A 230686-nucleotide genomic window follows, 5' to 3' on the forward strand; every position below is an offset into this window, starting at 1 on the left:
AATGATCCACTGTACAAGCCAATGGCTGCTGACTTTGACAATAGCATTGCATTCCAGGCTGCTTCTGACCTGATCTTCAAAGGTGGTGAACAGCCATCAGGTTATACAGAGCCGCTTCTACATGCAGCGCGTTTAAAGCTTAAAGGTTATACAGGTGACTAATCCTGTAACTTGAAAAAAAAGCCTCTTCGGGGGCTTTTTTTTATTGCTCTAAAATAAGATCTAAGGTTAAAAATGTATTTTTGGAATGTAAACTAACTGACTGAACACCTAAAACAGAGTAAGGTTAAGGGAGAAAACTTTAATAATAATTATCTGTTAAACAGTAGCTTTATATTTGCAAATCGCTATTCCTATGAGTGTTTACAGCTCCTCATGCTGGGTAGTTGTAGATCTTTGGATAGTGTATTTAAGACTCAGTTTAATTCACAATTTTTAATTTCTAAGAATCGTATTTTGGCTGATGTACTGGAAGATTTAAACTGCGATAAAAGAGAATCATGCATCAGTAAGTTCCACTTACTTATAAAGCTAAAGATAAAAGCGTAACAATTCGTCGCTGTCACTTCCATCCTGAAATGGCTCTGCTAAAGTAAAAGCAAATCAATAAATTGCAGGGAAGAACAGCATGGCATATCAAAATTTGGATCAGCAGTTTATTGCGGGTCAGTGGCAACCCGGCCGTTCCCAGAAAATGATTCAGAATTTGAATCCCTACACCCAGGATACGATCTTTACTTTGCAGGCGGCCAGTACTGCAGATGTTGATGCGGCTTATGCGGCAGCTGATAAAGCCTTTCAGCAGGGTGCTATTAAATCAGTAGAGTTAAGACAGCAAATCCTGCAAAAACTACAACATGTGATTCAGGTACGCCAAGATGAAATTATTGACTGGTTAATTCTTGAGTCTGGAAGTACCCGTTTTAAAGCGGGTCTGGAAGTTGGCGCTGCTTTATCCATTATTCAGGAAAGTCAGAAATTTCCGGAGCAGATCAAGACTGAACAGCTGGAGAGCAAAGATCCCCAACGTAAAAGTCTAGTACTGCGTAAACCCTTGGGTGTGATTGGTGTCATTAGCCCATGGAATTTTCCATTTCATTTATCCATGCGTTCGGTAGCAACAGCGATTGCCTGTGGAAATAGTGTGGTACTCAAGCCAGCAAGTGATACGCCAGTGACAGGTGGAACCTTATTAGGAAAGCTGTTTGAAGAAGCTGGCTTACCTGCAGGTGTGCTCAATGTGGTATCAGGTGCAGGCAGTGAAATTGGTGACTATTTTGTCGAACATCCGATTCCAAAAATGATCTCATTCACGGGTTCTACAGAAGTCGGACAGAATGTAGGAAGCAAAGCCTTAGCCAGCCCTCGAATTAAACGTCTGGCGCTGGAACTGGGCGGAAATGCGCCACTGGTGATTCTGGATGATGCTGATCTTGATCTGGCAGTAGAACTGACAATCATGGGGCGCTTTATGCATCAGGGGCAAATCTGTATGAGCACCAATCGGGTCATTGTCGATGCGTCTATTCATGATGCCTATGTGGAAAAACTTTTAGAGCGAGTGAAAACTGTTGCTGTGGGTGATCCAAATCTAGAAGAGACCATCATTGGGCCGATCATCAATCAAAGTCAGATCAAAAAACATCAGCAGATTATTCAAAGTGCAAAAGAGCAGGGTGCAGAGCTGGTATACGAAGGGGGGATAGAAGGTAATCTGGTCTATCCACATATCTTTACTGGGGTAGCACCTGAATCTCCACTGGCTCAGGAAGAAAGTTTTGGACCGATTCTGCCAGTACTGAAAGCTCGTGATGAAGCACATGCCTTAAAGCTGGCCAATGATACCCGTTTTGGCTTATCCAGTGCGGTTTGTACCTCGAATATTGAACGTGGTATCAGTTTTACAGAACAGCTGGATATCGGTATGACTCATATCAATGGTATTAGTGTGGCAGATCAGGCTAATGCTCCGTTTGGGGGAGAGAAAAACTCTGGGCTTGGGCGTTTTAATGGACGCTGGATTTTTGAGGAATTCACCCGTACTCACTGGCTGACTGTACCCAGTGAATAATATTAAATGATAGAAACTTATCCATAATCCATACAGGTTTAAGCTTGGCATCAAGCTATAATCAGAACATCAAGTGATCTGTCTGATTTAAGCATGTGTGCCAACTTTAAGCCTTTAACTTCACAGCAAATACATGATCTGGGCTTGCCGGAAATTCCCTTTGAATATCCGGAAGAAGTCTATCCGAATTATGCTACCCCCTTGTTATTTCAATCTGATCAAGGTCTGGAATGGCGCTCGGTTAACTTTGGCTTTATTCCCAAATGGGCAGAGGATAAAACGATTGGGACAAAAACCTACAATGCCAGAAATGAAACTTTGCTGCAAAAACCAACCTTTGCAGAAGCGACAGTCAAATGCAAGTTTGGGGTGATTCCCGTCTCGGAATTTTATGAGTCAAAGTATTTTGATAATAAACCACAGCGCTGGGGCGTCAGACGCAAGGATGGAAAAGCGACCTTTATTGCGGCACTCTATGAAATTGCACGGGTGCAGGATGAAATTGTACGTTCGGCCAGTATGATTACGATGGATGCAATAGACCATCCCATGATGAAAGAGTTTCATGAGCCGGGAAATATTAAACGTTCAGTCATTGTGATTCCGCATGAACGTTTACATGAATGGCTGAATCTCACACAACCAGATATTCGCAGCTTTGTACAGGGATTTCCAGTAGAGGAGTTCGAATGTTCACATGTACCAAAAGAAAGAATCAAAAAAGCCAGTCCACAGCTGAACTTTTTTGATTCCTAAAACCTAGAAAGCAATGGCGGATCGTTAATTATTATAAAAGGTGTTATTGATCTCGCCAGCTAAATTCAAAATTGAAAAAATACTTAACGGGCCAAGTTTTTAAAGATATGGCGTAAGCTTTCCATAGTTTTTTCAATTTGTAATGGGGTTAGCCCTTCAAATGACTGTTCCAGTACAACATTGGTCAGGTCATTAATTTTATGTGTCATTTCCATTCCTTTTTCAGTCAGCACGACACGGGTAATACGAGCATCGTCTTCACAGGAATAGGTTTCAACCAGACCTTCATCTTTTAAGCGATAAACAATCTTGGTGGTTGTCGACATTTTAGATACGACCATTTCTGACAGATCAGAAACGCTGGCATGTGGTTTGGCTTTAAGAGCAAGCAAGATACGGCGACGTGAATTATCGACACCATATTTTTTAAGTGCATGATCTACATTTAGGACATATTGGGCATGAACTTGAGTCACCCAGTAGTATGGAAAGTTTTCTAAATTAAAGTCTTCTGCACAAGGTAAAAATTTTGCATATTTTTTAGTCATGAAATGTTCCTTTTATTTATTTTTCTAGGGCACTGACATTTTATGTAAAAGTTTATACATGTTTCAACCTTTATTTTTAAAATGTTAACGAGATTGCATTTGTTAGATCTTCTTAACATCAAAAAAATCAGGTGATTTACATGTTGTAGATCAATCGGGGGCAAATTGTAACTCTCTTTATCCAGATGAATGGCATTGATATGACATGCAAATCTTAAGGCTCCAGATTAGGTTTAGAGTCTGAATAAAAACTGGATTGGCAAACCATATGGATAAATGGCCGACCTGCGCATATCTTACTTTTGGTGAGTATGCGGAAATACAATTCAAAATCGATGCTGTTTAAATGAATGCTCTGATACATTTTTTAATCTGTAGCACGATGCAGATTCGGATTTCTCAAATCTGATCGAAAGCTAGAGCGAGTACATTTAAATTGGTCACTCATCGAATAAAACCGTTTTGGATGAGAAACTTATGCATCTTTTTGATCCCACGACTAACTATTTATAACGTGTATGAACTATTTTAATAAAAAAATCCATATTTAAAATATGTCTTTAGATAAGTGGATTTAATCGGTGTAGCAGGATAGTGGATGATTCAATATTTTATGATGCATGAATAGATACGAATATTAAGAGAAACAGTAATTTATATCTCAGGCTTCTATCAGATAGATTTAATGCGCTTAGGGTCAAAAAGAAGCCTAAATTTTCTTTAATTTGTAATGAGTTATGTAGAATATAACAGATTCAGGCCAATGATTTGAAAATTAAAAGATTTTAGAATAAGGAGAGGCAAAGCGGTGCAACAGTTTTTCATAAATTTTATTGTTCAAAAATCATAAGTTTATGCATAATGGATGCATCTTAAGTCGAAAAGGTTAAATTAAATGGATCCCTCGCCGTGCGTTGATCTTCCATATTCGTTGCTTACATACTCAAACGGGATGGTGTTCTAATGGAATTTTTATTAGATCCCGGAATTTGGGTTGGTTTAATTACTCTTATTATTCTCGAAATCGTTTTAGGTATTGATAACCTAGTCTTTATTGCTATTCTGGCTGAGAAACTTCCTCCTGAACAGCGTGATAAGGCCCGCGTGATCGGTCTATCCTTAGCCTTACTGATGCGTTTAGGTCTGCTGTTTGCGATCTCTTGGTTAGTCACCTTGACTCAACCGCTTATTCAATTATTTAACTGGACTTTCTCCGGACGGGATTTGATTCTGCTCTTTGGTGGTTTATTCCTGCTCTATAAAGCCGTTACCGAACTTCATGAAAAAATTGAAGGCAAGCCTGAAATACAGGTCACGACCAAGGTGGCATATGCGGGCTTTACGGCAGTTGTGGCTCAGATTGTCATCCTGGATGCCGTATTTTCACTGGACTCGGTAATTACCGCCGTAGGTATGGTCGATAATATCTATGTCATGATGGCAGCCATGATTATCGCGATGGCCGTGATGTTATTGGCGTCTAAACCATTGACTAACTTTGTAAATCGTCATCCTACGGTCGTGATTCTGTGTTTGAGCTTCCTGTTACTGATCGGGATCAGCCTGATGGCAGAAGGTTTCGGTTTCCATATTCCGAAAGGCTACATCTATTCTGGTATTGGCGTTGCTATTGCAGTTGAAGCCTTTAACCAGTTTAGTCAGCGCAATGCTGCGAAACATGAAGCCAAGATTCCGCTGCGTCATCGTACCGCCAACAGTATTCTCCAACTGATGGGTGCCAAGCTGGAAACTACCAGTACTACTCAGCATGAGGCGCAGGAAACCTTTGCGGATGAAGAACGCTATATGATTGGCGGAGTATTGACCTTGGCAGAGCGTTCTGTAGCATCGATCATGACCCCACGAAGCCAGATTTCCTGGGTCGATCTGGAGGATAGTCCGGAACAGATTCGTGAAAAAATCCTGTCTGTACCCCACAGCCTGTTTCCGGTTTGCCGGGGCAGTCTGGATAAGGTGATTACCATCGTCCGTGCTAAAGAACTGTTAGATGTACTGGATGAACCGGAAGAATTAAAAGCTTTGATCAAGCGTCATCGTCCTATCTATATCTTTGAAAGAATGAAGGTGATTGACGCGATTAATACCTTGCGTACATCAAAAGGCTCTCTGGTGCTGGTGAGCGATGAATTTGGTCATGTACAAGGTCTGATTTCACCGCTAGATGTGTTTGAGGCAATTGCCGGTGAATTCCCGGATGCCGATGAGCAGCTGGATCTGGTCAAAGTTGATGATACACACTGGATTGCGTCCGGTATGCTGGACCTGTATCAGTTAGAACTTGAGCTCGGTATGCTGGATCTGATTGATGAAGATGCAGGCTATATCAGTGTTGCCGGTCTGATTCTGGATAAAACCAATAGTGTGGTCGAGGTAGGCACTGAACTGAACTACCAAGGTGTTCAATTCAAGGTAATGGAAATCGAAAATAACCGGATTAAATCGGTGAGTATCCATTATCAGGGTTAATCGCCTGTCTTTGTTATTTTTTTGAGTCAGTTGCTTAAGGGCAACTGACTTTTTTATTGAATATTATTTATGACTTAGATATTAATGCTCACCTAAGCTTATTCTTCAGGCCAAATGGAGTATTGAATATTTCAGAAGCCAAGAATGCGTAATAGGTTTTACTGGTTTAGAAGTAAGAAATCTTAATGAAGTATCAAATTCCAGACATGCTGTATTTAGAATTATTAAGCAAATTTAAATAAAGTTTAAAAATAAGTGTGAATTTGACTAAGTGGTAAAATATATATTTCACGTAATTTTGAAAGATTTTAGACAAATTCGAGATACAAAAGCTCATCCAAAGCTTACACAATACTCAGCTTGAGCGCTTGAAAAATTATTTTTGCCAGATTGGGCTGACTTTAATTATCTAAAAAATAAGTTGAATAGTGTAATAGGGTGTTCTATGTGTTCATTATAAAACACCCGACTGATGCTTAATCCGCCAAAATCCGAAAGTCTGCATATTGACGGATCGTTTCTATATTCAATTGATGGATCTCATCGGTAAATGCAGCATTAAACTGGCCTAAGGTCGGTGCTTTGGCAAAAGCCAATTGACCGGCGATTGCAAAATGAACATGAGCAGAGAGCGCTGCGATCGCAGGAGAACTTACTGCACTATACGCTGCAATCAGTGCGCCTAGGGCACATCCAGTTGCTGTGACGCGCGGCTGTAAATATGAACCGCCTAAAACCTGAATCACCGGATAATCTCTGGAAATAATGTAATCAGACTCACCTGAAATAGCGATACATTCACATTGTTCCAGTAAGGACTGCGCCTGTAGATAGACTTCCGAGCTATCTACAGTGCTATTGACGCCTTTGGACTCGATATTCTTTCCAGCAAAAGCACCAATTTCTGAAGCATTCCCCCGTAAAATTGTGGGTTGATAGGTCATGAGCTGATCCACAACACTTGAACGCCAATGCAGTACATTTCCATAACCGACAGGATCTAGTACCCATGGCTTTTGAATGCTGTGTGCTGTTTTCGCAGCAATCTGCATCGCCTCGACCTGTTCGGTAGTCGGTGTTCCTAGATTTAAACTGAGTGCCCCGGCAATTTTGACAAAGCTCTCTGCTTCAAAAGGATTATCAATCATGGCGGGTGAAGCATTCGCAGCCAGCAAGATATTGGCCACATAGTTGCTGGCCACCGCATTGGTCATCACATGCACCAAGGGTTGCTGCGCTTGAAGCAATGACCAGGCTTCACAGATCTGATCGAGAAGAGTGTTTTGTAATTGTTGCACGGAAGTATTCATCATCATGATCTTTCAAATATGAATAGGGCTGCTAAATGCTTAGCGGGTAAAATAATGGTCTTGATGCTTACAGTTACGGCATAACAGGCTGACATAATCGCTGGCATCATATTCAACAGTAAGCTCTTGTGAGCCGCAATGCATACAGCGTTTTTGTGAATAAAATTTCAAGCGTGGTTCAATCTTCTGCCATGAACGCCAGATCGGTTGGAAGAAAATATTTTCATCATAACCAAGAAAGCGGAAGAACAGGATGCTGCTCATCTTGCTCAAAGGCAATTGTGGTGGACGAGGCAGGATAGAGGTTTCCCATTTTTCATTCACTGAACGTTCCCGATACTGCTGTAGGGTCTTTTTCAGTAAATTGGTATTAATGAAATTTTCATTTCGTGGTTTTAAAGCTTTCTGCTGATACAGATATTCGAGTGCCGACTGCACCAGATAATAAATCTGTCCCACTGCTAAAACATCGAGCAGGCGATAGCAGAAGGTCTGAAAACTTTGATTGCCCGCAATCTGGATACCCCAGCTACGGCAATAGAACTGTGCGAATTGAATGACTTCCTGATACAACAAGCAATACAGTGCATCTTTGACTTCATCCGAACTTTTAAAAGGCACGCCTTTACTCAGATTTTCATAGAACCAGTAACGCAATTGCTGGGTAATACTAAACAGGCTTGGCTCAGAATAGCCATCCAGACGTACATTAATATAGTACTGCTGATTCTCTTGTTGAATATCTCTAGGAATTAGAATCTGATCTTTCAGCAGATTTTTGACCAGACCATGCTGATACAGGTAATTCGGGCTGATGCAATAATATTTAATGGCATGCCAGTCAATATATTCCTGATGCTGACTATGTTCCTGAACCTGTTCATCCAGAATCGAGAGCAGAAACAGTTTATTTATAAAGCTGAGCTGATTAAGCTCATATTCATGCCGATCCTGCTTTTTATGAAATTTCCGGTTTTCCTGTAAACGGACTTCTTTCAGCATACGTTTACGCTGAGCCAGACACTGATCGCAATAACAGTTGTGTTTCTGGTCGGTATAGAGCTGATGCTGGCAGTGGCTGCATTCATGATAAGTAATATCCTGATCATACTGTTCTGCCTCGATCCAGTACATGGAGGCCTTACATAGCGGGCACTGCGTACTTTCATCTAGCTGTTTTTGCAGAACGTTGAATACCATGATTGCGCACAACTCCAGAATAAAGAGAAACTGCGATTATACACAGCTCATCAAAATCACGCGTCATTTGAGAATATTTTTAATAAAGCAGATTTTTAGGAGAAGAGAGTCTTTAAACGAACAGAGCTACCGAAGTAGCCCTGTATTCAAGAAAACTGGATTATCGTTTTTAAACGGGGCAGGGTAATGTTTCGTCTTCCTCTCCTTGATGTTTCGCTTGAATCAATGCCTGCACTTTTTTGGATGGAACCTTTTTGGCACCAAGTGCATCATAAGTATTCAGAATCGCACTGACCTCATGCGCTTGTAGCTGAACGCCTTCAGAACTCATGAACAGGGCAATGACTTTGTGATCAATATTGGCCTGATCCAGAACCTGAAGTGTTTTAAGATTTTCAATCCGTACCACATGCTGTTTTAAATACATAGCTCACCTCAATTTCTTTGTTGTCGTTATTCTTGGAGTTTTTGCGCTTGGAGAAAACACACTTAGACTGTAGCAAAAACCATGCTCATTTTTTAATCAGTATTTCGGAATTGCTATTAATCATAAATTATATATTTTTAAATCAAACACATAAGAAAATGTAAAAAAATATGATATTGGCTGAAAACTTGGCATATATCTTTCTTTGAATCCTGCCATTGCTGTTGGGTGAGACAAAATGCATTCAAACTGGTGCATGTCATTTGTGCATTTAAAATGAAATTCAGAACGCAGATTAACCAGAACTTAATCTTTTAGAAGTCAGGTTTTGCAGCGCCCAGCATCTAAATTGGATAAGGTTGTCCTGAATTTAGGTAGTAATTTTTCATATTGAAGTAATACTTTGCATGTGCAGGAAACATGCATAAAGGAATCATACAATGCAGATGAAAGCTTTTTTTATTTTATCTTTAAGTTGTTTTAGAGATGGGGATTTTAGATATCGGGCAAATATAAGGCGATTATCGTATATTTTGATGTAGCTCAATTGAAAAGATCAGTAATTATTCCCATATACAATACAAATGAAATGCACAGACAGGTTCAAGATCAAGGCGTATGATCAATACATTGACAATCTTTTGCCTTAGAAGCTGTGCAATAAAGGATCAGGACATTATATGAATATCGCGGCGAATCCGGTGATCGAAGCAGATCAAACCATTTATTTAAAAGACTATCAAAAACCTTCTTTTGTTGTAGATTCAATCGACCTGAATATTCAAGTCTATGATGATCATACGCTGGTCAGCAGCAAACTGGAGATGCAGCGCCAAACAGCAGGTGATCTGGTATTGCTTGGCCGTGACCTGGAACTGCAATCGATCCAGTTAAATGGTCAGCCACTAAATGCATCAGATTATATTCTGGATGCTGAGCAACTGGTGATTAGCAATGCTCCAGATCAGGCGACCATTGAAACAGTTGTCAAGATTCATCCGGAAAGTAATACCATGCTGGAAGGTCTGTATCAGGCCAGTTCAGATTTGTTCGTCACTCAGAACGAACCGGAAGGTTTCCGTAAAATCACATTCTATCCAGACCGTCCTGATGTTTTATCAGTTTTTACTACGCGTGTTGAAGCCGATAAAAAGTATCCGGTTCTACTGGCTAACGGTAACCTGATCGAAACCGGCGAAGTGGATGAAAACCGTCACTATGCACTCTGGCAAGACCCGACCAAGAAACCAAGCTATTTATTTGCCTGCGTGATTGGCGATCTGGCAGTGATGAAAGATCGCTATACCACATCAGAGGGTCGTGATGTGGCACTGGAAATCTATGCTGAAGAAAAGGACATTCCTAAATGTAAAATCGCGATGGAAGCCTTAAAGCATTCCATGCGTTGGGATGAAGAGCATTATGGTCTGCCATATGACCTCGATAATTACATGATCGTAGCAACCAGCGCATTCAACATGGGAGCGATGGAAAACAAAGGTCTGAATATCTTCAATACCTCATGCGTGTTGGCTGATGAAGAATATACAACTGATGCTGCCATCATGCGTGTACAGTCCGTGATTGCTCATGAGTATTTCCATAACTGGACGGGTAACCGGATTACCTGTCGTGACTGGTTCCAGCTATGCTTGAAAGAAGGTTTGACTGTATTCCGTGATCAGTCTTTCTCTGAAGACCTACAATCTGCTGCGGTACAGCGTATTGATGATGTGGCAGTACTAAAAGCGCATCAATTCCCGGAAGATTCTGGCCCTTTATCACATCCACCACGTCCGGATCATTTTGTAGAAATTAATAACTTCTATACTGCGACCGTGTATGAAAAAGGTGCAGAAATTAACCGTATGATGGCGACTTTGCTCGGTAAAGAAAAATTCCGTCAAGGTACAGATGAATATTTCCGTCGTCATGATGGTCAGGCCGTAACGGTTGAAGACTGGGTGGCTGCCTTGACTGCCGGTTCAGGGGTAGATTTATCGAGCTTTCTGACTTGGTATAACCAGCCTGGTACACCGAAACTGGTCGCAAAAGGTGAGTATAATGCAGATGCACAAACTTATCGTCTTAGCTTTAAGCAAAGTCTGAAAGCTCATCCGAAATATCCGAATCTGAAAGCTGTTCCGATTCCAGTGGCTTTGGCCTTGTTTGATGCGAATACCGGTGAGCAGCTGAGCCTGAACTCTGATGCCTTATTTGAAAATGGCGTCAAAGATGGGGTGTATCTGTTTGATCAGGATGAAGCGACCATCGAGTTTAGCGGTGTGACCAGCAAGCCGGTTGTTTCTTTACTACGTAACTTTTCTGCACCCGTTGATCTGCATTTTGATTACTCTGAACAAGAACTGGCGTTCTTGTTGCAATATGAAACCAATGGTTTTAACCAGTGGCAGGCGACCCAGACTTTATTAGAACGCATTCTGCTGGATGATCAACCTTCTGAAATCTATATCGAGGCAATGCTGAATACCTTGCCTGATCTGATTCAGAAAGATCCGCTATTGGCTTCGCGCTTATTTGATGTACCGGCAGAAGGTTACCTGGGTAGCCGGATTGATACAGACTACAATCCAGCCATGATCCAGGAAAAACGTGATGCCTTGCTGCATAAATTGGCACGTGCCTTTGGAGCCACAGCTAAAGAAATCTATCTGAGTCTGGATCCTGAGTTGCAGTCAGATTTCTCTCAGGCGATGGGTGTACGTGCACTGAAAAATATCATGTTAATGCTGATTGCACGTCAAGGTGATGAAAGTGCATTTGAATTGGCAGAGCAGCAATACCAAAACACAGGCAATATGTCTGAACGTTTGGGTGCCTTGCGTGTGCTGGTATGGAATGACGCCCCTCAAGCCAAAGCATTTCTGGATGATTTTTATAACCGCTTTAAAGATGAAGCACTGGCACTGGATCAATGGTTCATGCTGCAAGCAGCTCATCCAAAAGCGACTGCAGAAACAATTAAAGCACTCACTGAGCATGCGGATTATGACTTGAAAGTGCCAAACCGTATCCGTGCGGTGAGTGGCGGTTTGAATGCCAATCCGGTCAATACCTGGAGCTTTGGTGTGCAGCATTATATCGAGCTGGCGAAATATCTGGATCAGAAAAACCCGATTGTCGGTTCACGTCTACTTCAGGTGCTTTCACGCTGGTATACCCTGATTGAACCACAACGCAGTGAAGTCAAAGCACAACTTGAAGCTTTAAAACCACAGGTGAAATCGAAAAATGTCTCAGAGACATTGAACAGCATGTTAAGCGTATAAGATCGTTATGTAAAAAGCCGGATCACCTGATCCGGCTTTTTATTATTGACTTATTTTAAATGGTGAATTTAAGCGCATTTAAAATACTATAATGTGAAATCAGTCACATAAAAGGTTTACAGTAAGAGGCTAGATAGGAAAGTAAAACTATACTTTTCTATTAAACATGAAGAAATCTTCAAATTGATATACTAGAGGTCTTATTCAAGATGTTAGTGAAAATCGAAGATGGTTTTTATTTAAATACTCGGCATATTATTGCGGTTCATGTCAGCAGAAATGCTGCGACTGGTCTGTTTGAAATCTCCCTTCAATATACACCGCATTCTATTCAGCAAGCTGGAGAATACAAAAAAGTATTTAATAGCCAGCTGGATGCTGAACTCTTCCTGAACGAACTGAATCAAAAAGTTCGCTAAAAAAAGCCTGCATCGCAGGCTTTTTTGTTGTCTGGGTTACGTTAAGGTCTCACAATCAATACCGGAATCTCGGACTGGGAAAGGACATTCTGTGCCACGCTGCCCAGCATCAGTTTTTGCAGACCTTTGCGGCCATGTGAGCCCATGATAATCAGATCGGTCGGAACTTCCTGCGCTGCCTGAAGAATTCCTTCAGAAGGTGCCATACCATGAATGATCTTGGTAGTGACTTGTGTACCATCATGCACAAAATTTTCCTTGATCTCATTTAGAAGATCTAGTGCATGTTGTTCTGCCTGCATGAAATAGTCAGTAACTGCGGGAGCAACCTTATAAAAGTCCACGCCTTTAAATGGATCTACAGCAATAATACTGACCAATGTCACCTTACTATTAAAAGCTTTGGCCAGCTCACGGGCATGTTCAGCTGCAGCATAGGACATCGAGGATTCATCGAGTGCGACAAGAATATGTTCATAGTTTTGCATGGTGCCTCCTCATTTTTAGAATATGCAGTGAAATGATCATTTAGAAAATGGAGGTTCACTGTAGAAGGGTTCAGACAGAAACACTGCCTGAAAAAATTGCGCACCTTGAAGATGCGCAAATTAGATCATTTTTTAACAATTAACACCGGAATTTGACTGGCGCCAAGAACATCCTGTGCGAAACTGCCCAGAATCATTTTCTGGAAGCCTTTACGGCCGTGTGAACCCATGACGATCAGATCAGCCTGGGTTTCCTCTGCAGTCTCAGCAATATGTTCGGCATTTACCAGACCAGTTACAATGCGGGAATCTGCTTCTATACCTTCACTGCCTGCAATTGCAGTGGCTTCTTTTAGGGCATTTTTTGCATTGGCATGAGCTTGAGCAAAATACTCTTTCATGATGGTTGAACTGTAGTAGAAGTCAGCTTCGGTAAAAGGGTCTTCTGCAATCAGGCTGATCAGGGAAAGTTTACTGCCAAATGCCTTGGCAATTTTGGCTGCATGTCGAACTGCAGAAAAGGAAATATCTGAACCGTCTACTGGGACTAAAATATGTTGGTAAGCCATGATTTTTCTCCGCATGTTGTGTGTTTTTACGCTCTGATTTATTGATAGCATAGTGCGCCCAAGGGTGCAATTGCAAAAAGCTGAAAAATGGCAAAAAATCTTTAAATTACAGATATTTTTCACATAAAAGCAGAGATTTGATGAAAGAAAAAACAGAGTAAAAAACTAGGAATTCAGGTTTTATTGATCAAAAATAACAGGATAAATGACGCTGTTTTTCTGGGGATAGTTTAAACTGCCTAGGCTTATTTTTTGGCTGATCGAGGGGGAAGGTTTTGAGGTTCTTTGTCATTCATTTATTGCTGCTCTGTTCAATTATTCTGGCAGGCTGTCAAAATACTGTACAGAATAGCCGGGTCATTGCCGGTGCTTTTAATTTGACCACAGGGATGCAGCAAAAGGTGATGGATCGCTATGCACCAGGTTCGGTCATCGTGCATCAGAATATGGTCTATGAACCGCAGAAAAAGCTCTCTCTGGATCTGTATCAACCACAAAATATCAAAACTATTGGCCCGCAACCAACTATTGTGTGGATTCATGGTGGTGGCTGGATTTCTGGTTCCAAAGAACATGCCCGGGGTTATTTTAAACTTCTGGCTGCGCAAGGTTATAACGTGGTATCGGTCCAATATCAGTTTGCACCTCAAGCGATTTATCCAAGTCAGTTACATCAGATTGATCAGGCCTTGGAGTTTATTACTCAACATGCAGCCGAATACCATATTGATGCCCAGAATTTATATCTGGCCGGAGATTCAGCCGGGGCGAATATGGCTAGCCATTATGCTGCGCTTCTAACAAATCCTGACTTCGCCAAACAATCTGATTTTCAGCCTTATCTGGAACCTTCCCAACTTAAAGGTCTGATTCTGCACTGTGGTATTTATGACTTGGAGTCATTCGCCAGTACCGCACCTGATGAAATGAAGATCGTAGAGTGGGGAGTATATAGCCTGATTCAGGCCTATACAGGTGACCGTAAAAATGATGCCGAATTTCTCAAACGTATTTCTCCAATCCAATATATTACGCCGTCTTATCCGCCAGTATTCATTAGCGGGGGCAACAAGGACTTTCTGACCGACACCCAATCCTTGCCTTTTATCAAAGCTTTAAAAGCACAGCAAGTTCCAGTGACAGAAGTTTTTTATCCCGAATCAAAAGCCTGGCTGATTCATGAATATCAGTTCTTTATGGGCAAGAAAGAAAGTCAGCAGACTTTTATCAAGACGCTGGATTTTCTGCATCAGCTTTCACCCCTCAACATACAGTGATAAATAATTTATTTCTTAAGACATAACTAAGCTTTGGTTTAGGAAAGATAGATTTGGAGAGTGAAAAAATGAATCCTGCGACTTGGGCATATCTATTGTTGGGTTTGGCTATAATTGCCGAAGTCACTGGATCTACATTTCTAGTGAAATCTGAAGGCTTTACCCGTTTGTGGCCTTCTTTAGCGGTGGTCGTTTTATTCTGTATCGCGTTTTATTTGCTGTCTCAGGTGATTAAGGTAATTCCTTTAGGCATTGCTTATGCGATTTGGGCCGGTGTAGGGATCATTCTCACAGCCATTGTCGGTTATATTGTATTTAAGCAGGCGCTGGATCTTCCTGCTTTTATTGGTATTGCCCTGATTATTTCCGGTGTGGTGGTCATTAATCTGTTTTCTCAAACGGCAGGACATTAAAAGAGATAGACATAAGTCATCTCTATTTTCATGAATTTAAGCCAGCTGAGGTTTAAGCCTAAATAGTAAATAAACCATCAAACCAAGCAGTAGGCCCCAGAAAGCTGAACCTATGCCAAAAAACTGGATATTGGATGCACTGAACAGAAAGGTCATCAGTGCGGCTTCCCGGTCATGACTGTCCTGAAAAGCCAGTGCAATGTTGTGGCCAATGGTGCCAAACAGGGCAATGCCAGCCAGAACCGTAATCAGAATACCCGGAAAAGCCATCAATAAGCTGGTCAGGGTCGCAGCGAAGAAACCCATCAGGATATAAAACAGACCACAGCTCATACCTGCGATATAACGCTTAGCCGGATCAGGATGGGCTTGTGCATCCAGACTGACTGCTGCGCTAATCGCGGCAAGATTAACACTGAAACAGCCAAAAGGAGCGAGAAGCGCCTGAGTGAGGCCCGTCCAGCCTAAAATCGGATTCACCTTGGGTGGATAGCCATAGCTTTTAATCACGGCCAGGCCAGGTAAATATTGCGATGCCAGATTAATCACCATCAGCGGAAGAGCCAGTCCTAAAATAGCTTGCAGGCTAAATTCTGGTGTGGTCCATACAGGCTGGGCGATGCTCCAGTCCAAATGTGGAAGCGTAAAATCGATAAAGAACGGACAGAGTGCAATTGCAAGCAGCACAGTAATAACAATGCTATAACGCGTACTCATTTTTTTGGAAATGAGATAGATGGCCAGTACAGTGAGCACAAAGCTCCAGGATTGTTGCAGGCTGCCAAATACCGAAATTCCAAATTTCAGCAAGACACCAGCCAGCATGGCACTGGTCAAACTTTGTGGAATAAACTGAAAAATCCGGTCAAATATTCCGAAAAATCCCAGACAGGCAATCAGGATGCCGCAAATCAGAAAAGCGCCAATCGCTTCGGCCAGACTGTAATGGCCTGCGGAGGCAATAATTAACGCTAGACCGGCTGTCGACCAGGCGGTGGAAATCGGATAACGATATTTCCAGGAAAGCAGAAAGCCGGAAACCCCAATACCTATGCCGAGTGCCCATAACCAGGAACTGATTTGCGCTGCATTTGCATCCAGGCTTTGGGCTGCTTCAATGACCAGTACGGCGGATACGCTGATCCCAATCATGCAGGTAATAAAACCCGCCATGATGGCAGGAAAGGAGAGATCTTGTAAAAGTTTAGGCATCATCCATGACACTATTTTTAAATGCGTTTAAATCATACGCTTTTCATATCTCAACACAATGTTTTTAACAATTTTTGAAAGCGCTGCTCTTGCCAGAAAGCTGCTGATTCTTAGAAAGTAGATGTCGCCAGTTTGATGCCGAACCCGCAGAATAGAATTCCTACTGAAGCAACCCCGCCAGCGGTCAATTTATAATTCTGGTTGAAATAGCTCGCGAGTTTGACCCCGGAAAAGATCAGGATTGAAAGGTAGGTCATGCTGATCAGTTGCAGGATTAAAGCCAAGAGTGCAAAAGTCAGTGCCGGATAAGGGTAAACAGGATCAACAAACTGCACGAAAAAAGACAGGTAGAACAGAATCGCTTTAGGATTTAAAACACTGATTGTTAATGCTGTACGGAAGGGCTGAATCGACCCGACAGTTTCAGGAGTAGTCTTTTTAATCTGAACACGTTGTGACGACTGTTTCGGAAAGAAAGTCTGATAGGCGGCAATGATCAGTTTGATACCAAGATAACTGAGATAAACAGCACCAATAATTTTCAGGGCAATAAACAGCACGGGAAACGCATGAAGTAGAGAGGCTGCGCCTAACGCCGTACATAGAATCAGAATCAGGTCACCGGTATAAACCCCTAAGGCGCCCATATAACCGGTCTTGATACCAAAGCGGGAGGCAATCGACATGACATAGAGGGAATTCGGCCCCGGCAGTAACACAATTAACGTTGTCCCAATGATAAAGGTCGTTAGATCTGTGATACCAAACACGAAGAACTCGCAAAAATGAAAAAAGCCGATGCGGCATTATAGCAACATCGGTCTGCAGAAATTCTATAAATTCGCTGTGAATTTAGGTAGTGCTCAAAAAACTTTCCTTTAATAAAGCCGCCAGTTGCTCACGTGCCTTGATAAAGCCATCAATACCACCTTGCAGTAATTCACTGGCCATCTGGTCCTGTTTCAGTTGAGCATCAAAATCGGCATGACTGATTGGATTCAGTTCACCTTGAGATTGAATATCTTTGGCTGAAAGCTGAGCCTGAACTTCACGCTGATCATTTTCAAGTTGTTCCAGCAAGTTTGGTGCAACAGTCAGTAGATCACAACCGCTGAGGCCCAAGACCTGCTCAATACTACGGAAGCTTGCACCCATGATTTCAGTTTTAATCCCATGTGCTTTATAGAACTCATAAATGCGCTTTACTGAGAGTACACCCGGATCTTTTTCGATCGGATACGACTCAACACCTTCCGCTTTCTTGTACCAGTCTAGAATGCGGCCGACAAAAGGTGAGATTAAAGTCACTTTGGCATCAGCGCAGGCATGGGCCTGATGCTGGCCAAACAATAAGGTCAGATTGGTATGGATACCTTCTTCTTCCAGTGCTTTCGCTGCCTGAATGCCTTCCCAAGTCGATGCGATCTTAATCAGGATGCGGTCAGAATTAATCCCATATTGATCATACAGCGCAAGTAATTCTTTAGCCTTGGCGATGGTCGCTTCAGTATCAAAAGACAGGGAAGCATCCACCTCAGTCGAAACACGACCTTCAATCAGTTTTAAAATTTCAACACCGAATTTGACAGTCAAAATATCAATCGTGCGTTCAATCAGGGCATTATTCACATAGCCTTCTTGCTGGGCTTGTTGAAAAGCTGCTTCAATCAAGGCCTGATTTTCAGGCTGTTTCGCTGCAGCAGTAATCAGAGATGGATTTGTGGTTGCATCCAGAGGGCGAAATTTCTCAATTGCGCTTAAATCACTGCTATCTGCCACAATAGTCGTCAAGTTTTTTAATTGGTTTAATGCAGTTAATGTCATTACGATCTAGTTCTATGGTTATTGCTTATGCATTCTTATATATCATAAATCATCCTCTTACCAAGTAGACTGTCGTTGAATTTCTGTGATTAATGGTCGGTTTTTCGCTGCTGACGCAAGTGATTAATCAAAAAATGAGCAGCTGTACCCAGTCGAGTTTCCCGGCTCCAGACCAGATCGACAAAATATTCAAATTTTGGGGTGAAATCGAGCAGCTGCAAGATCTGTAGCTGCTCCTGCAAATGTAGCTGTTCATTGATCATTTCCAGAGGGAGTACACCCCAGCCCAAACCTTGCTGGATCATGTTACAGGCTGAATGATGATTGTCAGTGCGCCAGTAATTCCGGGAAAAGAGCAGTTCTGGCTTAATGCTACGATCACGACTGGCAACAACAATCTGTCGGTTTTGTAAAATCTGTTCATAGCTGACCTGGTGAAATTGACTTAATGGATGCTGTTTGGCCGCCACAGCAACCAGTACCTCACGCTTTAATTCTATAAACTGTTCACGGGTTTCTAATTGCTCCCGCTCAAACATCAGCGCTAACTGCGCTGAACCTTCAAATAGCATGTGATGAGCATCTTCCTGAGGTGCGCTAAAGACATTAACTTGCAGCGCTGGAAATTCCCGTTCCAGCAAAACGATATAATCAGTCCAGCGGGTATGGAGGAGCTCAGACACCACCACAATATTCAGTTCAGATTCAAGACCTGAACTAAGTGCTAGGGCATGTTGCTTCCATTGGTTGATTTCAACCAAAAGCTGCTCAGTTTTTTCATACAGTACTTTCGCCTGTGCAGTTGGTTTTGGCTCACGGCCAATGCGTTCAAATAGCATCAGATTAAGATCAATTTCTAGATTGGCAATGGCCATACTCACTGCAGAAGGAACTTTACCAAGTTTACGCGCAGCAGCAGAGAAGGAGCCAGTTTCCATAACCAGTTTAAACATCTGTAGCTGTTCTTGATTAATATTCATGAATTCTATCTTTCATTTTTATTGATAGATTCTAACTCGAATAATCAAATTTAAAGAAATAAAATTCTTTTATCTCCTGACTTGATGAACTGAAATGTTAATTTCGAAAAGAAGACTGATTCATGCCACCTTATATGAAGGCATTTTATTGGTGGTGATTGCCATATTACTGAGTACGCTCATGCATATGCCGCTTGAGGTCACAGGTGCTCTCGGAATTGCGATGGCTGTGACTTCAATGTTCTGGAATATGCTGTTTAATCATTATTTTGAAAAGTTTGAAGCCAAACATCGTCTGAAAAGAACCATCAAAGTACGGATTGCTCATGCGATTGGATTTGAGGGTGGTTTGATGCTGGCGACGATTCCGATGGTGGCTTATGCATTACAGATCGGTCTGGCACAGGCTTTTCTTCTGGATTTGGCGATGACATTATGTATTCTGGTATATACCTTTATCTTCCAGTGGTGCTATGACCAGCTTGAGGCCAAAATGGGTCTGGAACCAGACTACCGAAAAGCTTAACTTGAGTCTTTATTAGAGTAATCCTCAAATGCTTCGCTAATAATATTGCAATAAAAAAACCGCTCATAGAGAGCGGTTTTTTTATATGAGGCTTGGATTATTTTTCAATAATTGCTGTTACGCCTTGACCACCAGCTGCACAGATCGAAACAAGCACACGACCTGAACCTTTCTGGTTAATCAGTTTTGCCGCAGTTGCGATAATACGACCGCCAGTTGCTGCAAATGGGTGACCTGCAGCAAGAGAAGAACCTTTTACGTTCAGTTTGGCACGGTCAATTGAACCTAGTGGAGCATCCAGACCTAAACGCTCTTTACAGAATTTTGGATCTTCCCAAGCTTTCAGCGTTGAAAGTACTTGCGATGCAAATGCTTCGTGAATTTCATAGTAGTCAAAATCTTGAAGTTTCAGACCAGCACGTTCCAGCATACGAGGAACTGCATAAGCAGGTGCCATCAACAGGCCTTCTTTCTTGTCTACGAAATCAACGGCAGCAGTTTCCTGGAAAGTCAGGTAAGCCAATACTTCATGACCATTTGCTTTAGCCCATTCTTCAGAAGCCAATAGCACACAAGACGCACCATCAGTCAGTGGAGTAGAGTTACCCGCAGTCATGGTACGTGCATCGCCTTTACCAAAAGCAGGTTTTAGTTTCGCCAGTTTTTCAACTGAAGAATCAGGACGCAAGTTGTTGTCACGTTCAAGACCCAGGAATGGAGTCACCAGGTCATCAAAGAAACCTTCTTCATAGGCTGCTGCCATTTTCTGGTGTGAAGAAGCAGCTAACTCATCTTGCGCTTCACGAGAAATACCCCATTCCAGTGTAGTAATTGCTTGATGGTCACCCATAGACAGGCCAGTACGTGGCTCACCATTTTTTGGTGCATCCATCAGGTCTTTCACATTGATTTTTGTCAGTGCTTTTAAACGATCTTTCGCTGTTTTCGCAATGTTTAGCTCAAGTAATGCTTTACGTAAGCCATCACCAAAAGCGATTGGTGCATCAGAAGTCGTATCTACACCGCCTGCGATTCCCACTTCGATTTGACCTAGAGCAATCTTGTTTGCGACCAGGAATGCTGCTTGAAGGCCAGTACCACATGCTTGCTGAATGTCATAAGCAGGTGTTTCTGGTGCAAGAGCAGTATTTAATACACATTCACGAGTCATGTTGAAGTCGCGGCTGTGTTTCAGTACAGCACCTGCAACCACTTCACCTAAGCGTTGACCTTGAAGATTAAAACGTTCAACCAGACCATTCAGGGCTGCTGTGAACATATCAGTATTGGATGCCGTAAAGTAAGCACCGTTAGAACGTGCAAATGGAATGCGGTTACCACCGATAATAGCAACGCGGCGAACTGTATTTTGGCTCATGTTTGGTTCCTGTTGAACAGAAGTCTGTGTTATAGATGTTGAATCTTGTTGGCTTGAAGTCGTTTTTTTGGTACGTGCAGATGTACTGCGTGTACGTGTGGTTTTAGCCGGACTTCTTTCTGCGGCATTGGCTGTATCAGGATTTTTAGTGCTACGCTTGCTACGCGTTGATGGTTTTGACACAGTTTCTGTCGCAGAGTTCTCGACTGCTGGATTATCTTGAGTTGTTTTGCTCATAAGGCTTTACCAGGCAAATAGATCGTCTTCTTGGCGCTTACATTAGCATAGAAGAAGATAGGCTGTATTGACTACAATGACATTACAGACTGCGCTTAGGTCAAGTCATCTGCCTGTTATCTCAAGTATGATTGGGCGGAATCTGGTAGATCTATTGAAATATAAGTGTCTGGCATCATACTGAAGTTTAAGGATAACTTTAGATCAACCAAAAATTAATTTGTATGAGAGATAATAAACATGACTGATCAGTACCAAACTTTTGCAAAATCTCCTATTGGTAAATTTGTCATTAAAAATTTGGGTCTGCCATCCCCAACTTCTTTAGACCGTTTTGAGTCTGCTACACCTGTAGTTAAAGGCGCGGTATTGTTTGGAGCAGCACCAGCAAGTACATTGACCGGTGCTATTGCTCAGGTTCTGGCAAATATTCATGCCAATAGCTATGCAGGTAACAATGCTGAACTGCAACAGGCTGCTGCATCAGCTGGACTGAATCTGGGTGCGTTTAATCCGGGCGATAAAGAATCAAAATTCAAAGTTGTCATTTTTGATGCTTCAGGAATCGAAAATTCAGAACAGTTAAAATCACTTTATGATTTCTTCAACCCGATTGCGCGTCAAATCCAAAGTTCTGGCCGTGTCGTGATTGTGGGGACTACGCCTGAAACTGCTAAATCAGTCAGTCAGTCAATTGCTCAACGCGCACTGGAAGGTTTTGTAAAATCTGTGGGTAAAGAGTTTAAAAAGGGAATTGCAGCGAACCTGATCTATGTAGATGCTGGTGCTGAAGCAAATCTTGAGTCTGCTTTACGTTTTGTAGTTTCTCCACGTTCTGCCTATGTTTCTGGTCAGGTGATCCGTGTTTCACCTGCTGAAAAAGTGGATGTGGACTGGACTAAACCATTAGCAGGAAAAACCGCTGTAGTGACTGGTGCGAGCCGTGGTATTGGTGAAGCGATTGCTCATGTATTGGCACGTGATGGCGCACATGTCATCTGTCTGGATGTTCCGCAACAGCAAGCAGACCTTGACCGTGTAGCTGGTGAGATCGGTGGTTCAACTTTAGCTATTGATATTACTGCTGCAGATGCAGGCGAAAAAATCAAAGCGGCAGCAGCTGAACAGGGCGGTCTGGATATTATTGTGCACAATGCCGGTATTACCCGCGACAAGACTTTGGCCAATATGAAGCCTGAGCTATGGGATCTGGTGATTAACATCAACCTGTCTGCCATTGAACGTGTAAATGACTATTTAATCTCCAACGATGGTCTAAATGCCAATGGCCGTATTATCTGTGTATCTTCAATTTCAGGCATTGCAGGTAACCTGGGTCAAACCAACTATGCAGCGTCTAAAGCGGGTGTGATTGGTGTGGTGAAATTCACAGCACCAACCTTAAAAAATGGTGTAACGATTAATGCCGTTGCACCGGGCTTTATCGAAACACAAATGACGGCTGCGATTCCATTTGCAATCCGTGAAGCTGGCCGCCGTATGAACTCAATGAGCCAAGGTGGTCTACCTGTAGATGTTGCAGAAACAATTGCCATGTTTGCTTCTACGGCTTCAACAGGTTTAAATGGCAATGTGGTTCGTGTCTGTGGTCAAAGCCTGTTAGGGGCTTAATGGAATCTCTCCCGACCTCTCTTTATAAAAAAGAGGAGAATTCCCCCTTTAATAAAGAGGGATTCAGGGGGATTAAAATTCTAAAGAGAAAATTCCAAGAATTCTCAAAACCTCTCCAGTACTTCACTTTCATACAATGATTGAAGTATGCTCAGGAGAGGTCACCTTTATAAAGATAATATTTCCAAAGGTTCAGTATGAATACGCGCCATTTTAGTCAACTTCCAAAACCTTATTTAGCCTATCCAAAAGTGATTCAAGGCTTGATTTTTAAAAAGCCGAAAGCTGAAAAAGTTCTACCGCAAGTTGAATATGTGGTGGATTCATTCAAGGTCGATCAGAAACATTTAAAAGCCTATAATCAAGTATGTGGCTTTAAAAATAATGGTTATATTCCAGCTATTTATTTGACCGTGCTATCTCAAAGTCTGCAAATGCACATGATGACCTCGGAAGCATTTCCGTTCCCGATTTTAGGACTGGTACATATCCGTAATCAGGTCAAGCAATACCGTAAAGTCGGTGTAAATGAGACTTTAACCTTGTCATGCAAGTTTGGTGAATTACAGCCACATGACAAAGGGGTTCAGTTTGATTTTATTACCACAGTCAAAGTGGGCAATGAAGTCGTCGTTGAGGCATTAACGACTTATCTTTCACGTCAAAAGACTGATGCTAAAGCTGCTGCAAAATCAGCAGAAAGTAAAGCACCAGACTATAAGCTGAATACTGAATGGAAAATTTCAGAAAATACCGGCCGCCGTTATGCCATGACTTCAGGTGATTTTAATCTGATTCATATTCATGCTGTTACAGCGAAGGCTTTTGGTTTTAAACAGGCGATTGCACATGGTATGTGGAGCAAAGCCAAAGCGCTGGCTAATCTGTCATTGCCGGATGCCTATGAAGCCGATGTCTGGTTCAAGCTACCGATGTACTTGCCTTCTAAAGTTGAGTTTCTAACGGCTCAAGCAGCGAATGATACAGATTTCCTGATCCGGAACAGCAAAAACCAGAAGCCGCATGTGACCGGCCATGTAAAAGCGATTTAAATCTAAATCAAAAGCCTAAACTCGATTTAGGCTTTTTCATTTTAAGGGATCAAAATTCTATGGATAGAATGATGCAGCCAATCAAAGATTATCTGTTTGCTGATCAGCATAATTATCAGGGCGATGTTGATACACGTTTTCGCGACCTTGCTCGTCAGTTTAGCCGCCTACAGGATGCACGTACTGAACAGGGTGGTGCAGCACTTGTCGTATATTTTCAGGGACAAAAAGTTGTCGATATTTATACCGGAAAGAAGTCTGCCACTGAAAACTGGCAGCCCGATACCATGTCACTATGCTATTCCACTGGCAAAGGTGTACTAGCGACTCTAGCGCATATTCTGGTTAGTAAGGGTTACCTGGACTATGACAGATCAGTTGCAGAATACTGGCCTGAATTTGCCCAGAAAGGTAAACGGTCGATTACTTTGGCACATATGCTGAGCCATCAAAGTGGTTTATTTGATATCCGTAATATTATTGATGATGCCACTGAAATGGCTGACTGGCCACACATGCTGGAGCGGATCGCGGCAGCTGAACCACGTTTTCAGACCACGACAGATGCCGCTTATCAACCTTTGACTTTTGGCTGGCAGGTGGGTGGAGTACTGGAAAAGGCAACCGGTAAATCATTAGGCCAATTAATGCAGGAATATTTAGTTCAGCCTCTGCAATTAAATGGTGCCTATTTTAGTGTGCCGATAGATGAACTACCTCGGGTTGCGCGACCGATCTTTAAAGCAAAATCTGCATCTCAACACTCTAAAAGCAAAAAAGTAGCTGCACGCAAACCTGGTTTAATGGAGCGCGCCCTGGTCTGGAGTGGTCAGAGCCCCCAAGATTTTCAGGATGGCATGATTCCTAAAGGCATGAAGAATTTTAGCTTCTTTAGTGATGAGGGATTACAGGCGATTATTCCTTCAGCCAATGGGGTCTTTACTGCAGACAGTCTGGCAAAAATCTATGCGATGTTGGCCAATCACGGTGCTTGGCAAGGCCAGCAGTTGATTTCACCTCCAGTATTCCAGCGACTAAGCCAGGTGCAATATATCCGTCGTGATCGGGTGATGCCTGTGCCCATGCACTGGCGGCTGGGTTATCACCGTATTTTGACATTGGGTAAAGCCTCTACAGGTTTTGGTCATATGGGCTTTAACGGTTCTGGTGCCTGGTGCGATCCAGAACGCGGTTTAAGTTTTGCCTATACCCATAATTTCCCAACAGGTTCATTGACTGGAGATTACCGTCTTTGGGGGCTGACGCAGGAAACTTTGCGCTGTGCTGATGCGGTATTGACAGGAAGAAAAGGCTGGCGATAACTGAATATCCTTGATTTGGGAGTTTAGTCAGTCATTTAAAATATGCTATTTTGTGGCAAATTCCAGCGCTGTGAAATGAAACCATGAAAAAAGTAATACTGATTCCCTTAGTGGCAACCGGTGCTTTATTCGGTTGTCAGGATCAAACCCAGTCAGCTAAAAATACTATTGTTGAAGCCAAGGCACAGATTCCAGCATGGGCGGGAGAGTATCAGGGTACAACTCCTTGTATGGGCTGCTTGTCCCGTTGTGATGATTGTCCGGGCATGGCTGTCATGCTAACCCTGCATGAAGATCAGACTTATACTTTAGAACGTGAAAGCCTGAGTGGACATAATGAGGTGGAAACCTTTAGCGGCCCGATTCGTTTTCAGGATGATTCTCATCAGAAGATTGAACTGGTGAATGTAGCGACTCGTAATTTACTGTATGTTGATCTGGAAGAGCATGTGCTGGAAATCCGTGAAGACAAAAGCGGTAAACGCTACCAGATGCAGAGTGATTTTATTTTAGGGCGATTCGCTTAAGCAGATTCAACTCAATTCTTTACCTTCGATCAGAAATTTTTATTTTTAAGATTGTATTCATCTACTCAAATAGATGGAAGATCAATAGATATTTTATTTTCCAAATATACAAAAACTATCCTGATATTCTTGTCAGGCATAAAAATGGAGCAAACAGCTTCAAGATAGTTGATTTAAATCAGATTGATAGGTCTATCTCTCCAGATCGTAACTGATTAATTCATTCACTATTTTATAAAAAAACAGTATGCTTAGACCTGTAAAAAGGAGCATACATGTATCAAGTACTTGCGCGAAAATACCGTCCCCGCAATTTCAACGAATTGGTCGGTCAAAACCATGTTTCACGTGCTTTAACTAGTGCACTGGAGCGTGGCCGTTTGCACCATGCCTATTTGTTTACGGGAACGCGTGGTGTTGGTAAAACCACGATTGCACGTATTTTGGCGAAGTGCTTGAACTGTGAAACTGGTATTACTTCGACTCCTTGTGAGGTGTGTCCGACCTGTACCGCCGTCAATGAAGGCCGTTTTATTGACCTGATTGAGATCGATGCGGCATCACGTACCAAAGTCGAAGATACCCGTGAGCTGTTGGATAATGTCCCTTATGCGCCTACACAAGGCCGATTTAAGGTCTATCTGATCGATGAAGTACATATGCTGTCCACGCATTCTTTCAATGCTCTATTAAAGACACTGGAAGAACCACCGGAGCATGTCAAATTCCTGTTCGCCACCACAGATCCGCAAAAGCTGCCGATTACCGTCATTTCACGCTGTCTGCAATTTACTTTGCGTCCATTGGCCGTTGATGAAATTACCGAACATTTGGGCAATATTCTGACGAAAGAGAGCATTCAGGCTGATCAGGATGCGATCTGGCAGATTGCCGAATCAGCACAGGGTTCGCTTCGTGATGCCTTGTCCTTAACCGATCAGGCAATTGCCTATGGTCAGGGTGCCATTCAGCATCAGGATGTCAAAGACATGCTGGGCTTGATCGACCGAACCATCATTTACGATCTGATTCTGGCAATTCATCAGAACCAGAAAGCACGTGTTAGCGAATTATTATTGCAATTCCGTCAACAGGCGCTGGATGTATCATTGGTTTTAGATCAGCTGATTTCTACCTTGCATGAACTGGCTTTATTACAATATCTGCCGGATTTAAGCCTGAAATACAGTGCCGAGATCAATCAAAAGATCATGCAGTTATCAGCTTTGATTTCAGCACAAGATTTGCAACTGTATTATCAGATTGCCTGTAAAGGACGTGCTGACCTACAGCTCGCGGTTACGCAAGAGCAAGGCTTTGAGATGACAGTGTTGCGTTTGCTAGCCTTCCGTCCGTTACAGCCCAATGAAATTCCAGCCAATACAGCTCAGATACCACAAGCTGTACCTGCTGCATCAGTTCCACAGCAAAACCAGATAACGCAGCAGGAGCGTGTTCCGGTTATTCAAGCTGTAGAAGATTTTTCCTTAGATGAGGGCTATGAAGACGAGCAAGATAATCATCCAGTCACTGCACAGTCTGAACCATCTTCGGATGACTTTCTGGATGAAGACGAGCCAGAAACCAATTCTGAGTCTCAAGTCATACAGGCTGAATCCACTAAGGTAGAACAATCTGAGTCTGATCAAATTTTATTTGATCCAAACCTGGAAGATGGTCTGTTTGGTTTTGACGATGTTCCTGCAGAACCTGTTCCATCCAGTCCTGAAGCCAGCAGTGATGATTTTCTCTTAGAAGAATTCATTCCTGACAATGATACTGCTGCAACAGTAGAACAAAAATCCGAGTTTAGTCTGGATACTTCGATTCCTGAATCAGAACAAGTGATTCATAAAGCAGATGAAAGCCAGCCAGAAATTTCTACTCAGACAGAGGCTGCATCAACTCAGATCGCAAATACAAATATTTCTACAGACCGTAATCTGATGCCGCAGGATATTCTGCAAATTCCGGTACAGGATATGCAGGGTGAATGGACGGTAGAAAAATGGGAATTCTGGTTCCGTAACAGCCAGTTATCTCCGGCAGTTCAGGAATTGGCTCAGTATGGCATCATGACCGGCCAGATTAATGCAGCATCGGTCTTTCATATTCCAGAGCGTTATCAACCGCTTTTGTCGCAGTTACAACATCATCTGGAAGCAGCTTTGCGGGAACAATGGCCGCAGACCATTTTCCAGGTGAAGTTTGAAGATGTAGAGCAGTTAACGCCATATACCATGCAGCAAGAACGTAAAGTACGCGCTTTTAAACGCGCAGAAGAGCTACTGCATGCTGAACCGGCTGTACGTGACTTGCTGGAACAGTTTGATGGTGAGTTGCACAATATTCAGCTGAAATAAAATATTTTAGGCTGAGACAAAACGCGCTAAAGCATCCCGCATTTCAGCTGGAATCGGGGTGCTTTTTCGTGTGTAGCGATCGACAAACACATGCACAAAACTGCCTTGAGCTGCTGCCGTATCAGAGTTCATTTTGAAGATTGCCAGATCATAGCTGAGAGAACTATTCCCCATTTTTTCTATGGCGACACCTACCTCTATAATTTCCGGATAAGACAGCTCCTGATTGAACTGGCATTGCGAGCTGACCACCAGTCCAATCATTGGAGAATATTTGGGATCGAATGCGGCTTCCTGAATCAAGAGGGCATTCGCGGCCGTATCAAAATAGCTGTAATAAGTGACATTATTGACATGGCCATACAGATCATTGTCTGCCCAACGAGTTTGTATCGGCAGAAAAAATGAATAATGTTCGCGTTGTTTAAGAGCTGCTTTCATATTTTAAAATAACTTGTAGTGGCTAGGTCTGCCGAGTTTAAAAATATCCTAAACTTAATAAATCGCCTGATAAATGTTGTAAGCATCTTCCAAAGTAAGTTCACGTGGATTGTTCTGTAACAGGCGGCTTTGTTTCATGGCATCTTCCGCCATGATCATCAGCATATGTTCAGGAATTCCTAACTGTTTAAGTTTCAGAGTTAAGCCACTTTTCACCAGATGGTTATTAAAATGATCGATAAACAGGTCAGTCAGGCCATCATGACAGCCTTTGCTTTGTGGATCTAACCAGCACATCAGTTCGGCATAGAGGGCTTTGGCATCCGGTGTATTAAATTTCATCACCTCAGTTAATACCAGCGCATTACTATGTCCATGCGAAATATGGAAGTGTCCACCTAGCGGATAAGCCAGTGCATGTACCGCACCCACTGGTGCATTGGCAAAGGCCTGACCTGCCAGCATCGAGCCGACCAGCATGTTTTGACGTGCGTCCAGATCCTGACCATCGTCCAGCACACGTTGTAGATTGGCATTTAACAGTTTCAAAGCATGCTTGGCCAGCATATCGGAATAGGGATTTTTTTTGATTTTAGAAGTATAAGCTTCAATGGCATGGACCATGGCATCAATGCCGGTCGCAGCAGTAATTAAGGGCGGCAGATTTTGGGTAAAGGTTGCATCCAGAATGGCAGTATCTGCAAACAGGATCGGTGCCACAATTCCGGTTTTTGTAGTTTCACCTGTAGTGACAATTGAAATCGGAGTAACTTCAGATCCCGTACCTGCAGTGGTAGGAACCAAAATCAAGGGCAAACGGGGGCCAGTAGCCTGATTTACGCCATACAGATCAGACAAAGATTGGTGCTGTGCCGGATGACTCAAGATTGCAATCAGCTTGGCGACATCCATAGAGCTGCCACCACCAAAGCCAATTACGATATCGACATTTTCCTGTTTGGCAAAATCTGCTGCTTCAAGCACTACATGCTCAGGTGGATCGGCCTGTACATCGGAATAAATTGCATAATCCAGTCCCGCATCTTCAATAATTTCCAGAATAGGCAGGTGTAATTGATGCTGTAGCATGCCTGGATCAGTGACCAGTAAAACACGCAGATAACAGCCCTGTTTGAGAATAGAGGATAATTCCTGAATCGTGCCGAGGCCGGCGATGATGTTGGGAACGGTTTGAAACTGAAATCGATTCATGTCTTTATCCTTTAATTTTTATCGCAAATACAAAATTATTATGGGGCGGTGATATAGGATTCATCAGGTAAATAACTTAACATAAGTATCTTGAAAATGATTAACTCTGAGGTTGTTTATGTCATCCAGAACGCCATATAAGGTGTTATGTGTTTGTTTGGGAAATATTTGTCGTTCTCCCACGGCAGAAGTGGTACTCAGACATTATTGTGATGAACAGAAACTCGATATTGTGGTCGACTCAGCAGGAACCAGTAATTACCATCCGGGGAAAGCACCTGATTTGCGTAGCCAGCAACATGCCTTAAAACGGGGTTATGATCTTTCTGGCCTGCGTGCGCGTCAACTCAAAACCCATGATTTTATTGATTATGATCTGATTCTAGCGATGGATCTGGAAAATCTGGCAGATATTCAGGCGCTTCAGCATCAGGCAGAGGCAGAATTCGGACGCCTGCGTGCCCAGGTTGCTTTAATGAGTGAACATGATCAGCACTATCCAAAACAGGCTTTACCAGACCCATATTATGGTGGGGCAGATGGTTTTGAACGTGTCCTGAACCAATGTGAGTCAAGCAGTCAGGCCTGGGTAGAAATTTTTAAACAACATCAAACAGAAAAGGTTTAAGTCATGCAGATTCAGACTCAGGTTCAACTTAAACCTTTTAACACGCTAAATCTTGAAGCGATTGCCGCTTACTACAGCCGGATCCAATCAACTGAAGACCTGATTACTGCACTGGAGTTTGCTGAGCAGCAACAACTGAATGTGCTGATTCTTTCTGGCGGTAGCAATATGTTATTGCCAGAACAGATTGACGCACTCGTCCTGCATATGAATATCCAGGGCATTGAAATGCTGGAAGGAAATGAGCAGCATCAATTTCTGCGAGTAGGTGGGGGTCAAGTTTGGCATGACTTCGTACTCTGGACGACAGAACAGAAATTCTATGGTCTGCAGAATCTGGCCCTGATTCCCGGACTAGTCGGTGCATCTCCCGTGCAGAATATTGGGGCATATGGTGTCGAAGTCGGCGAATTTATTCATGCGGTAGAGGTCTATGACCGTAAGCTGAAAAAATTTGATTCCATTCCTGCCTCAGACTGTCATTTTTCCTATCGTCATAGTATTTTTAAAGATGATCCAACACGTTATGTGATTACATATGTTACTTTTAAATTATTAAAACAGGCAAATCTGAAACTGAATTATGGTGATCTTAAAGCAGCGGTGGGTGATAATCTCACAGCAGAAAACTTGCAGCAGCAGGTGATCCGGATTCGTCAGAGCAAACTGCCTGACCCTAAAGAATTTCCAAACGTGGGAAGTTTCTTTAAAAATCCTATCGTAAATCAACAGGTTTTTGACCAAATTGCTGTGCATTTTCCTAATTTGCCCCATTATCCGCAGGCCAATGATCAGGTTAAAATGGCGGCAGGCTGGCTGATTGATCAGGCAGGCTGGAAGGGGAAACAGCTTGGGCCAGTAGGCATGTTCCATAAACAGGCACTGGTTCTGGTGAACTATGGTCATGCTTCTCTGACGGATGTCCGTCAAACCTATGGCGCAGTACAGCAGGCTGTCTGGGACAAATTCAAGATTATGCTCGAACCTGAACCGGTATTATTTGATTGTAAAGGCTTAATTCGATCTCATCAGGATAAATAACGTATATGAAAAACACCCATTGGATGGTCCGTTTAGTACAAATCGTCGCAGGACTGTTTGTATTTTTCGGCTGTTTGGTGATGTTGATCTATTCGCCATTTTATTCTCAGCTCGTGGTTAAGGGACTCAATCGATTTGTGTCCTTTGAAATTAACGAAGTTGCAGCACAAAGCCAGAAAATGGCTTCCCTGAGTGAAGATGATACGCTTGAACCAGGTTCTGATCAGTGGATTGCCCGTCAGGCTTATTTGCGTGTGATGGAGCAGGATATCCAGAAAAATCATTCGTCCAATCTGATGCTGATTCAGGCACGCTACAAGATACTGCAACAGATGATTGAAGAACATCAGCGTGAACAGCAGGAAGAAAAAGCAGAACAGAACCAACCCGCACAAGTGCCTTTATTATCCCAGCAAGAACCTGTGGAAGCCGTTGACCCGACTCAGAAGGTCCGCGAACTGCTGGAATGGGATAGTAATGAAAACAAAGAACGCATTGAGCAATATATTGAATTCTTGACGACTCATCCTCTGGAAGATGAAGAAGCGAGTGCCGTTCAGGTCACAGCGAAAGAAGAAATCAAGGAAGATCTGGCTTTACTGCAAGAACAGCAGCAACAGAAACCGGTCAATCAGTCTAAACCTTATGCCATTGTGGTCTTGGGTGGGGGTCTAACCTTGCATGAAAATGGTAAGGATATTGTGGTCAATGACTATACCCGTTTGCGTCTGGAAACCACACTCGCAGTTGAAAAACAGTATCAGTTACCGATCGTATTGAGTGGTGTGGAAGCGCCGTATATGCAGCGCTGGTTACAAAATTACAATGTCGATGCCAAATTGCTTGAAGACCGCAGCATGAATACCTGTGAAAATACCCGTTTCAGCTCGTTATTATTGCAAAAAAAAGGTGGGGCACCGACTGTGATTCTGATTACCGACCGTTATCATATGCCGCGTACCCGTCGTCTGTTTGCACTGAATGGTATTCAAACCATTCCAGTGGAAGCACCGATGCCGAAGTCCTTGACCCGTTGGCGTCCAAGCCGACAAAATTATGATCATAGTCGCCGTGCCAATTATGAAATGCTGGCCACTATCCGCGATATGTGGTTTGGCTCCAGTGACTGTCGGGAGGTGCCTTAATGTCTGATATTCCGTTTTTAAATCCGACCATCCTGAAACAGCTGGATTTACCTGTGCCAAGCAGGGAAACAACGCCACAGCTTTTGCAGCCCTTAAACCTGAATAGGGATGACCAGCCGACTATTGATCTGCTGTCTTATCGCAGACTGTATGGCTTTGATTTGCTGGATTGCAAGCATTGGCAGGGCTATGTACAGATGCCGCTGTTTAAACTGCATGTGCAAGTATTTACACCTAATCTGGAAAATACCCGTTTTGACAAGATTCAGGGAACGGCGTTTCTATTACATGGATATCTGGAACATAGCGGAATTTATCAGCCGATCGTACGTGAGTTGCTGGAACAGGGCTTTAGCGTCCTGACCTATGACCTGCCGGGGCATGGTCTCAGCGATGGTTCATCTGCCAGTATCCAGAATTTTGATCATTACCAGCAGGTTTTGCATGCGGTATATCGTTATGTGAAGCATGCCGAGCAATTACCTAAACCATGGGTCGGTATTGGACAAAGTACCGGTGGTGCGATCTGGATGCACCATTTGCTCGAATTTGCAGAACGACGCGAAAATCCGTTTGTAGATCGCGTGCTGTTATTGTCACCGTTGATTCGTCCGGCTAAAACTGCCTGGTGGCATAATCCGCTCGGACTCGGCATTATCAGCCGGATCAAGCGTGAAGTACCACGTCATTTCCGCCGTAATAACCATAATCCTGAATTTCTACGTTTTATCCGACTCAAAGATCCTTTACAACCCCGCATGATGGGTATGGACTGGATTCTGGCGATGTCACGCTGGATGCTGGAAATGGAAGCACGTCCAGCCTGTCGAATCCCTGTCTGGTTAGCTCAAGGTGCTCAGGATCAGACAGTGGACTGGCGTTACAATATTGAATTTATCCGGCGCAAGTTCCGCCTGCAAACTTTGCTAATGCTGGAAGAAGGTTCACATCAATTGATTAATGAACGCGCGGATATTCGTGCAGCATTAACGGGTTTAATTCCAGCCTTTTTACATGCGCATGGCAGTAAGACCTATTATTAAATTATCTCGCTCTCAATTAAAAAAGGCGTTTTAGTAAACGCCCTTTTCTTGTCTAATTTGACTAAGTTTTGATTCTTATAGGCTCAAAAACTTTCCAGTTTGGCCATATTCCACATACGGAAATAAAAGTTTTCCTCATCTTTATTTTCACAGTGTAATAATTCACCTTCTTTAAGCCAGAAATGAATCTGGGCAAAGTTCTTGATTTCATGATTGCTGATTCGCTGTGCCAGATGATGCGGTTTAATAGCAGAAGGATGTTTTAAACCTGCTGAAGCGATTAGCTCAGACAGGGCATGCATTGTATTTTTATGGAAATAAAATACTCGCTCGGCCTTAGTCGGGACATGCAGGGCTTTTTGACGCTCTTTATCCTGAGTAGTGACTCCCACAGGGCATTGATTGGTATGACAACTTTGAGCCTGAATACATCCGACTGCAAACATGAATCCGCGCGCTGAATTGACCCAGTCAGCTCCAAGTGCCATGGTACTAGCAATATCAAAGGCACTGATAATTTTCCCGCTTGCACCAATTTTAATCTTGTCTCTCAATCCTGCACCGACCAAGGTATTGTGCACAAACAAAAGACCTTCTCTTAAAGGAGTACCCATATAGTCAATCAATTCAATTGGTGCAGCACCGGTACCGCCCTCAGATCCATCTACCACAATAAAATCAGGATAAATTTTGGTATGTAGCATGGCTTTCACCATACTCATAAATTGCCAAGGTTGACCCAGACAAAGCTTGAATCCGACTGGCTTACCTTCAGAAAGCTCACGTAGTTGTTGAATGAAATTCATCATTTCAATCGGGGTTTTAAACGCCGGATGTCCAGAAGGTGAGACACAGTCATGTTCACGGCTAATCCCGCGAATCTGAGCAATTTCTTCTGAAATCTTGGCTTTAGGTAAAATCCCGCCATGTCCAGGCTTTGCACCTTGTGAGAGTTTGATTTCAATCATCTTCACTTGAGGAAGTTTGGCTTTTTCTGCAAATTTCACCGGATCAAACTGACCCTCTAAGGTCCGGCAACCAAAATAGCCGCTACCAATTTCCCAGACAATGTCACCGCCATGTTCCAGATGATAAGGGCTGATACTACCTTCACCGGTATCGTGAAAGAATTTGCCTTTTTGTGCACCAAGATTTAAAGCCCGAACCGCATTAGCACTTAAACTGCCAAAACTCATAGCCGAGATATTCAAAATTGAAGCAGAATAGGGCTGCGTACACTGCTCATTGCCAATCAGAATGCGGAAGGTTTCTGGATCGGCAGGTCTGCAAGGGGTGAGGGAATGGCTAATAAACTTATAGTTTTCTTCATAGACATTCATGATTGAGCCGAAGGGCTTATCTGAATTTTCATTTTTGGCCCGTTGATACACCAGACTGCGCTGCATACGTGAAAATGGCAGGGCATCCCGATCCGCTTCAATAAAATACTGACGAATTTCAGGACGGAATTCTTCAAAGATAAAGCGGAAATGACCCATAATCGGGTAATTTTTTAAGATTGAATGTCTGTTCTGCAAGACGTCATATAAGCCTAGCAGGCTCAGCAGAATACTGACGATCCATAAGGTATTCACCAAAGTTGCCGGCATAAAATAATAGATATAGCGCGGTTCATAACCGATATGAAAAATCGTAAAAATAACGGCGATGGTGATGCAGGCAAACCAGACCGAATGCCGTGAAAAGAAAGTATTAAGTAATTTGTGTCGTACTAATTGCGCAGGGTTAGCCATTATGAAATTAAATCCCTATTTCCACTACGATAGCGTTTAATAATGTGCAGAGCTGCCTGGCTTATACAAGCATAGAATTGTTTTTTAATTTTATAAGCTTGCTGAAAATGGAATGATAGTGGTTATACCTGACTTCAAGATAGATAATAAATTTTCCAAATAATCTTCTATGGAAAAATTGTGCAAAAGGCATGCATTCTTTTTATTTCAAAAACAGGCTTAAGCGCTTTATAGTAATTTTTATCCCAATAGCAGGAGTGTAAATTATGATAAAAAAATCGATTCGTTTTAATAAGGCAGAGCTGGCTTGCTCATGTTGTCAGACTCTTTAATTTTTAATGTGACACATCCGGTCTGTTTTCTGGGGCAAGAGGAAAGCAGACTGGCTCAGTAGCAGACCACCAGAGCAATAATAAAAATAAAATAATAAATTGATCAGGTCCCCAAAATGGGGACTTTTTTATTCTTTGGAAGAAGCTGAATCAGTGTCATTCGCTTGATAAACAGCATTTGCCACTATTTTTGGTTCGATATGCTTGATTTTATTGCCAAAACTGCGCAACCACCAGACCAGTTGCGAGGTAAAAGGCACAGTAGCACTAATCAGAGCCATGCCATTTTCAATTTTTTCAATTTTTTGATCTTTGCTTAGCTGACTTTCTTCAAAATAGTGTGCATCAGATTCAGGCATGCTCAGTTGAAGCAATACATTTTCTGTTGGCTGGTTAAAATCGACCCGGAATCCTAAAGCGCCAGATTCGATGTATTCATCAATATCAAAATTTACCGGATGCAGGGCACGAGAATTCAGCACCACCGCTGATTTAAAACGGTGCAGGGCAAAGGTTTGAATATCCGATTTATCATGACGGGTACAGACCAGATAGATAATTGAACCTTTTTGTACTAATGCCAGCGGATTTAAAATATAGGTTTTCTCTTCGCCATTATGACCACGACCCTGATAAACACATTCCAGCTGTTTGTCCTGTAACAGGCCTTCGTAAATCGCCTGTTGGGCCGTTTTATCGACTACAGGCGGAATAAGTGGCTGAGTGGCGGGCACGATTCTGACCCGGTTAATCCATTGCCGTACATTATTTTGTGATGACAGGCTGCGTCGAGCCAGATCAAACCAGGGATTCATTTCTTCAATCAGACTAGGCGGCAGCAGATGTTTCAGGTGTTCCTCAACCATCATAAAGGTCACCGCCTGTGAACTGGTCATGTGCGGCAAGCTTTGAATAGGCGCATCTGAGCGCCAGCGCCAGCCTTGGGGTGTAGTTTTACTGCTTTCAATCGGGAAACGCTGGGCAATCTGGTTCAGGTCACGCTGAATGGTACGCAGACTGATCTCAATCCCTTCACGATTCAGGATTTCTTGGAGTTCACGGGTTCCCATCCATTTGCCGGTAGAAAGACGCGACAAGATTTGCCATTGGCGGTAAAGGCTATTGGAGGTTTCTTTTTCTTGTGCTGACATAATGTATTTTTACTGGCAATCAGTGGAAACAAATTAAATATGAGCTTACCACAATAAGAAATCTGGATTTTTTTCGCAAGTTATTCTGCGCAACAATTGTCCTACAATCCGTAAACATCTTGGTGAAAAATGATATTGAGTGAATAGGCACTTTACTGGGTTAATACAGACTTCGAAACGGATGTAATGGCATGGATATTGCTCTGATTTTATTATAATAGATTACAATGACGAGGTTTGTATGCTAAAAGAAAGCCAGGATACAAATACTATTACAACAGTAGAAAATCATACTGCAGCAGATTTAAGCAAAAATTTTACAGATACTACAGCACTCAATATTTCAATTAAGTATAGTCCGCATTTTTTATACCAAGAGATTTCCTCGAAATTTTTCAATGAAATGCGTGATCATCAGGTAATAAACAGTCAAGCAGGTCAACGAATTGAAGAATGGCTGACACAGCATACACTGGATGAACTGAATCAGCTAAATGAAGTAGCAAAAGAACATTTTCTTTATGACGGTATTACGTTTACCGTATACGGCGATGAGCAAGGCACTGAGCGGACTATTCCTTTTGATGTAATTCCCCGGGTGATTGCCCGTAAACAGTGGAATATGGTGGCACTCGGTTCAGCACAGCGCGTTCGAGCCTTAAACCTGTTTCTACATGATATTTATCATCAGCAGGATATTCTCAAAGCCAATATTGTCCCTGAACTTCAGGTGCTGACTCATGAAGCGTATCAGCCGCATATGTACCAGCATCATTTGAAAGGCAGTATCTATAGCCAGATTAGCGGGATTGATATTATCCGGGATTCCAAAGGCGAATTTTATGTACTAGAAGATAACCTGAGAACGCCATCTGGTGTGTCCTATATGCTGGAATGCCGCAAGATCAGCCAGAAGTTAATGCCAAAAGTCTTTGAGCAATCCAATATTGCTGGTATTGAACAATATCCAAAACTCTTAAAAGAAATTCTGGCGGAAAATGCCTATACCGATAATCCTTTCATCGTAGTTTTGACTCCAGGTCGTTTCAATAGCGCTTACTATGAACACGCCTGTCTTGCAAGGGAGATGGATGTGCCTTTAGTGACATCACGTGATCTTTTTGTTGAGAACTCGAAGGTTTATGTAAAAACGATACGTGGGCGTCAACAGGTTGATGTTATTTATAGAAGGGTCGACGACGCCTATCTTGATCCACTGTGCTTTAAACCAGACAGTACTTTGGGTGTTCCAGGCTTAATGTCCGCATATTTACAGCATAATGTTGTAATCGCAAATGCACCGGGTACAGGTGTGGCAGATGATAAATCGATTTATCCTTATGTCGATAAAATGATTCATTTTTATTTAGGTGAAAAACCGATTTTAAATAATGTTCCAACCTACCAATGCCGTAATCCCGAAGATCTGGACTATGTATTGGCAAATTTGGATCAGCTGGTCGTCAAGGAAGCACAAGGTTCTGGCGGTTACGGCATGCTGATTGGGCCACAAGCCTCTCAACAGCATATTGATATTTTCAGAGATAAGATTTTAGCTGCGCCGCATTTATATATTGCGCAGCCAACTTTGGATTTGTCGGTCAGTCCGACTTTAAGCAATTTTGGTATTGCTGAACGACATATTGATTTGCGTCCTTTTGTCTTGAGCTCACCTTACCGCACTGAAATTGTGCCAGGTGGTCTGACCCGGGTAGCCATGCAGGCAGGCTCACTGGTGGTCAACTCATCGCAAGGTGGCGGGATCAAAGATACCTGGGTAGTCGACAACTTACATTCATAACATTCCAAAGAAGGATAACGTCATGGTTTTGTTAAATACCAATGCGCAACATATTTTTTGGTTAGGCCGTTATTTATCTCGTACCCAGTTTTTATGTTCGCATTTTCCATTTTTAGATGATGAAGCTGCTGTGGCTTATGCACATGCTTTCTGTTTGCCTGCGTTTGATGCCAGTTCATTAAATGAGCTGGTTCTGGATAGTACCCAGCCGACTTCATTTACCCAGCAGTTTCAGGTGGCAAAAGACAATATTCAGGAATTACGCGGTGTATTGTCTAGCAAAGCCTATTCCGAACTACTGAAACTGATTAAAACTGCCGATCAGAATGCCGGTTATATCTGCGATGTCGTGACAGATTGTGCCGAAATTCTGGAAGCAGAATCATCAGATGTATTTCTATTTTTCAGTCTGGGCCAATGTCTGGAACAGCTTGATCAGCAGTTACGTCTCGGTGAAGATACGACCCGTACCTTATGTAAAATCGATTATATCGTGGATACACTCTGTGAAATTGGCTGGGGCAGTGTAAAGCAATACTGGACACAGTTACGTGCCGCACCTGATCTGAAGCAATTTTACCAGTTTAGTGATCATATTCATCGCTTGTTCGAGGCTGATGTATGAAATTGATGGTGAATCACCAAACGCAATATACGTACACAGCCGAGGTGAGGAACAGTATTCAGTATATCAAAATGATGCCTTCCACCAATGAGCATCAGAAAGTGCATTATTGGGATGTCAGTGTACCGGGTCAGAAAGTGATTCGGCATGATGCCTTTAAAAATCTCTGGATGACAAGTACACAGCGTGAATCCTATCATAGCCTGATGATCATGGCACAAGGCATCGTTGAGCTAAATCTCAAGCATGAGCAGGGCTTAAATGATTCCTTAAATCCATATCTGTTTTTACAGCCGACTGAAGCCACAAAATGTAATGCAGAGATGAAGGATTTTGCAGGGCGGCATGTTCCAGCATTAACTCGTAAACATTTAATCGGCTTGGCCCAAGCCGTACTCGAACACGTTCCTTATATAGCAAATAGTACTACGGTACAGGGTTCTGCGATTGATGCTTTTGAAGCACGTCAGGGTGTCTGTCAGGATCACAGTCATATTTTTATCGCCATGTGTAAACATTTAGGTTTACCATCACGTTATATATCAGGTTATCTTTATGCACAGAATGCCTCACATCTGGCGAGTCATGCTTGGGCTGAGGTATTTGTTGAACAGGCATGGTACTGTTTTGATGTGAGTAATCTGTTATTTACGCCAAGTGCGCATGTCTATGTCGCGGTGGGACGCGACTATTGGGATGTTGCACCAGTACGTGGTGTAAGAGAAGAAGGCGGTGTGGAATCCATGTATTCCATCGTCCAGGTACTAGGATGTTAATTCATTAATAAGGACAAAAAATGACGTATTGTTGTGCCCTTCGTTTAGAGCAAGGTATGCTATTTATCAGTGATACACGCACCAATGCCGGTGTGGATCACATTTCGGTATTTCGAAAATTATATACCTTTGGGGTAGATGGGGAGCGCGTCATCGTACTCCAGGCCTCCGGAAACCTGGCAACAACACAGGCAGTGATCGGACATATCAGAAATCAGCTAGAACTCAGGCAAGAACCGAATATCCTGAGTTTGCCAACTATGTTTGATGTTGCGGAACTGATGGGCAATACGCTTAAAAAAGTAATTGCCAATGTCACAGATGATAGTTTGGAACAAAGTACTTACTATTGTAATTTCCTGGTCGGCGGCCAGATTAAAAATCAGGAAATGCAACTCTATCATATCTACCCGCAAGGCAATTTTATTTGCGCGACACGGGATACGCCATATTTCCAGATTGGTGAAAGTAAATATGGTAAGCCGATTCTGGATCGTGCCTTGACCTATGATATGCCACTCGATGAGGCATTACGTTGTTCGCTAATTTCTTTTGCATCTACCTTACGTTCAAATGTATCTGTCGGTATGCCGTTAGATGTACTCGTCTATAAAAAAGACAGTTTAATGATGCCAAAGGGTAAGCGTATTGCTGAAGACGATGAGTATTTTACGGATATTAGCCGGCAATGGTCTGAAACTTTAAAGAAAGGCCTGGCTGAATTACCCACCCCATCGAATGATTATTTCTTATAATATTTATAGGAATAAAAATAAGTTTTTTTTATAAGAATTAGTAAAAATTGACTGCTTAGTGTACAGTGCTAACTTCTATAAGATATTGCATAGATAAGAATAGAGGTTAGCCGCATGTACCAATTTTGTTACGCCAGTGAAAGTACCTCGTCCAAAGCCGACTTACTTCAAGATTTAACGGATATCCTTAAAGAAGCACGTGATTTTAATCATCCTAATCAAATAACAGGTGTGCTTTATTTTGCTGATGGACATTTTTTCCAGTGCCTGGAGGGTGAATGTCTGGTTTTAAAAGCTTTACTGACAGAGAGACTATCTAAAGATTCACGCCATAAAAATATTAAACTATTTGAAACTAAAGAGATTGAGCAGCGTACTTTTGGCGACTGGTCAATGAAATATATTTCTAAACGTAGTTCTATTCAACAATTCTGTCAAGAGATGGGATTTGAAGTTTTTACGCCTAATGATTTTAACCAGGAACAAGTAGATGCTTTATTACTTGAACTGTCATTAATCGAAAATGAAGAGCAAAAATCAGCTTGAATACTGACCGTATAAAAAGCCCAATTTATATTGGGCTTTTTTATTTTTGGCTAGTTTTTCTTTAAACCAGTTTGCGTACCGGGCGGGCAGACATACGGCAAAGTAATTCATAACCAATGGTGCCATTGGCTTCAGCCACATCATCGATCAGACGGGATTTGCCCCATAGTTCGACTTCAGTACCTAATTCCAGATTGAGACCCGTTGCATCAATGGCAATCATGTCCATTGCGACACGGCCAATCACACGGGTTTGCTGACCATTAATCGCTACATGGTTCTGTTTAGGGAAAGCACGTGGATAACCGTCACCATAACCGATAGAAACAATGGCTAAAGTCATATCTTGATCAGCAGTGAAAGTAGAACCATAACCGACATGTTCACCCGCTTTGATATTATTCAATGCAATCACTTCGGCAGTAAAAGTCATGACTGGTTTTAGATCCAGATCATGTACAGTCTTGTCTGCAAATGGAGTCGCGCCGTAGAGCATGATGCCCGGACGAACAAAGTCAAAATGCAATTCTGGATATTTATAGATCGCAGCTGAGTTACAGCAAGAACCCATTAAAGGTGCGCAGTCATTTTTTACTTCAAGAAACTGCTGGATTTGCTGTTCATTGAGAGGATGTTCCGCATCAGCATTGGCAAAGTGCATCGCCAGCACGCAGGTAAAACCTTCTGCTTTTAATTGATTGATCACATTTTTAATCACATCAATTTTAAAACCAAGACGGTTCATACCGCTGTTGAGTTTCACCCAAACTTTTAAGCCTTTCGCAATATAGGCTTCTTTATTTGCCAGTAACCAGTCCAGTTGTGGCTGATGATGCACAATGACTTCAATATTCTGATTGATCACAACCTGCATTTCATCTGCAGAGAAAATGCCTTCGATTAGGGTAATGGGTTGCTGGTAGCCGAGTTCACGAATTTCCAGGGCTTCTTCCAGACAGGCGACCCCAAAGGCATCACTATCTTTTAAGGCTGCTAAGCAGTCTTTAACTCCATGTCCGTAAGCATTGGCTTTGACCATGCTGACGATTTTAGCGGTTGGGGCAAGTTGTTTGACACGGTTTAAATTATATTGCAGTGCTTCACTGTCAATATAAACTGTAGCTTGGCGCACCCTAGATACTCCTGCGGGATGACAAAAATAATATCGTGTGAAACACACAAAAGAGGGAGAGAAATAACGGGATTGTAAAAACAAAAGCGGTCATTTCAGAATTGCGAATATTGTAGACCTATCTACCATAAATGGACATGCTCATTTATATAATTTCATGCACAGCAAGCATTCTAAATAAAAAAGAGACCATCTCGGCCTCTTTTTTGGAATCAGATTAATCTTGAATGCTTACTCTTCATCATCATACTGGGCATAGAACTCAGGAGAGAGGTTACTGAAACGGGTATATTGACCTTCAAATGCCAGACGAACTGTACCAATTGGACCATTACGCTGTTTACCGATAATAATCTCGGCAGTGCCGGCTTCTTTCGATTCTTTGTTATAAACCTCGTCACGGTAAATAAACATGATCAAATCGGCATCCTGCTCGATCGCACCAGACTCACGAAGGTCAGACATCACCGGGCGTTTGTTTGGACGGTTCTCTAGAGAACGGTTCAACTGTGATAAGGCAATCACAGGGCACTGCATCTCTTTGGCCAAGGCTTTTAAGCTTCGAGAAATTTCCGAGATCTCGCCTACACGGTTATCACCCATACCCGGCACTTTCATCAACTGAAGATAATCGACCATGATACAACCGAGCTTACCGCCATGCATTTTGGCAATACGACGCGCACGCGCACGTACCTCAGTTGGTGGTAGTGCTGAGGAATCATCAATATAAAGATGCTTTTCCTGTAAATGCACAATGGTACTGGTCACTTTTGACCATTCATCACTGTCCATTTTACCAGCACGTAAGTGACCCTGATGTACACGGCCAAATGACGAAATCAAACGCATCGCAATCGAATCCGCTGGCATTTCCATCGAATAGACCAGCGCAGGGAGGTTGTTGTTAAACAGCACACTTTCGACCAGGTTCATGGCAAAGGTGGTTTTACCCATAGAAGGACGGGCTGCGACAATAATTAAATCGCCAGCCTGCATACCGGAAGTTTTGTTGTCTAGTTCCACGAAACCGGTGGTCAGACCGGTAATTGAACCTTCTAATTGGGACAGTTCATTTAGCTTATCGAATACATCAGCTACAACGGTATTAATCGCTTTCGGACCTTGAGCCTTGGCATTGTTATTATGTTGTTCGGCAATCGAGAAAATATTAGTTTCGGCCAGATCCAGAATTTCACTCACCGGACGGCCTTTAGTGTCATAGGCATTCTGTAAAATTTCAGAGCTGACCTTGATCATGCTACGTAAAGTAGAGAACTCTTTAATTTTGCCGGCATAGGTTTCCAGGTTATAAAAACTCGAAGGCGAATCAGCCATCAGCTGCATTAAATATTCTTCACCACCGACCGCATCGAGTAAGTTCTGCTTGATGAGCCAGTCATGAACCAGTACTGCATCATAAGGCGAATTTTCCTTAGAAAGCTGTTCAATGGCACGGAAGATATATTTATGCCGGGTCGCATAAAAATCATTTTCGGTGAGTACATCGCCGACTTGTTCAAAAGATTCAGCCACAGTCATAAGGGCAGCAAGTACAGCCTGTTCAATCGCTAAATTGTGCGGGGGAGTACGGAACTCCTTAAGTTGGGTATCAGCAACAATTTCTGGTTTAGCGGTAGGTGCCTTTTTGCTGGCATTCGCCTGTGACATATAAATCCCTGATTTTAAATACAATGGTTAAATATTGTCGGAGATGAATAAGGTTTATTCACTACGAGATGAAATGATACGCGGTCTGATCCAAAATGCGAAGTGCAATTTTTTGTGAACACGAAGAATAAATTGAATTTTCTACTGTTGAGCAGATTATATTTTTTAGAGATAAAAAAAGAGCATGCCAAAGCATGCCCTTTTTTCGGTGAGAAATTACTCAGCTACGATAGTAACCAGAACTTCTGCAGCAACATCATGGTGCAATTGGATTGCGATGTTGAATTCACCAGTGTTGCGAAGCGCGCCATTTGGAAGACGAACTTCAGCACGGTCAACTGTAAGACCAGCATTTGTCAACGCGTCAGCGATGTCACGAGTACCGATTGAACCGAACAGTTTACCTTCATCACCAGCTTTCGCAGTGATTACGATGTTAACTTCGTTCAATTGGTCAGCACGTGCTTGAGCAGCAGCTAATACTTCAGCTTCTTGTTTCTCAAGTTCAGCACGACGAGCTTCAAAAGCAGCAGTGTTAGCTTCAGTAGCTGCAACTGCTTTACCTTGAGGGATCAAGTAGTTACGGCCGTAACCAGCTTTAACTGAAACTTTATCACCAAGTTTACCAAGGTTTTTAATGCGTTGTAATAAGATAATATCCACAGCTCAACCTCACTTATGATTGTCAGTGTAAGGGATCAAAGACAAGTAGCGAGCTTGTTTGATAGCAAGTGCTAGCTGACGTTGGTAACGAGCTTTAGTACCTGTAATACGGCTAGGAACAATCTTGCCGTTTTCAGTGATGTACTGTTTTAAAGTGTCGATATCTTTGTAGTCGATGTACGTAACGTTCTCAGCTGTAAAGCGGCAGAACTTGCGACGACGGTAAAAACGTGCCATGTTAGGTTCTCCTTATGCTTCAGCAGAGTCTTGAGCTTGTTGTGCTTCTTCACGTTGAGCTTTACGCGCACGTTTTTCTTCAGCACTCTTAGCCAATAGTGACTCTTCAGTGATAGCGTTTTCACGACGGATGATAAGGCTACGAATGATTGCATCGTTATAACGGAACAATTCTTCTAGCTCATCAAGAGTAGTTTGACCACACTCAACATTCATCAGAATGTAGTGAGCTTTGTGGATCTTGTTGATTGGATAAGCCAATTGACGACGGCCCCAGTCTTCAAGACGGTGGATTTGACCTTCAGCTTCTTTGATGTGAGTCAGGTAACGTTCTACCATACCCACAACTTGATCGCTTTGGTCTGGATGTACCAATAGTACGATTTCGTAGTGACGCATTGTCAGCTCCTTACGGTTTAAACAGCCCCAATTTAAGTGAAATTGAAGCAAGGAGTCACAACCTTGGTTGTGTCGCATAATATGCGAAGCGTGAAGTTTAGTGGTTTTGGGGCTGAAATACAAGCAAATCTTGCCAGATGATGAATGTTTAAGCAGGTATGGAAACAAATGAAAAATTTACAAGAGTTAAATTTCTAAAAGAAACACAATTACTTTAAGTAAGCTTGAAAGGAATTATGGATTTAGCAGAAGAATTAAAAAAGATAGAGTAAAACTCTATCTTCTTAAAAGAATATGATTGGATTCTGCGGGGCAGTAGAGGTAAAACTGAAAATAATACTGATCACGGTAATCAGTTTGACCGAGAACATGAAATACTGTTTTGCCCATGCCTGATCATCTTCAGCTTTAAAGCCCTGAATACTGAGATAGATCCAGTAAAGCGTCATCAGATTCAATACCACCAGATAGATCCAGTTTGCATAACCATAAACAAATAAAGCATTCATGGTAATTCCGAACAATATCACGTAGATCAAAGATTCGATCTTGGTACGTCGAATTGAACGGGCGACAGGCAGAATCGGAATGCCTGCATTTTTGTAATCTTCAAAACGGTAAACTGCAATTCCCCATGAATGAGGCATTTGCCAGAGTGCATACCCTAGAAAAATTAAAAGGGCACCTAAGTCAAACTGACCTGCAACTGCGGTATAACCGATCACAGGCGGTGCTGCGCCAGAAATACTGCCTACCAGTGTTTGGTGAATAGTTGTTCGTTTTGTCCATAAGCTGTAAAAACCAACGTATACGACAAAACCAATAACTGCGAATAGGAAAGCGTATGCATTTACCCAGAACCATAAAATGCCAAAACCGATCATACCTAGTACAAAAGCAAAGGCGAGAGCAACAGGTACAGAAATGGTTTTTTTGACAAGTGCGCGATTTTGCGTGCGCTGCATTTTTTGGTCAATGTCCTGATCAATAACGTTATTGACCACGCATCCTGATGCCACTACGAGAGTAGTACCAATAAGAGTAAGAAGCAGGAGAAGGAAATCTACAGAACCTTGAGTGGCTACGAAGTAGCCACCCAAAGTGGTAACAAAGTTACCGAAGAGAATTCCTGGCTTAGTCAGGAATAAATACTTTTTCAGCATGACAACCAGTTTAGATCATCATGTTGTAGTGTAGGTAGTTCATGATCCATACAGAACCCACTAAAAGAATAGCGATGGTTAAGATGGTATACACAAATGCAATTACGTTCCAGCGTTGCTCTGAAGAAGAGTTCATGTGCAAGAAGTAAATTAATTGCACAAGAATCTGAGCGACTGCAGTAATTGCAATAGCAGTAATCAAGATACCGCGGCTAAAACCACCTGCCATGACCATACCGAATGGAATTACAGTAAGGACAACAGACAGGATGAAGCCAACAGTATATTGCTTCATGTTACCGTGTGATTCGCCAGCAGCGTTATGATCATGACTCATTATAGAACTCCCATCAAGTAAACTACGCTGAATACACAGATCCATACGATGTCAAGGAAGTGCCAGAACAAGCTTAGGCACGCAAGACGACGAGTGTTAGGTAGAGTCAAACCATATTTCTTGATTTGAATCATTAACACGATCATCCATACCAAACCTGAAGTCACGTGGATACCGTGCGTACCTACCAGCGTAAAGAACGAAGACAGGAACGCAGAAGTGCTAGGGCCATGACCAGCATGAACTAAATGATTGAACTCATAAAGTTCCATACCGATGAAGGCAGCACCGAATAACCAAGTGATCGCTAACCAGGTAAGAACCTGACCAACGTTTTTCTTGTAGGCAGCTAGAACGGCAAAACCAAAAGTTACGGAAGAGATCAAAAGGGCAAACGTTTCAGTTAAAACGAAACCTAATGAATCACCAAACAGATCACGCGCGCTTGGAGTGCCTAATGGAACGTGGCTACTTAAAACAGCGAATGCAATGAAGAGTGTACCGAAAAGGATAAGGTCACTCATCAAGTAAGTCCAGAAACCAAAGACAGTGATGTCGGTATCATCGTGATGATGATGCTCATCGTGTCCGTGGTTATCGTGATGAAGTACTTCAGCCATGGTCTTAGTCCTTCTTCAAGTGTTTTTCAAGGATCGCATAACGTTCACCTTCAATACGCTCAACTTCAGCAGCAGGAACATAGTAATCCACTTTCTTGGTGAAAGAAGACACGATGAAGCTGATGATAGCTGCTACGAAAGTAACCGCTACTAACCACCAGATGTGCCAGATTAACGCGAAGCCCATAACAGTAATGAACATTGCGATAATGAAACCAGCAGCACGGTTAGTCGGCATATGGATATCTTCGTACTTCGTAGGTTTTGCATAAGCAACACCGTTTTCTTTCTCGATCCAGAAAGTATCAATACCATTGATCTTTGGAAGATGAGCAAAGTTATAGAACGGAGCAGGAGAAGATGTAGACCATTCAAGCGTACGACCATCCCATGGATCGCCAGTCAAATCTAGACGTTGATCGCGTTGTAGGAAACCAACAACGATTTGCATAATGAAACATACAATACCAAGTGCAACAAGAACTGCACCGAACATTGCGATGTTTACATATGGATCCCAGTCTGGGTTATCAAATGTATTCAGACGACGAGTCATACCCATGAAACCAAGGATATAAAGTGGCATGAATGCAAAGTAGAAACCGAAGAACCAGAACCAGAATGCTGCTTTACCCCAAGTCTCATTCAGTCTCCAACCGAACATTTTCGGCCAGTAGAAGATGATACCCGCGAACATCGCGAATACTACACCACCAATAATTACGTTATGGAAGTGAGCGATCAGGAATAAAGAGTTATGTACCAGGAAGTCCGCTGGTGGAACCGCCATCAATACACCTGTTAAACCACCGATACCAAAAGTCACAAGGAAGCCAAGTGTCCATAGCATTGGGGTAGTGTAAACGATACGACCCTTGTACATGGTGAACAACCAAGAGAAGATTTTTACACCAGTAGGAATCGCAATAATCATGGTCATGATACCGAAGAACGCGTTAACGTTGGCACCTGCACCCATGGTAAAGAAGTGGTGAACCCATACAACGAATGACAATACTGTAATTGCAACTGTTGCATATACCATTGACTTGTAACCGAACAACGCTTTACGAGCGAAAGTCGATACAACTTCAGAGTAAATACCAAATGCTGGCAATACCAGAATGTATACTTCTGGATGACCCCAAGTCCAAATCAAGTTCACATAAAGCATTGGGCTACCGCCTAGCTCGTTTGTGAAGAAGTGGAAGCCGAAGTAACGGTCAAGAGACAGCATTGCAATAGTAGCAGTCAATACTGGGAATGCCGCGATAATCAATACTGCTGTACATAAAGATGTCCAGGTAAAGATTGGCATTTCCATCAGTTTCATGCCAGGCGCACGCATTTTGATGATGGTAACGAAGAAGTTAACACCCGTTAATAGCGTACCCAGACCTGAAATCTGCAGTGCCCAGATGTAGTAATCCACACCGACGCCAGGAGAGTATTCAATGCCTGATAGTGGAGGATAAGCCATCCAACCAGTCGCAGCGAATTCACCTAGAGCAAGTGAAACCATCATCAAACCTGCAGCACCAGCAAACAGCCAGAAGCTTAAAGAGTTTAATAATGGGAATGCAACGTCACGTGCACCGATTTGAAGCGGTACAGAGATGTTCATTAAACCAACAACAAGACCCATTGCCACGAAGAAGATCATGATCACACCGTGTGCGGTGAAGATCTGGTCATAGTGTTCTGGGTGCAAGTAACCTTCGCCGCCACCTTTTGCAAGGAACTGCTGAAGACGCATCATGATCGCATCGGCGAAACCACGTACCAGCATGATCACTGATACAAAGATATACATGATACCAATTTTTTTATGGTCTACAGATGTGAACCATTCGTTCCACAGGTAGCCCCATTTTTTGAAGTAGGTAATACCTGCAACAACTGCGATACCACCTAAGATCATCATTGCAACAGTTACCAGTACGATTGGATCGTACGGAATTGCATCTGGACCTAACTTACCTAAGAAGCTCATGAATTATTCTCCTTGAGAAGCAGTCGCATGTTCAACATCTACATGTGCTTCAGAAGCAGCTGCTTCCTGGTGAGCAACAGAAGACGCTGAGTGATCAGCACCGTGATAGTTACTCATGTAGTTATTGATCACAGATTCAAACAAACCTTGCTCAACAGAAGAGTAGTAAGTCACTGGATGTGGCTTAGTTGGGTAAGGCTTCATTGCTTCAGCAGCAGCCTTCTCTTCAGGAGTCGTAGCTTTTGCAATAATCGCTTCGATTTGGTGTTTACCACGGTTACCGTCACGCAAGCTTGCAAATTCAGCTTGGTCTAAAACAGTTTTTTGAACTGCTTCTGGATTTACTGAAGTACCGTTACCTGCTTTAACTGCAGCTACCCATTCAGCAAACTGAGCATCAGTCACAGCATGTGCACGGAAGCGCATTTGTGAGAAGCCATAGCCTGAATAGTTAGAAGAGAAACCGCGGTAGCCTTCAGCTGGGCTAGTTTCGTCTGCCATTAAGTTCAGGTGAGTTTGCATACCCGCCATTGCATAGATCTGACCACTTAACGCAGGGATGAAGAATGAGTTCATCGTGAAGTTAGAAGTCAAACGAAGACTTACCGGAGTTTTCTCTGGGAAGCGAATTTCGTTTACAGTCGCAATGTTTTGTTCTGGGTAGATGAAGATCCATTTGAACTGTTCAGCAATAACCTGAACTGTTAATGGTGCTTTATCTGCCTCAAGTGGGCGGTATGGGTCGTACTTGTGGGAACCCCACCAAGTTAACCAAGCTAAAATACCAATAATAATGACAGGGATACCCCAAACTACAATTTCAATCGCAGTAGAGTGTGCCCATGTAGGTTTATAGTCTGCGTCTTTATTCGATGCGCGATATTTCCAACCGAACCATAATGCCATGATAATTGATGGGATTACCACCAATAGCATTAAGTAAATCGCAGTCATCATCAGGCTACTTTGGCCTTCAGCAACTGGACCCTTAGAGTTCAGAAGTACTAGATCACCACCACACCCTGTTAAAAGTGCAGCCATCGTTGATAAAGACAATACAGCTAAAATCGTTTGTCTCATTTTACAACCTCGGTGAAGAGTCCCATTCCCTAATTTAATATGGGATAGCGATTAAAGTGTCGCATGATAAAAGAGGCCGTTTTTTTACAAAACACCCTTCTAATCATAATACACCGCTACGTTGTAGGGCATTATGCCTGATATTGCCAAACTAAGCTATATATAAAGGTGCTTTAAATGACTGTAATAAAAACCGATTTTGTCGGTCGGGTTTCAAGAGTATTTATAGGAATTTTATTGTAATTTCAAAGTTATGTAGGAAAATGGGATGCCAAAACATCCCATTTTATGGCAGAACTAATTATTGTTTAACGACTTGGGTTTTTGCCAGTTTATCGTGCACGGTTTGACGTTTTTGCCCTAAACCGAACGCCCAGTCAATAATTGTGCTGAGTGGCATGAAGATAATATTCAGGAAAATAAAGAACACACTGCGAATAGTGAAGGCACGCATCAAGCTGGTTTTTTCACCAGTCTCGGCATCTACAATCTTAATTTTAGTCAGTTTTTTACCGATACTTTGACCCGATTTGGCAATCAGAAAAGCCTGGATAGCGAGCATGATCACCAGGTAAATTGCAGTCGCAATCCATGCCTGTTGTGAAAACATGTCAAACATCTGAGTTTGTAGTTGCTGTGCCAGAGCAGGGTCAGCGTCACTACTTAACATCACATTCATGAACTCCTGGTTCAGTTGTGCAAACTGGATTTCCTGTTCAGGAGTAAAAAATGCGGTCAAAATAAACGTGGCAGGCAGCCATAAAAGCAGGTCAACGATTTTGGCTAAAATACGGCTTGGAATACTCGCCAGTTCTTTTTTTGCTGCAACATTTTGAGAACTGCGGGCACGAAGATGGTCTGTACTTGACTCATTTGTGTTCTGTGGAGCCTGATAGGCTGGTGTCGCTGGCGTTTCTGGTGCTACATAGCCTTCAGGCTGATAGATCAGTTTCCCTTGGGTGAGTTCACCTAAAGCTTTCCATTCGGTCATACCTTGATGCCAAGCCAAATCAGTCAGAAGTACCTGTTGGTTGGCAAGCATCTGATTTAATTGCTCGAGCGTATATGGGCCAGCTTGTTGATTATTTCGTGCCAAGTAAATCTGCATATAGACTGAATCTCAAAAATATAAATTTAGACAAAAATTGAACTAGGAGTTTAAGTATTTTCAGGCTGAAAACAAATAAAAGAATATAAGTGTAATATATGGATAAGTTTAGGATTTTCAAGAATGTTCATCACCAAATTCCTCCATAATTGAGACAGTGTAGCAAGGATTGATGATTTTGCTATCAAGATGTGAAAATTCACTTAAATTTAATTATGCAATTTTTTCTCATGCTGTTTGTTGGTATTTGTTTGTCATTACACTAAGAAGCTTATGTTTATATAAATAATTTGATTTCAGCTAAATCAAAACATATGATTAATCATTTAACTATAAATGTGATTAAGACAATATCTAGGTAATATTGAGAACATAAAAAAAGACCCTATGAAAGGGTCTTTTTTATAGAGCGAATTAAGCCTTTTGAGCTTTCTCTTCAGACAGGAAGAACCAGGTATCTAATACTGAGTCTGGGTTAAGAGATACAGATTCAATACCTTGTTCCATCAGCCATTGTGCAAGATCTGGGTGGTCAGAAGGACCTTGGCCACAGATACCTACATATTTGCCTGCTTTACGGCAAGCATGGATGGCCATAGAAAGCAGTGCTTTTACTGCTGGATCACGTTCATCAAACAGGTGAGAAACAATACCAGAGTCACGGTCCAGACCAAGCGTTAACTGAGTCAAGTCATTTGAACCGATAGAGAAACCATCGAAGTGTTCAAGGAATTGTTCAGCTAACAAAGCGTTAGTTGGCAATTCACACATCATGATCACTTTAAGACCATTTTCACCACGTTTCAGACCGTTTTGACCTAATAGCTCAATAACACGTTTAGCTTCAGCAACAGTACGTACGAACGGGATCATGATTTGAACGTTAGTCAGACCCATTTCGTCACGAACTTTTTTCAGTGCACGGCATTCAAGTTCGAAGCAGTCACGGAAGTTGTCAGATACATAACGGCTTGCACCACGGAAGCCCAACATTGGGTTTTCTTCTTCAGGTTCGTACAGTTTGCCGCCGATCAGGTTAGCGTATTCGTTTGACTTGAAGTCAGACATACGTACGATCACTGGTTTGTCAGCAAAGGCAGCAGCAAGAGTAGAGATACCTTCAACCAGTTTTTCTACATAAAACTCGATTGGAGATGCATAACCTGCAGTACGAGCAAGTACAGCAGCACGAGTTTCACGTGGTAGGCTGTCGATGTTCAATAATGCTTTAGGATGCACACCGATCATACGGTTGATGATGAACTCTAGACGAGCAAGACCAATACCTTCGTTCGGAATTTGCGCGAAGTCAAATGCACGATCCGGGTTACCTACGTTCATCATGATTTTGAACGGAAGTTTTGGCATAGATTCGATAGAGTTGGTTTGGATTTCGAAATCCAATGCACCTTCGTAGATGAAACCAGTATCACCTTCAGCACAAGATACAGTTACGTCTTGACCGTCAACAAGCACTTCAGTTGCATTGCCACAACCTACGATCGCTGGAACACCAAGCTCACGTGCAATGATCGCAGCGTGACAAGTACGACCACCACGGTTAGTTACAATCGCAGCAGCACGTTTCATCACTGGTTCCCAATCCGGGTCAGTCATGTCAGATACAAGTACGTCACCGTCTTGTACTTTGTCCATTTCTTTAATTGAAGTTACGATGCGGACTTTACCAGAACCGATACGTTGACCGATTGAACGGCCTTCACAGATCACGTTACCTTTTTGTTTTAGCAGGTAGCGTTCCATCGTGCCGACATTTTCACGGCTCTTCACAGTTTCAGGACGCGCCTGAACGATGTAGATTTTACCGTCATCACCGTCTTTAGCCCACTCGATGTCCATTGGAGAACCGTAGTGGTTTTCAATGATCAATGCTTGTTTAGCCAATTCTTGCAGTTCATGATCGTTCAATGCAAATTGTTGACGATCTGCTTTTTCTACATCAACCACAACAACTGATTTACCCGCAGCAGCTTCTTCACCATAGATCATTTTCTGGTGTTTAGAACCTAAGTTGCGGCGCAGTACAGCGTGTTTGCCTGCGTTTAGCAGCGGTTTTGAAATATAGAATTCATCTGGGTTTACTGCACCCTGAACTACCATTTCACCCAAGCCATAAGAAGCTGTAATGAATACTGCATCACGGAAGCCTGATTCAGTATCTAGAGTGAACATTACACCAGCAGCACCAGTTTCTGAGCGAACCATGCGTTGTACGCCAGCAGAAAGGGCAACTACGTCATGCGCAAAGTTTTGGTGTACACGGTAAGAGATCGCGCGGTCGTTGTACAAAGATGCAAACACTTCTTTGATCGCGATCAGAACGTTATCGATACCACGAATGTTCAGGAAGGTTTCTTGCTGACCTGCGAAAGAAGCATCAGGTAAGTCTTCTGCAGTCGCAGATGAACGAACGGCAACCGCAATATCAGGGTTGCCGTTTGAAAGTTCTGCAAAAGCTGCACGAATTTCCTTTTCCAGTTCAGCAGTAAGTGGAGTTTCCACAATCCATTGACGAATCTTTGCACCAGTTTCAGCAAGTGCATTGACGTCATCAACGTTAAGTGCAGCAAGCTCTGCATTGATTTTAGCGTTTAGGCCACTTTGCTCGAGAAATTCACGATAAGCAGCAGCTGTTGTTGCGAAGCCACCTGGTACTGATACACCAGCATTAGATAAGTGGCTGATCATTTCGCCCAGAGATGAGTTTTTCCCACCTACAAGCTCAACATCGTGCTTCCCTAATTTTTCTAGACCAATTACGCGCGCTTCCAAAGTTGTTACTCCACTTTTGCAGTATTAATCACTATCTTGGCATGAGAGTATAGCAAATCTTCTAGGTTTTTGATTTTACTAAGCGACAGTCATGTAAGATCGGTTTACTATAAAGATTATATAGTACTAAGACAAATGTTTGAGGAGAATTTTAATGTCAGAAGGTAAACAAATTCAGCGGAGTGTGTTTTTTATTTCCGATGGTACTGCCATTACTGCTGAAACCCTTGGCCACTCACTGTTAGCACAGTTTCCGCATGTGGATTTTGACATTCATATTATCCCTTATATTAGCTCTGAAGAAGCGGCCATGAATGTGGTCACAGAGATCAATGAACGTGCCCAAAAAGACGGTCAAAAACCTTTGGTTTTCGATACGTTGGTGGATCCCTATGTGCGTGACATCATTAATACTGCAAATGCAGTAAATCTTGATGTTTTTGAAGGGCTTATCAGTAAACTATCAGAAGAGCTTGGTACTGAACCTACGACTTTAGTCGGTCAGACCCATGCGGTGACCGATTCTGAGTCTTATAAGGCACGTATTGATGCCGTACATTTTGCGCTCGACAATGATGATGGTGCGCGTACGCGTCACTATGATAAGGCTGATCTGATCCTGATTGGCGTATCGCGTTCCGGTAAGACTCCAACCTCAATTTATTTGTCTCTGCAATTTGGAATTCGTGTAGCGAACTATCCGCTAACTGAAGAAGATCTGGACGATAACCGCCTGCCAGCAGTGCTAAGACCGCATAAAAACAAGCTTTTTGGCTTGATGATTGATGCAGAACGTCTGGTTGCAATCCGTACAGAACGTAAGGCCAACAGCCGTTATGCCAGCTTCAGCCAATGCCAGATGGAACTACGTGCAATTGAAGGCATCTATATTTCGGAAGGGATCAAGTATCTGAATGTCTCGGAAATGTCGATTGAAGAAATTTCAACTCGTGTCTTACAAATGACAGGACTAAAACGTCGAATTGGCTAAAAAGAATTCAGAGCCAGACTTCAGTTTGGCTCTGATTTATAGATAAAAATTAATAAAAAATACTACTTTCATAGAAATAAAATATGAATATTATAAGTTGTTGAAATATTCAATATTTTAATCAAAAATGTAGTGGTTGGTTTTTAAGCTTATTTGCTCTTCAATGAACTCAGAAATTCAATTTTACAGAGCTAAATTTTTCCCACTACACTCCGAATTTTTAATCTTATGAGCTAAAAACAGATTAACTTGATGATTAAAAAGTATGCACAATTAGCTCAACCTGATGTTCATCTCCATTAATACAATGAATACTATTTTCGGAAATTTTTGCAATAGGCCAGGTAATCAGCTGGCAATTTTCACGTTGCAGAGCAGTATAATAGTGGTCTGATTTAAGATAAACTTTGGATGCAGCTGCAAGATTTGGCATGAGCTGGCGTCTGAGCCATAAATTCTGTACCTGATTTTCCAGATAACGTAATGACAAAATACTTTTAATCCGGTTGTTAAATAGGCGTCGATTTTTAATGATCAATGGGTGATTTAATAGCCGCTGCAAACCACGTTCAGTACCTGGCAATACAAATTGCGGATTAATCTGAAAAACTTTTACTGAGCGAGCTTGCTGGCTAATCTTGTTGAGCTGGCTTACGGTAAATTGATCCGTACCAATAATCGCAATATCTTTTCCAGTACAGTCAAGTTCAGCGAGCTGGGAAGAGGGCACTTTAATGCCAGTAAAATGCTGGAAATTTTCGGGACGATTCTCAAATATACCCGCGTGTGCATCCTGCTTGGTAGACATTGTTTTTCCTTGAAATTATTTAATAATTGGTCTTATTTGCTTTGTTATAGATATTAGCAAAAGCCCTAGAGCGGTAAAGATCAAAATTTAACTTAGACAGTCATTCTTTTTTCTATTGTATTTTTAATGAGAGATAGATGGATTAAAGTGCAGGAGATCCATCTTAGACATAAACTTATCCATTTGGAAACTTGAAATATTCAAACACAGTTTAAAAAAATATACCCATTCCTGAGAATGGGTATATAGATAAGAATAAATTAGGCAAAGCAAGACAGCATTACTGCCCGTTTTTGATTTGCATCAGTAATTCAAAATTATGCAGACGTTTCTCTGTGTCATAGATGTCACAGGTGAAGATAAACTCATCTACATCATATTTTGCTATGAGTGCTTCCAGACCGGCTTTAACAGTTTCTTTAGAACCCACTTGTGCCATGGCAAAGAAATTATCGACAGACATTTTTTCAGGTGGTGACCAGAGTCCTTCCATAGAATCAATTGGCGCTTTCAATTTCAGGCTTTGACCGCGAATCAGGGCAAGGACACGCTGGTAAGCACTTGTTGCCAGATATTCAGCTTCTTCATCTGTATCTGCGACACAAGTCGGTACGCCCATAGAAACATAAGGACGATCAAGATATTCAGACGGTTCGAAATTGTCCCGATACAGCTGAATCGCTTGACCAAGCATACGCGGAGCAAAGTGAGATGCAAAAGAATAGGGTAGACCAAGTTTTGCTGCCAGCTGTGCGCTAAACAGGCTCGAACCTAATAACCACACAGGTACGTGTGTGCTTTGGCCTGGAGTTGCCACAATGCGTTGGCCTGGAATCGGCTCTTTAAAGTATTGCAGAATTTCTAAAACATCCTGCGGGAACTGATCTTCAGTTTCCTGACGGCCACGACGCAAAGCACGCATGGTCATTTGATCGGTACCAGGAGCACGACCCAGTCCCAGTTCAATACGATCTGGGTATAAAGTCGCTAATGTGCCGAACTGTTCTGCTACCACTAAGGGTGCATGGTTTGGCAGCATAATGCCACCAGAGCCAAGTTTGATGCTATTAGTATTTGCCAGTAAATAGCCTAAGAGGACGGCGGTCGCTGAGCTGGCAATACCATCCATATTATGATGCTCGGCCAGCCACATCCGGCTATAACCTAGACGTTCTGCGGTCTGAGCTAATTCCAGCGCATGTTGCAGGGAGAATTGAATGGTCTTATCGTCACGAACTGGAACCAGTTCGAGAATAGAGAACTGGGTATCGGTAAGCGTACGCATAATATTACTCTTGAATAAACATGACTAAGAGCATACGTCTTTGCATTGTATTTGTATATCGAAAAAAATCGATATATATGTAAACCAAAATAACAGACAAAAAATAAGCATCCGAAGATGCTTATTCAAGAAGGAAAAGTAAATAGAGGAAATCTTAGCGACGGTGGTTATAACGGTAGTTGCTAGTACGATAGTTTTTTGAACTATAGCGACGGTCATAACGGTCATCATAACGACGGTCTTCGCTGACTTTTTTACCAAGGGCAGAACCACCTGCAGAACCTAATGCAGCACCAATTAAGCCACCATTAGAACCCGCCATGTTTTTACCTACGGCATAACCAGCACCACCACCTAAAGCACCACCGATAATCGCACCATTACGGTCACGTTTATTTGCAGCTACTGCGGCACCAGCACCACCGCCAATCGCAGAACCGATTGTCGCGCCAGTTGTACCACCCATTTTATTGCCCACTGCGGCACCAACGACACCACCCAAAGCAGAAGCTAAAGCCGTATTCGTTGTATTTCCGGCATTGGCGGCTGTCATACCCATGGCTGAGGTTGCTACAACAGCGATCATTAGAGATTTGTAATTCATGAGTACACCTTTTATATATCTAGCTGTATTTGTTGATGAGATAAATTTAATCTAGCAACCGTCAAATAGCATGGAGGCAGTGTTGGCGAATTGTGATTTTTATCTCCTTAATTTATTCATGATCTAGTTCTGATAATTTGATGTATTACATGAATTTGGATAAGTTGAACGCACAATAAAAAAAGCACCCAAGCAGGTGCTTTTAATATTAAATGTAGCGTCGAATTTAAAGAGCCTGAGGCCAGGAAATTAACGGTGACGTTTTTTCCAGTGTTTAGCACGATTCGCTTTGGCACGATCGGCTGCTTTATCTTTAGAAATTTTATTACCTAATGCTGCACCACCCGCAGCACCAAGTGCTGAACCGATGTAGCCGCCATTAGAACCGCCCATGTTTTTACCTACGGTATAACCAGCACCGCCACCTAAAGCACCACCAATTGCAGATGAGGTACGGTTTTTCTTGTTACTTGCAACAGCAGCACCACCTGCACCACCTAACGCGGCACCAATTGTTGCGCCAGTGTTGCCCCCCATGTTTTTGCCCAGTGCAGTACCAGCAACGCTACCTAAAGCACTTGCTGCTGCCACACGTGCAGTACTGTCTGCATGCGCACTCACTGTCATCATTGAGCCTGCAGCCATTGCAGCACTCAGTAAAATTGCATTGAGTTTCATGTTGTAACTCCGTGTCCCTGATAGGACTTTCATATGTTAGTGTGTTTCGACGCAGAAAATGTAACAAATCGTGCCCAAAAGAATGTGAAGATCTACCTCCATATTTAATGTGTTTATTTGCCAATTTGTAAAATGAGAAATAAATAAGGATCAAATTGAGCAGAAAAAATCCAAAACTGAAGATTTTATTTATATTTGTTAACAAATGACGATGACATCGCTGCATCTCAGCACTGACTTACTGAATAATGATGTTCATTGACCCAGAGAATCGTTAAACTAGGCGCAATTTTTTGATTTCGCTGTGCTAAATCACTGTTTAGTCACAGCCTTATGTTTGAGATTTTTTAGAAAATGAAAGAATCGTTACGTTTACGATTAGACCAACTCTCTGACCGTCATGAAGAACTGACTGCGTTATTGGCAGATGTTGAAGTGATTTCGGACAACAAGCGTTTTCGCCAGTTATCACGTGAGCATAATGATTTAACCGAGATTACCAGCGTTTGGACCAAGTACAAACAGGCTGAAGAAGATATTGAAACTGCGCAAGCCATGCTGTCTGATCCTGACTTTAAGGAAATGGCGCAGGAAGAGATTAAGGAAAATAAAGCCCTGATCGAACAGCTTGAAGCTGATTTGAATATCCTGATGATTCCAAAAGATCCGAATGATGCCAACTCTGCTTATCTGGAAATCCGTGCCGGAACCGGCGGTGATGAAGCGGCTATCTTCTCGGGTGATTTGTTCCGTATGTATAGCAAGTATGCGGAATCTCAAGGCTGGCGTATTGAAATCCTGTCTGAAAATGAAGGTGAGCACGGTGGCTATAAAGAAGTCATCTGCCTGGTGAATGGTGAAGGCGTTTATGGTCGCCTGAAATTTGAAAGTGGTGCGCATCGTGTACAACGTGTGCCTGCAACAGAATCTCAAGGTCGTGTACATACTTCAGCATGTACTGTGGCAATTCTTCCAGAAGTGGATGTGGATACATCAGTCGACATTAATCCGGCTGACCTGCGTATCGACACTTACCGCGCATCAGGTGCCGGTGGTCAGCACATTAACAAAACTGACTCTGCGGTGCGTATTACTCACATTCCAACCGGTACAGTGGTGGAATGTCAGGATGAACGTTCACAGCATAAAAACAAAGCCAAAGCGATGGCCTTACTGGTTTCACGTCTGGAAAATGCCAAACGTGCCGCAGCAGATGCAGCGACTTCTGAAATGCGCCGTGACCTGGTCGGTTCGGGTGACCGTTCGGAACGTATTCGTACTTATAACTATCCACAAGGCCGTATGACCGATCACCGTATTAACCTGACTTTATATAAGCTGGATGCTGTGATGGAGGGTGATCTGACTGAATTATTAGACAGTCTGCATCGTGAATATCAGGCCGATCAGCTGGCCATGCTTGCACAGCAGAATGGTGGCTAATGAACATTCAAGAAGCACTGGCTTTACGTGGTGAACCTGAAAGTTATGAACGGCAGGAAAATGCCTGGCTGTTGGAACACATTACCAAGATTGATGCTTTTGATCTGGTAATGAAAAAAGACCAGCAGTTAACGCCTGAACAGGAACAGGCCTATATCGAAAGCCTGGCGAGGATTGCTGCGGGGGAGCCTTTGGCCTATGTCACAGGTTCACAACCGTTCTGGACTTTGGATCTTAAAGTCACCAAAGATACCTTAGTGCCACGCCCGGATACCGAAGTGCTGGTCGAAACAGTCCTGAAATTAGACTTGCCGGAAGATGCGCGAATTGTTGACTTGGGGACTGGTACCGGTGCCATTGCCTTGTCACTAGCGTCTGAGCGCCCGAACTGGTCTGTGACCGCTACTGATATTTATGAACCCACACTGGAAGTTGCCAAATACAATGCGGAACAGCATGATTTGGATCAGGTGCAATTTATTCTTGGTTCATGGCTAAAACCATTTGGTCGGCAGTTCTTTGATGCGATTGTATCTAATCCGCCGTATATTGATGCTGATGATGAGCATATGCCAGATCTGGCAACTGAGCCGGAACGTGCGCTGGTTTCAGACAAAAATGGTCTGGCTGATATTGAACAGATTATTCAGCAAGCTAAAAAGCATCTGACCGTAAATGGCTGGGTTGTGCTTGAGCACGGCTATGATCAGGGTGATGCGGTTCGTCATCTGTTTACTCAAGCAGGTTATAAACAGGTCCGTACAGTGAAAGATTATGGCGGCAATGACCGAGTGACTTTAGGTCAGTGGCCGCATTAATTTTTAAAGCTTGATTTAATAAAAAAGCGACCTGGATAGGTCGCTTTTTTTAATTCTTTTATTCAATAAATTATGACTTTTTAATCACATCTCGCCAGCGCAGTAAGCGGGTTTCAAACAGCTTCATAATACTGTCCGTGATTTTGCCTAGGACTGCCAACAGGATAATGGCAATAATCACAATATCCGGACGTGAGGTTTCACGACCATCACTGAGCAAATAGCCAATCCCTTGAGTAGCTGCAATCAATTCAGCCGCAATCATAAACATCCAGGACAAACTCAGGCTATTTCTTAAGCCAGTCAATATTCCCGGTGAGGCAGCAGGCAATACAATCTGCTGAACCTGTTGCCAGTATTTCAGGCGATAGACTTTTGCGACTTCAATCAGCTTACGATCCACACCCTGAATTGCAGCCACAGTATTGGTATAGGTCGGGAAGAAGGCACCAATCGCAATCAAGGTGATTTTAGAAGATTCATCAATCCCTAACCAAAGTAAAAGCAACGGAATCCAAGCCAGACTCGGAATGGATTTAATTGCAGAAAAGGTTGGTTCCAGAAAATCTTCAGCATGTCTGTTTAACCCCACTAGGATTGCAAAGATCAGTCCCAATCCACTACCAATCCCAAAGCCAAGAAAAACCCGCCAGCTACTGGTCCAGATGTGTTGCCATAAATCGCCCTCAGCCAGTTCAGTAAAGGACTGAAGCAGGCTACTCGGTGCAGGCAATAAATAAGGTTCGATCACGCCATTACGGACCAGTATTTCTACCAATACGATAAAAATAACAGGCAGGGTGAGGGCTTTGATCACCGAAATGCTGCGTGGTAGCACAGCGGATTTTGGCTGTTCTTCCACGCTCAACTGTTCCGAGATGCTTTTCGGTATAGCCATTACTTAGTTACAACCTTTTTTGCATAGCGGGCATCAAATAGTTGAGTTACGACCTGATTGACATTGGTTCCTTTACGAACCAGTTCTTCTTCCGTCAGGATACGAGCGGCTTTTTGTAATGCCCCGGTATGTTTGGTGGTTGGAATATTTTGATCCAGATTGGTACGGCTGAGTTGAAGTTTAGCGACTTCAATCGGAAGCTTGGCTTCACGTGCCAGCAATTCAGCCAGTTTGTCGGGATTGGCTTTCGCCCATTTACGTGCCTGTTCATAAGCTTTAATCACCGCTTCAATCGCTTCCGGACTAGATTTGGCAAACTGATCTTTTACGCTCAGTACGCTATAAGAGTTAAAACTGACATTGCGATACAGCAATTTGGTGCCTGACTGCGCCTGCGCAGATGCCATTAAAGGATCAAGGCCTGCCCAGGCATCGACCTGTTTGCGTTCCAACGCAGTCTTACCATCCGGATGCTGTAAATGCACCAGCTCTACATCGCATTTGCCCAAGCCAATGGTATCTAAGGCTTGTAAGGTAAATAAGAAAGGATCGGTACCTTTAGTAGCAGCAATCTTTTTACCTTTCAGATCTTTCAGTGATTTGATATTCGAATCTTTATTGACGACCAGTGCTGTCCATTCAGGCTGGCTCTGAATATAAACCGTTTTAATCGGGCTGCCATTGGCACGGCTAAGCACTGCCGCTAAACCTGCAGTTGAAGCGAAATCGGTACTGCCACTATTTAGATATTCAAGTGAGCGGTTACTGCCTTGGCTAAATACCCATTTAATCTTGGTTTTTGGCAAAGCTTTTTCTAGCAGTTTTTGTTCTTTGACCACCAGACTGGTCGGTGCATAATAGGCATAGTCCAGTTTTAATTCAGATGGAATCGCTGCGTTAGCCAAGCCGGTAAAGAAAGAAATAGAAAGACCGAGTAAAGTCAGACCTGATGTTCTTAATGTTTTTTTCATGAATATCTCAATCTTGAATTAAATTTTTGACATTCATAGCGGTAAATAGATGAGCACACAAAAAAGAAAAAAAGATAATCAAATCAAAAAATGAAATAATTAACAGTTTTAAATATAGGTATTTGTTTTTATTTAAATTTATTAAATAAAGAATAGAAAGGTTTTGCTTAGATAAAATTTTAAAAATGGTATGGCGTAAATTGATAAGCTGTTTTTCTAATTACTCATCTTTGCAGTAGGAGGTTTTGTAAATAACGAGTGCCATAAAAAAGCGATGCATTAGCATCGCTTTTTGAGTCACTATTTTATAAATCTGGGTAGCTTACATTGGGTAGTCTTGCAGACAGTCATAAACTTCGACTTGATCTAGACTACCAGTTTCCATTGCCAAGCAAAGGGCCACGACTTTGGCAGTATCAGCAAGATACTGTTCATCTTTCAGCGCAATACCTTGTTGTAATGCAACGATGCGCTCAGTCGGAATTTCAAGCGATTTCGCAGCTTCAGTAGCATCAATCTGATTAAAGAAGTGCACAATAGCATCTTTGAGGGCAGAATCAGACGCATTCAAGATGCCTTGATTCAATTGCTCTGCATTAAGATCGGTCGAAGAAACTAAAGCCTGGGCGAAGTTTTGAACAAGATTCTGTCCAAGAACATCAGTCATCTTTAACATGGAAATACCTTCAACAAGGAAAGAGGGAAAGGGAGTACAGCCAAAAGAGAAGCACTAAAGAATTGATTGAAAAATAAACTATATTAATAGGAAATGCAAAGCATTATGGATGACCGTTCAGTCCTCTATTTTTGGGCTGTAAGCCTTGAAAAATATAACTGTTGAGAAAATATAAATTTAAATTTATATGCTGAATTTTAATCGTTTTTAAGTCTTATTAAATATAAATTATCTAGTAGTATTTTGTCTATAGGCACCTGGACTAACCCCTGTCCATTTTTTAAAGGCGCGATGAAAAGCACTGACTTCCTGAAAGTTAAGCTGATCACTAATGTCCTGCAAACTTTGATCCGTACAGGTTAAAAGTTCAATGGCTGTATCACGACGAATTTCATTTTTGAGCTGTTGATAAGTCGCACCTTCATTTTTAAGACGCCGTTGCATGGTGGCTTCAGACATATTCATTTTCAAAGCAAGCTCATTCAGTTCAAGCCATTCAGCCGGAGGTACTTTTAAAAGCTGTTTGCGGATCTGTGTACTTAGCGCATAAGGATTTTTAAAGCGAACTAGCAGGTTATGCGGAGTCTGCTGAATAAACTGATACCAGGAGGTCTGATCCTGTTTTACCGGGAGCTGCAAATAGGCGGCATCAAACTGGATATAGTTTTCACTGGCCTGATATTCAATCTGTTCACAAAAACGGACTTTATAATCGAAATCATCTAATGGCGCGGCACATTTTAGTTGGATCTGATTGAGTAAAATCCGCTGTCCGCTTAACCAGCATAGCAGGGTATGAGTCAGCATTAGATAGGTTGCATAACTAAACATGCGCTTGGTCTGCTTCTGGTCATAGATCACGATATAGGCGAAGTTTTCCTCGACCATGAGGGTGCTGTGCAGATCATCCAGAATCAGATTAAAAAATTGCAGGATTTGCTGCAGAGCTTTTTCCAGCGTATCGGTCTGTAACAGCATTTTTGACAAGAGCTTGAAACTGCCACGGCGCATCGGATGACTGTCCATGCCAAAAAATTCATCATTCATGCTGTCTGCAAGTGCAGTCCATAGCGCGGCATATTGCGCTACTGACACCCGTGCTTTAGCAGAGTGCAGAATCTCTAAGGGAATGGCAGCCTTAGTTAGAATCGCAGCAATATCATAATGCTGTGCTTTGGCATTCAGCAGTGCTTCATGAACCAGATCAATTGAAATGGTTCCCTTACTATATTCCAAGGCTGGTAATTGCATAGCCAGTCAGATATCCCTTCTTTATTGTCCAAATCCATCAGTGAAGATGCAACATTTGGAAATTGTACAGAATAAAATCTCTGTTTACTCTGCCTATTAAGTCGTAGCTTGTCATAAAAAATAGGAACAGGACATTAACATGAAAATTCAGGGAAAAGTGATTGTGGTAACTGGTGGTGCATCAGGTCTGGGTGCAGCCACAGCGGCTCATCTGGTAGAACAGGGTGCAAAAGTGATTCTGGTCGATATGAACCAGGAACAGGGCAATGCCTTACAACAGCAACTGGGTGAGCAGGCTGAATTTGTACAATTGGATGTAACGGATGAGCAGGCGGTTGAAGCTTTCTTTAATCATGTTGAAAACAAGTATGGTCAACTCAATGGCTTGGTGAACTGTGCTGGGATCGCACCCTCTGCCAAAGTGCTAGGCCGTAATGGAATCCATGAACTGGCGATGTTCCAGAAAGTATTGAATATCAATGTAAGTGGCACATTTAACATGCTTCGTTTTGCGGCGGCTTTAATCGCCAAGTATGAACTGCAAACGGATGAAGAGGAGCGTGGCGTGATTGTGAATACGGCTTCAGTTGCAGCCTTTGACGGTCAGATTGGTCAGACAGCTTATTCTGCGTCTAAAGGTGCGGTCGTTGCAATGACGCTGCCACTAGCACGTGAGCTAGCGCGTGAAGCGATTCGTGTCATGACCATTGCACCGGGCATTATGGAAACCCCAATGCTGAAAGGCATGCCGCAAAATGTACAGGATGCTCTGGGGCAGATGGTTCCATTTCCACCACGTCTGGCTAAACCTCAGGAGTTTGCCCAGTTAGTGGGTCATATTTTTGAAAATAGCTATCTCAACGGTGAAGTGATTCGTCTGGATGGTGCCATCCGTATGGCTCCAAAATAAGTTCGAATCAACAAAGCAAAATACAAAAGTCAGAGTAGATAGGTTTATTCACTCTATATGGAAAATTAAAAGATAAGTAAGGGATATACGCAGTGCTTTTAAATGACGAACAGAAAATGATTCAGGAAATGATGCGAAACTATTCGCAGCAAAAACTGAAACCCACCGCTGGTTTAAGGGATAAAACGGCTCAATTTCCAGCACAAGAATTGAAAGAACTCGGTGAACTCGGTGCACTCGGTATGACCGTGTCTGAACAATGGGGTGGAGCAGGCCTGGACTATGTGTCGCTGGTACTAGCCCTTGAGGAAATCGCTGCTGGAGATGGAGCCATCTCGACCATTGTCAGTGTACAAAATTCACTGCCTTGCGGGATTACCCAGCGTTATGGTACCGAGGAACAAAAGCAGAAATACCTGACTAAACTAGCGACCGGTGAATGGTTGGGGTGTTTTTGCCTGACAGAACCTCAAGCCGGTTCGGATGCCAGCGCACTGGAATGTAAGGCAGAACGTGATGGCGATGAATGGGTATTAAATGGCACCAAGCAGTTTATTACTACCGGTAAGCATGCCCAGATTGCATTGGTATTTGCAGTGACAGATAAATCTGCGGGCAAGAAAGGAATCTCATGCTTCTTAGTACCTACCGATAGTCCAGGATATATCGTCTCGAATCTGGAAGAAAAAATGGGGCAGCATTGTTCCGATACCGCAACCATCATTTTTGATCAATGCCGGATTCCGGCTGAGAACCTGTTAGGACAAGAAGGTGAAGGCTACAAGATTGCCTTGTCTAATCTGGAATCTGGCCGGATCGGGATTGCAGCACAATCTGTAGGTATGGCACGAGCTGCACTGGATGCTGCTGTTGAATATGCCAATGAACGTAAATCCTTTGGTGTAGAGCTGGTGCAGCATCAGGCAGTAGCATTCCGTCTCGCAGATATGGCCACCCAGATTGAGGCAGCAAGACAACTGGTCTTACATGCAGCAACGCTTAAAGATGCAGGATTACCATGCTTAAAAGAAGCGTCCATGGCTAAACTGTTTGCTTCGACGATTGCAGAGCGAGTCTGCTCGGATGCGATTCAGATTCATGGCGGTTATGGTTATATCTCAGATTTCCCGGTCGAACGTATTTACCGTGATGTCAGAGTGAGCCAGATTTATGAAGGTGCATCTGATATTCAGCGTCTGGTCATTGCCCGGGAAGTGAGCAAAGTTTAAAAGTCATGAAATAGCCGACTGTTCAAATCTTGCAGCTCATTTGAGGGATATGGAAATTGTGATGGTCTATAAAACATGGTCAATTATTGATAAAGCGAAAAGTGACTCAGCAGAGTGACACCTAACATGTCCTAGCAATAGGGCATGTTATATAAAACCGGCATTGCAATGGAATTCGCAGGCGGTAGACAGAACAACAAATACAACGGACACAGACATAAAGTCTGTTTATAAACGGAATAGAGGTTGTCGTGATGAAGACACTAGAACAAGCGTATCGTGAATTTAATTTTGACACTATGGTTCAACAACATCTGGCAGGAGTGCCAGATGCACTCAACGCCTATACAGAATGCTGTGGACGTTTTCTAGGACAAAACCGGATCGCGTTAATCTGGGAAGGTAAAAATGGCAAGACCCAATATTGGACTTTTGAACAATTGGCTGAGGCTTCAGGACAATTGGCTCATTATATGACCTCACTGGGTTTAGAAGCAGGTGACTGTATCGCTGGTTTGCTCCCACGAACCCCCGAATTATTAATTACTATTCTTGCTACCTGGCGTATTGGTGCGATTTATCAGCCTTTATTTACCGCTTTTGAAAGCAAGGCAATCGAGCATCGTATTAATACCGCACATACCCGACTGATTATTACCAATCAGGAACAGCGTGCAAAACTAGATGATCTCGATATTCCACATCTTTTAACCGTACATCAAACGCCTGAAAGTACCAATCAGGATGCTGATTTCTGGACAGAACTCAAGAAATGCCCAACTGAATTTGAGCCGGTTCAAGGTCGTTTTAGTGACATTTTCCTGATGATGTTTACTTCAGGTACAACGGGGCTGGCAAAATCAGTGCCTGTTCCGCTTAAAGCTTTACTGGCATTTAAAGGCTATATGCTGCACGCCGTAGATTTACGTGACGAAGATACTTTCTGGAATCTGGCAGATCCAGGTTGGGCTTATGGTCTGTATTATGGAATTGCAGGTCCATTAAGTCTGGGACATAGCATCATTCTGGATGAACGTGCCTTTAGCGTAGACAATGCTGTTGAAGTCATTAAAAAATATCGGGTAAATAACCTGACCGGTTCTCCAACCGCGTTCCGGATGTCCTATGGCTTTAAGGAAAAATTTGATGCTGAGATTAGCTCATGTTTACGTGTGGTCAGTAGTGCAGGTGAGCCATTAACGCCTGAAGTCATTCAATGGTTTAATCATGAAATGGACGTCAATATCTACGACCAGTATGGACAGACGGAACTGGGAATGGTGATTGCCAATCATCATGCGCTGGAGCATCACAAGAAAATCGGTTCTGCTGGCTTTGCCATTCCGGGGCATCGTTTTGCAGTTTTAAATAAAGAGCATCAGGAAGTCGAAAAAGGTGGTATTGGTACTTTGGCCATGGACTGCTCAGCCTCACCTTTGATGTGGTTTGAAGGCTATGGCGGCAATAATCGTAAAGCCTTCGTGGGACAGTACTATTTAACGGGTGATACCGTAAAACTGAATGAACATGGTGGAATAGATTTCATTGGTCGTGCGGATGATGTTATTACGACTTCGGGTTATCGAGTTGGACCTTTTGATGTAGAGAGTACCTTGCTGGAGTGTGAAGAGGTGCTGGAGTCCGCTGTGGTTGGAAAGCCAGATCCGGAACGTACCGAAATTGTGAAAGCCTTTGTAGTGCTTAAAGCACAATATGCTGCTAGTGAAGAACTGATGCTGAAATTGCAAAACTATGTGCGTTCCCGTTTATCTAAACATGCCTATCCGAAAGAGATTGAGTTTTTAAGTGATTTGCCTAAAACCTCTAGCGGTAAAATTCAGCGTAATCTACTTAAACAGCAGGAAATTGCCAAGATTCAGGGTATCAAACAGGTCAGTTAAAATATTTATTTAAACATGTTGAAAAGGTCGCAATTGCGGCCTTTTTTATATGATTGATCTGTTTATTTTTAAATTTATCAGAGAAAATAATTGTCATTACAATGTAATACTATTCATCTTTTAAATAAAATAAATCAAAAATTTAGCCTCTTATTGCGAGGCTAAATTGAAGGTGAAATTCTTATTTACTTATAGATCAACTTTTTTGTGCTCAGCATCTGGTTCCCCAGCTTCGCCAGTCACACCACCTTTTAATGCCTTAAATAGCTGAGTTACTTTATTATCGGTGACATTCCAGTATTCTGCACTTTCAGCTTCAGCAATCAGTACACGCACGCTAGGATCGTCTTTACCCTCAAACCAGTTTTCTGCCCATGGATTCCATAATTTTTCAATCAGAATACGGTCAGTACTGATCTGTGCATTTGCACTGATCGATACATAAATACCATCAGAAGGTTTAGCGAAAGACAGGCCAATCTGAGTGCGACCAGTAGTGGCAGCTTTCACCAGATCATTGGTATCACGCATGATGAAATACAAGTTCTGATCTTCATTCATTTGCTCAGAATTGAGCATGGTCATCGGCTGAGAATGAATTTCCTGACTTTCGGTTACATGGCTGATCATGGTGTAACGCACATCTTTGATTAATTCCCATAATTTTTCACGATTATTATGCTGATTTTGTTCGTTCATCTATATGCTCTATACTATTTTTGAAAGCGAGGATAATTACTATTCCTTAAGCAGCTTAATCATATTTAGGAATGGATACAGAGGGTCTCACTGAACTGATACATTTTCCTATTGAATTGCAGGCAGCAGCTACAGAAGTGCTAAACAAGCGGAAGACAGTTACAGGGTGATAAAAGAATAGAAGAACGAGATTAGCCAGAAGATGTAATACGTGAATAAATTAAGTGGCATATAAATCAGTTAAGTGCATTAATAATATGATCATTACATATTTATCAGGACACTATCAGCTTGATGCTGAACGTTTAGCTGATATGCTATTTGGCGCTAGTATTGCCAAGCCATTTATTGATTTACTGTTTATGCGCAGAGAAGTTAATTTGCTCGAGATTTATCAGCATATTGAAATTTCGGTAAATGCGCTTTTTGTGAAGCCTGCTTCTTAAAAAATCTTCGAAACAAGGAACGACGTTGTCTATATCGACTATGGATGCTATATCCCCAGAGTTTGAACTCACCGATGCTGAATTGCATTTATATAGCCGCCAGATTCTCCTGGACGGTTGGGATATTGAAGCACAGGAAAAGCTGAAATTTTCTAATGTCTGTATCGTGGGGTGTGGCGGGATTGGTTGTGCCTTGGCAGAACTTCTGGCTCGAGCGGGCATAGGCAAAATTACCCTGATCGATCCTGATGCCATCGAGATGAGTAATCTGCAACGACAACTGGCATTTACGCCAAATGATCTAGGCTTTTATAAGGCAGAAACACTCGCGAAAAGACTGGCTCAGATTAATCCGAATGTTCAGGTTGAATATATTAATCAGGCTTTAACGACTGAAAATGCAGAAAGTATCATCGAACATCAGGATCTGATAATGGATGGGTGTGATCAGTTCGAGACACGTTATCTGGTCAATCAAAGCTGTGTAAAACTGAATGTGCCTTTAATCAGTGCTTCTGCGATTGGCTTGCAAGGGCAACTGTTCATGATCGAAGGGGATTCGGCTTGCTATGCCTGCCTGTTTCCACCTGAACATCAGGCTGATACCAGTTTGCGTTGTGCGGATTCAGGCGTATTGGCAACCACGCCAAACGTGATGGCAAGTTTACAAGCTCATCATGCTTTGCTTTATTTAGGCTTGGGTAAAATGCCACTTAGACAGAAACTTCTACTTTGGGATGGTCTAAGTTTCAAACAGCGCATTTTAAGTTTCGAAAAAGATACAGATTGCCCAGTCTGTCAGGCAAGATAGGCCTGCAAAATTTAATTTTTTTGCTACACTGCATGTAATTAATTTTTCCTAAGACATTATGAAAAAAAATATCTGGTTAGATGGAATACGTTCGGTTGCCCGTATGGGTGAAACTGCGGTAGTTGCGGCGAAGGCCGGCATTAAATATGCTACTGAAAAACCAAGTAATGCCAAACTCATGCGTGAAACGTTTGAGTCTTTAGGCTCAACCTATATCAAGCTCGGTCAGTTTATTGCTAGTACGCCGTCGCTGTTTCCACGTGAATATGTGGAAGAGTTTCAGGGCTGTTTAGATCAAACACCGACCTTGCCTTTCAGTTATATCCAGGAAGTGCTGGCATCAGAGTTTCCTGGTCGCAATCTGGATGAAATCTTTGCCTCAATTGAGGAAACACCACTGGCTTCTGCTTCCATTGCACAGGTACATGCAGCCAAGCTGGTTTCTGGTGAAGATGTGGTCATTAAAGTACAAAAGCCGGGTGTGGAAACAATTCTATATACCGATTTAAATGTATTGCATTGGGCGACCAAACTGCTGGAAAAAGCAGTGCCGAAAGTAAAATTTGCGTCATTGGCAGATATTGTCGAAGAAATCAAAACCCGTATGGTGCGTGAAGTCGACTTTATTGAAGAAGCACAAAATCTGGATGATTTCGTCAATTATCTGAATATCACCAATAACAAAGCTGCAACTGCTCCTAAGGTTTATCATCAATATTCAACACGTCGTGTGCTGACCATGCAACGTTTATATGGCGTGCCACTGACTGATTTTGAAGTGGTGAAAAAGGTCGCTAAAGACCCGTCACAGGTTCTCATCACTGCAATGAACACCTGGTTTGGCAGCCTAATGATGTGTAACAGTTTCCATGCTGATTTACACGCGGGTAATCTGATGCTGCTTGAAGATGGTCGTGTGGGCTTTATTGATTTTGGTATTGTCGGCCAGCTTAAACCAGAAGTCTGGACTGCGTGTATGGCCTTTATGGATGCCTTGCAGCATACCGACTATACCTTGATGGCAGAGAATATGCTGAAAATGGGCATGACTGCAGTTGCGATTGATACCAAAGTGCTTGCGGCTGATCTCGAACGTTTGTTTAGTGGTGTGATGTTAGCTGATCCTCAGGAATTACTGACTTCAAGCCCAGCAGATCTTAACGATATTATGATGGATATGGTGGCAGTCGGTGAACGTCATGGCATTCGCTTCCCACGTGACTTTGCTTTATTGTTCAAGCAAATGCTGTATTTCGATCGTTTCATGAGAATTCTGGCGCCGTATACAGATATCTATGCAGATCAGCGTTTGCAGATGGTTCAGACTATGGACCCAAATTTGCTGTTAAAGCACTAATTTAATCCCTCCCGTCCTCCCTTTAAGAAAGGGAGGCTTTCATTACAAAATAAATAGAAGTGATGAAAGTCCCTCTGTATTAAAGAGGGATTTAGGGAGATTATTGGTAAATATTAAATTCCGAGTTTTAAAATGGACGCAATTATTATTGAAGGCTTAAAGGTCGATACAGTAGTCGGCTGCTTTAATTGGGAGCGTCAAATCATTCAGCCTTTAATGCTGGATCTAAACATTCGTACCAACTTAGAACAAGCGGCACAGTCAGATGAACTGGAAGATACTTTGAATTATGCCGAAATCTGCGAGATTTCAGCGCGGGTGATTCAGGAAGCTCAGCCAAAATTGATCGAACATGCAGCAAAACTGGTACTAGACGCGCTTTTTGCTACCTTTGAAAGTGTAGAATCGATTATGATTACGATCCGTAAGCCTGCCATTATCGCGCAAGCCAATTCTGTAGGGATACGTCTTGAACGCCACCGCAACGATATTCGCCCTAGCACTGGCGAGTAATTGTCATCCACAGCAACATTTTCAGGCTGCCCAGCAACGGATCAGTGAGTTGGGGGAAGTCCGGTTTTCTCCAATTTACCTCATTCCATGTCGGGAGAGTATCGGAGCAGATTACTGGAATGCGGCCTGTCTCCTATACAGTGAGGTTTCTGTTCAAGATATGACAGATTTATTAAAGCAAATGGAAACGGATTCAGGGCGGGTTCGACCATCGCATCAGATCAGCCTGGATGTCGACCTGATTGCATGGGGAAATGATTTAAATCAGATGGACTTTAATCCGAAAAAATTACCGCTTGCCCTAGACGTAAAAATCCCGATGCATGACATCTGGTCTCATCCTGCATTTGAATATGATCGCCGTCTTCAATATCCACAAGTCAAAATTTAATTTATATCTAAAGCGAGTAAAAGGTATCTTTTAGCTTAGTTTAATTAGCGAATTGGAATTTGCTAAGAACAGCTGTCTATTTTTTCTTGTGATAAAAAACAACTAACAACACTATGATTGCAAACAGAATGCCAAGAATAATACCTGTTTCCATACGTCACCTTTAAAGCATTATTTTTTTGATAAATAGGTCATAGCTATTTAGCAGTTATACCTATGTCAATCGTTCTAGAATTTTAATAAATACGAGATGAAACCGGTTCGATTATAACAGCTAAATAAACGAATAGAGTTTGATTAAAATGTGAATCAATATTCTGCTGGATAGGCGGTTAAATTGATTGATCTACACTCAAAAAACGATCAATGAGTTATCTTGTTTAAGAATTCATAAGAATGAAAAAAGCCCTCAAAAAAGAGGGCTTCATTTGATACTTAAATATAATAACTGGTTTTAGTCATTAACTTGGAAATACCGGTCATAGCAATCTTGACTGGAAGGGGTAAATCTACACCGCCTGCAGCCAAAGCTGTATCACGATGATGCAGTTCATCTTCATTCATTTGTTCCAGAATGCGACGTGAGCGTTCATCCTGTGCGGGCAGCTGATTAATATGATGCTGTAAATGCATACTCACTTGGCGTTCGGTTTCAGCAACAAAACCCAGACTGTATTTGTCACCCGCAATGCCGGCAATTGCACCCATCCCAAAGGAAAGGCCGTACCAGACCGGATTGAGTAAACTGGTATGGCTATCCAGTTCTTGTAAGCGGTCTTCACACCAGGCCAGATGATCCTGTTCCTCAATTGCCGCCTGTTCCATTTCCCGACGTACATTTGGTAATTTCGCTGTTAATGCCTGTCCATGATAAAGCGCCTGGGCACAAACCTCACCACTATGATTCACACGCATTAAACCAGCCACATGACGGGCATCACTCACGGTAAGCTGAGTTTCAACCGGTTTGGCTGGATTTTCCCGTTGTGAGGAAGTCGTTCCTGGAACAAGACTGCGTAATGCCTGGTCAAAAGAATGAATAAGCTTATCGACACCTGTATATTGACGCATGAATTAATCCTCCAAAGGGGCTTTTGCGATTTTGATCATCGGTTTCAATCTATAGAGCAGCCATAAGGTAAACAGGCCACTCAACACTGCAGTAATACAGAAAAGTATTTTAAGATCAAACTCTAAAATGCTTAAAATAATAATTGAGAATATAGCAGAAGATACCATGAAAACGGCATTCAGGATGTTATTTGCTGCAACCACACGTGCACGATGTGAGCGGGGAGAATGCGCTTGCATCATGGCATACAGCGGTACGATATAAAAACCGCCACTGATGCCCAGTAAAGTTACCGCCAGCATCACATGATAATAGCTCCAGCCTTGCTGGAATACATCTGCCAAGCCGAGTAACGTACCGGTACGTTCCGGAACAAAGGCAAGACTTGCGGCTAGATATAAGGCAAAGACTACAAGGCCAATGGCACCAATGGGAACCATTTTGATATTGACCTCAGTACCTCCTAATCTGCGGCATAAATAAGAACCTAAGCCGATCCCGACAGAGAAAAAGGTTAAAAGCAAACTGGCGACATTTTCAGAAGCATGCAGGTTTTGTAAGGTGAGTTGAGGAATCTGGGTAAGATAGGTTGCACCATAAAACCAGTACCAGGAGTTACCCAGCAGAATTAAAAAAACCAGCGGTAAGCTTTTGGCATATTTAATGGTCTGAAAGCTGGTCCGGAAAAAATTCCAGTCAATGTTGATTTCAGGCGCTGGAATGCTCTGCTTCAGAATATAACGACTGGAGAGATAGCCAATCACGGCGATACTTAATACCGTCAGGCTGATCCAGATCAGATTGCCTGTAGAAGCAGCAATGACTGCACCACCCAGAATCATACCGAATAAAATTGCTAAAGAAGTGCCTGACTGGAACAGCGCGTTACCTGACATCAGTTCATCTGGTTTTAATACTTCAGGCAAAATGGCATATTTAATCGGGCCGAAAAAAGTGGATTGAGTACCCATTAAAAACAGGGCAAACAATAGAATCCATAAATGACCGAGTAGGAAACCAACAGTCCCCACAATCATGATCACAATTTCAAAAATCTTTAGATAGCGAATCAGCTGGGAACGTTCATATTTGTCTGCAATCTGGCCTGCCGTCGCAGAGAAAATAAAATAAGGCAAAATGAACAATAGTGCGGCCAGGTTATTTAGTGTGCTAATACTGGCTGATTGTTGCTGAATCCAGCCATAGGTAATCACCAGTAATAATGCCTGTTTAAAAACATTATCATTCAGTGCACCAAAAAACTGGGTCAGGAACATGGGTAAAAAGCGGCGGCTCGCTAACAAATGTTCATTGTTGTTCATATAAGACGTGCTACATTAAGATTTATTAAGAAATGTGAGATATACGTAAACATTGAGAAAAATCATGTAAGATACTTTCGTCCATGTAAAGGCAAAACCCAATAATTTAAGTTCTTTAGCTTATCTTTTTCGGTCAAATAATCAATTAAAGAATGTATTCGTTTAGAGTTTGCTATGCCCGCAAAGAGAAAATTTAAACAAACGATGCTGAATCGTAGTATGGGGTCTCTCGTACCATATCATGGCCGAGCCAGGCTATGTATGAGCATATTTTTCATGATGTTATCGCATCAGGGCATGGCACAAACCGAGCAGACGGAAACTCCGGTAGCACTATCTCAGGCAGAAATGATCGAAGAGTTATCCCAGGAAGCCGTACGACAAGGGGTAGCTACGACCGAAGCTGAAGCCACAGAAAAAGTTGAAGAAGCTTTAGAACCTGAAACTTCGACTGTAGATAGTATGCAAATGCTGCAAGAACAGCAGACTATGGGAACGTCTCTGGGTGAATTTCAGCCAATTGAGTTTGATGATTTAGAAAGCCTGCCGGTGCAAACGATTGACCAGAGCATGGCCAATGAGATTTATCAGGTCGCAGAAGAAGCGAAACGCGAGGCGCAAGCCTATCGCCAATCAGCGCAGACTGAAACGGTAGTCAATGATATGAGTCAGCAGGAACTGGTTGAAATCAATCAGGCACCTGTGAATGTTGATCAGCTTATGCAGTCCATTCAGGCCGATAGCCAGATCATTGTCCAAAGAAATGAGTCCGGTGCGACCTTATCCGAGTTGCCTGCACCAACAACGCCTGAAAATGACAAACGTCCGAATATTTTCAAACGACTGTTTTATAAAATCCGTCCACCTCGCCAGATTATGACCGCCAGTTTGCCTCGGATCAGTGCAGATGTGGTCATTGTGAATGGAAATGGTACTGCACAAAGCAATGGCGGATTGAATCGTAAAGCCCGGTCAGAAGGTTATACGAATCTCAGAAATAATGTAAAAGCTAAACTTTCTAGCTTTACTCAAGAATCCTTTGACGATTTTTCATCTGCATTACCGCAACTCCGTAATTTGTCCAATCAGGCTGCCCAAGCTGTAGGTTATTACAATGCCCAGTTCAGATTTGAAAAATTATCTGACAGTCGGGTCAGAGTTTATGTAACCCCGAATGAGCCAGTCATTATCAATACCCATAATATTGAGTTTAGTGGCCCAGGTGGTGAACAGCCGCAGTTCCAGGTTATTAGTCTTCTACCTGAACAGGAAGAAGGTGATATCTTTAACCATGGGGATTATGAAAAAACCAAGGATCGGATTAATACCGCAGCCAGCAATAATGGTTATTTCGATGCTTACTGGCGCTTGCACGATGTGCGCATTGCCCAACCCGAAAATACAGCCGATGTAAATTTACGCTTTGAGACAGGTGAGCGTTATAAACTGGGTAATGTCGAGTTCAGGATGAGTGATCCTGAAAAAGAATTTCCACTGAATCGTGATGTGCTGGAAAGTCTGGTTACTTGGGAAGATGGTGCCGATTACACTTTCTGGCGTGTAAATAGCCTGGCCAACAACCTGACGAACTCACGTTATTTTAACTATACGCTGGTGGATGCGATTCGTCCTGATCCTATTGATCGGGAGCTGGAACTGGCACCGGATATTCAGAGTCTGATAGAAGAACAGAAGTTTTCAGAAGATGAAATAGGTGTGGCCAAAAAAGCTATACCGGCATCCGATCAGGAAGTTACACAGGATGTGGTGGATGAAGATCAGTTTGCCGGTAGCCGTGATGCAGAGAATCCAAATTTAAGAACTTTGCGGGTTCAGCAGCAGACCAAAGAAGACGAAGAAGAACGTTTAAAGGCTCAAGCTCGTGAAGAGAAAAAAATTCCGGTGATTGTGACACTGAATGCTGACCGTCTTAACAGTGCCGAAGTCGGTCTGGGTTATGGTACAGATACCGGAACACGCTTACGTGGACAATATCGCCGTGCGATCGTAAACAAGCGTGGCCATTCATTTGATGCCAACCTTGAATTGTCACAAATTCGTCAGTCCATTGATGGCCGTTATAATATTCCATACAACCATCCACTTAATGACTATATCAGTATCGTAGGGGGTTATGAGCGTGAAGAACGTGATGGTGTGGCCCAAGGTGATGGCCTGTTAATTGAATCCGCGGTACTCGGTGCTGACCGGATTATTAAAAATCCGCGTGGCAGCTGGCAACAAACTTATGGTCTGCGTTACCGCCTGGATCGTCTGACGCAGGATGGTTCAGTTGATTTTAGCCAGATTCCAGAAGCATTCAGATTCAATACTGAAGATGAACAGCAGTCTTTACTGGTGGGTTATGAAGTTTCCCGTACCGATAGTGATCGCCGGGTGAACCCGACCAAGGGCTTTAAGCAAACCTATAAAATCGAATTGGGCAGTGAAGCTTTATTGTCTGATGCCGATATGGCCATCATAAATGCAGGCTGGCGTTTTATCTATTCATTAGGTGAAAATGCCGATCACCAGTTTGTTGGACGTGCGGATCTGGGTTATATCTTTACTGAAGATTTTGCCAAAGTACCTTATAACCTGCGCTATTTTAGTGGGGGTGACCAGAGCATCCGTGGTTTCGACTATAAGAGTCTTTCTCCGGAAATTGAAGGCTTTAAAGTGGGCGGACAGGCTTTGGGTGTGGCTTCACTGGAGTATAATTATCAGTTCAGGGAAGGCTGGCGCGCTGCAGTATTTGCGGATGCCGGAAATGCCTATAATGAGGATTTTAGTAATCCAACAGAATATGGTGCGGGGCTGGGGATTCGTTGGGCTTCACCGATTGGCCCAATTCGTTTAGATGTGGCAACAGGACTGTCGGATGACAATTATCCGATTCGTCTGCACTTCTTTATTGGCTCGCAGTTATAAAACATTTATTAATTAAAAAATAGTTATTTGGGTAGATCATGGTCGAGAACCAACCACAGCCAGAACAAGAGCAACAACCTGAAGTTGTGCCGAAAAAGCGCCGTATCTTTAGAAGTATTCTATTGTCGGTTCTTTTTTCTCTTATTTTTCTGCTGTCTGTACTGGCGATCCTGTTTTCTACCGATAAAGGCAGTAAATTCCTGCTCGATCAGGTGATGCAGCGCCAGGAAATCATTCATTATGAATATGAAGGTGGGAACCTGTGGCGCGGGATTATCCTGAAAAATGTTCTGGTCACCCTGAAACCGGTCGATGTCAAAATTGACCGTGCTGATGTCAAGCTGGGTTGGCGGGCGATTATCAAAAAAGAAATTCATCTGACTGAAGCAGATGTACTGAATTTACAGATTATTAATAAAAATCCGCCAAGTGATGAGCCATTCAAGTTCAATGCTATTCGTTTACCGTTTGTATTGCGGGTTGACCACTTACTTCTCGATCACCTGGTGATTAAAACCCAGACCGATGCAGTGGATTTTTATAATATTGAACTGAATGAAGCATTATGGTCAGGTACCGAGCTGAATTTCGAAGATTCCCGCATGGACATGGGCTATCTGTCGGTACGTGAAGCTACTGGGAAAATGCAGTTTGAAGGTAAATATCCATTGGATGCACGTGGTATTTTAAATCTGCCTTCACTCAGAGAAAGCCTGAATATTCATGATATTCAAGTGCGTGCTAGAGGCACACTGGATACCATTCAGGCCGGGGTCGCGACCAACACTCCAGATTTGCTGACAGGCTGGGCGGTTCTGCACCCGATGCGTCCTAATGTACCTATGCGTGGTGAACTCCAGTTTAAGCAATATCACTGGCCAATCCTGACAGAGCAAAAACTGTTTACGAAAGATGGTGTGGCTGAGTTTAATGGGAATACCAAGCGCCTGGATTTGAATGTCCGCACCGATATTGAAGGTGAAAATATCCCGGATGGGCAATATACCGCAGTGATGTATACCGATCTGGTCAATCAGCTCAATATTACTGATCTAAATGGTCAGCTGATGAAAGGCTCGGTAAGCCTGGCGGGTACTGTGGGCTGGGCTGATCGGGTGGATTGGGATCTGACAGGTCGCATGAATGGGATTGATCCGAAACATCAGCGAATTCCACAGGTAGTGCAGGACTTTCTGCCACCAAGTCCGGATGGCAGTATTGCCTCTGCCGGCAATCTGGAAAATGGCCTACATTTAACAGGATTGGTTGATTTTGACCGCTATGAAACCTGGAATATCAAGCTGGATCAGAAGCCGGTTAATGACAATAAAGCTCAACCGATGTTGCTGGATGTGGCCTGGAAAAATATTGATCGTGCTGTGCCTTATATTGGCTGGTTAAAAAGTGAATCAGGCGATGTTGATCTGGTACTGGTCGAAGGCCAGCAAAATATCCATGTTGCTACCCAAGTTGCTCAGCATGAAGAAGGGCTGTTGCCGACAGGAATGTATCAGGCACAACTAAACTTGAAAAATAACATCTTGAATGTTCCAAGTTTTAAATATAGTGGAAATGGACAGGCCGGCAGTCTAACAGGCAATGCACGGGTTGAACTGCCAGAAGAAAAACGTCAGCTCAGATGGTCCGCAGTATTAAATGCCCAGAACCTGAATACTCAGACTCTGGCTGCAGCTTCACCAATTGACCGCTTGAATGGTCGGGTAAAAGCCAGTGGTTATGCACGCCCAAATCAGCAGATTATTAACCTCAGCGGTGTAGATCTGACCGGGCGACTGGCTGCGCAAAATGAAACTGTTCATCTGACAGGTAATAGTAATATTGCCTTGTTGTTCCATGATGAAAAAGCAGGTGGCGGATTCAAAAGTTATGCGGTCAATTATGATGGTGCATTAAGTGCCAGCCAGATCAAGGCCAGTCAGGGATTGCTGAAACTGCGCTTGTCAGGTACGCCTGATATGCTGAATATCAAGGAACTGCGTCATGATGGTGTCGCTGGAAAAATTAATGCCAATGGTCAGGTGAATCTAGCAAATGGTATTGGCTGGAATGTAAATGCCTCTCTGGTGCGTTTCAAACCTCAGTATTTTAATGCCAAGCTTAAAGGTGAATTGTCTGGTAATCTGCAAACCCAAGGTGTCTGGTCGGATGCAGTGAAGCGTGTCCAGATTCAACGCTTAAATCTGGCCGGTATGTTGAATAATAAACCGGTACGCGGTAAGGGTAATCTGGCTGTATTGATTGACTCCAAGCAGCGTGGTTTTGTACCGCAACAGTTTGAAGCCAATAACCTGTTCCTGTCTTATGCCAGCAACCAGCTCCAGGCCACCGGTAATGCACAAAATCTGCAACTGAAAGTCAATGCGCCGTCATTATATGAGATTTATCCGGGATTAAGAGGCCGGGTACAAGGCTATATTAATATGCAGGCACAACCGCGTTTACAAGCAACTGCAAATCTGGCAGTGGATAATTTTGCCTTCAAGAACCTGTTTAGCGTAGACAAGATTCGGGTACGCGGTCAGTTGCCGACTTCACAAACCACACCGACTTTATTGACTGCGACCATGGATCAGTTGCGTAGTGGCAATAGACAGATTGTACGTGGTGAAGTTTCACTAGCTGGAACGCGCGCCGCGCATGTGCTGCAAGTTCAGGCTGAAAATAAGCTGTCTAAATTTTTTGTTCAGCTCGCAGGTGGTTTTAATGCGCAAAATAACTGGTTAGGCCAGATCCAGCGCGGTGATTTTGACTCACTGCGTACCCATCTGGTGCAGCGTCAAAATGCAGCTGTGATTTATAACACTGCTCAGTCGGATCTATTTGTGGGCGCTCATTGCTGGATGAGCCAGCAAAGCCAGCTTTGCTTTGACCAGCCAATTCGAGTCAATAAAACTCGAGGCAGTGCTTCTTTTATTACCCGTAACCTGGATCTGGCTGACTTTAGTGCCTTCCTGCCAGAAGGTATAGCATTAACCGGTAAAGTGAATGGTTATGCTAAGGCAGCTTGGGCACAAGGTGCCAAACCGAAAATTGATGCACGTCTGGTAACCCGCAATGGGGTGATCGGCTTATCTTCTGATGATCCGGAATATTTAGGCTCGACTTTAAAATATGATGAAGTGGGTCTGGTCGCAAAAAGCGTGGCCGCTGGACTACAGATTCGTCTGGATGTGAAAACACCAGATATTGGTACAGGCTATGCCAATGTGATTATTGATCCATATCGTGACAATAAACCAATGCGTGGGGAGATTGCCTTTAACCAGGTTCAACTGAAGGTCTTTAAGCCATTCATTCAGGATGTGCGTAATCTGGATGGTACCTTGTCTTATGCAGGTAAAATTAGTGGAACGTTAACCGATCCATTACTTGAAGGTGAAATTCGGGTTAAGGACGGGGCGATCAGTATGATTTCATTGCCAGTCAATCTGACCAATGTGCAGCTCTATTCATCAGTCCGTCAAAATACCGCGACTATTAATGGTGCATTTAATAGTGGTCGTGGCGCTGGTAAATTAACTGGCTCTGTAGACTGGAAAGGGGATCCTCGCGTACAGCTTAAACTTCAGGGTGAAAATTTGCTGATTCGTCAGGCACCACTGATTACTGCGGTGGTTACACCTGATTTGACCTTGGATATGTATCCGTTCAATAAAAAATTGAGCTTGAGTGGCAAGGTCGATGTTCCTCGTGCACTGATTTCAATGCCTGAAGCGTCTGAACCTGTGGTGGGCTTGTCTTCTGACGTACGCGTAGTACGTGAGGGAGATGACCAGCTCGCCATTCTGAAAGCTGCACGTCCATGGGATATTCGCGCAGATGTTGCAGTGTCGTTAGGAAACCAGGTGATCTTCCAGGGCTTTGACAGCCGTATTCCACTCTTAGGTCGTGTCAATCTGACGCAACGTGGTCTGGAATCTGCGATGCGTGCCAATGGCGCGATCGGGGTATCGCAACGGGTGAAAATTGAAGCCTATGGACAAAGTCTGGATCTGAACCGTGCGATTGCGCGTTTTAATGGCCCACTGTCGAATCCAACTTTAGATATTGATGCCAATAAATCCATTCAAGGTAGTACGGTGGGTGTACGTGTCACTGGTACAGCCTCAAGTCCTGCCATTCAGGTGTATAACGATGCTGGTCTGTCTGAACAGGAAGCGTTGAATGCCCTGATTACTGGTCGTATCAATGAAGGGGCTTCAGGTTTAAGTCAGGCGGAAGGTTTTAGATCTGATGTAAACAACACCATTGCTGCCGCAGGGATCAGTCTGGGCTTGGGTGGTACGCGTGCCTTGACCAACCAGATTGGCCGTAGCTTTGGCTTGAGCGGTCTGGCACTGGATGCACAGGGCACAGGGGATGATACTCAGGTGTCTGTAACCGGTTATATTACGCCAGACTTGTATATCCGTTATGGGGTTGGCGTATTTACCCCAGTGAACAAGCTGACTTTACGTTATCAAATGAACCAGCGTTTATATCTGGAAGCCAGTCAATCTTTAGAGCGTGCAATTGACTTGTTCTATAACTGGCGATTCTAATCTAATCAAAAGCCCTCTAAATGAGGGCTTTTTTATAGGCAAAAGATTTCAAAATAGCCTAAGCTATTTAAATCATCAGGCTATACTGATTTAAGCTATTCAATAAAATTAATCTTTAAAGGTCTCGTTCAGTGCATTCTGAACGGCTTCCACTCGGGATTTACAGGCTTTATACGCCTGCATAGACTCTTCAACGATTTTCATCAAATTATCAATATCTGGTTCTTGCTGAGATTCAAGTAATTCAGCATTCTTTTTCAAGATGTCATAGCCTTCCTGAAAGCTCAAAGTATCATGTCTCATGGGGAGTTACCTGCGTAAGTTGTGCTGAAAATAGGCCATCGTGTAATTCAACTTGAACGGGTTGTTGCACATCGATCTGATGAATTGAACGAACCACATGATCTTGCTGCCGCACAATGGCATAGCCTTTGGACAAAACATGTTTGGGATTTTGCAGTAGTGTTTCCCGCATCAGGGCATCTAGTTGCTGATTAATCAGTTGGGTCTGTTGCTGGGCAAGGTTAGAAGTGTTGGACTTGAGCTGCTCTAAACGTTGCAAGGCATTCATAATCTGATGATTGGCCAGATTCTGGATTAGTTTTAAATATTGCTCATTCTGGTTTTGATAAGCCTGAATTTGCTGTTGAGAAAGCCGTTGGATGCTTTGCAGATTATTTAAAACTTCTTGAGTTAGCTCGACCACATGATTACGAATTCCAGCAATCACCTTACTCGGTGTGTCAAAAGATCGATGAGCGATTTCATCCAGAATCGTCCTGTCTTTTTCATGACCAATACCAACCCAGACGGGAACTGAACGTTTGCAGAGCAGGGCAGCCAGTGCATAGTCATTCAAATAAGCCAGATCATTGACTGCGCCACCGCCACGGATGATCACGATCAGATCAGGCGCGTGATGATACGTTTGTGCCCACTGCTTTAAAGCTTGTGCCAAGCTTTGCATGATGCTTTGCGCTGCAGTATTTCCCTGAAAGGTCGCACTATGATAGATAAATTCACATACCTGAGCTTCTTGCAAAGCATCAGCATCTTTCTTGAAATCGCCCAGACCTGCAGCCTTTTCCGGAGCAATCACCAGAATCCGGTTGAGGTCAAAAGGTGTAGGCAGATTTTTATTGCGATCAATCAGACCTTCGGTTTTCAGTCTTTCTACAATCTGCTGATAACGTCGGGCTATATCACCCAAGGTATATCCAGAATCAATCTCTACGATATTTAGGGAAAACCCATATTGCGGATCAAAACTAGCTTTTACTTTGATTAAAACCTTAAGATCCCGGCTTAGCTCAATACCACTTTCACGTTCAAATTGCGTCACAATTTTCTGTGCAGCAAATTTCCAGATCGTGGCCCGGCAACTGGCAATGACCTGATCATTGTCAGGATCTTTTTCTGCCAGTTCTAGATAATAATGGCCAGTTTTAATATTTAAATTACGAATCTCGGCTTTGACCCACACCGGTGTATCGAAAGTGATTTTGACCACTTCCTGGACCGTAGAAAGGTATTCTTTTAAGGAGAGCTGGAGATCGTCTTGCATGCCGAGATAAAGTTTAAAATTCAATCAAATATTAAATCAATATGACTGCTAGTACAAACACTAAGCTCAGCGCATAAAGAAAACTAGGATAAAAAACTGAGACAAGAATTAGCTTAATAGTCTAAAAACAAAATATTAGAGTAATGCTTGGTTGATGAAGGGTAATAAACACTTTGTATAATAATGTAATGACATTGTCATCTTAAAGCCATTCCAATAGTTAACTAAAACTAAATTTTGGCTATTTGAAAAAAGAAACTACTTTTGAAGGTTGATTATTGGTTAAGGTAAATCATAGGAAATAGTGCGAACTCTAAATGTAATTAAATCTTATAATATTAAGAAATAATCCTGCCGCTTTTTACAGAATTACAAACACTCAAGCCTTTTCAGATCTGACGCTATAAATGGAATATGCTACATTAAAGGTGAATTTCTTTAGAAGAATACCGCTCATGAAAAAAATAATTTTATCTGGTTTGTCCGGATTGTTTGCATCCATCCTCCTTGCTGGCTGTAGCACAACCCAGTCGCCTGATTCAAACTCTGCGTCATTAGGAACAGCTAATCCAGCGAGTGCCTATTGTGTTAATCAAGGTGGAAAGCTAGAGATCCGTAATGAAACTAATGGGCAAGTGGGCTATTGTCATTTAAAAAATGGGCAAGTGGTCGAAGAGTGGGAATATTTCCGCGCAAACCAGCCTAAATGTATCGCTGATCAGGCGGCTGCACTGGTGGGTCAATCCAATTTAACTGAAGCGCAAATCAAAGAAAAAACCAAAGCTCAAATGGTACGCATGGTTGCACCTGGCCAGCCTGTCACTATGGATTATCGTGAAGAGCGTGTGACGGTCACTGTAGATCCAGCCACTAAGAAAGTAGTTCAGGCAAGTTGTGGCTAAGATATGAAATGATACTTTCGGGCAGGCAGTATCAATAAGAATAAGTAGAAATTTCATTTTAAATGACAAATCTGTGCTGATCTCTTATAGTGCCTCTCGGAAGGAGAAATTCATGAAAAAGTTATTTGCTTTATCGCTGATGGTTGCTCTGGTCGGTTGTGCAGAGAAAAAACCTTTAACCCCTGAAGAGCAGTGGCATGGCTATTGTCGTAGTGTGGGGAATGCTGCACGGACCATTATGCTGGATCGTCAGAATGCGATCGAGAAAGAAAAGGCTGTTGAGCATGCCAACAAGATCGATGATGACATTACTCGCGGTTTTATCCTGAATATTATCGATGAAGTTTATGCACTTCCGGAACAGGAAATTAAGACCGATGTAGATGCAGCCCGTGAGAAAGTCCGTGCTGAGTTTACTGAAAAATGTATCACCACACCGCATGATAAAATGCCAGATTACAAACCGTTCTAAGGAACGGTTTTTTTATATCTAAATAAAGCAAACTAAGGAATCTTCATTCAAATTAAATAGTGGTTTATAGATATAAGAATATTCTTCTAATAATAAAAATAGCCTAAGCAACATTAAATATAATTTGTGACAATTGCTAAATCTAAAATATAGAAATGCTTATCTTTATATTGAATAATGAATTTAACTCCAAAGCCTTGAGGAGAACAATAATATGGACGTCGTGAAGTATTTATATCACTCAGATCTGCTGTTAGAAGATGAAAAAGGATTGGCGATTATCGGTAGCGGACGCTATGTTCTGAGTGTAGGAGACAAGGTCGTGATTAAGCAGATCTTGGTGCAGGACAAAAAACGCTGTTTGGTCGAGATTTCCTTTGCCAGCAATAACCACAGTCAGACCTATGAAGATCAATGTGAATTAAAATTTGAGGGTTGTCGGGACGCTTTTCAGCAATATTTGAACTCGACGACAGTCCACTAAGGTGGAGTATCTTTTTCTAAGTAAATCAGGCAACATCGATGTTGCCTTTTTTATGCGTCAAATTTGGTTAAAAGTTGTCATATCTGTATTTAAATTATGCAAGGCGATGATGATTTGTTTATTGAATGATCTTTATAAGCATCATTTAGTTATAAAATAATGAGCATCACAAAGAAACACTGTACTTGCATTAACTTTTAACTGGAATTTTAGTAAAATTTTAGAGTCCATATTATTTGTGAAGCTTTTATAAAGCAGGAATTCACAGGTAATTTTTTAAAAAAGAGGAATAACACCGTGCTAGAAGCTTACCGCCAACACGTTGAAGAACGTGCCGCACTCGGAGTCCCACCGAAGCCACTTGATGATGCTCAAACTGCTGCATTAGTTGAATTATTAAAAAATCCCCCAGCTGGTGAAGAAGCATACTTAGTTGACTTGCTTGAAAACCGTGTTCCAGCGGGTGTTGACCAAGCTGCATACGTAAAAGCTGCGTTCTTAGCTGCATTGGCAAAAGGCGAAGCGACTTCTCCACTAGTTTCTAAAGAACGTGCGGTTTACTTACTAGGCACTATGCTTGGTGGTTATAACGTTGCTCCTTTAGTTGAACTTCTAGAAGACGCAGAGCTTGGTGGTCTTGCTGCTGAAGCTTTGAAAAAAACGCTTCTTGTATTTGATGCGTTCCATGACGTAGCTGATAAAGCACGCGCAGGTAATGCAAATGCAAAAGCTGTTCTTCAATCATGGGCTGACGCTGAATGGTTCACTAACCGTGCAGACGTTCCAGAAGAAATCAAACTGACAGTTTTCAAAGTAACTGGCGAAACTAACACTGATGACTTGTCTCCAGCACAAGACGCTTGGAGCCGTCCAGACATTCCATTGCACGCAAATGCAATGCTGAAAAACGAACGTGATGGCATCAACCCAGAAGTTCCTGGTGAAGTTGGTCCATTAAACCAAATTAAAGACCTCATCGCGAAAGGCAACAAAGTTGCTTACGTAGGTGACGTTGTTGGTACAGGTTCTTCTCGTAAATCTGCAACTAACTCTGTACTTTGGTTCTTCGGTGACGAAATCGCTCACATTCCTAACAAGAAAGAAGGCGGTTACTGCTTAGGTTCTAAAATTGCTCCGATTTTCTTCAACACTATGGAAGACGCTGGTGCGTTACCAGTTGAAATTGACGTAGCAAACATGAACATGGGTGATGAAATCACTCTTAAAATCGACAAGGCTGCTGCTAAAGTAACTGCGTTCAAAGACGGCGCTCAAATCGCTGAAGCTGACCTTAAAACTCCAGTACTTCTAGACGAAGTTCGTGCGGGTGGTCGTATTAACCTGATCATTGGTCGTGGTTTGACAACTAAAGCACGTGAAGAGCTTGGTCTTGAGCCATCAACTCTGTTCCGTACTCCAGTACAACCTGCTGATACTGGCAAAGGCTTCACCCTTGCTCAGAAGATGGTTGGTCGCGCTTGTGGTCTTCCTGAAGGTCAGGGTATCCGTCCAGGTACTTACTGTGAACCACGTATGACTACAGTTGGTTCTCAAGATACAACTGGTCCTATGACTCGTGACGAATTGAAAGACTTGGCTTGCCTAGGCTTCTCTGCTGACCTGGTAATGCAATCTTTCTGTCACACAGCTGCGTATCCAAAACCAGTTGACGTTCAAATGCAACACACGCTTCCTGATTTCATCATGAACCGTGGTGGTGTTTCTCTACGTCCAGGTGACGGTATTATCCACTCTTGGTTAAACCGTATGCTTCTTCCAGATACCGTTGGTACTGGTGGTGACTCACATACTCGTTTCCCAATCGGTATTTCATTCCCAGCGGGTTCTGGTCTTGTAGCATTCGCTGCAGCAACTGGTGTTATGCCACTTGATATGCCAGAGTCTGTTCTTGTGAAGTTCAAAGGTAAAATGCAGCCTGGTATCACTCTACGTGACCTAGTACATGCAATTCCTTACGTAGCGATCCAAGAAGGTGACCTGACTGTAGAGAAGAAAGGTAAGAAAAACATCTTCTCTGGCCGTATCCTTGAGATCGACCTGACAGAAATGGAAACTGACCTGACTGTTGAGCAAGCATTCGAACTTTCTGATGCTTCTGCTGAACGTTCTGCTGCTGGTTGTGCGATCACGCTTTCTGAAGAGAAAGTTGCTGAATACCTACGTTCTAACATCACTATGCTGAAGTGGATGATTTCACAAGGCTATGGCGATGCTCGTACTATGGCGCGCCGTGTTGAGAACATGGAAAAATGGTTGGCTAATCCATCACTTCTTAAAGCTGATGCTGACGCTGAATACACTAAAGTATACGAAATCGACCTTTCTACAATTACAGAACCAGTTCTTTGCTGCCCGAACGACCCAGATGATGCGAAACTTCTTTCTGACGTTCAAGGCGTAAAAATTGATGAAGTATTCATCGGTTCTTGTATGACTAACATCGGTCACTTCCGTGCAGCTGGTAAACTTCTAGACAAAGTACCTGGTGGTTCTTTATCTACTCGTCTATGGTTGGCTCCTCCAACTCGTATGGATGAACACCAATTGATGGAAGAAGGTTTCTACAATACTTATGGTAAAGCTGGCGCTCGTACAGAAATGCCAGGCTGTTCACTGTGTATGGGTAACCAAGCACGTGTAGCTCCAAACACAACTTGTGTGTCTACATCTACTCGTAACTTCCCGAACCGTCTAGGTCAAGGTGCTAACGTTTACCTAGCATCTGCTGAGCTTGCTTCTGTTGCTGCTGTATTGGGTAAATTACCTTCTCCAGAAGAATACCAACAGTACGCTGCTCAAATCGACAGCATGTCTGCTGACATCTATCAATACTTGAACTTCGACAAGATGAGCGAGTATACAGATGCTGCTAAAGACATTGATACTAAGAAAATTGCTGCTGCTCAATTAGCTTAATTTGTTGATAATTAAATTAATTTGAGTTAAGAATAAGGGCTGAGTAATCAGCCCTTATTTTTTTGAGAATAATTATTAATGGAATTATCAAATTTATCAGTTTGGTTTTTTAGTACATTAGGTTCTACAAGTTTGCTTGTTGGCATTGGATATTTGTCTAAAGATATTATTTTTAAGTACTACGAAAAGAAAATTAATATTAAATTTGAAAAAGAAATGGAAGAATTTCGACAAAAAATAAGAGAAAAAGACAGTCATATAGCATTAATAAGTAATTATTTAACTGATTTAGAAACAAATCGTTCAAAAGTAAGAAATGATAAGCAATTAATTGCTGCGGAAGATTGTTTAAAATTAATAAAAGTATTTAATAAAACAAATTTCCTGATTCAAATACTAATAAGAATTAATTTTAAAAAAGTATATGCTGAAAAAAGAGAATTAGAATTACAAGGGGTTAGTGAGCAGCTATACCGTGACTGCAACATTGAAAATATTTTAAAAGAAATTAAAGACTTAAATAGTGATTTTATAGACCTTTATTTAGATCGTCAAAGTTTAAATAGTTTGCGTATTTTTCAGGGAATAACAGTTACTGCAATAACATTAATAGCGGCTTTTAAAGACAAAACCACAGAATTTTTAAAAAAAGAAGATAAAGAGCTTGTTGAACTAATAATTAAAGACTTACCAAGTACTAAAAGTTCATTTGAGAAATATGGTGACGAGTATATGTTTATTTGGCACGACTATTTTTATGAGAAAACTTTAATCTCATTACGCAGTTTTGTTAGTGGTGAAAAAATCAATGATGATATCGTCAATATTCAAAAAATAACAATGACAACTAGAAAAATTTATAATAATTTACCTGATGATTTAAAAGTGCAAAGAAGTTGAAGTAATCAATGCCCAAACAATCCCGATTCCTCTGTATTGGTGGTTTCCTCAATGGAACTCAAGTCAAAAACCAAGGTGACAGCTTTGTCTGTGTCGAAAATGGTAAACAGGTGAATTACCATAAAAAGGAAATCTTCCATCAAGATGCTTGGGATCATGATTATTATGTTTGTGAAAGTACGACAGACCAGCAAGCACACAATTGGGTTTATGATATTCCATCGTATTAATTGAATCTATTTAGGACATAAATTAAACAATTACTAGAAACAATAACTTGCATAACATTTCTAAAATTGATTTTTCATACTGTTTTCCTAAAACTGTATGAAAATAAAGCTAATAGGGAATGTTATGAATTATGAAATCGATGCCTTTGGCACCTTGGTGATTGCAGTATTTTTTCTTTTTATTGGGCGGTATCTTGTTAGTAAAATTAGCTTCTTTAGAAACTATAACTTACCTGAGCCTGTAATCGGCGGTCTAATCGCAGCGATTACAGCTTTTATTCTCTATAAATTTTTTAATATCAGTGCCACATTTGACTCAGAAATTCAAACCATTCTGATGCTGATGTTCTTTACCTCTGTTGGTTTAAGTGCAGACTTTACCAAGCTCAAAGAAGGTGGGAAATCACTGCTGATCTTTCTGGTCTGTGTCATTCTATTTGTAGTTGTACAAAATGCGGTTGGCATGAGTTTAGCCACAGCACTTGGGCTTGATCCATTGATTGGTCTGATTGTCGGTTCTGTTACCTTAACGGGTGGACATGGTACTGCCGGTGCTTGGGGTGAAGTGCTTGAAACTCAATATGGAATACAGGGGGCAATTGTCCTCGGAATGGCAAGTGCTACTTTTGGTTTAGTTATTGGTGGGCTTGTGGGTGGTCCGGTTGCCAAATTCTTGATTAAACGAAATCAGTTGGCAGAGACAGTGGCGCAAGAGACCAATGAACAACAACTCGATACTAGCATCAACACCGCACCCTTCGAATATCCAAAGAAAACCCGGTTGATTACAGCCAGTAATGCAGTGTCGACTTTGGGGATGTTTGCACTATGTATATTTGTTGCGAATGAAATGACAGAGATCAGTCAGGGAAGATGGTTTGAACTACCGACCTTTGTCTGGGCTTTAGGGACAGGGGTGATTGTACGTAACTTCCTAGAGCATGTACTGAAAGTCGATATTTTCGACCGTGCCATTGATGTATTCGGAAATGCGTCATTATCCCTGTATTTATCTATGGCTTTACTGTCACTGCAACTCTGGTTACTGGCCGATTTGGCAGGCCCGCTCATTACCATTTTGTTTGCGCAGACAGCGGTACTGATTTTATTTACCGCAATTGTGACCTTTAGGATTATGGGAAAAAATTACGATGCAGCCGTATTGGTAGCAGGGCATTGTGGTTTTGGTATGGGAGCAACCCCGACTGCGATTGCCAATATTCAGGCGGTCACCAATAGCTATGGTCCATCACATAAAGCCTTTTTAATCGTACCGCTGTGTGGTGCATTTTTTATTGATATTGTGAATGCTGTGGTGATTCAGAGTATCATTGCATTTTTCGGTTAAATTTTAATACGACTTCAAAATCATATAGACATTAAAAAGCCCCATGGTTAGGGGCTAGTCGTATGCACATCTGAGGCACATACTGTAAGAGGCTCATCTCATACTGAGCGTATTAAAGCACATTAACCTATCAATAGCCATTTAAATCATCTTTAGGCAGATAACTGTTGCTCAATGATTGACCATAAGTTTTGATGAGATTTCTTGAACATCAGCATGTGGCCAATCCCTTTATGACCATATTCCTGGGGTTTTAGCTCAATCATTTCTGTGACTGCTTTTGGATATAAGCGCAGCAAGTCTTTGACATTTGCTTGAGTGGCAATTTCATCATCTGAAGCCCAGATAGAAGTAATCGGGCAGGTGATCTGGGCATGATAGTCATGTGCTGGTGCGATCTTTTTACCAATCGCATTGATGACATAACCCGGTTTACTACAAAATTCTGCCCATTCACGCGCCACATCTTTTGGCAGGTTTTCACCCATACCAATCGCTTGAGTTGGACCATAGCCTTTGGTGATACGTGCCAATGGGAAAATGATATTGAACATCACTGGTGCTAGTAATTTGGTGCGACCCTTTAAACCTTTAACATGACCCGTCGATCCAGCAATTGCCACGACTTTTTCCACTTTGGCATAGTTTGGGACAATACCCAGCAGCTGTCCACCAGCACTATGCCCAAGTAAGATGACCTTTGCTGTCTGAGTCTTAGCTAATAGCGCATCAATTGCAGCCGGAATGTCCAGTTGTCCCCATTGCACAATACTGGCTTTAGACTGCTTAACCGAACCTTTTAAAGATTCGCCGATACCTCGAAAATCAAATACCAGCACTGCATAACCCTGAGTTTGCAACCAGCAGCTAAAACTATGATAAAACTGTTTGGTAATGCCAGTCGCAGGGCAGATTAATATGGGAGATTTCTTACTTTCAGTCTCAGTGACTGGATAAAAACGTGCACTTAATTGATAGCCATCCTGGCACTTTAGAGTCAATGTTTCGAATTCAGACATGGGCTACACTATATTTTTGAATCAGAATGAATGCTTAAATTTACCTGACTTCTTCAAAGAAACTTGTTAAAACAATGACTAAAAAGTCAGTACGATGATAAAAAACGGAAAGAAAATATGCAGGGAATAGAACTTGATCTGGCAGTAAAGATCGCGATTATTTTTAGTGGAATATTCTTATGGGTGGGGATGTTAACCGGGGTATGGAAATATTGGCAAATCCGTCAGTCTGTAAATTCACGGGCGCATTATTATGTGGATATTGCTCATCGCAGCAGCCTGCTTTATGCACCTGCAACATTGATTCTGGCAGTATTGGCTTACTATTCAGCACTATCTTCGCAAGTTAATTTGGTCTGTGTATTGATCAATGTTCTCTTTTTCAGTTTCTCGATTGGTGCGTATATCTTGCATGGGTTTTTGAAAGACACGACAAATCAGTTTAAGCGACCGCATCAACTGGGGAAATTTCAGTTGCCGGGCGTACTTATGACTTTGGCAATGTTAGGTTTGATTATTGCGGAATTAGGAGGGACAAGTGTGCTTCTTTATGGGGCGGCGATCGGATTATTCTAATTTTTAATGGTTGATTTTATTTTTTGAGCCTTTTGCTCAATTCTTTTCTGCCAGATGGATGACTGGCCAGATCATCCACTGGGGTATAAATTTATTAATAAATTATCGGTATTTCTGGTCGATCACAGCCCATAAGAAAAAGGCTGCCGAGACAATCAAGGCATAACCGACGTACTCAAATTTTAAATTGCCTTGAATTAAACAATGCACAATCAAGGTCAGCATAAGCGCAACCGTGGTGCTCAAGAAAGTCACCAGATTGGTATTTGCCTTAAGAGCGTCAATGAAGACTTGCTTTTTGAAATGTACTGATAACATCTCCATCCCTCCCGTTTATTTGTATTATTGAAGAGTAAATCTTATTGATTTAGTCTGAATTGAATATACAGTTGTACTTCTTAATTTCAACCTTTGCAACTATTTAAGTGAACTTTAACAGTTAAAAAAGGCCTCCTTTAGTCGTATTACTGTACTTATCAATGATTGCATCCGAATCATCATCTTAAACATTTCAGCGAGGGCAGTCCGGCTGAAGTGTCAAGCGATCATTCATTGCTACCATAGGGAAAAGCAAATTCTACGCCAAAGATTTGTAGAGATAATCCAGAGAATGTAAGTCTATGTAGGATGATGAAGGTGAGTTGGTTTAATCAGGAAACAATATGTTTTAAAAACAGTAAAATACAGAGTTGTGTTGATCTTCTGCTAAAGAATGAAAATGGAAGTAAGAAAGAAGATAATTAAAATAATTGATTAAAAGTCTATAAAGCTTTTTAAAATACAATTTAGCTGTGATCATGATTAGAGGATGTAAACAATAAATGCCGGTTTGGGTAAAACCTGACAGATATTGATCACGCTAAAACCGGATTTTGGGTAAAAATACGATTTTTATGACCTCTTAGAAAGATTAATTTCTGATGCGGTCAATCACAGCGGCAATGACAAGAACAATAAGAGATGGAATCAGCCATGCCATATTTTGTTCAGAAAGCGGTAAGTTCTGTAGCAATTCAGGTAATTCAAGACCAGCAACTTTAAGCCCATCAAAAACACCAAAAATAAATGCAACCAGTGTAGTCGGTGCAACAACTTGAGCAGGCTTTTTAAAGAAATGACCGCAGAAGCTTAGCAGGATCACTGCAATCGCAGGCGGATAAATCGCGCTCAATACAGGCACAGAAACGGCAATTAGTTTGGTCAAACCAAGATTTGAAATCACCAGCGAGAAGCCGACCAGTACAAAGACATAGGCTTTATAAGGCAGTTTGGTAATAGAGGAGAAGTATTCAGCACATGCACAGGTTAAGCCAATCGCAGTCACCATGCAGGCAACAAAGATCATGGTGGCAAGGAAATAAGCACCCATATCACCAAAAGCATGTTGTACATAGGCATGCAGAATAATCGCACCATTCGCAGCATTAGGGGCAACATCATGACTACCTAAGCCTAGTTTAAACAGACTGAGATACACCAACGTCAGACCGATACCAGAAATAATCGCTGCATTGACTGCATATTTGGTAATCAGCTTGCGATCCGTTACGCCACGAGAAGTAATCGCACGCACAATCACAATACCAAAGACCAATGCACCTAAGGTATCCATGGTCAGATAACCATTAACGATGCCTTCAGTAACCGGGCTTGTAACATAGTTACCCACTGCAGCCGGTGGTTTGCCGGCAGGAATCAATACTGCAGCACCGCCTAAAATAATCAATGCGATAATTTTTACTGGAGACAGGAAGTAGCCAACCGTATCCAAAATCTTATTTGGATAAAGGGAAACCAGAGTCACTACAGCAAAATAGATCACACTATAGATCAGCAGGTTGCTAGGTGCATTGCCAAAGTATGAAGAGAAGCCGATTTCATAAGAAACGGTTGCAGTACGTGGTGTCGCAAATAAAGGCCCAACCGTCAGATAACACACGACAGTCAGTAAAAGACTGGCAGCTTTACCTAATGGAGAACTTAAGATCTGGATCGAACCTTCAACACGTGACAATGCCACGATGGTGATGACAGGTAGGCCAACTGCCGTAATCAGGAAACCCAAGGCAGCTAACCATACATGCTCACCGGCTTGTTGAGCCACAATCGGTGGAAAGATAATGTTGCCCGCACCAATGAACAGTGCAAAGGTCATAAAACCTAAGGCCACAATATCTCTTGTACGGAGACTTGTCATAGAGGGAGAATAGATAAATAAAAGAAAGCGATTTTAGTGTATATATGATGATTTTTGGAGTTTAATTTAATGCCGAAAGCCTTGATTTTACTGATCTTGACGATCGGATAATGTGAACTTTAAAAGCTTGGTAGAAATATATCTTTGATATTCAGTTGAAAAAATTATAATTTATTTTTAAATAAATAAATCATTTAGACTTCATTTCATTATATTCGGCTTATTGTTTGTATAAATAAGCAGCATTGAGATTCTCTATAGCAAGTTTTAAGAATTGTCATGCAGAGCGAACAAATGCGCATCTTGGCTGAAAAAGGACTATAATTTCCTGATTCACCTTGAGGATAGATCCATGCGAGCTCCAGCAATTACTCTGAAAACCGAACAAGATATCGAAAAATTACGTATATCTGGACGTTTGGCTGCACAGGTTTTGGAAATGATCGGGGAGCATGTCAAGCCGGGTGTTACGACTGAATATCTGGATGACATCTGTCATGATTTTATCGTCAATACGCTAAAAGTGACGCCAGCCAATATTGGTTATTATGGTTATACCAAAACCACCTGTATTTCACCGAATGAAGTGGTTTGTCATGGTATTCCATCTCCAAATACCGTATTACAAGACGGCGATATTATTAATATTGACGTGGCGATCATTAAAGACGGTTATTTTGGTGATACCAGCCGGATGTATTATGTTGGTACACCATCTCCTGATGCCAAACGTCTGGTCGAAACCACTTATGAAGCTATGGTTGCCGGGATTCATGCCGTTAAACCGGGCGCAACCCTAGGCGATATTGGTTATGCAATCCAGTCTGTTGCACAGCGTGAAGGCTATACCATTGTGCGTGAATATTGTGGTCATGGGATTGGTAAAATTTATCACGAACAGCCAAACATTCTGCATTACGGACAACCAGGTCAGGGCATCAAACTGGTACCCGGTATGGTCTTTACCATTGAACCTATGGTCAACATGGGTAAAGCGCGTGTTAAAGAGCTGAAGGACGGCTGGACAGTGGTGACTGCAGATAAATCCTGGTCAGCTCAATGGGAACACATGGTAGTTGTAACCGACACAGGTTTTGAGCTGTTATCACCATGGCCAGAAGGTACAGGCGAGTATCCGGAAATTTAAATTATTTTTCATGTTATGCATTGAAATACAGTAGCTTACATAAATTACAGCTTGCTTGCTATTAGTGACGAAAGCTTACAAAACACTACATGAAGAAGTGGTTTAACCAGCCAAATCCTCTTAATCTATTTATAGTTAGTTGATGTTTGCTTTGTTAGATTTCTGATTGCTGTATATTAGATTTGGCTTGGCGGTAGTAGTTTCCTTTCGTTCACTTCATGCTGTAGTGAATCGTTTTTATTAGCTCATTTTTCCCCAAGAATGAGCTATTTTTTTTGCCTGAAATATTCCTTTTATACAAGATGCAGGTGTTCAACCAGATAATCAATAAATACCCGTACAGCTGGTAACAGACCACGACGGGAAGGATAAACCAGATGAAAAATGCCATGAGCAGTTTTCCAGTCTGAAAGTACCCGAACCAGTTCGCCACGTTCTACATATTGCTGCACGACATTATCGGGCAGTAATGTAATACCACAGCCTGAAGCTGCCAGCTGTGCCAGCATATTCAGGTCTGATCCCATTACGGTGGGGCTGATCCGGATTTTCTTCTGTTGCTGTTGCTCATTCTGCAATACCAGGAACTGTTCAGTATGTTCCTCAGCCATGCTTAAAATTTTATGTTCAGAGAGTTGTTCAGGCGTTTTCAGATCGCCAAATTCGTTTAAATAGCCCTGACTGGCAAACAGATGCTGTTCAATTTTTTCAAACTGACGAATCACTAGATTTGGATCGTCATCCAGGCTAGAGCGCACGCGTAAAGCCAGATCAAAACCTTCATTAATAATGTCCACACGTCGATTAGTGATCATCATCTGGACTTTAATTTCAGGATATTTTTTCAGGAAATCCGGCAGGATTTTTGCCATTTCATTCTGGGCAATGGAGACGGGCAGGCTCACTTTAATGGTGCCACGCGGTTCAGTACTGAGATGATCCACCAGATCATGGGCGGCCTGTGCTGCACTGAGCATCACTTGTGCATGTCGATAGATATTCATTCCAATATCGGTGACTGCAAAATGACGAGAACTACGTTGAATCAGGCGGACGCCAAGGCGTTCTTCCAGATTATAAACGCGGCGGCTGAGCTTGGATTTGGGAATATCAGTAGCACGTTCGGCTGCACTGAAGCCGCCATGTTCCACGACCTGCGCAAAACAGTAAAAATCATCCAGATCAGTCAGCATCGTTTAATTCCATTCCTGCAACAATAGGCTGATTAAAAAATGATTGTTGCATACTGTCAACTATAGAATACGAATTTTGAATGATGACTAGATCTCGGACTCAAGTAATTTAAGTAAGGTTTTCATGCCTTCTGTGGCCGTCTGGGAAATCTTGTGAAACTGAGCAGGTAAGTGCTGTTGATCTGCTTTAGGATCAATATAGTAAGCTGTACAGTGAGCTGGAATCTCATGGATTAAGCCAGCAACAGGATATACTTGTAAGCTGGTTCCAATGACCACAAAAATATCAGTATCCTGTACACAATCTTGTGCTTCTTCATAAGCTGGTACGGCTTCGCCAAACCAGACCACATGTGGACGTAATGGATAGCCCTCCTTACAGAAGTGTTTAGTTAAATCTAATTCAGTCCCTTCAATCGGATAAAACTCGGTGGTGTACTGGCAATTCGGGCCTGAGGTTTTGGCTAGGCGGATATTGCCATGCAGGTGAATGACCTTGGAACTTCCGGCACGTTCATGCAGATCATCAATATTTTGAGTAATCACATGGACATCAAAATCATCTTCGAGTTCGGCAATGAGTTGATGAGCTGCATTTGGTTGTGCTTCCAGAATATTTTTACGTCGAGCATTATAAAAGCGTTGCACCAGTTCCGGATTTTTAGCCCAAGCCTCCGGTGTGGCCACTTCTTCTATACGATACTGTTCCCAAAGCCCATCACTATCACGAAAGGTGTTGATCCCACTTTCCGCACTCATACCAGCACCTGAAAACACCACCAGTTTTTTCATGATTTCTTCTCCTGAGTCTTTAGGCCGCTGAAGAGCTGGACTGTAAATTTTCTTTCAGAAAGATGCCGAGCTCCCTGGCAAATTTGAGGGGCTCGGTCAGTAAAGGGGTATGGCCAGATTTTGTGAAAAGTACCTGTTTAGCCTGAGGCAGGCTTTGGGCAATCAGGCGCTGACCTTCAACAGGATAGAGTTTAGACTGCACACCGCTAAAGAAAGTCACCGGACAAGTAAGCTTCGCCAGAGCTTCACGATAATCTTCCTGATGATATAAATAATTATTGATATACCACATCATATAGTCTACCCGGCTGGAAGGCAGGAGCAAGCTTTGCAGACGAGGTTGATTCAGGATGAACTTAAACACTTTTAAACTGGCAGGACGATCATTTTGTAGCTGGATAAAGCGCAGCCATAATGCTGCAATTTGCTGACGTACTGAATTATCCAGATCCCGAATGAATTCAATCTGCCGATGTTCTGCAAGTAATGTTGAAAGCTGCTGTAAAATTTCAATAAATTCCTGATGGCGTGGACCAAAAAGTCCAAATACCCAGGCATCATCGACCGAAATCTTCGGTGTTTGGTCAATATGCAAATAAGCTGCTATATGTTTGGCAAAATCCCCATAGCACAAGCCATGCATGGTGGTGGTTGCGCCCATAGAGTAAGCAATCACAATAAATTGATCTAAATTGAGCTGCTGGATCACCGACTGAACATCAAGCCAATGACTGGAAATTGCATCCAGGTCTTGCGGGATTTTGCAGTGACTAGACGCTCCAAAACCACGCCATTCAGGAATAATAAAGCGGAAATTTTTCTGATGTGGATAGAGAAAAGCTGCCCATTGCCAGCTCAACATGCCCAGACCTGATAGGACCAGTACCGGTTGACCCTGACCGTATTCACGTACAAATAACTGTTCGCCATCTGGCATGGTATAGAAGGGCATGCATATCTCCGTATTTATAATTTTTTTACATCGAATTGTTTAAGTCTGGGAATAACCTGTTCCAGCCAGGCAATCCAGCCCAGTTCCTGATCAATACCCAGTTGCAGAATCATTTTATGAATATACAGGGTTCGGTCATTTTCGTCAGCTTGAGCAAAGTCTTTGGCGAAAATTTGCAGATAGGTTTTAAGTTTCTCTTTATGTATTTCTAGATGACGTTCCAGTTCAGGTAAGGTGCTGTTGCCGCCAAGCTGGGCTTCTGCACGCAGACGAACCATCAGTTCTTCACGAAGCTGTGCAGGTGAACTATGTTCTAACATCCAGTTAGCCAGTTCTTCACGGCCGAGCCGTTCTACTTGATAGGTTTTTTTACGGCTATGAGAATCTTCCTCTTCTATGGTCGAAATCCAGCCTTTTTGCAGCATGGCATTCAGTTCACGATAGATCTGCTGATGGGTGGCATTCCAGAAGAAGCCCATGGAGCGGTCAAAACGGCGCGCCAGTTCAATGCCGGTGCTCGGTTTCTCAATCAGGCTGGTGAGTAAAACATGTGATAAAGACATAAACGTCTCAAAAAAGTGACTCGGGATTATTATGCAACATGTTGCATAAAAATCAATTCTGCACTATAAATTAGTGCAACAAGTTGCATAAGGCTGCTGCTTGATGGAAATAAATCAGTCAGCCTGAATAAAAATAGCCAGCACATCTGCACGCTAGGGAGTTGAAATGTCTAAATATCCGAATTTACTTGCCCCACTGGATCTGGGTTTTACCACGCTTAAAAACCGTGTCTTGATGGGCTCCATGCATGTGGGCTTAGAAGAAGCACCGGGTGGTTATAATCGGATGGCTGCCTTTTATGCAGAACGTGCCAAGGGTGGTGTGGCTTTAATCGTCACGGGTGGTATCTCACCGAATGATCATGGCGTCACTTTTCAGGGTGGTTCCAAACTCGACACCATTGAAGAAGCTGAAAAGCATAAAGTGATTACCCAAGCTGTACATGAAGCTGGCGGGAAAATTGCCATGCAGATTCTGCATACCGGCCGTTATTCTTATCAGGCAGAAAATGTCGCGCCGTCTCCAATTCAGGCACCGATTAATCCAGTCAAACCGCATGCTTTAAGCTCGGCTGAAGTGCAGCAAACCATTGATGATTTTGCCAACTGTGCCAGACTGGCTCAATACGCTGGTTATGACGGTGTTGAAATCATGGGCTCAGAAGGTTACCTGATCAATGAGTTCATCGCAGCACGTACCAATCATCGTGATGATGAATGGGGTGGCAGCTATGAAAACCGTATCCGTTTCCCGATTGAAATTGTACGCCGTACCCGTGAAATGGTCGGTGAAAACTTTATTATTATTTATCGTCTTTCGATGCTGGATCTGGTTGAAGGTGGCTCAACTCTAGAAGAAGTAATCCAACTGGCCAAGGCCATTGAGAAAGCGGGCGCGACAATTATCAATACCGGCATTGGCTGGCATGAAGCGCGTATTCCGACCATTGCCACCAAAGTACCACGTGCGGCCTTTACTTGGGTTACGCGCAAGCTAAAAGGTCAGGTGAATATTCCTCTTATTACGTCTAACCGTATTAATACCCCGGAAATGGCAGAATATGTCCTGGCTACAGGCGATGCCGATATGGTGTCAATGGCACGTCCAATGCTGGCAGACTCTGAGTTTGTCTTAAAAGCAGAACAGGGCCGTAGTGATGAAATCAATACCTGTATCGGTTGTAATCAGGCCTGTCTGGATCATATTTTCTCGATGAAAATTGCCACCTGTCTGGTGAATCCACGCGCGTGTTATGAAACTGAACTGATTTTTAAGGAAACCAGTGTTGCCAAAAATATTGCAGTGATCGGTGCAGGGCCGGCAGGTTTAAGCTTTGCTATCTATGCAGCAGGTCGTGGTCATCATGTCACTGTATTTGAAGCTTCGGCGCAGATTGGTGGGCAATTTAATATTGCGAAGACCATTCCAGGTAAGGAAGAGTTTTATGAAACTTTGCGTTATTTCAAACGTCAGATTGAATTGCAACCACGTATTCAATTGAAATTAAATTGTACCGCCACCTTTGATCAGCTGGTTTCAGCTGAATTTGATGACATCGTGGTTGCCACTGGGGTGACACCGCGTCAGCTCGATATCCCTGGAATTGATCATCCTAAAGTGTTGTCTTATTTGGAGGTACTAAGAGAGCGTAAACCAGTTGGTCAGCGTGTGGCGATTATTGGTGCAGGGGGTATTGGCTTTGATACAGCCGAACTACTCAGTCATGGAACTGAAAGTGGTAGTGTCAATCCGGAAAAATTCTATGATGAATGGGGAATCGACACTAACTATGAAAATGTCGGTGGACTCAAGACAGCCAATGTAGAACAACCTGAACGTGAAATTTATTTATTGCAGCGTAAAGCAGCTTCTGTTGGCTCAAGTCTGGGTAAAACCACAGGCTGGATTCACCGTACTGGCTTAAAACATCGTAATGTCAAAATGATTGCCGGTGCAAGCTATGAAAAAATTGATAATCAGGGCCTGCATGTGATGGTAAATGACCAACCTGCAGTGTTAGACGTAGATAATGTCATTATCTGTGCCGGTCAGGAATCTTATACTGCCATGTTTGATGAACTGAAAGCTGCCGGTAAAAACGTGCATCTCATTGGTGGTGCGAAAGAAGCAGGTGAGCTGGATGCGAAACGTGCGATCCGTCAGGGTGCTGAATTGGCTGCGGTGATTTAATTGATAAAACTTAAAAGATGACAGTTTTTGCTTTCATGCGAAATTGTCATGAAAGAAAGTTGATTAGCAACGTTCCCTCTCCTTTGTTAAAGGAGAGGGTTAGGGAGAGGATTCTATTCTGAAACACCAGAATCCCCCTAACCCTCTTTCTTGCGCTTCGACTTAAAGCAGTGCTTAAGTCTCGCTCAGGGGGAATTTCATTATTAAAACGAAGAAAGCGTATAGATAGAACTTTAAAAATAAAAGGAATCTAAAATGACAATTGAAACAACAAAACAGGCCATTACACGCTGGCATGAAATGTTAGAAACACGTGACATGTCCATATTGAATGAACTCCTCGCGGATAATGTCGTATTCCGCTCGCCCGTGGCTTTTCAGCCTTATCCCGGGAAACAGGTTGTATTTTTTATCTTGACCAATGTGATTCAGGTCTTTGAAAGCTTTACTTATCACCGCGAATTTCTTAGTGAAGATGGTAACAATGTTGTACTTGAGTTCTCAGCCAATGTCGGCGATAAGAAACTTAAGGGAATCGACATGATTCAGTTCAATGATGAAGGTCAGATCATTGATTTTGAAGTAATGATACGACCGAAATCTGGACTTGAAGCCTTAGCTATAGAAATGGGCCAGCGGATTCAGGCTTATCAGGCTAATACTTAATTTCCTAAAATTGATTCAAGTCGGCATGAAGTTTGTACATCACTGATAGAAAACTAGAGGGGAATACAGATGAAAATGTGGCTTAAAAAAATGAGTCAACTTTCAAGTGAATATCTGGACCGCTTTAGCGGAGCAGATCTTCCAACACTTTATTATAATCCGAATGGTTTATTTTCTGGTGTGATTGAACGTTTACCACTTTTAAAACAGAAATATCGTCCAACACCGTGGTTATCGAATGCGCATGCGCACATTCTATATCTGGACTTGATAAAAAAACGCACGATTAAGCTGCAATATGATGTGCTTGAGCAGCTGAATATGTCCGATGGCGGCATTACTGGCATTGCCTGGTATGGTTTAGATTTACCGCCAAGTACACCTACTATTGTGCTATTACATACCATTACCGGTTCTCCAGAATCCATGCGGGAGCTGGTACGTGATCTGCATAAATATACAGGCTGGCGTGTTGCCCTGTGTTTGCGCCGTGGTCATGCTGACCTGCCAATGCCTGTACCAAAAATGAATCTGTTTGGCTCTACTCAGGACTTGCGTGAACAGCTGCTCTATATTCAGGACAAGTTTCCTCAGTCCGATCTCTATGGTGTGGGTTCCTCTGCGGGGACAGGACTGTTGGTTCGCTACTTGGGTGAAGAGGGCGAGCAAACCCCGCTCAAAGCAGCCTTTGCTTTATGCCCAGGCTATAACACTGAAACCGGTTTTGCCTATGTACATCCGTTTTATAGCAAAGTCATGGCTAAAAAACTGATCAAACGTTTTATCCATCCTTATCAGGAAACCTGGCAGATTTATCCTTCATGGAAGCAATTGCTTGAGGTGAAAGACTTGTCTGAATTTGAACAACGCTACTATGAGCTGGCAGGTTTTTCAGACTATGAAAGCTATACAAAAGCCACCAATCCAATTTATGTCTTTGAAAATGTCAAAATTCCATTGATGATTTTGAACTCGGAAGATGACCCGGTCTGTCATATCCAGAATCTGGAACCGTATAAGGATACCATTCGAGCTATGCCGAATATTGTGGTCGTCACCACTAAAAAAGGCAGCCACTGTGGCTTTTATCAGGGCTTAATGCAGACAGAATCATGGGCCACTCGTCTGATGGCAGATTATTTACTGCAACTTTCCAATACTCCGACAGCAGCTTGAAAGAGATTTTTAAACCATAAAAAACCCAGCATAAGCTGGGTTTTTTTGATGAAGGATTATATTAGTTTTCAAGTGCTGGCATAGCAGCAGCAATCGCATCTGCAACTGCGTCATCTTCAGACTTGTTTGCAGAAGATGAATTGTTTTTAGGAGCGGCTGGTGTTGCTGCAGGTTTTGCAGGCTGCTCAGTACTTGAATTTGTTTCAGCTGCAGGCGCAGGCTCTGATTTTTTAACTTCACGGCGAATTTCAGTCGTAGTGTTCGCAGTTTGTTCGCGCTGGATTTCAACAGCCGGTGCTGCTGGTGCTTCTTCAACCGGTTCAACTGGTGTTGATTCTAATGGTTCAACAGGCTCAAGTTGTACAGGTTCCGGAGCAACCACTTCAGATGCTGGAGTAACTTCGGTTTGTTCTTCTTTTGGAGCTTCTTTTTTTACACAACCAGTCAGTGTAAGGCCAGTCAGGATCAGGGTACAGATTAAAAGTTTCTTCATCATCATTGCATCAAACAGAATAGTGTGGGGTGTGAATGTTCCTATTATAGCAGCAAAATGCAATATATAAATCATATGAACTTACTGTAATTTTTTTAAGGAATTGCTGTTAGAATAGTCAATTGTTTATTGTTCTTTGATTTGATGCGGATTGACTTTGCTTTATTGGTACAAGGTAAAGTAAAATTGCGCAACATTGCAGGCCGATTTAGGCTCGATTGTACGAGAAACCCAATGACCCATTTTATTTTCGTGACTGGTGGTGTTGTTTCATCACTAGGTAAAGGTATTTCAGCTGCTTCTGTTGCTGCACTTTTAGAAGCCCGTGGTTTAAAAGTGACCATGGTAAAAATGGATCCATACATTAATGTCGATCCAGGGACTATGAGCCCATTCCAGCACGGTGAAGTCTTTGTTACAGAAGACGGTGCTGAAACAGACTTAGACTTGGGTTACTACGAACGTTTCTTGCGTCGTGCGAAAATGACCAAACTGAATAACTTTACATCAGGCCGTGTTTACCAGGATGTTCTGAATAAAGAACGCCGTGGTGACTACCTGGGTGGTACTGTACAAGTTATTCCACACATTACTGACAACATTAAAGAACGTGTACTTCGCGCTGGCGAAGGTTATGACGTTGCGATCGTTGAGATCGGCGGTACTGTAGGTGACATTGAATCTCTCCCATTCATGGAATCTGTACGTCAGTTAATGGTTGAACTTGGTCATAAGCGTACGATGCTGATGCACTTAACGTTACTCCCATACATTAAGTCTGCAGCAGAATTAAAAACTAAACCAACTCAACACTCAGTAAAAGAACTTTTGTCTATTGGTATTCAGCCAGACATTTTGATCTGCCGTACTGAACATGATGTTGATGCAGATACGACGCGTAAAATTGCCTTGTTCACTAACGTAGAAGCGCGTGCAGTGGTCGTGTGTAAAGATGCACGTACGATCTACCAGATTCCACGTACTTTCTATGAACAAAATGTTGATGATCTTATCTGTGAACGTTTCGGCTATGACAATCTTCCAGAAGCAGACCTGTCTGACTGGGATAATGTGGTAGAAGCTTTACTGAACCCTGAATACACTGTTCGTGTGGCAATGGTTGGTAAATATGTTGAACTTCCAGATGCCTACAAGTCTGTGAACGAAGCACTTTTACATGCCGGTATTCAAAACCGCGTGAAAGTTCAGATCGATTATGTCAATGCTGAAGAGCTTGAAAGTCAAGATGTCAATGAAGTATTGAAAGATGCGGATGCGATTCTGGTACCAGGCGGTTTCGGTGAACGTGGTACTGAAGGCAAAATGAAAGCGATTCGTTTTGCACGTGAAAACGGTGTGCCATTCTTAGGCATCTGTTTAGGTATGCAGCTGGCTGTGATCGAATATGCACGTAATGTGGCGGGTATTACTGACGCAACATCGACTGAATTCAACCGTTCAACTAAATCTCCATTGATTGGTCTGATCACTGAGTGGTTAGATGAGCGCGGTGAAGTTCAACAGCGTTCAGTAGATTCTGATCTTGGCGGTACAATGCGTCTTGGTGCACAGAAGTCTGAACTGGTACCGGGTACCAAGACTGCTGAAGTGTATGGTGCGGATGAAATTATCGAACGTCACCGTCACCGTTACGAGATGAACAACCGTTATATCCCAGTGCTGGAAGAAAAAGGCATGAAGATTTCTGGTTATTCTCCGGTACAACACTTGGTAGAAACTGTTGAAATTCCTGCACATCCTTGGTTTATTGCAGTACAATTCCATCCGGAATTTACCAGCTCGCCACGTGATGGACATCCATTATTTGCCGGTTTCATTGATGCTGCGAAAAAACAGTACCAAAAAACCAAATAATGCGAGTTTAAGACACAACTAGGAAGTTTAAATGTCACAATTAAAACCACAAGAAATTGTACGTTTAGGCGATATACAAATGGCAAACCACTTGCCATTTGTACTATTCGGCGGCATGAACGTACTTGAGTCGAAAGACTTAGCTTTTGAAATTGCAGAGACGTATGTTGATATCTGCAAACGTTTAGATATTCCATATGTCTTTAAAGCAAGTTTTGACAAAGCCAACCGTTCAAGCCTGAACTCATTCCGTGGGCCTGGCCTCGAAAAAGGAATCGAGTGGTTAGCCGACATTAAAAAACATTTTAATGTGCCAATTATCACTGATGTACATGAGCCGTATCAGGCTGCTCCTGTGGCAGAAGTTGCTGACATTATCCAGCTACCTGCATTCTTAAGTCGTCAGACTGACCTGGTTGAAGCGATGGCAAAAACTGATGCCATCATCAACATCAAAAAAGCCCAGTTCCTTGCTCCGCACGAAATGCGCCACATTTTGCATAAGTGTCTGGAAGCAGGGAATGACAAGCTGATTCTTTGTGAGCGCGGTTCTGCCTTTGGTTACAACAATCTGGTTGTAGACATGCTGGGCTTCGACATCATGAAAGAAATGAACGTGCCTGTGTTCTTTGATGTAACGCATGCATTACAAACTCCGGGCGGTCGTGCTGACTCTGCCGGTGGTCGTCGTGCGCAGATTACTACACTGGCGCGTGCCGGTATGGCAACAGGTCTTGCAGGTTTGTTCCTGGAAGCTCATCCAAATCCGGATGTGGCAAAATGTGATGGTCCTTGTGCCTTGCGTTTATCTCAACTAGAACCATTCCTGGCTCAATTAAAAGAGCTGGATACTCTAGTGAAAGGATTTGAAAAATTAGATACCCATTGATGCAGTTTTAAGCATCCTGTTATTAATCAACTGAGGAATTGTTCATGAGCCAAATCGTTGACATTCGTGCACGTGAAATTTTGGACTCTCGTGGTAACCCAACCATCGAAGCAGACGTTATCCTGGCATCTGGCGTAGTTGGCCGTGCATGTGCACCATCTGGTGCTTCAACTGGTTCTCGTGAAGCTTTAGAACTTCGTGATGGCGATAAAGCACGTTACCTAGGTAAAGGTGTTAAAACTGCGGTTAACAACGTAAACACTCTGATTCGTGATGCGTTAGTGGGTAAATCAGTATTCGAACAAAAAGACATCGACAACACGATGATCGCTTTAGACGGTACTGAAAACAAAGAAAAATTAGGTGCAAACGCAACTTTGGCAGTATCTCTTGCGGCTGCGCGTGCTGCTGCTGAAGAAAAGAAAACTCCGCTTTACCAATACATCGCAGATCTTCGTGGTCAAAAGATTTTGACTATGCCTGTTCCAATGATGAACATTCTGAATGGTGGTGCTCACGCAGACAACACTGTTGATATCCAGGAATTCATGATTGAGCCTGTAGGTTTCACATCATTCTCTGAAGCGTTACGTGCTGGTGCTGAAATCTTCCATTCTTTAAAATCAGTTTTGAAGAAACAAGGTTTAAACACTGCAGTTGGTGATGAAGGTGGTTTTGCACCAAACCTTCGTTCTAACGAAGAAGCTATTACTGTGATCCTGTCTGCAATCGAGCAAACTGGTTACAAAGCTGGTTCTGACATCATGCTTGCACTTGACTGCGCATCTTCAGAATTCTACAAAGACGGTCAATACATTCTGGCTGGCGAAGGCAATAAATCGTTCACAAGCAACCAGTTTGCTGACTACCTTGCAGGTCTGGTAAACCAATACCCAATTATCTCAATTGAAGATGGTCTGGACGAATCTGACTGGGAAGGCTGGTCTTACCTGACTTCTATCCTTGGCGACAAGATCCAGTTAGTCGGTGATGACCTGTTCGTTACGAATCCTAAGATTCTTCAACGCGGTATCAACGAGAAAGTAGGTAACTCAATCCTGATCAAGTACAACCAGATCGGTACATTGACTGAAACTCTAGATGCCATCTACCTTGCGAAAGCAAATGGTTACTCTACTGTAATCTCTCACCGTTCAGGCGAAACTGAAGATTCTACTATTGCGGATCTTGCAGTGGGTACAGCGGCGGGTCAAATCAAGACTGGTTCACTTTGCCGTTCTGACCGTGTAGCGAAATATAACCAATTACTTCGTATCGAAGAATTGACTCAAGCTGCATATCGCGGTAAAGCTGAGTTCAAAGGTTTGAACTAAGCGACTTATGTCAATGTTAAATGTATTCGACTCCTTGATGAGTAAAGTACTGTTGGGCCTTGCGATCGTTCTGATCGCAGGGTTTCAATATTTATACTGGTTTGGTGAGGGTGGTTATAATGACCATCAGGCATTGACCCAGAAAATTCAGCAACAAGTAGAATTGAATGAAGAGCTAAAAGAACGTAATCGCGTTCTCGCTGCAGAAGTTTATGATTTGAAGAATGGTATTGAAGCCATCGAAGAATATGCCCGTCTCGATCTAGGTTTGATCAAGCCGCATGAAACCTTTGTACAAATGAGCACTATTAGTACTCAATATAAACCGATTTATCTTAATCCGAATAAAGTAGACCTGAGAACCAATGAATCAGCTGATGTTCCAACAACACCATAAATTGTGGGTCATTTTACCAGCTGCAGGTTCCGGTAGCCGATTTTCCAAAACCGAACTTAAACAATACCAGATGATTCAGGAACAAACCGTTCTTGAACATACGGTTGCACGTCTGAATCAATTGCCATTAGCAGGTTATGTCCTTGCGATTGGTGCGCAGGATGATGTTGCCAAGACTCTGCCATTTTCTCATCTGGATAAAGCACATTTTTGCTTGGGCGGTGCAGAACGCGTCAACTCTGTACTGAATGCCTTGCAATATTTATCTGAGATTGCTTCAGAAGAGGATTGGGTGTTGGTGCATGATGCTGCCCGTCCTTGTGTGAGTCAGAGTTCCTTGATTGATCTGGTCAATACTGCAACTGCAACCGATCAAGCGGCGATTCTGGCCATTCCGGTACGGGATACCTTAAAACGTGTCGTAAAGAATCATGATATTGAAACGACAGTAGATCGTTCGACATTATGGCAGGCACAAACCCCGCAAATGGCAAAACTGGGAATCTTGAAACGTGCCATTCAGCAGGCACTAGCAGATGGCGCTACCATTACCGATGAAGCCAGCGCACTCGAACATATAGATGAACCAGTTCAAGTAGTACAAGGTCGCTCTGACAATATTAAAATTACCTATCCAGATGATCTGGAACTGGCCAAGCTGATTCTGGCTGCCCAGCGCTAAATATATTGCAATAAAAATGGAATAAATCAGCCAATGGCGATTTATTCCGGAGCACTTTAACTTATAATTTTGCCATCATGAATTTTCTACCCGTGGGCCAATGATCCCTTCACAGCAGTATCGTTTTTTGCGGCAGTCCGCACGCGATGGACGTAGTATTAATCCCCAGAATGCCTCCCGATGGACCAAGTTACACCTTGATCCATGGCTGCTTTGTTTCCTGATTTTAAATGCGATCTTGGGTCTGATGGTGGTTTACAGTGCCACCTCTGAAGATTCCGGGATGGTGATCCGTCAGGCGATCAGTTTTGGTGTGGGCTTTGTGGTAATGTTTATCTGTGCGCAGGTGCCACCGAAGGTATATCAGGCTGCCAGTCCATATTTTTATATGTTCGGTATCTTTATGCTGCTGCTAGTCTTTGTGATTGGTGAAAAGCGCCTAGGGGCAACGCGCTGGATTACGTTGCCGGGTGTGGGAAGTATGCAGCCGAGTGAGGTGATGAAGTTTGCCATGCCACTGATGATGGCCTGGTATTTTGCCCGTAAACCTTTCCCGCCAAAGTTTCTGGATATTGTCGGTGCTTTGGTGATTTTAGGCGTGCCCTTCGTACTGGTGGCACTGCAACCCGATCTAAATATCGGTCTGGTGATTCCCGGGATTTTTGTACTGTTCCTGAGCGGCATGTCATGGCGTTTAATTGCTGGAGCCTTTGCTGCTTTGGCTATTGCAGTGCCGCTGCTGTGGATGTTCTTGTTGCAGGAATATCAAAAGAAACGGATTCTAACTTTATTCGATCCAGAATCAGATGCCTTGGGCGCAGGCTGGAACATTATCCAGTCCAAAATTGCCATCGGTTCAGGCGGAATTATGGGAAAAGGTTACTCACAAGGTACGCAGTCTCATCTAGGTTATCTGCCTGAACATCATACCGACTTTATTATGTCGACTTATGCAGAAGAATTTGGCTTTATCGGGGTGTTTCTGCTATTCAGCCTGTTTACGGCCATTATTATTCGCTGTTTGATTATTGGTATGAATAGCTTTCATAACTTTGGCCGTTTATATGCTGGTGCGATCGGACTGACTTTTTTCTTCTTTGTATTTTTAAACTCTGGCATGGTCAGTGGGATTTTACCTGTGACGGGTGACCCTTTGCCATTGATGAGTTATGGTGGTACAGCCGTGATTTCCATGTTGGCAGGGATGGGTATTGTGATGTCAATTCATACTCATCGGTAGAAAATTCAATGAAGTAAGTTTTCAAAGCCAGAGTAGTTCTGGCTTTTTTATTGCTCGTATTTATTAAAAGTAGCTTTATGTTATAAATATTCAAGAACTTAGATAAATCGTATGTAGTTTTTATTGTTGAGGGGAAAATGAATAAATTAATGATAACCATTGGAATTTTCGGGTTATCTGTTTCAGCTTGGGCCAAACCACTGAGTCAGGCTGAATTTAAGGCAAAAACCAAACAAAAATATGATGAGTTGGAGTTAAAACTTGCTGTATTGAACTCATCGGTAGACCGACGTGAGCATCCTGCACTTATGATTGCTAAAGCCTGTGAATATGCAACCGGTTTAAAGCAGTTAAAGCATCTATCAAAACAGAATCTGCATCTTGCGGCAGCGCAAGATGAATTCCAGTTTGTGAGTAAACTAGATAATCAGTTTACTCAATCTCTTCAGGATTTGGGAACTACCTATGAAACAGGCTGTGTTTCACAAAAAAAATAAAGAACAAAAAGCCCTCAAATGAGGGCTTTGTTTTTGGCTGTTTAATACCTAATTAAGAAACCAGGTGTAATAACCCCATAGCATTAACGGCCAAGCCAGAAACGGACTAAATAGCCATTTCCAGAACCAGTGCTGAGGGATAAAGCCAACCCCGTGAATAAAACCGCCTGAAATGCCGATCATGATAAACATCATGGCGCGGTGGCTATATTCCCCGTTGGCATCCAGCATTGCAGCAGGATGAACCAGCAACACCGCTGCGAGTGGAAAAGCCAATAGGCAAGAAATCACCATTGCAAAAGGGTTAGATTTTTTTTCTATCTTTACTTGTTCAACTGCAGCGTCTGTCATCTCTTATTTCTCATCCAGGTCTTGATGATTTTCAATATATAGTGCACTGAGTACACCGGCGAAACAGGCCATCAAAATGCCGAGAATCCATGCGAAATACCACATAATTTTATCTCCTAAGACACAGCCTTAGTACAGGCTGTGTGAATTCTCTTGAATATGTTTTTTGGTAATCACGCCCCACATCTTGTAGTAACACCAAGTGGTGTAGCACAGGATCAGTGGAACGAAGATGCATGCAGCCACAGTCATCACAGTTAAGGTATTTTGGCTGGATACCGCATCCCACATGGTTAAGCTTGCAACTGGATTAATGCTAGAAGGCATCAGGAATGGGAACAGGGCAAAACCGGCAGTTAAAATCGCACCGATCACCGCTAAAGATGAACCCAGGAAGCTCAAGCCAGCTTTATTTTTACCTGCTGCCAGTACAATGATCAAGCCACCCAAAATGCCGGCAATAGGCGCTGCCATCGTGATTGGATAAGTCGAGTAGTTATTCATCCAGCCTGGGTTGGCATTGGTCAATACTTCTTTTGCCAGCGGGTTGGCAACACCATTGGTATCAAAAGGTGTAACCAGGGTATAGCCCTGAATACCACCAAAGTACAGCCAAGCGCCTGCAGCCAGGAAGGTAACCAGATAAACCAGACCCATGATTTGTGTTGCTTTGGCAGAACGTTGGCGTAGGTCACCATCTGTACGCAGCATTAACCATGCACCACCATGTGCACATAGCATCGATAAACTGACCAGACCGCATACAATCGCAAACGGATTGAGCAGGGCAAAGAAGCTGCCAGTATAAGTAGAACGTACAGTTTCATCTAAAGTAAATGGTACACCGAGGAACATGTTGCCGAATGCTACACCGAAGACCAATGCAGGCACTGCACCACCAATGGCTAGCCCCCAATCCCATGAATTACGCCATTTGGTATTTTCCAGTTTTGAGCGATAGTCAAAACCGACTGGACGCAGGAACAGGGCAAACAGGACCAGCAACAGTGCCCAGTACATGCCAGAGAAGGCTGTTGCATAGACCATTGGCCAGGCAGCGAATAACGCACCGCCGGCAGTAATAAACCAGACCTGATTACCGTCCCAGTGCGGCGCAATGGTATTGATCGCTGCACGGCGCTCGCTATCATTTTTGCCCACAAATGGCATGATTGCCATAGAGCCCATATCGAAGCCATCGGTGAGGGCAAAGCCAATCAGCAATACGCCGACCAGCACCCACCAAATGATTTTTAATAATTCATATTCGATCATACGTGAGTCTCCCCATTTGCCTTTTCTGCAGCTGCAAGCTTTTCAAAATGATATTTACCGGTATGCAGTGAGCTTGGGCCAAGACGTGAGAACTTGATCATCAGATACATCTCAATAATCAGTAACACGGTATAGAACGCTGCCAATGCAAGGATTGAACCCCAGACATCACCTGTGCTTAAGCTTGATGCTGAAAGATGCGTCGGTAATACCTCACCAATGGTCCAAGGTTGACGACCTACTTCTGCTACATACCAGCCGGTTTGTGCCGCAATCCATGGAAGCGGCAGTGCAAATAATGCAAATTTTAATAACCAAGGTTTGTTTTCTGCATTGCGTTTAGCCACTGCAAAAGTCGCAAGAATAAATAGAACCAGCATCAGGAAGCCTGAAGCGACCATGGCACGGAATGCCCAGAACAGGCTTGGTACATGTGGAATAGTATCTTTAGCTGCTGCTTTAATTTGCTCATCAGAGGCATCAACAACATTTGGCGTGTATTTTTTCAGAAGCAGACCGTAGCCTAAGTCTTTTTGACTTTCTTCAAAAGCGGTTTTCAGTTCTGGAGACTGATCACCAGCACGTAATTTTTCCAGTTGTGAATAGGCCACCATACCATTACGGATACGCGCTTCATGCTGAACCAGCAGGTCCTTAATACCTGTGACTTGTTCAGTCGTAGAGCGTGTAGCGATCAGACCCATCACATAAGGAATTTTTACTGCATAATCTGTAGTCATGGTTTCCTTATTCGGAATACCGAACAAAGTAAATGGCGCAGGTGCAGGATGAGTATCCCATTCTGCTTCAATTGCTGCCAGTTTGGTTTTTTGTACATCGCCCAGCTCATAACCTGATTCATCACCCAGCAGGATCACTGAAAGAGTAGATGCTAAACCGAAAATGGCAGCAATCGCAAATGAACGGCGTGCAAATGGCAGGTCACGTTTTTTCAGCATGTAGTAACTTGAAATTGCCAGTACGAAGATGGCACCAGTTACATAACCTGCAGAAACAGTATGTACGAATTTAACCTGTGCAACCGGGTTAAAGATCAGTGCTGCAAAGTCCACCATTTCCATACGCATGGTTTCATAGTTGAATGCTGAACCAACCGGGTTTTGCATCCAGCCATTGGCAACCAGAATCCACAGTGCAGACATGTTAGATCCCAGTGCAACTAACCAGGTCACGCCCAGATGCTGTACTTTGGATAAACGGTCCCAACCGAAGAAGAATAAACCAATGAAAGTAGATTCAAGGAAGAAGGCCATCAAACCTTCAATAGCCAATGGTGCACCGAAAATATCACCCACATAATGCGAATAATATGCCCAGTTGGTTCCGAACTGGAACTCCATGGTCAAGCCTGTGGTTACCCCTAAGGCAAAGTTAATCCCGAACAGTTTTCCCCAAAACTTAGTCATGTCCTTGTAAATTTCTTTGCCGGAAATTACATAGGTGGTTTCCATAATGGCAAGCAGAAATGCCAGGCCTAAGGTCAGTGGAACAAAAATAAAGTGATACATCGCGGTCATAGCGAACTGGAACCGCGAAAGATCGACCACGCTTTCAGAAATCATCAACGTGTCTCCTTGATTTGGGAAGGATTGCCGGCGATACGCTCGGCGACTTGAGTGTCAAAATCTTTTGGAATAGTAGGCGCATCAAACCAAATATTTTTAATTATCAGAAGTAGAATAATCTTGATAATTAAAATCGCAGTAATCTCTCTTACTGTTTTTTGGTTTAAATTTTTAGAAACTAAGCTCATGTGAACAAGCCTATTATGTGGTTTGTTATATATTATTAATCGATTGTAACTAAAAAATAAATAGACGATACAATTTAAATAAATATATATTTATAAGCATTTGAAAATAATAAATATATATTTATATGAGTTAAAATTTATTCTAATTAGTTTTTGTTATTTTATGTAATTTTATTGGTTTTTTAATTTGATTAAAATGCTTGGTTTTAAAATAATGGGATAAATTAATCAAACTAAATTGGTTGGTTTTATAAGGGTTGAAAGGGAAGTGTTATAGGATGTTATTCAAAGATGTGCCTGATAAGTGATCTTGATCACAGGCTTTCTCATACTGTTTCTTTAAGAAAATGCATCAAAAAAAAGATCCCGTTTAGGGATCTTTTTGTATGTCATGTTTAATAAATAATAGCTACAGAGATGTTCTCTTTAAGCGAATAGGTATTCAGCTTAGAAGTCGTAACGCATACCGACTGAGAGTCCAAGTGCAGTTTCACCAGCAGCATTTACACCTTGAGCTGAACCAGCTTTGTTACTACGTGCCTGTGACCATGGGGTAAGGTTGGCATTATCATCATTTAGCATTGCTGCCAGATTGCCATAGATACGGAACTGCTTATCAAGACGATGTTCTAAACCCAGTGCCAGCAGGGTAGAGTTAGCGTGAGAAGTATCAATGTCACGATGGAAGGCATGGCCACGCAAAGTATTTTTATCAGTCAGTTTATATTCAGCACCGACTCCGTAAACATTGGCATCTGCATTGGTACCGTTGCCATCATCAAGAGTAGTAAACTGATAAAGTGCACCCACATTTAATTCTGGAGTCAGTTTATAGGCAGCCGCTAAACGTACACCATCACGTTCTCCTCGGCTGACATCTTCAGCATAATGCTCATAAGCAGCTGCTACATCCCAGTTGCCTGCTTTGTAGTTTAGGCCCAGATCATATGCTTGAGACTTTTCATTGGGCTCTTCGGTTGTATCATTGTTGATCATAGTGCCGTCATGTAAAGACAAAGCTGCTGTTGCGGTGAAACCATCACCAAATTTAGGTGATTTATATTCAATCGTATTCGGGTTACGTTCATCAAAACGATGGTTATAGGCGCGAGTGATGTTACGTAAGTCGCCAACCTGATCACCAAAGAAGTTTGCAGGGCCACGAGCTGCTTTAAATGGGCTGTCAAAACGACCGACTTTCACCTGACCGAAGTCACCTTTAAGTCCTACAAAAGTATCACGTGTTGAGAAGTTGATAGAATCTTCTGTGTCGTCAGAGCCACTTGAAAAGTTGATTTGCTGTTCGATTTGAGCAAAAGCCGTCATGCCATTTTCTAGTTCTTTTTCAGCTTTAAAGCCTAAGCGTGACGAGTTCGATGATAAAGCCACCTCATTGTAGTCTTTACCATCATCCAGATAATCTAAAGAAACGTGTGCACGACCATAAATTTTAACGTCAGCAGCAGCTGCCATGACTGGTGTTAAAATTGTTGCCCCAATTGCTAATGCAGATAACGTTTTTTTCATGTGTTGCTCCAATAAAGACTTTTTTATTCATCGTCTTAAAACAAGTTTCAGTCATGTCTTGAAACATGTACCGCTCTATTGGTGCCCAGTATCGATTACAAATAAGACAGTAAGATTAAGGAAATATTTCAAATCTGTTAAATGTTATATCTTGTAAGTTTTGTAATATTATTTACTCGATTTGTTTGTGTATTAAAAAGACGATTCGGGTGCTTGGGTCTTAACGAAGGTGCTTTTTTACAGTTTGAGAAGCAAAGTAGAATAAAAAATGGAGCCGAAGCCCCATTTTTTGTTCAGTTAAACTTAAAGTGCGGCTTTGATTTTTTCAGCCAGTGCTTTAATTTTTTCCTGATCACCCATTTGTGCCGCATGTTTGCCAAGGTTGTGCAAAGAGGTAGGTACCAGATGGAAATGAACATGCGGAACAGTCTGACCCGCCGCAGCGCCAGAGAGCTGCATGAGTACAATGCCATCTACACCTAAACCTTTTTCAATCGCTTTGGCAATTTTTTGCACCACCTGAATGGTATAGGCTGCAACTTCAGGATCCAGGTCAAGCAAGGTAATTGCTGGAGTTTTAGGAATGACCAGAGTATGACCATCGGCCTGTGGCATGATGTCCATAAATGCAAGAACTCGGTCATCTTCATACACTTTAATTGCTGGAAGTTCACCACGCAGAATTCGTGCAAAAATATTTTGGTCATCGTAAGTCATAAGTGCATTCCTTGAGCAGAATTGAATTGTATTATTTACAGTTCAATTCTTTCTGACGTTCTTTGATCGCGTCAAGACGTTGCTGCTCTTTTTCTGAAAATTTTGGCTTGGTTGTGTAGCAATTGTCATTAAACTTTGCTTTTGCTTCAGGGTCTTTAAAACAGAAACCTTTAGACGCATAAATCACATCATGATCATTTTTTAATTTTTTGCACTCTTGTTCAGATGCAAGAACCGATGTTGAAGCCCCGAACAAAGTTGCAAAGCCAATCAATGCTGCAACAGAAAATTTCTTCATGAGAGTTTCCTCTGGGTTATCCACTATATGTGCCTGCCTAATAGTCACAATATGAGGTTTCGTTATCATTATTCAATGGCGAGATATTACTCGATGGTAATATTACTCCATGATTCATACATTTTTACAGCACTGGAAAAGTCACTATTTTTATCCGACAGATTGCTAGCAGCTTGCACCAGACTTTGACCTAAAGCGAGAAGTGGTACTGCCAGTTTGGCATCGCGCGCAAGATCAAGTGCAATGCCTGTATCTTTGGCTAAAAGAGGCAGGGCAAAGGTAACAGGGAAGCTACGGTTCAAAACACGCTGTGGTAAAACGGTTTCAGTCACATTGCTTTTACCGCTTGATGCATTGATACAATCCAGCGCTTCATTCAGGTCAACGCCGTGCGCTTTCAGCGTGGTAAAGCCTTCTGCTGCTGCACACAGGTTTACAGCCAGTAACATATTATTTACCGCTTTTACCGCAAAGCCGGCACCTGATGTCCCCACATGCTTGATCAATTTGCCAAACGCCTGCATCGCTGGCAGGGTTTTTTCAAAGCCTTCCGCATTACCGCCGACCATCACAGTCAATGTGCCATTTTCCGCACCAATGGTCTGGCCACTCACAGGCGCATCCAGGAAAATCACACCCTGTTCAGCCAGTGCTTCTTCTAAGCGTCGGGCAGCGTCAGGAACACCGCTGGTACAGTCTACCCAGATACTGCCAGCTTTAAGGCTGAGGCCTTGGACTAATGCTTCAACATCGGCACTGGTCGGCAGGCAGGAAAAAATAATATCTGCCTGAACTGCCTGTTCTAAAGCGACAGCTTGGGTGCCATATTCAGCAGCATGTTCTTCAGCCTTGGCAAAAGTACGGTTCCAGACATAAACTGTCTCAAAATGCTTGGGTAAATGCGCTGCCATGCGATAACCCATTGCGCCTAAACCAATAAATGCCACTGACTGAATCATGTCATACCCTCTGAATAAAATAATAAATACCTGAAAATTGCCGGCTCTTCCGGAATTAAGCATCTATCCGGGTTGAGCGTTGTGCCAGCCAGGTGGTCAGTTTCGGCCAGAATGTATTGGCTGTTTTCTGATTGGACATCAGTCCAAGATGACCACCCGGGATAAGAGTAAACGTCTTATCGGTACTACTTGTCAATTCCATCAAAGGTTTAGCTGACTGTTCCGTAACAATCTGATCGGTTTTCCCAGCCCCGACCAGTAAGGAACAGTTAATATTTTTTAGGTCAATCGTTCGGCCGTTTAAAGTCATTGAGCCATTTTTTAAAGGATTTTGCAGCCATAAGTGCAGCACCATGTCCTGATTGATTCCACCCGGATAATCAATCATCTTGTTCAAAAAATTGCCCATGGTGGCATGTTCATAGACATCTTCAACATTTTCCAGGTTCATCAAAAACTGCTTCTGGCTTTTAAACCAGCCAATCGGATCAAGGAGCTTAAATCCCAATGCATTGATGATGCCGGGCGAATGAATATATTCCTTAGGAATCAATCCTTGGTGAATCGCCTGTTGCAGGGTTTTATTTTTGGAAATGAGCTTGTTGGTGGTGCTAAAAAGCTTGCCAACGCGACCGGATGCATAACTGTCAATCGGGCTACCCAGTACAATCAGGTTTTTAACATGTTCAGGGGAATGTAGCGCAGTATAAAGCGTGACAAAAATTCCGGCCATACTCCAGCCATGCAGGGAAATAAACTGACTACCTGAATGCGAGCAGATCCGTTCAATCGCCTGAGGTATTGCGCCGTCGATAAAAGACAGGAAATTCAAGTGACGGTGTTTATAACGGAAACGTTTCCATTCCACTAAATAGACATCAAAACCGCTATGCTGAAAATGCTTGACCAGTGAACGGTAAGGATACAGATCATAAATATCCATATTGATCGCAAGAGGGGCAACAAAGACTAACGGCTCACGGTACTTTTTTTCAGGCGCTGCATAATAGCGAATTTTGCAGAATTCAGTCGCAGCAATATATTCAAAGGGCGTTTTTTGCGAAAGAATCAGGGACGACGAGTTAAATAACCGTGCATTCAGGTGTTTTAATTTTTTCTTCTGGCGTTGAATATTTTGTTTTAACTGAATCATGTAAATAATTTATCCGTATACAAAGGAGAATTGGTCGAAGTCTAAGCAATAATTGCTTATTATGCCTTGACCTGAAATAGCTTAGACGCTCAAAATGTTGGCAATTTTTTACAAAAGGCAGCCTTTGGGCTGAAGTAAAGTGATGAGCCAGCAAGACGATTTTAACTATCAATTAGAAACTTTAGCCATCCGTACCGGTCACACCCGTAGCTTTGAGGGTGAGCATGGTGAACCGATTTTTCTAACATCGTCATTTGTTTATGAAAATGCGGCTGAAGCTGCAGCAAAATTTTCAGGCCAGGAGCCGGGTAATATTTACTCTCGCTTTACCAATCCAACCGTTGCCATGTTTGAAAAGCGTCTGGCTGCCTTAGAAGGCGCAGAACGCGCTGTTGCAACCAGCTCTGGTATGGCTGCGATTATGGCTGTGGCGATGGCTTACCTGAAAGCAGGCGATCATGTCATTTGTTCACGCGCCGTATTTGGTTCAACAGTTTCTTTATTTGAAAAATACGTAGCTAAATTCGGTGTCGCAGTTGAGTTTGTCGATCTGACGGATCTGGATGCATGGAAAAATGCTATCAAGCCAGAAACCAAATTACTCTTTGTTGAATCTCCGTCAAACCCATTGGCTGAAGTGGCAGATATCCAGGCTTTGGCAGATATTGCACATGCCAATGATGCATTGCTCGCGATTGACAACAGCTTCTGTACACCAGTGTTACAACAACCACTCAAATTTGGTGCAGACTTAGTCGTATATTCTGCGACTAAATATCTGGATGGCCAAGGCCGTGCACTCGGTGGCGCTGTAGCAGGTAACCATAAACTGCTTGAAGAAATCTTCGGTTATGTACGTACCACTGGTCCTTCTATGAGCCCGTTCAATGCTTGGGTATTCCTGAAAGGTCTGGAAACTTTACGTTTACGTATGCGTGAACATTCTGCCAATGCACAAAAACTGGCAGAGTTCTTAAATGCACATCCGAAAGTAGAAAAAGTTTACTATGCAGGTTTGCCTGAACATGTTGGTCATGAACTGGCTGCAAAACAACAAACCGGTTTCGGTGGTATCGTATCTTTCGAAGTGAAAGGCGGCCGTGAAGGTGCCTGGAAAGTAATCGACAATACCCAGTTCATTTCAATCACTGGTAACCTGGGTGATGTGAAATCAACGATTACTCATCCAGCAACAACCACGCATGGTAAATTGTCCCCAGAAGCCAAAGCAGCAGCGGGTATTCGTGAAGGTTTAATTCGCGTTTCTGTTGGTTTGGAAGAGATTGATGATATTATTCGCGACATTACACGCGGTTTAGATCTAATCTAATTTTATAAATATATGTTCGGAGATCTTTATGAACATTAATATGTTGATGCAGCAAGCACAGCGCATGCAAAAAGAAGTCGAAAACAACATGAAAAAAGCCAAAGAAGAGCTTGCGCAAACTGAAGTGCATGCTGAGGCTGGTGGCGGTCTGGTGAAAGTCACCATGACTTGCCGCAATGTGGTGAAACGTATCGAGATCAATCCTGAACTGTTACAGGACGATCCAGATATGATCGAAGATCTGATTGCAGCAGCGATGAATGATGCAGCGCGTCAAGCAGAAGTGATCTCTGAAGAGAAAATGAAATCTGCAAACTCAGGTATGGGCTTACCACCTGGTCTGGCTGGTTTATTCTAAGGAAGTATGCGCAATGTTTAGTGATCGTTTTGATCAACTGGTTCAAGCATTACGCATTTTGCCAAGCGTTGGGCCGAAATCGGCCCAGCGTATGGCTTTGCATTTAATCATGAAAAATCGTGAAGGGGCGATCGGTCTGGCACATGCCTTAACTGAAGCAACCGATCACATTCATGAATGCTCGATCTGCCATTCATTGACGGAAGATGAAGTCTGTAATATCTGTACCTCACTTGAGCGTGATGATGAACTGCTTTGTGTCGTGGAATCACCGGCAGATGTCATGGCAATTGAGCAAAGCGGCAGTTTCCGCGGTAAATATCATGTTCTGGGTGGTCATCTGTCACCTCTAGATGGAATCGGGCCTGAAGAAATCGGTATTCCCTATTTACTGCAACGCTTAAGTCAGGGACAGATCAAGGAAGTGATTCTGGCTACCAATGCGACTGTCGAAGGACAGGCAACCGCGCATTATCTGGTTGAAGCCAGTAAACATTTACCGGTGCAAATGACGCGTATCGCTCAAGGGGTGCCTCAAGGCGGAGAACTGGAGTATGTCGATAGTCATACATTGAGTCAGGCAGTGCATAACCGGATGCGAATTAAGTGAAATATTAATTATATTCTCTTAATATATAATATAAAAAATATATTAGTAAAAATATAAAATGTTTACTAGATAAGCTATATTCGAAAAATATGGAACAAAAAGTGTGATTTGGTTTTCATATTTTTATATAAAAATTCTATATATCGGGTAATATAGCTTCATCGAGCATCTAATTTTAGACTCAGTCTTTATGTTTCAATTTATTCAACATCAGCACGACTTAAACCATGTCCTGAACCTTATGGATCAAAATCCGGTCTATGGCCTGGATACAGAATTCATTAAGGTAGACACCTTGTGGCCAAAACTTGGTGTTTTTCAAATCAATGTCAATAACAATGTCTATTTGCTGGATGGAACAACACTGGATCTGAGTGAATTTCTGAACAAGATTTTTAATGCTCAACAGAATATTTTCCATGCCTGCAGTGAAGACATTGACCTGATTTACCATTACACCCAGAAAAAAGCCCTGAGCAATGTCTTTGATACACAGGTCGGTATGTCTTTCCTCGGACATGGTTTGCAGGTCAGCTATCAGAATGCTTTGAAACAGATGCTGGATGTCGATATTGAAAAAGATCAGACCCGCTCTAACTGGCTGGCACGTCCTTTAAGCTCTGAGCAGTTACTGTATGCAGCCAATGATGTGCATTATCTGGTGCAACTGTCGGATAAGGTCAAACAGGATCTGGTAAGCAAATATCTGCTCGATTTCGCTCTTGAGGATTGCCGTTTTCTGACCCATGAAATTGGTGAAGAAACACCGACTGCCTTACTTTATCAGGATGTCGGTAATTATCGTCATTCACGCCGTCAATTAATGCAGTTGCAACAACTGGCTGTATGGCGTGAGCAGATTGCCAAGGCGTTGAATCAGCCACGCAGCTTCATTCTGAAAAACTCGACCATGATTGATCTGGTAGAGAAATTCCCGCGCAATAATTTCCAGCTCAGTCAGATAAAAGACATCCGGGCCAATATTGTCCGCGAACATGGCAAGACCATTTTGGATCTGTTGAAATTCCTGCCTGATCAAGCCGAATGGCCGCTGCGTCTGGCACGTCCAATCCGCCATTCATCCAGAGAGATTGGCGAGAAGGTCGAAACAATGATCCAGAATATATCCAATGAAATCTCTGTACCGAAAGAAGTGCTGATGCGAAAGAAATGGCTGAATGCCTTATATCAGCATGTAGTATGTCATAAGGATGAACAGGATCTGCCAAACTACTTGCTCGGCTGGCGCTATGAGTTATTAACTCTGCCACTAATTAAGGTATTGCATCAGGATGAGTCTTATCTGTCGACCCAGATGAAAGTGGTTGAGTGATTTTTACTGGATTGATTAAAGATAAAGCAATTATACAAAATCACGACTGATGCATTTGAAGCGGCTAATGTTTCTGTCGTTTTTTTGATGTATCCTTGCGATTGTTTTTTCAGAAAAGTCGTTTGAAATATGCAAGTGTCTATCTACAAATCTAGCAAAAAAGATGAAATGTATCTTTATGTGGCGCGTCCTGCAGATGAGAACGAAGCCGAAACATTTGAACCACTAGAGGTATTGGCTGAACCGGTACGTGTGGCGTTTGGTCGTGCGACTTTTGTTATGCATCTTGAATTGAGTGAATCGCGTAAACTGGCACGTGCTAATGTTTTACATGTGATGGATTCAATTTCTACCCGTGGTTTCTTCCTGCAAATGCCACCAGAAGGTTTGATTAACCCGAATGCACCAGCGCCAGAAGGTCTTCGTGGGGCTTAAGCTCAGTTCAGGAGTTGTGAAATGAATGGTTTTGTAGCTGTATTGGACTCAATTCCTGACCAGAGTATTGCGTTTGCAGTGTATCTGCTGGGCAGTCTGATTGCGTTAGCTTGCTGGTATGGCGTGACCAAGCGCATGCCAAAGGCAATGGGCGGTTTTTTATGGCTATTGGCCTTTGCCGTGCTGTTGACCCCAACCGTTTCTGAAGGCAGTAATGCTTCAGTTGCACCTGCTATTTTCGGGCTGCTGTTTGGGATTCTGACCAAGGAATATGAACTCGTTTGGATTAATGCGTCACTTATTTTATTTGTCATTGGTATCGGGTCTGTGATTGGCTATTGCTGGTCGACCTATGCATCCAGTAAAACGGGTCTTGGGTCAAACAAGAAAAGTTCACCGCTGTAAATAGAAAAATAAGGTTCAATCATGTCTGCTGATATTCAACAATTCTCAGGTACGGATCAGTACATTGCCACTGACAGTTTAAAACTGGCTGTGAAAGCTGCGCGTAGTTTGCAAAAACCCTTGCTGGTTAAAGGGGAGCCGGGTACAGGTAAAACCTTGTTGGCTGAACAGGTGGCACAAAGCCTCGGACTGAAGCTGATTACCTGGCATATCAAATCAACGACCAAGGCACAGCAGGGCCTGTATGAATATGATGCAGTATCACGCTTGCGTGATAGTCAGTTAGGTGATGATCGCGTTTATGACATCAAGAACTACATCAAGCCGGGTAAACTCTGGGAAGCGTTTACCAGTGAAGAGCGCTGTGTATTGCTGATTGATGAGATCGATAAAGCAGACATCGAGTTTCCAAATGACTTGCTGCACGAACTCGACAAGATGTCTTTCTTCGTTTATGAAACGGGTGAAACCATTACTGCGACCCAGCGTCCGATTGTCATCATCACTTCAAATAACGAGAAAGAACTTCCAGATGCCTTCTTGCGCCGTTGTTTCTTCCACTATATCGAGTTTCCGGATGAAGCGACCATGCGTGAAATTATCGATGTGCATTTTGAGAATATTTCAACAACGCTGGTGAATGAAGCTCTGCAAATCTTCTTCAAATTACGCCAGATTCCAGGCTTGAAAAAACCACCTTCAACTTCTGAACTGATCGACTGGTTAAGTCTGTTGATGGCAGATGATATGCCGGAAGACATTTTAAGAAATACTGATAAGTCCAAAGCGATCCCGCCTTTGTACGGTGCGCTGATCAAAAATGAGCAGGATGTACAACTGCTTGAACGTCTAGCCTTTATGTCGCGTCGCTAAGGGAGAAACACGCATGTTTGTGCGATTGTTTTATACCCTTAGAAAATATGGCGTACCGGTTTCCACCCGTGAGTTGATTGATCTGAATCAGGCGGTAGCGGCAGGCGTGGTTTTTGCCGATCAGGACGAGTTTTATCAGCTTGCTAAAACTGTGATGGTCAAAGACGAGCGCTACTTCGACAAGTTCGATCGCGCCATGAAAGATTACTTTGATGGTATCGCGACTTTTGATTTGGATGAACTGCTGAATCAGGTGCATAAATTGCCCAAAGACTGGTTTGATCTAGAACTTTTGGAAAAGCACTTAACTCCTGAACAGCGTGAAGAACTAAAAAAGGCCGGATCGCTGGAAGAACTGATGAAAATGCTGGAAGAGCGCTTGCGTGAACAGCATAAAAAACATCAGGGCGGGAATAAGATGATTGGTACTGGTGGCACATCGCCATTTGGTGCCTATGGTGATCATCCTGAAGGTGTGCGCATTGGTGGGCCGGGGCGTAAACGTTCCGCTGTCAAAGTCTGGGAACAACGTCAATACCGTAATCTGGATGATGATCAGATTCTTGGTAGTCGTCAGATGCAGATGGCACTGCGCCGTTTGCGTAAGTTCGCCCGTCAGGGTGCGGCTGAAGAGCTGGATATTGATAGCACTATTCGTGAAACCGCCAAACAGGGGATTCTGGATGTGCAATTGGTACCGGAGCGACGTAACCGTATTAAAGTTTTAATGCTGTTTGATATTGGCGGATCGATGGATGCGCATATTGCTCAGTGTGAAAAACTGTTTAGCGCCGCCAAAACCGAATTTAAGACTCTGGAATATTTCTATTTCCATAACTGTCTGTACGACTATGTCTGGAAAGATAATGTCCGTCGTTCCAGCTCGCGCATGAATACCTGGGACTTGTTCAATACCTATGGACGGGATTACCGGGTGATTGTAGTGGGTGATGCCAGCATGGCTCCCTATGAGTTGAACTCCGTCGGTGGTTCGGTCGAATATATGAATGATGAGGCAGGACAGGTCTGGTTACAGCGTCTGCGTCAGCATTTTGATAAAACCGCCTGGCTTAATCCTGAAGAAGAAAAATACTGGCATTACACGCATACTATTGGCCTGATTAAGCAAATCTTTGAAGATCATATGTTTCCAATGACCTTAAAAGGCATTGAGGATATGACCAAATATCTGGCGCGTTGATTCCATTTATCTATAAGTGACTTTATCTATAGTTATTAGTGCTTTAAAACGAAATATTCTAGTATAAAGTCACTTGTTATACCTTATTCCAATATTCAGGAATTATTATGGCTCATCAAATTAATGGTATTGCGTTGCCGAACGAAGAGGGTTTCTTTGGTCAATATGGCGGTCAGTTCATTCCACCAGATCTAAAACAGGCCATGGATGACATCAATGTTGCCTATCAGGAAATCCGTCAAACTGAAGAATTCCAGAATGAATTAAAAGACCTGTTTGCCAATTATGTCGGCCGTCCTAGTCCTTTGTTTCATGCTAAACGTCTTTCTGACCAGTTAGGTGGAGCACAGATCTATTTAAAACGTGAAGACCTGAATCATACCGGTGCACATAAAATCAATCACTGCCTGGGTGAAGCACTGCTAGCGAAATACATGGGTAAAACCAAAGTCATCGCTGAAACGGGTGCAGGTCAGCATGGTGTGGCATTGGCTACTGCATGTGCTTTGGTGGGTATTCCATGTGAAATTCATATGGGCCAGGTGGATATCGAAAAAGAACATCCAAACGTCGTTAAGATGAAAATCTTGGGTGCTAAGCTGATTTCTGTGACGCGTGGTACTGCGACCCTTAAAGATGCAGTTGACAGTGCTTTTGAAGAATACTTGAAAGATCCGAAAAACTATATCTATGCGATTGGTTCGGTGGTAGGACCGCATCCATTCCCAATGATGGTGCGTGATTTCCAGTCTATTATTGGCGATGAAATCAAGGTTCAAACCAATGAACGCTTCGGTGCAAACCCAGACTATGTTGTGGCATGTGTAGGTGGTGGTTCAAATGCTATGGGTGCATTCACTGCATTTCTAAATGATCAAGAAGTCAAACTGGTGGGAGTAGAACCTGCTGGTCATGGCCTAAATACTGATAAGCATTCCGCAACGCTGACTTTGGGTAAACCAAGCCAGTTGCATGGTATGGCATGCTATGTACTCGAAGATGAGCAGGGTGAACCTTTACCTGTGCATTCGATTGCTTCCGGTCTGGATTATCCAGGCGTAGGACCACAGCACAGCCTGCTTAAAGATCTAGGTCGTGTGGAATACACTACGGCGACAGATCAGGAGTGTCTGGATGCCTTTATGACCCTGTCGCGCGTTGAAGGAATTGTGCCAGCATTAGAAAGTTCACATGCAGTGGCTTGGGCAATTCGTGAAGCGGCTAAGCTGCCTAAAGAGACTAAGATTGTAGTGAATCTTTCAGGTCGTGGTGATAAAGATTCTGATTACGTGGCAGAGAAACTCGGTCTTTAATTTGATTTATAGTCATAATCAAAGAAATCCCAGCTTTAAGACTGGGATTTTTTATATCTGATCTGGTTTTGATATGGCATTGTCATTTATTTGTAATGACATTTGAGTTTAAATCTTAATTTACGTATTGAACTAAGAAAGAATTTAGCCTGAAATATATTGTTGTAATTGATCAATCAGCTTACGTTGATCTTCCATTGCAGCTTTGACCAAGTCACCAATCGAAATCAGGCCAATCAGTTTGTCATTTTCAACTACAGGTAAGTGGCGTAAATGGCGGTCAGTCATTAATGCTAAGCAGTCTTCAACAGAAGTTGCAGAAGTCACGGTTATGACTTTAGGTGTCATAATTTCATTGACCGTGGTATCAAAAGAGGTTCTTTGCATCAATGCGATTTTACGGGTGTAATCACGCTCTGACAAAATGCCGACCACACTATCTTCGTGGGTAACGACCAGCGCCCCAATTCCTTTTTCTGCCATCAGGCTAATTGCTTCTAAAACTGTAGAGTCTGGACGGATGGTATAAACTGCCTGATGTACTTTATCACTGAGCACTTGTGCTACGTTGGTCATTCTATTGAGTCCTTTTTATCTAATTATTATAAGTCCTAGAGTATGTATCCAACCGAACATCTCTAGGTGTCTATTCTATGTCTTTATAAATAACATGTTTTTAGGCAAAGTGCAGTCTTTGTTGTGAAAAAAACAGGTGACGCATCTGTGGAATTGATAATTTCAGTTTAGTGCCATTGCCGCTACATAAAGTAGGTGTCACGGCTAGTCGGGACAGTGTAGGTAATAAGTTGTTTTCGAAATCTTCCGGGTTGATTCTACGTGGTACATAACCTGGCCAATGTTCCTTGGCATAATTTTTGGCATCCAGAGAATTAAGCCAGAATGGAAAAATATAATCTTCCTGATCGCGCATCATCGCCCAACCCTGATGATAGACGCCCCACAAAACGCCGCAATACATCATAGATTTGAGGATGGTGAGCCTCAAAAGAAAGTTTTTACAAATCGGGTCGTATTGAATAATTTTTCGCATTGTCGTTAAAATAAAGTGCTATTAGAGTTCAGCTCTATTCTAGAAAGTTCCAGTGAAATTACTGTTTCAGCTTTGCAAGCAATCGTAATAAATTATGTCTTAATTGCAGTATTTCGAAAAATTGGCATAAAAAAACGTCACCTCGGTGACGTTTCTTCAGGCTTGCATGGTGGCCATGTTCTGCCAGTATTGTGCTTTGAGTGAATCTCGTTCTACACGAAAACCTTGATAATATAGTTCAGCTAAAAAGAGAGCTGCTTTACCGTGACCGGCGCGCGCTGCATCTTCTAATTGTTTTACTGCATCGACAAAGTTCATTTGCGATTGAATGGTATTCACTGCATCTGCATACAGATGTTCCAAATCATGTTGAGAGATATTCTGCATAATATAAAAACTCCTTAATTTTAATTATGATTTTGGATAGACTTTTAAGTCTAAATACAAATATAACTTACTATTATTAAACTAATATTACAGAATAATGGAAAAGTCAACTATATCAGCTTTCCCGTTTACTTAATTTATAGTTTGTACGATCAAACTATACACACATGAAAGTGCGGTTGGTATAGATTTTAACAATAGAACAAAAGAAAAGGAGAACAACATGATGCAAAGAACTCTTGAAGGGCTCAGTTTTGATATGCCCCCAACAGCCAGTCAGATTACAGAATTGGCGCATGTACACCGTAAAAAACTGGATGAGGCAATTTATGACAAATATACCCATCTAGGTGATTACAGTCTGGCTCAACGTAAAGAAGTTTATGATTTTACCCGCGCTCTGGACGAAACCCAGCGTGCAGAATTTTATAGTCACTATAATGATGAATTGGTCCGAATTGCAGATGAAGATCGACTGCATCCACCTGAAGCAGAAGCCGGCTTGAGCAAGTTTGCAATTTTACTGGTCTTAGGTCTGGTGGCTATGGTCATTGCCTGGAGTGTGTACGAATTGTTGAAATCCTAACCGATTTATAGTCATATCGAGATGTGTATTTATACTGGTCATTCAATCTTTGACTTGAACTTCATGGGGCCCAGCCATACACTAGCTGCAACTTGAGGTAGTGTATGGCTATAGATGGCAAAAAATTAAGCGATTTTCTGAATAAAATTAAGCTTGAACAGATTTATAATGCGGTTGTTATTTTTATTGTGGCATTAATTTTATGTCTGGCTACATTTGCCATTTATCGTCCACTGACGACTCCCCAATTTAATTTACTTCAGCAACTTGCAGAGCAGCAGAGCTTACCTCAAACCCAGGATATGGCTCAGACTTTGCTGCAACAGCAACGCATCCATCGCGGTCAATATCTTAAATTGATGCAGGCGTATCAACAGGAATCTCTACGGGCTCGTCAGCTTCCGCCGGTTTCTGTGGATATGCCTTAGGTATTGGAATCGTATTCGGCAGTGGTTTAGAAGGATCTGACAGGTTCTGTTCCAATCGTAATTTTAAAGTTTCTTTATTCAATTCTTGACTCACCACGACCAGTGTTAAACGTTCTGGATGCAGATGTTTGCGCACGGCATTTTGCACATCTGTTGCGGTAATTTTGGCTAGACGTTCTGGATAGCGTGACAGATAGTCGGCTTGCTCTGCATAAAAGCCCATCGTGCCTAACTGGGCATTGATCGTGGCATTGCTGCTGTAATTATTTGGAAATGCTCTTAATATCCCGGCTTTGGTTTCTTCCAGGCGCTTAGTATCAATCGGCTGATTTACAAATTTGATAAAAGCCTGATGTGCGACCTGAATGCTATCCAGTAATTGATCTTGTCTAGTGGAATAACGGAAGCTAAATATACCGGGTGCCTGACTAAAGCTGAATGTACTATAGGCACCATAGGTATAGCCGCGTTTTACCCTTAATTCCTGCATTAATACTGCATTAAAGCCGCTACCCCCAAACATGCGGTTGGCCACTTCCAGAGCAAGCCGATCTTCAGTAAATCGGTTTGGTCCTAAGTGGCCGAAGGTCACATGCGCTTGGGATGAGTTATAAGGCAAATGTACGATATCAAAACCCGATTTTTCTTCAGGTTCAGCTAATGCAACTGCTTTCTGTCCTTGAGGTAAATTGCCTGCAATTCGTTCAGAAAGTTCCAATGCCTGTTTAGGACTGAGTTTGCCGGTAATGGCAATATTCATGTTTTGTGCCACCAGAAACTGGTCGCGGAATTTTTTCAGTAAATCAGCCGTAATTTTTTTGGTACTGCCAATCGTGCCGGTAATCGGTTCGGCATAAGGATGCTGTCCATACAATGCCCGATAAAACCGGATATCCATCAGTTTACTTGGATTTTCCTGAAGCTGTTTTTGTCCTACTTGAGTATTGCTGAGTGCTAACTGAATGCTGGAAGGCTTGAATGTGGCATTTTTGAGAACTTCCATCATCATGGCCAAAGCAGGTTCCATTTTCTTGGGGTCTGATAAAGTTCGAAGGCGAACGACAAACATATCGCGATAAGCCTGTACGCTAAATTGTGCGCCTGTGGCATCAAAGACGGAAGCCACCTGTGCAGCCGTATATTTATCTGTTCCTTCACGCATCAGTTTGGCTGCTGTGCTGGATAAACCAAATAAACCTTTAGCAATTTCCTGATCTCTTGCTGATCCGGCATTAAAGGTCAGTTGAATATCGACCATAGGTAAATCACGGGTTTCAACAAATAAGGTGCGAACTTTGTAACGATTATTTAGGTCATGAATAAAAGGCGCCTGAAATGCCTGCTTTTGATTAATGTTTTTTAAGCTTTGCAGGAGAGGAATAGCTTGTAACTGACTGGGATTATCATTCAGATCAGGTTGGGTATCTAAGTAATTTTCTGCCCAAAGGCTTGAACTGAGGCCTAAGCTGGTTAAAAGGATAAGAGAGCGAACTTTAGACATTGTAATAACCATTATTGAGCTTTCTGTTCAGGCAAAAGGTAGAGCGTACTTAAATTTTCACGGACAAAATAGGCATTAGCAACCCGCTGAATATCCTCTGCACGGACACTGTCATAATGCTGAGGCAGTTCATCCATCAGGCGGTAACTCAATCCGTTTACTTCAAGGTTTCCAATCATTTTGGCCTGTCCGCTCAGACTGTCCTGACTATAAATCAGATTTGAAATAAAGCGTGTGCTGATCCGTGCCAGTTCATGCTCAGAAATAGTTTCAGTTTTTAATAAATCAATTTCTTTCTGGATAGCCGCTTGTGCTTCTGCAAGCTTGATACCTGGAGCCGGAAGTGCAGAAATACCAAACAAACTATCTCCACGGTTATAAGGATCATAGGATACACTCACAGAAGTAAGCACTTTGCGGTCGCGAACCAGACGATCCTGCAGGCGGGAAGAAATTCCGCTATCCAGCAGGCTGCGAATAATGGTTAGGGCATAGGCATCTTGAGGATTCTTGGCGGTAGCTAAAGATTTCACATTCCATGTCATATACAGATTAGGCACCTGGACATTGCTCTCAATTTCCATATGACGATAGCCTAAGCGCTCAAACTCGAGTACGTCATTACGTGAGGGTGTGGGTCGTGCCGGAATATCGCCAAAATATTTCTGTACCTGAACGAGAGCTTCTTGAACGTCAACATCACCGACAATCACTAGAATGGCATTATTCGGGCTATACCAGTCTCGATACCATTTTTTAACATCCCTGAGCTGAACATTATTGAGCGTTTTCATGTGACCAATCACGGGCTGGCGATAGTGGCTGGTGGGGTAACTGATCCATCTAAATCGTTCAAATGCCTGGGCACGCGGATTATCATCAGTACGCTGACGCCGTTCTTCCATCACCACTTTAATTTCCGGATCAAAATCTTGCTGGCGTAACAACAGGTTGTTCATACGGTCAGATTCAAGTTCTAGCGCCATCGGAAAATAGGCTTTGGGATAGAGCTGATAATAGTTCGTGTAATTGGTAAAGGTTGCGGCATTAATACTGCCCCCATAAATCCGGCTCAGGCGGGTAAATTCATCATTGGGAACCTTGCTCGTGCCTTTAAACATCATGTGTTCCAAAGCATGAGAGACGCCGAGAATATTGCCGGACTCATCACTACTGCCGACTTTATACCAGATCTGTGTCATCACCATCGGAGAGCGATGATCTTCCCGGATAATGACTTTTAAGCCATTACCTAAATAGGTTTCGATAGTGGTGCGGGATAATTCACTCTGTGTTGCGGCATGTACGGGGTTAAAACCGAAACTCAGGATGAGTACTGCAACTGGAGAAATCCGCTGTTTGATGATTCTGGATAAGGAGGAGATAGTAAAAAAAGATATGGACACAAAGTCTTCCAATGAATAGATATTTGTATTTAGGATTATTTTTCAGAAATCTTGTATTGAAAGCAACCAAACACTGTTATTTTTTGGTTGTTTATTCATGGATTGGATTGCCCGCTCAAAACACTGCAAGTTATGCTAGAATTCAATTTTTTAACGCAATGCTTTTCAAGGATTCGGCATGCAACAGCAATCTAATGGGCAAAACAAATTTTTGATTGATGCTGATATCGGAGATGATGATGTCACATTACCGAGTTTACCTGCGGTTAATGTGCCGATTGTAGAAACACCAAGCGCAACTGCTGAAATTTCTGCACCTGTAGCGACGGAAGCTCAGGAAGAAGAACCTGCTACAAAAGGTGGTTTCTTTAGCCGTATGAAAGAGGGTTTAACCAAAACCCGTAAAAATCTTGCCGATGGGATGGTCAATATCCTGATTGGTGGCAAAGAAATTGACGATGAATTATTAGAAGAAGTTGAAGAACAGCTTTTGGTTGCAGATATCGGTGTTGATGCAACTAAAACGATTATTGCCAATTTGACTGAACGTACTGCACGCGGTGACTTGATTTATTCTCACTCACTGTATAAAGCGCTTCAGGAAGAACTGGTGGCTCTGCTGGCTCCGCGTGTAAAACCGCTGCATATCGATCCGAATAAAAATCCATATGTAATTCTGGTGGTGGGTGTAAATGGTGTAGGTAAAACCACAACCATTGGTAAACTGGCAAAACGTCTGCAAGGCGAAGGTAAAAAAGTCATGCTGGCTGCGGGTGATACTTTCCGTGCTGCTGCAACTGAGCAGTTACAGATCTGGGGTGAACGCAACAATATCGCCGTCGTAGCCCAAGGTCATGGTGCTGACTCCGCTTCAGTCATTTTTGATGCTTTCGAAAGTGCGCGTGCCAAAGGTGTGGATGTTTTAATTGCGGATACTGCAGGCCGTCTACATAACAAAGGTCACCTGATGCAGGAATTGACCAAAGTTAAACGTGTGATGCAGAAGATTGATGCGACTGCGCCACATGAAGTGATGTTGGTGGTGGATGCCGGTACAGGACAGAATGCCATTAATCAAGTTGAAATGTTTGATGAAGCAGTGGGTTTAACGGGTTTAACCATTACCAAACTGGATGGTACTGCAAAAGGTGGTGTGCTGTTTAATATTGCCAGCCGTACCCATGTACCGATTCGCTTTATCGGTGTAGGTGAGAAAATTGATGACTTGCGTCCATTCTCGGCAAAATCATTCGTTGCGGCATTGTTTGAAACTGAAAAATAATTAATGCAACTTGCGTCACATAAACTCCGCTAAATGCGGAGTTTTTTGTTTTTAAGGAGTTTGAATGCTCTAAAAAGCAGCATGAAAAAAACAGCAAATCCTGCCTGCCTAAATAAACCCATTATATTGTATGGAATTTGCCTGGTGATTGAAGTTCAGGCTATATGTAGAGGGTAGAAAATGGCATTACTCAATAAAATTGGGCAGGTATTAACAACTGACCTGACTAAGGATTTTAAATTTCCTAAAAAGAGTAAAGTAGTTGAAAATTTAGAATTCACTTTTGTTGAGAAATTAAAAAAAGTGTCGTGGGATCTATCAGCTAGGTAAGCGTGTGCATTTCAGTCAAGCTTATCTGACCGAGCTGATTCAGGAAGCTGTGCATAGTTGTCCTTCAGCTTATAATTCACAAAGTGCACGCATTATCGTGCTATTTGCCGATTCACATCATCAATTCTGGAACATTGTGAAAGATGTTCAACGCCAGCATGTGCCGGCATTGGTCTACGAGGGGATTAGAATCAAGCTGGATCAATGTGCAAATGCCTATGGCACGATTTTATTCTATGAAGATCAGCGTACCATTCAGCAATTACAGAAGAAGGTTCCATTTAGTGCTGATGATTTTCCACTGTGGTCAGAGCAGACTTCCGGCATGGTGCAGTTTGCTGCGTGGGCTGCGCTGGCAGATGCTGGTCTAGGTGCTTCGTTACAACATTATAATGTGCAGATCAATCACGCTGTAGCTGAGCATTTTAAGATTGATGAAAACTGGTTGCTACGTGCTCAGCTCTGTTTCGGTTCAATTGAAGAAGCAATAGAAGATAAAATTGAGTCTGTGAATCCAGACAGCTTCCAGGTATTTAGCTAAGACCGGCGATTTTTGAAATTAGCATGCGCTAAGGTGATTGATACAAAGGATCAACCTTAGTATCTCTGAGAATGTTCTATAAATAAAACACATTGTTATCGAAATAAGACTGTTTTGGGCAGTGAAAATGCTTAGGATGATCTTATTGGTTTTAAATAATCAGAATAGAACGAGGTGAGATCATGGCATTTCTAGATCATATTAAAAAGCGCCGTAGTATTTATGCTATTGGGAAAAATGTCAGCCTGGATCAGGCAGAAATTGAGCACATTATTAAAGAGGCGGTGAAACATAGTCCATCATCTTTTAACTCGCAATCTTCACGCGTGGTGATTTTGTTTGGTCAATCACATGATACTTTTTGGCATATTGTGCGTGAAACTTTACGCGACCTAGTGTCAGCAGATGCTTTTGAGGCTACCAATAGCAAAATAGATGGTTTTGCGGCAGGTTATGGAACTGCACTGTTTTATGAAGACCAGAATGTCATTAAAGGAATGCAAGAAAAATTTGCGCTGTATGCAGATAATTTCCCGATCTGGTCAGAGCATGCTAGCGGTATTGCGCAGTTTGCAACCTGGACAGCTTTGGCTGAACATAATATTGGCGCATCACTACAGCACTACAATCCGATCATCGATGAAGAAGTAGCGCAAACTTTTAGTATTCCATCAAACTGGAAGCTTCGTGCTCAATTGGTATTTGGTTCAATCGAAGCGCCTCCAGGTGAAAAAACCTTTATGGATGATGCAGAACGATTTAAGACCTTCGCATAATCGATTTAGAGATGAGAAAGAAGTACTGTTAAGTACTTCTTTTTTATGTGTGATATAGCAGAAATCAGAAGATAGATAGTCTGATAAATACTGAGTAAAGTGCTGTAGAGGCAAAGCATTTGTCATAGAATTGTCATTTGTACACGGCATAGTGCAATGAAAATTTTATATATTAACCAGAATGAGTGAGAGACATGGATTTACGTATCACAGCAGCTGTAGTTGCATTATTGGGCAGCACATCAGTTTTTTCAGCCGTGACATTAACTGTACCTGAAGAAATCAAGATAATCGCAGTGAATGATCAGGAAGTACGTTCAGGTCTATTACGCTCAGATCAAACTTATAAACTGGATGCTGGTACGAATGCGATTAGCGTTCGTTATACTGAATTTTTCCAGCACAATGACAATTCTCATGACATTTTAAAATCTGGCGTAGTAACTGTAAAAACTCCAGAACTTAAAGATGGTGAAGCTTATAAATTGGCTTTAATTAACGCGCCTAAAAATTTTGATGAAGCGAAAAAATATAAAGATCAGCCAATTATTGGTTTATATGATGCAAAAAATCAGCTTTTGGTTCAGCAGGCGGGAGCAAAAGATGCAGCGAAACCATTACTAGGGCAAAGCGTTTTAGGAAAATCTGTGGATTTGACAACGAATAAAGTGGTAACTCCAACAAATCAGCCAGCAGCGGTCTACACTCAAACTGCAAGCACACCGAATGTGGCTACTGCAAACGTTCGGGAAAATGTATCAGTTGGTCAGCTTGATCAGCAATTAATTCAGTTGTGGAAGCAGGCATCTAAAGCTGAACGACAAAAATTTATGAATTGGCTTGGCGAGCAGGCAAATTAAAATTTATTGTTCAATATTAAAAGGGATCGTATGCAACGATCCCTTTTAATAAAAACTAAACTAGTAGAAATTCACATTTGCTTAAACTTTCGGGCCAAAAATGACTGGAAAAAAGCATTAAAACTGCTAAAAATAGCAATTCAGATTAAAAAATAAACGTACAGTGCGCTTTTTTGAATATTTTTAAGAAAAGCTCTTGCACTGGTTCGGAAACTGTATAGAATACGCAGCACACCAACGCAATGCATGAAACGAAACGTTAAGTGGTTGGGTTGGAGCTTAAAACTGACGAGGTTTTAAGTAAGATCATTAAGAGATTATGAAGAACAACTTGTGTGGATTTTTACTGGTTGATTGATCGAAATTATTTTCATTGATTGAATGGTAGAAATTACTCGAAGTTTATTTGAGAAATATTTGTCAGAAAATTGATGAGCCAAGTTTAAGAGTTTTACTTATAAAACTCGAAATGATTTTAACTGAAGAGTTTGATCATGGCTCAGATTGAACGCTGGCGGCAGGCTTAACACATGCAAGTCGAGCGGGGATAGGGTGCTTGCACCTGATTCCTAGCGGCGGACGGGTGAGTAATGCTTAGGAATCTGCCTATTAGTGGGGGACAACGTTCCGAAAGGGACGCTAATACCGCATACGTCCTACGGGAGAAAGCAGGGGATCTTCGGACCTTGCGCTAATAGATGAGCCTAAGTCGGATTAGCTAGTTGGTGGGGTAAAGGCCTACCAAGGCGACGATCTGTAGCGGGTCTGAGAGGATGATCCGCCACACTGGGACTGAGACACGGCCCAGACTCCTACGGGAGGCAGCAGTGGGGAATATTGGACAATGGGGGCAACCCTGATCCAGCCATGCCGCGTGTGTGAAGAAGGCCTTTTGGTTGTAAAGCACTTTAAGCGAGGAGGAGGCTTACCTGGTTAATACCTGGGATAAGTGGACGTTACTCGCAGAATAAGCACCGGCTAACTCTGTGCCAGCAGCCGCGGTAATACAGAGGGTGCAAGCGTTAATCGGATTTACTGGGCGTAAAGCGCGCGTAGGTGGCTAATTAAGTCAAATGTGAAATCCCCGAGCTTAACTTGGGAATTGCATTCGATACTGGTTAGCTAGAGTATGGGAGAGGATGGTAGAATTCCAGGTGTAGCGGTGAAATGCGTAGAGATCTGGAGGAATACCGATGGCGAAGGCAGCCATCTGGCCTAATACTGACACTGAGGTGCGAAAGCATGGGGAGCAAACAGGATTAGATACCCTGGTAGTCCATGCCGTAAACGATGTCTACTAGCCGTTGGGGCCCTTGAGGCTTTAGTGGCGCAGCTAACGCGATAAGTAGACCGCCTGGGGAGTACGGTCGCAAGACTAAAACTCAAATGAATTGACGGGGGCCCGCACAAGCGGTGGAGCATGTGGTTTAATTCGATGCAACGCGAAGAACCTTACCTGGCCTTGACATACAGAGAACTTTCCAGAGATGGATTGGTGCCTTCGGGAACTCTGATACAGGTGCTGCATGGCTGTCGTCAGCTCGTGTCGTGAGATGTTGGGTTAAGTCCCGCAACGAGCGCAACCCTTTTCCTTATTTGCCAGCACTTCGGGTGGGAACTTTAAGGATACTGCCAGTGACAAACTGGAGGAAGGCGGGGACGACGTCAAGTCATCATGGCCCTTACGGCCAGGGCTACACACGTGCTACAATGGTCGGTACAAAGGGTTGCTACTGCGCGAGCAGATGCTAATCTCAAAAAGCCGATCGTAGTCCGGATCGCAGTCTGCAACTCGACTGCGTGAAGTCGGAATCGCTAGTAATCGCGGATCAGAATGCCGCGGTGAATACGTTCCCGGGCCTTGTACACACCGCCCGTCACACCATGGGAGTTTGTTGCACCAGAAGTAGGTAGTCTAACCTTAGGGAGGACGCTTACCACGGTGTGGCCGATGACTGGGGTGAAGTCGTAACAAGGTAGCCGTAGGGGAACCTGCGGCTGGATCACCTCCTTAACGAAAGATTGACGATTGGTAAGAATCCACAACAAGTTGTTCTTCATGACGATGTATCTGAGGGTCTGTAGCTCAGTTGGTTAGAGCACACGCTTGATAAGCGTGGGGTCACAAGTTCAAGTCTTGTCAGACCCACCACTACTTGAGTGAGGGTCAGTAAAACATGTTTTGCCCGAACGCAAGGCTAACGAACGAAAGTGAGTGCGCAGGCAGTAATACGATACATTGACTTATTGATAAGCTGGGGACTTAGCTTAGTTGGTAGAGCGCCTGCTTTGCACGCAGGAGGTCAGGAGTTCGACTCTCCTAGTCTCCACCAGAATACTTTTTAAAGCACTGCTTTTAAAAAGTATGCAAGACAAGATCACGAAGTGATCGCGTAGTTGTCTTGGAGGTTAAGCCTTAGTCAAACGGTTTGATAGCTTATAGAGCTTAGTAAGAAAGCGGCGTATAATGCGCGGCATTGTTATTAACCTCTGTGATTTATCACAGTAATGCAGTCCGACGAGGATGCATTAAATCATTAACAGAATATATTTGAGTTGAAATAATTTGTTCATACTCATGAAAGAGCGGAAACGACACGACTTCGGTTGTGAAGTTGAAGTGATTGAATGAGAACTAGCGAAATTAACTGAATCAAGCGTTTTGGTATATGAATCTAATTGAAGCTGTACAGTAGTTAAATCTACGAGATGCCAACTGTATGAGAGTGATGAGTAATCATCACAATCTGTTGCTCATCCTACTTGTAGGGATGAACGACTGTTTGGGGTTGTATAGTCAAGTAATTAAGTGCATGTGGTGGATGCCTTGGCAGTCAGAGGCGAAGAAAGACGTGATAGCCTGCGAAAAGCTCCGGGGAGGCGGCAAATATCCTGTGATCCGGAGATGTCTGAATGGGGAAACCCACCGGCTATAAGGTCGGTATCATAAACTGAATACATAGGTTTATGAGGCGAACGCGGAGAAGTGAAACATCTCAGTATCCGTAGGAAAAGAAATCAATTGAGATTCCCTCAGTAGCGGCGAGCGAAAGGGGAACAGCCCATTAAGTCATATCAGTTTTAGTGGAATGCTCTGGGAAGTGCAACCATAGTGGGTGATAGTCCTGTACACGAAAGGGCTGATATGATGATGTCGAGTAGGGCGAGGCACGTGAAACCTTGTCTGAATATAGGGGGACCATCCTCTAAGGCTAAATACTCCTGACTGACCGATAGTGAACCAGTACCGTGAGGGAAAGGCGAAAAGAACCCCTGTGAGGGGAGTGAAATAGATCCTGAAACCGCATGCATACAAGCAGTGGGAGCCACTTTGTGTGGTGACTGCGTACCTTTTGTATAATGGGTCAGCGACTTATATTCAGTAGCGAGGTTAACCGAATAGGGGAGCCGTAGAGAAATCGAGTCTTAATAGGGCGTTTAGTTGCTGGGTATAGACCCGAAACCGGGTGATCTATCCATGAGCAGGTTGAAGGTTGGGTAACACTAACTGGAGGACCGAACCCACTGTCGTTGAAAAGCCAGGGGATGACTTGTGGATAGGGGTGAAAGGCTAATCAAACTCGGTGATAGCTGGTTCTCCCCGAAAGCTATTTAGGTAGCGCCTCGGACGAATACCATTGGGGGTAGAGCACTGTTTCGGCTAGGGGGTCATCCCGACTTACCAAACCGATGCAAACTCCGAATACCAATGAGTACTATCCGGGAGACAGACTGCGGGTGCTAACGTCCGTAGTCAAGAGGAAAACAATCCAGACCGCCAGCTAAGGTCCCTAAATCATAGTTAAGTGGGAAACGATGTGGGAAGGCATAGACAGCTAGGAGGTTGGCTTAGAAGCAGCCACCCTTTAAAGAAAGCGTAATAGCTCACTAGTCGAGTCGGCCTGCGCGGAAGATGTAACGGGGCTAAAACTATGTACCGAAGCTGCGGATTTGCAATTTATTGCAAGTGGTAGGGGAGCGTTCTGTAAGCCGATGAAGGTGTGTTGAGAAGCATGCTGGAGGTATCAGAAGTGCGAATGCTGACGTGAGTAACGACAAAACGGGTGAAAAACCCGTTCGCTGAAAGACCAAGGGTTCCAGTCCAACGTTAATCGGGGCTGGGTGAGTCGACCCCTAAGGCGAGGCCGAGAGGCGTAGTCGATGGGAAATTGGTTAATATTCCAATACTTCAGTGTAATGCGATGAGAGGACGGAGAAGGTTAAGTCAGCCTGGCGTTGGTTGTCCAGGTAGAAGGAAGTAGGCATGCATCTTAGGCAAATCCGGGGTGCTCTATGCTGAGATCTGATAGCAAGCCAGTTTACTGGTGAAGTGGCTGATACCATACTTCCAGGAAAAGTCTCTAAGCTTCAGTTACACTGGAATCGTACCCGAAACCGACACAGGTGGTCAGGTCGAGTAGACCAAAGCGCTTGAGAGAACTCTGCTGAAGGAACTAGGCAAAATGGTACCGTAACTTCGGGAGAAGGTACGCTGTTGATGGTGATGGGACTTGCTCCTTGAGCTGTTGACAGCCTCAGAAACCAGGCCGCTGCAACTGTTTATTAAAAACATAGCACTCTGCAAACACGAAAGTGGACGTATAGGGTGTGATGCCTGCCCGGTGCTGGAAGGTTAATTGATGTGGTTAGCGCAAGCGAAGCTATTGATCGAAGCCCCAGTAAACGGCGGCCGTAACTATAACGGTCCTAAGGTAGCGAAATTCCTTGTCGGGTAAGTTCCGACCTGCACGAATGGCATAATGATGGCGGCGCTGTCTCCAGCAGAGGCTCAGTGAAATCGAATTCGCCGTGAAGATGCGGTGTACCCGCGGCTAGACGGAAAGACCCCGTGAACCTTTACTGCAGCTTGACATTGAACTTTGATCTTACTTGTGTAGGATAGGTGGGAGGCTTTGAAGTGGTGACGCTAGTTGCCATGGAGCCGTCCTTGAAATACCACCCTGGTAATATTGAGGTTCTAACTCTGCTCCCTGATCGGGAGCGAGGACCATGTCTGGTGGGTAGTTTGACTGGGGCGGTCTCCTCCTAAAGAGTAACGGAGGAGTACGAAGGTGCGCTCAGCGTGGTCGGAAATCACGCGTAGAGTATAAAGGCAAAAGCGCGCTTAACTGCGAGACCCACAAGTCGAGCAGGTACGAAAGTAGGTCTTAGTGATCCGGTGGTTCTGTATGGAAGGGCCATCGCTCAACGGATAAAAGGTACTCTGGGGATAACAGGCTGATACCGCCCAAGAGTTCATATCGACGGCGGTGTTTGGCACCTCGATGTCGGCTCATCTCATCCTGGGGCTGAAGCAGGTCCCAAGGGTATGGCTGTTCGCCATTTAAAGAGGTACGCGAGCTGGGTTTAGAACGTCGTGAGACAGTTCGGTCCCTATCTACCGTGGGCGCTGGAAATTTGAGAGGATCTGCTCCTAGTACGAGAGGACCAGAGTGGACGAACCTCTGGTGTACCGGTTGTGACGCCAGTCGCATCGCCGGGTAGCTATGTTCGGAAGGGATAACCGCTGAAAGCATCTAAGCGGGAAGCCTACCTCAAGATAAGATTTCCCCGAGACTTTATGTCTCCTAAAGAGCCGTTGAAGACTACGACGTTGATAGGTTGGATGTGGAAGTGCAGTGATGCATGAAGCTGACCAATACTAATTGCTCGTGAGGCTTGACTATACAACACCCAAGCAGTTGTATATAAAGCATCAATTGATTTCATATTGATCTAACGATCAGACGAAGCCTTGATTTAGTTAAGCTAATCGAACAAACTACTGCAACTCAGATACATCTGTTAATGCATTCTATTTGAAGAAAGCTAGGCAAATGAAGCGCAAGCAACGTAGATAAGACCATAGCGAGTAAGCATACCAGTTGTGCTGGCGACCATAGCAAGAGTGAACCACCTGATCCCTTCCCGAACTCAGAAGTGAAACCTCTTAGCGCTGATGGTAGTGTGGGGTATCCCATGTGAGAGTAAGTCATCGCCAGCTCATTATTCCTAAAAAGCCCTCTGCTCACGCAGGGGGCTTTTTTTATGCGTGGGATTTAATAAAATAAGATAAAAAGACTTAAATAAATTTAAGCCTTAGATACTAAAATTATAAAACTTACATGGATTTTTTAAGTTGCTTCTGGTGTGTTAAAACTTCTTTAGCATATTTTTTGCCTTGTTTACGCATTTTCCGATCTTTCTCATAGGCAGTAGGGCCTACATTATAATAACCCAGCGCTTTTTCTAGGCTGCCACTAGATTCCTGATAACGTGAAAGAATATAACTCCCACATCCAATATTGACTGCTTCATTAAATAAATCAGGTCCGCATGTAGATTGCCAATAACGCGGAACAATTTGCATAAGACCCACAGCACCTGCAGGTGAAGCGACTTGACTGCGATAGGTAGATTCCTGTCGAATCACGGCTGCAACCAGCAAAGGATCTAGACTATGTCTTTCGGCATTCTGAATAATTAAAGGTGAAACGCGAGTAGCAGTTGTCGCAGGCACAGCATATGCAGTCTGAATTCCTTGAGACAGTTTAGCAGAGCGTTTTTCTAAGGAGTTACCTCCTAGTGAGGAGCAAGCACTTATTAATATTGTACTTAAGCCAAGCATCCCAATTTTTAAAGTAGTAGGATTTAAGACCTTTAATAATGAATAGTTTTTGCTAGAAAATTTGCCCAACAACTTTCAGCTTCCCTGTATTTTTAAAATTAGATTGATCTTAGGAAGATGTATGAAAATCGTCAAGAAATTAGATGATTTGTTTACAAAGACAACTTAGATTTTGTTGAATAATGAATTTTTTATGAAGAATTGCTTAAAGAAAAGCTAGTTAGCAGCCGAATTTGTATCTCTGGCTCTTCTTTAAAGTGTATATATTTGGATGCACAAGATAGCTTAGTCTAAAGTTTTTAGCATCCAGATTTCACAAGCTGCACTATGACCCGTATTGCCTTCGGGATGATCGAGATGTTCAAAACCTAATTTTTCGTAAAGCTTCACAGCCTGCCAAAGACTTGCAGTAGTTTCAAGATAGATTCGTTTAAAGTTCTGCTCACGAGCAAAGTCAAAAGCCAGATTTAAAATCTGTTTTGCAAATCCATAACGACGAATAATGGGTAAGAAATACATTTTCTGTATTTCTATAATACTCTGATCCCCCTGTAATGGCGCAAAACCTCCACCACCAAAGACTTGATCCTGCTCATCGACAATGACCCAATAAGCTGCTTTTGGCTGTTGATATACTTCATACAGGTTATCCAGGATTGAATCACCGACAGCAAAGCCGGTCTCTGCTGCAAGCCCGAATTCTACGGAAACTTCACGAATAATTTTGGCAATTTGAGCATTATCTTGAGGTTGTATAGGACGAATAGAATACATAGGTTATGACATAAAAAAGGATGGAAATTTTATAGTCCGAAAATCATAAAAAATCCATCCTTTTTGTTGATTCATTCTTTAATGAAGCGGTATTTCCAGTTTTTTATTATTTTAATTTACTTGAAGATTTACCTAGTTCACGTCGGGCAATAATCAGTTGCTGGATCTGTTGAGTTCCTTCGAAAATATCTAGAATCTTGGAATCACGTGCCCATTTTTCTAAAAGTTCTGCTTCGTTATAGCCTACAGATGCTGCTAATTCGACACACTTCAAAGTGATTTCATTCGCGATACGACCTGCCTTGGCTTTAGCAATAGAAGCTTCACGAGAATTAGGCTTGCGGTTATCCGCCATCCACGCAGCTTTCAACATTAATAAACGGGCTGCTTCCCATTCGGCTTCCATTCGGTAAATTTGCGCTGCAATATTCGATGCTTGTAAGTAAGGCGTATTGTACTCAGGATCTAGCTGATCCTTAAAAATCTCCTTAATTCTTTCTAAGGAAGCTTTAGAGCATCCAATTGCCATCGCTGCAACGAGTGGACGGGTATTATCAAAAGTTTCCATGACCCCAGCAAAACCTTTGGCCACATCAATTTCAGCATATCCAAGCAAATTAGCAGCAGGTATACGACAATCAATAAAACTAATCGCAGCCGTATCCGAGGCTTTAATGCCCAGCTTATGTTCCAGACGCTCGATTTTCATGCCAGGCGTACCTTTGGGTACGACAAAGGACTTGATCGCAGCACGGCCAAGTTTTTTATCTAAAGTCGCCCAGACTACAACCGCATCTGCACGTTCGCCAGAGGTGACAAAGATTTTTTCACCATTGAGGATATAGTCATCACCCTCTTTAATGGCAGTGGTACGAATGGCAGCTGAATCCGAACCACAGCCTGGTTCAGTAATCGCCATCGCTGCCCAGATACCATGAAAGCGTTGTAACTGTTCATCATTAGCAACGGCAGCAATGGCTGAATTTCCTAAACCTTGACGCGGCATGGATAAAAGCAGTCCGGTATCGCCATAACACATTTCGACAATACTAAGTGCAGTGGACATATTTACGCCATTTTTATTGCTTTCATTATTATCACCGCGTTTATTGACCGCAGCTCCCGCATTCATGCCTTCGCTGCCTTGGTTCATGCCATCGACGACAGAAGCGAGCATATCTAACTCTTTCGGATAAGCATGTTCAGCTTTGTCATATTTGCGTGAAATAGGGCGGAGTACATTTAGAGCAACTTCATGTGCCTGATCAATCAGCAATTTGAATTTTTTAGGATTTTGTAAGTTCATTTATTTTTTCCTTATTCTTTGCTCAGGCATGAAGGCCAGAATGTACGATTGCTGTTGCTCTTAAGTCCCGATACCAGCGTTCTACCGGATGTTCCTTGGTGAAACCATGTCCGCCGAGGATCTGCACGCCATCTGTGCCAATTTTCATGGATTTTTCTGCACAGAGCAGACGGGCTAAATAAGCTTCACGATGAAAATCCTGTCCAGATTCTGCCAGACTGGCGGCATTCAGGATTAGCATTTGCATGGCATCAATTTCAATCGCCATATCTGCAATCATAAAAGCTACACTTTGCCGATGAGAAATCGGTTCGCCAAAGGCTGTCCGTTCATTGGCATATTGCACACAGTATTTTTTAACTGCTTCACAGGTACCGACCGCCATGGCACACCACATTAAATTGCCCAGATCAAGAAAAGCGGTGTAATCAAAATCGTCATCTCCCAGGCGTTGTGCCGGTGTGTTATTAAATTTGAGGTTCATGGTTTCAGTGGCTTTCAGGCCCATAGCCGGAGATTTTTGCGCAGTGATGGTATTATTGCGTTGCACAATAAATACTTCGGTTTTGCCATTTAGATCTGCACTGACCAGATAGATATCAGCACTTTCTCCGAGCATCACCAAGGTTTTTTCACCATTAATTAAATAGTGATCTTCATTCGACGTTGCTTGAGTTTTTAACTGATAAGGATTAAAGGCAGCTGTTGCTTCCTGTACTGCGAAGGTAGCTTTAAGATGCGGATCATCGGCAAATGCAGTCAAATACTCAGTCTGAACCTGTTCTGAACCCCAACAGGTAATCGCATTAATCACACTAAAGGTAGAAAGCAGACCAGCGGTCAGACTGAAATCACCTTGAGCCAACTGTTGAGCCATCAGGACATTGCTGACGATATTCTGTTCTGCAGCTACGCCACCTAGAGCTTCAGGCAGTGCATAAAAATTAAGACCCAGATCAGTTGAATATTGCCAGAGTTCCTCTGGGAAGATTTCATGATGATCTGCATCATGTGCCAAAGGATAAAGAACTTCGCTGGCAAACTGCTGCATCGCCTCGCAGGTCATTTGCTGTTCTTCAGTCAGATTCAGATCAAACAGGGATTTGGACTGATGTGGTAAACGTTGTCTTTGAATTTTCTGACCAGATTTCAGAATTTTCTGAGTTTGGCTGAGTGTTTTAAAACCTGCTTTGGAACTTTGATAAAGAGATTTTTCTAAAAATTTACGCAGCTTTAATTGGTCGAGTAAATCACTTCCAGCCACTTTGGTCAGGATGGACAAGCCAAATCCTTGTGCTTTGTTCACCATATTGTTCATTCTAATTATCCTACGGGGTGTTATCTTATTTGCCTGATGTTGACATGCAGCTCTAGAAAAAACCATGTCATCAATGACATGAATCATTGTCAATTTATAATTAAAATAAAGAGAGAATTTATAAATTTAAAATATTGAAAATAAATAGAAAAATAAAATAAGAAAAATTTGGTTTTTATCAAAAATTGACCCGAATGACAAAATCATCCGGGTCTTATATAAGGCTAATAATAACTTAGTCGATTAGAGATGACGTTTAATCATTGCGCGTACATTAGTTTTCGCATCAATTACCGTCATGAAGGTATAAGCGCCAATGAACTTACGGCTGATAAACATAAATTCTTTAGGCGGTACACTGAAATAACGTGAAGCCATGGATTTAGAAGCCTGCTGCATCACACGGCTATGAAGCTGACTTTTTTTCCAGTTATAGCGGTCATGTTCATCCATCACGCCTGGCGGCAAGTCTTTATTGTTCATTGGCGAGCTGAAGGCTTCTGTGGCTAGCAGAAAGACTTTCGCCATATCCGGTTTGATGCTAGGCGGAATAGAATCAAAGAATTCATAACCGGTCATGGCTTTCACCATCATGTCTGAATCATGATGATAACCGGCCTGGATCAGATTACGTGCAACGTTTAATAGATGCTGGTCAAACTGACGGATTGCACCGAAGTCAAGAAGTACAATCTTGTCCTGAATATTTTCGCCATCACCTAAACGTACCAGATAATTGCCGAAATTTGGGTCAGTCTGCATCTCGCCCCATTCAAAAATCTCACGTACAGCGATTTCCAGGGAAGCTTCACCCAGTTTATTACGACGTTCCTGTGGTAGAGACAGCATCACTGGACTATTGATGGGTACACCACGTTCAAAGGTCATACACAGAACACGGTCAGTACAATAGTTATCGATGATGGTCGGTACGATATAACGCGGGTCATTTTGTAGACGTTTACAGAAGCGGCGAGTGGTATCTGCTTCGATTTTATAATTGACCTCACGATGCATCATCTCGCGAACTTCATCAAACCATTGATCAAATTCACGGGTTTGCGGCACCATACGGGTCAATTTGAGCATGTTCTTAAACAGGCTCATATCAGAATCAATAGCCTCAGCTACACCCGGGTACTGGATTTTAAGCACCAGCTCCATACCGTCTGACTTACGCACCGCACGATGCACCTGAGCCAAAGAGGCAGTACCTAAGGGCTCATGATCAACTGTCAGATCATCTAGCTTGGAACCTAATTGCTGCTGTAATTGGGCTTTGATCGCCGGCCAAGCCAAAGCGACTGTTTTATTATTTAATGTATTTAAGGCTTGAGTGACTTCTTCTGGCAGAAAATGCTCGCCATACAAGGCCATCATCTGACCAATTTTGACAATTGAACCCTTAAGCTTGCCAATTTCTGCAACCAGATAATCGGCCTGCTCTTTCATGGCTTTTTTGCGTCTTCTTTCTTTTTCTTCTTCGCTCGAGAACATTGAACCCGCACTGGATGCTGCCCAGCGCGTACCTGCCAGCAAAGATGCCTTTGCGATCGATAAGCGTCGATCCATTGAGGAAGTTTTCAATTGTTTAAGCTTATCGTTCTGATCTGACATGTAAACTCAATCCTTTTATCAGCATAAAGCGGAATAAATCATTGTAGTGGATATTACCGTGTCTGCACGTATTAAAAAAGTTTAAGCCGCTGAATTCACGGTGAAAATCTCGGCAAGAGCATATCGCTTGCCGTTTTGACCAGTGTAGGGTGAATATTATGACATTTGAAATTGAATTTTTAATTCAGATCGTTGTTGTAACTGTTGTTTATTTGTTTGAATATGTTGATGAATTAGGTTCTGGACTGTTTCATGCATAAAACCCAGCGCATAACCCTTCACAATAATGATGCTTGGCAAGCTGAAAAACAGGTATTTGGCATCTTCCAAAGTCGCACTATTAAATACACCTTGCTGCATTAACGTGGTCTGTAAAAATACCTTTTCCTGCTGCACCTGACTGGATAACTGGTCATTCCAGTAGTTCTGGCGCATGGCCATAAGATTGTTGTGCTTATAGCTCATAAGATCTGGACTCGTTTGGACATCATTGCCGAATTATATGCGGCCATAAAATCAAGTTTCAACCAAAGAACTGTGACATCTTTTTAAGCGAGAAAAATATAGGATTTTATCGAGGACTAAGTTAGTATCAGGCAATAATTTAAACAAGATTCATTATTCAATATTGATTGGAAACAAGCCAGTTTTGGTGAAGGGGATATTATGCGTTTTGCATGTTTGTTAATGGCAGGTTGTTTGGGGACGGTGGCATTACAGGTTCAGGCTGCCACAGGTTATTCTCAGGAATATACCCAGTGCATGAACTTTAGTTATGGCAATACAGCTAAACTGCAGAAATGTGTGAAAAAAGAATTAAAAGCACAGAACAAACGTCTAAAGAAAAACTATAAGACTTATCTGAAATTGAATGCTGGCTATCGTAATAATATTCGTGATCAGCATACCGTCTGGGAACGCAAACTGTCACAGCAATGCAAGCTGACTATGAATACCCAATATGCCCAGATTAAACAGGGTCAATGTGCGCTGGAGATGGTAAAAGATCAGGCGAATTTGTATCAATCGCGTTCTTATCGTGCCGGTACTTAAACTGGTTTTAAGTTAATAAATCCTTCCGGAAATAGTGATAAATCTTAAAAAGTAGGATTCTAATCTGTCTGAAATCTAGAAGATCTGTCATTGATAAACCATGGAGAATTCGGGTTTTTCATGGTTTTGGCATTATAAAAGACCTCAAAACAAGGTATCATAAGGCGTTTTAAAAAATGACCTTGGAGACGCCTTAAGTGGATCGACCGACTATTAGCCCTGAACATTTGCAGGAAGCCGCTGAAAATTTAACTACCATTCGTGATTTTATTCGTTTTGGGGTTACAGCATTACGTCAATACGATGCGCACTTAGGTCAAGGTACAGAAGATTATTTTGCTGAAAGTTCAGCGCTCGTTCTACAAACCTTGTCACTAGACTGGAATGCAGATCCTGAAATTCTGGACTCTAAATTATTGCCAAGCGAAGTGGCTGAGTTCTTGAGCTTGCTGGAACGCCGCATTAATGAACGTGTTCCAACCTCTTATTTATTGAATCTGGCCTATTTCTTTGGCAAGCCATTCTATGTGGATGAACGTGTATTAATTCCTCGTTCGCCAATTGTTGAGCTGATTGAAAACCGCTTTGCTCCTTATTGCCTGACTGAAAATGGTGAAATGGGCGCAGCAGTAAATAACCTGCCAGAAAACCCGAATCCAAAAACTCCACAACGCATTCTGGATATGTGTACCGGTTCTGGCTGTATCGCGATTGCATTGGCCTATGCTTTCCCGGATTCGGAAGTGGATGCAACTGATATTTCTAAAGATGCCTTGGAAGTGGCGCAGATTAACTGTGAACATCACAGTAAACAGTACCAAGTGGCCTTACTTGAATCTGATCTGTTCGCTAAAATTCCAGCTGAAAACCAATATGATCTAATCGTATCTAATCCTCCATATGTCGATGCAGAGGATATGGCTGATCTTCCTGATGAATTCCATCATGAGCCAGAACTGGCATTGGCTGCTGGTCAAGACGGTCTGGATCTAGTACGTAAGATGCTGGCTCAAGCAGCTGATTACCTGACTGAAGATGGTTTAATCGTGATTGAAGTGGGTAACTCTGAATGGGCGATGAAGCAAAACTTCAATACCGTTGATTTTCACTGGTTGCAGTTCCAACGTGGTGGTTCAGGTATTTTTGCACTGACTGCAGCCCAATGCCGTCAATATCGTGATTTATTCATTCAATCTGTTAATTCATAAGGAGTCGTTGACATGGCAGGTAATAGTATAGGGCAACTCTTCCGTGTAACGACTTGTGGTGAATCTCATGGTGTTGGCTTAATGGCCATTATTGATGGGGTTCCACCAGGGATTGAACTGTCTGAAGCTGATTTGCAAAAGGATCTGGACCGTCGTAAGCCGGGCACTTCAAAATTTGCAACGCAGCGTAAAGAGCCAGATGAAGTTGAAATTATTTCCGGTGTGTTTGAGGGTAAAACTACCGGTACTTCAATTGGTCTTTTAATCCGTAATACGGATCAGAAATCAAAAGATTATGGCAATATTGCGCAAACTTTCCGCCCGGGTCATGCAGATTATACTTATACCCAGAAGTATGGTTTCCGTGATTATCGTGGTGGTGGCCGTTCGAGTGCGCGTGAAACTGCGATGCGTGTAGCAGCAGGTGCGATTGCCAAGAAATTCCTGTTTGAGAAATTTGGTATTGAAATCCGTGGTCATGTGACCCAAATCGGTACTGAAAAAGCAGAAAAACTAGACTGGAATGAAGTGCCAAATAACCCGTTCTTCTGTGGTGATGTTGATGCGGTGCCGCGCTTTGAAGCATTGGTAACTTCATTACGTGAGCAAGGCACAAGCTGTGGCGCACGCCTTGAAATTATCGCTTCGAAAGTTCCAGTCGGTTGGGGTGAACCAGTATTTGATCGTTTAGATGCTGATATTGCCCATGCCATGATGTCAATTAATGCCGTGAAAGGCGTGGAAATTGGTGATGGTTTTGGTGTCGCTGAGCAGTTCGGTCATGAAACCCGCGATGAACTCACAACAGATGGCTTCTTGGCGAACCATGCTGGTGGTATCTTGGGTGGTATATCTAGCGGTCAGGATATTCGTGTTTCGATTGCGTTGAAACCAACGGCTTCCATCACGACTCCGGGTAAAACCATTACCATTAATCGTGAAGATACGGATGTCCTGACCAAAGGCCGTCATGATCCTTGCGTGGGTGTACGTGCAACACCAATTGCTGAAGCGATGCTAGCAATTGTTTTGATGGATCACTTCATGCGTCATCGTGCACAAAATGCCGATGTCATTGCGCCGTTTGAGCCAATTGAACCTAAATAATTTGCTTTATAGAAGCAAATGAAATTAAAGTCAGGCTTCGGTCTGGCTTTTTTATTTATAGAATTAAAAATAACAATATTCGTTTAGCCCAAGCTACGGACATTCAAAGCATTGTTAAGTTGATCAATACAGCTTATCGATCAAATTTGGGTTGGACGCATGAACATGACATTGTTTCAGGTAATCGAATTAATGAGGCTCAGTTAAGTGAGCTTTTAGCACGGCCTGATGTTGAACTTTATGTCTTGGAAAATGATGACCAACTAGTGGGTTGTATTGGTTTGACACACCTCCCAGATTGTTTTGAAATCGGCAGTTTTGCTATTGACCCAGTCCGGCAAAATTCAGGTTATGGCCGAATATTGTTAGATTTCGCTGAACAATACTCCAGAGAAAAAATACCTTTCAAAAAACTTAGAATGTCTGTTCTTAATGTTCGCATTGAATTAATCGCGTATTATGAGCGTCGTGGTTATCACCAAACCGGCGAAACAGACAGTTATCCACTGGATGCAGATGTTGGACAACCTTTAGTAGATTTAAATCTGGTGATCTTAGAAAAGAGTCTCGAAAAGATTTATGAAGTTATGTGAATCTATTTTTGATTCTAAGTGTGTTTAATAAGAATAATGACAGGATGTATGAATGGAAGTATGGTTAAGTGCTGAATTAAGTAGGGAAGTGTTAACAGAATATCATCTTGATCTCGAAAATAAAGCACGTAACGCAGTAGAAAATGTCTTGAATGCTCAACTACAAAATAAGTCGTATGATATTCCGATAGATAAATGGAAGTGCATTGAAATTATGATGGGAAATGATAGTTTTGATGAACGTATTTTTTATTCATTTAAACGTAGAAATATGGATTTCCGTTTAAGGATTGATCCAACAACTTTTAAGGCAACAGATGATTTAGGCCGTGAGAGACTTATTTTTAGGATGCTCTTAAGAAGCCTAGATTTGTTAAAAGTTAAGTTTGAAAAAGTCTGTCCGAAGCTTGATGCAAAGGTTTATGAGGAGCTTGAAAGACTAAAAAATGATGCACTAAATGTTGCAAAAGATAAAAGTTGGATTTAAAGCGTATTTTAATTAAAGCCAGCGAGAGTGTTTTTTATTTATTATCCATTGAATTTTCCACTATTTTTATCCTGAAACGAGTCGGTTGTTGTATCCTTGCTCATTGACAGGCAATTGAATTGGATGCGATTGCCGCAAAACCCATATCATGAGTTGTTCAATGTTTCAGACTATCTTCACTGTACTGTTTCCGCTTATTGGCCTGATTACTTTGGGCTATGTATTAAAACAAAGGAAATGGCTGGAAGATAGTTTCTGGCGTGGGGCAGAAAAACTCAATTATTTTGTCCTGTTTCCAGTCATGCTGTTTTTAAATCTGGCCGTAGCCAATATTGAAATGGCAGTCATTAAAGATGTGGTTCTGGTGGTCTTTAGCCTTATGGCGGTGGTCAGTATTGCTCTTTATATGCTGCGCAAGATTTATCAGATTGGCTATGCACGCTTTGGGGTTTATGTACAGGCACTTCTGCGCTTTAACACCTATATCGGACTTGCAGCAGTGAATGCTTTATTTCATCAGCAGGGCATGACCATTTTCGCCGTAGTGATGGTGTTATGTATTCCGCTGGTCAATATCTTGTCTGTACTGGCATTTACCCGTAGTTCAGATATGCAGATCTTCAAAATCCTGATTGATTTGTTAAAGAACCCTTTAATTCTAGGTTCTCTTGTTGGAGGCCTATTTAATCTTTCAGGCTTGTCACTCTGGGCCGGGTTTGAATTATTTCTAAAACAGATTGCTTTGTGCAGTTTGCCGCTTGGCTTGATGTGTGTGGGGGCTGCCTTACAATTCCAAGGCTTTCAGCGAGATATCTTACCATTGGGCCTGGCAACTTTTGGACGTTTATTAGGAATGCCGCTTGCTGCATTCTTTGTCTGCCAATTATTTGACATTGATACTCTAACCACACAGGTACTGGTGTTGTTTTTTGCTTTACCTACCGCTTCAGCTTCTTATGTACTGACGCGTGTCTATGGAGGAGATAGCCAGTTCATGGCCAGTATTATCAGTATGCAAACGGTAGTCGCGGCAGGATCTCTCATGTTGATTCTTTCCTGCTTAATTTAATTTTAGGATCTGAAATCTGGTCATAGATTGAGAGTCTTCTCGTAAACTAATCCCGAAAATAGCCTAAGCAATTATTAACTTTATTGCTTTTCTTAAATGCCTTGCATTGGAGCATGACGTAGGAAAATGAGGCAAAAAACCAAATTAAAATCTTAAGATTCATTTGAAATAGATAGTGTTATTTCTTCTAAATTTATTGAAAGTAGCGTTACCACTTAAATCACGTGAATTAACATAAATAAAAAACTGTAGTCCCCGATAAGATGGTATATAAATTGCTCAGGATAATAAAAATATTATTGCAGGAGAGAAATGCTACTGCATTCGCCGAAGGAGCAAGGTCCCAGGAAACTCTCAGGCAAAAGGACTGCAATAATATATTAAACTCTGGAGAGAAGTGTTGAATCACTCACCGAAGGGGGAAGGTTGCTGCATACAGCTATGATGCAGTCACCGAAGCTCTCAGGTACACATGACAGATGGGAAAGACATCACATATTGAGGAGAGGTGTCTATGCGTCATGTTATTGTGGTGGGGGCAGGCATTACCGGTGTAACAACAGCTTATGAGCTCGCCTTATTCGGTTATCAGGTCACGGTGGTTGACCGTCATCTTTATCCCGCGATGGAAACATCCTTTGCCAATGGCGGGCAACTTTCTGCCTGTAATGCAGAGGTCTGGAATCAAAAAGCGACGGTGTTGAAAGGCATCAAATGGATGTCACAAAAAACCGCACCGCTATTGCTCAATCCTTCTTTTAGTCTGCATAAATATAGCTGGCTGATGGAATTTCTAGGTCATATTAAAAATTATGAGGCCAATACCCGGGAAACGGTAAGACTCGCGTTACTTGCCAGAAAACGCCTGTTTGAAATTGCCGAAATTGAGCAGATTGATTTTGATCTGGAAAAACGCGGGATTCTGCACTTTTATCATAATAAAGCTGATTATGATGTCGCGATTAAGGTCAATGATCTCCTATGTAGTGGTGGTCTGGAACGTAATGCAATTACCAATGAGGAAATCAAGCAAATTGAACCTGCATTAACTGGGGATTATTACGCCGGATTTTATTGCCAGAGTGATGCGACTGGAGATATTCATAAATTCAGTATAGGGCTGGCAAATGCCTGTATGAAGAAAGGGGTGAAATTCGAATTTGGGCAGGATGTATTTGCAGCCGATCACCAGGCACAGCAGATTACAGTTAAATGCCGCCCAAGCCCTGAAAATGTGCGTGCCAATGCTGAAGATGTGCTCGAGATTCAGGCAGATGCCATTGTGGTATGTGCCGGTGTCAGTAGTTATCAGTTGGCAGATCTGTTGGGTGAGCGGGTGAATGTATATCCGGTGAAAGGCTATTCAATTACGGTACAGCTCAATGATGAGCAAAGTCAGCAAAATGCTCCTTGGGTCAGTCTGCTAGATGAGAGCGCCAAGATTGTCTTGTCACGTTTAGGTAAAGACCGCTTACGTGTTGCAGGAACCGCGGAATTTAATGGTTATAATCGGGATATTCGTGTTGACCGGATTCAGCCTTTAATTGACTGGACACAACGCAATTTCGATCTGTGTACTGAACATGTGGTTCCATGGGCAGGTCTGCGTCCCATGATGCCGAACATGATGCCAGTGGTGCGCCGTGGTAGACAGGAACGTGTCTTTTATAACACCGGCCATGGACATTTAGGCTGGACACTATCAGCAGCAACCGCAGCGATGATCAGTCAGGAAATAGCTCAGCATTACCCGGTCTAAGTAAAAAGCCCGCTTGCAGGCTATTTTAAAAGATCAAAAATAATTGTTTATTTATTAAGCTCCTCCTACCTGAGGAAGAAGGTTAGGGGGAAGGGAATCTTTATAAAAACTTCTCCTATAAGGAGAGGGAATTCCTAGTTTAAATTTTTAAATATATATTTAGGATATTGATAGATAAAAATAAAAGTCGGCTGTTTAATCATATAAACGATAAATACCACTAAAGCGCTCGCAGCCTTTTTGCTCAGTACTGACCGTCAAGATTGCCTTACTATAGTTAAAGGTATATTTGCAGTCATGCTCATTATCCGTAATCTGGCTTTTAGTTTCCGTCGTGGTATAAGCCAGAAAAGGAATGGTCTGGGTTTCTGCACGATTATTCGGATTGCGGTAAGCGATCCCTTCAATCTTGATGCGGTCTTTTGTCAGCTGATGAATCTTGAGATGAATCGGCTGCTTGGCCATTTGTCCCTGTTCAACCTTGAGATAGTGTTGAGTCAGGCTCTGATTCAAAGAAATATAAATATTGAGGTCATCCAGACGCTGGTCAAATTGCTGTTTAAAGCAGTCCAGCGTTTTACATTGCTGTAAACGTGTGCTCCATAGCTGCTGGGTATCTTGCAACAAGCGAACAGGCGCGTCTGTAATCAGAAAGGCGGTAAAATATTGATCAGTCAGTTTTTCACGCGGTTCATCTAGAGAGGCTGAACAGATCTTTTTCATGGCTGCGTTATTGTTATGATGACTGCTACAGTCCAGCGATTCAGCATGAATGCTGCTAGCAAAAAGGCCTGTCCCGAGTAAAAGTCCCATTATTTTCATCATATTTATATCAGTTTTCAGTAGCATGATCGCTTATACTTTCACTGTGTTACGCTAGGTCTAACTATAGCGAAATAGAAACGTCGTGTACAAGATTTCAATCAGTTATTTCTAAAGGATATAAAAGTGATTGCACAAATTCGTATTGGTCAGGGACTGGATGTACATGCATTTGAAGAAGGTGATTTTGTCACTCTGGCAGGTATTCAGATTCCACATACGCATGCCTTGAAAGCACACTCTGATGGTGATGTAGTTTTACATGCACTTTGTGATGCTTTATTAGGTGCCTTAGCACTGGGCGATATTGGTCAACATTTTCCGGATACCGATCCGCAGTTTAAGGGTGCGGATAGTAAGGTCTTGTTAAAGCATGTCTATCAGCTGATACTGGATCGCGGTTATCGCCTGAATAATGCCGATATTACGGTGGCCTGTGAACGTCCAAAGCTGGCTAAATATAATCTGGAAATGCGTCAGAGCATTGCCAATGTGCTGGATGTGGATGTGACTCAAATCAGTATTAAAGCCACAACCACCGAAAAATTAGGATTTACTGGCCGTCAGGAAGGTATTCTGTCTATGGCAACTGTTTTGATCAGCCACTACAAATAACATCAACCGAAGTTATTGGGATGGATCAGAGATAATTCCAGTTCCTGTGTTGCTTTACGGCCTTGCAGCTGTAGGGCAACCGCATGAATTAAACCGGTCCAGGTTTCATTCGGTTCCCAGAGCTGATTCAGATATTCCTGTGCAGTCGGCATGTCCATATTCATATAGTATTGTCGATATAAATACATCAGGCAGCTGACATGATAATTCTGCGTACAATGTACCCAGACCATCTGTTCTTTAACCAGATGATCAATCAGATCCAATACCAGCAGGCACTGACTATCTGAGGGAGTTTCCCAAGAGATCGGTACCTGGATATAGTTCAGGCCAAGATCAAGACAAATTTTATCTTCATGTAACAGATGATGATCGCTATCTGTTAATGCCACATTGATTACGGTGGATACACCATATTCTTTAATCAACCTTAGTTGTTCAGTTGTCGGCTGACCAGAGCTGAACAGATGGTCATGGATGAACTGAAAATTTTCAATTTGACTTAATGCAGTTTCAATTTCATTCATCAGATAAAATTTTCCTTGTTCAGAAATGAAAACGCCATCTTGTCGATGGCGTTTGTCAGTTCGTTTAACGATTAGGTAAAACGTCCTTCAATGCCTCATGCATGTCAAGCAACACTTTTTCTGTGGTCTCCCAATCGATACAGCCATCAGTTACTGATTTTCCATATTCCAGATCACAAAGATTGGCAGGGATATCCTGACGGCCACCTTTCAGGTGACTTTCTACCATAATACCAACAATTGACTTGTTTCCATCAAGAATTTGTTCAGTAATATTTTTTAAGACAAGCGGTTGTAAGTACGGGTCTTTATTTGAGTTTGCGTGGCTGGCATCAATCATGATCTTGCCGCTGACTTTTGCTTTCGCAAGCGCTGCCTCAGCATCTGCAACTGAACCTGCATCGTAGTTAGGTTTGCCATTACCGCCACGTAGAACCACGTGTGCATATGGGTTACCTGAAGTACGAATTACCGCAACCTGACCTTGATCGTTAAGGCCCAGGAAGCTGTGACCATGTTTAACAGATTGCATTGCATTGGTCGCAACAGTTAGACCGCCGTCTGTACCATTTTTGAAGCCGACTGGTGAAGACAGGCCAGAAGACATTTCACGGTGAGTTTGGCTCTCGGTAGTACGTGCACCGATCGCTGACCATGAAATTAGATCCTGATAGTACTGTGGAGAGTTTGGATCCAAGGCTTCTGTCGCACATGGCAGGCCAAGTTCATTTAGCTCCAGTAACAGTTTACGACCGATACGCAGACCTTTTTCAATATTGAAAGAGTCATTCATATCCGGGTCATTGATCAGACCTTTCCAGCCTACAGTTGTACGCGGTTTTTCAAAATAAACACGCATTACGATATACAGGCTATCTTTTACTTTTTCGCTTAAAGCTTTTAAACGTTCAGCATATTCATGCGCAGCCGCTGGATCATGAATTGAACATGGACCAATCACTACAAAAATACGCTTATCCTTGCCATCCAGGATATTACGAATCGTTTCACGACCATGCAGTACGGTTTGATAAGCAGTTTCAGTCAAAGGTAACTCTGCTTTCAACTGAGCAGGTGTTACCAAAGGAATCATGCTTTGGATATTCACGTCATCAATATCTGATGCTGAAATAGGTTTTGACTGTAGTGTATTCATTGCCGTCACTGGTTTGATCATACAAAAGGTTGTTTAATAGCCTGAATATAACATGAATGATGCGTCACTTTGTTATAAAAAAGATGAATACTTCTTTGAAAAAAAAGTGATGAATCCATGATTTAGTTTAAACAGCAGCTGTTTTTTCTACTGCTGTTACCAATTCAGGTTGGGCTGGTTGCACTGGTTTTGACTTGACTGGATTCACAATGAAATTCACACCAAGACAGAACAGGGTAATCCCAAGAATTTTACGGATAATTTTCTCTGGCATACGTGAACTGATCAACGTACCAATTACAATCGCTGGAATAGAACCGCAAAGTAACCAGCCTAATAAAGTAAAGTCTACATTACCTGCGCTCATATGGCCCAGACCTGCGACTAAAGTTAGAAGTACGGCATGTACTACATCCGAACCGATAATGCGAATCATGGGCAGATTCGGGAACATCAGGATCAAGGCCATAATACCGAAAGCACCGGCACCGACAGATGATAAGGTCACAAACACGCCCAGTACAATCCCCATGATCACGATCAAGACACGTTTATTGCCAGATTTAAAGTCAACTTTGTCCAGATCCTGAGTCATGTCAGGCAGTTCTTGTTTGCGGTATTTATTAAAAAACTTTTCAATAGAATTGCGGAATACAATAGATGCACCGGTAAGGGTCAGCATAAAGCCCAATACCATAGTCAGCGTTGCTTTATAATGTGTCGATTGACTGAGGTAATTCTCAAGTACCCAGTGGGTCACAAATGAGGCAGGGATACTACCGATCGCCAGCCAGATTACAATGGGCCAGACAATATTCATTTTCTTGGCATGAACCAATGAACCACAGAATTTAGAAATTGCGGCATAAAGAAGGTCTGTACCAATCGCGATATGCGGTTCAACCCGAAGCAGTGTAATCAGGATTGGGGTCATCAACGAACCGCCACCGACACCGGTAATCCCAACACAGAAACCAACCAATACACCTGCTAAAATAAATTCAATCGGACCAAACATGCATATATGCCAAAATCAAAAAACGAGCATATCTTATGACTTTTAAATATAAGTCGTTGTCTTGATTATTGATTTGCTTATTCTAAAAAGAGATAAAGACCGTAAAATTTAAAGTAATTCATCCTGATTTATATTTTAATTTGAATCATCTAGCACACCTTTCTATTGCTAAGTACGATAATTGATAAAGATTCTGCAAAATGCTTTTTATTTATTTGTTTAAAGATCATTCGGTTTAGGTCACTTTTAATTTTTTAGACCTAGCTAAAGCGCGCATTGTACAGCTTCCAGAGTTTTATGATTTAAGATAGCCATGATTTGTCAGTTCAACACTTAGGCATGCTCAAATCACGCTTTATGATAGAATCTGAACGGAATTAATTTGTCTCATTTGAGGGAATACACTTGCAGAATCGGAAACTTAAAATCGGAATCGTGGTGGGAGAAGTATCGGGAGATACGCTTGGTGCGAAGCTCATCCGTAGTTTTCGAGAGCAGGGTATTGATGCAGAATTTGAAGGGATTGGCGGGCCGCAAATGCTGGCGGAAGGCTTTAAGAGTTACTATCCAATGGATATTCTCTCGGTCATGGGTATTGTAGAAGTTCTGAAAGATATTAAAAAACTGTTTGCGGTTCGTGATGGTCTGGTCGAGACCTGGACGAAAGATCCAGTCGATGTGTTTATCGGTATTGATGCGCCTGATTTTAATTTGCGACTTTCCAAGACTCTAAAGCAAAAACAGTTACCGATTAAGACCGTGCAATATGTCAGTCCTTCGGTCTGGGCATGGCGTCAAGGCCGGGTACATGGTATCAAGGCCAGTATTGACCTGGTACTATGTTTATTTCCATTTGAAAAAGCATTTTTCAAGAAATGGGATGTTCCGGCAGCTTTTGTCGGTCATCCATTGGCAAGCCAGTTACCCCTCAACAATGATTTGGCTGAAGCGCAGGCAGAACTGGGTTTGGATCCTACGCAAAAGTATATTGCACTGCTGCCAGGGAGCCGCCGTGGTGAAATTGAACGTTTAGGACCATTGGTACTGGATGCAGCCAAAATTCTGCATCAGAAATACCCGGATTATACGTTTATGATTCCTGCCATTAATGAGATGCGCAAACAGCAAATTGAAAACTTGCTGGCACAATATCCGGACAGTTTAAAAGCGCATATCCGCCTGATGGAAAATACTAGCAGTGAGTCAAAAATTGGCCGTCAGGTGATGAATGCGTCCAATATCATTGCGCTGGCTTCCGGCACTGCGACACTGGAAGCCATGCTATTACACCGTCCGATGGTGACCTTTTATAAATTGCACTGGCTGACTTATCAGATTGCCAAATTGCTGGTCAAAATTCCTTATTTCTCATTACCAAATATCATTGCTGGCAAAAAAGTGATTCAGGAATTGATTCAGTCTGAAGCAACGCCTGAAAATCTGGCTGCTGAAATTGAAAAGCTGATGGATATTGAAGCAGCTCAAATTCAGGTGATGCAGCATCTCACTATGCACAAGCAGCTGCTTTCCGGCAACAGTGAAGATCCTGTCAAAGCGGTACTAGACTTAGTCCAATAAAGGCGTCTTACTTTTCTGACAGGCAATACGATATTGGGTCGGGGTTTGTTCAAACTGTTTTTTAAAGCTTTGACTAAACGCCGTTTCAGAAGAATAGCCCACCAGATACGCGATCTGCTGAATGCTAAATCCGCTATTTCTGAGATATTGTGCTGCCAGCCGAAGTCGATGCTGTTGTAAATAAGCCAATGGCGGCTCACCAACAATCTGGGTAAACAGCTGGGCAAATTTTGAACGCGACATATGACATTGCTCAGCCAGACTTTCAACGGTCCAAGCTTGTTCCGGTTTGCCATGAATCGCTGCCAAGGCATTGGACAGTTCAGGATGCGAAAGAGCATTCAGCCAGCTCGAAGCATTTTCCAGATTCAAAATATAATCTCGTACGCATTCAATCAGTAAAATACTGACCAGATGATCCAGAATCTTGTCCCGTCCCGGACGAAGTTGCTGGGTTTCCAATGCAAGAAATTGCAAACCGACTTGTAACCATTCTGGTGCTGTATCTCCAAGAATATGCTGAATGTGCAGAAATTTAGGTAAAGCACTCAATAGAGGTTTCGCCATCTGGATATCCAGATTGGAACGAATCGCCAAGATAAAACTGCGTTCTGCTGAATGGGTGATATTGAGATCCACACATTGCTGTGCATGAGTCTGAAAATAACAATTAATCGAATGATGTTCAGAAAAATCCGCATTGCCGGGACTAGAAATCCGATGGGCAGAACCAGCAGGCAATAACACAAGATCACCTTGTTGCAGCTCAAGCAGATCGCCATCTTTAAATATTAATTGAGCTTGGCCTTTTAATAACACATAAGCCAGCATGGACGGTTCATACTGATAATCAAACCCGCCTGGATGAAACACATTGAGGTAGAGATATTCGGATTTTTCCAGATGAATATCATCAAAAATTTTACTTAAAGCATCCATGCCTGACTCTATTCTTTTGTTTTAATTCATTTAATTAAATTTAAATAGCCCAGTCTTGTGATTTAAGGCCAAGATTTGGCCTAATGCGCCAAAGACGCTGACATAGTTTTTCTGGACGTTCAATACTGTTCGCTAATGCAGAAATATTCAACTATATGTGCAGAGTAACATAAAAAAGGAGGGTCGCAATGAATGCCCCTGCACAAATTAGCAAAGCTCAGTTCACGCAGGATGCGTCAGCGCTGAAAGGTGTCCAACTGGATAAAAAACGTTTTGGTTGGCTGCTCAGTCCCGGTTTGCCTATGATCGGTATGGGAATTCTGGCTGGCTATCATTTTGGTCCCAAAGCCACTAAAAAAGTCTTTGCGATGGGTGGGCCTTTATTATTGCATGTGATTATCCCAACATTAGATGCTTTAATTGGTGATGATGCCAATAACCCAAATGATGAGCAGATTCAGGCATTGGTCAAAGATCCTTATTATGACCGGATCGTGAAGATGTTTATTCCATTGCAAATGGCTGCCAATGCTTTTGCTGGTTATGTCGTATCCCGTCCTAATGTTTCTCTGGTCGATCAGGTGCTACTTGGCGTATCTATGGGGGCGATTAATGGAATCGGCGTGAATACTGCGCACGAGCTAAGCCACCGTCCTCAGAAAAAAGATCACTACTGGTCACATGCCAGCCTGATGCCGCTGGCTTATAACCATTTCCGGATTGAGCATCCTTATGGACATCATAAACGGGTGGCGACGCCAGAAGACCCGGCATCTTCGAAAATGGGTGAATCTTTCTACCGTTTCTGGCCACGTACCGTATTTGGTGGCTTGAAATCAGCAATTGAGATAGAAAAAAGACGTTTGGAACGTAAAGGCTTAAAATTCTTTAGTCAGGAAAATGAGCTATTTCATGGCTGGGCGATGAGTGCGGGCTATCATGCCTTGATGTTGAAAACGTATGGCAAGAAAATTATTCCTTATACGCTGACCCAAGCCTTTTATGGCATCAGCCTGTTTGAAATCGTGAATTATATCGAACACTATGGATTGAAACGCGGGCAAAAAGCGGATGGAACCTATGAGCGAACCTTGCCCGAGCATAGCTGGAACAATAACAACATCGTGACCAACCTGTTCCTGTACCAGTTACAACGCCATTCGGATCATCATGCCTATCCAAGCCGACCATTTCAGGCATTGCGACATTTTGATGAAGCACCAGAATTACCAAGTGGTTATGCCACCATGCTGATACCGGCACTGATTCCACCATTGTGGTACAAGATGATGGATCAACGTGTGTATCAACATTATCAAGGCGATCTGACTAAAGCGAATATTCTGCCTTCGAAACGTGCCAAGCTGCTTAAGAAATTTGGTCTAAAAGACACTGCGGCTTGATGATGTAAACAAATAAAAAATGCGCCATTCGAGGCGCATTTTTTATTGATTTTTATTTAGAACCAGTCACTTTGCATATTTAGACAGGTGTCATCGAAGTTCATCAGTAACTTAGCCAGATGTTCAATTTCAGGCAGTTCCCAATGAATAAAATATTGAGCTGCCTGAATTTTACCCGTCAGAAAGGCTTGATCTTCCTGTTGAGAAGATGTGCCAAATTTAAGTTGAGCCTGATTAGCCATTTCCAACCACAGCCACGCAATAATAGTTTTGCCCATCATATCCAGATATAGCCCCGAATTGGCCAAAGCTTCACTAACTTTGCCTTGATGCAGAGCCTGACCTAAAACCTGAGTGGTCTTTTGCACAGTGGCAAGATGCTGTTTATAGACATTTACCAGTTCTGTTAACTTGCTATCCTGAATCTCAGACAAGGTTTTCTGGATGCGTTGCATGAGCAGGGCCAGGCCTTTGCCATTGTGCTGCCAGAGTTTACGGCCTAGTAGATCCAGAGACTGAATCCCATAGGTGCCTTCATGAATCGGATTAAGTCGGTTATCCCGATAGCATTGCTCAACCGGATATTCACGCGTATAGCCGGCACCGCCCAAGACCTGAATCGCCAGATCATTGGCTTTAGGACCATAAGTAGAAGGGAAGGACTTGACCACGGGTGTAATGAGATCCAGCAAAATGGCACTATCTTCATCTTGTGCAGCCTGATGTTCATCAATTAAGCGAGCTGCAAATAAGCACAGCGCCAAAGCACCTTCAACATAAGACTTTTGTGCTAATAACATGCGTTTGACATCCGTATGCTCAATGATATTCACGGGCTTGGCATCAGGTGTTTTTTCATGAACCAGCCGGCCTTGAGGACGGTTCTTGGCATAGTCCAGAGATTCCAGATAACCACGATAACCGATCATGGCTGCCCCTAGACCGACACCGACGCGCGCTTCATTCATCATCTTGAACATGTATTTTAAGCCATGCCCCGCTTCACCAATTAAATAGCCTAAGCAATTATCGTTTTCCCCAAAGCTTAGAACTGTTGAAGTGGTGCCGCGATAGCCCATTTTATGTAGGAGACCAGCTAACTGTACATCATTGGATTCACCCACAGTGCCATCTGTATTGGTTTTGAGTTTCGGCACGATGAATAGGGAAATACCTTTTACGCCTTGTGGTGCATCTTGGATACGAGCCAGAACCAGATGCACAATATTTTCAGTAATGTCCTGATCACCACCAGAAATAAACATTTTCTGGCCTTTAATTTTGTAGCTTCCATCTGCCTGTGGAACCGCTTTAGTGGTCAGATCTCCCAAAGAGGAACCCACATTCGGCTCGGTCATCGCCATAGTTCCAGCAAAGCGGCCACTTAGCATATGCGGCAAGAACATTTGTTTTTGTTCTGGAGAGGCAAAGGCTTGAATCAGATTTGCTGCAGCGGCTGTCAGAAAAGAGTAGGCAACAGTCGAAGGATTCGCCGACATGAAATAGGCATTGCAGGCCATATTCACCAAAGTCGGCAGTTGCATGCCGCCGTCTGCGTAATCATGCTGGGCGCAGAGTAGACCAGCATCAGCAAATTGTTGCCATGCTATTTTTACTTCATCAATGGTCTTCACCTGTTTGCCATCAAAGCTCGGTTCGTGATGATCAGCCTTGGCATTATGCGGTGCAAAATAATCGGTCGCGATGCCTTTTGCCGTTTCCAGAATACTATCAAAGGTATTTTTGTCATGGTCCTGATAGCGTTCCAGTTCAGTTAAAGCTTCAAGTTTGAAGACATCATAAAGCAGAAAATTGAGGTTTTTATCATTAATCAGCTGAGTCACGGTACGGTCCTGAATATGCAATCCTTGAGATAGCATCAAGACTAGCAGTTGCATTTATCAAGGAGGATTGTCAATAATGACATGAAACGGGTGAAAAACGACAAATAGAAAAATATGCAACAGGTAGTGATTTTAGGCTTTGATGGTGCTTTAGCTTCAGCAATTACGGGTGTCGTCGATTTATTTGCTATGGCGGGCGTCAGCTGGAACCGGATTCAGCAGCAGGATGTGCAACGCCTGTTTAAAGTCAGGATCGCCAGTCCAGATGGACAACCAATTCGTTGTATTAACGGTCTGAAATTGCAGGCTCATTGTGCATATCAAGAGATTCAAACTGCCGATATTCTGGTAGTGCCGACCATTGCCGCGCCTATTCAAGAGGCACTGGATGAAAATCCAAGCTTGGTTCAGTTTTTAACTTCTGCTCATGCACAATCCACCTTAATCGCTGGAAACTGCACCGGGAATTTCTTTCTGGCAGAGGCCGGCATTTTAGATGATCGTGTGGCGACCACACATTGGGGTTTTCAGGACATGTTTCGTGCACGTTATCCTCAGGTCAAACTCAATGCCGATCTGATGATTAGCCGGGATCAGAATATTTACTGTGCGGGTGGAGGCTTGGCTTGGTTTGACTTAGGCTTGCATCTGATCGAACGTTTCTATGGTTTTGAAGTTGCCATGCAATCTGCTAAATCCTTTGTGATTGATTATCGACGCGATAGCCAACTCTCCTATTCATTAATGAAGATTGGACAACCGCATCATGATGAACTGGTGCAAAAAGTTCAGGACTGGTTAGAGCAGCATTTTCATGAAGAGTTTACTTTGAATGCGCTGGCAGAACGTTTTAATGTCACGACTCGTACTTTAATCCGGCATTTTAAACAGGTGCTAAATATTGCACCGAACCAGTATCTGCAAGCCATTCGCATTGAAGCAGCACGCAAACGGCTTGAGGAAACCGATCAGGCAATAGATCTGATTATGCAAAATGTCGGCTATCAGGATCCAAGCTCATTTCGGCGTTTATTTTATAAAAAAACAGGGTTAACACCTTTAGAATATCGCCGTCGTTTTAGCCGACGTTTCTAAATTTTGATAAAAAGAAAGATTCGAAAATCTCTCTTGGCATACATATTAGCTAAAGATATCTTTACGTAAATAATGCGTATAAATGGTTGATGCTATGCTTTGCAGGAAGCCGGTGAACATAATCCAGTAAATGAAAATTTCACGTTCTAACTATTTTAGTCCGAAACCTTCAAATCCGATGATGCTCAAAAAGGCTGAACTAATCCCCAAAAATAAAATGTTATAGGACAATGATTTCTGCTTTAATAAAATCATGGTTCCTCTTTCGTCTTTGGCTTCCTGTGAGCATTCAAAGCGTATTTTATATATTTCACAGCAAATCACAGCAACCACAATACTTAAAATACTAGCCATCAATAACCAATATAGTGTCATGTTTCTTCCTCAGCATAACTAAACAGTTCCTCAATCGTGGTTTCAAGCGCATTTGCTAACTTGAATGCCAGTATCAAGGAAGGGTTGTACTTCTCTTTTTCTAATGCGGCAATCGTTTGGCGGCTGACTGCCACTGCATCAGCAAGCTGTTGTTGTGTCCAACGTTTTTTAGCACGGAACACGATGATGTCATTCTTTAACATGTCTTTACTCCAACATCACTCAAAATGTAATATATATTTTACATTATGTAAACTATATATTTCATAATGATAAAAATAAGTGTTATTTAAAAGATTGAGATATAAAAAACGGGCTTGATGCCCGTTTAAAAATTTTTGAATCAGCTGGTTTAAGCTTTGACTGAGGTCGATTTAACCTTGCGGCCATGCAGCAGGTAATACCAGATCAGACAACTAAAGGTAAGCACTGCGGAAAACAAATAAAGCTGACGATAACCCACCTGATCCAGCAGCATACCGAGGAAATAAGGTCCGAAACCAAGACCGGCATCTAGTGCAATAAAGAAAGTCGAGGTTGCCAGACCCATCCGTTGCAAGGTGGTACTTTTCACGGCAATAGTTTGACACACGGACTGAATATTACCGAAACCAAAACCTAATAACGCGGCACTTGCCAGTAACATCACAGAGTTTTGCGCCTGACTCAGCATCAGAATACCTACTGCCATAATCACGATTGCAGGATAGATAATGATGTTTTCGCCCTTACGATCCATTAATGGGCCAGTAAAAGGACGCGATAGCAAAATGGCGAAGGCATACATCAGGAAGAAGAAAGAGGCTGCTTCGACCAGATTGATATCCTTGGCATAAAAGTGAATAAAGGACAGTACGCCTGAATAACAGGTAGCTACCAGCAGTACAATGACAGCAATCGGCAAGGCATTCGGCTCTACATATTGAGCGAGTTTACTGGCAGATTGTGGAACAGAGGAAGTCGATGTACCACTCGCTTTAAGACGCGGTGGTTGGATAAACAGACCGCAAATCAGGCAGCTGAGTGCAACGATCGTGGTGAAGATAAAAATCACCTGATAATTAAAATTCGTCATCAGCCAGATCCCGACAAAAGGACCAATCGCTGTACCAAGTGTACTGCTCATACTGAAATAACCGATACCTTCACCACGTCGTGTTGCCGGAATGGTTTGCGCAATTACTGTACCAAGTACGGTAGAGGCCATACCCATCATAAAGCCGTGTATCAGGCGAATACCTAATAACACTTCCAGCTTGGCCGGAATCATATAAAGTCCGGAAAATAGCAAAAAGCCAGTCAGGCCAATCACCAAGGTATTTTTTAGTCCTAGACGATTCAGCAATTTCCCAATAAATAAGCGTCCAATTAGCGTTCCGACAATAAACAGACCGGATACCAGACCGGCTTGTGCAGTCGATGCTCCCAGTTCAGCGACCGAGAAACCGACAATCACAATCACCAGCAGGTAAAACACCAGAACGAGCTGGAAATTAACCAGACTGACCAGGACGAAATTAGGGGTCCATAAGCGGGCTTGATCTTGGCTCATTGTGGTGTTTCCTGAGATGAAGGGTGTAGTTGCTGAATCAGCTGTACCAAAGTATTTTTACTGCTTTGCAGATCATCTGCGTCAATTTGTTGCAGTAACTGATCTTCAAAAGCATCAATCTGTTTAGAACACAGGTTAAAGGTTTTAACCCCTTGCTCGCTGAGTTTAAATAATTTTTGACGTTTATCTTCGGTTTCGATCTGGCAGATTAAGTCGAGTTCACTTAAATGCTGGATACGTTTGGTGATGCTTGGTTTTGAAACATTTAAATAGCTTGAAATATCAACCAGCGTGCATTGCTGTTGGGATTGAATGGTGTAGAGCACTTGCCATAAGGAATAATTAAGTTGGGAGGATAATAAAATAGTATTGATTTCATCACTCAGGAGTCGTGCGCAACGCAGCAACAATGAACGAAATCTAGAAGAGGGTTGAAACATATAGTTAGCCTGGCTAACTAAATTGTGCCTAATTTACGCCTCTTTATTCAATTAAACAAGAGGGAAATTTTGAAAATTTTTGCATGGTTAACGTCCTTTTGACTAAGTTGTTACAAGTCCTTAACCTGATTAAAAAACAATCAACAAAAGACTACATACTTTTAAGAATGAATCAGCCTAAGCTACCTAAGCACTAGAAAAATCCATCACTTAATAACTGAAGGGCAGATATGCCAAATAACACTGCATAGGTGAAGTTTATGACTCTGGGTTTAACTGCATTAGAGTTAGCACGCATACAGTTCGCCTTTACTGTATCTTTCCATATTATCTTTCCTGCAATTTCAATCGGGTTAGCAAGTTTTCTGGCTATTCTGGAATGGCGTTGGTTAAAGACTAAAAATCCGATTTTTCAGGATCTGTTCAAGTTTTGGGTCAAAATTTTTGCCGTCGCATTTGGTATGGGCGTCGTATCCGGTGTGGTGATGAGCTATCAGTTCGGAACCAACTGGAGTGAGTTTTCCCGGGTCGCGGGAAGTGTGACGGGGCCCTTGCTGGCTTATGAAGTTTTAACTGCTTTCTTTTTAGAAGCCGGATTCCTGGGCATCATGCTCTTTGGTTGGGATCGGGTTGGCCCACGAGCGCACTTTTTCTCCACTTTAATGGTCGCAATCGGCACCTGTATTTCCATGTTCTGGATTTTATCTTCCAATAGCTGGATGCAGACTCCACAAGGTTTTGCGATTGAAAATGGCCTGATCGTCCCGCAGGACTGGGTAGCGATCGTATTTAACCCGTCTTTTCCTTACCGTCTGGCCCATATGGCGATGGCTGCCTTTCTGGTTTCGGCCTTACTTGTAGCCTCAACAGCGGCATGGCATCTGATCAAGGGCCGTCGCGATCCTTTAGTCAAAACTTCATTTTCTATGGCTATGTGGCTGATTCTGGCACTTGCACCTTTACAGATTTTTGTGGGGGATATGCATGGTTTGAATACGCTTGAACATCAGCCCGCCAAACTGGCCGCAATGGAAGGCCATTGGGAAACCAATCATGATGAAGGAATGCCTTTATACCTGTTTGGAATTCCAGACATGCAAGCTGAAGAAACTAAATATGCAATTGGTATTCCTAAATTGGGTAGCCTGATTCTGACGCATTCTATGGATGGAAAAGTCACAGGGCTTAAAGATTTTGCGCCTGAAGATCGACCCAATTCACTGGTCGTGTTCTGGAGTTTCCGGATCATGGTCGGGCTGGGTATGTTGATGCTCTTGCTTGCACTATGGGGGCTATGGTCACGTACCCGAGGACGTTTTTATGAGTCACGTGGACTGCATCGTTTTGCACTCATCATGGGGCCATCCGGATTTCTTGCCATGCTGGCAGGATGGTTTACCACAGAAGTTGGACGTCAGCCTTGGGTGGTCTACGGCATTATGCGGACCAAAGATGCATTATCACCAGTGTCTGCCGAACAGGTCGGTCTAACTCTGATTATCTTTGTAGTGGTGTACTGCGTCGTTTTTGGCGTAGGAATTTTCTATATGTTGCGACTTATGCATAGAGGTCCAGAATTTATTCATTCCAGACCACACCATGAATCGGATAGCGATGTGGTTCAAGCTTCTCGTCGACCATTGAGCAGTATTCGCGAACGTATTGAAGAAGTTCCTGAACATCCGGATCAGGAGGATAAAAATGATTGATTTATCATTAATTTGGATTGCGATTATTGGACTGGGTGTATTGGTTTATACCATTCTGGATGGTTTCGATCTGGGCATTGGCATCCTATTTCCATTCTTCCCGCATCAGGATGAACGCGATGTCATGATGAATACGGTCGCTCCAGTCTGGGATGGTAATGAAACATGGATGGTTCTAGGGGGTGCCGGATTATTTGCTGCCTTTCCATTGGCTTATTCGACGGTACTCTCAGCGCTATATATGCCCATCATCCTGATGGTGATCGCCCTTATTTTTCGTGGTGTTGCTTTTGAGTTCCGTTTTAAGGCGAATAAAAGCAAACACTGGTGGGATAAGGCCTTTATAGGGGGATCAATCGTTACCAGTTTCTTGCAAGGAATGATTCTAGGTGCATATATTCAGGGGATCGAAACACGAAATGGTGTCTATGTAGGCGGTGGTCTAGACTGGCTTAGCCCATTCAGTATCTTTACCGGAGTCAGTGTTGTGGTGCTATATGCAGCATTAGGATGTGGCTGGCTCATTTATAAAACCGGTGATGATTTACAGGATCGCATGTTTAAACTGATGCCGAAGCTGATTATAGCTTTATTGATTATTCTAGGCGCTGTTAGCGTTTATACGCCGTTGACCCATCCGCAAATTGCGGAGCGCTGGTTCAGTCAGCCACAATTCACCTACTTTATGCCCGTACCGATCTTGGTCATATTGTTTACTTGGCTAGCCTTACGTGCCTGTAAAAGACGCAGTGAACTAGGTCCATTTTCCTATATGTTAGTGCTGGTATTCCTGGCATATACCGGTTTTCTGATTAGTCTGTGGCCTTATATTATTCCACCATCAGTCACGATCTGGCAGGCAGCGGCACATGAAAATAGTCAGTTATTTGCTTTGATTGGAGCCTTAATCCTGATTCCGATTATCGTGATTTATACCTGCATGTCCTATTGGGTATTCCGGCACAAGGTGCGTGTTGGTGATGATGGTTATCATTAAGGAGCAGGTATGACACGCAAACAGATAGTATGGTTTGTAGGCTTATGGCTTGCAGGTTTTTTGACACTGGCACTTATTGCAGGGGCATTCCGCTTTCTGGTGCATTTGGCCTATTAGATATATTAAACTGAACAGAAAAGGGATTTGTTAGTACAAATCCCTTTTTTATAGGCTGAATTTTAGATCTTTAAAATCAAGATGAGGCTTTGATCTGTTTACGATACACACTTGGACGGACAGGGCGGCTATTTTTCCATAACCCTTTTTTCTGCTTTTTGGCTTTATTCTGTAGTTCCATCATATAGAGTAAATGGTTTTTATCCCGGATATATTCCTCATAGACCCATGCCGCACCACGTTTCACAATCTCTTCATTGATATTCTTGCGATAACGATAGACCACACCGACACAGCGACCATAACGGTCAATATCCGTAATTTGTACCCGAATCATTTTATTTTTGACCATGCTTTGAACCAGGCGTAGCGATTCCTTACCATAGGCCTGTGAAGATTCAGGCGCATCGACATAGGCAAAACGCAGTTTGGTCTCAGAGCGACGGATATTAAAACGGTAGCAGGTGAGGGTGTCACCATCACTGACAGCACTTACCCTGCACCAGTATTTCTTACCTTTCTTAAAGGGGCGAAATAGGTCCTTTAAATACACGGTAATTTTATGCAGCAGATAATAGGAAAAACACAGAAGTACGAAGCCCAGCACAATTTGCCAGGTAGTGGAGAGATGTAACAAGGGCAAGATCCAAATCAGCAAAAACAGCCGCATAAACACAGCTAAAAGTTGAGCCATTTTAGATCAAAGCCACTCCGCATAGGGCTTAAAAAGCCATCAATCGGTGTTTTGTTTTGTACCGATAAAATAGCCTAAGCAGTATAAAACCAAGCCAACCTTAATCCTAAAACCTGATAGTAAAAATAGCCTAAGCAATTTTAAATCATCTCATAAATAGCCTAAGTAAAAATTTTATAAATTTCATTTCTCAAAAATTGATGTCTTTTATTTTCTTGCAAATCTTTATGCCAATACATCCCCATATTAATTTTCGGCAGTTGTACAGGAACGTCAAAAATATTCAGACAGTTTGCTAACTGTAGATGCATCAATACATTTTTAGGAATCGTCAGCATGGCAGTCTTTTGCTGTTCCAGAATTTGCAGGGCTGTCGAATAGTGCTGGCAACGTAAAAAAATCTGTCGGGAATAATGTTTTCGACTTAAATATATATCTTCAACTAGAACTCCTGTACGGCGTGAGGAAACCCCAATATGAGGTGAGGCTAGATAAACCTGTTCATTCATTTCTGTTTGTTGTGTACAGACCACGAATTCATCTTGTACCAGTCGTTCAAATTGGATTTTTTCACTAATACTTTGCTCCAGATCAATGACAAAATCGACCTGTTGAGAGGCAAGATCTGCAGCAATATTTTTACGGTCGAGTTTCATGCTACTCAGTTGAAGGTCCAGATTTATTTGTTGAAAATGTTGAACCAGTTTAGGAAAGATCATGGGTTCAATTTCATCATGTACAGCAATTTTTAAGCTATGAATCAATTCTGGTCTGAATTGCTGATGCTGCATCGAAATATTCTGAATCGCAAAAAGTGCATTTTTAATTTCAGGATAGATTTGATCCGCAAACGGTGTGGGCTGCATCTTGCTACCCGTTCGCACAAATAAATCATCCTGTAAATGCTGTCTTAAACGTTGTAAAGCATGACTGGCCGCTGACTGGCTTATCGATAGAATTTGCGCAGCTTTAGAAATACTGTTTTGTTCGTAAATGGCAATAAAAAGTGGATAAAGATTAATATCAATACGATGAAAATTTCGTAGATCCATCACGGTTTTTGAATGAATACTATGCATACTACTATATGGAATTAAATCATTTTATTCATAATAAGTTTTGGGTTAAGGTGTTGTAAAGCGTATGAATTACAATATTCAGAGGGATAAAGCAATGTTTGAGCTGTCAGCACGTGCACAGGATTATTTAAATAGAACAAAAAAGTTTATTACTGATGAAATTGAACCTGTCGAGGCTGATTTCTGGCATCAGGTGCATGAGCTGAATCAAGGTGGCGACTGGACCAAATGGCAATGGCCGGCAGAACTTGAAACATTGAAAGATAAAGCCAAAGCAGCAGGTCTCTGGAATATGTTTTTGCCTTGTCCAGAATTAGGACAGGGATTATCCGTTCAGGAATATGCACATATCGCTGAACTTTCTGGACGAAGCCTGATTGCACCTACGGTCTTTAACTGCAATGCGCCAGATAGTGGCAATATGGAAGTATTGTGGCGCTATGGTTCTGAAGAACAAAAACAGCAATGGTTGATGCCACTTCTGGAAGGGAAAATCCGTTCAGTGTTCTGTATGACTGAACCTGCAGTGGCTTCAAGTGATGCTACTAATATGCAGGCGACGGCGGTGGTTGAAGGTGATGAGATTGTCTTGAATGGCCGTAAATGGTGGTCTTCAGGCCTTGGTGATCCAAATGCCAAAATCATTATCTTTATGGCACATACACCGGATGAGACCAAAGACCGTCATCATCAGCATTCCATGGTTTTAGTTCCAGTCGATACTGCAGGCGTAAAAATCGAACGGATGCTTCCAGTCTTTGGTGACTATGATGCGCCACATGGCCACGGCGAAGTCAGCTTTGATAATGTTCGTGTTCCAGTTTCGAATTTTATTGGCGGTGCAGGTCAAGGCTTTGAAATTGCCCAAGGTCGTTTAGGGCCAGGCCGTATTCACCATTGTATGCGTTGCATCGGTGCTGCTGAAAAATCATTAGAACTTATGATTGACCGGGGTATGAGCCGTACCGCATTTGGTAAAGAGATTTTAAAACTGGGTGGTAACCTGGAACGTGTGGCTGAAGCTCGCGTTGCCATTGATCAGGCTCGATTATTAACCTTGTATGCTGCCTATAAAATGGATACTTTAGGGAATATGGCAGCACTGACTGAAATTTCTGCAATTAAAGTCGTTGCGCCAAGTGTACTGGAAAAAGTTGTGGATATGGCGATTCAGATCCACGGTGGTGCGGGTGTTTCTCGTGATACACCGCTGACCGGATTCTTTGCCCAAGCCCGTGCCTTACGTCTGGCTGATGGTCCGGATGAAGTGCATAAAGGTATGATTGCCAAGCTGGAACTGGCAAAACGTGGTTATAGCACACGTCGTAAAAAATAAGCTGGCTTTATATACAGAACATTGCAACGTATTAGAAGATTTTAAGGAAAAATTATGGCGGTCATTGATGTAGGTGGATCAGTTCGTGAAGGTGAGGAACTGGATGTACAGGCCATCACAGATTGGTTAAATCAACAAGGAGTAAATGTAGAAGGTCCTTTAGAGCTTACTCAATATTCCGGTGGAGCTTCAAACTGGACTTATCGTTTGCAATATGCCAATGCCGATTTAATTTTACGTCGCCCGCCTCAAGGCACCAAAGCCAAATCTGCGCATGACATGGCACGTGAATATCATGTACAAAAAGCCTTGGCTGAACATTATCCAGTCGTACCTGAAATGGTGGCGCTCTGTCAGGATGAATCAGTCATTGGCTGTGACTTCTATGTGATGAAACGCATTGAAGGTATTATTCCACGCGCCAAATTACCGCCTGAACTGCAGCTGACTAAATCAGACATCCAGACTCTATGTATTAATGTGATTGATAAGCTGATCGAACTACACCAAGTTCCTTACACCGGTACAGAACTGGAAAAACTGGGCAAGGGTGAAGGTTATTGCCGTCGTCAGGTCGAAGGTTGGGATGCGCGTTATGAAAAAGCCAAAACATTAAATGTTCCATCTTTTAAATATGTACGTAACTGGCTGAAAGATAATATTCCATTTGATTCTAAAACCTGTGTCATTCACAATGACTGGCGTTTTGATAATGTCATCCTTGATCCACAAAATCCAACTGAAGTTATTGGGGTGCTGGACTGGGAAATGGCCACCTTGGGTGATCCGCTGATGGACTTGGGTTCTGCTTTGGCTTATTGGGTAGAAGATACGGACAATGCCATTTTTAAAGCAACACGTCGCCAGCCGACCAATTTAAAAGGTATGTTTACCCGTAAAGAAGTGGTGGATTACTATCTGGATAAAACCGGTCTGCAACCGGAAAACTGGACATTTTATGAAGTGTTTGGGATTTTCCGTCTCTCGGTAATTGCCCAGCAGATCTATTACCGTTATTACCACAAACAAACCAATAATCAGGCCTTTAAGGATTTTTGGGTAGTGATTCATGCCTTGCATATTCGTGCCTTAAAATTGATTGGTCTACAAAAGCTGGAAGCCAATGACATTGCACAAAAATATATCCTGAAATTTAAAGAGTTAATGCCAAAATGACCACCATTTACTTGATCCGGCATGGGCAGGCATCTTTCGGGGCAGCCAGTTATGATCAGCTTTCGCCAAATGGAGAATTACAGGCAAAACTGCTCGGTCGTTATTTTGATGAAATTCTGAAAGAAGCACCGTATGTAGTGGCTGGTTCTATGCAACGTCATCAACAAACGGCGCAGTTATCTCTAGATGAATGTTTTCCTGAAAGCGAGATTTTGACCGATAGTGCCTGGAATGAGTTTAATCATCAGCAGGTCTTTGCCCGCTATGAACCGCGTTTTAATCAGCCAGAACTGCTTAAGCAGGATGTCTCAGAACATGCCAATCCACGGGATTATCTGAGCAAAATCTTTAGTGGAGCGATTGCTCGCTGGACCTGTGATGATTATCACCATGAATATGATGAATCCTGGCCCAATTTTAAAAGCCGTGTAGAAACCGGTTTGCAAAATTTATGCGACCAGCTTGCGCAAACTAAACCGCGCTATGCAATCGTGTATACCTCGGGCGGTGTCATTTCTGTCGCGGTAGGTAAAATTCTAGGTCTGAGTCCAGAGAAAACTTTCGCTTTAAACTGGGCAATCACCAATACCAGTATTACTACATTGCGTCTGGTCGGAAATGAACCCCAGCTACTCAGCTTGAACGAACATCATTTTATTAAAGCACAGCGTCCAGACCTGCTAACCTGGATTTAAAAATTATTGAAGATAAAACACCTTAGAAAAAATAAAGGGATAGGGTAAAAATATGGCTAAAACGATTTTAATTACTGGTGCAAGTTCAGGGATTGGTGCCGGTATGGCACGTGAATTTGCAAAAAAAGGTTATAACCTGGCGATTTGTGCACGTCGTCTGGAACGTCTGGAAACTTTGAAGCAAGAACTTGAAAGCCAACATGATATTAAAGTCATTGCCAAAACACTGGATGTGACCAATTATGATCAGGTTTTTGAAGTTTTCCGTGCCTTTAAAGAAAACTTTGGCACCATTGACCGAATTATTGTCAATGCCGGTGTAGGTGAAGGCCGCCGGATTGGTAAAGGAAACTTTGCGATCAATAAAGCTACTGTTGAAACTAACTTTATTTCTGCATTGGCACAATGTGAAGCTGCAGTAGAAATTTTCCGTGCACAAAACTCCGGTCATCTGGTGATGATTTCATCGATGAGTGCAATGCGTGGTATGCCAAAACACTTGACCGCTTACGGCGCAAGTAAGGCTGGAGTTGCACATCTGGCTGAAGGCATTCGTGCTGAACTGATAGATACACCAATTAAAGTCACTACCATTTTCCCAGGATATATTCGTACTGAAATCAATGAAGGCGCGAAAAAGCTACCTTTTGAAGTAGATGAGAAAACTGGTTCACGTTTATTGGCAGAAGAAATTGAGAAAGCGCCAGTCAAAGCCTATGTACCGAAATGGCCTTGGTTGCCACTCGGTTTGGCAATGAAAGTATTACCGCTAAAATTAGTCAATAAATTAGGTTAAAACCTCAATTTAAAAAGCTCCATTCGGGGCTTTTTTACTTTTTAGTATTCAAAGTTTTGGATAAAAGTAGGTAGGATAATTCTGGTATCGGATTTAAAAACGTTATAAATTACTAAGATAATTAGTTAAATCTCTAAAAGTCATTAACACTTTGATGATGAATAAATTTTATTTTTCTATAAAAATAAAAATTCTATTAGAATAGAGATGATTAAATTTTTAAGAAAAGAATTTTTAGACGATAAATTTTATAGAAAATATCTCCTTATTTTTCTGCTTTATTCTTGATCTTAAAAAAATTACTAAAACTGCCCAAAACTTGGACATACTCGCTACGAAAGTGGAAAGATAACTTCTCTTTTTTATAAATTCCTTTAATGTACAACTGTTCAGAAATTAAAGGTTGTCCATATGTCTACATCTTCGGATATGACTGACCAACAGCGAATCTCTAAGGTCAGAAATATCGTTACACAGGCCGGGGAAGAAATACGTACCCGTTATCCTATACTTAAACATCAGAATTTCATTGGTGCGAGTATTTTAGGTTTTGCCTGGACGGGGATAATCGCATGCGCATTGGCATATGGATATGGTTATCTTTCTGCGTGGTTCACCATTCCCCTAATTGCAATTTTTGCTTCACTGACACATGAATTAGAACATGACCTGATTCATTATATGTATTTCAAAAAAACACCTTGGGCACATCATTTAATGTTGGCTTTAGTGTGGCTGGCTCGTCCAAATACGATTAGTCCATGGGCTCGCCGACGCATGCATTTGCATCATCATAAATATTCAGGCACTGAATATGATCTTGAAGAACGTGGCATCAGTAATGGTATGCCATGGGGGATTCGCCGCATTCTAGTGATCAGTGACCAGTTGATGTCAGTGTATTTGCGTCCTTTTCAGATGTTTAAAATGATTCATCTTTTTATGGAAAAACAGCCTGAAAAAGAACGTAAAGTTGCCATGATTTCTCAGCTATTAGGCTTCTTGCCATTAAGCTTGATTTATTATGGTCTGTGCTATTTATTTGTAGTCTTTCATGTAGGCAATGCCGTTGCACCAATCTTTGGTTATGAAATGCTTTGGTCGGAAAGTATCATCGAAGCTATGCCGCTCGTGAATTTCTTGGCAGTAATTTGGATCATTCCGAATTTTATCCGTTCTTTTAGCCTGCAATTCGTTAGCTCCAATATGCATTATTATGGTGATATTGATCCACGCGATGTCATCAAGCAGACTCAGGTACTGAATCCATGGTGGATGGTGCCATTCCAGTTATTTTGCTGTAATTTCGGTTCAACTCATGCGATCCATCATTTTGTGGTCAAAGAACCCTTTTATATACGTCAGTTGACCTCTAAAACAGCGCATAAAGTCATGAAAGAAGTGGGTGTACGCTTTAATGATATTGGGACGTTCAAGCGCATGAACCGCTGGAATGATCATAAAGTTTGATAGATCAGTTACATTAAAAAATCCCGCTAAATGGCGGGTTTTTTTAATTTTTTAATCTACTCGTTAAGTAAAAATTTTAGACATAAAGATTAAAAAGTCGCGTACGGACAAAATTCTAAGTTACGTGAATATTCATTAAAAATGACTGCTGAGGTATTACTCGTAATCCATAAATTGCAGTAAAATTAATCATATCTTTATATAAATTAGTCCATTATGTTGCTCAAAGCTGCCACTATCGCCTTAATTCCCGCGCTCATAATTCAGGGTAATCGTGTCAAAAAAAATACGATAAAACTTCCAGAACCAGAAGGTGCACGTGAAGGTCAAACAGGAATAGGTAAAAAACTTTCATTACTGATTGTAGGTGATTCAGCAGCAGCAGGCGTCGGCGTAGATCATCAGGATGATGCCTTACTCGGCGCAATTCTGCATGAGTTAAGAAATGACTTTGAAATTGAATGGAAGTTACAGGCAAAAACGGGCGATACCACCTCAAAGGTCATTCGTACTTTAGACCAGATTGAAGCTAAATCCTATGATGTGGTCGTGACTTCAGTTGGCGTGAATGATGTGACTAAACTCATGCCTGCCGATGTCTGGATCAAGAAGCAGGAACAGTTTTATGGCAAAATCCAGCAAAAGTTTAATCCAAAACTGGTCATTGCAGCCGGTGTTCCTCCAATGAATATGTTCCCGGCTTTACCGAATCCTTTGGCCTGGTTATTTGGTCAATATGCCAAACACATGAACCAGCAGCTGGAAAAATTTGTGAATAAGCAGATCAACATGCAGTGGATTGAATACGATATTGAAAAATATCGGGCCATGAATTTACAAATGGCCAAAGATGGTTTTCATCCAAGTAAGGAAGTTTATACACTTTGGGGACAAGAAGTCGCTAGCAAGATCCGTCAGGCATTCTAAAATAACTGAAATACCTGAATCTGGAACAGTTTATGTCGGATATTGAAACCCATCCATTACCGCCATTTTTACCGCCCAATGCCAAATTACTGATGTTGGGCAGTTTTCCGCCACCCGCAACGCGCTGGAAAATGAACTTTTATTATCCGAATTACCAAAATGATATGTGGCGGATATTTGGATTAATTTTCTTTAAAAATAAAGATTACTTTTTGGACTTACCCAATAAAAAATTTCAGGAACATCTAATCCGAGAGTTTTTAACAGAAACGGGAATCGCGATTTTTGACAGTGCTTATCAGATCCGACGCCTGAAGGGAAATGCTTCCGATAAATTTCTGGAAATTGTAGTGCCCACCAATTTGCAGGATCTATTGGGGAAAATGCCGGACTGCAACCACATCATGACTACAGGCGACAAGGCCACAGATACTTTGATGCTCTCTATGCCTGAAGGTACGTTGAAACCCGGTATAGGTGAGCCAACACAGGCACATTTTCTTGGCCGTGACCTGTATCTATACCGGATGCCATCTTCATCCCGGGCTTATCCTTTGGCTCTGGATAAGAAAGCAGATAGTTACCGGATGATGTTCGAGCATGTCGGTCTAATTTGAGTTATGAATAAATATAAATATTAAGTATATTTATGAAATAAGCTTATTTTTAGAAAGTATTTAAGTATTTTCTACCTGCATATTGGGATATTCGACCCAGCGATAATCCTTAACTTTAATATCCCGAACATGATGAAAGCTGGACCAGATCAGTTTGCTACCTTTACTCCATTTTAATGTAGAGATACGAGATTCAACTTTCTCAATCTCTTCCGCTGTTGCAGGACGTAAAGAGCCAATCTCTGCATATAAACGTACACCGGGATAATGCTTAAATTTTCCCTTGAACATGGAACTTAACCAGAACAGTTTGCTGCTATTCACAGCCTGAATGCAGGCAAGTGGCTGATGCTGTAAATTTTCAGAGAAGGTGGTGGAGTAAGTATCAAAAAAGAAACCTGTACTAGACTGCTGATCCAGAAAGACAGTTCCGATCGGAGTAATACTAGGAAAGCCTTGGGGATTGACGGTTGCGATCGAACAATGCATTGCTGCACGCTGCGCATCTGCAACAACTTGACGGATATTTTGCCATTCAGAAGGGGAAATCATGATGTTTTCTCTTTATTATTTTAATCAAGCTTAATCTGTATGTCTAAAATAGGCATTGCCATAAAAATATTCAGGCAAGGGCAATTTAACCAATTAAATATATTAGATAAATTCCCTGTAAACAAAAAAGAGCCGATATGGCTCTTTTAAATTCTAGAAGTAGAAAAATGAATTAACCATCATATTCCACATAATCCCACAGGTTTAAGCGTGCTTTAATTTCTTTGCGAATATTTGGCAACATCGGAAGTAATGTCCCGTCAATCCATAAACTTAAAGCCTGTGCAGAAATCAGCTGCTGTTGTTCATCGACCAGTTGCGCACCTTTAACCATCACCAGCGTTTCTTCAGAAGCTTCGGTTTCAACACCTTTAAATAGCACCTGTAATTCATAACCGGTATCCTGAATCAGCCATTCCAGTTCGACCTGGATATTCTGATTAGATTTAAGTACGACCTGACCTTCGACCAAGTCTGAATCAGACAGGCAGTCATGTTCAACCCGTATTTTGGCTAAAAACCATTCTTGTTGAGACAGATCCTGCAAGGTCTTAACAGGGGTGAGAATATCACTGAGTTTAAACTGACGACTTAAATCAAAAAATTGCATGGGAGTGGAAAGCGAAAATTCGCAAAATACTGGAAAAGTGTAATTTTAGAGCAATCAACGGAATAGGTAAAACCTTTGTAGGTATTGATCTGATTAATATATAAGAAATAAGCTGAAAAATATAAGTATAAAAACCCGATTTAGAGATTTAGTCAATTTTATATTGTTCAGCTTATCACCAATAAAGATTTAAAATATCCAAAGCCAACTATCAATTAAGGAAAAATCACATTAAATGTAATTTGATTGCAATGTATCTGTCATTACATTAACCATTCTCCCGGGAATTTTGTTGCCAGATTCATCATATAACGCTGGAACTGTGTCGTTTCAGGGTCATGATTATGCTGAATGACTGAACCATTTTTCTGATGTTCCAGCCAAATGATCTCGCCCTGTTTATTTAACTTCAGCTGATAAGCCATTCTGGGTAAATACTGGTTTAAGGACTTGGTAATTTCGTCTTGGAGCTGATCTGATTCAATCACCAGACCGACTTCAGTGTTTAAATAGGCAGAGCGTGGATCAAAGTTAAAGGAACCAATAAATACCATACCATCCAGATCAAAGAATTTGGCATGTAGACTGGAACTGTTCTTATTTTTAGCCGGAATAATATTACCGGTCATAATTTCATACCAGGTCCGTTTTGGCCGTTCAATATAAGGTTTGAATTCCCATAGTTCGATTCCATTTTTGAGGAGCTGTTTACGGTATTGCTGATAATAGGCATGTACTAAAGCTACATCATTCGCTTGGAAAGAATTGGTTAAAATTCTGATTTTGACACCCTGTTGGGCACGTTTACTTAAATAATCCGCACCTTCCTGAGTGGGAATGAAATAAGAAGAAACCAGTTCCAGATGATCTTTGGGTTCACCCATAAGTTCCAGCATATGGGTATAAATATAATCGCCATTCTGGGCGCTACGACGGACCTTGGAAGGGGCATCGGCAACAAAATAGGCATTTCCCCATTTGATCGGGCGCTTTCTCAGCTGTTCATCAATCTGCTGTTCCGCAATACCGACTCGGCGTTTCAGCTCATTCTTATCGACTTCATCTTCTTTAAATTCGGTTCTCAACCGTTTTAAAAGTTGTGGATTGCCTGAATCATTCAGAACTTGTCGGATATCATAGCTTAGATCATCGTTCCAGAATTTGATAAAGGTCTGATTCGCATCGTGGGCTGGTTTCCCGGCAAAGAAAATATCGACATCGCTAAACTGAAAATCCTCACTGGCATCAAAATATTCACTACTGATATTCCGACCACCCGTGACCGCTGCCGTACCATCCGCAATAATCAGTTTGTTATGCATGCGCGGATTAACATATTTCATACGGAATCCGTAATCTAGGGCACGCAATTGACGGAATTTATAAGGATTAAATAGTCGGACTTCGAAATTAGGATGCTGGGCTAAGGCCAGCAGCTTATCATCCAGTTTAGTTCCGTTCTGGTCATCAATTTGAACTCGAACCTTCACGCCACGGTCTGCGGCTTTTAATAATTGGGAGAGGATCATATTGCCAATATAGTCATCTTTCCAGATGTAATATTGTAGGTCGAGATGGTATTTGGCCTGATTGATCAGATATAACCGTGCCGCCATACTCATAAAACCGTCATATAAAGGCAGATAAGCCGTTTTCCCTTCCTGAATCTGTGGCAGTTGTTCCTCTCTGATCCAGTGGGTCGATTGTACTGGAGTAATAGCTTCTTCTTTTGCTGTATTGGGAGCTAATTCACAGCCAGAAATAGTCAGGCTAAAAACAAAAATACTTAAACATGTAATTGACGAGGGCTTAGTCATTGATGTTCCATTAGTTATAGGGGTTTTATTCCTCAACTAGTGATGTTAATGGTTGAATCTCCGAATAGAAAGAGGTTACTGTTAACCATCTGTAAATCAGTAATAAAAGGATCGTTTTACATGAAATCACGTGCAGCGGTTGCATTTGGCCCAGGTCAGCCATTAGAAATTGTGGAAGTAGATGTTGCTCCACCAAAAGCAGGTGAAGTACTGGTAAAAATTAGCCATACTGGCGTATGTCATACCGATGCATTTACCTTGTCTGGTGATGATCCGGAAGGCGTATTTCCAGCCATTTTAGGCCACGAAGGTGCGGGTGTGGTCGTTGAGGTAGGTGAAGGCGTAACGAGTCTGAAACCGGGTGATCATGTGATTCCACTTTACACAGCAGAATGTGGTGAATGTCTGTTCTGTAAATCGGGTAAGACCAACCTGTGTGTAGCGGTTCGTGCGACTCAGGGTAAAGGTGTAATGCCAGATGGAACTACCCGTTTTTCTTATAATGGCCAACCGATTTATCATTATATGGGCTGTTCAACGTTCTCTGAATATACAGTCGTTGCAGAAGTTTCTCTGGCGAAAATTAACCCTGAAGCTAACCATGAGCAAGTGTGTTTATTGGGCTGTGGCGTGACTACCGGTATTGGTGCAGTACATAACACTGCTAAAGTACAGGAAGGCGATAGCGTCGCTGTATTTGGCTTAGGCGGTATTGGTCTTGCAGTTGTACAAGGTGCTCGCCAGGCCAACGCCGGCCGTATTATTGCCGTGGATACCAATCCAGATAAATTCGAACTGGCTAAACAGTTTGGCGCTACTGATTTTGTGAATCCAAAAGACTATGACAAGCCAATTCAGCAAGTGATTGTGGAAATGACCGGTTGGGGCGTAGACCACTCTTTTGAATGTATTGGTAATGTCGACGTAATGCGTTCAGCACTAGAATGTGCACACCGTGGCTGGGGTCAGTCTGTGATTATTGGCGTAGCAGGTGCAGGTAAAGAAATCTCGACTCGTCCATTCCAGTTAGTGACTGGTCGTAAATGGATGGGTACGGCATTTGGTGGTGTTAAAGGTCGTTCTCAATTACCGGGCATGGTTGAGCAGGCCATGAAAGGCGAAATTCAATTAGAACCATTTGTGACGCATACGATGCCATTAGAACAGATCAATGAAGCCTTTGATCTGATGCATGAAGGCAAGTCGATCCGTAGCGTGATTCATTTTGATTAAGATGATTTAGCGATTTAAACTTCATAAAGGCCGGTGAACACCGGCCTTTTTATTTTAATAATTAAGGTATATCAGATACATTTGCCTATCAAAGCACCACAGAGCTTTACCTAAAAAACACAAGGCTTCTAAGATTATTACATGCCAGATGCTTATAGTGAATAGAAGCGTATCGATAGACGCGATTAAAACCATGTTTAAGAATCATTTTAAAGAATAAGGATAAGCTCTATGTCGAATGATAGATTTGATCGTATTAAAAATTCTCCTAAAGATGTCCGTGATGATTTAAATGCCGATCCAATTAGCGGCGAGCCAGGTGCACATCCTATTGGCACAGGCGTAGGTGCTGCCGGTGGCGCAGCTGCAGGTGCAGCGGTCGGTGCAGCAGGCGGTCCGGTCGGTGCAGCAGTAGGCGGTGTTGTGGGGGCAGTGGTCGGTGGTCTCGCAGGTAAAGGCGTAGGCGAAGCTGTGCACCCGACTGAAGAAGCAGCATTCTGGCGAGATAATGCCGTTGAAACCCCTTATTATTCAGATGCCCGTACCACGTATAGCGATTTAGATTACGATCGTGACTATGATGCGGCCTATCGTGTCGGTTATGAAAACCGTGGAGCATATGATGCCAATACCCGTTTTGAAGATGTAGAAAGCGATCTGAAAGTAAAATGGGAACAGGCAAAAGGCCAGTCACGTCTGAACTGGGAACAGGCAAAATTTGCAGTACGTGATGCATGGAATCGCGTAACCCGTTAATTGCAAATGCCAAAACCAAGATCTAATATGCTCTTGGTTTTAAGGAAATGGGCAAAGTCTGCTGACCGTCACGACTTTGTCCATTATTAATATCTGAAAGGTTAGAATTCTAGGGCGATAAGTAAAAGTATAAATACTGATAAATATTTTTTTATATTTACTACTTGTCAAAACTGGATAGAGCGCGTATTTTAATTTCAGATTCACATTTTTATGAAAGACATAAACATGTTAAAGCAACCTATCATTTCAAACGCTTATTTTTATTTCTGGCAGTTTAGATAATTGCCTGAATGCGTTTGGGCAATGAAAAGGTTGCCCACCAGTTAATACCTGATCGGCAACCCTGATCAGGTTTTTTTATGCATGTGATTTAACAATTCTTTGGAGACAGCCATGACAAACTTTAACTATTCATACTTTAGCAACTTTTATTGGTCTTACTTTAGCCAGCTAATGACGCTTTCGACATCTTCGATTAGACCCATAACGCTCAAATAAAAGTTTGGACTGATTGCCAGTCCCAGGATTTAAAGTCATGAATATTGCACATACATCACAACAACATCAAACAGAAACCATTTTAGCTTTGCCACAGCAGCTTAAGCAGCAATTGCCACTGTCTCCGCAATTGGCTGCACAAGTCGCTGAACAGCGTCAAATTATTCAAAATATTTTAGAGGGTAAAGATCACCGTTTAATGGTGATTACCGGACCATGTTCCATTCATGATGAAGCTTCCGCACTTGAATATGCAGAAAAATTAAAACAACTTCAGGAACAGGTTTCTGATCAAATTTTCCTGGTTATGCGGGCCTATATTGAAAAACCACGTACTACTGTAGGCTGGAAAGGCTTCCTGTATGATCCAGAACTTGATGGCTCATCCAATATGCAATTGGGTCTGGAAAAATCTCGTGCACTGTACCTAAAACTGATTAGCATGGGTCTGCCGATTGCCTCAGAGATCTTAAGTCCAATGGCAACGGCGTATTTCGATGACCTATTGGCCTGGGGCGCGATTGGCGCGCGTACCAGTGAATCACAAATTCACCGTGAAATTTCCAGCCATATGCCGTACAGCATCGGTTTCAAAAATGGGACAGATGGTTCGATTCAAATTGCTCTTGATGCTATTCAGTCAGCTTCCAATCCACATCAGTTCATGGGCATGAGCCAATCGGGTCTGCCGTGTATCCTGAGCTCAAAAGGGAATCCAAAAGCACATTTGATCCTGCGTGGTTCAAATAGTGGTCCGAACTACCAGTTGTCTGAAATTGAAAAAATTAAAGCGAAACACTCAACCGATTTGCCGGCCCTGGTTATTGATTGCAGTCATGGTAATAGTTCAAAAAACCCAATGCTACAACCTGAAGTGCTGGAGCAAATCGTCGCTGAACGTTTGCACAGCAATGTGCGGGGTGTAATGCTCGAAAGTCATCTGGTCGATGGCAATCAGAAAATCTCTGAAGATATGGTTTACGGCCAGTCAGTGACTGATGGATGTCTGGGCTGGACAAAAACCGAGCAATTATTGTTAAATATGGCTGATTCACTGCGATGCGAAAGTTTAAAGCGTAGCGCTTAAACTCACGATCTTATCTTTCCTCAATTCGTTGAGGAAAGATATTATGATCGGATATGGTTGTTCAGAAGTATTTTTCTAAATGCTGAAAGCAACAATTCGATATTTTGAAAATTAAAACAATGAGTATTAAAACGATTTTAAAAAATTCATAAAAAATAATTAATTTAAAAAAATAAACAATAACAATAATTTATTAGAGGTCAGCCTGATACTGTTTTTAAACAGCGGATGAGTAATGATCCCGGGAAGCTTGCTATGTATACAACTGAATTACTCGATGAAGCACGTAAATTTATGCACCATATGCTGACCAAAGTCGTGGAATATGGTGGTTCCGATCTTTTTATTACAGCTGATTTCCCGCCCAGTATCAAACAGCAAGGGTTAATGAAACCATTTGGTCAGCAGAAGCTCAGAGCCGATAAGACCCGTTTGTTTGCTTATGCCTTGATGAATGAGCGACAGATTCAGGAATTTGAATCGGTGATGGAATGCAATTTTAGTATTAGCATCCCGGGCGTGTCGCGCTTCCGGGTTAATGTCTTCCAGCAACAGCACAATGTAGGCATGGTGATTCGGGTCATTACGACAGATATTCCAAGCTTTGAGCAGTTAGGCTTACCAGCTTCATTGCAACAGGTCATCATGCAGAAACGTGGTTTGGTGCTGGTAGTTGGTGCAACGGGTGTCGGGAAATCGACTACATTGGCAGCCATGATTGATTATCGTAATACTCATACTGAAGGGCATATTATTACGATCGAAGACCCGGTGGAATATGTCTATCAGCATAAAAACTCGATGATCACCCAGCGTGAAATTGGTGTAGATTGCGTTTCCTGGCACAATGCACTGATTAATACCATGCGGCAGGCACCTGACGTCATCGTGATTGGCGAAATCAGGGATACAGACAGTATGGAGCATGCAATTGCCTTTGCTGAATCTGGCCATTTATGTCTTGCAACACTTCATTCCAATAATGCCGATCAGGCACTGGACCGGATTATTAACTTCTTTCCAGAAGAACGCCGTAATCAGTTACTGCTAGATTTATCAGCTAATATCAAAGCCGTGATTTCTCAGCGGCTAATTCGCACTGAAGATGGTAAAGGTCGTCGGGCTGCGGTAGAAATTCTGCAAAATACCCCTTTAGTTTCTGACCTGATTCGTAAAGGTGAATTCCATGAACTTAAAACGATTATGGCTCGTTCGCGGGAACTGGGCATGCAAACCTTTGATCAGGCATTATTTGATTTATATAACCAAGGCATTATTTCTTATGAAGAAGCCTTGCGTAATGCAGACTCCAGCAATGAATTACGTTTGCAAATCAAGCTGAAGAGCAGTCGTATTAATCCTGTTTTACAGGCAGAAAATGCACAGATTTCACTTCTGGAACAGTCCGGATCGCGTGTACTTTCTCCTGATTAATCTTTTTTTAATAAACAGATTACTATTCAGTTCAATAGAACTGAGTCATAAATCTTCTTTAATGGTGGCTTTTAAGCAAGGCAGCTTTCAGCCACCTATCTAATTTTTTAATTTTATCCTTACTTACCTGGTGAATTCAGTTTCACCATCTTGCATTTATCCTGAATATGATCTTGTTCATCGTAATATTCTTTTAAAATGAAGTAGTTTTTAAAATGCAAATTTTGCCTAGTTAATTGATATTTTGTTGAACTTCATCACATAATATTCCAAAAATATTTTCTTTATAAATCAAATCAATTTGAGGCTTTAAAAAAAACGCTGCACAATAAAAATCAAATGATATTGGCATGAATCAAGCATTTAAATTCATGTAATTGTGTATTTCCAGGGGAAGAGAATGTTCACGGCAGAACTGTTGGACGAAGCAAAAAAATTCATGCATCACATGCTGACCAAAGTAGTGGAATATGGGGGCTCAGACTTATTTATTACCGCAGATTTTCCACCGAGTATTAAACATCAGGGCTTAATGAAGCCCTTTGGACAACAGACTTTAACTGCTGAAAAAACCAAACTGTTCGCTTATAGCTTGATGAATGATAAACAGCGTCAAGAGTTTGAAGCTGAACTAGAATGTAACTTCGCGATTACTGTACCGGGTGTATCGCGCTTCCGGGTAAATGTTTTTGTACAACAGCTTCAGGTCGGGATGGTAATCCGGACCATTACGGCAGAAATTCCAAATTTCCAGAAACTGAAATTACCAGAATCATTGAAACACGTGATTATGGAAAAACGCGGTCTGGTACTGGTTGTAGGAGGAACGGGTTCAGGTAAATCGACCTCTCTGGCAGCGATGATTGACTACCGCAATGAAAATTCGGCGGGGCATATCATTACCGTGGAAGATCCGGTGGAATATGTACATAAACACAAGAAATCCATGATTACTCACCGTGAAGTTGGAGTCGATTGCCATTCCTGGCACAATGCGCTGAAAAATACCTTGCGTCAGGCACCTGATGTGATTCTGATTGGTGAGATTCGTGATACCGAAACCATGGAACACGCAATTGCCTTTGCTGAAACCGGACATTTATGTCTGGGCACACTGCATTCCAATAACGCCAACCAGACTTTGGACCGGATTATTAACTTCTTCCCGGAAGAACGCCGTAATCAGTTATTGATGGATTTATCTTCTAATATGAAGGCGATTATTTCCCAGCGTCTGATTCGTACTCAGGATGGGAAAGGCCGGCGGGCTGCGATTGAAATTATGTTAAATACACCTTTGATTTCTGATCTGATTTTAAAAGGCGAGTTTCATGAGCTGAAAGCTATTATGGGCAAATCTCGTGAACTGGGCATGCAGACTTTCGATCAGGCCTTATTTGACCTGTATAACGAGGGGGCGATTTCGTATGAGGAAGCATTGCGTAATGCCGATTCGACTAATGAATTACGTTTACAGATCAAGCTGAAAAGCAACCGCCAAGATAATCCTGCTGCCGGAGAAGCAACACAATTCACGATGATGCAAGAACCGAAAGCTGAAGAAAAAGAACAAGAAAATACTTCAGCATCTGAATAAATACTTCTTCGTGTCAGAATTAAAACAGGCAGTTTATCTGCCTTTTTTTTATTATATTTAGACATTAACTTGTATTAGGCAGTCTTAACTTGAACGACCAGTTTAAAGTAAACAATACTGCATAAGGTGAGTAAACCACACAGAATAAAGGCGAACTGATAACTATAAGTCGCAATAAGCGCCCCAATCAGTAGCGAGCCGACCGCAATTCCTACATCATAGAAGGTATAAAAGGTCGAAGTTGCATAACCAATCCGGTGTTTCGGTGCACGTTGAATGGCTAGTGTCTGGATGCAAGGTTGTGCGCTGCCAAAACCGACACCAATCAATACCGCAGCTAGCAGAAATCCCCATAGGGTCTGAATCTGACTCAGTAAAAAGAGTCCTAAACTAAATACTAATAGCGCAGGATAAATCACATATTGTGAGCCTTTACGATCGTAAATTTTTCCGGTAATTGGACGCAAGCTCATCATGGAAATGGCGAATACGACAAAAAACAAACTGGCATAAGTCATCAGATTTTTACTGGCAGCAAAAGGTGCAATAAAAGACATGATGCTGGCATAAGAGAAGGAAATCAGAGCTGCCAGAACAGCAACAGGCAGCGCTTTCTTTTCTACAACATCAGACAACACCAGTCCTTTTTTCTCAGGAACAGTTTGAATGATGTTCTCAGGCTCCTTGACCGGAATCATTAAGCAGAAAGCAAATCCGATAAAAACTAATGCAATAAGCAGCGTTGTGATCTGAAAATAAGACCAGTATTCAATCAGACTTAAGCTAATCAAAGGTCCAAGAACAATACCCAGATTGACTGACATAACGTAATAGCCCATGCCTTCGCCTTTACGCTGTTCTGGAATAAACTGATTCACCACAGGAACACAGACTGTAGTCAAAATACTAAACCAGATCCCATGCAAAAAACGGATGATAAATAAGGTCGTCAGCTGATCGGCAAGCAAGTAAGCTAGGGAAAATAGACTGAAAAAGATTCCAGAAATAATCAGGGTTTTACGGATACCCAATTTTTCAATAATCAGGCCACTAAATGGACGTACCGCAATCGCTGAAATCATGAACAAGGTCATGGCAAGACCAGCCTGAGCTAAGTTTCCGCCTAATTCTTTCAGGATATAAATCGGTAAAATCGTGGTTTGTGCAAAATAGAAAATAAATAAAAACAGGTTATTGGCCAGACACAGCACAAAAGGCTTGGTCCATAAAGGCAATAGATTGGATTTCATAATTTTCCTAAATTGATCTATAGGGAAATGCTGCGATGAGCATGAATATTATTTTTATAAAGCAGCCTGAGCTATCTGATGCGAGTGATAGCAGGTACAGCAAAGACTTTAAGAAAAATGTGTGAAAAATACAATAAAATTCCGATATAAATACATTGTATTTGATGGTGAGCTTTAAATACGAAGTTTTCAATGCGTAAAAAAATCAGCCCGCAGGCTGATTCTTATTTTTCCATACTAAATCAAAGTAGCTTATAGGCCAGCTTCATATTCTGTATTAGACAGTAGCTTTTCTACATCTGCCATATTGTCCGGTTTGATTTTATAGATCCAGCCTTTGCCATACGGGTCATCATTAATGAAGTCAGGATCATCTTCAAGTGCAGCATTGATTTCAACGACTGTACCAGAGACAGGCGCATGAATATCAGAAGCTGTTTTCACTGATTCAACCACGCCAGCCTGTTCGCCCGCAGTAATATGTGAGTCAAGATCTGGTGCTTCTACATAAACCAGATCACCTAATGCATCCTGTGCATGGTCGGAAATACCGGTCACAACAAGATCACCCTCAATGCGTACCCATTCATGTGTACTTGCGTACTTTAATTCTGAAGGATGATTCATTGATAACTCCCTAAAAATCTTAAGATCATTTTTGATATGTTTTATACATTCTTTTTGGTCAAAACAAAAGGTTTATCCTTGCTTATAAATAAGGATCTTTACGCCAGTTGCTCGGGCTACGACCACTCCAGCGCTTAAACGCCCGACTAAAATTGGCCACATCACTATAGCCAAGTTCATCAGCGATCTGCTCCAGAGTAAAGTCTGTACGGGATAATAAGGAAGTGGCATGCCGGTAGCGCACTTCATCCACCAGCGTAGAGAAAGAAGTACCTTCAGCGGCCAACTGACGCTTTAAGGTTCGATCTGACATATGCAGGCGTTCAGCTACACTTTCAATACTCAGATAATGCTGTTCGGAATGAGTCAGGATATCTCGTACCCGCATGGCAATCCGGTGTCGTTCACCAAGTGCAGATAATTCAGCTTCACATTGGTTAATCGCAATCTGGCTGGCAATTGGATCGGCATGTACCAACTTGTTCATCAGGTAGCTTTTATCAAAGCTTAAAATTAAATGCGGCTGTTCAAAACGGAACTGGTGCGTAGGAAATTTCGCCATGAAGCGTTCAAAGCCTTCCGGCTTTTTGAAATCGAAGTCGATTTCACCAGTTGCATCGTTAACCCCGGTAATAGCCTTAGCCATACTGATCAGACCAATCATCAGGGCAATCGAAATTTCGGTACGAAGCGGTTCAAGCTGGATATCAGTTTGCAGCTGTACCGTTGCCTTAGCGCCAAAGGTCGAGAAAAATAACTGCAGGAAGGGTAAACGTAACTGAATGAATCGATTCGCCAGCACCAGAGCTTCGGTAATATTATTCGCCGTCATGATGGCATAACCGATAAAACCATGAATTGAAATCCGCATCTGGGTACCTAAGTGATAACCCAATGTCGGTTCACCAGTGAGTTTCAGGGCATGCTTGACCAGTTCATTGGCCACAGGGGTCGGAATACGATAATCAGGATCTGCCAACTGTTCACTGGTCAGGCCAAAAGGCTTAAAAAGCGACTCATTATTATACCCCCAGCGGGAAATGACATCGAGAAGCAAGAGACCGTATACACCTGGAATACCTTGGTCTTGGCGTGGAGCTATTGTTTTCATGCGCGATCCGTTGCACTCATTCAAATTTTTTTATTTTCACTTCATATTGGCATGAAAAAGCCATTTTCTTGATAAAAATTGTTGGACAAAGCTGCGGCAATTTCCACAAGCAGATTTCAATCAACTTAAAGCAGAGTAGCCTAATTTAAAGTTGGAAATCAATGTAAAACAGAGATATTTTAGGGATTTAATTTTAAGGCTACAGATTTCTTCTAATTCAAAACAGGATCACTTTTAGAAAAATCTAAACTTAAAAAATTCTTATGGAATAGACGATATTCACATAAAAGCAAACCGAAGCATTACTATTCTAATGACTCAAATAGAACGCTTCGGTTTCTGTTGTAGATGTCAGTTACTACTGAATAGAGCGATTATGCTTCGTGTAAGTTATCAGTTTTGGCATGTTGCTGTACCAAGAACCCGCCGGTTTGACGCTGCCATAGCTGCGCATAGATTCCGTTTAAGGCAACCAGTTCATCATGCGTACCTTGCTCGGCAATTTTACCTTGATCCATCACAATCAGACGATCCATCTGCGCAATGGTAGAAAGACGATGCGCAATGGCAATAACCGTTTTACCTTGCATCAAGTCATCCAGACTATTCTGAATAGCCGCTTCGACCTCAGAATCCAGAGCACTCGTGGCTTCATCCAGAATCAGAATCGGTGCATCTTTCAGGAATACCCGGGAAATGGCAATACGTTGACGCTGTCCACCAGAAAGCTTCACGCCACGTTCACCGACATAAGCATCATAGCCTCTACGGCCACGCAAATCAGTCAGATTCGGAATAAATTCTTCTGCTTTGGCCTTGCGTACAGCTTCAAACATTTCTTCATCAGTTGCATCCGGACGGCCGTATTTGATATTTTCAGCTACAGTACGATGCAGTAAAGACGTATCCTGAGTGACCAGCGCAATATTTTTACGCAAACTGTCCTGAGTGACATCGGCAATATCTTGGCCATCAATCAGAATACGGCCCTGATTCAGATGATAGAAATGCAGTAACAATTGAATCAGAGTCGATTTACCGGCACCGGAACGACCTACGATGCCGATTTTTTCACCCGGACGAATGGTCAGATTAAACTGGTCAATCACCGGTTTTTCATTATAGGCAAAAGTGACATTATCGAATTTAATCTCACCGTGTTTCAGTTCCAGTTCTTTCGCATCTTCTTTGTCTTGAATATTGATTCGACGTCCCAGAGTTTTCATTCCGTCCTGAATAGTACCGACATTTTCAAACAGGGCAGAGGTCTGCCACATCATAAACTCGGCAATACTATTCAGCTTTAATACCATCGCTGTGGTTGCTGCAATGATCCCGAGCTGAGCTTGACCTTGCATCCACAGCCAGATTGCAGTTCCCAGCACACCTGCATATAGCACAACACTTAGCATCAGAATGCTGATTTCGTATTGAGCGCCCAGACGCATCTGTTTATATACCGTAACCATAAATTCCTGCATGGAGGATTTGGCATACTGACTTTCTCGGCCTGCATGCGCAAACAGTTTTACGGTCTGAATATTGGTATAGGCATCAGTCACACGTCCGGTCATGACTGCACGCGCATCCGCTTGTAAGGATGAAATCTTGCTTAATCTTGGAATGAAATAGCAGGCGGCACAAATAAACAAGAGTAGCCAGACCATAAGCGGCAGGATGAGTAAGGGTGAAATAGCACCTAAAACAATATTAATTGTGACGAAATAAATCAGCACATAGGCCAGCATATCGCCTAAAATGACCCAGAATTCCCGGATCGCCAGCGCCGTTTGCATGACTTTGGCCGATAAACGTCCGGCAAAATCATTATGGAAGAAGTCCAAACTCTGTTTGAGCAATAAATTATGGAAGCGCCAACGCAGACGCATCGGGAAATTACTGTATAAAATCTGATGCTTGATCAGGGACTGGGCACTGGCAAACAGGATATTGGCCAGCAAGATAATACTTAATAAGGTCAGATTGCTGGCATGTTGATCTAAAAAAGTTTCTGGTTGACTTTGGCTCAACCAGTTTACCAGATCGCCAATTTTTGAATACAGTAAGGCCTCAAAACTGGCTGCACCTGCGGTACACAATACTAGAATCAGCAAATAACGGCGTACCCCATAAGCTGCCTGCCAGACAAAGGGGAAAAAGCTGGTGGGTAAAGGTTGATTCAGGTTTTTGGTGGGATAGGGATCTACCAGCCGTTCAAGCCATCGAAACATTCACGTACTCTTATCATGTATTTTCTTTGCGAGGATTATAAAGGATTCTGCTTTTTGAAGTCTGAATTTGAGTGAAATTGCCACAAATGTTTAACTAAATCAAACTTTAGGTTGCAGAGCAGAAACTCATGCCAGATTTATGCCAGCTGATATGAAAACTAAAAATAAGAGCCTGAATTCATTTTAAATACTGAATAAAAAAGCCCGAAATAAAAGATTATTTCGGGCTTAAGTTGAAAGGTTAGTTTAAGTGATAATCGGAGATGAAGAACTCGCGTTAAAAGATTCTTTAAAATCACTCCCAGAAGGCGCCTGATACACCTTCAATCCAAATTCCGAAATAATCGCCAGAATATGGTCCATGATATCGGACTGGATATTTTCATACTCTGCCCAAACCGTCGTATTGGTGAAAGCATAAATTTCCAGTGGTAAACCTTCGCTGGTCGGTTGTAACTGACGCACCATCAATGAGAAATCTTTGGCAATGCCAGGATGCTGTTGCAGATAAAATTCCAAATAAGCGCGGAACGTGCCTAAATTGGTCAGACGGCGCTGGTTGTATTGTGAATGGTGCTGGAGCTGCTGGTTAAATTTATCTAGCTCTTCTGATTTGGTATTCAGATATTGATCAAGCAGGATGAAATTTTTCAGCTTGTTCTGTTCTTCTGCCGTCATAAAATGCACGCTAGTTTGATCAATATGAATTGAGCGTTTGATCCGACGGGCACCTGCTTCCTGCATACCGCGCCAGTTTTTAAAGGTATCAGTCACCAGTTTATTGGTTGGAATCGTGGTCACAGTCTTATCAAAGTTCTGCACAGTCACTGTATGTAATGACATATCAATGACATCACCATCGGCATTCAGGGTCGGCATTTCAATCCAGTCACCAATACGCACCATGTCATAAGATGAAATCTGAACCGAAGCGACCAGTGACAGAATGGTATTTTGAAAGACCAGCATCAGGACAGCGGCCATCGCACCAAAACCCGCAAGCAAGGTGAATACATCTTTTTTCAGGAAAGTGCCTAAAATCATAAGACCACAAACAATGAAGATGATCAGCTTGACCAGCTGTAAATAGCCTTTAATCGGCTTGTTGCGTGACTTGGGATTGCGCTGATAAATCAGGTTAAAGATATTCAGTAATTCACCGAGCGCCAGAGCAATGGTCAGGAAAATAAATGCCTGAGCACCCATTTGTACAAAAGTTTGTACCTTGTCGGATAAATGTGGAACTGTGGTAATCCCGTTCATAATCACGATTGCCGGAACAATATTGGAAATCCGGCGAATCACGCTATGTTCAGCAAAAATCTGATTATTGGCAAAGGGCATTTTGGAAATCAGTTGACGAATGCCACGTACGACAATCTGTTTGGCAAACACATTGGCAAGGATGGCCAGTAAAATCACAATACTCAGTGAAGATAACATTTCCAGCCATGGGTACTGATCGGCCCAATCTCGAATATTCTGAATAAAATTAAACTGTTCCAACTGATCTTTCTCTTTAACTCAAAAAATTTGTTAGAGTTTATAGGTTTAAACGCAATTTTTTAATCTTGGATAACCTTTTAAAACATATCTTTCTTAGAGGATGCGAACTTAATCACTATTCAGGCATTTATTTTTTCCTTCAGGTTAATTCAGATTAAATAGATCAATGGAAATTGATTGGTTAATGGCTAGGAAACGTGAAAAATTGATATAACAGCCTAGCTTGTATTTTTTCTAACTTTAAAAAATTAAAAATGTCAAAGTGAATTAAAGAATTTAATATAGCGTTTAATTATGTTAATTCGACATAACTTAATGTTTATTTTACATTTTATATACTTACGATAGTGCTAGGATTAAAATCATATAATCTTAATCATTAAAAATGAAAAATCTTCAAATAGTTATAGCACAAGCTCTACATTCCTATGAACTGGAACATATTGAGCAATCAATAAGCCATGAAATTAATAACACTATATTGGAGATAGTGGTTAATGATGAATCTTTTGAAAAAATTGATCGTTACTTGTATTCAAAAAAAGATCCGAAAAAAATTCTTAAAAGCTCTATACATTATGTAATAGCGCTCTTAGAAAGAGCAAAGTATAGAGTAGAAAAAGCTTAGCAAAATAACGTGAGTCCTTTGCATATCTGCTTATACGTGATTAAGAAAATTGAGGGGTTTATTGAGTATTTACAGACTAAATTTTAGTGATTAGCGCTTTCATTTAAGGCTCGTTATATGAAATCTAAAGTTACTAAATAGGATTTGAATTGAGTGAAATTTGCTATCTATTAAAACAAGAATATGCAAAAGGCAAGCTGACATAGACTTAATGAAACAGATTAAAAAAACCGGCAAATATGCCGGTTTTTTATTTATGCTTTCCTTTTTAAGGAAAATGTGCTTACCACATTAAATCATCAGGAATCACATAAGCTGCATATGGATCTTCTTCATCAGTGGTTTCTTCATTTTTCTCTGAATTATTCACAATGATAAAGCCTTCCATTTTTGAATTGATACGATCTGCCAGAGCTTTAGGCAGGAAGGCATAACTTTCATTTTCACGTGCAATCACCAGACTGCCAGCGACTAGTGCATTATAAATCTGCTGGTTGATATAAACTTTCTTGATCTTGCTGTCATCAATAAACTGATAACTGATCTCACCATCCGTATCGCGGATTTTATGCTGATTAATCATCTGCATGATGGCCGCTTTGAGTTCTTTTTCCTGCAACTGGACTTTTTTCGCCTGTTCAATGGCTTGGTCTTTAGCCAGCTTTTCCTGTTTGTCCTGCTCAATCTTTGCCTTGATTTCGGCTTCTTTACTGTCGCCTGTGCGCTTTTCATGTATAGCCTGTTTAGACAGTTTTTTGGCTTTTTTATTATCGACTAGGCCTGCCTTTAACAATTGTGCCTGTAATGCATTTTTAACCATGAGAGTTTCCAAAAATTAGTCGTGTTGATGTCGATAACGTAAATAGATCACCCAATAGGTCAGGCTAAGCATCAGACTTAACACTGTAGGGACCAGGAATGCATTTAATTTTAAATAAGGATAAATCCAGCTGGCAAGTATGCCACCCATTAAAAAGCCGACCAAGATCAGCATATGCAGGATCACTTTACGGGATTCTACGACCAGACCACGCAGGCGATAGCCCATAGCCAGACCTAAATCGGTCAGTACACCAGACAAATGGGTGGTCCGGATAATCGCACCTTTATAGTGGCTGACCATGGCATTTTGTACACCCATCGCGACACAGGCCCATAACAAGGCATAACGCGGGAAATAGGGCAATAACAGCCAGCAAATGAATATAAAAAAAGCCACTAGGCTTAAAGGATAACCATACAGGCGTCCCAAGCGAAAGTGACTATTTCCTAAAATCAGCCCGCTATACATCGAGCCAATCACATAACAGAGCGTAACCAGAATCAGATACAAAATCTGGCGTGGTTGCCAGTCCAGCAGCGCCATCGCCAGCATACTGACGTTACCGGTCATATGTGAAACGGACTGATGCAACACGGTCACCAGTCCTAATACATTAATCATTCCGGCATTTACCGCAAGGAAGAATGCACCCAATTGAACCCACGATGGTAAACGCTGTAATGGCATGGCAATATCATTAGAAAAACATCTTGATTCTTCAATATAAAATCAATCTGTAGCGCGGTCTACTGCTGTTGTAAATAAAACATCGGTAGATGAGTTGAGTGCAGTCTCGGTAGAGTCCTGCAATACACTGATCACCATACCAATTGCTACCACTTGCATCGCGATATCTGAAGAGATCCCGAACAAGCCACAAGCCACGGGAATCAGCAATAGTGAACCACCAGCCACACCTGAAGCACCACACGCAGACACAGTCGCTACGATAGAAAGAATTAGCATAGTGGTGAAGTCAACATTAACACCTAAAGTATTTACTGCAGCTAAAGACAACACGGTAATCGTCACTGATGCACCAGCCATGTTAATTGCTGCACCTAAAGGAATTGCTACGCTTGAAGTAGTCTCTTTTACACCTAAGCGTTTTGCCAAGTCCAGGTTTACTGGAATATTGGCAGCAGAACTGCGAGTAAAGAACGCGGTAATGCCACTTTCACGTAAGCAGGTAAAGACCAGTGGATATGGATTGCGACGGGTAATGAAACCCACCATTAATGGGTTAATCACTAAGGCTACAAATACCATTGTACCCAGCAGAACAGCTAATAAATGCGCATAGCTGGTCAAAGTATCAAGACCGGCTTCGGCAAAAGTCACGGCAACCAGACCAAAAATACCCACTGGCGCAAAGCTGATCACCAGACGAATTACATAATTGATTGCATTGGCAGCGTCATTTAAACAGGTTTTAGTTGTGTGCGATGCATGACGGAAGGCAATCCCTAACGCAATTGACCATGCCAGAATCCCAATAAAATTCGCTTCAGCAATGGCAACCACCGGGTTCGCCACAAAGCTCAGCACCAGATTTTTGAGAATTTCACCTAGGCTGCCTGGTGGCTGTAAATCACCTTGCGCTGCAATATCCAGGAACAATGTACTTGGAAATAAAATACTGGCGATGACAGCACTTAGTGCTGCCAGGAACATGCCGACAGCATACATCAGCATAATAGGTCTTATCGTTGAATTGGTCTGGCCAACCTGGAAATTTGCGATTGATGCAAGAACCAGAATGAAAACCAGAACTGGCGCGACGGATTTTAGTGCCTTAATAAACAGATCACCCAACAGGCTTAAGGAAGGTGCAGCTTCAGGAAATAACAGAGCCACACCAACGCCTAGAATAATGGCGATGATGATTCGGGAGACTAAACTCAGACGCGATAGGGCAGAAAACATAAGGTTGCCTTGTGAAAATTACGAGGGCTAAATGCGAAAAAAATTTGCGTTATTTTATACTTAAATTAAGGATCGCTTAAAATATATTTTTAGATAATATTTAAGTATCTGAAAATTAATAAATAATTAAGATGATTTTTTATCTTGATCGTATTATTTCCATACAAAATTCTTAGAAATAGCCAGATTCAATGATCGGTTTTTAATCTTTATTTTTTAAATGAATATAGAATCTAAATCAATCATTTCCAGTTATGTTTCAGTTCAATTCTTTGCATGACAGCATATCTATCATGCAAAGAATTGAAAAATCTTAAATCATATAATGCTGAGGCTTTTCGAAAATTTCCGGTGCCAGATCCTGAATTGCCTGAAAATGAGTGAGATAAATCCGTCCACTTAAATGTGTCATTAGTTTGGAGGCCTGCAAGCGGTCGAATACCGGGCCTTTCACTTCTGCAAAGTGCAGTCGAATATTCAGTTTAGACAATTCAGCATTGAGTTCTTCCAGCGTTTCCAAAGCACTCAAGTCAATCGCACTGATACTGGAGCAGTTCAAAATCACATGCTCTAACTTGTCATTTAAACTTAACTGATTAATCAGATAACCTTTAAGAGTATGCGCATTTAAAAAACTTAGGTTTTCATCAATACGCAGAGACAGAACCCGATCAGAAGTCATCACCTGATGACGCTGGATATTCCGGAAATGCTGGGTGCCTTCGACCAGTCCCACGACTGCAATATGAGGACGGCTGATGCGCCATAGCATAAGAATAAAGGTCGAAATTATCCCGACGATCAGACCAGTGGTGATATCGAGTAATACCACACCAAAAAAGGTAATCCACATGGCAATGCCGTCAGCTTTGGAATAACGCCATGCATCGATAAAAGGCTGGAAATTGACCAGTTTCCAGATAGATACAATAATGGTTGCAGCCAGAATGGTCAGTGGTAGATCCTCAAAGAAGCTGGTAAAGAACAGACTGACCACGACAATCAATAAAGAAGACAATACGCCAGCCAAAGGTGTTTTGGCGCCAGCGTCAGCATTAACCACAGTACGTGACAGACTACCGGTCACTGGAAAGGCAGAACTGATTCCAGCACTGATATTGGCTACACCGAGCGCAATCAGTTCCTGGTTGCTATTTAAATTGCTACGCTGCTGTAGCGCCGTTGCCTGAGCAATAGAGAGAGATTCTACAAAGCTGATCATGGCAATCATGCTGGCACCCGGTAATAAGGTCATCACCAATTCCCAGTTCCAGTGTGGGAAAGACAAAGGCGGAAAGCCAGAAGGAATTTCACCGACGGTTTTAATGCCCTGAACTTTTAAATCCAAAAACAGAACGGCTGCAATACCGAGAAAAACCAGAATCAGTGGAACTGCCCGAACCAGAAAATCAGTCGAACCGATCCGGCTTTGTACCGCTTGAGATTTTAATAGTTTGGGCAGATAAACCAGTAAACCGATAGAAAGCAGGCCAAAGATCAGACTCGGAAGATGCAAAAGTGGCAAATATTCAACCAGGCTTTTCACCAGCTCGGGAATATTATTGGCTTTTAAAGGCAAATCCACCAGAAACTTGAACTGACCAAAAGCAATCAATAGAGCCGAAGCAATAATAAAACTCTGAATGACCGGATGGCTGATCAGCTGAATCAAAAAGCCGAAACGAAACACACCCAAAAACAGGGAAATAATGCCGACCATCAATGCCAATAAAGTTGCCGCTTCAATATAGACCGGAGAACCCACTTCAAATAATGGATTCAGTGTGGCAAAGGTCATCATGGAAATGATGGCTACCGGTCCAATCGATAAAGTCGTACTGCCACCCAATAAGGCATAAATGATCATTGGCAGAATACTGGCATAGAGTCCCATAATCGGTGGCAAACCTGCCAGCATGGCATAGGCCATTCCTTGGGGTACCAGCATTGCAACGACAATCAGGGCCGCCAGTACATCCGATTTCAATTTCACCGGGTTGTACTGACTTAACCATGACCAGGCAGGGAGTCTATTGAGCAGTCTAGACTTAAAATTTGGCATATACAGGTCTAAATCACAAATATAGATATATTATGCACAAATTCTGCTAAGAAGTCTTAGGATATAAATAGGTGATCATTCACATTTTAAAAAATGAATGAGGGGACAAAGGATCAAGGCAAAAGACTTAAAACTCTTAATAGAGAAAATTTAAATCAGGCAGATCGCTTTAAAATAAAACAGGACGAATGAGGCAAATAGCAGCTTTAAGCGACTACTTGATTTACACAGTAGATTTGATAAAGCTTGTTTAACATTTCTACCAGGTTCTGGTCTTTGATCGAATAATAGATCTGTTTACCGTCTCGACGGGTATTTACCGCATCGCTTTTACGCAAAATCATGAGCTGCTGAGACAGGGTTGGCTGTCTGATCTCGGTAATCTCTTCAATTTGAGAGACATTCAGTTCATTTTGGGAGAGATGACATAAAATGAGCAGTCGGTCCGTATTGGCCATTAACTTTAAAATACCGACAACCTGTTGAGCTGAATCCCGCATCGCGGCAATTTCAAGATCGGTTTTCATTTACTATGTCCATTTATACAATTACAGCCCGCGAATTATACGACTCGAATAGCGTGAATTGATGGATAGAAAGCGTGAATTACTATGGTTTTTAATGAATTGTGTTATCAAGAATAGTTATAATTTACTAATTAAAATATAAGATAATTTTATCGTGTTCCGGTTTTTTAGGAAGAAGATGTTTCATTTCAAACTACTATCATGATCCCATCTTGTTTCAGGCATCTACAAAGCCGGAAAATGCTTGTATCATGTAAATACATCTTGGCGAATAACATCAAGGATATTCTAATGACTACAGATTCAGCTTTTCCAACACCTGCCAATTTAGGTATAGCGGTTTATAGCAATAATGCAGAAGCGATTGGTAATACACCTCTGGTTCGTATCAATCGTGCCATTTCTGGCGGAGCGACTGTACTTGCGAAAATTGAAAGCCGTAACCCGGCATTTTCGGTGAAATGCCGTATTGGCGCAGCCTTGATTGCTGATGCAGAAAAGTCAGGTAAATTGAAGCCGGGCATGCACATTGTTGAGCCAACCAGCGGTAATACCGGTATTGCGCTGGCATTTGTAGCAGCGGCTAAAGGCTATGACATTACCTTAACCATGCCATCAAGCATGAGTATTGAACGCCGTAAAGTAGTGAAAGCACTAGGTGCCAATCTGGTACTGACAGATCCAGCCAAAGGCATGAAAGGTGCAGTAGAAGAAGCACAACGTTTAGTGAATGAAAATCCTGAACTGTATTACCTGCCACAACAGTTTGAAAATCCAGCTAACCCAAAAATCCATGAAGAGACGACCGGTCCTGAAATCTGGGAAGCGACTGCAGGTAATGTCGATATTCTGGTAGCGGGTGTAGGTACAGGCGGTACGATTACCGGTATTTCACGCTTTTTTGAAAAAGTGAAAAACAAGCCGATTTATTCAGTTGCTGTAGAGCCTGCTGAATCTGCCATTATTGGTCAGGCAAAACGTGGTGAGACACTCACTCCAGGACCACATAAAATTCAGGGTATTGGCGCGAACTTTATTCCAAAGAACCTGGATCTGGATCTGGTCGATGAAGTGATTGCCATTACTAGTAGCGATGCAGTGGAATGGGCACGTAAAACTGCGACTCAAGAAGGCATCTTGGTGGGTATTTCAAGTGGTGCTGCAATGGCTGCAGCTGCGCAACTGGCTGCACGTCCTGAAAATGCAGGCAAAAATATCGTGGTGATTCTGCCAGATGGTGGTGAGCGCTATTTATCTTCAATTCTTTTTGAAGATATTTCTGCTGAGTAAATATTTAACAAATTAGTTTCACTAAATCTCGAAAAAGCCTGAAGTCATCTTTGGGCTTTTTTATTGGACTTTATGCCTTCATATAATGAAAGATCAAGAATTTAAACCAGAAGCTTGACCTTCCCATTATGGTAATGTTTAAGCTATAGCATAGGCAGTGAATGGGTGAATGGAGAGCGCAGAATGAATACACCAGCAACCACACAGTTGTACGAACAGCAGGTACAGATTTCAGGAATGACCTGTGCCTCTTGTGTCGCACGTGTGGAAAAAGCCTTAAAGAAAATTGAAGGTGTGGTGGAAACGAACGTCAATCTCTCCACTGAACAGGCTTTTTTAAAAAGTGAACAACCTATTCCTGCATCGCAACTCGTCAATGCTATCAATAAAACCGGTTTTGAAGCCGTGATCCAGCAGTTTGATTTAAATATTGAAGGCATGACCTGTGCCTCTTGTGTAGCTCGTGTTGAAAAAGCCTTGAAAAAAGTCGATCAGGTACTGGATGCGCAGGTTAATCTGGCAACCGAAAAAGCTCATGTCACTGCAATTCGTCCTCTCGCTGTTTCCCAACTGGTTAAGGCGGTACAAAAAGCTGGCTTTGATATTCAAACCGACCGAATTGAACTGGCTATTGAAGGAATGACCTGTGCCTCCTGCGTAGCACGTGTAGAAAAAGCCTTGAAAAAAGTCGATCAGGTAAATGAAGCACAAGTCAATCTCGCCACTGAAACAGCTTGGGTCAAGGCGCCGCGTAGTCAGCTTCCAGCTTTAATTGCTGCCGTCAAAAAAGCGGGGTATAACGCCCATGAAAAATTAGATACACAGGCTACCGATGCCCAGACGGCATTTCAGGAAAAGAAAACCGCTGAAACTGAACAGCTAAAACGTGACTTATGGTTAGCACTAATTCTGGCTGTTCCGGTGTTTATTCTGGAAATGGGTTCACATCTGATTCCGGCTTTTCATCACTGGATTGCACATACGCTAGGTACCCAAAACAGCTGGTATATCCAGTTTGTACTGACGACTCTGGTTTTGCTGATACCAGGACGGCGGTTTTATCAGCATGGGATTCCGGCATTGTTGCGACTGGCACCCGATATGAATTCTCTGGTTGCCGTGGGAACAATAGCCGCTTATGGATTTTCCTGTATTTCCACCTTCTTTCCGCAATTATTGCCGCAAAGCACTGTGCATGTGTATTTCGAAGCAGCAGCGGTGATTGTTGCTTTGATCTTACTGGGGCGTTATCTGGAAGCCAGAGCCAAAGGTAAAACCTCTGAAGCGATTCAATATCTGGTTGGCTTGCAGCCAAAAACTGCCCGAGTACAACAAAATGGAACCTGGGTTGATCTGGCGATTGCTGATGTACAGCAGGGCATGCTAATCGAGATTCGTCCGGGTGAGAAAGTCGCGGTTGATGGTGAAGTCATTTCTGGTCAAAGTTATATTGATGAAGCCATGATCAGCGGTGAACCTTTAGCGGTGGCTAAACAGGCTGGGGATCGGGTGATTGGCGGAACGGTAAATCAGAATGGCACCTTGCAAATCAAGGCGACTGCGGTTGGTCAAGATTCAGTCCTGGCTCAGATTATTCATATGGTGGAACAGGCACAAGGTGCAAAGCTTCCGATTCAGGCGGCAGTCGATAAAGTGACCTTATGGTTTGTGCCGGCTGTGATGCTTCTCGCGACTTTGACCTTTATTGTCTGGTTCCTGTTGGGTCCTGAACCGAATCTGACTTATGCACTGGTCAATGCTGTCGCGGTACTGATCATTGCCTGTCCTTGTGCAATGGGCTTGGCTACGCCAACATCTATTATGGTCGGCACCGGCCGGGCGGCAGAGCTGGGTGTATTGTTCCGTAAAGGAGAAGCATTGCAACTCTTACAGCAAACCAGAGTTGTGGCGGTAGATAAAACCGGAACCTTAACTGAAGGAAAACCAGCCCTGACCGATTTTGCAGTGACGTCTGGTTTTGAGCAGCAAACAGTATTGCAAATGGTCGCAGCAGTGGAAGCCAAGTCTGAACATCCCATTGCCCATGCGATTGTGGAAGCTGCGAAAGCACAACAGTTGCAACTACCTGAAGTCAGTGATTTTGATTCAATCACCGGTGCAGGCGTGAAAGCTCAAGTTTCAGGTCAGCAAATTCATATTGGCGCAGTGCGCCTGATGCAGCAATTGGGTTTAAGTGTCGATATTTTTAAAGAGAAAGCACAACAGTTAGGCGAACAGGGACGTACTCCTTTATATGTCGCGATAGATCAGCAGTTGGCTGCCATTATTGCTGTGGCTGATCCGATTAAAGTCACAACCTATAGTGCGATTCAGGCCTTACATGATCAAGGCTTAAAGATTGCCATGATCACCGGTGATAACCAGCATACTGCACAGGCCATTGCTAAACAGTTGAAAATTGACCATGTCATTGCTGAAGTTTTACCTAATGAAAAAGTCGATGCGGTACATCAACTCCAACAGCAACATGGCATCGTCACTTTTGTTGGTGACGGGATTAATGATGCACCTGCCTTGGCTCAGGCCGATGTCGGGATGGCAATAGGAACTGGTACGGATGTCGCAATTGAAGCAGCAGATGTGGTACTGATGTCAGGAAATTTACAGCATGTGGCAACCGGTATTGGCCTGAGTCAAGCAACCATGCGCAATATCAAACAGAACCTGTTCTGGGCCTTTGTTTATAATATTGCCTTGATTCCGATTGCTGCCGGTCTACTATATCCATTCTTCGGTATTTTGTTATCACCGATGTTTGCAGCAGGTGCAATGGCGTTATCCTCAGTCTTTGTGGTCAGCAATGCGCTTCGTTTAAAGACTTATCAGCCGATCCAGTTGAAGGAGGCAGTGTAATGAATATTGGACAGGCCGCGAAACGCTCCGGGATCTCGGCCAAAATGATCCGTTATTATGAAGATATCGGTTTATTACCCAATCCTAAACGTAGCGACTCGGGTTATCGCATTTATAGTGACGATGACATCAAGACTTTAAGTTTTATTCAGCATGCGCGTGAATTGGGTTTTTCTTCCGAGCAGATGAAAGAATTGCTCGGCCTGTGGCTGAACGATGCCAGACACAGCAGTGATGTCAAACAGTTGGCGCAAAAGCATATCGAGTTACTGCAACAGAAAATTGCGGATATGCAAAATATGATGAAAATTTTGCAGCAATCGGTTGCGCAGTGTGCTGGAGATGAACAGTCCGACTGTCAGATCCTGAAACAGATTGAGCAAGGTGTGTCACATGGAAAAACTGCGCATACGGCTATTAAAGCAGATCAATAGACTTGAATTAAAATTCGCTTAACCCAAATTTAAACTGATCAAAGGGAGATCAAGATGAAATTCCGTATTGAAAATATGACTTGTGGTGGTTGTGCGCGTAGTGTGACTGCAACCATTCAGGATCTGGATGAAAATGCTAAAGTCAATGTTGATGTGATCAGTAAAATGGTGGAAGTTGAATCGAGTGCAAGCGAATCTGAGATTATCGCGGCATTAACTGAAGATGGCTTCCCGCCTGAAACTATGGCTTGATATTTGCCATTTAAAAAATAATTCTAAAATGCCTAATCATGATTAGGCATTTTTTATGAAACTGCCGATATTTTATCTGGCGTCATCAATGCCTGATTAATATATAGCTTAATCAGGCGTTCACGCGAACCAATCGCTTTTTGATAACTGGTCGAATTTAATAATAATGAAGCGCCATAAGTGACTGTCCAGATATAAGATAAATAATCCCGGATTGACATGGCACTGTCTAAAGACACCAGATAATCATGGGTCATATCTTTAATGCGGATAATCCGTTCTTCACGAATACGGTAGAGTTCCTGAAATAACTCTTTCAGGTTTTTTTCATTATTGGTTAAACGCTCTTCAATAACATGCAGCAAAATAGTCCGGTTTGAATTGAGCATGTGATAAAGCATATATTGCGAAACATAATTTTTAATATCGTTATTATATTTATCGGAAATTGCCAGAATTCTTTTTTCATTCAGAATGATGAGTTCTAAATATAACTGGTTCTTGCTTTTAAAATGCTTGTAGATGGTTCCTTTGGCGATGTCCAGTTCTTCAGCAAGTTCACTCAAGGTGATGTCCTGATTATTATCAAGCAGTAGACTTTCTGCCATGCTCAGGATCTTCTCTTTACGAAGAAGGAAGTTCTGCTGTCTTACAGTCGTCATCTTCTTGACTCATCATTTTAGAAAAGGAACCTACTAAGAATATGCTATTTTCACAGGTATAGCTATAAAACTAAGGTCGTGATATTTATCTAAATTTGTATATTTATTCAACATTTCTTGTAGAAAAAAGTCATATACAGCTGCGCTAAAAATATTGTCAAGAAAATTGAACCCTTGAGATCAACTTTGCTAAATAAAATTCCATTTTCAATATATTTGATTTATGGTTTTAGGGCATAAAGCTGAATCATATTTTCGTTTTAAACCCAGACCAGACAAGGTTTAGTGAAGTGAAGCCAGAGTCATTTTAGCAGCTTAAATTTTTCATTCATCAATGGATTTAAGTTTTAATGATTCAGTAAATACCAGAGGTATAAAGTTTTTGATTTTAAATTTTATATCGCTAATTTATGTCAATGAATTCATCGCCAGATTAATTCGATATGATGATTTTTGAATGACATGCATGGATTCGAGCAAAAATCCTCAAAATATTTTCTCGAATCCATAATGAAAAAATACTCAGTAACAGAATTGAGTATCACCAGTGAAGGAATATGAAAATGCCTATTTATAATGCGCCGCTAAAAGACATGGAATTTATTTTAAATGATGTGTTTCAGGCCGAACAATTTTGGCAAGATAATGAAAATCTTGCACATTTAGATATGGCAACTGCAAATGCAATTCTGGAGGAGATGGCCAAGTTTTCCAAGAATGTGATTCTTGACCTAAACCGCCCTGCAGATGAAGAAGGTGGTGCTCAGTTTAGTAATGGTGAAGTCAAAACACCTGCAGGTTTTAAAGAAGCTTTCAAACAGTTTGCTGAAGGCGGCTGGGTGGGGTTGGGTGCGCCTGAAGAATGGGGCGGTCAGGGCATGCCAAAAATGCTGACCGTACTGGCTGATGAAATGATTTGGAGTACCAATCCATCTTTCATGCTTTACCCGCTGTTAACTGTCGGTGCTGGCATGGCGATTAATGACCGCGCTTCGCAGGAACAGAAAGAAACCTATTTGCCAAAATTCTATACGGGTGAATGGTCAGGTACGATGTGTCTGACTGAGCCACATTCAGGGACAGATCTGGGCATTATCAAAACCAAGGCTGAACCGAATCAAGACGGTTCATACAACATTACCGGGACCAAAATCTTCATTACCAGCGGTGAGCATGATCTGAGTGAAAATATCATTCACCTGGTACTGGCCAAAACACCGAACGCGCCAGCAGGTTCACGTGGTATTTCTCTATTTATTGTCCCGAAATTCCTGGTTAATGCAGACGGTTCACTTGGTGAGCGCAATGCAGTCGCTGCCGGTTCGATCGAACATAAGATGGGTATTAAAGGCTCGGCAACCTGTGTCATGAACTTTGATGGTGCCAAAGGCTATATGGTGGGTAATGAAAATGAAGGTCTGGCGGGCATGTTCGTGATGATGAACTATGAACGTTTGTCGATGGGGATTCAAGGCATTGGCGCGGCAGAATTTGCTTATCAGAATGCCGCACAATATGCGACCGACCGTTTACAGGGCCGTGCATCAACCGGTGCTAAATCACCAGAAAAACCAGCCGATTCAATTCTGGTACATGGTGATGTACGCCGTATGTTGCTGAATGTGCGTGCCAATAATGAAGCTTCTCGTGCTTTCGCAGTCTATGTCGGCCAGCAGCTGGATATTACCAAATACTCCACCGACCCTGAGGCGGTACGTAAAGCAACTGATCGTGTGGCTTTATTAACGCCTATTGCTAAAGCTTATCTCACCGATAAAGCACTGGATGCTGCACTTGAAGCACAAATGTGCTTCGGTGGTCATGGCTATATCCGTGAATGGGGCATGGAACAATGTATCCGTGACCTGCGCATTTCACAGATCTATGAGGGGACCAATGGGGTGCAGGCAATTGACCTGATTGGCCGTAAAACTACGAAATGTAAAGGTGCATATATTGCAGAGTATATTGCAGAAATCCGTGAATTTGCCCAAAGTCTAGATGATGCCTTAACGATTAAAAAGGCAACCTTAGATACCTGTCAGCAACTGGAAGATATTACCAATTTTATTGTTGAGCAGTCTCAGCAGAATCCTGATTTCGCCAACTCGATTGCTGTGGATTATTTGCATGCGGTAGGTTTGTTGAGCTTCGTCTATATGTATGCACGTATCAGCAAAGCGGCGGCTACCAAAGAAGAGAGCTATTTCCAGAATAAACTGGTACTGGCAAATTACTATATTGCTAAGGTACTTCCGGATTTAAGTGCGAGAATTCAGCGCATTCAGGCAGGTGCGGAGCTGGTGATGCAATTGCCAGAAGAATATTTCACTGCATAAGCCTAAACCCGCAAATATTGCGAAGGACAAATACTGTAGAGCTATCACTTTACAGTGTTGATAACAATGATGTTAAAGGATGAGATTAGAATGATTGTAATTGTAGAAGCTGTACGTACCGCGATGGGTGGTTTTCAAGGCTCACTTTCAAGCTGTACGGCACCAGATTTGGGTGCTGTAGCGATTAAGGAAGCGGTGGCACGTGCAGGTCTGGCAGCCAATGATATTGATGAAGTGATCATGGGTTGCGTATTGCCAGCCGGCTTAAAACAGGGTCCGGCACGTCAGGCTATGCGTCAGGCAGGCCTGCCAGATTCAACCGGCGCGACCACCATCAATAAAATATGTGGTTCAGGCATGAAAGCGGTGATGCAGGCTGCGGATGCGATCAAGGCGGGTTCGGCAGAAATCGTAGTGGCAGGTGGTATGGAATCCATGTCGAATGCACCGTACTTAATGGATAAGGCTCGTGCCGGTTTCCGTATGGGCCACGGCAAAGTAACGGATCACATGTTCCAGGAAGGTCTGGAAGATGCTGAAACTGGTCTGTCGATGGGAATCCTGGCGCAGGAAATGGCGGACAAGAAAGGCTATACTCGTGAACAACAGGATGATTATGCGATTGGTTCTTTAAATAAAGCTGTGACTGCCGTTCAGCAGGGCTTCTTTAAAGATGAAATCGTGCCAGTTACAGTCAGCACGCGTAAAGGCGATGTGGTGGTTGAGCAGGATGAACAACCACTGAATGCCAAAGCAGACAAAATCCCATCTTTACGTCCGGCATTTAAAAAAGACGGTACTATTACGGCGGCAAATGCCAGTTCAATTTCTGATGGTGCTTCGGCACTGGTCGTAACCTCAAGCGAGATTGCAGCACAGCGTAACCTGAAACCTCGAGCGAATATTCTGGCTTATGCCAGCTATTCGCAGCATCCATCAGAATTCACCATTGCACCAGTGGGCGCGATTGAAAAAGTCTTGCAAAAAACGGGTTGGGATGCTCAGGACGTAGACCTTTGGGAAATTAATGAAGCTTTTGCCATGGTAACCATGTTAGCAATAGATGCTTTTAAACTTGATCCAGCAAAAGTGAACGTTAATGGTGGGGCATGTGCGCTTGGTCATCCCCTAGGTTCTTCCGGTTCCCGAATTATTGTGACCCTGATTCATGCCTTAAAGCGTACTGGTGGCAAGAAAGGCATTGCAGCACTATGTATTGGCGGTGGGGAAGCAACAGCGATTGCAGTAGAACTAATTTAAGTCTTTTCATAATTGCATGATCATATGCTCAAAGTAGCAAACTTAAATATTTTTTGAATTAGACCACAATGCTTCTGGTACGCCAGGAGCAGGCGTCTCTTTATTTTTAATTTTTGAGAATTTTTATGAACGGTTTAGAGCGTATTCGTTTGCTCGCATTACAAGATAAAGTAGTACCTGTAGAAAAAGCGCTGGAAGTGATTCAAGATGGTGACGTGATTGGTTTAAGCGGTTTTGGTGGTGCAGGTGAAGCGAAAACTGTGCCTTTGGCATTGGCTGAATATGCCCGGCAGTATCCGATCCATATCACACTGGCGACAGGTGCAAGTCTGGGGAACCGGATTGATGGGAAACTGAATGAAGCTAACGTTATAACCCGCCGTTATCCTTATCAGGCTGATCCTTCTTTACGTCAGGCCATCAATAATGGTGAAGTGATGTATATCGATCAGCATCTTTCTGAACTGGCAGACAATATCCGTCATAAAAACCTGCCGGCGATTAATGTAGCTATAATTGCCGCAACGGCCATTACTGAAGATGGCCAGATTATTCCGACCGGTTCTTGTGGAAACTCGGCGAATTTCATCGAAATGGCAGATCGGGTCATTGTTGAAATTGATACAACAGTTAATCCGGTGCTAGAAGGCGTACATGATATTTATTTGCCTAAAACCCGTCCAAACCGTGGTCCGATTCCTTTGACGCAAGCCAGTGACAAGATAGGTACAATCGGAATCCATGTTGCACCTGAAAAAATTGCTGCGATTGTCATTAATGAGATTCCGGATACTTCTTTCGCAATGGATGAGCCGGATGAAGAAACACTGGCGATTGCCAGCCACTTAATTCAATTCTTTGAAAATGAAGTCGCCGCAGGACGATTACCTGAAAATCTGGGGCCGCTGCAGTCCGGAGTAGGTTCCGTGGCAAATGCCGTATTTGCAGGTTTTGAACATTCTAATTTCAATAATCTTGAAATGTATTCTGAAGTCCTGCAAGACTGTACTTTCCAGCTTATCGATTCAGGAAAAATGACCTTTGCTTCTGGTTGTTCCATGACCCTGAGCGATGAATGTGCGGCACGGGTGATGAAGAATTTTGATCAGTACAAAGATAAAATTGTCTTACGCCCGCAAGAACTTTCCAACAACCCTGAGCTGATTCGCCGTCTGGGTATAATTGCAATCAATACCGCACTGGAGTTTGATATTTACGGGAATGTGAATTCAACCCATGTCGCTGGCACCAAGATGATGAATGGTATTGGCGGCTCAGGTGATTTTACCCGTCATGCACATATTGCGATTTTTGTGACTAAATCCTATGCCAAAGGTGGTGCGATTTCGTCTGTGGTTCCACTGGTGAGCCATACAGATCATACTGACCATGACGTGGATATTCTGGTAACAGAGCAAGGTTTGGCCGATCTGCGCGGATTGGCACCACGTGAACGTGCCCGCAAGATTATCGATATTTGTGCTCATCCCGATTATCGTAAAAGTCTGAATGATTACTTTGAGCGCGCCTGTGCGCATGGTGGGCAAACACCGCATTTGTTAAATGAAGCTTTGTCCTGGCATGCCCAGTTTGAAGAAACCGGTTCAATGAAAATTGCTTAGTTCTCTTTCTTAAAATAAGCCCAAAATAAAGCCTGTGAATCACGGGCCTTATTTATTGTACTAGATAAATATTTTAGTTCTGAATCAGACGTGGGTTATTAAAGACTTTATCCAAGATATGCCGATGAATGAAACGCAGTTTATCTTTCACAGCTTCAGTCAGCTTAAAGGGGTAAGCATCTTCCAGACCCATACTGCGGTTTAAGGCATTCAAATTAAAAGTCAGGGTGACCCAGTTTTCCAGGATATGTTCAAAATCCTGTCCACCAATCGGGCATTCTTTAAAGTCCATACTGGCTAGATTTCGGCCATTACCTTCCACGCGTAGACCGGCATAAAATGCAGTTTCCAGTGTTTCCATGATATGCAGATAATGTGACCAGGTTTCAGCCCAATCTTCCCACGGGTGTGCAGTGGCATAGGGACTAATATATTTTTCATGCCAGTTGATAGGCGCACCTTGATTATAGTGCCTCTCTAGTGCTTCACTATAATTTTGCCGCTCATCTCCAAAATAATGGCGAAGTTCATCGAGTAATTCCGGATGTAGGTGCTGGATGACATTAAAATAAAAATGCCCACTTTCATGACGAAAATGCCCTAATAATGTCCTGTAATTTTCACCCATATTGACCCGGGTGGTTTCACGATAAACCACATCGGCCTCGAAGGTATTTAAGGTAATTACCCCGTTAGCATGACCGGTAAGTACCGGCTTGTCTTTTTCAGGAAGAAGAAAATCAAATCGCAAACCCAATGGATCATCATCCGAATGTTTTGGACGAGGCATAATGTTCATACGTTGGGTCAGATATAGAAAACGGCGTTTGGCTTCCTCCAGCCGATACCAGTAAATCATGTTTTCGGCATTTTCCAGATTTGGAATTACATGCGTCAGCTGGCAGGATTCGCAAAAATCTTCCTCATCATCTGCAGGGATCATCCAGTTACATACCTGATGATGGGTATAGTTATAACAAGGTTTATAACGGGAATGTTGATACTTTTCGGCAACCGGAACCCACTCCTGAGCATTCAGCTTTTTAAATGTCGTCATTTCTTTTTCAGATGCGATATAGCCGATAGGGGAAAGGCAGTGATCACATACGAATTTGGCGAAAAAGATCTGCTGTTCGCAAACTGGACATTCAAAATACTTCATCGATACTCCCTGCAAAATGAATGAATTACAATGATTTGCTGAACCTCTGTAATTTATATTCAGATTGCATTGCGGAATTTTATCCTGTTTAAAAATTCATCTTAAAAATTTCTTAAAAAACACTATGTTGATTAATTGTAAAATGCGTGTGATCGATTATTCATTAAATTATAGTTTAGTGACTGTTTATAGAAGAAAAGCTGAAAGAAATAAAAAAACCGATGAACTAACTTATGTATTTTTTCTTAAATAAAAAAGAGAGCACTAATTTAAAAAATCTGAATAACGCAAATAATAAAAAAAAATCAGAGATCAAAAATTATTGAAAAAAATCGATTGAATCGCGTTTTTCAAAAGACCTAATTGGTATATATTTTGCTCAATTTTAAAACATATATCATGCTGAAAAATAAATTATTTTTCATTTTCTAGTTCTGCTTTTTGGGTATTAAAATATGATGAAGATAAGAAAAGCCACTGTTCGGGATACACTTGCCATTGCGAACGTCATTGCCCCCTTTGTTGATGTCTTGATTTCTAGTGAAGAGGGACACAAGCGTTTTCAACCTGAAATTCTTCAGACCATTTTTGACCGAGCTGATATTCATTATTTTGTTGGAGAAATTAATCAAAAAATTGTGGGCGTGGTGGCCTATATGGAACCTGCACACTTCATGCACTTCTTTCTAGATCCAGCGTATCAGGGGCAGGGATATGGACGACAAATGTGGAATTTTTTAGAAGAAAAAATTCGTAATCAAGGGCATCAAAAGATTACAGTCAAATCCAGTTTATATGGCTTCAATATTTATAAAAAATTTGGTTTTGTAGAAACAGGTGAACTTACTCATGAACATGGCATTCGCTTTATTCCAATGGAAAAAGTTTATTCTGATGAAACATCTTCGGTCTCTTAAAATAGAAGAGCCGTTTATTATAAGTTAATCAAAGATCAGGAGTTATTTTCTTATTTATTAGCATAGTTGGAATCTGAGAAATCAATTTTATCCCTGTCAATTTGATAAATTTTAATTATTTTTAAATTAGAAAATTAAACTTTTAGCTATTAGCCATTATCTCATTTTTAATTAGTCATAGATTGTACTAAGGCATAGAATTAATTCACTTTTACGGTATTAATGATCAGGGTATGGCAATCAGCTGGATTTTCTTCACTTTAATGGCTGCATTTATGCAGGCCTGGCGAAATGCCTTTCAAAAACAGCTCAGCACCACTGTTGATATCTGGGGCGTGACACTGGCGCGTTTCCTGTTTGGATTACCTCTAGCTGGACTTTATATCGCGACTTTATACCACTTCAAACCGGTAGAAAATGTGGTGCATTTTACCCCGAAGTATTGGATCTATATCCTGATTGCCGGTATCAGCCAAATTCTGGCGACTGCTTTGATGGTGCAGCTGTTTAAACAGAAAAATTATGCGATTGGTGTTGGACTGGCAAAAAGTGAAGCGATTCTGGCTGCCATTATCGGGGTGATTTTCCTATCAGATCATCTGTCTGTACTCGCCTGGATTGGGGTGCTGATCGGTGGTTATGCGGTATTCCTACTGAGTAAGGGCAATCAGCTCACCGGCCTATCCACCAAGACTTTAGCCATCGGAATCGGCAGCGGTTTGAGCTTTGCTATTACTTCACTCTTGGTACGTGAAGCCAGTCTGGAACTACCAATGTTGCCAACCGTACATCGCGCTTCATGGGTACTAATTTCGGTGATTGGTTTCCAGTGCATCAGTATGCTGATTTACCTGAGCCTGTTTAGTCGAAAAACCTTAGTTGCCATGTGGCAACGTTTAGGTCTAACCTTTAAAGTCAGCTTCTGCAGCTTTATAGCATCCCTCGGCTGGTTTACCGCCATGAGTATGATGAGCGTGCCAATCGTGAAAACCTTGGGACAAATCGAAATCCTGTTCAGTCTGCTGATTTCAGTTTATTTCTTTAAAGAAAAACTGGCGCGTGCCGAGCATTGGGGCTGGTGGTGATTGCAGCGATGCTGGTGATCTGGGCTTAACGAATACACGAATAAAAGAAAAGCCACGATATATCGTGGCTTTTTTATAAGAATAAATTTAAGCAGCAAGAAAAGTTTGTACGGCCTGATTAAAGGCTTCCGGCTGTTCAATATTGGAAATATGCGAGGCATCTATTCCATATAGCTGGCTGTTCGCAATACGTTGCTGCATAAACTGGCCATCTGCAACAGTCGTCACAGGATCCTGCTGACCCGCAATAATCAGCACAGGGATTTGAATGCTACTAAGTTGTTCGCGGACATCCGCCTTAGCCAGAGCTTCACAGCAGTTTGCATAGCCTTCTGGGCTGCCAGCTCCGAGGTCGTTTGAAAGTTCTGCAACGACTGCCGGGTTGCTCTGGATAAAGGGATCGGTAAACCAGCGTGATGCCGCAGTTGCTGCAATCGGAGCAAGACCTTGCTCACGGACAAGCACAGCACGGTCTTGCCATGCCTGTTCCTGGCCAATTTTGGCTGCGGTGTTACAGACTATCACCTGGCTAAAACGTTCTGGCTTATGAATCGCCAACCATTGACCGGTTAAGCCACCCATAGAAATACCACAGAATGCTGCTTTTGCAATATCCAAATGATCCAGTAGATTCACGACATCCTGACCCAGCTGCTCCAAGCTATACGGGCCTTGTGGTACAGATGATGCACCATGACCACGGGTGTCATAGCAGATTACGTAATGATCCTGCTGGAAATGTTCAATCTGTGGCTGCCACATGCTGTATTTGGTACCCAGTGAGTTGGAAAATACCAAGACAGGTTTGTTGGCATCCCCAAAAGTCTGGTAATTAATCTGGGCATCATTTGATGTAAATGTTGGCATTTGTTATTCCTTTTATTTCCTTCTAAAAATTCCTCCCTGAACAAGGCATAAGCACTGCTTAAGCCTTGTGCAAGAAAGGGAGGTTAGGAGGGGTTTTTTAAACACGTTCAATAATCAGCGCGATACCTTGACCTACGCCAATGCACATAGAGCAGAGAGCATATTTCCCGCCAGTCTGTTCCAGCTGGTTCAGTGCGGTTGTCACCAGACGGGCACCGGAAGCACCGAGTGGATGGCCAATGGCAATGGCACCGCCATTCGGGTTTACATGGGCAGCATCATCTGGAAGGCCAAGGTCACGGGTCACGGCTAAGGCCTGTGCAGCAAAGGCTTCATTCAGTTCAATGACATCCATCTGATCTAGTGTCAAACCGGTCTGGGCCAGTAGCTTTTTAATCGCTGGTGCCGGACCAAAGCCCATAATGCGTGGTTCAACACCGACAACCGTTGAGCCAATAATTTTGGCACGCACTTCTAGGCCATATTCAGCAACAGCTTCATCAGAGGCAATCAGGAGTGCCGCTGCACCATCGTTAATGCCAGAAGCATTGCCGGCAGTCACCGTACCATCCGCTTTTACAACTGGTTTTAGCTTAGTTAAACCTTCTAGTGTCGTAGAAGCACGTGGATGTTCATCTGTATCAACAACCACAGGTTCGCCTTTACGCTGAGGAATCACTACCGGAATGATTTCATTTTTAAAGAAACCTTTGGCCTGCGCCGCTGCAGTACGTTGCTGGCTGGTCAGGGCAAACTTGTCTTGATCTTCACGGTTGATATTGAACTGTGCTGCCACATTTTCCGCAGTTTCCGGCATGGTTTCCACGCCATACAGCTCCTTCAGTTTCGGGTTGATAAAACGCCAGCCCATGGTAGTATCTTCAAGCTTTTGAGTACGGCCATAAGCGGTTTCAGACTTACCCATCACCAGCGGTGCACGTGACATGGATTCCACACCACCAGCCATAATCAGATCGGCTTCACCGGCTTTAATGGCACGAGCCGCAATGGCTACCGCATCGAGTGATGAACCGCAAAGACGGTTAATCGTAGTTGCCGGTACCTGATAAGGCACTCCTGCGAGCAAAGCGGACATACGACCCACGTTGCGGTTATCTTCACCGGCCTGGTTGGCACAGCCATAGATGATGTCATCCACTTTTTCCCAGTTAATACTTGGATTACGTTCCATCAGCGCTTTAATCGGGATCGCGCCAAGATCATCAGCACGGACAGGTGCCAGTCCACCCGCATAGCGACCGAATGGGGTACGGATGGCATCGATGATGTATGCGTTTTTCATTGTTTCTATTTCCAGTTCTCTAATCCCTCCCGACCTCCCTTTGATAAAGGGAGGAGAGCTTCCGGCATATATTTTCGAAAGTTTCCCTTTCTTGCACATCGACTTAAAGCAGTGCTTAAGTCTCGTTCAGGGGATTTAGGGGGATTTAATTTTCCTTTATTACTTAACCTTGTGTTGCATCAATCAGTTTGGCACCCGTCATCGACTGCAATTCTTCAAATGACAGACCTTCAACTTTTTCAATCACTTTCATGCCTTCAGCCGTGACATCAATCACACACAGATCGGTATAAATACGGTCTACACATTTCAGGCCAGTGGCAGGATAAGTCAGTTCAGCCACGATCTTCGGTTCACCTTTTTTAGTGACATGATCGGTAGTGATAAAGACTTTCTTGGCACCGACGGCCAGATCCATCGCGCCACCGACAGCAGGAATTGCATCCGGTGCACCAGTATGCCAGTTGGCCAAGTCACCATTTTCAGCGACCTGGAAAGCTCCGAGTACCGCAATGTCCAGGTGACCACCACGCATCATGGCGAAAGAGTCGCCATGATGGAAAAAGGCACCGCCGGTCAGCATGGTTACAAATTCTTTACCGGCATTAATTAGCTCAGGGTCTTCTTCACCTTTAGCTGGTGGTGGGCCAAAAGCCAGCAAGCCATTTTCAGAATGTAGGAAAACATCCTTGTCTGCAGGAAGATAGCTGGCAATCTTGGTCGGCAGGCCAATACCAAGGTTGACATAGGCACCATCAGGAATGTCCTGGGCAACACGTTCAGCAATCTGGTCACGGGTCAGTTTGATATAGCTCATGATTTTGCTCCTGAATTACTGTGCCGGTTGTACTTGGACAACGTGTTGGACAAAGATGCCTGGGGTAATAATATGCTCCGGATCCAGCTCACCGAGTTCAACGACTGCAGCGACCTGGGCAATAGTCACATCTGCCGCCATAGCCATGATTGGACCGAAGTTACGCGCCGATTTACGATAGACCAGATTACCCCAGCGATCGCCTTTATGCGCTTTGATCAGGGCAAAGTCCGCTTTAATTGGATTTTCTAAAACGTAATCTTTGCCTTCATAATTTAAGGTCGGTTTGCCTTCCGCCAGCAAGGTTCCAAAACCGGTAGGCGTGTAGATTGGCCCTAGGCCCATACCGGCAGCCTGAATTCGACAGGCCAGGTTGCCTTGCGGCACCAGTTCCAGCTCGATCTTGCCGGCACGGTACAGCTCGTCAAAGACCCAGGAGTCCGACTGGCGCGGGAAAGAGCAGATGATTTTACGAACTGCGCCGGTCTTTAGCAGTTTTGCCAGGCCATAGTCGCCATTGCCGGCATTATTGTTAACGATCACCAGATCTTTCACGCCCAGCTCAATCAGGCCATCAATCAGTTCAGCGGGCTGACCGGCAGTACCAAAACCACCGATCATGATGGTTGATCCGTCTTTGATTTGTGAAAGTGCTTCAACCAGAGAAGCAGAACTTTTATCAATCATAATCTTTCCTTTACTGCCTATCACTCAGGCACGTTTTGAATCAGAAGCTAAATTTGTTTGCAGTGAAGATTTCTTTGGGCTAAGTACAAAGTGCGCCAGCAGGCCGATACAGATGCCCCAGAACACTGAGCTCAGGCCGAGTACACTCATGCCAGAAGCGGTAGCCAGAAAGGTAATCAGGGCAGATTCACGTTGGTTTTCTGTTTGCATGGCCACGGTCAGATTGCTGGAAATTGCACCGAGTAAAGCCAATCCTGCCAATGCTGCAATCAGTTCTTTGGGAAACAGACTGAACAGCATCACGATACTGCCTGCAAACAGGCCACCTAAAATGTAGAACAGGCCATTACATACACCAGCGATATAACGTTTTTCTGGTAATTCGTGCGCATCTTTGCCTATGCAAAGTGCTGCAGTAATTGACCCCAGAACCGTGGTGATACCACCAACCCAGGCTACTGCCAGAGAAGTAATACTGGCTGTGGTAATAATGGGTTTGGCCGGTACCTGATACCCGCTGATTTTTAATAAACTCATCCCCGGTAAAAACTGACCGGACAGGCTGACCAGAATCAGGGGGAGTGCCAGGTTAAAGGTCGATGACCAGGTCCATTCCGGCTGAATCAGTTGCGGAATGGCCAGATTGAAGTCCATGCTGACTGGCTGAAACTGACCGAGAATCAGGCTTAAACAGACACCAGCCGTCAGTACCCATAACATGGCATAACGGGGATTCAGCCGTTTGGCGACTAAAAACACCAGCAACATGCCAAGTACGATCACGGGCATATTGTCTGTAGCACTAAACAGGCCCAAACCAAAATTCACCAGAATGCCGGCCATCATTCCTGCGGCAACCGCTTGTGGAATCAGCGCCAAAAATTTATCGAAATAGCCACTAATGCCAATCACAAACAGCACCACAGCCGTGGTGATATAGGCAGCAATCGCTTCATTCAGTGAAATATCGGGAAATAAGGTCACTAAAAGTGCCGTACCAGGTGCTGACCAAGCCATCACAATCGGCACTTTGAACCTGATGGATAAATAGATACTGGAAACAGCAGCACCTATGGAAATCCCCCAGATCCAGGAAATCATCATGGCTGCAGATACTTGTGCCTGCTGGGCCGCCTGGAAAAAAATAATCAGGGGACCGGCATAAGAAATCAGTACTGCTAAAAATCCTGCAACAGTGGCTGAAATCGACCAGTCATTTTTTAAGGTTTGAAACAGGTGACTCATTGGCAATATGCCTCCTTGCGTCTAGCAATGATCCTGTTGATCTGTTGTGGATCTGGATTAACCCAGATCGCCACCACCGACAGGTACTACCGTACCGGTCATATAGGACGATTCATCCGAAGCCAGGAATAAAATGGCATTCACTTGTTCCTGAATCGTGCCGTAACGTCCCAGGAAAGTACGGTCAATAGTTTGATCCACCACTTGCTGCATCCATACTTTTTCAGTTTCCGTTAATGGATTGGCATTACGTGGAACCTTACGTGGCGGTGCTTCGGTACCACCCGTTGCAACGGCGTTGACACGAATCCCGTCTTTGGCATGTTCAAAGGCAAGAGCAGCAGTCAAGCCGTTAACTCCACCTTTAGAAGCCGAATAAGGCACCCGGTTAATGCCACGGGTTGCAATTGACGATACGTTTACAATGGTGCCATGCTGCTGCTTGATCATTTGCGGTAGTACTGCACGGCAGCACCACATTGTTGGGAAAAGAGAGCGGTTCACTTCCTTGATGATTTCTTCTTCAGAAAACACTTCAAAAGGCTTCATCCAGATCGCGCCACCGACGTTATTGATCAGTACATCGACACGACCATAGGTATCCAGAGCTTTTTCAACGACAGATTGAGCACCGGCATAAGTTTCTAGATCGGCTTTTACAGTAATGGCATCGCCACCTTTCGCTTCAATTTCCGCCAGCACTTCTTCTACATAGGGAGAAAGGTCGGCCATGACGACTTGTGCGCCTTCAGCAGCAGCCTGGATGGCTACACCGCGGCCGATGCCTTGCGCAGCACCGGTCACGATTACGACTTTATTTAAAAATCTTTGACGTTCGGTCATGTCGAAATATCCTCAATCAGTTCGCTGAGAATTTTTCAAACAGGAAGTTGGCTGGCTGGATGCCTTCTGCTGACAGCCAGTTACGCACGGCATCTACCATTGGTACCGGGCCACACAGGTAGATATCGACATCTCCAGCGTTCAGCCATTCATTTTCAATATGACCAGTCACATAACCTTTACGCTCATGCGCAGATTCCGGATTTGCAACCACTGTGCGATATTCGAACCATGGGAATTTGTCTTGCAGTTCATTCAGCTTTTCAATTGCGACCAGGTCAAAGTCATTGGTCACACCAAATACCAGACGTACTGGATGTTCAGAACCTTTTTCTTCCAGTACCTGTAACATTGACATAAATGGCGCGATGCCTGTACCACCTGCCAGCATCAATACCGGACGGGTCACATTACGCAGATAGAAGCTGCCGAATGGACCGGTAAAGATCATTTTGTCACCCGCTTTTGCATCAGCGCTGAGGAAGCTCGACATTTTGCCGTTAGGGACATTACGAACTACAAAACCAGTTAAACGGTTACCCGGTTTAGAGCTGAATGAATAAGAACGGGTTTCGGTGGTTCCAGGAATACCGACATTGACATATTGTCCGGCCAGAAAATGGATATCTGGTTGACCATCATCGAGTTGAATATCAAAGGTAATGGTGGAGTCAGACAGGTTTTCTACACGAGCCAACGTACCTTGAAATGCGTGAATCTCGGTTTTGCAGACATCAGACGAAGCCTGAATCTGGAACACGGCATCCGAAGTCGGTTTACATTGGCAAGCCAGAATAAAACCTTCTGCGGCTTCTTCTGGAGTCAGTGCATCTTCAATATACATTTCTTCAGGCATGTCATACGCACCTGATTCACAAAAAGCGCGGCACGTTCCACATGCACCGTCACGGCAATCTAGAGGGATATTGATCTTTTGACGGTAAGCTGCATCGGACAGGGTTTCGCCTTGGGCAACACTAATAAAACGTGTAACGCCATCTTCAAATTGGAGTGCAACATTGTGGTTTGACATGGCTGAATATCCTATATAAATCTTTGAAACTAGACCTTTCAGCCATATTTCCCTAGCTGAAAGGTTTTTTGACCTTGCTGTCGAAACAGTCTTAGAGGTGATAAATGTCGATAACCTGGTTGATGTAATCGTTTTTCAGCACCACGTATTTGCTTAAAATCTGTGGTTTTTCGCCTGAAAAATCGATCACATAACGAGACATACCGAAGTAGCTGTAGCTGGTTTTGTAACGGAAACTCAGGGTATTCCAGTTAAAGCGCACAGTGACCTTGTCGCCGTCACGTTCCACAATTTCAATATTGCAGATGTTGTGGCTGGTACGGGTATCCGGCATGGTGGCAGATGAACGTTCCGTCTTGATCCGGAACACACGGTCTTCCAGGCCCTGACGGTCAGGGTAATAGATCAGTGAGATTTCAGACTGTGGATCTTCAGTCAGACGGTCATCATCATCCCAAGCTGGCATCCAGAAAGAAGCAGTAGGGGCGTAGCACTGTAACCAGTCATCCCATTGCTCATCATCTAAAAAGCGGGCTTCCTGATACAGGAACTGCGCAATATTTTCTAAAGTGATGTCGCTCATGCGGTTTCTCCTTCAGTGCTTGCAGCAATTTCTTTTTCAGTCGCAATGCCTTTTTTGATCAGTTCTAGCCAGTACTGGTGCTGAGCCAGGTACAGGCCTTCATCTTCAGTTTTAATGCCAGACAGTTTTGGTTTCAGGCCAATTTCATTGGCTGCATCATCCGGCCCTTGAATCCAGTGCTTAGAACCACGGCACATGTCGTTCCATTCCAGTGCGATCCCGGCATAACCAGCCTGACAGGCACGGAATTCTTCCAGATCGTCCGGAGTTGCCATACCAGAAGCATTAAAGAAGTCTTCATACTGACGGATACGGCGGGTGCGTGCTTCAGGCTCTTCACCGACAGGACCGATACAGTAAATCGTCACTTCAGTCTTATCGACAGAGATTGGACGCAGAACACGGATTTGTGAGCCGAACTGATCCATGAAGTAAACGTTTGGATAGATACACAGGTTACGTGAACGTTCGATCATCCATTTCGCCATGGCTTCACCATACCGTTCGGTATATTCATCTTTCTTGGCAAAGTTTGGACGGTCTTCCGGATTGGCCCATTGTGTCCAAAGCAGCATGTGACCATGTTCAAAACCGTAAGAACCACCGCCTTGTTTGCCCCATGAACCTGCGCTCATGGCACGAATATTATCGCCAGCTTCTTTTTCCTTACGTTGCTGAGTCGTTGCAGCATAGTTCCAGTGCACGGCAGAGACGTGATAACCATCAGCACCGTTTTCTGCAGTCAGCTTCCAGTTACCTTCATAGGTATAAGTCGATGAACCGCGTAAAACTTCCAGACCTTGCTCAGACTGACCCACGATCATGTCGATGATCTTGGTGGCTTCACCCAGGTATTCTTCCAGAGAAGGAACATCCGGATTCAGGCTGCCAAACAAGAAGCCTTTGTAATTTTCAAAACGGGCTACTTTTTTCAGGTCATGAGAACCGTCCTGGTTAAAGCAATCTGAATAGCCTGCATCAGCCGGGTCTTTCACTTTTAATAACTTGCCTGAGTTATTGAATGTCCAGCCATGGAATGGGCAGGTATAGGTTGCTTTATTGCCACGCTTATAACGGCACAGTTGTGCACCGCGGTGTGAGCAGGCATTGATCATGGCATTCAGTTCACCATTACGATTACGTGCAATGATGATTGGCTGACGGCCAATATGGGTTGTGTAGTAATCGTTGTTGTTGGGAATCTGGCTCTCATGTGCCAGATAAACCCAGTTTCCTTCAAAGATGTATTTCATTTCCAGATCAAACAGGGCTTGATCAGTAAATACGGAACGGTGCAGTTTAAATTCACCAGATTCAAAATCATCGACCAGTAATTCATCAATACGGTCTAAATGGCTGGTGTTAATTACAGGAATACGAGGCATGTCCAGTCTCCGACTTTCCAAGGAGGGGAAGTCATCGGGATGTTGCTCAGACTGACATCCCGATTCCATTTTGAATTAAGCGCTTGCGCGACGACGTTCTACTTCAGTGCTTGGCGCTGCAGCCTGGTCTTTCACCAGTTCAATATTGAACTGGATATGTTTGAATGGACCATTTAAACCACGGCGTACGATTTCAGCTTCATCGGTCACATCAACAGCAGTTGCGACCAGACCATCACGTGTGGCGAATGCAAAGTCATCCCACAGGTATTGATCGCCTTCGATATTGAACTGTGTGGTTAACTTTCGGTAACCCGGTGCAGATACGAAGTAATGCACATGAGATGGGCGGTTACCGTGACGACCTAATTTGTCCAGTACGAACTGGGTAGTACCTTCAGGTGGACAGCCATAACCGACCGGCATGGTAGTCAGGGCAACATATTTACCGTCTTGATCGGTAAAGATAGAACGGCGCAGGTTAAAGTCAGATTGCGACTTGTCAAAGAAAGAGTAGTTGCCCAGGCTGTTGGCATGCCAGACTTCAACTTTTGCACCTTCAATGATGTTGCCGTCAGTATCGGTCACTGTGCCTTCAATAATCAGGGTTGGAATTTTGCCCTCTTCAGAACCGTCATCCATACGCGCAAAACCAACTGACTCAGGAGCACCTGCAACATACAGCGGGCCTTCGATGGTACGTGGTGTACCGCCAGTAATGCCTGCTTTGGCATCTGCTTCATCCGCGCGTAAGTCTAAGTAATGTTCCAGACCCAGACCTGCAGCCAGTAAGCCTAATTCATTGGCTTGACCTGCATCAGTAAAGTATTCCAGACCTTTCCAGAGTTCAGTCTGAGAAATATCAAGATCTTCAATAGCCTGGAAAAGATCACCTAATAAACGTACAACAACTTGTTGTACACGCTCATCAACTGGTCCTGTCGCTGTGTCGACATTCATTTTTTTAACCAGTGCATCAATTTCTTGGCGGTTCATACTATTGCTCCTAAAGTATGTTTTCATATTTTAGTGGCGCATCTTTAGCTTTATCGGCTGGCTAAATTTGGCTGGCCACAAGTCCTTTTGGTTTACCCTCAGGTGTATGGGTGAGAAGGATTTTTTTATTTCCATTCCCGAATTTATTCATTACTTGTCATCATCTCGAATCGATGATGGATGGCGGTTCAATGCCATAACTTCGATGTTCATATACGGGTAGAGCGGCAAGCCCTGTAGCAGGTTGTGCAACTCTTCATTGCTTTCAACATCAAAAATACTGATGTTTGAATACTGCCCGGTGATGCGCCAGATATGACGCCACTTACCCTGGCGTTGCAGATCCTGTGAATAGGCTTTTTCGACAGCCTTAATTTCATTGGCCTGTTCAACTGGCATATCTTTTGGAATATTGACGTCCATTCGTACTTGGAAAAGCATGGGGTTCTCCTGGAATTATTGACGACGCAAGTTGTCAATTTTGTTTTCATCCAACTCAATACCCAGACCTGGTCCTTTCGGAATCTCAAGTTCAAAGTTTTGATACTGGAGTGGGGTTTTTAAAATTTCATCAGTTAGCAGCAGAGGACCAAACAGTTCGGTGCCATAAGCGAGACTTTCAAAAGTCGAGAAGGCATGGGCAGAGGCGATGGTGCCCACCGGGCCTTCCAGCATGGTGCCGCCATACAGATCGATGCCTGCCAGCTGTGCCACTTTTGCAACTTCACAGCCTTCAATCAGGCCACCAGATTGCGCCACTTTAACTGCAAAAACTGATGAGCCATGCTGACGTGCGATCTGATAAGCAGACTGCGGGCCCATCAAGGATTCATCCGCCATGATGGCGATATCAAAACGCTGGGTTAGACGTCGCATTGCATCCAGATTGTCAATGGCGCACGGCTGTTCAATCAGGTCAATGCCGCCGTCCTGGAGTAACTGAATACCTTTAATCGCATCCAGCTCTGACCAGGCACGGTTCACATCCACACGGATCGAAATGTCTTTGCCCAATGCCTGTTTAATGGCAAGCACGTGTTCAACATCCTGTTCCACTGGACGTGAACCAATTTTCAGTTTGAAAATATTGTGGCGTTTGGCCGCAATCATTTTCTGGGCTTCAGCAATGTCTTTCTCGGTATTGCCAGATGCCAGTACCCACAGCACTGGGATGCTGTCACGTAAACGTCCACCTAGAATTTCACTCAGTGGTTGGTTCAAACGTTGTGCCTGGATATCCAGTAGCGCAGTTTGAATGGCACATTTGGCAAAACGGTTACCATTAATATTCTTTTTGATGGCTTGTAATGTCTGTGCAACATTCAAACCCGATAATGTTTTCAGAAGCGGTGCGAAGTAAGTCTCAATATTCACTTTGACACTTTCTGGGCTTTCTTCACCGTAGCCTAAACCGCCAATGGTGGTGGCTTCGCCCCAACCCACATAGCCGTCTTCGGTGGTGATTTTGACCAGGACCAGTGTCTGGGTTTGCATGGTTGCGACAGCCATCTTGTGAGGACGGATCGTCGGTATTTGAACCAGCAAGGTTTCAACTGACTTATACATAATTACGCTTCACATTCTTGCTTTAATGTTTTGACTTGATATACCTTAAAAGAATAATTTTGATTGGTCTAAGATCGATTTAGCATTTTTTTATACTTTAAAGGTATGCATAAATATGGAACTCAGGCATTTGCGTTACTTCGTCGCAGTCGTCGAAGAACAAAGTTTTACCAAGGCGGCAGAAAAACTGTTTATTGCTCAACCACCTTTAAGCAGACAGATACAAAATCTGGAACAGGAACTGGATATTCAGCTCTTTGAAAGAGGTAGTCGACCGCTTAAGACCACAGAAGCAGGTCAATTCTTCTATCAGCATGCGGTTAAACTTTTGTCTAATGCGGAAGAAATCAAATCGATGACCAAGCGGATTGGCATCGCGGATCGCACTATTAGCATTGGTTTTGTCGGATCTTTATTATTCGGTTTACTGTCGCGTATTGTGTTTCTATTTAAGCAGCAACATCCCCAGCTCAAAATTGAGATGGTTGAAATGAATACTTCAGAGCAGATTCAGGCACTTAAAGAAGGGCGGATTGATGTCGGTTTTGGACGTTTAAGGATTTCAGATCCGGCAGTGAAACGGGTATTACTGCGTGAAGAACGGCTGATGGTCGCGGCACATTCTAGCCATTTTCTTTCGCAACGAGATGGCGTGAATCTGGCTGAACTGGTAGATCAGCCACTCTTTTTATACCCGAATAATGGTAAGGCTAATTTTTCTACCCAGGTGCGCGGTATATTTTCCGAGTATGGACTAGAGCCGAAAAATATCCGTGCAGTCAGTGAATTGCAACTGGCGCTGGGTTTTGTGGCTGCTGGAGAGGGTGTCTGTATTGTGCCGGAAAGTGCCCAGAATATTCGGCTGGCTCATTTAAACTTTATCCCTTTATTAGATGAATTTGCGGTTAGTCCGGTCTTTATGGCTATTCGTAATATGGATGAAAGTGAATATATTCGTTATCTGTTTGATGCGGTCTATCAGGTCTATGATCTTGAAGCGATTAAATATGATCGTGCGGTGTTTTAAACAAGATTAAAACTTTTTAGATGTTATATAAAATAAGTGAAATTATTATTTAATGACTGAATTAAAGTCGTTTTATTTAGATGAATATCATTAAAGCATAGTAAATAAAGCCTTTTCTTTAAGGCAGACTTTATAGGTATAGAAGCATGCCTATTCAGTTTTGGACATTTATGCACATCTTCTGCATTGTGAATCTCATAAATTGAACTTCACAATTAGGAGGTGGAGATGTCTACAAATAAAGTGAATATAAATACGCTGATCGATGAAGCGAAGTTCACGCCTTTTCATTGGGGCGTCCTGATCTGGTGTTTGCTGATCATTATTTTTGACGGTTATGACCTGGTGATTTACGGCGTGGCTTTACCGCTACTGATGCAGGAATGGTCACTCAGTGCAGTACAGGCCGGAATGTTAGCCAGTACCGCCTTGTTCGGTATGATGTTTGGTGCCATGAGCTTTGGCACTTTGTCCGATAAACTGGGACGTAAAAAAACCATCATGATCTGTGTCGCGATCTTTAGTGGTTTTACGTTTATCGGTGCCTTTGCTACATCACCTGTCGAATTCGGGATTTTACGTTTCCTTGCCGGACTTGGTATTGGGGGCGTGATGCCAAACGTCGTTGCCCTGATGACGGAATACGCACCGAAGCGGATTCGCAGCACGCTGGTTGCCTTGATGTTTAGTGGTTATGCGATCGGTGGCATGACATCTGCCTTACTTGGCGCATGGCTGGTGCCACAGTTTGGCTGGAAAATCATGTTCTTGCTTGCGGGTACTCCTTTACTGTTCCTGCCAATACTCTGGAAATATTTACCAGAATCGCTGATGTACCTGACCAATAAGCAGCAGACTGCTCAAGCGCAAAGCATTATCCGGAAAATTTCGCCAACACAGGTAATTGGATCTGACACCCTGTTTGTCCTGAATGAAGTGCAAAAAGGCGATGAAGCACCTTTAAAAGCATTATTTCAGCAAGGCCGCACATTTAGTACCTTTATGTTCTGGCTAGCTTTCTTTATGTGTCTATTAATGGTCTATGCACTGGGCAGCTGGTTACCGAAACTGATGATCCAGGCTGGATATTCACTTGGTGCCAGTATGATCTTCCTGTTTGCCCTGAATATTGGTGGCATGATTGGGGCTATTGGTGGAGGTTATCT

The 230686-nt window shown here is 42.6% G+C and carries 213 protein-coding genes, 2 tRNA genes, 3 rRNA genes, 3 pseudogenes and 1 riboswitch (2 of these 222 cut by a window edge); of the genes and pseudogenes, 113 read left to right on the forward strand and 108 right to left on the reverse strand.

The window, feature by feature from the left end:
• The 3 genes from AC4MCD_RS05940 to AC4MCD_RS05950 form a co-directional block, all read left to right on the forward strand.
• On the forward strand, positions 1-162 hold the 3' portion of the coding sequence (locus AC4MCD_RS05940) for a malate synthase G (protein ID WP_419364902.1). 2004 nt of this gene lie to the left of the window's left edge; the window shows 162 of its 2166 coding nt (coding positions 2005-2166); its start codon lies beyond the left edge, outside the window; the stop codon is at positions 160-162.
• Between the two features lie 466 nt (positions 163-628).
• Entirely contained in the window at positions 629-2071 is a 1443-nt protein-coding gene (locus AC4MCD_RS05945; protein ID WP_419364900.1) for an aldehyde dehydrogenase family protein, read from the forward strand.
• 93 nt (positions 2072-2164) lie between these two features.
• Entirely contained in the window at positions 2165-2827 is a 663-nt protein-coding gene (locus AC4MCD_RS05950; RefSeq protein ID WP_159124314.1) for an SOS response-associated peptidase family protein, read from the forward strand.
• A gap of 83 nt (positions 2828-2910) precedes the next feature.
• On the opposite strand, the gene AC4MCD_RS05955 is transcribed toward AC4MCD_RS05950, so the two are convergent.
• Positions 2911-3375, reverse strand: coding sequence for a MarR family winged helix-turn-helix transcriptional regulator (locus tag AC4MCD_RS05955; RefSeq protein WP_179992445.1), 465 nt, complete (start codon positions 3373-3375; stop codon positions 2911-2913).
• A 963-nt stretch (positions 3376-4338) separates the two neighbouring features.
• On the opposite strand from AC4MCD_RS05955, the gene AC4MCD_RS05960 reads away from it, so the two are divergent.
• Entirely contained in the window at positions 4339-5862 is a 1524-nt protein-coding gene (locus AC4MCD_RS05960; protein WP_313483988.1) for a TerC family protein, read from the forward strand.
• 476 nt (positions 5863-6338) lie between these two features.
• Here AC4MCD_RS05960 and thiM read toward each other — a convergent pair whose 3' ends face one another.
• The 3 genes from thiM to AC4MCD_RS05975 all read right to left on the reverse strand — a co-directional run bounded on the left by thiM (position 6339) and on the right by AC4MCD_RS05975 (position 8799).
• Positions 6339-7172 carry a hydroxyethylthiazole kinase gene (gene thiM / locus AC4MCD_RS05965; RefSeq protein ID WP_419364898.1) on the reverse strand — a complete coding sequence of 278 codons (834 nt, stop codon included), beginning with the start codon at positions 7170-7172 and terminating at the stop codon, positions 6339-6341.
• Between the two features lie 39 nt (positions 7173-7211).
• Entirely contained in the window at positions 7212-8372 is a 1161-nt protein-coding gene (locus tag AC4MCD_RS05970; protein WP_419364896.1) for a hypothetical protein, read from the reverse strand.
• Positions 8373-8541: 169 nt separating this feature from the next.
• A complete protein-coding gene (locus AC4MCD_RS05975; protein WP_004783954.1) occupies positions 8542-8799 on the reverse strand; it encodes a hypothetical protein in 258 nt (85 codons plus the stop codon).
• 680 nt (positions 8800-9479) lie between these two features.
• On the opposite strand from AC4MCD_RS05975, the gene pepN reads away from it, so the two are divergent.
• The gene (gene pepN / locus AC4MCD_RS05980; RefSeq protein ID WP_419364894.1) at positions 9480-12089 is read left to right on the forward strand and encodes an aminopeptidase N; all 2610 of its coding nucleotides are present in this window, start codon (positions 9480-9482) and stop codon (positions 12087-12089) included.
• 209 nt (positions 12090-12298) lie between these two features.
• On the forward strand, positions 12299-12508 hold the full coding sequence (locus AC4MCD_RS05985; protein WP_004783945.1) for a hypothetical protein: 210 nt from the start codon (positions 12299-12301) through the stop codon (positions 12506-12508).
• A 41-nt stretch (positions 12509-12549) separates the two neighbouring features.
• Here AC4MCD_RS05985 and AC4MCD_RS05990 read toward each other — a convergent pair whose 3' ends face one another.
• Both AC4MCD_RS05990 and AC4MCD_RS05995 read right to left on the reverse strand, forming a co-directional pair.
• Positions 12550-12996, reverse strand: a complete 447-nt coding sequence (locus tag AC4MCD_RS05990) for a universal stress protein (RefSeq protein WP_419364891.1) — start codon at positions 12994-12996, stop codon at positions 12550-12552.
• Positions 12997-13121: 125 nt separating this feature from the next.
• Positions 13122-13565: a universal stress protein gene (locus tag AC4MCD_RS05995; protein WP_125279008.1), complete on the reverse strand. Its 444-nt coding sequence runs from the start codon at positions 13563-13565 to the stop codon at positions 13122-13124.
• 275 nt (positions 13566-13840) lie between these two features.
• Here AC4MCD_RS05995 and AC4MCD_RS06000 point away from each other — a divergent pair, with 275 nt between their 5' ends.
• Together AC4MCD_RS06000 and AC4MCD_RS06005 are read left to right on the forward strand one after the other, a co-directional pair.
• Positions 13841-14842, forward strand: coding sequence for an alpha/beta hydrolase (locus tag AC4MCD_RS06000; RefSeq protein WP_419364889.1), 1002 nt, complete (start codon positions 13841-13843; stop codon positions 14840-14842).
• Between the two features lie 68 nt (positions 14843-14910).
• Entirely contained in the window at positions 14911-15255 is a 345-nt protein-coding gene (locus AC4MCD_RS06005) for an SMR family transporter (protein ID WP_004783937.1), read from the forward strand.
• Between the two features lie 36 nt (positions 15256-15291).
• Here AC4MCD_RS06005 and AC4MCD_RS06010 read toward each other — a convergent pair whose 3' ends face one another.
• The 4 genes from AC4MCD_RS06010 to aceR form a co-directional block, all read right to left on the reverse strand.
• Positions 15292-16467, reverse strand: coding sequence for a benzoate/H(+) symporter BenE family transporter (locus AC4MCD_RS06010; RefSeq protein ID WP_419364886.1), 1176 nt, complete (start codon positions 16465-16467; stop codon positions 15292-15294).
• A 110-nt stretch (positions 16468-16577) separates the two neighbouring features.
• Positions 16578-17237 carry a leucine efflux protein LeuE gene (leuE, locus tag AC4MCD_RS06015; protein WP_179992453.1) on the reverse strand — a complete coding sequence of 220 codons (660 nt, stop codon included), beginning with the start codon at positions 17235-17237 and terminating at the stop codon, positions 16578-16580.
• Positions 17238-17319: 82 nt separating this feature from the next.
• The gene (tal, locus tag AC4MCD_RS06020; protein ID WP_159124304.1) at positions 17320-18291 is read right to left on the reverse strand and encodes a transaldolase; all 972 of its coding nucleotides are present in this window, start codon (positions 18289-18291) and stop codon (positions 17320-17322) included.
• 89 nt (positions 18292-18380) lie between these two features.
• Complete coding sequence (aceR, locus tag AC4MCD_RS06025) at positions 18381-19271, reverse strand: HTH-type transcriptional regulator AceR (protein WP_419364884.1); 891 nt, start codon at positions 19269-19271, stop codon at positions 18381-18383.
• 94 nt (positions 19272-19365) lie between these two features.
• Here aceR and aceI point away from each other — a divergent pair, with 94 nt between their 5' ends.
• Entirely contained in the window at positions 19366-19797 is a 432-nt protein-coding gene (aceI, locus tag AC4MCD_RS06030) for a chlorhexidine efflux PACE transporter AceI (RefSeq protein WP_419364882.1), read from the forward strand.
• A 97-nt stretch (positions 19798-19894) separates the two neighbouring features.
• On the opposite strand, the gene AC4MCD_RS06035 is transcribed toward aceI, so the two are convergent.
• Positions 19895-21412: an acetyl-CoA C-acetyltransferase gene (locus tag AC4MCD_RS06035; protein ID WP_419364880.1), complete on the reverse strand. Its 1518-nt coding sequence runs from the start codon at positions 21410-21412 to the stop codon at positions 19895-19897.
• A 240-nt stretch (positions 21413-21652) separates the two neighbouring features.
• Here AC4MCD_RS06035 and AC4MCD_RS06040 point away from each other — a divergent pair, with 240 nt between their 5' ends.
• The 5 genes from AC4MCD_RS06040 to dnaX all read left to right on the forward strand — a co-directional run bounded on the left by AC4MCD_RS06040 (position 21653) and on the right by dnaX (position 28308).
• Positions 21653-23044 carry a 3-oxoacyl-ACP reductase gene (locus AC4MCD_RS06040; RefSeq protein ID WP_419364878.1) on the forward strand — a complete coding sequence of 464 codons (1392 nt, stop codon included), beginning with the start codon at positions 21653-21655 and terminating at the stop codon, positions 23042-23044.
• Between the two features lie 197 nt (positions 23045-23241).
• Positions 23242-24096 (forward strand): MaoC family dehydratase, encoded by an 855-nt coding sequence (locus tag AC4MCD_RS06045; protein ID WP_419364876.1) that lies wholly within the window; start codon positions 23242-23244, stop codon positions 24094-24096.
• A gap of 59 nt (positions 24097-24155) precedes the next feature.
• Entirely contained in the window at positions 24156-25418 is a 1263-nt protein-coding gene (locus AC4MCD_RS06050) for a serine hydrolase domain-containing protein (protein ID WP_441084674.1), read from the forward strand.
• A gap of 83 nt (positions 25419-25501) precedes the next feature.
• Positions 25502-25945, forward strand: coding sequence for a copper resistance protein NlpE N-terminal domain-containing protein (locus tag AC4MCD_RS06055; RefSeq protein WP_004783916.1), 444 nt, complete (start codon positions 25502-25504; stop codon positions 25943-25945).
• Positions 25946-26220: 275 nt separating this feature from the next.
• Complete coding sequence (gene dnaX / locus AC4MCD_RS06060) at positions 26221-28308, forward strand: DNA polymerase III subunit gamma/tau (RefSeq protein ID WP_419364872.1); 2088 nt, start codon at positions 26221-26223, stop codon at positions 28306-28308.
• Positions 28309-28314: 6 nt separating this feature from the next.
• On the opposite strand, the gene AC4MCD_RS06065 is transcribed toward dnaX, so the two are convergent.
• Positions 28315-28749: an acyl-CoA thioesterase gene (locus tag AC4MCD_RS06065; protein ID WP_104425981.1), complete on the reverse strand. Its 435-nt coding sequence runs from the start codon at positions 28747-28749 to the stop codon at positions 28315-28317.
• Positions 28750-28803: 54 nt separating this feature from the next.
• The gene (locus tag AC4MCD_RS06070) at positions 28804-29961 is read right to left on the reverse strand and encodes an iron-containing alcohol dehydrogenase (protein WP_419364870.1); all 1158 of its coding nucleotides are present in this window, start codon (positions 29959-29961) and stop codon (positions 28804-28806) included.
• Positions 29962-30079: 118 nt separating this feature from the next.
• Between AC4MCD_RS06070 and AC4MCD_RS06075 the strand changes: the two genes are divergently transcribed.
• Genes AC4MCD_RS06075 through AC4MCD_RS06090 form a run of 4 tightly spaced genes read left to right on the forward strand, consistent with a single transcriptional unit; the run spans position 30080 to position 33818 of the window.
• A complete protein-coding gene (locus tag AC4MCD_RS06075; protein ID WP_419374610.1) occupies positions 30080-30589 on the forward strand; it encodes a low molecular weight protein-tyrosine-phosphatase in 510 nt (169 codons plus the stop codon).
• A 3-nt stretch (positions 30590-30592) separates the two neighbouring features.
• A complete protein-coding gene (murB, locus tag AC4MCD_RS06080) occupies positions 30593-31630 on the forward strand; it encodes a UDP-N-acetylmuramate dehydrogenase (RefSeq protein WP_419374611.1) in 1038 nt (345 codons plus the stop codon).
• A 5-nt stretch (positions 31631-31635) separates the two neighbouring features.
• On the forward strand, positions 31636-32775 hold the full coding sequence (locus AC4MCD_RS06085; protein ID WP_180002226.1) for a YdcF family protein: 1140 nt from the start codon (positions 31636-31638) through the stop codon (positions 32773-32775).
• Positions 32775-33818 (forward strand): alpha/beta hydrolase, encoded by a 1044-nt coding sequence (locus tag AC4MCD_RS06090; RefSeq protein WP_005236036.1) that lies wholly within the window; start codon positions 32775-32777, stop codon positions 33816-33818. The genes AC4MCD_RS06085 and AC4MCD_RS06090 overlap by 1 nt, the downstream gene beginning before the upstream one ends.
• An 83-nt stretch (positions 33819-33901) precedes the next feature.
• Here AC4MCD_RS06090 and AC4MCD_RS06095 read toward each other — a convergent pair whose 3' ends face one another.
• Positions 33902-35572 carry an FMN-binding glutamate synthase family protein gene (locus AC4MCD_RS06095; RefSeq protein WP_004783900.1) on the reverse strand — a complete coding sequence of 557 codons (1671 nt, stop codon included), beginning with the start codon at positions 35570-35572 and terminating at the stop codon, positions 33902-33904.
• 460 nt (positions 35573-36032) lie between these two features.
• A complete protein-coding gene (locus AC4MCD_RS06100; RefSeq protein WP_419364865.1) occupies positions 36033-37055 on the reverse strand; it encodes a helix-turn-helix transcriptional regulator in 1023 nt (340 codons plus the stop codon).
• A 241-nt stretch (positions 37056-37296) separates the two neighbouring features.
• Between AC4MCD_RS06100 and AC4MCD_RS06105 the strand changes: the two genes are divergently transcribed.
• From AC4MCD_RS06105 to AC4MCD_RS06125, 5 genes are all read left to right on the forward strand, one after another.
• Complete coding sequence (locus AC4MCD_RS06105) at positions 37297-38856, forward strand: circularly permuted type 2 ATP-grasp protein (RefSeq protein ID WP_419364863.1); 1560 nt, start codon at positions 37297-37299, stop codon at positions 38854-38856.
• A 22-nt stretch (positions 38857-38878) separates the two neighbouring features.
• Positions 38879-39481 carry an alpha-E domain-containing protein gene (locus AC4MCD_RS06110; protein ID WP_419364861.1) on the forward strand — a complete coding sequence of 201 codons (603 nt, stop codon included), beginning with the start codon at positions 38879-38881 and terminating at the stop codon, positions 39479-39481.
• The gene (locus tag AC4MCD_RS06115; RefSeq protein ID WP_419364859.1) at positions 39478-40257 is read left to right on the forward strand and encodes a transglutaminase family protein; all 780 of its coding nucleotides are present in this window, start codon (positions 39478-39480) and stop codon (positions 40255-40257) included. Before AC4MCD_RS06110 ends, AC4MCD_RS06115 begins: the two co-directional genes overlap by 4 nt.
• A 20-nt stretch (positions 40258-40277) precedes the next feature.
• Positions 40278-41012 carry a proteasome-type protease gene (locus tag AC4MCD_RS06120; protein WP_419364857.1) on the forward strand — a complete coding sequence of 245 codons (735 nt, stop codon included), beginning with the start codon at positions 40278-40280 and terminating at the stop codon, positions 41010-41012.
• Between the two features lie 114 nt (positions 41013-41126).
• Entirely contained in the window at positions 41127-41558 is a 432-nt protein-coding gene (locus AC4MCD_RS06125; RefSeq protein WP_419364856.1) for a BLUF domain-containing protein, read from the forward strand.
• 61 nt (positions 41559-41619) lie between these two features.
• On the opposite strand, the gene alr is transcribed toward AC4MCD_RS06125, so the two are convergent.
• From alr to ppsA, 12 genes are all read right to left on the reverse strand, one after another.
• The gene (gene alr / locus AC4MCD_RS06130) at positions 41620-42690 is read right to left on the reverse strand and encodes an alanine racemase (RefSeq protein ID WP_419364854.1); all 1071 of its coding nucleotides are present in this window, start codon (positions 42688-42690) and stop codon (positions 41620-41622) included.
• A 231-nt stretch (positions 42691-42921) separates the two neighbouring features.
• Entirely contained in the window at positions 42922-44361 is a 1440-nt protein-coding gene (gene dnaB / locus AC4MCD_RS06135) for a replicative DNA helicase (protein ID WP_004783882.1), read from the reverse strand.
• Between the two features lie 216 nt (positions 44362-44577).
• Positions 44578-45024 (reverse strand): 50S ribosomal protein L9, encoded by a 447-nt coding sequence (rplI, locus tag AC4MCD_RS06140; RefSeq protein ID WP_004783880.1) that lies wholly within the window; start codon positions 45022-45024, stop codon positions 44578-44580.
• 9 nt (positions 45025-45033) lie between these two features.
• On the reverse strand, positions 45034-45261 hold the full coding sequence (gene rpsR, locus AC4MCD_RS06145; protein WP_004278792.1) for a 30S ribosomal protein S18: 228 nt from the start codon (positions 45259-45261) through the stop codon (positions 45034-45036).
• Between the two features lie 12 nt (positions 45262-45273).
• On the reverse strand, positions 45274-45660 hold the full coding sequence (gene rpsF / locus AC4MCD_RS06150) for a 30S ribosomal protein S6 (RefSeq protein WP_004696436.1): 387 nt from the start codon (positions 45658-45660) through the stop codon (positions 45274-45276).
• A gap of 284 nt (positions 45661-45944) precedes the next feature.
• Positions 45945-46823 (reverse strand): heme o synthase, encoded by an 879-nt coding sequence (gene cyoE / locus AC4MCD_RS06155; protein WP_419364851.1) that lies wholly within the window; start codon positions 46821-46823, stop codon positions 45945-45947.
• Between the two features lie 10 nt (positions 46824-46833).
• A complete protein-coding gene (locus tag AC4MCD_RS06160; RefSeq protein WP_171064814.1) occupies positions 46834-47163 on the reverse strand; it encodes a cytochrome o ubiquinol oxidase subunit IV in 330 nt (109 codons plus the stop codon).
• Complete coding sequence (cyoC, locus tag AC4MCD_RS06165; RefSeq protein WP_004783873.1) at positions 47160-47780, reverse strand: cytochrome o ubiquinol oxidase subunit III; 621 nt, start codon at positions 47778-47780, stop codon at positions 47160-47162. Before cyoC ends, AC4MCD_RS06160 begins: the two co-directional genes overlap by 4 nt.
• A 4-nt stretch (positions 47781-47784) precedes the next feature.
• Positions 47785-49773: a cytochrome o ubiquinol oxidase subunit I gene (gene cyoB, locus AC4MCD_RS06170; protein ID WP_180013021.1), complete on the reverse strand. Its 1989-nt coding sequence runs from the start codon at positions 49771-49773 to the stop codon at positions 47785-47787.
• Between the two features lie 3 nt (positions 49774-49776).
• Positions 49777-50853, reverse strand: a complete 1077-nt coding sequence (gene cyoA / locus AC4MCD_RS06175) for a ubiquinol oxidase subunit II (protein ID WP_005236020.1) — start codon at positions 50851-50853, stop codon at positions 49777-49779.
• Between the two features lie 301 nt (positions 50854-51154).
• Complete coding sequence (locus tag AC4MCD_RS06180; protein ID WP_419364849.1) at positions 51155-51961, reverse strand: RDD family protein; 807 nt, start codon at positions 51959-51961, stop codon at positions 51155-51157.
• Between the two features lie 414 nt (positions 51962-52375).
• Positions 52376-54754, reverse strand: coding sequence for a phosphoenolpyruvate synthase (gene ppsA / locus AC4MCD_RS06185; RefSeq protein WP_419364847.1), 2379 nt, complete (start codon positions 54752-54754; stop codon positions 52376-52378).
• Between the two features lie 154 nt (positions 54755-54908).
• On the opposite strand from ppsA, the gene ppsR reads away from it, so the two are divergent.
• Positions 54909-55745 carry a posphoenolpyruvate synthetase regulatory kinase/phosphorylase PpsR gene (ppsR, locus tag AC4MCD_RS06190; RefSeq protein ID WP_004783863.1) on the forward strand — a complete coding sequence of 279 codons (837 nt, stop codon included), beginning with the start codon at positions 54909-54911 and terminating at the stop codon, positions 55743-55745.
• A 256-nt stretch (positions 55746-56001) separates the two neighbouring features.
• Here the strand turns inward: ppsR and AC4MCD_RS06195 are convergent, their stop codons facing one another.
• The 4 genes from AC4MCD_RS06195 to AC4MCD_RS06210 all read right to left on the reverse strand — a co-directional run bounded on the left by AC4MCD_RS06195 (position 56002) and on the right by AC4MCD_RS06210 (position 59120).
• The gene (locus AC4MCD_RS06195) at positions 56002-56553 is read right to left on the reverse strand and encodes an NAD(P)/FAD-dependent oxidoreductase (RefSeq protein ID WP_419364845.1); all 552 of its coding nucleotides are present in this window, start codon (positions 56551-56553) and stop codon (positions 56002-56004) included.
• 280 nt (positions 56554-56833) lie between these two features.
• On the reverse strand, positions 56834-57838 hold the full coding sequence (locus AC4MCD_RS06200; RefSeq protein WP_419364843.1) for an LLM class flavin-dependent oxidoreductase: 1005 nt from the start codon (positions 57836-57838) through the stop codon (positions 56834-56836).
• A gap of 154 nt (positions 57839-57992) precedes the next feature.
• A complete protein-coding gene (locus AC4MCD_RS06205) occupies positions 57993-58442 on the reverse strand; it encodes a hypothetical protein (RefSeq protein WP_004783858.1) in 450 nt (149 codons plus the stop codon).
• A gap of 249 nt (positions 58443-58691) precedes the next feature.
• Positions 58692-59120, reverse strand: a complete 429-nt coding sequence (locus AC4MCD_RS06210) for a glycine zipper domain-containing protein (protein ID WP_034171622.1) — start codon at positions 59118-59120, stop codon at positions 58692-58694.
• A 354-nt stretch (positions 59121-59474) separates the two neighbouring features.
• Between AC4MCD_RS06210 and prfA the strand changes: the two genes are divergently transcribed.
• Together prfA and prmC are read left to right on the forward strand one after the other, a co-directional pair.
• On the forward strand, positions 59475-60563 hold the full coding sequence (prfA, locus tag AC4MCD_RS06215) for a peptide chain release factor 1 (protein ID WP_004783856.1): 1089 nt from the start codon (positions 59475-59477) through the stop codon (positions 60561-60563).
• Positions 60563-61381 carry a peptide chain release factor N(5)-glutamine methyltransferase gene (gene prmC, locus AC4MCD_RS06220; RefSeq protein WP_419364840.1) on the forward strand — a complete coding sequence of 273 codons (819 nt, stop codon included), beginning with the start codon at positions 60563-60565 and terminating at the stop codon, positions 61379-61381. The genes prfA and prmC overlap by 1 nt, the downstream gene beginning before the upstream one ends.
• Positions 61382-61451: 70 nt before the next feature.
• Here the strand turns inward: prmC and AC4MCD_RS06225 are convergent, their stop codons facing one another.
• The 4 genes from AC4MCD_RS06225 to AC4MCD_RS06240 form a co-directional block, all read right to left on the reverse strand.
• Entirely contained in the window at positions 61452-62279 is an 828-nt protein-coding gene (locus AC4MCD_RS06225; RefSeq protein ID WP_419364838.1) for an ABC transporter permease, read from the reverse strand.
• Complete coding sequence (locus AC4MCD_RS06230) at positions 62279-63250, reverse strand: aliphatic sulfonate ABC transporter substrate-binding protein (RefSeq protein WP_419364836.1); 972 nt, start codon at positions 63248-63250, stop codon at positions 62279-62281. Before AC4MCD_RS06230 ends, AC4MCD_RS06225 begins: the two co-directional genes overlap by 1 nt.
• 322 nt (positions 63251-63572) lie before the next feature.
• Entirely contained in the window at positions 63573-63926 is a 354-nt protein-coding gene (locus AC4MCD_RS06235; protein WP_419364834.1) for a hypothetical protein, read from the reverse strand.
• Between the two features lie 228 nt (positions 63927-64154).
• Positions 64155-65177, reverse strand: a complete 1023-nt coding sequence (locus AC4MCD_RS06240; RefSeq protein ID WP_419364832.1) for an AraC family transcriptional regulator — start codon at positions 65175-65177, stop codon at positions 64155-64157.
• Positions 65178-65316: 139 nt separating this feature from the next.
• Between AC4MCD_RS06240 and AC4MCD_RS06245 the strand changes: the two genes are divergently transcribed.
• The 3 genes from AC4MCD_RS06245 (at position 65317) to AC4MCD_RS06255 (ending at position 69217) form a co-directional block, all read left to right on the forward strand.
• The gene (locus tag AC4MCD_RS06245) at positions 65317-66087 is read left to right on the forward strand and encodes a 3-hydroxyacyl-CoA dehydrogenase (RefSeq protein WP_125279513.1); all 771 of its coding nucleotides are present in this window, start codon (positions 65317-65319) and stop codon (positions 66085-66087) included.
• A gap of 92 nt (positions 66088-66179) precedes the next feature.
• Positions 66180-67316: an acyl-CoA dehydrogenase family protein gene (locus AC4MCD_RS06250; RefSeq protein ID WP_419364830.1), complete on the forward strand. Its 1137-nt coding sequence runs from the start codon at positions 66180-66182 to the stop codon at positions 67314-67316.
• 254 nt (positions 67317-67570) lie between these two features.
• Positions 67571-69217: an AMP-binding protein gene (locus AC4MCD_RS06255; protein ID WP_419364828.1), complete on the forward strand. Its 1647-nt coding sequence runs from the start codon at positions 67571-67573 to the stop codon at positions 69215-69217.
• Between the two features lie 189 nt (positions 69218-69406).
• Here AC4MCD_RS06255 and AC4MCD_RS06260 read toward each other — a convergent pair whose 3' ends face one another.
• A complete protein-coding gene (locus tag AC4MCD_RS06260) occupies positions 69407-69916 on the reverse strand; it encodes a pyridoxamine 5'-phosphate oxidase family protein (protein ID WP_034704527.1) in 510 nt (169 codons plus the stop codon).
• Positions 69917-70173: 257 nt separating this feature from the next.
• Between AC4MCD_RS06260 and AC4MCD_RS06265 the strand changes: the two genes are divergently transcribed.
• The 5 genes from AC4MCD_RS06265 to AC4MCD_RS06285 all read left to right on the forward strand — a co-directional run bounded on the left by AC4MCD_RS06265 (position 70174) and on the right by AC4MCD_RS06285 (position 73434).
• Entirely contained in the window at positions 70174-70362 is a 189-nt protein-coding gene (locus tag AC4MCD_RS06265; RefSeq protein ID WP_491876743.1) for a hypothetical protein, read from the forward strand.
• A gap of 40 nt (positions 70363-70402) precedes the next feature.
• Positions 70403-71173 carry a HesA/MoeB/ThiF family protein gene (locus AC4MCD_RS06270; RefSeq protein WP_491876848.1) on the forward strand — a complete coding sequence of 257 codons (771 nt, stop codon included), beginning with the start codon at positions 70403-70405 and terminating at the stop codon, positions 71171-71173.
• Positions 71174-71231: 58 nt separating this feature from the next.
• Positions 71232-72530 carry an ABC1 kinase family protein gene (locus AC4MCD_RS06275; protein ID WP_491876744.1) on the forward strand — a complete coding sequence of 433 codons (1299 nt, stop codon included), beginning with the start codon at positions 71232-71234 and terminating at the stop codon, positions 72528-72530.
• Positions 72531-72662: 132 nt separating this feature from the next.
• Positions 72663-73043, forward strand: a complete 381-nt coding sequence (gene folB / locus AC4MCD_RS06280) for a dihydroneopterin aldolase (RefSeq protein ID WP_004783828.1) — start codon at positions 72663-72665, stop codon at positions 73041-73043.
• The gene (locus tag AC4MCD_RS06285; protein ID WP_491876745.1) at positions 73000-73434 is read left to right on the forward strand and encodes a 2-amino-4-hydroxy-6-hydroxymethyldihydropteridine diphosphokinase; all 435 of its coding nucleotides are present in this window, start codon (positions 73000-73002) and stop codon (positions 73432-73434) included. Before folB ends, AC4MCD_RS06285 begins: the two co-directional genes overlap by 44 nt.
• Positions 73435-73869: 435 nt before the next feature.
• On the opposite strand, the gene coq7 is transcribed toward AC4MCD_RS06285, so the two are convergent.
• On the reverse strand, positions 73870-74505 hold the full coding sequence (gene coq7 / locus AC4MCD_RS06290; RefSeq protein WP_004783823.1) for a 2-polyprenyl-3-methyl-6-methoxy-1,4-benzoquinone monooxygenase: 636 nt from the start codon (positions 74503-74505) through the stop codon (positions 73870-73872).
• Positions 74506-74508: 3 nt separating this feature from the next.
• Entirely contained in the window at positions 74509-75828 is a 1320-nt protein-coding gene (locus tag AC4MCD_RS06295) for an MFS transporter (RefSeq protein WP_419364821.1), read from the reverse strand.
• A gap of 174 nt (positions 75829-76002) precedes the next feature.
• Here AC4MCD_RS06295 and AC4MCD_RS06300 point away from each other — a divergent pair, with 174 nt between their 5' ends.
• Both AC4MCD_RS06300 and AC4MCD_RS06305 read left to right on the forward strand, forming a co-directional pair.
• Positions 76003-78759: an autotransporter assembly complex protein TamA gene (locus AC4MCD_RS06300; RefSeq protein ID WP_491876746.1), complete on the forward strand. Its 2757-nt coding sequence runs from the start codon at positions 76003-76005 to the stop codon at positions 78757-78759.
• A 38-nt stretch (positions 78760-78797) separates the two neighbouring features.
• Positions 78798-83321, forward strand: coding sequence for a translocation/assembly module TamB domain-containing protein (locus AC4MCD_RS06305; protein ID WP_491876747.1), 4524 nt, complete (start codon positions 78798-78800; stop codon positions 83319-83321).
• Positions 83322-83429: 108 nt separating this feature from the next.
• Here the strand turns inward: AC4MCD_RS06305 and xseB are convergent, their stop codons facing one another.
• Together xseB and xseA are read right to left on the reverse strand one after the other, a co-directional pair.
• Positions 83430-83624: an exodeoxyribonuclease VII small subunit gene (gene xseB / locus AC4MCD_RS06310; RefSeq protein ID WP_419364816.1), complete on the reverse strand. Its 195-nt coding sequence runs from the start codon at positions 83622-83624 to the stop codon at positions 83430-83432.
• Positions 83614-84885 (reverse strand): exodeoxyribonuclease VII large subunit, encoded by a 1272-nt coding sequence (xseA, locus tag AC4MCD_RS06315; protein ID WP_491876748.1) that lies wholly within the window; start codon positions 84883-84885, stop codon positions 83614-83616. Before xseA ends, xseB begins: the two co-directional genes overlap by 11 nt.
• A gap of 455 nt (positions 84886-85340) precedes the next feature.
• Between xseA and AC4MCD_RS06320 the strand changes: the two genes are divergently transcribed.
• The 7 genes from AC4MCD_RS06320 (at position 85341) to gltS (ending at position 92158) form a co-directional block, all read left to right on the forward strand.
• Entirely contained in the window at positions 85341-85787 is a 447-nt protein-coding gene (locus AC4MCD_RS06320) for an I78 family peptidase inhibitor (RefSeq protein ID WP_491876749.1), read from the forward strand.
• A 112-nt stretch (positions 85788-85899) separates the two neighbouring features.
• A complete protein-coding gene (locus tag AC4MCD_RS06325; RefSeq protein ID WP_323713311.1) occupies positions 85900-86259 on the forward strand; it encodes a hypothetical protein in 360 nt (119 codons plus the stop codon).
• 214 nt (positions 86260-86473) lie between these two features.
• Positions 86474-86743, forward strand: coding sequence for a hypothetical protein (locus AC4MCD_RS06330; protein ID WP_005235947.1), 270 nt, complete (start codon positions 86474-86476; stop codon positions 86741-86743).
• A 297-nt stretch (positions 86744-87040) separates the two neighbouring features.
• Positions 87041-89680, forward strand: a complete 2640-nt coding sequence (locus AC4MCD_RS06335) for a bifunctional aconitate hydratase 2/2-methylisocitrate dehydratase (protein WP_004783803.1) — start codon at positions 87041-87043, stop codon at positions 89678-89680.
• Between the two features lie 78 nt (positions 89681-89758).
• Positions 89759-90580: a hypothetical protein gene (locus AC4MCD_RS06340; protein ID WP_491876750.1), complete on the forward strand. Its 822-nt coding sequence runs from the start codon at positions 89759-89761 to the stop codon at positions 90578-90580.
• Positions 90581-90588: 8 nt separating this feature from the next.
• Positions 90589-90810 (forward strand): hypothetical protein, encoded by a 222-nt coding sequence (locus tag AC4MCD_RS06345; RefSeq protein WP_491876751.1) that lies wholly within the window; start codon positions 90589-90591, stop codon positions 90808-90810.
• A 124-nt stretch (positions 90811-90934) separates the two neighbouring features.
• Complete coding sequence (gene gltS, locus AC4MCD_RS06350) at positions 90935-92158, forward strand: sodium/glutamate symporter (RefSeq protein ID WP_016659076.1); 1224 nt, start codon at positions 90935-90937, stop codon at positions 92156-92158.
• A gap of 152 nt (positions 92159-92310) precedes the next feature.
• Here gltS and AC4MCD_RS06355 read toward each other — a convergent pair whose 3' ends face one another.
• Complete coding sequence (locus AC4MCD_RS06355; protein WP_491876752.1) at positions 92311-93177, reverse strand: alpha/beta hydrolase family protein; 867 nt, start codon at positions 93175-93177, stop codon at positions 92311-92313.
• Between the two features lie 117 nt (positions 93178-93294).
• Here AC4MCD_RS06355 and AC4MCD_RS06360 point away from each other — a divergent pair, with 117 nt between their 5' ends.
• Entirely contained in the window at positions 93295-93753 is a 459-nt protein-coding gene (locus AC4MCD_RS06360) for a hypothetical protein (protein WP_419364803.1), read from the forward strand.
• Between the two features lie 102 nt (positions 93754-93855).
• On the opposite strand, the gene AC4MCD_RS06365 is transcribed toward AC4MCD_RS06360, so the two are convergent.
• Both AC4MCD_RS06365 and brnQ read right to left on the reverse strand, forming a co-directional pair.
• Complete coding sequence (locus AC4MCD_RS06365; RefSeq protein ID WP_004783783.1) at positions 93856-94071, reverse strand: hypothetical protein; 216 nt, start codon at positions 94069-94071, stop codon at positions 93856-93858.
• Positions 94072-94663: 592 nt separating this feature from the next.
• On the reverse strand, positions 94664-95950 hold the full coding sequence (gene brnQ / locus AC4MCD_RS06370; RefSeq protein ID WP_323713305.1) for a branched-chain amino acid transport system II carrier protein: 1287 nt from the start codon (positions 95948-95950) through the stop codon (positions 94664-94666).
• A gap of 352 nt (positions 95951-96302) precedes the next feature.
• On the opposite strand from brnQ, the gene map reads away from it, so the two are divergent.
• On the forward strand, positions 96303-97097 hold the full coding sequence (gene map / locus AC4MCD_RS06375) for a type I methionyl aminopeptidase (RefSeq protein WP_491876753.1): 795 nt from the start codon (positions 96303-96305) through the stop codon (positions 97095-97097).
• A gap of 293 nt (positions 97098-97390) precedes the next feature.
• On the opposite strand, the gene AC4MCD_RS06380 is transcribed toward map, so the two are convergent.
• The 4 genes from AC4MCD_RS06380 to AC4MCD_RS06395 all read right to left on the reverse strand — a co-directional run bounded on the left by AC4MCD_RS06380 (position 97391) and on the right by AC4MCD_RS06395 (position 100597).
• A complete protein-coding gene (locus AC4MCD_RS06380) occupies positions 97391-98290 on the reverse strand; it encodes a LysR substrate-binding domain-containing protein (RefSeq protein ID WP_419364800.1) in 900 nt (299 codons plus the stop codon).
• A gap of 87 nt (positions 98291-98377) precedes the next feature.
• A complete protein-coding gene (locus AC4MCD_RS06385) occupies positions 98378-99082 on the reverse strand; it encodes an SIR2 family NAD-dependent protein deacylase (RefSeq protein ID WP_491876754.1) in 705 nt (234 codons plus the stop codon).
• Between the two features lie 19 nt (positions 99083-99101).
• The gene (locus AC4MCD_RS06390; RefSeq protein ID WP_419364797.1) at positions 99102-100034 is read right to left on the reverse strand and encodes an alpha/beta fold hydrolase; all 933 of its coding nucleotides are present in this window, start codon (positions 100032-100034) and stop codon (positions 99102-99104) included.
• A gap of 14 nt (positions 100035-100048) precedes the next feature.
• Complete coding sequence (locus tag AC4MCD_RS06395; protein WP_419364795.1) at positions 100049-100597, reverse strand: PadR family transcriptional regulator; 549 nt, start codon at positions 100595-100597, stop codon at positions 100049-100051.
• A gap of 166 nt (positions 100598-100763) precedes the next feature.
• Between AC4MCD_RS06395 and AC4MCD_RS06400 the strand changes: the two genes are divergently transcribed.
• The 3 genes from AC4MCD_RS06400 (at position 100764) to AC4MCD_RS06410 (ending at position 104630) form a co-directional block, all read left to right on the forward strand.
• The gene (locus tag AC4MCD_RS06400; protein WP_419364793.1) at positions 100764-102788 is read left to right on the forward strand and encodes an oxidoreductase; all 2025 of its coding nucleotides are present in this window, start codon (positions 100764-100766) and stop codon (positions 102786-102788) included.
• A gap of 255 nt (positions 102789-103043) precedes the next feature.
• On the forward strand, positions 103044-103454 hold the full coding sequence (locus AC4MCD_RS06405; protein WP_491876755.1) for a nuclear transport factor 2 family protein: 411 nt from the start codon (positions 103044-103046) through the stop codon (positions 103452-103454).
• A 69-nt stretch (positions 103455-103523) separates the two neighbouring features.
• Complete coding sequence (locus AC4MCD_RS06410; protein ID WP_419364791.1) at positions 103524-104630, forward strand: YheT family hydrolase; 1107 nt, start codon at positions 103524-103526, stop codon at positions 104628-104630.
• A 61-nt stretch (positions 104631-104691) separates the two neighbouring features.
• Here the strand turns inward: AC4MCD_RS06410 and AC4MCD_RS06415 are convergent, their stop codons facing one another.
• The gene (locus AC4MCD_RS06415; protein ID WP_491876756.1) at positions 104692-105126 is read right to left on the reverse strand and encodes a hypothetical protein; all 435 of its coding nucleotides are present in this window, start codon (positions 105124-105126) and stop codon (positions 104692-104694) included.
• 231 nt (positions 105127-105357) lie between these two features.
• Here AC4MCD_RS06415 and pyrG point away from each other — a divergent pair, with 231 nt between their 5' ends.
• The 7 genes from pyrG (at position 105358) to AC4MCD_RS06450 (ending at position 112037) form a co-directional block, all read left to right on the forward strand.
• Positions 105358-106998: a CTP synthase gene (pyrG, locus tag AC4MCD_RS06420; RefSeq protein WP_180054055.1), complete on the forward strand. Its 1641-nt coding sequence runs from the start codon at positions 105358-105360 to the stop codon at positions 106996-106998.
• 31 nt (positions 106999-107029) lie between these two features.
• The gene (gene kdsA / locus AC4MCD_RS06425) at positions 107030-107887 is read left to right on the forward strand and encodes a 3-deoxy-8-phosphooctulonate synthase (protein ID WP_004783756.1); all 858 of its coding nucleotides are present in this window, start codon (positions 107030-107032) and stop codon (positions 107885-107887) included.
• 44 nt (positions 107888-107931) lie between these two features.
• Positions 107932-109221, forward strand: a complete 1290-nt coding sequence (eno, locus tag AC4MCD_RS06430) for a phosphopyruvate hydratase (RefSeq protein ID WP_034171067.1) — start codon at positions 107932-107934, stop codon at positions 109219-109221.
• 7 nt (positions 109222-109228) lie between these two features.
• Entirely contained in the window at positions 109229-109618 is a 390-nt protein-coding gene (locus AC4MCD_RS06435) for a septum formation initiator family protein (protein ID WP_419364788.1), read from the forward strand.
• Positions 109587-110300, forward strand: a complete 714-nt coding sequence (ispD, locus tag AC4MCD_RS06440) for a 2-C-methyl-D-erythritol 4-phosphate cytidylyltransferase (RefSeq protein WP_491876757.1) — start codon at positions 109587-109589, stop codon at positions 110298-110300. The genes AC4MCD_RS06435 and ispD overlap by 32 nt, the downstream gene beginning before the upstream one ends.
• Before the next feature lie 100 nt (positions 110301-110400).
• Complete coding sequence (gene rodA, locus AC4MCD_RS06445) at positions 110401-111540, forward strand: rod shape-determining protein RodA (RefSeq protein WP_034171070.1); 1140 nt, start codon at positions 110401-110403, stop codon at positions 111538-111540.
• Between the two features lie 137 nt (positions 111541-111677).
• Positions 111678-112037: a hypothetical protein gene (locus tag AC4MCD_RS06450; RefSeq protein WP_419364784.1), complete on the forward strand. Its 360-nt coding sequence runs from the start codon at positions 111678-111680 to the stop codon at positions 112035-112037.
• Positions 112038-112085: 48 nt separating this feature from the next.
• Here AC4MCD_RS06450 and AC4MCD_RS06455 read toward each other — a convergent pair whose 3' ends face one another.
• The 10 genes from AC4MCD_RS06455 to AC4MCD_RS06500 form a co-directional block, all read right to left on the reverse strand.
• Positions 112086-112388, reverse strand: coding sequence for a cyd operon YbgE family protein (locus AC4MCD_RS06455; RefSeq protein ID WP_159123153.1), 303 nt, complete (start codon positions 112386-112388; stop codon positions 112086-112088).
• A 3-nt stretch (positions 112389-112391) separates the two neighbouring features.
• Positions 112392-112493 carry a cytochrome bd-I oxidase subunit CydX gene (cydX, locus tag AC4MCD_RS06460; protein ID WP_004783742.1) on the reverse strand — a complete coding sequence of 34 codons (102 nt, stop codon included), beginning with the start codon at positions 112491-112493 and terminating at the stop codon, positions 112392-112394.
• 24 nt (positions 112494-112517) lie between these two features.
• A complete protein-coding gene (gene cydB / locus AC4MCD_RS06465) occupies positions 112518-113663 on the reverse strand; it encodes a cytochrome d ubiquinol oxidase subunit II (protein WP_419364782.1) in 1146 nt (381 codons plus the stop codon).
• Positions 113660-115246: a cytochrome ubiquinol oxidase subunit I gene (locus tag AC4MCD_RS06470; protein ID WP_491876758.1), complete on the reverse strand. Its 1587-nt coding sequence runs from the start codon at positions 115244-115246 to the stop codon at positions 113660-113662. The genes cydB (AC4MCD_RS06465) and AC4MCD_RS06470 overlap by 4 nt, the downstream gene beginning before the upstream one ends.
• The gene (gene cydP / locus AC4MCD_RS06475) at positions 115246-115437 is read right to left on the reverse strand and encodes a cytochrome oxidase putative small subunit CydP (RefSeq protein ID WP_419364778.1); all 192 of its coding nucleotides are present in this window, start codon (positions 115435-115437) and stop codon (positions 115246-115248) included. The genes AC4MCD_RS06470 and cydP overlap by 1 nt, the downstream gene beginning before the upstream one ends.
• Positions 115438-115884: 447 nt before the next feature.
• Complete coding sequence (locus tag AC4MCD_RS06480) at positions 115885-116964, reverse strand: porin (RefSeq protein ID WP_491876759.1); 1080 nt, start codon at positions 116962-116964, stop codon at positions 115885-115887.
• A gap of 303 nt (positions 116965-117267) precedes the next feature.
• Positions 117268-117681, reverse strand: a complete 414-nt coding sequence (locus AC4MCD_RS06485; RefSeq protein WP_419364774.1) for an HIT family protein — start codon at positions 117679-117681, stop codon at positions 117268-117270.
• Positions 117682-117712: 31 nt separating this feature from the next.
• Positions 117713-117979 (reverse strand): YARHG domain-containing protein, encoded by a 267-nt coding sequence (locus tag AC4MCD_RS06490; protein ID WP_419364772.1) that lies wholly within the window; start codon positions 117977-117979, stop codon positions 117713-117715.
• Between the two features lie 86 nt (positions 117980-118065).
• On the reverse strand, positions 118066-118938 hold the full coding sequence (locus AC4MCD_RS06495) for an NAD(P)-dependent oxidoreductase (protein ID WP_419364771.1): 873 nt from the start codon (positions 118936-118938) through the stop codon (positions 118066-118068).
• A gap of 55 nt (positions 118939-118993) precedes the next feature.
• The gene (locus AC4MCD_RS06500) at positions 118994-120091 is read right to left on the reverse strand and encodes an alpha/beta fold hydrolase (RefSeq protein ID WP_034171075.1); all 1098 of its coding nucleotides are present in this window, start codon (positions 120089-120091) and stop codon (positions 118994-118996) included.
• Between the two features lie 142 nt (positions 120092-120233).
• On the opposite strand from AC4MCD_RS06500, the gene AC4MCD_RS06505 reads away from it, so the two are divergent.
• The 9 genes from AC4MCD_RS06505 (at position 120234) to trpB (ending at position 127949) form a co-directional block, all read left to right on the forward strand.
• Positions 120234-121421, forward strand: a complete 1188-nt coding sequence (locus tag AC4MCD_RS06505; RefSeq protein WP_180012395.1) for an O-succinylhomoserine sulfhydrylase — start codon at positions 120234-120236, stop codon at positions 121419-121421.
• A 28-nt stretch (positions 121422-121449) separates the two neighbouring features.
• Positions 121450-121779, forward strand: coding sequence for a YbaB/EbfC family nucleoid-associated protein (locus AC4MCD_RS06510; protein WP_004783723.1), 330 nt, complete (start codon positions 121450-121452; stop codon positions 121777-121779).
• Positions 121780-121792: 13 nt separating this feature from the next.
• Positions 121793-122389, forward strand: coding sequence for a recombination mediator RecR (gene recR, locus AC4MCD_RS06515; protein ID WP_125279141.1), 597 nt, complete (start codon positions 121793-121795; stop codon positions 122387-122389).
• Between the two features lie 190 nt (positions 122390-122579).
• On the forward strand, positions 122580-123722 hold the full coding sequence (locus tag AC4MCD_RS06520; RefSeq protein ID WP_491876760.1) for a ribonuclease D: 1143 nt from the start codon (positions 122580-122582) through the stop codon (positions 123720-123722).
• Positions 123723-123851: 129 nt separating this feature from the next.
• Positions 123852-124157 carry a YcgL domain-containing protein gene (locus tag AC4MCD_RS06525; RefSeq protein ID WP_004783715.1) on the forward strand — a complete coding sequence of 102 codons (306 nt, stop codon included), beginning with the start codon at positions 123852-123854 and terminating at the stop codon, positions 124155-124157.
• A 21-nt stretch (positions 124158-124178) separates the two neighbouring features.
• A complete protein-coding gene (locus tag AC4MCD_RS06530; protein ID WP_180003755.1) occupies positions 124179-124562 on the forward strand; it encodes a hypothetical protein in 384 nt (127 codons plus the stop codon).
• A gap of 21 nt (positions 124563-124583) precedes the next feature.
• Positions 124584-125435 carry an AAA family ATPase gene (locus AC4MCD_RS06535; RefSeq protein WP_180179955.1) on the forward strand — a complete coding sequence of 284 codons (852 nt, stop codon included), beginning with the start codon at positions 124584-124586 and terminating at the stop codon, positions 125433-125435.
• Positions 125436-125448: 13 nt separating this feature from the next.
• A complete protein-coding gene (locus tag AC4MCD_RS06540) occupies positions 125449-126636 on the forward strand; it encodes a vWA domain-containing protein (protein WP_180003757.1) in 1188 nt (395 codons plus the stop codon).
• A 107-nt stretch (positions 126637-126743) separates the two neighbouring features.
• Positions 126744-127949, forward strand: a complete 1206-nt coding sequence (gene trpB, locus AC4MCD_RS06545) for a tryptophan synthase subunit beta (protein WP_312536754.1) — start codon at positions 126744-126746, stop codon at positions 127947-127949.
• Between the two features lie 144 nt (positions 127950-128093).
• Here trpB and AC4MCD_RS06550 read toward each other — a convergent pair whose 3' ends face one another.
• The 3 genes from AC4MCD_RS06550 to AC4MCD_RS06560 form a co-directional block, all read right to left on the reverse strand.
• On the reverse strand, positions 128094-128525 hold the full coding sequence (locus tag AC4MCD_RS06550) for a CBS domain-containing protein (RefSeq protein ID WP_419364764.1): 432 nt from the start codon (positions 128523-128525) through the stop codon (positions 128094-128096).
• Positions 128526-128625: 100 nt separating this feature from the next.
• Positions 128626-129000: a DUF2750 domain-containing protein gene (locus tag AC4MCD_RS06555; protein WP_034171083.1), complete on the reverse strand. Its 375-nt coding sequence runs from the start codon at positions 128998-129000 to the stop codon at positions 128626-128628.
• Between the two features lie 156 nt (positions 129001-129156).
• The gene (locus AC4MCD_RS06560; RefSeq protein ID WP_034171084.1) at positions 129157-129390 is read right to left on the reverse strand and encodes an SEL1-like repeat protein; all 234 of its coding nucleotides are present in this window, start codon (positions 129388-129390) and stop codon (positions 129157-129159) included.
• A gap of 220 nt (positions 129391-129610) precedes the next feature.
• On the opposite strand from AC4MCD_RS06560, the gene AC4MCD_RS06565 reads away from it, so the two are divergent.
• Together AC4MCD_RS06565 and AC4MCD_RS06570 are read left to right on the forward strand one after the other, a co-directional pair.
• Positions 129611-129973 (forward strand): hypothetical protein, encoded by a 363-nt coding sequence (locus AC4MCD_RS06565; RefSeq protein WP_081402667.1) that lies wholly within the window; start codon positions 129611-129613, stop codon positions 129971-129973.
• 104 nt (positions 129974-130077) lie between these two features.
• Complete coding sequence (locus tag AC4MCD_RS06570; protein ID WP_491876761.1) at positions 130078-130401, forward strand: hypothetical protein; 324 nt, start codon at positions 130078-130080, stop codon at positions 130399-130401.
• Here AC4MCD_RS06570 and AC4MCD_RS06575 read toward each other — a convergent pair.
• Together AC4MCD_RS06575 and AC4MCD_RS06580 are read right to left on the reverse strand one after the other, a co-directional pair.
• Positions 130325-131902, reverse strand: a complete 1578-nt coding sequence (locus tag AC4MCD_RS06575; RefSeq protein ID WP_491876762.1) for an insulinase family protein — start codon at positions 131900-131902, stop codon at positions 130325-130327. The two genes, AC4MCD_RS06570 and AC4MCD_RS06575, sit on opposite strands and share 77 nt — an antisense overlap.
• Before the next feature lie 11 nt (positions 131903-131913).
• On the reverse strand, positions 131914-133308 hold the full coding sequence (locus AC4MCD_RS06580) for a M16 family metallopeptidase (RefSeq protein WP_419364758.1): 1395 nt from the start codon (positions 133306-133308) through the stop codon (positions 131914-131916).
• 178 nt (positions 133309-133486) lie between these two features.
• Between AC4MCD_RS06580 and ftsY the strand changes: the two genes are divergently transcribed.
• The 9 genes and pseudogenes from ftsY to rrf all read left to right on the forward strand — a co-directional run bounded on the left by ftsY (position 133487) and on the right by rrf (position 143101).
• Positions 133487-134590 carry a signal recognition particle-docking protein FtsY gene (ftsY, locus tag AC4MCD_RS06585; RefSeq protein WP_419364756.1) on the forward strand — a complete coding sequence of 368 codons (1104 nt, stop codon included), beginning with the start codon at positions 133487-133489 and terminating at the stop codon, positions 134588-134590.
• A 180-nt stretch (positions 134591-134770) separates the two neighbouring features.
• Positions 134771-135461 (forward strand): annotated as a pseudogene (locus AC4MCD_RS06590) (nitroreductase family protein).
• A 182-nt stretch (positions 135462-135643) separates the two neighbouring features.
• Positions 135644-136237, forward strand: a complete 594-nt coding sequence (locus AC4MCD_RS06595; protein ID WP_004783692.1) for a nitroreductase family protein — start codon at positions 135644-135646, stop codon at positions 136235-136237.
• 194 nt (positions 136238-136431) lie between these two features.
• Entirely contained in the window at positions 136432-137097 is a 666-nt protein-coding gene (locus tag AC4MCD_RS06600) for a DUF2057 domain-containing protein (RefSeq protein ID WP_419364753.1), read from the forward strand.
• 476 nt (positions 137098-137573) lie between these two features.
• Positions 137574-139111 (forward strand): 16S ribosomal RNA (locus AC4MCD_RS06605).
• A 61-nt stretch (positions 139112-139172) separates the two neighbouring features.
• A tRNA-Ile gene (locus AC4MCD_RS06610) sits at positions 139173-139249 on the forward strand.
• A 105-nt stretch (positions 139250-139354) separates the two neighbouring features.
• Positions 139355-139430, forward strand: a tRNA-Ala gene (locus AC4MCD_RS06615).
• Positions 139431-139892: 462 nt separating this feature from the next.
• Positions 139893-142784, forward strand: a 23S ribosomal RNA gene (locus tag AC4MCD_RS06620).
• 202 nt (positions 142785-142986) lie between these two features.
• A 5S ribosomal RNA gene (rrf, locus tag AC4MCD_RS06625) occupies positions 142987-143101 on the forward strand.
• Together the 16S, 23S and 5S rRNA genes with 2 tRNA genes alongside form the textbook arrangement of a ribosomal RNA operon.
• Before the next feature lie 117 nt (positions 143102-143218).
• Here the strand turns inward: rrf and AC4MCD_RS06630 are convergent.
• From AC4MCD_RS06630 to AC4MCD_RS06655, 6 genes are all read right to left on the reverse strand, one after another.
• The gene (locus AC4MCD_RS06630; RefSeq protein WP_257224643.1) at positions 143219-143725 is read right to left on the reverse strand and encodes a lytic transglycosylase domain-containing protein; all 507 of its coding nucleotides are present in this window, start codon (positions 143723-143725) and stop codon (positions 143219-143221) included.
• Between the two features lie 285 nt (positions 143726-144010).
• Positions 144011-144499 carry a GNAT family N-acetyltransferase gene (locus tag AC4MCD_RS06635; protein ID WP_419364498.1) on the reverse strand — a complete coding sequence of 163 codons (489 nt, stop codon included), beginning with the start codon at positions 144497-144499 and terminating at the stop codon, positions 144011-144013.
• A gap of 106 nt (positions 144500-144605) precedes the next feature.
• Positions 144606-145805 carry an acyl-CoA dehydrogenase family protein gene (locus tag AC4MCD_RS06640; RefSeq protein ID WP_419364496.1) on the reverse strand — a complete coding sequence of 400 codons (1200 nt, stop codon included), beginning with the start codon at positions 145803-145805 and terminating at the stop codon, positions 144606-144608.
• 22 nt (positions 145806-145827) lie between these two features.
• On the reverse strand, positions 145828-147114 hold the full coding sequence (locus tag AC4MCD_RS06645; RefSeq protein ID WP_419364510.1) for an acyl-CoA dehydrogenase family protein: 1287 nt from the start codon (positions 147112-147114) through the stop codon (positions 145828-145830).
• Positions 147115-147366: 252 nt separating this feature from the next.
• Positions 147367-148740 carry an ABC1 kinase family protein gene (locus AC4MCD_RS06650; RefSeq protein WP_005235905.1) on the reverse strand — a complete coding sequence of 458 codons (1374 nt, stop codon included), beginning with the start codon at positions 148738-148740 and terminating at the stop codon, positions 147367-147369.
• Between the two features lie 156 nt (positions 148741-148896).
• A complete protein-coding gene (locus AC4MCD_RS06655) occupies positions 148897-149205 on the reverse strand; it encodes a hypothetical protein (RefSeq protein WP_166138211.1) in 309 nt (102 codons plus the stop codon).
• A gap of 201 nt (positions 149206-149406) precedes the next feature.
• On the opposite strand from AC4MCD_RS06655, the gene AC4MCD_RS06660 reads away from it, so the two are divergent.
• From AC4MCD_RS06660 to AC4MCD_RS06690, 7 genes are all read left to right on the forward strand, one after another.
• A complete protein-coding gene (locus AC4MCD_RS06660) occupies positions 149407-149793 on the forward strand; it encodes a lysozyme inhibitor LprI family protein (RefSeq protein ID WP_419364493.1) in 387 nt (128 codons plus the stop codon).
• A gap of 197 nt (positions 149794-149990) precedes the next feature.
• The gene (gene prmB, locus AC4MCD_RS06665) at positions 149991-151001 is read left to right on the forward strand and encodes a 50S ribosomal protein L3 N(5)-glutamine methyltransferase (RefSeq protein ID WP_291358685.1); all 1011 of its coding nucleotides are present in this window, start codon (positions 149991-149993) and stop codon (positions 150999-151001) included.
• A gap of 12 nt (positions 151002-151013) precedes the next feature.
• The gene (gene aroC, locus AC4MCD_RS06670; protein WP_419364491.1) at positions 151014-152108 is read left to right on the forward strand and encodes a chorismate synthase; all 1095 of its coding nucleotides are present in this window, start codon (positions 151014-151016) and stop codon (positions 152106-152108) included.
• A gap of 62 nt (positions 152109-152170) precedes the next feature.
• Positions 152171-152701, forward strand: coding sequence for a GNAT family N-acetyltransferase (locus AC4MCD_RS06675; protein ID WP_419364508.1), 531 nt, complete (start codon positions 152171-152173; stop codon positions 152699-152701).
• Positions 152702-152753: 52 nt separating this feature from the next.
• Entirely contained in the window at positions 152754-153188 is a 435-nt protein-coding gene (locus AC4MCD_RS06680) for an Imm44 family immunity protein (RefSeq protein ID WP_419364489.1), read from the forward strand.
• A 160-nt stretch (positions 153189-153348) separates the two neighbouring features.
• Positions 153349-154257, forward strand: a complete 909-nt coding sequence (locus AC4MCD_RS06685) for an AEC family transporter (RefSeq protein WP_419364488.1) — start codon at positions 153349-153351, stop codon at positions 154255-154257.
• Between the two features lie 292 nt (positions 154258-154549).
• A riboswitch (glycine riboswitch) is annotated at positions 154550-154637 on the forward strand.
• A 134-nt stretch (positions 154638-154771) separates the two neighbouring features.
• Positions 154772-156016 (forward strand): D-amino acid dehydrogenase, encoded by a 1245-nt coding sequence (locus AC4MCD_RS06690; protein WP_419364486.1) that lies wholly within the window; start codon positions 154772-154774, stop codon positions 156014-156016.
• A 195-nt stretch (positions 156017-156211) separates the two neighbouring features.
• On the opposite strand, the gene AC4MCD_RS06695 is transcribed toward AC4MCD_RS06690, so the two are convergent.
• Positions 156212-156865, reverse strand: coding sequence for an A1S_1983 family putative colistin resistance protein (locus AC4MCD_RS06695; RefSeq protein ID WP_419364484.1), 654 nt, complete (start codon positions 156863-156865; stop codon positions 156212-156214).
• Between the two features lie 99 nt (positions 156866-156964).
• On the opposite strand from AC4MCD_RS06695, the gene ispF reads away from it, so the two are divergent.
• Positions 156965-157453 (forward strand): 2-C-methyl-D-erythritol 2,4-cyclodiphosphate synthase, encoded by a 489-nt coding sequence (ispF, locus tag AC4MCD_RS06700; protein WP_419364482.1) that lies wholly within the window; start codon positions 156965-156967, stop codon positions 157451-157453.
• Positions 157454-157455: 2 nt separating this feature from the next.
• Here ispF and AC4MCD_RS06705 read toward each other — a convergent pair whose 3' ends face one another.
• The 3 genes from AC4MCD_RS06705 to AC4MCD_RS06715 form a co-directional block, all read right to left on the reverse strand.
• Positions 157456-157980, reverse strand: a complete 525-nt coding sequence (locus tag AC4MCD_RS06705) for a protein tyrosine phosphatase family protein (protein WP_419364480.1) — start codon at positions 157978-157980, stop codon at positions 157456-157458.
• Between the two features lie 64 nt (positions 157981-158044).
• On the reverse strand, positions 158045-159136 hold the full coding sequence (locus AC4MCD_RS06710) for a 3-deoxy-7-phosphoheptulonate synthase (RefSeq protein ID WP_125278643.1): 1092 nt from the start codon (positions 159134-159136) through the stop codon (positions 158045-158047).
• A gap of 127 nt (positions 159137-159263) precedes the next feature.
• Positions 159264-160154, reverse strand: coding sequence for a sulfite exporter TauE/SafE family protein (locus tag AC4MCD_RS06715; protein WP_125278642.1), 891 nt, complete (start codon positions 160152-160154; stop codon positions 159264-159266).
• Between the two features lie 405 nt (positions 160155-160559).
• Between AC4MCD_RS06715 and lpxB the strand changes: the two genes are divergently transcribed.
• Positions 160560-161732, forward strand: a complete 1173-nt coding sequence (gene lpxB, locus AC4MCD_RS06720) for a lipid-A-disaccharide synthase (RefSeq protein WP_419364476.1) — start codon at positions 160560-160562, stop codon at positions 161730-161732.
• Here lpxB and AC4MCD_RS06725 read toward each other — a convergent pair.
• Positions 161721-162671: an AraC family transcriptional regulator gene (locus tag AC4MCD_RS06725; RefSeq protein WP_419364474.1), complete on the reverse strand. Its 951-nt coding sequence runs from the start codon at positions 162669-162671 to the stop codon at positions 161721-161723. The two genes, lpxB and AC4MCD_RS06725, sit on opposite strands and share 12 nt — an antisense overlap.
• 188 nt (positions 162672-162859) lie before the next feature.
• Between AC4MCD_RS06725 and AC4MCD_RS06730 the strand changes: the two genes are divergently transcribed.
• Positions 162860-164074, forward strand: coding sequence for an alkane 1-monooxygenase (locus AC4MCD_RS06730; protein WP_419364472.1), 1215 nt, complete (start codon positions 162860-162862; stop codon positions 164072-164074).
• A gap of 56 nt (positions 164075-164130) precedes the next feature.
• Here AC4MCD_RS06730 and AC4MCD_RS06735 read toward each other — a convergent pair whose 3' ends face one another.
• The gene (locus tag AC4MCD_RS06735; protein WP_419364506.1) at positions 164131-165954 is read right to left on the reverse strand and encodes an acyl-CoA dehydrogenase; all 1824 of its coding nucleotides are present in this window, start codon (positions 165952-165954) and stop codon (positions 164131-164133) included.
• Positions 165955-166032: 78 nt separating this feature from the next.
• On the opposite strand from AC4MCD_RS06735, the gene AC4MCD_RS06740 reads away from it, so the two are divergent.
• The gene (locus AC4MCD_RS06740; RefSeq protein ID WP_419364470.1) at positions 166033-167013 is read left to right on the forward strand and encodes a GlxA family transcriptional regulator; all 981 of its coding nucleotides are present in this window, start codon (positions 166033-166035) and stop codon (positions 167011-167013) included.
• A 150-nt stretch (positions 167014-167163) separates the two neighbouring features.
• Here AC4MCD_RS06740 and AC4MCD_RS06745 read toward each other — a convergent pair whose 3' ends face one another.
• The 4 genes from AC4MCD_RS06745 to AC4MCD_RS06760 all read right to left on the reverse strand — a co-directional run bounded on the left by AC4MCD_RS06745 (position 167164) and on the right by AC4MCD_RS06760 (position 169380).
• A complete protein-coding gene (locus AC4MCD_RS06745; RefSeq protein ID WP_419374723.1) occupies positions 167164-167388 on the reverse strand; it encodes a hypothetical protein in 225 nt (74 codons plus the stop codon).
• Entirely contained in the window at positions 167385-167591 is a 207-nt protein-coding gene (locus tag AC4MCD_RS06750) for a helix-turn-helix transcriptional regulator (RefSeq protein ID WP_180014751.1), read from the reverse strand. Before AC4MCD_RS06750 ends, AC4MCD_RS06745 begins: the two co-directional genes overlap by 4 nt.
• A gap of 149 nt (positions 167592-167740) precedes the next feature.
• Entirely contained in the window at positions 167741-168940 is a 1200-nt protein-coding gene (locus AC4MCD_RS06755; RefSeq protein ID WP_395526363.1) for an MFS transporter, read from the reverse strand.
• A complete protein-coding gene (locus AC4MCD_RS06760) occupies positions 168937-169380 on the reverse strand; it encodes a MarR family winged helix-turn-helix transcriptional regulator (RefSeq protein ID WP_419364467.1) in 444 nt (147 codons plus the stop codon). Before AC4MCD_RS06760 ends, AC4MCD_RS06755 begins: the two co-directional genes overlap by 4 nt.
• A 260-nt stretch (positions 169381-169640) precedes the next feature.
• Between AC4MCD_RS06760 and AC4MCD_RS06765 the strand changes: the two genes are divergently transcribed.
• The 3 genes from AC4MCD_RS06765 to AC4MCD_RS06775 are packed head-to-tail and all read left to right on the forward strand — an operon-like array spanning position 169641 to position 172203.
• Entirely contained in the window at positions 169641-171089 is a 1449-nt protein-coding gene (locus AC4MCD_RS06765) for a cytochrome ubiquinol oxidase subunit I (RefSeq protein WP_419364465.1), read from the forward strand.
• The gene (gene cydB / locus AC4MCD_RS06770; protein ID WP_034702762.1) at positions 171082-172086 is read left to right on the forward strand and encodes a cytochrome d ubiquinol oxidase subunit II; all 1005 of its coding nucleotides are present in this window, start codon (positions 171082-171084) and stop codon (positions 172084-172086) included. The genes AC4MCD_RS06765 and cydB (AC4MCD_RS06770) overlap by 8 nt, the downstream gene beginning before the upstream one ends.
• A gap of 9 nt (positions 172087-172095) precedes the next feature.
• The gene (locus AC4MCD_RS06775) at positions 172096-172203 is read left to right on the forward strand and encodes a DUF2474 domain-containing protein (RefSeq protein WP_104426067.1); all 108 of its coding nucleotides are present in this window, start codon (positions 172096-172098) and stop codon (positions 172201-172203) included.
• 76 nt (positions 172204-172279) lie between these two features.
• Here the strand turns inward: AC4MCD_RS06775 and AC4MCD_RS06780 are convergent, their stop codons facing one another.
• Both AC4MCD_RS06780 and AC4MCD_RS06785 read right to left on the reverse strand, forming a co-directional pair.
• Entirely contained in the window at positions 172280-172897 is a 618-nt protein-coding gene (locus AC4MCD_RS06780; protein WP_419364463.1) for a thermonuclease family protein, read from the reverse strand.
• A gap of 161 nt (positions 172898-173058) precedes the next feature.
• Entirely contained in the window at positions 173059-173976 is a 918-nt protein-coding gene (locus AC4MCD_RS06785) for a LysR family transcriptional regulator (protein WP_419364461.1), read from the reverse strand.
• Positions 173977-174070: 94 nt separating this feature from the next.
• Between AC4MCD_RS06785 and AC4MCD_RS06790 the strand changes: the two genes are divergently transcribed.
• The 7 genes from AC4MCD_RS06790 (at position 174071) to AC4MCD_RS06820 (ending at position 180993) form a co-directional block, all read left to right on the forward strand.
• Positions 174071-175312 carry an acyl-CoA dehydrogenase family protein gene (locus tag AC4MCD_RS06790; RefSeq protein ID WP_180002058.1) on the forward strand — a complete coding sequence of 414 codons (1242 nt, stop codon included), beginning with the start codon at positions 174071-174073 and terminating at the stop codon, positions 175310-175312.
• 54 nt (positions 175313-175366) lie between these two features.
• The gene (locus tag AC4MCD_RS06795) at positions 175367-176488 is read left to right on the forward strand and encodes a phosphotransferase family protein (RefSeq protein WP_419364459.1); all 1122 of its coding nucleotides are present in this window, start codon (positions 175367-175369) and stop codon (positions 176486-176488) included.
• Positions 176485-177183, forward strand: a complete 699-nt coding sequence (locus AC4MCD_RS06800) for a histidine phosphatase family protein (protein WP_034702771.1) — start codon at positions 176485-176487, stop codon at positions 177181-177183. Before AC4MCD_RS06795 ends, AC4MCD_RS06800 begins: the two co-directional genes overlap by 4 nt.
• 52 nt (positions 177184-177235) lie before the next feature.
• A complete protein-coding gene (locus AC4MCD_RS06805) occupies positions 177236-177979 on the forward strand; it encodes an SDR family oxidoreductase (RefSeq protein WP_419364456.1) in 744 nt (247 codons plus the stop codon).
• A gap of 411 nt (positions 177980-178390) precedes the next feature.
• Positions 178391-179449 (forward strand): fatty acid desaturase, encoded by a 1059-nt coding sequence (locus AC4MCD_RS06810; protein WP_419364454.1) that lies wholly within the window; start codon positions 178391-178393, stop codon positions 179447-179449.
• A gap of 216 nt (positions 179450-179665) precedes the next feature.
• Positions 179666-180376: an SGNH/GDSL hydrolase family protein gene (locus AC4MCD_RS06815; RefSeq protein WP_419364452.1), complete on the forward strand. Its 711-nt coding sequence runs from the start codon at positions 179666-179668 to the stop codon at positions 180374-180376.
• Positions 180377-180408: 32 nt separating this feature from the next.
• On the forward strand, positions 180409-180993 hold the full coding sequence (locus AC4MCD_RS06820; protein ID WP_034704166.1) for a uracil-DNA glycosylase family protein: 585 nt from the start codon (positions 180409-180411) through the stop codon (positions 180991-180993).
• A 60-nt stretch (positions 180994-181053) separates the two neighbouring features.
• Here AC4MCD_RS06820 and AC4MCD_RS06825 read toward each other — a convergent pair whose 3' ends face one another.
• From AC4MCD_RS06825 to AC4MCD_RS06835, 3 genes are all read right to left on the reverse strand, one after another.
• Positions 181054-181545, reverse strand: coding sequence for a pyridoxamine 5'-phosphate oxidase family protein (locus tag AC4MCD_RS06825; RefSeq protein ID WP_180104912.1), 492 nt, complete (start codon positions 181543-181545; stop codon positions 181054-181056).
• Between the two features lie 172 nt (positions 181546-181717).
• Positions 181718-182155 carry a hypothetical protein gene (locus tag AC4MCD_RS06830; protein ID WP_125278624.1) on the reverse strand — a complete coding sequence of 146 codons (438 nt, stop codon included), beginning with the start codon at positions 182153-182155 and terminating at the stop codon, positions 181718-181720.
• Between the two features lie 263 nt (positions 182156-182418).
• Positions 182419-183972: a phospholipase D family protein gene (locus AC4MCD_RS06835; RefSeq protein ID WP_419364448.1), complete on the reverse strand. Its 1554-nt coding sequence runs from the start codon at positions 183970-183972 to the stop codon at positions 182419-182421.
• 120 nt (positions 183973-184092) lie between these two features.
• Between AC4MCD_RS06835 and AC4MCD_RS06840 the strand changes: the two genes are divergently transcribed.
• The 5 genes from AC4MCD_RS06840 (at position 184093) to AC4MCD_RS06860 (ending at position 190580) form a co-directional block, all read left to right on the forward strand.
• The gene (locus tag AC4MCD_RS06840; protein ID WP_419364446.1) at positions 184093-185205 is read left to right on the forward strand and encodes an S-(hydroxymethyl)glutathione dehydrogenase/class III alcohol dehydrogenase; all 1113 of its coding nucleotides are present in this window, start codon (positions 184093-184095) and stop codon (positions 185203-185205) included.
• 231 nt (positions 185206-185436) lie between these two features.
• Positions 185437-185961 carry a hypothetical protein gene (locus AC4MCD_RS06845; protein ID WP_419364444.1) on the forward strand — a complete coding sequence of 175 codons (525 nt, stop codon included), beginning with the start codon at positions 185437-185439 and terminating at the stop codon, positions 185959-185961.
• 538 nt (positions 185962-186499) lie between these two features.
• On the forward strand, positions 186500-187549 hold the full coding sequence (locus tag AC4MCD_RS06850; protein ID WP_419364442.1) for a 3-deoxy-7-phosphoheptulonate synthase: 1050 nt from the start codon (positions 186500-186502) through the stop codon (positions 187547-187549).
• Between the two features lie 255 nt (positions 187550-187804).
• Complete coding sequence (locus AC4MCD_RS06855; protein WP_419364440.1) at positions 187805-188983, forward strand: PilT/PilU family type 4a pilus ATPase; 1179 nt, start codon at positions 187805-187807, stop codon at positions 188981-188983.
• A 400-nt stretch (positions 188984-189383) separates the two neighbouring features.
• Positions 189384-190580, forward strand: coding sequence for a PilT/PilU family type 4a pilus ATPase (locus tag AC4MCD_RS06860; RefSeq protein WP_005235842.1), 1197 nt, complete (start codon positions 189384-189386; stop codon positions 190578-190580).
• 74 nt (positions 190581-190654) lie between these two features.
• Here the strand turns inward: AC4MCD_RS06860 and AC4MCD_RS06865 are convergent, their stop codons facing one another.
• The 5 genes from AC4MCD_RS06865 to AC4MCD_RS06885 all read right to left on the reverse strand — a co-directional run bounded on the left by AC4MCD_RS06865 (position 190655) and on the right by AC4MCD_RS06885 (position 197305).
• Positions 190655-191830: an MFS transporter gene (locus AC4MCD_RS06865; RefSeq protein WP_491876763.1), complete on the reverse strand. Its 1176-nt coding sequence runs from the start codon at positions 191828-191830 to the stop codon at positions 190655-190657.
• A 252-nt stretch (positions 191831-192082) separates the two neighbouring features.
• Positions 192083-192457, reverse strand: coding sequence for a glycine cleavage system protein GcvH (gene gcvH / locus AC4MCD_RS06870; RefSeq protein ID WP_104426083.1), 375 nt, complete (start codon positions 192455-192457; stop codon positions 192083-192085).
• Positions 192458-192539: 82 nt separating this feature from the next.
• Positions 192540-193568: an AraC family transcriptional regulator gene (locus AC4MCD_RS06875; RefSeq protein WP_104426084.1), complete on the reverse strand. Its 1029-nt coding sequence runs from the start codon at positions 193566-193568 to the stop codon at positions 192540-192542.
• A gap of 374 nt (positions 193569-193942) precedes the next feature.
• Positions 193943-195799 carry an ABC transporter ATP-binding protein gene (locus AC4MCD_RS06880; protein WP_419364434.1) on the reverse strand — a complete coding sequence of 619 codons (1857 nt, stop codon included), beginning with the start codon at positions 195797-195799 and terminating at the stop codon, positions 193943-193945.
• A 246-nt stretch (positions 195800-196045) separates the two neighbouring features.
• Positions 196046-197305, reverse strand: a complete 1260-nt coding sequence (locus AC4MCD_RS06885; protein WP_491876764.1) for a mechanosensitive ion channel family protein — start codon at positions 197303-197305, stop codon at positions 196046-196048.
• A 385-nt stretch (positions 197306-197690) separates the two neighbouring features.
• Here AC4MCD_RS06885 and AC4MCD_RS06890 point away from each other — a divergent pair.
• A pseudogene (locus AC4MCD_RS06890) lies at positions 197691-198020 on the forward strand (hypothetical protein).
• A gap of 196 nt (positions 198021-198216) precedes the next feature.
• Here AC4MCD_RS06890 and AC4MCD_RS06895 read toward each other — a convergent pair.
• The 5 genes from AC4MCD_RS06895 to AC4MCD_RS06915 form a co-directional block, all read right to left on the reverse strand.
• Positions 198217-198753: a DUF2058 domain-containing protein gene (locus AC4MCD_RS06895; protein WP_419364430.1), complete on the reverse strand. Its 537-nt coding sequence runs from the start codon at positions 198751-198753 to the stop codon at positions 198217-198219.
• 15 nt (positions 198754-198768) lie between these two features.
• Positions 198769-199443 carry a YoaK family protein gene (locus AC4MCD_RS06900; RefSeq protein WP_419364428.1) on the reverse strand — a complete coding sequence of 225 codons (675 nt, stop codon included), beginning with the start codon at positions 199441-199443 and terminating at the stop codon, positions 198769-198771.
• A 42-nt stretch (positions 199444-199485) separates the two neighbouring features.
• Complete coding sequence (gene sstT / locus AC4MCD_RS06905; RefSeq protein WP_004785593.1) at positions 199486-200682, reverse strand: serine/threonine transporter SstT; 1197 nt, start codon at positions 200680-200682, stop codon at positions 199486-199488.
• 313 nt (positions 200683-200995) lie between these two features.
• Positions 200996-202744, reverse strand: coding sequence for a SulP family inorganic anion transporter (locus AC4MCD_RS06910; RefSeq protein ID WP_491876765.1), 1749 nt, complete (start codon positions 202742-202744; stop codon positions 200996-200998).
• A 206-nt stretch (positions 202745-202950) separates the two neighbouring features.
• Positions 202951-203271 carry an ArsR/SmtB family transcription factor gene (locus AC4MCD_RS06915; RefSeq protein ID WP_214002265.1) on the reverse strand — a complete coding sequence of 107 codons (321 nt, stop codon included), beginning with the start codon at positions 203269-203271 and terminating at the stop codon, positions 202951-202953.
• A 291-nt stretch (positions 203272-203562) separates the two neighbouring features.
• Here AC4MCD_RS06915 and cysK point away from each other — a divergent pair, with 291 nt between their 5' ends.
• From cysK to AC4MCD_RS06935, 4 genes are all read left to right on the forward strand, one after another.
• Positions 203563-204561: a cysteine synthase A gene (gene cysK / locus AC4MCD_RS06920; protein ID WP_159122914.1), complete on the forward strand. Its 999-nt coding sequence runs from the start codon at positions 203563-203565 to the stop codon at positions 204559-204561.
• A 183-nt stretch (positions 204562-204744) separates the two neighbouring features.
• Positions 204745-207435: a heavy metal translocating P-type ATPase gene (locus tag AC4MCD_RS06925; protein ID WP_491876766.1), complete on the forward strand. Its 2691-nt coding sequence runs from the start codon at positions 204745-204747 to the stop codon at positions 207433-207435.
• On the forward strand, positions 207435-207869 hold the full coding sequence (gene cueR / locus AC4MCD_RS06930; protein WP_159122916.1) for a Cu(I)-responsive transcriptional regulator: 435 nt from the start codon (positions 207435-207437) through the stop codon (positions 207867-207869). Before AC4MCD_RS06925 ends, cueR begins: the two co-directional genes overlap by 1 nt.
• Before the next feature lie 54 nt (positions 207870-207923).
• The gene (locus AC4MCD_RS06935) at positions 207924-208121 is read left to right on the forward strand and encodes a heavy-metal-associated domain-containing protein (protein ID WP_491876767.1); all 198 of its coding nucleotides are present in this window, start codon (positions 207924-207926) and stop codon (positions 208119-208121) included.
• 53 nt (positions 208122-208174) lie between these two features.
• Here AC4MCD_RS06935 and AC4MCD_RS06940 read toward each other — a convergent pair whose 3' ends face one another.
• A complete protein-coding gene (locus tag AC4MCD_RS06940) occupies positions 208175-208783 on the reverse strand; it encodes a TetR/AcrR family transcriptional regulator (protein ID WP_005235816.1) in 609 nt (202 codons plus the stop codon).
• Between the two features lie 563 nt (positions 208784-209346).
• Here AC4MCD_RS06940 and AC4MCD_RS06945 point away from each other — a divergent pair.
• The 3 genes from AC4MCD_RS06945 to scpC all read left to right on the forward strand — a co-directional run bounded on the left by AC4MCD_RS06945 (position 209347) and on the right by scpC (position 214004).
• Complete coding sequence (locus AC4MCD_RS06945) at positions 209347-211122, forward strand: acyl-CoA dehydrogenase C-terminal domain-containing protein (protein ID WP_491876768.1); 1776 nt, start codon at positions 209347-209349, stop codon at positions 211120-211122.
• A gap of 84 nt (positions 211123-211206) precedes the next feature.
• On the forward strand, positions 211207-212382 hold the full coding sequence (locus tag AC4MCD_RS06950) for a thiolase family protein (protein WP_491876849.1): 1176 nt from the start codon (positions 211207-211209) through the stop codon (positions 212380-212382).
• Positions 212383-212507: 125 nt separating this feature from the next.
• Entirely contained in the window at positions 212508-214004 is a 1497-nt protein-coding gene (gene scpC / locus AC4MCD_RS06955) for a succinyl-CoA:acetate CoA-transferase ScpC (protein ID WP_491876769.1), read from the forward strand.
• Between the two features lie 73 nt (positions 214005-214077).
• On the opposite strand, the gene AC4MCD_RS06960 is transcribed toward scpC, so the two are convergent.
• Positions 214078-215166 carry a zinc-binding metallopeptidase family protein gene (locus tag AC4MCD_RS06960; RefSeq protein ID WP_491876770.1) on the reverse strand — a complete coding sequence of 363 codons (1089 nt, stop codon included), beginning with the start codon at positions 215164-215166 and terminating at the stop codon, positions 214078-214080.
• Positions 215167-215624: 458 nt separating this feature from the next.
• Between AC4MCD_RS06960 and AC4MCD_RS06965 the strand changes: the two genes are divergently transcribed.
• Both AC4MCD_RS06965 and AC4MCD_RS06970 read left to right on the forward strand, forming a co-directional pair.
• Positions 215625-216083 carry a GNAT family N-acetyltransferase gene (locus AC4MCD_RS06965; RefSeq protein ID WP_491876850.1) on the forward strand — a complete coding sequence of 153 codons (459 nt, stop codon included), beginning with the start codon at positions 215625-215627 and terminating at the stop codon, positions 216081-216083.
• Positions 216084-216316: 233 nt separating this feature from the next.
• Positions 216317-217197, forward strand: a pseudogene (locus AC4MCD_RS06970) (EamA family transporter).
• 58 nt (positions 217198-217255) lie between these two features.
• Here AC4MCD_RS06970 and pcaD read toward each other — a convergent pair.
• From pcaD to AC4MCD_RS07030, 12 genes are all read right to left on the reverse strand, one after another.
• Complete coding sequence (pcaD, locus tag AC4MCD_RS06975) at positions 217256-218035, reverse strand: 3-oxoadipate enol-lactonase (protein WP_419364412.1); 780 nt, start codon at positions 218033-218035, stop codon at positions 217256-217258.
• 97 nt (positions 218036-218132) lie between these two features.
• The gene (pcaF, locus tag AC4MCD_RS06980; RefSeq protein ID WP_419364410.1) at positions 218133-219338 is read right to left on the reverse strand and encodes a 3-oxoadipyl-CoA thiolase; all 1206 of its coding nucleotides are present in this window, start codon (positions 219336-219338) and stop codon (positions 218133-218135) included.
• A gap of 163 nt (positions 219339-219501) precedes the next feature.
• Positions 219502-220155 carry a 3-oxoacid CoA-transferase subunit B gene (locus tag AC4MCD_RS06985; RefSeq protein ID WP_491876771.1) on the reverse strand — a complete coding sequence of 218 codons (654 nt, stop codon included), beginning with the start codon at positions 220153-220155 and terminating at the stop codon, positions 219502-219504.
• A 15-nt stretch (positions 220156-220170) separates the two neighbouring features.
• Positions 220171-220842, reverse strand: a complete 672-nt coding sequence (locus AC4MCD_RS06990; RefSeq protein WP_419364406.1) for a 3-oxoacid CoA-transferase subunit A — start codon at positions 220840-220842, stop codon at positions 220171-220173.
• Positions 220843-220866: 24 nt separating this feature from the next.
• Positions 220867-222087 carry a benzoate/H(+) symporter BenE gene (gene benE / locus AC4MCD_RS06995; protein WP_419364405.1) on the reverse strand — a complete coding sequence of 407 codons (1221 nt, stop codon included), beginning with the start codon at positions 222085-222087 and terminating at the stop codon, positions 220867-220869.
• A 57-nt stretch (positions 222088-222144) separates the two neighbouring features.
• Positions 222145-222930 (reverse strand): benzoate diol dehydrogenase BenD, encoded by a 786-nt coding sequence (gene benD, locus AC4MCD_RS07000; protein WP_491876772.1) that lies wholly within the window; start codon positions 222928-222930, stop codon positions 222145-222147.
• A gap of 16 nt (positions 222931-222946) precedes the next feature.
• On the reverse strand, positions 222947-223963 hold the full coding sequence (benC, locus tag AC4MCD_RS07005) for a benzoate 1,2-dioxygenase electron transfer component BenC (RefSeq protein WP_491876773.1): 1017 nt from the start codon (positions 223961-223963) through the stop codon (positions 222947-222949).
• Positions 223964-224054: 91 nt separating this feature from the next.
• On the reverse strand, positions 224055-224546 hold the full coding sequence (gene benB, locus AC4MCD_RS07010; RefSeq protein WP_004785632.1) for a benzoate 1,2-dioxygenase small subunit: 492 nt from the start codon (positions 224544-224546) through the stop codon (positions 224055-224057).
• Positions 224543-225931 (reverse strand): benzoate 1,2-dioxygenase large subunit, encoded by a 1389-nt coding sequence (benA, locus tag AC4MCD_RS07015; protein ID WP_104426109.1) that lies wholly within the window; start codon positions 225929-225931, stop codon positions 224543-224545. The genes benB and benA overlap by 4 nt, the downstream gene beginning before the upstream one ends.
• 75 nt (positions 225932-226006) lie before the next feature.
• A complete protein-coding gene (catA, locus tag AC4MCD_RS07020) occupies positions 226007-226927 on the reverse strand; it encodes a catechol 1,2-dioxygenase (RefSeq protein ID WP_491876774.1) in 921 nt (306 codons plus the stop codon).
• Between the two features lie 150 nt (positions 226928-227077).
• A complete protein-coding gene (catC, locus tag AC4MCD_RS07025) occupies positions 227078-227368 on the reverse strand; it encodes a muconolactone Delta-isomerase (RefSeq protein WP_104426111.1) in 291 nt (96 codons plus the stop codon).
• A gap of 15 nt (positions 227369-227383) precedes the next feature.
• Positions 227384-228493 (reverse strand): muconate/chloromuconate family cycloisomerase, encoded by a 1110-nt coding sequence (locus AC4MCD_RS07030; protein ID WP_419364396.1) that lies wholly within the window; start codon positions 228491-228493, stop codon positions 227384-227386.
• Between the two features lie 115 nt (positions 228494-228608).
• Here AC4MCD_RS07030 and AC4MCD_RS07035 point away from each other — a divergent pair, with 115 nt between their 5' ends.
• Together AC4MCD_RS07035 and AC4MCD_RS07040 are read left to right on the forward strand one after the other, a co-directional pair.
• Positions 228609-229520 carry a LysR family transcriptional regulator gene (locus AC4MCD_RS07035; protein ID WP_005100217.1) on the forward strand — a complete coding sequence of 304 codons (912 nt, stop codon included), beginning with the start codon at positions 228609-228611 and terminating at the stop codon, positions 229518-229520.
• Between the two features lie 228 nt (positions 229521-229748).
• A protein-coding gene (locus tag AC4MCD_RS07040; protein ID WP_491876775.1) for an MFS transporter crosses the window boundary here: on the forward strand, positions 229749-230686 show its 5' portion. 433 nt of this gene lie beyond the right edge of the window; only the first 938 of its 1371 coding nucleotides appear in the window; its start codon is at positions 229749-229751; the stop codon falls past the right edge of the window.

Source organism: Acinetobacter sp. CAU_H_78, assembly GCF_058599365.1.

Coding starts and splice junctions, on each gene's coding strand:
- AC4MCD_RS06550 (WP_419364764.1), bottom strand. CDS start 128,525: ATGACCAACGTAGCACAAGTGCTCAGTGATAAAGTACATCAGGCAGTT.
- cydX (WP_004783742.1), bottom strand. CDS start 112,493: ATGTGGTATTTCGCATGGATTCTCGGCATTTTGATGGCCTGTTTCGCC.
- AC4MCD_RS06985 (WP_491876771.1), bottom strand. CDS start 220,155: ATGAGCTATATCAAACTGACCCGTGACCAGATTGCTGAACGTGTTGCC.
- dnaB (WP_004783882.1), bottom strand. CDS start 44,361: ATGTCACAGGCGAATGCCAGCAAAAAGGCACCTACCGCTAAACCAGAA.
- AC4MCD_RS06660 (WP_419364493.1), top strand. CDS start 149,407: ATGCGTTTTGCATGTTTGTTAATGGCAGGTTGTTTGGGGACGGTGGCA.
- cydB (WP_419364782.1), bottom strand. CDS start 113,663: ATGATCGAATATGAATTATTAAAAATCATTTGGTGGGTGCTGGTCGGC.
- AC4MCD_RS06395 (WP_419364795.1), bottom strand. CDS start 100,597: ATGTCTTTATCACATGTTTTACTCACCAGCCTGATTGAGAAACCGAGC.
- AC4MCD_RS05995 (WP_125279008.1), bottom strand. CDS start 13,565: ATGGCTTACCAACATATTTTAGTCCCAGTAGACGGTTCAGATATTTCC.
- gltS (WP_016659076.1), top strand. CDS start 90,935: ATGAATTATGAAATCGATGCCTTTGGCACCTTGGTGATTGCAGTATTT.
- AC4MCD_RS06255 (WP_419364828.1), top strand. CDS start 67,571: ATGAAGACACTAGAACAAGCGTATCGTGAATTTAATTTTGACACTATG.
- AC4MCD_RS06305 (WP_491876747.1), top strand. CDS start 78,798: ATGGTCGAGAACCAACCACAGCCAGAACAAGAGCAACAACCTGAAGTT.
- prfA (WP_004783856.1), top strand. CDS start 59,475: ATGAAAGAATCGTTACGTTTACGATTAGACCAACTCTCTGACCGTCAT.
- AC4MCD_RS06935 (WP_491876767.1), top strand. CDS start 207,924: ATGAAATTCCGTATTGAAAATATGACTTGTGGTGGTTGTGCGCGTAGT.
- AC4MCD_RS06530 (WP_180003755.1), top strand. CDS start 124,179: ATGAATGGTTTTGTAGCTGTATTGGACTCAATTCCTGACCAGAGTATT.
- AC4MCD_RS06710 (WP_125278643.1), bottom strand. CDS start 159,136: ATGAATACACTACAGTCAAAACCTATTTCAGCATCAGATATTGATGAC.
- AC4MCD_RS06520 (WP_491876760.1), top strand. CDS start 122,580: ATGTTTCAATTTATTCAACATCAGCACGACTTAAACCATGTCCTGAAC.
- folB (WP_004783828.1), top strand. CDS start 72,663: ATGGACGCAATTATTATTGAAGGCTTAAAGGTCGATACAGTAGTCGGC.
- AC4MCD_RS06915 (WP_214002265.1), bottom strand. CDS start 203,271: ATGAAAACCGATCTTGAAATTGCCGCGATGCGGGATTCAGCTCAACAG.
- AC4MCD_RS06100 (WP_419364865.1), bottom strand. CDS start 37,055: ATGTCAGCACAAGAAAAAGAAACCTCCAATAGCCTTTACCGCCAATGG.
- AC4MCD_RS06355 (WP_491876752.1), bottom strand. CDS start 93,177: ATGTCTGAATTCGAAACATTGACTCTAAAGTGCCAGGATGGCTATCAA.
- AC4MCD_RS06180 (WP_419364849.1), bottom strand. CDS start 51,961: ATGCAGATTTACTTGGCACGAAATAATCAACAAGCTGGCCCATATACG.
- AC4MCD_RS06340 (WP_491876750.1), top strand. CDS start 89,759: ATGGAATTATCAAATTTATCAGTTTGGTTTTTTAGTACATTAGGTTCT.
- ppsR (WP_004783863.1), top strand. CDS start 54,909: ATGTCAGAAGGTAAACAAATTCAGCGGAGTGTGTTTTTTATTTCCGAT.
- AC4MCD_RS06105 (WP_419364863.1), top strand. CDS start 37,297: ATGCTAAAAGAAAGCCAGGATACAAATACTATTACAACAGTAGAAAAT.
- cyoA (WP_005236020.1), bottom strand. CDS start 50,853: ATGAGACAAACGATTTTAGCTGTATTGTCTTTATCAACGATGGCTGCA.
- AC4MCD_RS06815 (WP_419364452.1), top strand. CDS start 179,666: ATGTTGCTCAAAGCTGCCACTATCGCCTTAATTCCCGCGCTCATAATT.
- AC4MCD_RS06825 (WP_180104912.1), bottom strand. CDS start 181,545: ATGATTTCCCCTTCTGAATGGCAAAATATCCGTCAAGTTGTTGCAGAT.
- AC4MCD_RS06565 (WP_081402667.1), top strand. CDS start 129,611: ATGATGCAAAGAACTCTTGAAGGGCTCAGTTTTGATATGCCCCCAACA.
- AC4MCD_RS06830 (WP_125278624.1), bottom strand. CDS start 182,155: ATGCAATTTTTTGATTTAAGTCGTCAGTTTAAACTCAGTGATATTCTC.
- AC4MCD_RS06855 (WP_419364440.1), top strand. CDS start 187,805: ATGTATACAACTGAATTACTCGATGAAGCACGTAAATTTATGCACCAT.
- AC4MCD_RS06065 (WP_104425981.1), bottom strand. CDS start 28,749: ATGAAAGCAGCTCTTAAACAACGCGAACATTATTCATTTTTTCTGCCG.
- coq7 (WP_004783823.1), bottom strand. CDS start 74,505: ATGCGTCAATATACAGGTGTCGATAAGCTTATTCATTCTTTTGACCAG.
- AC4MCD_RS06790 (WP_180002058.1), top strand. CDS start 174,071: ATGTTTGAGCTGTCAGCACGTGCACAGGATTATTTAAATAGAACAAAA.
- AC4MCD_RS06845 (WP_419364444.1), top strand. CDS start 185,437: ATGTCGAATGATAGATTTGATCGTATTAAAAATTCTCCTAAAGATGTC.
- pepN (WP_419364894.1), top strand. CDS start 9,480: ATGAATATCGCGGCGAATCCGGTGATCGAAGCAGATCAAACCATTTAT.
- AC4MCD_RS06910 (WP_491876765.1), bottom strand. CDS start 202,744: ATGCCAAATTTTAAGTCTAGACTGCTCAATAGACTCCCTGCCTGGTCA.
- AC4MCD_RS06110 (WP_419364861.1), top strand. CDS start 38,879: ATGGTTTTGTTAAATACCAATGCGCAACATATTTTTTGGTTAGGCCGT.
- murB (WP_419374611.1), top strand. CDS start 30,593: ATGCAGATTCAGACTCAGGTTCAACTTAAACCTTTTAACACGCTAAAT.
- AC4MCD_RS06540 (WP_180003757.1), top strand. CDS start 125,449: ATGTTTGTGCGATTGTTTTATACCCTTAGAAAATATGGCGTACCGGTT.
- AC4MCD_RS06085 (WP_180002226.1), top strand. CDS start 31,636: ATGAAAAACACCCATTGGATGGTCCGTTTAGTACAAATCGTCGCAGGA.
- AC4MCD_RS06365 (WP_004783783.1), bottom strand. CDS start 94,071: ATGTTATCAGTACATTTCAAAAAGCAAGTCTTCATTGACGCTCTTAAG.
- AC4MCD_RS06045 (WP_419364876.1), top strand. CDS start 23,242: ATGAATACGCGCCATTTTAGTCAACTTCCAAAACCTTATTTAGCCTAT.
- cysK (WP_159122914.1), top strand. CDS start 203,563: ATGACTACAGATTCAGCTTTTCCAACACCTGCCAATTTAGGTATAGCG.
- AC4MCD_RS06295 (WP_419364821.1), bottom strand. CDS start 75,828: ATGAACAACAATGAACATTTGTTAGCGAGCCGCCGCTTTTTACCCATG.
- rpsR (WP_004278792.1), bottom strand. CDS start 45,261: ATGGCACGTTTTTACCGTCGTCGCAAGTTCTGCCGCTTTACAGCTGAG.
- AC4MCD_RS06050 (WP_441084674.1), top strand. CDS start 24,156: ATGGATAGAATGATGCAGCCAATCAAAGATTATCTGTTTGCTGATCAG.
- AC4MCD_RS05945 (WP_419364900.1), top strand. CDS start 629: ATGGCATATCAAAATTTGGATCAGCAGTTTATTGCGGGTCAGTGGCAA.
- xseA (WP_491876748.1), bottom strand. CDS start 84,885: ATGCAAGACGATCTCCAGCTCTCCTTAAAAGAATACCTTTCTACGGTC.
- AC4MCD_RS07030 (WP_419364396.1), bottom strand. CDS start 228,493: ATGTATAAGTCAGTTGAAACCTTGCTGGTTCAAATACCGACGATCCGT.
- AC4MCD_RS06850 (WP_419364442.1), top strand. CDS start 186,500: ATGAATATTGCACATACATCACAACAACATCAAACAGAAACCATTTTA.
- AC4MCD_RS06075 (WP_419374610.1), top strand. CDS start 30,080: ATGTCATCCAGAACGCCATATAAGGTGTTATGTGTTTGTTTGGGAAAT.
- aroC (WP_419364491.1), top strand. CDS start 151,014: ATGGCAGGTAATAGTATAGGGCAACTCTTCCGTGTAACGACTTGTGGT.
- AC4MCD_RS06040 (WP_419364878.1), top strand. CDS start 21,653: ATGACTGATCAGTACCAAACTTTTGCAAAATCTCCTATTGGTAAATTT.
- AC4MCD_RS06680 (WP_419364489.1), top strand. CDS start 152,754: ATGGAAGTATGGTTAAGTGCTGAATTAAGTAGGGAAGTGTTAACAGAA.
- AC4MCD_RS06630 (WP_257224643.1), bottom strand. CDS start 143,725: ATGCTTGGCTTAAGTACAATATTAATAAGTGCTTGCTCCTCACTAGGA.
- rpsF (WP_004696436.1), bottom strand. CDS start 45,660: ATGCGTCACTACGAAATCGTACTATTGGTACATCCAGACCAAAGCGAT.
- benD (WP_491876772.1), bottom strand. CDS start 222,930: ATGACCGAACGTCAAAGATTTTTAAATAAAGTCGTAATCGTGACCGGT.
- AC4MCD_RS06500 (WP_034171075.1), bottom strand. CDS start 120,091: ATGATTCAGTTAAAACAAAATATTCAACGCCAGAAGAAAAAATTAAAA.
- AC4MCD_RS06200 (WP_419364843.1), bottom strand. CDS start 57,838: ATGCGTACGCTTACCGATACCCAGTTCTCTATTCTCGAACTGGTTCCA.
- AC4MCD_RS06120 (WP_419364857.1), top strand. CDS start 40,278: ATGACGTATTGTTGTGCCCTTCGTTTAGAGCAAGGTATGCTATTTATC.
- AC4MCD_RS05960 (WP_313483988.1), top strand. CDS start 4,339: ATGGAATTTTTATTAGATCCCGGAATTTGGGTTGGTTTAATTACTCTT.
- AC4MCD_RS06965 (WP_491876850.1), top strand. CDS start 215,625: ATGAAGATAAGAAAAGCCACTGTTCGGGATACACTTGCCATTGCGAAC.
- kdsA (WP_004783756.1), top strand. CDS start 107,030: ATGTCACAATTAAAACCACAAGAAATTGTACGTTTAGGCGATATACAA.
- pyrG (WP_180054055.1), top strand. CDS start 105,358: ATGACCCATTTTATTTTCGTGACTGGTGGTGTTGTTTCATCACTAGGT.
- AC4MCD_RS06570 (WP_491876761.1), top strand. CDS start 130,078: ATGGCTATAGATGGCAAAAAATTAAGCGATTTTCTGAATAAAATTAAG.
- AC4MCD_RS06695 (WP_419364484.1), bottom strand. CDS start 156,865: ATGCTACTGAAAACTGATATAAATATGATGAAAATAATGGGACTTTTA.
- AC4MCD_RS06125 (WP_419364856.1), top strand. CDS start 41,127: ATGTACCAATTTTGTTACGCCAGTGAAAGTACCTCGTCCAAAGCCGAC.
- AC4MCD_RS06730 (WP_419364472.1), top strand. CDS start 162,860: ATGAATGCCCCTGCACAAATTAGCAAAGCTCAGTTCACGCAGGATGCG.
- thiM (WP_419364898.1), bottom strand. CDS start 7,172: ATGAATACTTCCGTGCAACAATTACAAAACACTCTTCTCGATCAGATC.
- AC4MCD_RS06325 (WP_323713311.1), top strand. CDS start 85,900: ATGAAAAAGTTATTTGCTTTATCGCTGATGGTTGCTCTGGTCGGTTGT.
- AC4MCD_RS06330 (WP_005235947.1), top strand. CDS start 86,474: ATGGACGTCGTGAAGTATTTATATCACTCAGATCTGCTGTTAGAAGAT.
- AC4MCD_RS06865 (WP_491876763.1), bottom strand. CDS start 191,830: ATGAAATCCAATCTATTGCCTTTATGGACCAAGCCTTTTGTGCTGTGT.
- AC4MCD_RS06945 (WP_491876768.1), top strand. CDS start 209,347: ATGCCTATTTATAATGCGCCGCTAAAAGACATGGAATTTATTTTAAAT.
- AC4MCD_RS06715 (WP_125278642.1), bottom strand. CDS start 160,154: ATGTTTGGTCCGATTGAATTTATTTTAGCAGGTGTATTGGTTGGTTTC.
- AC4MCD_RS06415 (WP_491876756.1), bottom strand. CDS start 105,126: ATGATGAAGAAACTTTTAATCTGTACCCTGATCCTGACTGGCCTTACA.
- AC4MCD_RS06390 (WP_419364797.1), bottom strand. CDS start 100,034: ATGCCCTTCTATACCATGCCAGATGGCGAACAGTTATTTGTACGTGAA.
- AC4MCD_RS05970 (WP_419364896.1), bottom strand. CDS start 8,372: ATGGTATTCAACGTTCTGCAAAAACAGCTAGATGAAAGTACGCAGTGC.
- AC4MCD_RS06385 (WP_491876754.1), bottom strand. CDS start 99,082: ATGAAAAAACTGGTGGTGTTTTCAGGTGCTGGTATGAGTGCGGAAAGT.
- AC4MCD_RS06775 (WP_104426067.1), top strand. CDS start 172,096: ATGACACGCAAACAGATAGTATGGTTTGTAGGCTTATGGCTTGCAGGT.
- AC4MCD_RS06795 (WP_419364459.1), top strand. CDS start 175,367: ATGGCGGTCATTGATGTAGGTGGATCAGTTCGTGAAGGTGAGGAACTG.
- AC4MCD_RS06895 (WP_419364430.1), bottom strand. CDS start 198,753: ATGGTTAAAAATGCATTACAGGCACAATTGTTAAAGGCAGGCCTAGTC.
- cydP (WP_419364778.1), bottom strand. CDS start 115,437: ATGAGCTTAGTTTCTAAAAATTTAAACCAAAAAACAGTAAGAGAGATT.
- AC4MCD_RS06900 (WP_419364428.1), bottom strand. CDS start 199,443: ATGCCATTACAGCGTTTACCATCGTGGGTTCAATTGGGTGCATTCTTC.
- AC4MCD_RS05990 (WP_419364891.1), bottom strand. CDS start 12,996: ATGCAAAACTATGAACATATTCTTGTCGCACTCGATGAATCCTCGATG.
- AC4MCD_RS06765 (WP_419364465.1), top strand. CDS start 169,641: ATGACTCTGGGTTTAACTGCATTAGAGTTAGCACGCATACAGTTCGCC.
- AC4MCD_RS06810 (WP_419364454.1), top strand. CDS start 178,391: ATGTCTACATCTTCGGATATGACTGACCAACAGCGAATCTCTAAGGTC.
- AC4MCD_RS06275 (WP_491876744.1), top strand. CDS start 71,232: ATGAAAAAAAATATCTGGTTAGATGGAATACGTTCGGTTGCCCGTATG.
- AC4MCD_RS06755 (WP_395526363.1), bottom strand. CDS start 168,940: ATGAGCCAAGATCAAGCCCGCTTATGGACCCCTAATTTCGTCCTGGTC.
- AC4MCD_RS06740 (WP_419364470.1), top strand. CDS start 166,033: ATGCAACAGGTAGTGATTTTAGGCTTTGATGGTGCTTTAGCTTCAGCA.
- AC4MCD_RS06405 (WP_491876755.1), top strand. CDS start 103,044: ATGACAATTGAAACAACAAAACAGGCCATTACACGCTGGCATGAAATG.
- AC4MCD_RS06260 (WP_034704527.1), bottom strand. CDS start 69,916: ATGAACGAACAAAATCAGCATAATAATCGTGAAAAATTATGGGAATTA.
- AC4MCD_RS06690 (WP_419364486.1), top strand. CDS start 154,772: ATGCGTCATGTTATTGTGGTGGGGGCAGGCATTACCGGTGTAACAACA.
- AC4MCD_RS06300 (WP_491876746.1), top strand. CDS start 76,003: ATGCCCGCAAAGAGAAAATTTAAACAAACGATGCTGAATCGTAGTATG.
- AC4MCD_RS06880 (WP_419364434.1), bottom strand. CDS start 195,799: ATGTTTCGATGGCTTGAACGGCTGGTAGATCCCTATCCCACCAAAAAC.
- AC4MCD_RS06505 (WP_180012395.1), top strand. CDS start 120,234: ATGAGCCAGCAAGACGATTTTAACTATCAATTAGAAACTTTAGCCATC.
- AC4MCD_RS06480 (WP_491876759.1), bottom strand. CDS start 116,964: ATGAAAAAAACGTTATCTGCATTAGCAATTGGGGCAACAATTTTAACA.
- cyoB (WP_180013021.1), bottom strand. CDS start 49,773: ATGAGCTTCTTAGGTAAGTTAGGTCCAGATGCAATTCCGTACGATCCA.
- AC4MCD_RS06055 (WP_004783916.1), top strand. CDS start 25,502: ATGAAAAAAGTAATACTGATTCCCTTAGTGGCAACCGGTGCTTTATTC.
- AC4MCD_RS06115 (WP_419364859.1), top strand. CDS start 39,478: ATGAAATTGATGGTGAATCACCAAACGCAATATACGTACACAGCCGAG.
- AC4MCD_RS06640 (WP_419364496.1), bottom strand. CDS start 145,805: ATGAACTTACAAAATCCTAAAAAATTCAAATTGCTGATTGATCAGGCA.
- dnaX (WP_419364872.1), top strand. CDS start 26,221: ATGTATCAAGTACTTGCGCGAAAATACCGTCCCCGCAATTTCAACGAA.
- sstT (WP_004785593.1), bottom strand. CDS start 200,682: ATGTTTTCTGCCCTATCGCGTCTGAGTTTAGTCTCCCGAATCATCATC.
- benA (WP_104426109.1), bottom strand. CDS start 225,931: ATGCCTCGTATTCCTGTAATTAACACCAGCCATTTAGACCGTATTGAT.
- AC4MCD_RS06360 (WP_419364803.1), top strand. CDS start 93,295: ATGCAGGGAATAGAACTTGATCTGGCAGTAAAGATCGCGATTATTTTT.
- AC4MCD_RS06760 (WP_419364467.1), bottom strand. CDS start 169,380: ATGTTTCAACCCTCTTCTAGATTTCGTTCATTGTTGCTGCGTTGCGCA.
- AC4MCD_RS06245 (WP_125279513.1), top strand. CDS start 65,317: ATGAAAATTCAGGGAAAAGTGATTGTGGTAACTGGTGGTGCATCAGGT.
- AC4MCD_RS06435 (WP_419364788.1), top strand. CDS start 109,229: ATGTCAATGTTAAATGTATTCGACTCCTTGATGAGTAAAGTACTGTTG.
- cueR (WP_159122916.1), top strand. CDS start 207,435: ATGAATATTGGACAGGCCGCGAAACGCTCCGGGATCTCGGCCAAAATG.
- AC4MCD_RS06860 (WP_005235842.1), top strand. CDS start 189,384: ATGTTCACGGCAGAACTGTTGGACGAAGCAAAAAAATTCATGCATCAC.
- AC4MCD_RS06195 (WP_419364845.1), bottom strand. CDS start 56,553: ATGTCTACCAAGCAGGATGCACACGCGGGTATATTTGAGAATCGTCCC.
- AC4MCD_RS06835 (WP_419364448.1), bottom strand. CDS start 183,972: ATGACTAAGCCCTCGTCAATTACATGTTTAAGTATTTTTGTTTTTAGC.
- AC4MCD_RS06535 (WP_180179955.1), top strand. CDS start 124,584: ATGTCTGCTGATATTCAACAATTCTCAGGTACGGATCAGTACATTGCC.
- AC4MCD_RS06235 (WP_419364834.1), bottom strand. CDS start 63,926: ATGTTAAAGATGACTGATGTTCTTGGACAGAATCTTGTTCAAAACTTC.
- AC4MCD_RS06400 (WP_419364793.1), top strand. CDS start 100,764: ATGTCTAAATATCCGAATTTACTTGCCCCACTGGATCTGGGTTTTACC.
- AC4MCD_RS06035 (WP_419364880.1), bottom strand. CDS start 21,412: ATGAGCAAAACAACTCAAGATAATCCAGCAGTCGAGAACTCTGCGACA.
- AC4MCD_RS06745 (WP_419374723.1), bottom strand. CDS start 167,388: ATGACACTATATTGGTTATTGATGGCTAGTATTTTAAGTATTGTGGTT.
- AC4MCD_RS06380 (WP_419364800.1), bottom strand. CDS start 98,290: ATGCTGACTGATCTGGATGATTTTTACTGTTTTGCGCAGGTCGTGGAA.
- AC4MCD_RS06470 (WP_491876758.1), bottom strand. CDS start 115,246: ATGATTTCTGAAAGCGTGGTCGATCTTTCGCGGTTCCAGTTCGCTATG.
- catA (WP_491876774.1), bottom strand. CDS start 226,927: ATGAACCGCCAAGAAATTGATGCACTGGTTAAAAAAATGAATGTCGAC.
- AC4MCD_RS06555 (WP_034171083.1), bottom strand. CDS start 129,000: ATGCGAAAAATTATTCAATACGACCCGATTTGTAAAAACTTTCTTTTG.
- catC (WP_104426111.1), bottom strand. CDS start 227,368: ATGCTTTTCCAAGTACGAATGGACGTCAATATTCCAAAAGATATGCCA.
- AC4MCD_RS06240 (WP_419364832.1), bottom strand. CDS start 65,177: ATGCAATTACCAGCCTTGGAATATAGTAAGGGAACCATTTCAATTGAT.
- benC (WP_491876773.1), bottom strand. CDS start 223,963: ATGTCAAACCACAATGTTGCACTCCAATTTGAAGATGGCGTTACACGT.
- AC4MCD_RS06205 (WP_004783858.1), bottom strand. CDS start 58,442: ATGAATTACAAATCTCTAATGATCGCTGTTGTAGCAACCTCAGCCATG.
- xseB (WP_419364816.1), bottom strand. CDS start 83,624: ATGAGACATGATACTTTGAGCTTTCAGGAAGGCTATGACATCTTGAAA.
- benB (WP_004785632.1), bottom strand. CDS start 224,546: ATGAGCGACATCACTTTAGAAAATATTGCGCAGTTCCTGTATCAGGAA.
- AC4MCD_RS06940 (WP_005235816.1), bottom strand. CDS start 208,783: ATGACGACTGTAAGACAGCAGAACTTCCTTCTTCGTAAAGAGAAGATC.
- AC4MCD_RS06005 (WP_004783937.1), top strand. CDS start 14,911: ATGAATCCTGCGACTTGGGCATATCTATTGTTGGGTTTGGCTATAATT.
- tal (WP_159124304.1), bottom strand. CDS start 18,291: ATGACATTAACTGCATTAAACCAATTAAAAAACTTGACGACTATTGTG.
- gcvH (WP_104426083.1), bottom strand. CDS start 192,457: ATGAATCATCCTTCAGAATTAAAGTACGCAAGTACACATGAATGGGTA.
- AC4MCD_RS06265 (WP_491876743.1), top strand. CDS start 70,174: ATGATCATTACATATTTATCAGGACACTATCAGCTTGATGCTGAACGT.
- AC4MCD_RS06650 (WP_005235905.1), bottom strand. CDS start 148,740: ATGTCAGATCAGAACGATAAGCTTAAACAATTGAAAACTTCCTCAATG.
- AC4MCD_RS06780 (WP_419364463.1), bottom strand. CDS start 172,897: ATGGCTCAACTTTTAGCTGTGTTTATGCGGCTGTTTTTGCTGATTTGG.
- prmC (WP_419364840.1), top strand. CDS start 60,563: ATGAACATTCAAGAAGCACTGGCTTTACGTGGTGAACCTGAAAGTTAT.
- AC4MCD_RS06925 (WP_491876766.1), top strand. CDS start 204,745: ATGAATACACCAGCAACCACACAGTTGTACGAACAGCAGGTACAGATT.
- cyoE (WP_419364851.1), bottom strand. CDS start 46,823: ATGCTGAAAAAGTATTTATTCCTGACTAAGCCAGGAATTCTCTTCGGT.
- benE (WP_419364405.1), bottom strand. CDS start 222,087: ATGAGTCACCTGTTTCAAACCTTAAAAAATGACTGGTCGATTTCAGCC.
- AC4MCD_RS06655 (WP_166138211.1), bottom strand. CDS start 149,205: ATGAGCTATAAGCACAACAATCTTATGGCCATGCGCCAGAACTACTGG.
- AC4MCD_RS06725 (WP_419364474.1), bottom strand. CDS start 162,671: ATGGATGCTTTAAGTAAAATTTTTGATGATATTCATCTGGAAAAATCC.
- AC4MCD_RS06510 (WP_004783723.1), top strand. CDS start 121,450: ATGAACATTAATATGTTGATGCAGCAAGCACAGCGCATGCAAAAAGAA.
- AC4MCD_RS06575 (WP_491876762.1), bottom strand. CDS start 131,902: ATGTCTAAAGTTCGCTCTCTTATCCTTTTAACCAGCTTAGGCCTCAGT.
- AC4MCD_RS05950 (WP_159124314.1), top strand. CDS start 2,165: ATGTGTGCCAACTTTAAGCCTTTAACTTCACAGCAAATACATGATCTG.
- aceR (WP_419364884.1), bottom strand. CDS start 19,271: ATGAATATTAATCAAGAACAGCTACAGATGTTTAAACTGGTTATGGAA.
- AC4MCD_RS05955 (WP_179992445.1), bottom strand. CDS start 3,375: ATGACTAAAAAATATGCAAAATTTTTACCTTGTGCAGAAGACTTTAAT.
- AC4MCD_RS06090 (WP_005236036.1), top strand. CDS start 32,775: ATGTCTGATATTCCGTTTTTAAATCCGACCATCCTGAAACAGCTGGAT.
- AC4MCD_RS06270 (WP_491876848.1), top strand. CDS start 70,403: ATGGATGCTATATCCCCAGAGTTTGAACTCACCGATGCTGAATTGCAT.
- aceI (WP_419364882.1), top strand. CDS start 19,366: ATGTTAATTTCGAAAAGAAGACTGATTCATGCCACCTTATATGAAGGC.
- AC4MCD_RS06960 (WP_491876770.1), bottom strand. CDS start 215,166: ATGAAGTATTTTGAATGTCCAGTTTGCGAACAGCAGATCTTTTTCGCC.
- AC4MCD_RS06455 (WP_159123153.1), bottom strand. CDS start 112,388: ATGACAGACGCTGCAGTTGAACAAGTAAAGATAGAAAAAAAATCTAAC.
- AC4MCD_RS06820 (WP_034704166.1), top strand. CDS start 180,409: ATGTCGGATATTGAAACCCATCCATTACCGCCATTTTTACCGCCCAAT.
- AC4MCD_RS06990 (WP_419364406.1), bottom strand. CDS start 220,842: ATGATTGATAAAAGTTCTGCTTCTCTGGTTGAAGCACTTTCACAAATC.
- recR (WP_125279141.1), top strand. CDS start 121,793: ATGTTTAGTGATCGTTTTGATCAACTGGTTCAAGCATTACGCATTTTG.
- trpB (WP_312536754.1), top strand. CDS start 126,744: ATGGCTCATCAAATTAATGGTATTGCGTTGCCGAACGAAGAGGGTTTC.
- rodA (WP_034171070.1), top strand. CDS start 110,401: ATGATCCCTTCACAGCAGTATCGTTTTTTGCGGCAGTCCGCACGCGAT.
- AC4MCD_RS06320 (WP_491876749.1), top strand. CDS start 85,341: ATGAAAAAAATAATTTTATCTGGTTTGTCCGGATTGTTTGCATCCATC.
- AC4MCD_RS06070 (WP_419364870.1), bottom strand. CDS start 29,961: ATGAATCGATTTCAGTTTCAAACCGTTCCCAACATCATCGCCGGCCTC.
- cydB (WP_034702762.1), top strand. CDS start 171,082: ATGATTGATTTATCATTAATTTGGATTGCGATTATTGGACTGGGTGTA.
- AC4MCD_RS06805 (WP_419364456.1), top strand. CDS start 177,236: ATGGCTAAAACGATTTTAATTACTGGTGCAAGTTCAGGGATTGGTGCC.
- AC4MCD_RS06490 (WP_419364772.1), bottom strand. CDS start 117,979: ATGAAGAAATTTTCTGTTGCAGCATTGATTGGCTTTGCAACTTTGTTC.
- AC4MCD_RS06225 (WP_419364838.1), bottom strand. CDS start 62,279: ATGGCTATACCGAAAAGCATCTCGGAACAGTTGAGCGTGGAAGAACAG.
- ftsY (WP_419364756.1), top strand. CDS start 133,487: ATGCAACAGCAATCTAATGGGCAAAACAAATTTTTGATTGATGCTGAT.
- AC4MCD_RS06735 (WP_419364506.1), bottom strand. CDS start 165,954: ATGCTATCTCAAGGATTGCATATTCAGGACCGTACCGTGACTCAGCTG.
- AC4MCD_RS06525 (WP_004783715.1), top strand. CDS start 123,852: ATGCAAGTGTCTATCTACAAATCTAGCAAAAAAGATGAAATGTATCTT.
- pcaD (WP_419364412.1), bottom strand. CDS start 218,035: ATGCCAACATTTACATCAAATGATGCCCAGATTAATTACCAGACTTTT.
- AC4MCD_RS06095 (WP_004783900.1), bottom strand. CDS start 35,572: ATGGCTAACCCTGCGCAATTAGTACGACACAAATTACTTAATACTTTC.
- AC4MCD_RS06345 (WP_491876751.1), top strand. CDS start 90,589: ATGCCCAAACAATCCCGATTCCTCTGTATTGGTGGTTTCCTCAATGGA.
- AC4MCD_RS06750 (WP_180014751.1), bottom strand. CDS start 167,591: ATGTTAAAGAATGACATCATCGTGTTCCGTGCTAAAAAACGTTGGACA.
- eno (WP_034171067.1), top strand. CDS start 107,932: ATGAGCCAAATCGTTGACATTCGTGCACGTGAAATTTTGGACTCTCGT.
- AC4MCD_RS06635 (WP_419364498.1), bottom strand. CDS start 144,499: ATGTATTCTATTCGTCCTATACAACCTCAAGATAATGCTCAAATTGCC.
- map (WP_491876753.1), top strand. CDS start 96,303: ATGCGAGCTCCAGCAATTACTCTGAAAACCGAACAAGATATCGAAAAA.
- AC4MCD_RS06875 (WP_104426084.1), bottom strand. CDS start 193,568: ATGAAAACAATAGCTCCACGCCAAGACCAAGGTATTCCAGGTGTATAC.
- AC4MCD_RS06705 (WP_419364480.1), bottom strand. CDS start 157,980: ATGAATGAAATTGAAACTGCATTAAGTCAAATTGAAAATTTTCAGTTC.
- AC4MCD_RS06450 (WP_419364784.1), top strand. CDS start 111,678: ATGAATAAATTAATGATAACCATTGGAATTTTCGGGTTATCTGTTTCA.
- cyoC (WP_004783873.1), bottom strand. CDS start 47,780: ATGGCTGAAGTACTTCATCACGATAACCACGGACACGATGAGCATCAT.
- AC4MCD_RS06410 (WP_419364791.1), top strand. CDS start 103,524: ATGAAAATGTGGCTTAAAAAAATGAGTCAACTTTCAAGTGAATATCTG.
- ispD (WP_491876757.1), top strand. CDS start 109,587: ATGAATCAGCTGATGTTCCAACAACACCATAAATTGTGGGTCATTTTA.
- AC4MCD_RS07035 (WP_005100217.1), top strand. CDS start 228,609: ATGGAACTCAGGCATTTGCGTTACTTCGTCGCAGTCGTCGAAGAACAA.
- scpC (WP_491876769.1), top strand. CDS start 212,508: ATGAACGGTTTAGAGCGTATTCGTTTGCTCGCATTACAAGATAAAGTA.
- AC4MCD_RS06010 (WP_419364886.1), bottom strand. CDS start 16,467: ATGCCTAAACTTTTACAAGATCTCTCCTTTCCTGCCATCATGGCGGGT.
- AC4MCD_RS06600 (WP_419364753.1), top strand. CDS start 136,432: ATGGATTTACGTATCACAGCAGCTGTAGTTGCATTATTGGGCAGCACA.
- AC4MCD_RS06840 (WP_419364446.1), top strand. CDS start 184,093: ATGAAATCACGTGCAGCGGTTGCATTTGGCCCAGGTCAGCCATTAGAA.
- AC4MCD_RS06595 (WP_004783692.1), top strand. CDS start 135,644: ATGGCATTTCTAGATCATATTAAAAAGCGCCGTAGTATTTATGCTATT.
- AC4MCD_RS05975 (WP_004783954.1), bottom strand. CDS start 8,799: ATGTATTTAAAACAGCATGTGGTACGGATTGAAAATCTTAAAACACTT.
- AC4MCD_RS06685 (WP_419364488.1), top strand. CDS start 153,349: ATGTTTCAGACTATCTTCACTGTACTGTTTCCGCTTATTGGCCTGATT.
- AC4MCD_RS06230 (WP_419364836.1), bottom strand. CDS start 63,250: ATGAAAAAAACATTAAGAACATCAGGTCTGACTTTACTCGGTCTTTCT.
- AC4MCD_RS06800 (WP_034702771.1), top strand. CDS start 176,485: ATGACCACCATTTACTTGATCCGGCATGGGCAGGCATCTTTCGGGGCA.
- pcaF (WP_419364410.1), bottom strand. CDS start 219,338: ATGAAAAACGCATACATCATCGATGCCATCCGTACCCCATTCGGTCGC.
- AC4MCD_RS06785 (WP_419364461.1), bottom strand. CDS start 173,976: ATGCATAGTATTCATTCAAAAACCGTGATGGATCTACGAAATTTTCAT.
- AC4MCD_RS06210 (WP_034171622.1), bottom strand. CDS start 59,120: ATGAAACTCAATGCAATTTTACTGAGTGCTGCAATGGCTGCAGGCTCA.
- AC4MCD_RS05985 (WP_004783945.1), top strand. CDS start 12,299: ATGTTAGTGAAAATCGAAGATGGTTTTTATTTAAATACTCGGCATATT.
- AC4MCD_RS06485 (WP_419364774.1), bottom strand. CDS start 117,681: ATGACTTACGATGACCAAAATATTTTTGCACGAATTCTGCGTGGTGAA.
- AC4MCD_RS06495 (WP_419364771.1), bottom strand. CDS start 118,938: ATGATTCAGTCAGTGGCATTTATTGGTTTAGGCGCAATGGGTTATCGC.
- brnQ (WP_323713305.1), bottom strand. CDS start 95,950: ATGACAAGTCTCCGTACAAGAGATATTGTGGCCTTAGGTTTTATGACC.
- AC4MCD_RS06645 (WP_419364510.1), bottom strand. CDS start 147,114: ATGGTGAACAAAGCACAAGGATTTGGCTTGTCCATCCTGACCAAAGTG.